The sequence below is a fragment of the Mesorhizobium sp. KACC 23794 genome, from assembly GCF_052180275.1.
GTDB lineage: Bacteria > Pseudomonadota > Alphaproteobacteria > Rhizobiales > Rhizobiaceae > Kumtagia.
In genome coordinates this window covers 5418989-5649674 of the sequence record NZ_CP197465.1, presented here as the reverse complement: position 1 = coordinate 5649674, position 230686 = coordinate 5418989, and the positions used below count along the sequence as shown (strand labels likewise).

The 230686-nt window shown below is 62.8% G+C and carries 191 protein-coding genes, 3 tRNA genes, 2 pseudogenes and 1 riboswitch (2 of these 197 cut by a window edge); of the genes and pseudogenes, 103 read left to right on the top strand and 93 right to left on the bottom strand.

All coding sequences use genetic code 11. The features are described from left to right. Positions 1 to 256: the 5' end (the start) of a sulfite exporter TauE/SafE family protein gene (locus tag ACSBOB_RS27535; protein ID WP_442579224.1), read on the bottom strand. 662 nt of this gene lie to the left of the window's left edge; 256 of the gene's 918 nt are visible here — the first part of the coding sequence; it begins with the start codon at positions 254 to 256; its stop codon lies off the left edge, out of view. A gap of 182 nt (positions 257 to 438) precedes the next feature. Continuing rightward, a complete protein-coding gene (locus tag ACSBOB_RS27530) occupies positions 439 to 4335 on the bottom strand; it encodes a peptidoglycan-binding protein (protein WP_442579223.1) in 3897 nt (1298 codons plus the stop codon). Positions 4336 to 4787: 452 nt separating this feature from the next. Between ACSBOB_RS27530 and ACSBOB_RS27525 the strand changes: the two genes are divergently transcribed. The 12 genes from ACSBOB_RS27525 to ACSBOB_RS27470 all read left to right on the top strand — a co-directional run bounded on the left by ACSBOB_RS27525 (position 4788) and on the right by ACSBOB_RS27470 (position 15725). Beyond that, the gene (locus ACSBOB_RS27525) at positions 4788 to 5261 is read left to right on the top strand and encodes a MerR family transcriptional regulator (RefSeq protein ID WP_442579222.1); all 474 of its coding nucleotides are present in this window, start codon (positions 4788 to 4790) and stop codon (positions 5259 to 5261) included. Between the two features lie 219 nt (positions 5262 to 5480). Then, a complete protein-coding gene (locus tag ACSBOB_RS27520; RefSeq protein ID WP_442579221.1) occupies positions 5481 to 7277 on the top strand; it encodes an acyl-CoA dehydrogenase C-terminal domain-containing protein in 1797 nt (598 codons plus the stop codon). A 115-nt stretch (positions 7278 to 7392) separates the two neighbouring features. Further along, positions 7393 to 7821, top strand: coding sequence for an endonuclease domain-containing protein (locus tag ACSBOB_RS27515; protein WP_442579220.1), 429 nt, complete (start codon positions 7393 to 7395; stop codon positions 7819 to 7821). Continuing rightward, positions 7818 to 8987 (top strand): acyl-CoA dehydrogenase family protein, encoded by a 1170-nt coding sequence (locus ACSBOB_RS27510; RefSeq protein WP_442579219.1) that lies wholly within the window; start codon positions 7818 to 7820, stop codon positions 8985 to 8987. Before ACSBOB_RS27515 ends, ACSBOB_RS27510 begins: the two co-directional genes overlap by 4 nt. A gap of 32 nt (positions 8988 to 9019) precedes the next feature. Then, the gene (locus ACSBOB_RS27505) at positions 9020 to 10228 is read left to right on the top strand and encodes an acetyl-CoA C-acetyltransferase (RefSeq protein ID WP_442579218.1); all 1209 of its coding nucleotides are present in this window, start codon (positions 9020 to 9022) and stop codon (positions 10226 to 10228) included. Then, positions 10228 to 10650, top strand: coding sequence for a hypothetical protein (locus ACSBOB_RS27500; RefSeq protein WP_442579217.1), 423 nt, complete (start codon positions 10228 to 10230; stop codon positions 10648 to 10650). The genes ACSBOB_RS27505 and ACSBOB_RS27500 overlap by 1 nt, the downstream gene beginning before the upstream one ends. A gap of 10 nt (positions 10651 to 10660) precedes the next feature. Then, positions 10661 to 12883, top strand: coding sequence for a 3-hydroxyacyl-CoA dehydrogenase NAD-binding domain-containing protein (locus tag ACSBOB_RS27495; RefSeq protein WP_442579216.1), 2223 nt, complete (start codon positions 10661 to 10663; stop codon positions 12881 to 12883). 4 nt (positions 12884 to 12887) lie between these two features. Then, positions 12888 to 13433 carry a thioesterase family protein gene (locus tag ACSBOB_RS27490; protein WP_442579215.1) on the top strand — a complete coding sequence of 182 codons (546 nt, stop codon included), beginning with the start codon at positions 12888 to 12890 and terminating at the stop codon, positions 13431 to 13433. 120 nt (positions 13434 to 13553) lie between these two features. After that, entirely contained in the window at positions 13554 to 13760 is a 207-nt protein-coding gene (locus tag ACSBOB_RS27485) for a hypothetical protein (protein ID WP_442579214.1), read from the top strand. Continuing rightward, positions 13750 to 14061: a type II toxin-antitoxin system RelE/ParE family toxin gene (locus ACSBOB_RS27480; RefSeq protein ID WP_442579213.1), complete on the top strand. Its 312-nt coding sequence runs from the start codon at positions 13750 to 13752 to the stop codon at positions 14059 to 14061. Before ACSBOB_RS27485 ends, ACSBOB_RS27480 begins: the two co-directional genes overlap by 11 nt. Before the next feature lie 82 nt (positions 14062 to 14143). Further along, positions 14144 to 14794, top strand: coding sequence for a S24 family peptidase (locus ACSBOB_RS27475; RefSeq protein WP_442579212.1), 651 nt, complete (start codon positions 14144 to 14146; stop codon positions 14792 to 14794). A 1-nt stretch (position 14795) separates the two neighbouring features. Further along, positions 14796 to 15725 carry a thermonuclease family protein gene (locus ACSBOB_RS27470; protein WP_442579211.1) on the top strand — a complete coding sequence of 310 codons (930 nt, stop codon included), beginning with the start codon at positions 14796 to 14798 and terminating at the stop codon, positions 15723 to 15725. Here ACSBOB_RS27470 and ACSBOB_RS27465 read toward each other — a convergent pair. Beyond that, entirely contained in the window at positions 15688 to 17340 is a 1653-nt protein-coding gene (locus ACSBOB_RS27465; RefSeq protein ID WP_442579210.1) for a lysine--tRNA ligase, read from the bottom strand. The genes ACSBOB_RS27470 and ACSBOB_RS27465 overlap by 38 nt on opposite strands. Before the next feature lie 157 nt (positions 17341 to 17497). On the opposite strand from ACSBOB_RS27465, the gene ACSBOB_RS27460 reads away from it, so the two are divergent. Further along, entirely contained in the window at positions 17498 to 17911 is a 414-nt protein-coding gene (locus ACSBOB_RS27460) for a tellurite resistance TerB family protein (RefSeq protein ID WP_442579209.1), read from the top strand. Positions 17912 to 17935: 24 nt separating this feature from the next. On the opposite strand, the gene ACSBOB_RS27455 is transcribed toward ACSBOB_RS27460, so the two are convergent. Beyond that, positions 17936 to 18760, bottom strand: coding sequence for a transporter substrate-binding domain-containing protein (locus ACSBOB_RS27455; protein ID WP_442583849.1), 825 nt, complete (start codon positions 18758 to 18760; stop codon positions 17936 to 17938). 428 nt (positions 18761 to 19188) lie between these two features. On the opposite strand from ACSBOB_RS27455, the gene ACSBOB_RS27450 reads away from it, so the two are divergent. Beyond that, complete coding sequence (locus ACSBOB_RS27450) at positions 19189 to 21147, top strand: glycosyltransferase family 2 protein (RefSeq protein ID WP_442579208.1); 1959 nt, start codon at positions 19189 to 19191, stop codon at positions 21145 to 21147. 52 nt (positions 21148 to 21199) lie between these two features. Here the strand turns inward: ACSBOB_RS27450 and ACSBOB_RS27445 are convergent, their stop codons facing one another. The 3 genes from ACSBOB_RS27445 to ppk2 all read right to left on the bottom strand — a co-directional run bounded on the left by ACSBOB_RS27445 (position 21200) and on the right by ppk2 (position 22836). Then, positions 21200 to 21508 (bottom strand): type II toxin-antitoxin system RelE/ParE family toxin, encoded by a 309-nt coding sequence (locus ACSBOB_RS27445; protein WP_442579207.1) that lies wholly within the window; start codon positions 21506 to 21508, stop codon positions 21200 to 21202. Then, the gene (locus ACSBOB_RS27440) at positions 21508 to 21759 is read right to left on the bottom strand and encodes a type II toxin-antitoxin system ParD family antitoxin (protein ID WP_442579206.1); all 252 of its coding nucleotides are present in this window, start codon (positions 21757 to 21759) and stop codon (positions 21508 to 21510) included. Before ACSBOB_RS27440 ends, ACSBOB_RS27445 begins: the two co-directional genes overlap by 1 nt. Before the next feature lie 174 nt (positions 21760 to 21933). Beyond that, positions 21934 to 22836, bottom strand: coding sequence for a polyphosphate kinase 2 (gene ppk2, locus ACSBOB_RS27435; RefSeq protein WP_442579205.1), 903 nt, complete (start codon positions 22834 to 22836; stop codon positions 21934 to 21936). Between the two features lie 99 nt (positions 22837 to 22935). On the opposite strand from ppk2, the gene ACSBOB_RS27430 reads away from it, so the two are divergent. The 4 genes from ACSBOB_RS27430 to ACSBOB_RS27415 all read left to right on the top strand — a co-directional run bounded on the left by ACSBOB_RS27430 (position 22936) and on the right by ACSBOB_RS27415 (position 25991). After that, positions 22936 to 24204, top strand: a complete 1269-nt coding sequence (locus tag ACSBOB_RS27430; protein WP_442579204.1) for an ATP-binding protein — start codon at positions 22936 to 22938, stop codon at positions 24202 to 24204. Between the two features lie 91 nt (positions 24205 to 24295). After that, positions 24296 to 25018: a phosphate signaling complex protein PhoU gene (phoU, locus tag ACSBOB_RS27425; protein ID WP_442583848.1), complete on the top strand. Its 723-nt coding sequence runs from the start codon at positions 24296 to 24298 to the stop codon at positions 25016 to 25018. 218 nt (positions 25019 to 25236) lie between these two features. Beyond that, positions 25237 to 25488, top strand: a complete 252-nt coding sequence (locus tag ACSBOB_RS27420; RefSeq protein WP_442583953.1) for a hypothetical protein — start codon at positions 25237 to 25239, stop codon at positions 25486 to 25488. Beyond that, entirely contained in the window at positions 25410 to 25991 is a 582-nt protein-coding gene (locus ACSBOB_RS27415; protein WP_442583847.1) for an MBL fold metallo-hydrolase, read from the top strand. The genes ACSBOB_RS27420 and ACSBOB_RS27415 overlap by 79 nt, the downstream gene beginning before the upstream one ends. Before the next feature lie 311 nt (positions 25992 to 26302). On the opposite strand, the gene ACSBOB_RS27410 is transcribed toward ACSBOB_RS27415, so the two are convergent. Next, entirely contained in the window at positions 26303 to 26818 is a 516-nt protein-coding gene (locus ACSBOB_RS27410) for a GcrA family cell cycle regulator (RefSeq protein WP_442579203.1), read from the bottom strand. 356 nt (positions 26819 to 27174) lie between these two features. Here ACSBOB_RS27410 and ACSBOB_RS27405 point away from each other — a divergent pair, with 356 nt between their 5' ends. The 3 genes from ACSBOB_RS27405 (at position 27175) to ACSBOB_RS27395 (ending at position 30391) form a co-directional block, all read left to right on the top strand. Further along, the gene (locus ACSBOB_RS27405) at positions 27175 to 28365 is read left to right on the top strand and encodes an aspartate aminotransferase family protein (RefSeq protein ID WP_442579202.1); all 1191 of its coding nucleotides are present in this window, start codon (positions 27175 to 27177) and stop codon (positions 28363 to 28365) included. Positions 28366 to 28376: 11 nt separating this feature from the next. Next, a complete protein-coding gene (argF, locus tag ACSBOB_RS27400; protein ID WP_442579201.1) occupies positions 28377 to 29294 on the top strand; it encodes an ornithine carbamoyltransferase in 918 nt (305 codons plus the stop codon). A 107-nt stretch (positions 29295 to 29401) separates the two neighbouring features. Then, a complete protein-coding gene (locus tag ACSBOB_RS27395; RefSeq protein ID WP_442579200.1) occupies positions 29402 to 30391 on the top strand; it encodes an Hsp33 family molecular chaperone in 990 nt (329 codons plus the stop codon). A 100-nt stretch (positions 30392 to 30491) separates the two neighbouring features. Here ACSBOB_RS27395 and apaG read toward each other — a convergent pair whose 3' ends face one another. From apaG to ACSBOB_RS27375, 4 genes are all read right to left on the bottom strand, one after another. Next, positions 30492 to 30884, bottom strand: a complete 393-nt coding sequence (apaG, locus tag ACSBOB_RS27390; RefSeq protein ID WP_442579199.1) for a Co2+/Mg2+ efflux protein ApaG — start codon at positions 30882 to 30884, stop codon at positions 30492 to 30494. Between the two features lie 59 nt (positions 30885 to 30943). Then, positions 30944 to 32428, bottom strand: coding sequence for a hypothetical protein (locus ACSBOB_RS27385; RefSeq protein ID WP_442579198.1), 1485 nt, complete (start codon positions 32426 to 32428; stop codon positions 30944 to 30946). A 162-nt stretch (positions 32429 to 32590) separates the two neighbouring features. Next, on the bottom strand, positions 32591 to 33463 hold the full coding sequence (locus tag ACSBOB_RS27380) for a hypothetical protein (protein ID WP_442579197.1): 873 nt from the start codon (positions 33461 to 33463) through the stop codon (positions 32591 to 32593). A gap of 571 nt (positions 33464 to 34034) precedes the next feature. Then, positions 34035 to 35225 carry an O-succinylhomoserine sulfhydrylase gene (locus ACSBOB_RS27375; RefSeq protein WP_442579196.1) on the bottom strand — a complete coding sequence of 397 codons (1191 nt, stop codon included), beginning with the start codon at positions 35223 to 35225 and terminating at the stop codon, positions 34035 to 34037. Between the two features lie 56 nt (positions 35226 to 35281). After that, positions 35282 to 35359: riboswitch (SAM riboswitch) on the bottom strand. A 73-nt stretch (positions 35360 to 35432) separates the two neighbouring features. On the opposite strand from ACSBOB_RS27375, the gene ACSBOB_RS27370 reads away from it, so the two are divergent. From ACSBOB_RS27370 to ACSBOB_RS27350, 5 genes are all read left to right on the top strand, one after another. Further along, a complete protein-coding gene (locus tag ACSBOB_RS27370) occupies positions 35433 to 36521 on the top strand; it encodes a 2'-deoxycytidine 5'-triphosphate deaminase (RefSeq protein ID WP_442579195.1) in 1089 nt (362 codons plus the stop codon). A gap of 57 nt (positions 36522 to 36578) precedes the next feature. Then, the gene (locus ACSBOB_RS27365) at positions 36579 to 37595 is read left to right on the top strand and encodes a YihY/virulence factor BrkB family protein (RefSeq protein WP_442579194.1); all 1017 of its coding nucleotides are present in this window, start codon (positions 36579 to 36581) and stop codon (positions 37593 to 37595) included. A gap of 114 nt (positions 37596 to 37709) precedes the next feature. Beyond that, positions 37710 to 41204 carry a NahK/ErcS family hybrid sensor histidine kinase/response regulator gene (locus ACSBOB_RS27360; RefSeq protein ID WP_442579193.1) on the top strand — a complete coding sequence of 1165 codons (3495 nt, stop codon included), beginning with the start codon at positions 37710 to 37712 and terminating at the stop codon, positions 41202 to 41204. 289 nt (positions 41205 to 41493) lie between these two features. Next, the gene (locus ACSBOB_RS27355) at positions 41494 to 42576 is read left to right on the top strand and encodes a ParA family protein (protein ID WP_442579192.1); all 1083 of its coding nucleotides are present in this window, start codon (positions 41494 to 41496) and stop codon (positions 42574 to 42576) included. Further along, a complete protein-coding gene (locus ACSBOB_RS27350) occupies positions 42569 to 43210 on the top strand; it encodes a hypothetical protein (protein ID WP_442579191.1) in 642 nt (213 codons plus the stop codon). Before ACSBOB_RS27355 ends, ACSBOB_RS27350 begins: the two co-directional genes overlap by 8 nt. 83 nt (positions 43211 to 43293) lie before the next feature. On the opposite strand, the gene ACSBOB_RS27345 is transcribed toward ACSBOB_RS27350, so the two are convergent. Next, entirely contained in the window at positions 43294 to 43953 is a 660-nt protein-coding gene (locus ACSBOB_RS27345; RefSeq protein WP_442579190.1) for a response regulator, read from the bottom strand. Positions 43954 to 44105: 152 nt separating this feature from the next. After that, positions 44106 to 44540 (bottom strand): hypothetical protein, encoded by a 435-nt coding sequence (locus ACSBOB_RS27340; RefSeq protein ID WP_442579189.1) that lies wholly within the window; start codon positions 44538 to 44540, stop codon positions 44106 to 44108. A 110-nt stretch (positions 44541 to 44650) separates the two neighbouring features. Here ACSBOB_RS27340 and ACSBOB_RS27335 point away from each other — a divergent pair, with 110 nt between their 5' ends. From ACSBOB_RS27335 to ACSBOB_RS27325, 3 genes are all read left to right on the top strand, one after another. Further along, entirely contained in the window at positions 44651 to 44995 is a 345-nt protein-coding gene (locus ACSBOB_RS27335) for a DUF952 domain-containing protein (RefSeq protein ID WP_442583846.1), read from the top strand. Continuing rightward, a complete protein-coding gene (locus ACSBOB_RS27330; RefSeq protein WP_442579188.1) occupies positions 44992 to 46083 on the top strand; it encodes a quinone-dependent dihydroorotate dehydrogenase in 1092 nt (363 codons plus the stop codon). The genes ACSBOB_RS27335 and ACSBOB_RS27330 overlap by 4 nt, the downstream gene beginning before the upstream one ends. A 323-nt stretch (positions 46084 to 46406) precedes the next feature. Then, positions 46407 to 46697 (top strand): glycine zipper 2TM domain-containing protein, encoded by a 291-nt coding sequence (locus ACSBOB_RS27325; protein ID WP_442579187.1) that lies wholly within the window; start codon positions 46407 to 46409, stop codon positions 46695 to 46697. 244 nt (positions 46698 to 46941) lie between these two features. Here the strand turns inward: ACSBOB_RS27325 and ACSBOB_RS27320 are convergent, their stop codons facing one another. Continuing rightward, the gene (locus tag ACSBOB_RS27320) at positions 46942 to 47205 is read right to left on the bottom strand and encodes a DUF6460 domain-containing protein (protein WP_442579186.1); all 264 of its coding nucleotides are present in this window, start codon (positions 47203 to 47205) and stop codon (positions 46942 to 46944) included. A gap of 125 nt (positions 47206 to 47330) precedes the next feature. On the opposite strand from ACSBOB_RS27320, the gene ACSBOB_RS27315 reads away from it, so the two are divergent. The 3 genes from ACSBOB_RS27315 (at position 47331) to mscL (ending at position 48877) form a co-directional block, all read left to right on the top strand. Beyond that, a tRNA-Gly gene (locus tag ACSBOB_RS27315) sits at positions 47331 to 47404 on the top strand. Between the two features lie 83 nt (positions 47405 to 47487). Further along, positions 47488 to 48273: an ion transporter gene (locus ACSBOB_RS27310; RefSeq protein ID WP_442579185.1), complete on the top strand. Its 786-nt coding sequence runs from the start codon at positions 47488 to 47490 to the stop codon at positions 48271 to 48273. Between the two features lie 184 nt (positions 48274 to 48457). After that, the gene (gene mscL, locus ACSBOB_RS27305; protein ID WP_442579184.1) at positions 48458 to 48877 is read left to right on the top strand and encodes a large conductance mechanosensitive channel protein MscL; all 420 of its coding nucleotides are present in this window, start codon (positions 48458 to 48460) and stop codon (positions 48875 to 48877) included. 73 nt (positions 48878 to 48950) lie between these two features. Here mscL and ACSBOB_RS27300 read toward each other — a convergent pair whose 3' ends face one another. The 8 genes from ACSBOB_RS27300 to ACSBOB_RS27265 form a co-directional block, all read right to left on the bottom strand. Beyond that, entirely contained in the window at positions 48951 to 49961 is a 1011-nt protein-coding gene (locus ACSBOB_RS27300) for an NAD-dependent epimerase (protein ID WP_442579183.1), read from the bottom strand. 81 nt (positions 49962 to 50042) lie between these two features. After that, entirely contained in the window at positions 50043 to 51029 is a 987-nt protein-coding gene (galE, locus tag ACSBOB_RS27295) for a UDP-glucose 4-epimerase GalE (RefSeq protein WP_442579182.1), read from the bottom strand. A 95-nt stretch (positions 51030 to 51124) separates the two neighbouring features. Beyond that, positions 51125 to 52030, bottom strand: a complete 906-nt coding sequence (locus tag ACSBOB_RS27290; RefSeq protein WP_442579181.1) for a phosphotransferase — start codon at positions 52028 to 52030, stop codon at positions 51125 to 51127. Continuing rightward, complete coding sequence (locus ACSBOB_RS27285) at positions 52027 to 54444, bottom strand: GcvT family protein (RefSeq protein WP_442579180.1); 2418 nt, start codon at positions 54442 to 54444, stop codon at positions 52027 to 52029. Before ACSBOB_RS27285 ends, ACSBOB_RS27290 begins: the two co-directional genes overlap by 4 nt. Before the next feature lie 51 nt (positions 54445 to 54495). After that, on the bottom strand, positions 54496 to 56949 hold the full coding sequence (locus ACSBOB_RS27280; protein WP_442579179.1) for a GcvT family protein: 2454 nt from the start codon (positions 56947 to 56949) through the stop codon (positions 54496 to 54498). A 53-nt stretch (positions 56950 to 57002) separates the two neighbouring features. Next, complete coding sequence (locus ACSBOB_RS27275) at positions 57003 to 58964, bottom strand: ABC transporter permease (RefSeq protein WP_442583845.1); 1962 nt, start codon at positions 58962 to 58964, stop codon at positions 57003 to 57005. 280 nt (positions 58965 to 59244) lie between these two features. After that, complete coding sequence (locus tag ACSBOB_RS27270; RefSeq protein WP_442579178.1) at positions 59245 to 60264, bottom strand: quaternary amine ABC transporter ATP-binding protein; 1020 nt, start codon at positions 60262 to 60264, stop codon at positions 59245 to 59247. A 117-nt stretch (positions 60265 to 60381) separates the two neighbouring features. Continuing rightward, entirely contained in the window at positions 60382 to 61356 is a 975-nt protein-coding gene (locus ACSBOB_RS27265) for an ABC transporter substrate-binding protein (RefSeq protein ID WP_442579177.1), read from the bottom strand. Between the two features lie 1217 nt (positions 61357 to 62573). Here ACSBOB_RS27265 and ACSBOB_RS27260 point away from each other — a divergent pair. Together ACSBOB_RS27260 and ACSBOB_RS27255 are read left to right on the top strand one after the other, a co-directional pair. Then, on the top strand, positions 62574 to 64571 hold the full coding sequence (locus ACSBOB_RS27260) for a hypothetical protein (RefSeq protein WP_442579176.1): 1998 nt from the start codon (positions 62574 to 62576) through the stop codon (positions 64569 to 64571). Positions 64572 to 64664: 93 nt separating this feature from the next. Further along, positions 64665 to 65321 carry an ABC transporter ATP-binding protein gene (locus ACSBOB_RS27255; protein WP_442579175.1) on the top strand — a complete coding sequence of 219 codons (657 nt, stop codon included), beginning with the start codon at positions 64665 to 64667 and terminating at the stop codon, positions 65319 to 65321. A gap of 45 nt (positions 65322 to 65366) precedes the next feature. On the opposite strand, the gene ACSBOB_RS27250 is transcribed toward ACSBOB_RS27255, so the two are convergent. Both ACSBOB_RS27250 and ACSBOB_RS27245 read right to left on the bottom strand, forming a co-directional pair. After that, positions 65367 to 67235 (bottom strand): capsular polysaccharide biosynthesis protein, encoded by a 1869-nt coding sequence (locus tag ACSBOB_RS27250; RefSeq protein ID WP_442579174.1) that lies wholly within the window; start codon positions 67233 to 67235, stop codon positions 65367 to 65369. A 290-nt stretch (positions 67236 to 67525) separates the two neighbouring features. Continuing rightward, positions 67526 to 70621 (bottom strand): hypothetical protein, encoded by a 3096-nt coding sequence (locus ACSBOB_RS27245; RefSeq protein ID WP_442579173.1) that lies wholly within the window; start codon positions 70619 to 70621, stop codon positions 67526 to 67528. 463 nt (positions 70622 to 71084) lie between these two features. Between ACSBOB_RS27245 and pseF the strand changes: the two genes are divergently transcribed. The 6 genes from pseF (at position 71085) to ACSBOB_RS27215 (ending at position 77659) form a co-directional block, all read left to right on the top strand. Then, positions 71085 to 71780, top strand: a complete 696-nt coding sequence (gene pseF, locus ACSBOB_RS27240; RefSeq protein ID WP_442579172.1) for a pseudaminic acid cytidylyltransferase — start codon at positions 71085 to 71087, stop codon at positions 71778 to 71780. 62 nt (positions 71781 to 71842) lie between these two features. Then, entirely contained in the window at positions 71843 to 72829 is a 987-nt protein-coding gene (locus ACSBOB_RS27235; protein WP_442583844.1) for a PseG/SpsG family protein, read from the top strand. Continuing rightward, entirely contained in the window at positions 72826 to 73950 is a 1125-nt protein-coding gene (locus tag ACSBOB_RS27230; protein WP_442579171.1) for an ATP-grasp domain-containing protein, read from the top strand. The genes ACSBOB_RS27235 and ACSBOB_RS27230 overlap by 4 nt, the downstream gene beginning before the upstream one ends. Positions 73951 to 74033: 83 nt before the next feature. Then, positions 74034 to 74948, top strand: coding sequence for an NAD-dependent epimerase/dehydratase family protein (locus ACSBOB_RS27225; protein ID WP_442579170.1), 915 nt, complete (start codon positions 74034 to 74036; stop codon positions 74946 to 74948). A gap of 57 nt (positions 74949 to 75005) precedes the next feature. Further along, complete coding sequence (gene pseI, locus ACSBOB_RS27220; protein WP_442579169.1) at positions 75006 to 76067, top strand: pseudaminic acid synthase; 1062 nt, start codon at positions 75006 to 75008, stop codon at positions 76065 to 76067. A 365-nt stretch (positions 76068 to 76432) separates the two neighbouring features. Next, on the top strand, positions 76433 to 77659 hold the full coding sequence (locus tag ACSBOB_RS27215; RefSeq protein WP_442579168.1) for a hypothetical protein: 1227 nt from the start codon (positions 76433 to 76435) through the stop codon (positions 77657 to 77659). A gap of 268 nt (positions 77660 to 77927) precedes the next feature. Here the strand turns inward: ACSBOB_RS27215 and pseB are convergent, their stop codons facing one another. Next, a complete protein-coding gene (gene pseB, locus ACSBOB_RS27210; RefSeq protein WP_442579167.1) occupies positions 77928 to 78950 on the bottom strand; it encodes a UDP-N-acetylglucosamine 4,6-dehydratase (inverting) in 1023 nt (340 codons plus the stop codon). Positions 78951 to 79331: 381 nt separating this feature from the next. Here pseB and pseC point away from each other — a divergent pair, with 381 nt between their 5' ends. Further along, a complete protein-coding gene (pseC, locus tag ACSBOB_RS27205) occupies positions 79332 to 80525 on the top strand; it encodes a UDP-4-amino-4,6-dideoxy-N-acetyl-beta-L-altrosamine transaminase (RefSeq protein ID WP_442579166.1) in 1194 nt (397 codons plus the stop codon). Positions 80526 to 80717: 192 nt separating this feature from the next. On the opposite strand, the gene ACSBOB_RS27200 is transcribed toward pseC, so the two are convergent. Further along, the gene (locus ACSBOB_RS27200; protein WP_442579165.1) at positions 80718 to 81818 is read right to left on the bottom strand and encodes a saccharopine dehydrogenase C-terminal domain-containing protein; all 1101 of its coding nucleotides are present in this window, start codon (positions 81816 to 81818) and stop codon (positions 80718 to 80720) included. A 128-nt stretch (positions 81819 to 81946) separates the two neighbouring features. On the opposite strand from ACSBOB_RS27200, the gene ACSBOB_RS27195 reads away from it, so the two are divergent. Further along, positions 81947 to 82378 (top strand): Lrp/AsnC family transcriptional regulator, encoded by a 432-nt coding sequence (locus tag ACSBOB_RS27195; protein WP_442579164.1) that lies wholly within the window; start codon positions 81947 to 81949, stop codon positions 82376 to 82378. Positions 82379 to 82464: 86 nt separating this feature from the next. On the opposite strand, the gene ACSBOB_RS27190 is transcribed toward ACSBOB_RS27195, so the two are convergent. The 3 genes from ACSBOB_RS27190 to ACSBOB_RS27180 all read right to left on the bottom strand — a co-directional run bounded on the left by ACSBOB_RS27190 (position 82465) and on the right by ACSBOB_RS27180 (position 86413). Continuing rightward, on the bottom strand, positions 82465 to 83514 hold the full coding sequence (locus tag ACSBOB_RS27190; protein ID WP_442579163.1) for a PAS domain S-box protein: 1050 nt from the start codon (positions 83512 to 83514) through the stop codon (positions 82465 to 82467). Positions 83515 to 83580: 66 nt separating this feature from the next. Further along, a complete protein-coding gene (locus ACSBOB_RS27185) occupies positions 83581 to 83820 on the bottom strand; it encodes a hypothetical protein (protein WP_442579162.1) in 240 nt (79 codons plus the stop codon). Positions 83821 to 83980: 160 nt separating this feature from the next. Continuing rightward, positions 83981 to 86413, bottom strand: coding sequence for a calcium-binding protein (locus ACSBOB_RS27180; protein WP_442579161.1), 2433 nt, complete (start codon positions 86411 to 86413; stop codon positions 83981 to 83983). Between the two features lie 475 nt (positions 86414 to 86888). Here ACSBOB_RS27180 and ACSBOB_RS27175 point away from each other — a divergent pair, with 475 nt between their 5' ends. Next, positions 86889 to 87731, top strand: coding sequence for a LysR family transcriptional regulator (locus ACSBOB_RS27175; protein ID WP_442579160.1), 843 nt, complete (start codon positions 86889 to 86891; stop codon positions 87729 to 87731). A gap of 35 nt (positions 87732 to 87766) precedes the next feature. On the opposite strand, the gene ACSBOB_RS27170 is transcribed toward ACSBOB_RS27175, so the two are convergent. Further along, entirely contained in the window at positions 87767 to 88471 is a 705-nt protein-coding gene (locus ACSBOB_RS27170; protein ID WP_442583843.1) for a LytR/AlgR family response regulator transcription factor, read from the bottom strand. Between the two features lie 47 nt (positions 88472 to 88518). Then, a complete protein-coding gene (locus ACSBOB_RS27165; RefSeq protein WP_442579159.1) occupies positions 88519 to 89688 on the bottom strand; it encodes a sensor histidine kinase in 1170 nt (389 codons plus the stop codon). 348 nt (positions 89689 to 90036) lie between these two features. Here ACSBOB_RS27165 and ACSBOB_RS27160 point away from each other — a divergent pair, with 348 nt between their 5' ends. Together ACSBOB_RS27160 and ACSBOB_RS27155 are read left to right on the top strand one after the other, a co-directional pair. Further along, entirely contained in the window at positions 90037 to 90435 is a 399-nt protein-coding gene (locus tag ACSBOB_RS27160) for an NADH:ubiquinone oxidoreductase subunit NDUFA12 (RefSeq protein ID WP_442579158.1), read from the top strand. 123 nt (positions 90436 to 90558) lie between these two features. Next, entirely contained in the window at positions 90559 to 90984 is a 426-nt protein-coding gene (locus ACSBOB_RS27155) for a DUF2155 domain-containing protein (protein WP_442579157.1), read from the top strand. A gap of 14 nt (positions 90985 to 90998) precedes the next feature. On the opposite strand, the gene aat is transcribed toward ACSBOB_RS27155, so the two are convergent. The 6 genes from aat to ACSBOB_RS27125 form a co-directional block, all read right to left on the bottom strand. Next, positions 90999 to 91616, bottom strand: coding sequence for a leucyl/phenylalanyl-tRNA--protein transferase (gene aat, locus ACSBOB_RS27150; protein WP_442579156.1), 618 nt, complete (start codon positions 91614 to 91616; stop codon positions 90999 to 91001). 13 nt (positions 91617 to 91629) lie between these two features. Further along, a complete protein-coding gene (gene accC, locus ACSBOB_RS27145; protein WP_442583842.1) occupies positions 91630 to 92973 on the bottom strand; it encodes an acetyl-CoA carboxylase biotin carboxylase subunit in 1344 nt (447 codons plus the stop codon). A gap of 12 nt (positions 92974 to 92985) precedes the next feature. Continuing rightward, entirely contained in the window at positions 92986 to 93444 is a 459-nt protein-coding gene (gene accB / locus ACSBOB_RS27140) for an acetyl-CoA carboxylase biotin carboxyl carrier protein (protein ID WP_442579155.1), read from the bottom strand. Between the two features lie 32 nt (positions 93445 to 93476). Further along, positions 93477 to 93911 carry a type II 3-dehydroquinate dehydratase gene (gene aroQ, locus ACSBOB_RS27135; RefSeq protein WP_442579154.1) on the bottom strand — a complete coding sequence of 145 codons (435 nt, stop codon included), beginning with the start codon at positions 93909 to 93911 and terminating at the stop codon, positions 93477 to 93479. 131 nt (positions 93912 to 94042) lie between these two features. Next, positions 94043 to 94852 (bottom strand): DsbA family protein, encoded by an 810-nt coding sequence (locus tag ACSBOB_RS27130; RefSeq protein ID WP_442579153.1) that lies wholly within the window; start codon positions 94850 to 94852, stop codon positions 94043 to 94045. A 41-nt stretch (positions 94853 to 94893) separates the two neighbouring features. Continuing rightward, positions 94894 to 96294 carry a M48 family metalloprotease gene (locus tag ACSBOB_RS27125; protein ID WP_442579152.1) on the bottom strand — a complete coding sequence of 467 codons (1401 nt, stop codon included), beginning with the start codon at positions 96292 to 96294 and terminating at the stop codon, positions 94894 to 94896. 134 nt (positions 96295 to 96428) lie between these two features. On the opposite strand from ACSBOB_RS27125, the gene ACSBOB_RS27120 reads away from it, so the two are divergent. Beyond that, positions 96429 to 97574, top strand: coding sequence for a pyridoxal phosphate-dependent aminotransferase (locus ACSBOB_RS27120; RefSeq protein WP_442579151.1), 1146 nt, complete (start codon positions 96429 to 96431; stop codon positions 97572 to 97574). Next, positions 97574 to 98515 (top strand): glutaminase, encoded by a 942-nt coding sequence (locus ACSBOB_RS27115; RefSeq protein ID WP_442579150.1) that lies wholly within the window; start codon positions 97574 to 97576, stop codon positions 98513 to 98515. Before ACSBOB_RS27120 ends, ACSBOB_RS27115 begins: the two co-directional genes overlap by 1 nt. 92 nt (positions 98516 to 98607) lie before the next feature. On the opposite strand, the gene ACSBOB_RS27110 is transcribed toward ACSBOB_RS27115, so the two are convergent. After that, on the bottom strand, positions 98608 to 101598 hold the full coding sequence (locus tag ACSBOB_RS27110; RefSeq protein ID WP_442579149.1) for an Rne/Rng family ribonuclease: 2991 nt from the start codon (positions 101596 to 101598) through the stop codon (positions 98608 to 98610). Between the two features lie 637 nt (positions 101599 to 102235). Here ACSBOB_RS27110 and ACSBOB_RS27105 point away from each other — a divergent pair. The 6 genes from ACSBOB_RS27105 to ACSBOB_RS27080 all read left to right on the top strand — a co-directional run bounded on the left by ACSBOB_RS27105 (position 102236) and on the right by ACSBOB_RS27080 (position 109312). Then, a complete protein-coding gene (locus ACSBOB_RS27105; RefSeq protein WP_442579148.1) occupies positions 102236 to 103486 on the top strand; it encodes an N-acetylmuramoyl-L-alanine amidase in 1251 nt (416 codons plus the stop codon). 208 nt (positions 103487 to 103694) lie between these two features. Then, positions 103695 to 106136, top strand: coding sequence for a penicillin-binding protein 1A (locus ACSBOB_RS27100; protein ID WP_442579147.1), 2442 nt, complete (start codon positions 103695 to 103697; stop codon positions 106134 to 106136). Positions 106137 to 106250: 114 nt separating this feature from the next. After that, a protein-coding gene (gene prfB / locus ACSBOB_RS27095; protein WP_442579146.1) for a peptide chain release factor 2 occupies positions 106251 to 107379 on the top strand; the annotation gives its coding sequence in 2 pieces (ribosomal slippage) (positions 106251 to 106316 and positions 106318 to 107379; 1128 coding nt in all). Positions 107380 to 107800: 421 nt separating this feature from the next. Further along, a complete protein-coding gene (locus ACSBOB_RS27090) occupies positions 107801 to 108088 on the top strand; it encodes a hypothetical protein (RefSeq protein WP_442583841.1) in 288 nt (95 codons plus the stop codon). A gap of 91 nt (positions 108089 to 108179) precedes the next feature. After that, on the top strand, positions 108180 to 108548 hold the full coding sequence (locus tag ACSBOB_RS27085; protein ID WP_442579145.1) for a GFA family protein: 369 nt from the start codon (positions 108180 to 108182) through the stop codon (positions 108546 to 108548). A gap of 104 nt (positions 108549 to 108652) precedes the next feature. Then, complete coding sequence (locus ACSBOB_RS27080) at positions 108653 to 109312, top strand: OmpA family protein (protein ID WP_442579144.1); 660 nt, start codon at positions 108653 to 108655, stop codon at positions 109310 to 109312. 100 nt (positions 109313 to 109412) lie between these two features. Here ACSBOB_RS27080 and ACSBOB_RS27075 read toward each other — a convergent pair whose 3' ends face one another. From ACSBOB_RS27075 to ACSBOB_RS27010, 14 genes are all read right to left on the bottom strand, one after another. Beyond that, entirely contained in the window at positions 109413 to 110012 is a 600-nt protein-coding gene (locus tag ACSBOB_RS27075; protein WP_442579143.1) for a hypothetical protein, read from the bottom strand. 116 nt (positions 110013 to 110128) lie between these two features. Next, on the bottom strand, positions 110129 to 111649 hold the full coding sequence (locus tag ACSBOB_RS27070) for a DEAD/DEAH box helicase (RefSeq protein WP_442583840.1): 1521 nt from the start codon (positions 111647 to 111649) through the stop codon (positions 110129 to 110131). A 188-nt stretch (positions 111650 to 111837) separates the two neighbouring features. Then, the gene (locus ACSBOB_RS27065; RefSeq protein ID WP_442579142.1) at positions 111838 to 112617 is read right to left on the bottom strand and encodes an NAD kinase; all 780 of its coding nucleotides are present in this window, start codon (positions 112615 to 112617) and stop codon (positions 111838 to 111840) included. Between the two features lie 368 nt (positions 112618 to 112985). Beyond that, positions 112986 to 116066, bottom strand: a complete 3081-nt coding sequence (locus ACSBOB_RS27060; RefSeq protein ID WP_442579141.1) for a beta strand repeat-containing protein — start codon at positions 116064 to 116066, stop codon at positions 112986 to 112988. Between the two features lie 1293 nt (positions 116067 to 117359). After that, on the bottom strand, positions 117360 to 118556 hold the full coding sequence (locus tag ACSBOB_RS27055) for a tetratricopeptide repeat protein (protein WP_442579140.1): 1197 nt from the start codon (positions 118554 to 118556) through the stop codon (positions 117360 to 117362). Between the two features lie 9 nt (positions 118557 to 118565). After that, complete coding sequence (locus ACSBOB_RS27050) at positions 118566 to 118862, bottom strand: hypothetical protein (RefSeq protein ID WP_442579139.1); 297 nt, start codon at positions 118860 to 118862, stop codon at positions 118566 to 118568. Positions 118863 to 119040: 178 nt separating this feature from the next. Then, positions 119041 to 119116, bottom strand: a tRNA-Phe gene (locus ACSBOB_RS27045). A gap of 205 nt (positions 119117 to 119321) precedes the next feature. Further along, the gene (gene yacG / locus ACSBOB_RS27040; RefSeq protein ID WP_442579138.1) at positions 119322 to 119531 is read right to left on the bottom strand and encodes a DNA gyrase inhibitor YacG; all 210 of its coding nucleotides are present in this window, start codon (positions 119529 to 119531) and stop codon (positions 119322 to 119324) included. Then, a complete protein-coding gene (locus ACSBOB_RS27035) occupies positions 119528 to 120157 on the bottom strand; it encodes a Maf-like protein (protein WP_442579137.1) in 630 nt (209 codons plus the stop codon). Before ACSBOB_RS27035 ends, yacG begins: the two co-directional genes overlap by 4 nt. 25 nt (positions 120158 to 120182) lie before the next feature. Continuing rightward, on the bottom strand, positions 120183 to 120401 hold the full coding sequence (gene infA, locus ACSBOB_RS27030; protein WP_308060069.1) for a translation initiation factor IF-1: 219 nt from the start codon (positions 120399 to 120401) through the stop codon (positions 120183 to 120185). Between the two features lie 117 nt (positions 120402 to 120518). After that, complete coding sequence (locus ACSBOB_RS27025; RefSeq protein ID WP_442583839.1) at positions 120519 to 120905, bottom strand: arsenate reductase/protein-tyrosine-phosphatase family protein; 387 nt, start codon at positions 120903 to 120905, stop codon at positions 120519 to 120521. Between the two features lie 46 nt (positions 120906 to 120951). Beyond that, positions 120952 to 121443 carry a UPF0262 family protein gene (locus tag ACSBOB_RS27020; RefSeq protein ID WP_442579136.1) on the bottom strand — a complete coding sequence of 164 codons (492 nt, stop codon included), beginning with the start codon at positions 121441 to 121443 and terminating at the stop codon, positions 120952 to 120954. A 7-nt stretch (positions 121444 to 121450) separates the two neighbouring features. Then, a complete protein-coding gene (hisD, locus tag ACSBOB_RS27015) occupies positions 121451 to 122743 on the bottom strand; it encodes a histidinol dehydrogenase (RefSeq protein ID WP_442579135.1) in 1293 nt (430 codons plus the stop codon). 9 nt (positions 122744 to 122752) lie between these two features. Next, entirely contained in the window at positions 122753 to 123187 is a 435-nt protein-coding gene (locus tag ACSBOB_RS27010) for a DUF2948 family protein (protein ID WP_442579134.1), read from the bottom strand. Between the two features lie 838 nt (positions 123188 to 124025). Here ACSBOB_RS27010 and htpG point away from each other — a divergent pair. Both htpG and ACSBOB_RS27000 read left to right on the top strand, forming a co-directional pair. Beyond that, positions 124026 to 125906 carry a molecular chaperone HtpG gene (gene htpG, locus ACSBOB_RS27005; protein WP_442579133.1) on the top strand — a complete coding sequence of 627 codons (1881 nt, stop codon included), beginning with the start codon at positions 124026 to 124028 and terminating at the stop codon, positions 125904 to 125906. 309 nt (positions 125907 to 126215) lie between these two features. After that, positions 126216 to 127169 carry an IS110 family transposase gene (locus ACSBOB_RS27000; RefSeq protein WP_442579132.1) on the top strand — a complete coding sequence of 318 codons (954 nt, stop codon included), beginning with the start codon at positions 126216 to 126218 and terminating at the stop codon, positions 127167 to 127169. Between the two features lie 300 nt (positions 127170 to 127469). On the opposite strand, the gene murA is transcribed toward ACSBOB_RS27000, so the two are convergent. Together murA and ACSBOB_RS26990 are read right to left on the bottom strand one after the other, a co-directional pair. Next, positions 127470 to 128759: a UDP-N-acetylglucosamine 1-carboxyvinyltransferase gene (gene murA / locus ACSBOB_RS26995; RefSeq protein WP_442579131.1), complete on the bottom strand. Its 1290-nt coding sequence runs from the start codon at positions 128757 to 128759 to the stop codon at positions 127470 to 127472. A gap of 151 nt (positions 128760 to 128910) precedes the next feature. Then, the gene (locus tag ACSBOB_RS26990; protein WP_442579130.1) at positions 128911 to 129090 is read right to left on the bottom strand and encodes a hypothetical protein; all 180 of its coding nucleotides are present in this window, start codon (positions 129088 to 129090) and stop codon (positions 128911 to 128913) included. Positions 129091 to 129258: 168 nt separating this feature from the next. On the opposite strand from ACSBOB_RS26990, the gene ACSBOB_RS26985 reads away from it, so the two are divergent. The 6 genes from ACSBOB_RS26985 (at position 129259) to ACSBOB_RS26960 (ending at position 135066) form a co-directional block, all read left to right on the top strand. Beyond that, a tRNA-Thr gene (locus tag ACSBOB_RS26985) sits at positions 129259 to 129333 on the top strand. 91 nt (positions 129334 to 129424) lie between these two features. Further along, complete coding sequence (locus tag ACSBOB_RS26980; protein WP_442579129.1) at positions 129425 to 131008, top strand: hypothetical protein; 1584 nt, start codon at positions 129425 to 129427, stop codon at positions 131006 to 131008. Between the two features lie 319 nt (positions 131009 to 131327). Continuing rightward, a complete protein-coding gene (locus ACSBOB_RS26975) occupies positions 131328 to 132686 on the top strand; it encodes a S1C family serine protease (protein WP_442579128.1) in 1359 nt (452 codons plus the stop codon). A gap of 37 nt (positions 132687 to 132723) precedes the next feature. Next, positions 132724 to 133902, top strand: a complete 1179-nt coding sequence (locus ACSBOB_RS26970; protein WP_442579127.1) for a trypsin-like peptidase domain-containing protein — start codon at positions 132724 to 132726, stop codon at positions 133900 to 133902. A 7-nt stretch (positions 133903 to 133909) separates the two neighbouring features. Beyond that, positions 133910 to 134434, top strand: a complete 525-nt coding sequence (locus ACSBOB_RS26965) for a thermonuclease family protein (RefSeq protein ID WP_442579126.1) — start codon at positions 133910 to 133912, stop codon at positions 134432 to 134434. Positions 134435 to 134901: 467 nt separating this feature from the next. After that, the gene (locus tag ACSBOB_RS26960) at positions 134902 to 135066 is read left to right on the top strand and encodes a hypothetical protein (protein ID WP_442579125.1); all 165 of its coding nucleotides are present in this window, start codon (positions 134902 to 134904) and stop codon (positions 135064 to 135066) included. 114 nt (positions 135067 to 135180) lie between these two features. On the opposite strand, the gene ACSBOB_RS26955 is transcribed toward ACSBOB_RS26960, so the two are convergent. Next, complete coding sequence (locus ACSBOB_RS26955) at positions 135181 to 135825, bottom strand: S1/P1 nuclease (RefSeq protein ID WP_442579124.1); 645 nt, start codon at positions 135823 to 135825, stop codon at positions 135181 to 135183. After that, positions 135713 to 136216, bottom strand: coding sequence for a S1/P1 nuclease (locus ACSBOB_RS26950; RefSeq protein ID WP_442579123.1), 504 nt, complete (start codon positions 136214 to 136216; stop codon positions 135713 to 135715). The genes ACSBOB_RS26955 and ACSBOB_RS26950 overlap by 113 nt, the downstream gene beginning before the upstream one ends. A 382-nt stretch (positions 136217 to 136598) precedes the next feature. Here ACSBOB_RS26950 and ACSBOB_RS26945 point away from each other — a divergent pair, with 382 nt between their 5' ends. Then, positions 136599 to 136970: a DUF982 domain-containing protein gene (locus ACSBOB_RS26945; RefSeq protein ID WP_442579122.1), complete on the top strand. Its 372-nt coding sequence runs from the start codon at positions 136599 to 136601 to the stop codon at positions 136968 to 136970. 124 nt (positions 136971 to 137094) lie between these two features. On the opposite strand, the gene ACSBOB_RS26940 is transcribed toward ACSBOB_RS26945, so the two are convergent. From ACSBOB_RS26940 to ACSBOB_RS26905, 8 genes are all read right to left on the bottom strand, one after another. Beyond that, positions 137095 to 137361: a hypothetical protein gene (locus ACSBOB_RS26940; RefSeq protein ID WP_442579121.1), complete on the bottom strand. Its 267-nt coding sequence runs from the start codon at positions 137359 to 137361 to the stop codon at positions 137095 to 137097. Further along, complete coding sequence (locus tag ACSBOB_RS26935) at positions 137358 to 137522, bottom strand: hypothetical protein (protein WP_442579120.1); 165 nt, start codon at positions 137520 to 137522, stop codon at positions 137358 to 137360. Before ACSBOB_RS26935 ends, ACSBOB_RS26940 begins: the two co-directional genes overlap by 4 nt. Before the next feature lie 121 nt (positions 137523 to 137643). After that, entirely contained in the window at positions 137644 to 137907 is a 264-nt protein-coding gene (locus ACSBOB_RS26930) for a hypothetical protein (RefSeq protein WP_442579119.1), read from the bottom strand. Positions 137908 to 138095: 188 nt separating this feature from the next. Next, positions 138096 to 138869 (bottom strand): SOS response-associated peptidase, encoded by a 774-nt coding sequence (locus ACSBOB_RS26925; protein WP_442579118.1) that lies wholly within the window; start codon positions 138867 to 138869, stop codon positions 138096 to 138098. A gap of 48 nt (positions 138870 to 138917) precedes the next feature. After that, complete coding sequence (locus ACSBOB_RS26920; RefSeq protein WP_442579117.1) at positions 138918 to 139142, bottom strand: hypothetical protein; 225 nt, start codon at positions 139140 to 139142, stop codon at positions 138918 to 138920. Positions 139143 to 139154: 12 nt separating this feature from the next. Further along, positions 139155 to 139745: a hypothetical protein gene (locus tag ACSBOB_RS26915; RefSeq protein WP_442579116.1), complete on the bottom strand. Its 591-nt coding sequence runs from the start codon at positions 139743 to 139745 to the stop codon at positions 139155 to 139157. Positions 139746 to 139780: 35 nt separating this feature from the next. Continuing rightward, on the bottom strand, positions 139781 to 140527 hold the full coding sequence (locus tag ACSBOB_RS26910) for a hypothetical protein (protein WP_442579115.1): 747 nt from the start codon (positions 140525 to 140527) through the stop codon (positions 139781 to 139783). Between the two features lie 10 nt (positions 140528 to 140537). After that, the gene (locus ACSBOB_RS26905) at positions 140538 to 141065 is read right to left on the bottom strand and encodes a hypothetical protein (protein ID WP_442579114.1); all 528 of its coding nucleotides are present in this window, start codon (positions 141063 to 141065) and stop codon (positions 140538 to 140540) included. Between the two features lie 144 nt (positions 141066 to 141209). On the opposite strand from ACSBOB_RS26905, the gene ACSBOB_RS26900 reads away from it, so the two are divergent. From ACSBOB_RS26900 to ACSBOB_RS26880, 5 genes are all read left to right on the top strand, one after another. Further along, complete coding sequence (locus tag ACSBOB_RS26900) at positions 141210 to 141971, top strand: ImuA family protein (RefSeq protein ID WP_442579113.1); 762 nt, start codon at positions 141210 to 141212, stop codon at positions 141969 to 141971. Beyond that, positions 141886 to 143409, top strand: coding sequence for a Y-family DNA polymerase (locus ACSBOB_RS26895; RefSeq protein ID WP_442579112.1), 1524 nt, complete (start codon positions 141886 to 141888; stop codon positions 143407 to 143409). The genes ACSBOB_RS26900 and ACSBOB_RS26895 overlap by 86 nt, the downstream gene beginning before the upstream one ends. Beyond that, complete coding sequence (locus ACSBOB_RS26890; RefSeq protein ID WP_442579111.1) at positions 143406 to 146669, top strand: error-prone DNA polymerase; 3264 nt, start codon at positions 143406 to 143408, stop codon at positions 146667 to 146669. Before ACSBOB_RS26895 ends, ACSBOB_RS26890 begins: the two co-directional genes overlap by 4 nt. Before the next feature lie 335 nt (positions 146670 to 147004). Next, positions 147005 to 149692, top strand: a complete 2688-nt coding sequence (locus tag ACSBOB_RS26885) for a UvrD-helicase domain-containing protein (protein ID WP_442579110.1) — start codon at positions 147005 to 147007, stop codon at positions 149690 to 149692. A 72-nt stretch (positions 149693 to 149764) separates the two neighbouring features. Then, entirely contained in the window at positions 149765 to 151843 is a 2079-nt protein-coding gene (locus tag ACSBOB_RS26880) for an ATP-dependent helicase (RefSeq protein WP_442583838.1), read from the top strand. 271 nt (positions 151844 to 152114) lie between these two features. Here the strand turns inward: ACSBOB_RS26880 and ACSBOB_RS26875 are convergent, their stop codons facing one another. After that, positions 152115 to 152924, bottom strand: coding sequence for an IS5 family transposase (locus ACSBOB_RS26875; protein ID WP_442579109.1), 810 nt, complete (start codon positions 152922 to 152924; stop codon positions 152115 to 152117). Between the two features lie 305 nt (positions 152925 to 153229). Here ACSBOB_RS26875 and ACSBOB_RS26870 point away from each other — a divergent pair, with 305 nt between their 5' ends. From ACSBOB_RS26870 to ACSBOB_RS26845, 6 genes are all read left to right on the top strand, one after another. Next, on the top strand, positions 153230 to 153637 hold the full coding sequence (locus ACSBOB_RS26870; protein ID WP_442579108.1) for an XRE family transcriptional regulator: 408 nt from the start codon (positions 153230 to 153232) through the stop codon (positions 153635 to 153637). Beyond that, a complete protein-coding gene (locus ACSBOB_RS26865; protein ID WP_442579107.1) occupies positions 153634 to 153795 on the top strand; it encodes a hypothetical protein in 162 nt (53 codons plus the stop codon). Before ACSBOB_RS26870 ends, ACSBOB_RS26865 begins: the two co-directional genes overlap by 4 nt. After that, the gene (locus ACSBOB_RS26860) at positions 153792 to 154130 is read left to right on the top strand and encodes a hypothetical protein (protein ID WP_442579106.1); all 339 of its coding nucleotides are present in this window, start codon (positions 153792 to 153794) and stop codon (positions 154128 to 154130) included. Before ACSBOB_RS26865 ends, ACSBOB_RS26860 begins: the two co-directional genes overlap by 4 nt. 487 nt (positions 154131 to 154617) lie before the next feature. Beyond that, positions 154618 to 155121, top strand: coding sequence for a Crp/Fnr family transcriptional regulator (locus ACSBOB_RS26855; RefSeq protein WP_442579105.1), 504 nt, complete (start codon positions 154618 to 154620; stop codon positions 155119 to 155121). 27 nt (positions 155122 to 155148) lie between these two features. After that, the gene (locus ACSBOB_RS26850) at positions 155149 to 155340 is read left to right on the top strand and encodes a helix-turn-helix domain-containing protein (protein ID WP_442579104.1); all 192 of its coding nucleotides are present in this window, start codon (positions 155149 to 155151) and stop codon (positions 155338 to 155340) included. 754 nt (positions 155341 to 156094) lie between these two features. Then, complete coding sequence (locus tag ACSBOB_RS26845; RefSeq protein ID WP_442579103.1) at positions 156095 to 157762, top strand: calcium-binding protein; 1668 nt, start codon at positions 156095 to 156097, stop codon at positions 157760 to 157762. Positions 157763 to 157846: 84 nt separating this feature from the next. Here ACSBOB_RS26845 and ACSBOB_RS26840 read toward each other — a convergent pair whose 3' ends face one another. Then, positions 157847 to 159271, bottom strand: a complete 1425-nt coding sequence (locus ACSBOB_RS26840) for an exonuclease domain-containing protein (protein WP_442579102.1) — start codon at positions 159269 to 159271, stop codon at positions 157847 to 157849. 1790 nt (positions 159272 to 161061) lie between these two features. Between ACSBOB_RS26840 and ACSBOB_RS26835 the strand changes: the two genes are divergently transcribed. From ACSBOB_RS26835 to ACSBOB_RS26820, 4 genes are all read left to right on the top strand, one after another. Beyond that, positions 161062 to 161592, top strand: a complete 531-nt coding sequence (locus ACSBOB_RS26835) for a hypothetical protein (RefSeq protein WP_442579101.1) — start codon at positions 161062 to 161064, stop codon at positions 161590 to 161592. 122 nt (positions 161593 to 161714) lie between these two features. Continuing rightward, positions 161715 to 162323, top strand: coding sequence for a hypothetical protein (locus ACSBOB_RS26830; RefSeq protein WP_442579100.1), 609 nt, complete (start codon positions 161715 to 161717; stop codon positions 162321 to 162323). Continuing rightward, positions 162323 to 162643, top strand: a complete 321-nt coding sequence (locus tag ACSBOB_RS26825) for a hypothetical protein (protein ID WP_442579099.1) — start codon at positions 162323 to 162325, stop codon at positions 162641 to 162643. Before ACSBOB_RS26830 ends, ACSBOB_RS26825 begins: the two co-directional genes overlap by 1 nt. 739 nt (positions 162644 to 163382) lie before the next feature. After that, positions 163383 to 164147: a recombinase family protein gene (locus tag ACSBOB_RS26820; RefSeq protein WP_442579098.1), complete on the top strand. Its 765-nt coding sequence runs from the start codon at positions 163383 to 163385 to the stop codon at positions 164145 to 164147. Between the two features lie 200 nt (positions 164148 to 164347). Here the strand turns inward: ACSBOB_RS26820 and ACSBOB_RS26815 are convergent, their stop codons facing one another. After that, positions 164348 to 164812, bottom strand: coding sequence for a hypothetical protein (locus tag ACSBOB_RS26815; protein WP_442579097.1), 465 nt, complete (start codon positions 164810 to 164812; stop codon positions 164348 to 164350). 722 nt (positions 164813 to 165534) lie between these two features. Here ACSBOB_RS26815 and ACSBOB_RS26810 point away from each other — a divergent pair. Then, complete coding sequence (locus ACSBOB_RS26810; RefSeq protein ID WP_442579096.1) at positions 165535 to 166452, top strand: HNH endonuclease; 918 nt, start codon at positions 165535 to 165537, stop codon at positions 166450 to 166452. On the opposite strand, the gene ACSBOB_RS26805 is transcribed toward ACSBOB_RS26810, so the two are convergent. From ACSBOB_RS26805 to ACSBOB_RS26790, 4 genes are read right to left on the bottom strand one after another with little or no spacing between them, the layout of a single operon-like run. Beyond that, positions 166449 to 172277 carry a DEAD/DEAH box helicase gene (locus tag ACSBOB_RS26805; protein ID WP_442579095.1) on the bottom strand — a complete coding sequence of 1943 codons (5829 nt, stop codon included), beginning with the start codon at positions 172275 to 172277 and terminating at the stop codon, positions 166449 to 166451. The two genes, ACSBOB_RS26810 and ACSBOB_RS26805, sit on opposite strands and share 4 nt — an antisense overlap. Before the next feature lie 9 nt (positions 172278 to 172286). Then, positions 172287 to 174425, bottom strand: a complete 2139-nt coding sequence (locus ACSBOB_RS26800; RefSeq protein ID WP_442579094.1) for a hypothetical protein — start codon at positions 174423 to 174425, stop codon at positions 172287 to 172289. Beyond that, positions 174422 to 176935: a hypothetical protein gene (locus ACSBOB_RS26795; protein ID WP_442579093.1), complete on the bottom strand. Its 2514-nt coding sequence runs from the start codon at positions 176933 to 176935 to the stop codon at positions 174422 to 174424. Before ACSBOB_RS26795 ends, ACSBOB_RS26800 begins: the two co-directional genes overlap by 4 nt. Beyond that, the gene (locus ACSBOB_RS26790) at positions 176932 to 178125 is read right to left on the bottom strand and encodes a DNA cytosine methyltransferase (protein ID WP_442579092.1); all 1194 of its coding nucleotides are present in this window, start codon (positions 178123 to 178125) and stop codon (positions 176932 to 176934) included. The genes ACSBOB_RS26795 and ACSBOB_RS26790 overlap by 4 nt, the downstream gene beginning before the upstream one ends. A gap of 369 nt (positions 178126 to 178494) precedes the next feature. Here ACSBOB_RS26790 and ACSBOB_RS26785 point away from each other — a divergent pair, with 369 nt between their 5' ends. Beyond that, positions 178495 to 178908 carry a very short patch repair endonuclease gene (locus ACSBOB_RS26785; RefSeq protein ID WP_442579091.1) on the top strand — a complete coding sequence of 138 codons (414 nt, stop codon included), beginning with the start codon at positions 178495 to 178497 and terminating at the stop codon, positions 178906 to 178908. Here the strand turns inward: ACSBOB_RS26785 and ACSBOB_RS26780 are convergent. Further along, entirely contained in the window at positions 178893 to 179078 is a 186-nt protein-coding gene (locus ACSBOB_RS26780; protein ID WP_442579090.1) for a hypothetical protein, read from the bottom strand. The two genes, ACSBOB_RS26785 and ACSBOB_RS26780, sit on opposite strands and share 16 nt — an antisense overlap. Positions 179079 to 179382: 304 nt before the next feature. Between ACSBOB_RS26780 and ACSBOB_RS26775 the strand changes: the two are divergent. From ACSBOB_RS26775 to ACSBOB_RS26760, 4 genes and pseudogenes are all read left to right on the top strand, one after another. Then, positions 179383 to 180151, top strand: a pseudogene (locus ACSBOB_RS26775) (transposase). A gap of 771 nt (positions 180152 to 180922) precedes the next feature. Next, a pseudogene (locus ACSBOB_RS26770) lies at positions 180923 to 181108 on the top strand (transposase); the annotation flags it as partial. Between the two features lie 181 nt (positions 181109 to 181289). Then, positions 181290 to 183683 (top strand): S8 family serine peptidase, encoded by a 2394-nt coding sequence (locus ACSBOB_RS26765; protein ID WP_442579089.1) that lies wholly within the window; start codon positions 181290 to 181292, stop codon positions 183681 to 183683. A gap of 7 nt (positions 183684 to 183690) precedes the next feature. Then, complete coding sequence (locus tag ACSBOB_RS26760; protein ID WP_442579088.1) at positions 183691 to 184797, top strand: ComEC/Rec2 family competence protein; 1107 nt, start codon at positions 183691 to 183693, stop codon at positions 184795 to 184797. 119 nt (positions 184798 to 184916) lie between these two features. Here ACSBOB_RS26760 and ACSBOB_RS26755 read toward each other — a convergent pair whose 3' ends face one another. From ACSBOB_RS26755 to ACSBOB_RS26740, 4 genes are all read right to left on the bottom strand, one after another. Continuing rightward, a complete protein-coding gene (locus tag ACSBOB_RS26755) occupies positions 184917 to 186647 on the bottom strand; it encodes a CHAT domain-containing protein (protein WP_442579087.1) in 1731 nt (576 codons plus the stop codon). A 3-nt stretch (positions 186648 to 186650) separates the two neighbouring features. After that, the gene (locus tag ACSBOB_RS26750; protein WP_442579086.1) at positions 186651 to 189740 is read right to left on the bottom strand and encodes a PAS domain-containing protein; all 3090 of its coding nucleotides are present in this window, start codon (positions 189738 to 189740) and stop codon (positions 186651 to 186653) included. Positions 189741 to 190285: 545 nt separating this feature from the next. After that, the gene (locus ACSBOB_RS26745) at positions 190286 to 191134 is read right to left on the bottom strand and encodes an NYN domain-containing protein (RefSeq protein WP_442579085.1); all 849 of its coding nucleotides are present in this window, start codon (positions 191132 to 191134) and stop codon (positions 190286 to 190288) included. Between the two features lie 302 nt (positions 191135 to 191436). Next, on the bottom strand, positions 191437 to 192453 hold the full coding sequence (locus ACSBOB_RS26740; RefSeq protein WP_442579084.1) for a phytanoyl-CoA dioxygenase family protein: 1017 nt from the start codon (positions 192451 to 192453) through the stop codon (positions 191437 to 191439). A 521-nt stretch (positions 192454 to 192974) separates the two neighbouring features. Between ACSBOB_RS26740 and ACSBOB_RS26735 the strand changes: the two genes are divergently transcribed. Then, complete coding sequence (locus ACSBOB_RS26735; protein ID WP_442579083.1) at positions 192975 to 195503, top strand: M10 family metallopeptidase C-terminal domain-containing protein; 2529 nt, start codon at positions 192975 to 192977, stop codon at positions 195501 to 195503. A 154-nt stretch (positions 195504 to 195657) separates the two neighbouring features. Here the strand turns inward: ACSBOB_RS26735 and ACSBOB_RS26730 are convergent, their stop codons facing one another. Further along, complete coding sequence (locus tag ACSBOB_RS26730; RefSeq protein WP_442579082.1) at positions 195658 to 196086, bottom strand: MarR family winged helix-turn-helix transcriptional regulator; 429 nt, start codon at positions 196084 to 196086, stop codon at positions 195658 to 195660. Positions 196087 to 196348: 262 nt separating this feature from the next. Here ACSBOB_RS26730 and ACSBOB_RS26725 point away from each other — a divergent pair, with 262 nt between their 5' ends. The 4 genes from ACSBOB_RS26725 (at position 196349) to ACSBOB_RS26710 (ending at position 198981) form a co-directional block, all read left to right on the top strand. Continuing rightward, positions 196349 to 197677, top strand: coding sequence for an NAD(P)H-dependent oxidoreductase (locus ACSBOB_RS26725; RefSeq protein WP_442579081.1), 1329 nt, complete (start codon positions 196349 to 196351; stop codon positions 197675 to 197677). Between the two features lie 9 nt (positions 197678 to 197686). Further along, complete coding sequence (locus ACSBOB_RS26720) at positions 197687 to 198268, top strand: histidine phosphatase family protein (RefSeq protein ID WP_442579080.1); 582 nt, start codon at positions 197687 to 197689, stop codon at positions 198266 to 198268. Between the two features lie 144 nt (positions 198269 to 198412). Continuing rightward, positions 198413 to 198682 carry a type II toxin-antitoxin system ParD family antitoxin gene (locus ACSBOB_RS26715; RefSeq protein WP_442579079.1) on the top strand — a complete coding sequence of 90 codons (270 nt, stop codon included), beginning with the start codon at positions 198413 to 198415 and terminating at the stop codon, positions 198680 to 198682. Further along, positions 198679 to 198981: a type II toxin-antitoxin system RelE/ParE family toxin gene (locus tag ACSBOB_RS26710; RefSeq protein WP_442579078.1), complete on the top strand. Its 303-nt coding sequence runs from the start codon at positions 198679 to 198681 to the stop codon at positions 198979 to 198981. The genes ACSBOB_RS26715 and ACSBOB_RS26710 overlap by 4 nt, the downstream gene beginning before the upstream one ends. 13 nt (positions 198982 to 198994) lie before the next feature. On the opposite strand, the gene proC is transcribed toward ACSBOB_RS26710, so the two are convergent. From proC to ACSBOB_RS26695, 3 genes are all read right to left on the bottom strand, one after another. Beyond that, positions 198995 to 199807: a pyrroline-5-carboxylate reductase gene (proC, locus tag ACSBOB_RS26705; protein ID WP_442579077.1), complete on the bottom strand. Its 813-nt coding sequence runs from the start codon at positions 199805 to 199807 to the stop codon at positions 198995 to 198997. 67 nt (positions 199808 to 199874) lie between these two features. Continuing rightward, positions 199875 to 201263 carry an O-antigen ligase family protein gene (locus tag ACSBOB_RS26700; protein WP_442579076.1) on the bottom strand — a complete coding sequence of 463 codons (1389 nt, stop codon included), beginning with the start codon at positions 201261 to 201263 and terminating at the stop codon, positions 199875 to 199877. Continuing rightward, positions 201232 to 202230 carry a glycosyltransferase family 2 protein gene (locus ACSBOB_RS26695; RefSeq protein ID WP_442579075.1) on the bottom strand — a complete coding sequence of 333 codons (999 nt, stop codon included), beginning with the start codon at positions 202228 to 202230 and terminating at the stop codon, positions 201232 to 201234. Before ACSBOB_RS26695 ends, ACSBOB_RS26700 begins: the two co-directional genes overlap by 32 nt. A gap of 168 nt (positions 202231 to 202398) precedes the next feature. Here ACSBOB_RS26695 and ACSBOB_RS26690 point away from each other — a divergent pair, with 168 nt between their 5' ends. From ACSBOB_RS26690 to ACSBOB_RS26675, 4 genes are all read left to right on the top strand, one after another. After that, positions 202399 to 203568, top strand: coding sequence for a glycosyltransferase (locus ACSBOB_RS26690; RefSeq protein ID WP_442579074.1), 1170 nt, complete (start codon positions 202399 to 202401; stop codon positions 203566 to 203568). Beyond that, on the top strand, positions 203565 to 204341 hold the full coding sequence (locus tag ACSBOB_RS26685) for a WecB/TagA/CpsF family glycosyltransferase (protein WP_442579073.1): 777 nt from the start codon (positions 203565 to 203567) through the stop codon (positions 204339 to 204341). Before ACSBOB_RS26690 ends, ACSBOB_RS26685 begins: the two co-directional genes overlap by 4 nt. Then, positions 204338 to 205276, top strand: coding sequence for a DUF6492 family protein (locus ACSBOB_RS26680; protein ID WP_442583837.1), 939 nt, complete (start codon positions 204338 to 204340; stop codon positions 205274 to 205276). The genes ACSBOB_RS26685 and ACSBOB_RS26680 overlap by 4 nt, the downstream gene beginning before the upstream one ends. A gap of 130 nt (positions 205277 to 205406) precedes the next feature. Further along, positions 205407 to 205793 carry an ester cyclase gene (locus tag ACSBOB_RS26675; RefSeq protein WP_442579072.1) on the top strand — a complete coding sequence of 129 codons (387 nt, stop codon included), beginning with the start codon at positions 205407 to 205409 and terminating at the stop codon, positions 205791 to 205793. A gap of 130 nt (positions 205794 to 205923) precedes the next feature. On the opposite strand, the gene ACSBOB_RS26670 is transcribed toward ACSBOB_RS26675, so the two are convergent. After that, positions 205924 to 207219, bottom strand: coding sequence for a lipopolysaccharide biosynthesis protein (locus ACSBOB_RS26670; RefSeq protein ID WP_442579071.1), 1296 nt, complete (start codon positions 207217 to 207219; stop codon positions 205924 to 205926). A gap of 194 nt (positions 207220 to 207413) precedes the next feature. Here ACSBOB_RS26670 and ACSBOB_RS26665 point away from each other — a divergent pair, with 194 nt between their 5' ends. The 4 genes from ACSBOB_RS26665 (at position 207414) to ACSBOB_RS26650 (ending at position 212785) form a co-directional block, all read left to right on the top strand. Beyond that, positions 207414 to 210137, top strand: coding sequence for a Wzz/FepE/Etk N-terminal domain-containing protein (locus tag ACSBOB_RS26665; protein WP_442579070.1), 2724 nt, complete (start codon positions 207414 to 207416; stop codon positions 210135 to 210137). Between the two features lie 114 nt (positions 210138 to 210251). Further along, positions 210252 to 211151, top strand: coding sequence for a bifunctional methylenetetrahydrofolate dehydrogenase/methenyltetrahydrofolate cyclohydrolase (locus ACSBOB_RS26660; protein WP_442579069.1), 900 nt, complete (start codon positions 210252 to 210254; stop codon positions 211149 to 211151). 163 nt (positions 211152 to 211314) lie between these two features. Beyond that, positions 211315 to 212277 carry a GlxA family transcriptional regulator gene (locus ACSBOB_RS26655; RefSeq protein ID WP_442579068.1) on the top strand — a complete coding sequence of 321 codons (963 nt, stop codon included), beginning with the start codon at positions 211315 to 211317 and terminating at the stop codon, positions 212275 to 212277. Between the two features lie 7 nt (positions 212278 to 212284). Continuing rightward, positions 212285 to 212785: a GNAT family N-acetyltransferase gene (locus tag ACSBOB_RS26650; RefSeq protein WP_442579067.1), complete on the top strand. Its 501-nt coding sequence runs from the start codon at positions 212285 to 212287 to the stop codon at positions 212783 to 212785. 27 nt (positions 212786 to 212812) lie between these two features. Here the strand turns inward: ACSBOB_RS26650 and ACSBOB_RS26645 are convergent, their stop codons facing one another. Further along, on the bottom strand, positions 212813 to 214336 hold the full coding sequence (locus ACSBOB_RS26645) for an alkaline phosphatase D family protein (RefSeq protein ID WP_442579066.1): 1524 nt from the start codon (positions 214334 to 214336) through the stop codon (positions 212813 to 212815). A 266-nt stretch (positions 214337 to 214602) separates the two neighbouring features. On the opposite strand from ACSBOB_RS26645, the gene ACSBOB_RS26640 reads away from it, so the two are divergent. Further along, positions 214603 to 216306, top strand: a complete 1704-nt coding sequence (locus ACSBOB_RS26640) for a vWA domain-containing protein (RefSeq protein WP_442579065.1) — start codon at positions 214603 to 214605, stop codon at positions 216304 to 216306. Between the two features lie 36 nt (positions 216307 to 216342). Here the strand turns inward: ACSBOB_RS26640 and ACSBOB_RS26635 are convergent, their stop codons facing one another. Continuing rightward, on the bottom strand, positions 216343 to 217095 hold the full coding sequence (locus ACSBOB_RS26635) for a glucose 1-dehydrogenase (protein ID WP_442579064.1): 753 nt from the start codon (positions 217093 to 217095) through the stop codon (positions 216343 to 216345). A gap of 124 nt (positions 217096 to 217219) precedes the next feature. Here ACSBOB_RS26635 and ACSBOB_RS26630 point away from each other — a divergent pair, with 124 nt between their 5' ends. Further along, a complete protein-coding gene (locus ACSBOB_RS26630) occupies positions 217220 to 218179 on the top strand; it encodes a helix-turn-helix domain-containing GNAT family N-acetyltransferase (RefSeq protein ID WP_442579063.1) in 960 nt (319 codons plus the stop codon). 33 nt (positions 218180 to 218212) lie between these two features. On the opposite strand, the gene ACSBOB_RS26625 is transcribed toward ACSBOB_RS26630, so the two are convergent. Continuing rightward, complete coding sequence (locus ACSBOB_RS26625; protein WP_442579062.1) at positions 218213 to 218665, bottom strand: hypothetical protein; 453 nt, start codon at positions 218663 to 218665, stop codon at positions 218213 to 218215. Between the two features lie 434 nt (positions 218666 to 219099). Here ACSBOB_RS26625 and ACSBOB_RS26620 point away from each other — a divergent pair, with 434 nt between their 5' ends. Continuing rightward, positions 219100 to 220626, top strand: coding sequence for an ABC-F family ATP-binding cassette domain-containing protein (locus tag ACSBOB_RS26620; protein ID WP_442579061.1), 1527 nt, complete (start codon positions 219100 to 219102; stop codon positions 220624 to 220626). A 49-nt stretch (positions 220627 to 220675) separates the two neighbouring features. Here ACSBOB_RS26620 and ACSBOB_RS26615 read toward each other — a convergent pair whose 3' ends face one another. The 5 genes from ACSBOB_RS26615 to zwf form a co-directional block, all read right to left on the bottom strand. Beyond that, positions 220676 to 221068, bottom strand: a complete 393-nt coding sequence (locus ACSBOB_RS26615; RefSeq protein ID WP_442579060.1) for a type II toxin-antitoxin system VapC family toxin — start codon at positions 221066 to 221068, stop codon at positions 220676 to 220678. Next, complete coding sequence (locus tag ACSBOB_RS26610; RefSeq protein WP_442579059.1) at positions 221065 to 221316, bottom strand: AbrB/MazE/SpoVT family DNA-binding domain-containing protein; 252 nt, start codon at positions 221314 to 221316, stop codon at positions 221065 to 221067. Before ACSBOB_RS26610 ends, ACSBOB_RS26615 begins: the two co-directional genes overlap by 4 nt. 67 nt (positions 221317 to 221383) lie before the next feature. Continuing rightward, positions 221384 to 223204 carry a phosphogluconate dehydratase gene (gene edd / locus ACSBOB_RS26605; protein WP_442579058.1) on the bottom strand — a complete coding sequence of 607 codons (1821 nt, stop codon included), beginning with the start codon at positions 223202 to 223204 and terminating at the stop codon, positions 221384 to 221386. A gap of 68 nt (positions 223205 to 223272) precedes the next feature. Further along, positions 223273 to 223971, bottom strand: a complete 699-nt coding sequence (pgl, locus tag ACSBOB_RS26600) for a 6-phosphogluconolactonase (RefSeq protein WP_442579057.1) — start codon at positions 223969 to 223971, stop codon at positions 223273 to 223275. 5 nt (positions 223972 to 223976) lie between these two features. Continuing rightward, a complete protein-coding gene (gene zwf / locus ACSBOB_RS26595) occupies positions 223977 to 225446 on the bottom strand; it encodes a glucose-6-phosphate dehydrogenase (protein ID WP_442579056.1) in 1470 nt (489 codons plus the stop codon). Positions 225447 to 225709: 263 nt separating this feature from the next. On the opposite strand from zwf, the gene ACSBOB_RS26590 reads away from it, so the two are divergent. The 4 genes from ACSBOB_RS26590 to ACSBOB_RS26575 all read left to right on the top strand — a co-directional run bounded on the left by ACSBOB_RS26590 (position 225710) and on the right by ACSBOB_RS26575 (position 228672). Continuing rightward, entirely contained in the window at positions 225710 to 225967 is a 258-nt protein-coding gene (locus tag ACSBOB_RS26590) for a type II toxin-antitoxin system RelB/DinJ family antitoxin (protein WP_442579055.1), read from the top strand. Between the two features lie 93 nt (positions 225968 to 226060). Continuing rightward, positions 226061 to 226198, top strand: a complete 138-nt coding sequence (locus ACSBOB_RS26585) for a type II toxin-antitoxin system mRNA interferase toxin, RelE/StbE family (RefSeq protein ID WP_442579054.1) — start codon at positions 226061 to 226063, stop codon at positions 226196 to 226198. A 108-nt stretch (positions 226199 to 226306) separates the two neighbouring features. Next, a complete protein-coding gene (locus tag ACSBOB_RS26580; RefSeq protein ID WP_442579053.1) occupies positions 226307 to 227782 on the top strand; it encodes an aldehyde dehydrogenase family protein in 1476 nt (491 codons plus the stop codon). Positions 227783 to 227925: 143 nt separating this feature from the next. Next, a complete protein-coding gene (locus ACSBOB_RS26575; protein WP_442579052.1) occupies positions 227926 to 228672 on the top strand; it encodes an SDR family oxidoreductase in 747 nt (248 codons plus the stop codon). A 3-nt stretch (positions 228673 to 228675) separates the two neighbouring features. On the opposite strand, the gene ACSBOB_RS26570 is transcribed toward ACSBOB_RS26575, so the two are convergent. The 3 genes from ACSBOB_RS26570 to ACSBOB_RS26560 all read right to left on the bottom strand — a co-directional run. After that, a complete protein-coding gene (locus tag ACSBOB_RS26570) occupies positions 228676 to 229221 on the bottom strand; it encodes a DUF3291 domain-containing protein (RefSeq protein ID WP_442579051.1) in 546 nt (181 codons plus the stop codon). Positions 229222 to 229295: 74 nt separating this feature from the next. Continuing rightward, positions 229296 to 230114: an SH3 domain-containing protein gene (locus tag ACSBOB_RS26565; protein WP_442579050.1), complete on the bottom strand. Its 819-nt coding sequence runs from the start codon at positions 230112 to 230114 to the stop codon at positions 229296 to 229298. A gap of 319 nt (positions 230115 to 230433) precedes the next feature. Beyond that, positions 230434 to 230686, bottom strand: partial view of an NAD(P)/FAD-dependent oxidoreductase gene (locus ACSBOB_RS26560; protein WP_442579049.1) — the 3' portion only. 1034 nt of this gene lie beyond the right edge of the window; the window shows 253 of its 1287 coding nt (coding positions 1035-1287); its start codon lies off the right edge, out of view — the gene reads right to left on this strand; it ends in the stop codon at positions 230434 to 230436.

Below are 230686 nucleotides of genomic sequence, written 5' to 3'. Positions count from 1 at the left end.
GCACCGTCCCCAGCTTGAAATCCAGCGTGCCGCGTTTGACGTGGGCAAGCGCGCCGGAGAACGACGAGGCGATGACCTGGTTGGCGCCGGTCGCCACCGCGATTGCCGGCGGGATGTTGTAGAAGATCAGCAGCGGCGTGATCAGGAAGCCGCCGCCGACCCCGAACATGCCCGAGAGAAAACCCACCGCCGCGCCCATGGCGAGCAGGACAAGAATGTTGACCGACATTTCTGCGATCGGGAGATAAATGCCCACCCGGTACACTCAACTGCAAATGCGGTACGCCGAAGCGTGCCGAAAAACACCTTCGTGACTAATAAGGACATGCGCCCACATTGCGGCGAAGTCAAACTTCGCCGCAAAGCCGAAAACAAAAAATATCTCAACAGGTTAAATTCGCGAGAGGGGACCCGTCCCGACCGCGCGGAGCGGCGTTCCTATTTCTTGGCGAGCAGCGTGCGGACAAGCTTCTCGTCGATCTCGCCGGTCGGCGCCATGTCGTTGTCCTTCTGGAAGGCCATGATGGCGTTCTTGGTCTTGCCGCCCATCACGCCGTCGGCGCCGCCGGCGTCGTAGCCGTTCTTGTTGAGGATGCGCTGGATGTTGCCGATTGCCTTCTTCATGTCGATGCCGGCTGTCGTGGCGGGGCTCTCCTGCCAGGATTCCGGGATCTCGACCGAATTGGTTTCCGGATCGACGGGCTTGGCCTTCCACAGGTCGACCATTCCGCGCGCCTTCTCAAGCTGCTCCGGGCGCAGCGTGTTGGCGATCTCGTCGCGCTTGGCGGCCGCGTCGCGATCTCCCGCCTTGGCGGCCAGCGCGAACCACTTGTACGATTCCTCCAGGCTCTGCGGCATGCCGACGCCCTTTGCGGCCAGGATGCCGAGGTTGAACTGGCTGTCCTTGACGCCGAGTTCGGCGGCGCTGGTGAACCAGCGCGTGGCGGACTCGTTGTCGGGCGTGCCGTCGGCACCCATCGCGTAGAGCACGGCCAGGTTGTGCATGGCGCTGGCATTGCCCTGTTCGGCGGCGAGCTGATACCAGATCTTGGCCTTGCCGATATCGCGTTCGACGCCGAGCGCCTTTTCGTAGAGGTTGCCGATGCGGTACTGCGCCGGGGCGAAGCCTAGTTCGGCGGCCTTCTCGTACCAAGTGGCCGCCTGCTTCATGTCGGCCTTGACGCTGCGGCCGTCCGCGTAGCGCGAAGCGATCTCGAACAGCGCCTTGGCGTCGCCCGCCGCCGCTGCTTCACGCAGCGCGACCGGGCCGGCGTCGGCGGGAATCCCGGCGATCTGGGCCGGTGCGGGTTCGCCGGCTGCGTCCGGCTGCATCGGCTGCTGGTCCACCGCAGGCGCGGCAGCTGTCGCCGGCTGCGGGGCTTCTTCCGGCGCGGAGGATGCGGCAGGAGAGGGGGCGGCCGAACGGACATCCGCCTCGGCCGATGTGTCCATCGGCTCCTGCGGTTCTTCAATCGCCAATGCTCCGGTGTCCGAGGCCATCGACGCCTGTTCGCCTGCACCGTCGGCCATGCGCGGTGCGGCGGCGCTGCCCGTCGCGTCGGCGGTCATCGGCTCGGAAGCCGACGGCTGGGTCGTCTGTTCGCCCGTTGCCGTCTGCACGGGCTGCTGGGCGACCAGCGGAATGGAAGCGGCTGCCACCGGCTCGTCACCGGAGAGATAGGCCTTGCCGAGCTGCATGCCGGCCAGCACGACCATGATGGCGGTCGCCGCCATGAGGAGCGGCTTGCGCTGCGTCTTCAGGATGGTGCCGATCTTCGAGCCGCTCACGACACGCGGCGTACCCGCCCCGCGCTTGTGCACCTCGGCCTCGGCAGCCGCGGCCTGCGCCGCACGCCGCGCCGCCGCGATGAAATCGGCCTTGGCTGCATCGCCGTCGCCGGCTTTCGCCGTCTGGCCGCGCTCCTCGCGCACCCGCCGCATGATCGCATTGAGGTCCGGCGCGCCCGATCCCGGCTCCAGCGGCCGGTTGGCGATCTTCGGATCCAGCGGTTCGTCGAGCGCCGGCTCAACGGCCGGCTCGACCGCCATGCGCGGCTCCGCCGGGACTTCCTGCGTTGCCTTGGCGGCGCTCTCCTTCTTGCGGCCAAGAGCACGGGTAAGCCCGCCGAGCAGGGACCGCGCCTTGGGTGCGATCGCTCGGCTTTCACCGGCTTCCGCGTCGATCGCCGCCATGGCCGCCTCGGCGGCTGCCTCGGCAGGCGTCCGGTTGTTGGCCGAAACCGCCTTGGCCGGCTTGATGGAAGTCTGCAGCGGCGCCGAAAGCCCGCCGTCGTCGTGGTCGGCATGGAGCGGCGGTGTGCTGTCGATCTCCATCATGCGTGGCGCCGGCGCGACCGGCGCCGCGGATTTCGCAGTGGGAGCCGACATCGGCTCTGCCACATCCAGCGTGCTCAGCCGGTCGACGATCTTGATCAGCGTGTCGTGGATCGCCTCAAAGGTCTTGGTGTTGCGGTCGTCGGAGCGCCGGGTCAGCGTTTCCAGCGCCCGCAGATCCTGCGAAAGGCCGCTGACGGCGGCGGTATGATTCTGTGAGCCGTCGAGGGTCCTGACCGCATTCTCGGCGGCCTGGCGCGCCGCATCGAGGATGGAATCGCGGCTGCCGGCGATCGCCCGCTCGAGTTCGTCGAGGCGCGGGCCAATGTCCTCGAATTCCGGCAAAGGCGCCGCCGGCCGGTTGAGATGGCTGGACAGCGCTGCCACCTGGCTCTCCAGGCTGCGGATCAGGCCGGGGTCGATCCCGGCGAACTTGGCGGCCGATGCATCGATGCGCTCCGAAATACTCTCCAGCCGGTCTTCCAGATGGCGGATGGCTTCGCCGCTGGTGTCCACCGGCGTGCTGGCGATCTGGTTGGCGAGGTCGGAGAAACGCGAGTCGATCGCGCTCATCACGCGTGCCGTGTCGAGCGGGTCGGCGGTGCGCATATCCATCCGGTCGGCGACCTCGTCGAGGCGCCGTTCGAGATCACGGAACATCATGTTGCCGTGCTCGAGGGCGTCGCCCTGGCGTCGCTCGATCATCGCCGAGAGCACGTCGAAACGCTGGTCGATGCTGTTGAGCATCGCCTCGTGATCGGAGGCCGGCGCCTGGTCGATCTTCTCGGCGACGGCAAAGACCTGCCGTGACAGCCGGTCGATCGCTTCCGCGGGCAGGCCACCCTGCGCGGCGAGGTCGTCCACGCGCTGCGTCAGCCGGTTGATGGCTTCGGTGGGCAGCCCGCCTTGCGCGGCAAGATCGTCCACGCGCTGCGAAAGCGTGTTGAGCCGGGTGATGACTTCGGCGGTCGGGCGGTCTTCCACGACCTCGTCGATCTGTCGGGCGAGCGCGGAAATGCGCGCCTCGATGCGCTGGAACGGCTCCGGGTCGAGATGCGGAACCTGCGCCGCAGCGGTGGAGGCCACGATGGCGCGCGAAATCTCGTCGAGGCGCTCCTCGATCAGCTGGAAGGTTTCGGGCGCCTGGCTGTCCTGCTGGCGCACGAAATGGTCGACGGCTCCCGCCAGCGTGCGCACCTTCTCCTCGAGCGAACGCAGCGACAGCGATTCGGGAAGGTTGTTGACGGCGTCGCTGATCGTCTGCAGCCGTCCGGACAAGGCCGCGATCTCGGGATCGCGCGCGCTTTGCCGGGCGTCGACGCGGCTCTCGAAAGCCGTCCAGCGGCGGTCGAAATCGTCCCAGCGCCGGTCGGACGACCGAACCGTGTCTTCCCGCGCCAGCGTTTCGAGCGCGCCGCGCACCTGTTCGAGATCGCCCCGAAGCGCGCTCATGCCCTTGTCGTCGGTGCGTTCGGACAGTTCGCGGACGCTGTTCGAGATGCGGTCGAGCTCCGAGGCGAGCTCGGAACCGATCGCCGCCCCTCCGTTGGAGGTCATCATCCGGCCGATGTCGCCGCGCAATGTCTCGAACTCGCGCTGCATGCCCGACGCCATCTGCTGGCGGAACTCCTCGCGCAAACCCTTCAACTCGCTGGCGATGCGGCTGGCCGAGGCGACGCCTTCTTCCTGGCTGCGGACACGATCGAGATCGCGGGCCAGCGACTGGTATTCCGTCGGGGGCTCGGGGCGCCGCACCGGGCGTTCGGACGCCTGCGGGCGGGGCGCTTCGCGAAAGGGACGGCCGCTCTCGTAGATGGGTGCGGTCCGCGATTGTCTGGGCGTCTCGTCGCGATCCCTGCCGAAATCGTCGAGTGCTTCGCGAGACCGGTCGAGCCGGCTCTCGAGATTTTGCAAAGACAGGGTGATCTGATCGAGCGTCGTGCCCGGCCGGCGCTGCCGGCCTGCGTTCAGGGTATCGAGATACGACCGTTTGCTGTTCATCGAAACGCCTATTCGCCTGTGCCGGCTGGACCGGCCTGCTCCCACTCTCCTCGGGAAACGAAGCGTTCGGCGGCGATGGAACCAGTCTCCAGCGACATGCCCGCTTCGAATGTTCGTGAAGAATTCGCTACAGGATAATCACGAGAGCCCGACATGCGCACAATTCGCCCATCGTGGTAAACAAGGTGTTAACCAAGCTTAATTTTGCGCAAGGAACGCTGGAATGACGGCGTGCGGCGCTTTTCCGTTTGCACAAGAATTCAACCTCTGGGCGCTTGCTACGCAGGGGAAGGGTCTCTATATGGCCGCTCACTTACGTTAACGTAAAGGTAGGTCCTTGCGGCCCGCCTTCGTTTTTGTCTCAACCGCGCGGAAGTCGTGACACCCGAACGGCTTTCGTTTGACATCCGGCCAAGCCGCGATGTCCAGCCGGGTATAGCTAAGAAGAAATGATGAAACCAATGAGAGTCGGCGAGGACGCCGGCGTTGTGTCCGGCGTTTTTCCGGAAATCGAAGATGGCGAAGACGCGCTCTTCAAGATCGGCGAAATGGCGAAGATTTACGGCGTGACGCTGCGCACGCTGCGCTTCTACGAAGACAAGGGCCTGCTGCATCCCAAGCGGGAAGGCAGCAGCCGCCTCTACACAAGGCGTGACCGGGCGAGGCTGAAGCTCATTCTGCTCGGCCGCAAGATCGGCTTTTCGCTGCGCGACGTGAAGCAGATGATCGATCTCTACGATCCGAGCGGCACCAACGCCAAGCAGTTGCGCCTGACGCTCGACAAGTCCGAGAAGCAGCTCGGCCGCCTGCAGAAGCAGCGCGCCGCGCTCGACGAGGCGATCGACGAACTCGGCTCGCTGATGTCCGTGGTGCGCCGGATGCTCACCGAGCGCACGGTGGCTGCCGCCAACAACAATGTGAACTGACTGCCACGGGCGGCTTGCGCCGTCCCGGGCTACACGATCTTTTCAACGGGCGGCGGATCTCATCGGTCCGCCGCCCGTGTCATTTTTACCGATGTCCACAGGTCGGCCGGAATTGACGTTTACGCAAACGTCAACTAACATCGGTTGCATAGTCCTTCCCTAACGGTCGTTTCCGCGCGATACGTGCGGCGGCCGATGTCATGCGATCAAGGAGGAAGCATGCCGACCTACAAGGCGCCGGTCCGGGACACGCTGTTCGTGCTCAACGAGGTGCTCGGCTACGAGCGCTATTCGAACCTGCCGGGTTTTTCCGACGCCACGCCCGACGTGCTGGAAGCCATCCTCGACGAGGCGGCCAAGCTCGCGGAAAACGTCATGCAGCCGTTGAACCGCGTCGGCGACATGCAGGGCTGCGAGCGTCACGATGACGGCTCGGTGACCACGCCGAAAGGGTTCAAGGACGCATTCGACCAATACCGCGCCGGTGGCTGGATGGGGCTGGCGGTGCCGTCCGAATTCGGCGGCCAGGGCCTGCCCTATTGCGTGCATACCGCCGTTGGCGAATTCATGATCTCAGCCAACATGGCGCTGATGATGTATCCCGGCCTGACGCAAGGCGCGATCGCCGCGATCCTCGTCCACGGCAGCGAAGAGCAGAAGCAGAAATACCTGCCGAAGATGGTCGAAGGATCGTGGACCGGCACCATGAACCTGACCGAGCCGCATTGCGGCACCGATCTCGGCCTGTTGCGCACCAGGGCCGTGCAGCAGGCAGACGGCAGCTTCAAAATCTCCGGCCAGAAGATCTTCATCTCCGCCGGCGAGCATGACATGGCGGACAACATCGTGCATCTGGTGCTCGCCCGCATCGAGGGCGCGCGGCAGGGAACAAAAGGCATTTCGCTGTTCATCGTGCCGAAGTTCATCCCTGACGAGAGCGGCAATCCGGGCGTGCGCAATGGCGTCTCCTGCGGCTCCATCGAGGAGAAGATGGGCATCCACGGCAACTCGACCTGCGTCATGAATTATGACGAGGCGACCGGCTGGCTGATCGGCGAGGAGAATGCCGGGTTGAAGGCCATGTTCACCATGATGAACGAGGCGCGCCTCGGCGTCGGCCTGCAAGGTCTGGCTGTCGGCGAGGCCGCCTACCAGAACGCGGTGGCCTATGCGAAGGAGCGCCTGCAGGGCCGCTCGCTGTCCGGCCCGAAGGCGGCGGACAAGCCGGCCGATCCGATCATCGTCCACCCCGACGTGCGCCGCAATTTGATGACGATGAAGGCTTTCAACGAGGCCGGCCGCGCATTCGTGCTGTGGACGGCGATCCGCTCCGACGTTGCCCACCGTTCCGGCGACGACAAGGACAAGCAGGACGCGGACGACGCGCTCGGCCTGATGACGCCGATCGTCAAGGGGGTGCTCACCGACAAGGGTTTCGAGCATGCCGTCAACGCGCAGCAGGTGTTCGGCGGCCACGGCTATATCGAGGAACACGGCATGAGCCAGTTCGTGCGCGATGCCCGCATCGCCATGATCTACGAGGGCGCCAACGGCATCCAGGCGCTGGATCTCGTCGGCCGAAAACTCGCCGCCAATGGTGGTCGCGCCATCCAGAATTTCTTCAAAGAAGTCGGCGAGTTCTGCGAGGCAGGCCGCTCCGACGAGAAGATGGCGCCCTACACCAAGGCGCTGAAGAAGGGGCTGAACGACCTGCAGGCCGCGACCATGTGGCTGATGCAGAACGCCATGGCCAAACCTGACAATGCGGGTGCGGCCTCGACCGATTACATGCATCTCTTCGGCCTGGTGTCGCTCGGCTATATGTGGGGCCAGATGGCCAAGGCCGCGCAGGCGAAACTGGCCAATGGCGCCGGCGACGCTACATCCTTCTACGAGAACAAGCTCGTCACCGGCCGCTATTTCATGGAGCGCGTCATGCCCGAGACATCAGCGCATCTCTCCCGCATCTCGTCGGGTGCCGACACCATGATGGCGCTGCCGGCGGAGGCGTTCTAGGATGTGTGGCGTCCCCCTCCCCCTTGAGGGGAGGGTAGCCGCGAAGCGGCCGGGAGGGGTCGGTGCGGCCGCGTGCCAACCTCGGTCCGGCCCAACTGCCGGGAGGATGAATTCTATGCCGCGAACCCGCGTCAGCTTCGAAATGCAGCAAAAGGCTCGCGCGCTTCGCTTGCAGGCCACGAAGGCGGAATCGCTGCTTTGGTACGAACTGCGCGTGTTGAGACCCCAGGGGCTGATATTCAGGCGGCAGCAGCCGATCGGGCCGTATATCGTGGACTTTGTCTGCCTGTCTGCCAAGCTGATCGTCGAGGTGGATGGCGATCTTCACGAAACCGATGCGGGCAAGCGGCATGATGCGAATCGCGACACCTATTTGAGATCGTTGGGCTATGCCATTTTCAGAATCGATGAGCCGGATGTGATGAACAATGCCTGGCACGTTGCGCAGGTGGTTAAGGAAAAAGCCGAGCACTGCCGCAGCGACCCCTCCCGACCGCTTCGCGGCCACCCTCCCCTCAAGGGGGAGGGGGAGTCGCGCTTATGACCGATCCGACAGAAATTCTCGACCTGCCGAAACCCGCCTGGGCGGTTGAGGACGTCGCCATGCTCTACGACATGGCGCGCCGCTTCATGGCGGACGAGATCGTGCCGCGCTATGACGAGTTCGAAAAGAACGAGATGGTCGATCGCGCCTCCTGGGAGAAGGCGGGCGCGGCAGGGCTGCTATGCGCCTCCATGCCGGAAGAATATGGCGGGTCAGGCGGTACATATGCCCATGAGAGCGCCATCATCGAGGCGATCGGCCATGCCGGCGTTGACGGTTTCGGCATCGTGCTCCACAACGCCATCGTCGCGCCCTACATCCTGTATTACGGCTCGGAGGAGCAGAAGAAGACCTGGCTGCCGAGGCTCGCGACCGGCGAGTTGATCGGCGCAATCGCCATGACCGAGCCCGGCGCCGGCTCCGACCTCCAGGGCGTCAAGACGCGCGCCGAGAAGGACGGCAACCACTATCGAATCAACGGCTCGAAAACCTTCATCACCAACGGCCAGCACGCCAATTTGGTCATCGTCGTCAGCAAGACCGACCCGGCGCAGGGCGCCAAGGGTGTATCGCTGATCGTGGTGGAGACCGATGGCGCGGATGGGTTCGAGCGCGGCCGCAACCTCGACAAGATCGGCCTGAAGGCCAACGACACGTCCGAACTGTTCTTCAACGATGTGCGCGTGCCGACCGCGAACCTGCTCGGCCACGAGGAAGGGCAGGGGTTTGTCCAACTGATGCAGCAATTGCCGCAGGAGCGCCTGCTGATCGGCGGCCAGGCCATCGCCATGATTGAGCGGGCACTGGCGGTTACCATCGACTACGTCAAGGAACGAAAAGCCTTCGGCAAGCCGATCCTCGATTTCCAGAACACCCAGTTCAAGCTGGCCGAACTGAAGACCGAGGCGACCATCGGCCGCGTCTTCTACAATGATTGCGTTACCCGTCACATCGCCGGCGGCCTCGACCCGGCGACCGCCTCCATGGCCAAATACTGGCTGACCGACCTACAGGGAAAACTGGTTGACGAGTGCCTGCAACTGTTCGGCGGCTACGGCTATATGAACGAATATCCGATCGCCCGCATGTTCCGCGACGCCCGCGTGCAGCGCATCTATGGCGGCACCAACGAGATCATGAAACTGCTGATCGCCCGCTCTCTCTGAGCGCGCAGATCGAAATAGCAAGGAGCAGGAAGATGGCCGAAGCCTATGTCTATGACGCCGTGCGCACGCCGCGCGGGCGCGGCAAGAAGGACGGTTCGCTGCACGAGGTGCCTGCTGTGCGGCTCGGCGCGAAAGTGCTGGAGGCGGTGCGCGACCGCAACGGGCTGGATACGGGGCAAGTCGACGACATCATCTTCGGCTGCGTCGATCCGGTCGGCGAGGCGGGAGCGGTCATCCCTCGCTCGGCTGCTTTCGAGGCGGGTTACGCCATGTCCGCCCCCGGCATGCAGATCTCGCGCTTCTGCGCGTCGGGCCTCGATGCTGTGAATTTCGGCGCGGCCAAGATCGCCCAGGGCTCCGACGAGATCGTGATTGCCGGCGGCGTGGAATCGATGTCGCGCGTTGGAATGGGCATGTCCGGCGGCGCCTGGTTCATGGACCCGTCGGTCGGCCTGCCCGGCTGGTTCATGCCGCAGGGCGTCTCGGCCGACCTGATCGCCACCAAATACGGCTTTTCGCGCGACGACGTGGACGCCTATGCCGTCGAGAGCCAGAAGCGCGCCGCCAATGCCTGGCAGAAGGGGTTTTTCAAGAACTCGGTCATCGCCATCAAGGACCAGAACGGCATGACCATTCTCGACCGCGACGAGCATATGCGGCCGACGACCGACATGCAGTCGCTGGCTTCCCTCAACCCTTCCTTCGTCATGCCCGGCGAGATGGGCGGCTTCGACGCGGTCGCGGTGCAGCGCTATCCGGAACTGGAGGAGATCAACCACGTCCACCATGCCGGCAATTCCTCCGGCATCGTCGATGGCGCAGCGGCCGTGCTGCTCGGCTCGAAGAAGGCCGGGAAGTCGATGGGCCTGAAGCCCCGCGCCCGCATCAAGGCGTTCGCCAATATCGGCTCCGAGCCGGCGATGATGCTGACCGGCCCCGTCGACGTCACGGAAAAACTGCTGAAGCGCGCCAAGATGAAGCTCAGGGATATCGACCTGTTCGAGCTCAACGAGGCCTTCGCCGCGGTCGTGCTGCGCTATATCCAGGCTTTCGAGATCGACCCGAAGGAAATCAACGTCAATGGCGGCGCCATCGCCATGGGCCATCCGCTCGGCGCCACCGGCGCGATGATTTTTGGCACGGTGCTGGACGAACTGGAACGCCGCGACCTGAACACCGCGCTGGTGACGCTCTGCATCGGCGCCGGCATGGGCACGGCGACGATCATCGAGCGGGCGTAATGACCGCGAACCGTCGGGGCGTCCTGGCTGGCGTCGGCGCGGCGATCGTCGTTGCGTCGGCCGACTGGTCCGCCGTTGCCGCGTCAGGCTTGGAGGAAACGATGCATCTCAGCGGAACCATTTCTTATTCCGAAAAAGGGCCTCTGCCGGCCGGCGTCCTGAAGATCCGTCTGGAGGGCAATATTGTCTCCGACAGGAAGGCAAAGCCTATCGCCGAGCTGGAATTGCAAAGCAGCGGGCGCGACGAGACCGTGCCGTTCGAGATGCAGGTGCCGCGCGCCGATCTGGAAAAGGCGGCCCGGCCGGGTTTCACCGTACGGCTCGAGCGCGCCGACGGCTGGCTGCTGGCGCTTGAGCCGCAAGCCGAATTCCATGCGGGCGACGAAAAAGTCTCCCTGACAGTCAACCAAGTTATGTATTGAGAGGCCGACCATGGCTGCCTACACGAATTTCACGGTCGAGACAGACGCCGACGGCATCGCCCTCGTCACCTGGAACATGCCGGACCGTTCGATGAACGTCTTCACCGAGGAGGTGATGGACGAACTGGAGAAGATCATCGACGCGGTCGCCGCCGACGCGGCAATCAAGGGCGCGGTGATGACCTCGAGCAAGGACAGTTTCTCCGGCGGCGCCGATTTGAACATGCTGAAGCGCATGCTGGGCATCTTTCATGCTGAGAAGGCGAAGGATCCGGAAAACGCGACAAAGCTGCTATTCGACGGCACCGGCCGCATGGGCTGGCTGTGGCGCAAGCTGGAGACGTCGGGAAAACCCTGGGTCGCTGCCATCAACGGCACCTGCATGGGCGGCGCGTTCGAGCTGTCGCTCGCATGCCATGGCCGCGTCGCCGCCGATAGCGACAAGGTCAAGATGGCGTTGCCCGAGGTCAAGGTCGGCATCTTCCCAGGCGCCGGCGGCACCCAGCGCGTTCCGAGGCTGGCCCAGACGCAGGATGCCCTGCAGATGTTGACCACCGGCCAGACGCTGACGCCGAAGCGGGCGAAGGCCATGGGCCTGATCCACGAAATCGCGGCACCGGAAAAGCTGGTCGAGACCGCCAAGGCGATGATCAAGGGCGGGCTGAAGCCCGTTCAGCCATGGGACGAGAAGGGGTTCAAGATCCCGGGCGGCCCGGTCTATTCGGCGGCGGGCGCCAACCTCTGGCCGCCGGCCATCGCCATCCTGCGTCGTGAAACCTACGGCAACTACCCCGCGCCGATTGCCATCTTGAAATGCGTCTATGAAGGGCTGCTGGTGCCGTTCGACACCGCGCTCAGGATCGAGCAGCGCTATTTCACCGAGATCATGCAGACGACCGAGGCGGCGATGATGATCCGCTCGCTGTTCGTGTCGCTGCAGGAACTCAACAAGGGCGCGCGCCGGCCGCAGGGCGTGGCGCCGACCAAATTCAAGAAGATCGGCGTGCTCGGCGCGGGCTTCATGGGCGCCGGCATCGCCTATGTGACGGCCAAGGCCGGCATCCCGGTGGTGCTTCTCGACCGTGACGTGCCGTCGGCCGAGAAGGGCAAGGCGCATTCGGAAGGCCTGATCACCGATGCCGTCTCCAAGGGCCGCGCCAAGCCGGAGGACAAGGAAAAGCTGCTGTCGCTGATCACGCCGACCGACGACTATGCGCTGCTCGACGGCTGCGACCTCGTCATCGAGGCGGTGTTCGAGGATTCGGAAGTCAAGAAGACGGCGACCGAGAAGGCGGAAGCCGTTCTCAAATCCACGGCGGTGTACGCCTCCAACACTTCGACCATTCCGATCACGGGGCTCGCGAAAAACTCGGCCCGGCCGAAGAATTTCATCGGCATCCATTTCTTCTCGCCGGTCGACCGCATGATGCTGGTCGAGATCATCTTGGGCAAGAAGACCGGCGACAAGGCGCTGGCCGTCGCGATGGATTACGTGCGCGCCATCGGCAAGACGCCGATCGTCGTCAACGACACGCGCGGCTTCTACGTCAACCGCTGCGTGCTGCAATACATGGCCGAATCCTACCGCATGCTGATCGAGGGCGTTCCGGCGCCGATGATCGAGAACGCGGCAAAAATGGCCGGCATGCCGGTCGGCCCGCTGGCGCTCACCGACGAGACGGCGGTTGACCTCGCCCAGAAGATCATGCGCCAGACCAGGCGCGACCTTGGCGAAAAGGCGGTCGACCCGGCGCAGATGGCGCTGATCGACACCATGGTCGACACCCATGGCCGCTTTGGCCGCAAGAACGGCAAGGGTTTTTATGACTATCCGGCCAAGCCCGCCAAGAAGAAGCTATGGCCGGGGCTGAAGGACCTCTATCCGCAGTTGGCGCCGGAAAAGGTCGACGTCGAGGAACTGAAGCAGCGTTTCCTGGTCACCATCGCGCTGGAAGCGGCGCGGGTGATGGAGGAAGGCATCGTCACTGATCCGCGCGAGGCGGATGTCGGCTCGATCCTCGCCTTCGGTTTCGCGCCCTACAGCGGCGGCGCACTGTCCTACATCGACGGCATCGGCGTGGACAAATTTCTCGCTTTGTCGAAGACGCTGCGCAAAAAATTCGGCGACCAGTTCAAGGCGCCAAAACTGCTCGCCGACATGGCGGCCAAGGGCGAGACTTTTTACCAGCGTTTCGACCCTTACGCGAAGGGCGAGGAGAAGGCGGCGGCCTGAAAGCATGTATGTCTGGGCGCGGTTTGCCCGTGTAGCGGCAACGACGAAGAGTCGTGGCCGCTACAACCTTGGCTCGGTGAGCACATTGACGTTTCGATGCCTGCCGACCGACATCGACTTCAACCTGCACTTGAACAACGCGCGCTATATGATGCTGGCCGATCTCGGCCGCATCGACATTTTCCTGCGCAGCGGCCTGTGGGCGCTGGCGCGCGAGCGGCGCTGGGCGCCGATGCTCGGCGGCCTGCAAACGGTTTTCGCACGTGAGATACGCCTGTGGCGGCGTTTCGAGGTGATGTCTTCGCTGGAGACCTGGGAGGGCACGGCGGTGATCGGCCGGCACCGTTTCGTCCTGGACGACGGCACGACGGCGGCGATCATCCTGACCACGGCGGGCATTTATGACCGTCGCGGGCGGCGTTTCGTGCCGATCGGCGACCTCGTCTGCCTGCTCGGGCACGACGCTTCGCCGCGTCCGCTGACGGAAGTGGAAAGCGCCTTCGTCGCCTCGCACGGAATGCTGCGGAGCCTGGCCAAGGCCGGCAACTGAGCCGGCGCGAGAACTCACGGCATCACGGCGAATCCTTGCGCCGGTGCCCCGCCTGTCCATGCGTATGCCCTTTTATCCCGAGGAGCACGCTGCTATCTTGAGACGCGTGGAGACGATGCGATGACCAAGCTGGAACGCGCTATCCAGGAAGCCGAGCAACTGCCGGAAGAGCTTCGCGAGAAGCTTGGCGACGACCTGCTGCACTATATCCACAAATATCTTGCGCTGCGCGATGAGATCGACATTGGGCTGAAGGAACTCGATGCCGGCGAAGTCGAAGACGGTGAGAGCGTACTTGCCGACTTGAAGGCTCGCTATGGTGCTTAGGCTTGTCGTTACGCGTCAAGCCAGACGTGATCTCGAAGGCGTTCTTTCTTATATTGCTTCAGAAAACAAAAAAGCCGCATCCGATATGCAGGCGCGCTTCGATAAAGCCCTTCGTCTTCTTATGGAGAAGCCGTTTATGGGACCTGCAGCGCCGGGGCTGGGCGACGCGGCCTTGAGAAAATTCACGGTAGCGCCGTACATAATTTTCTACCGTCCGGAGCCCAGAAAACTCCAGATTGTCCGCATTCTGCATTCGTCGATGGATTTGGCGCGGCCCGATGTCCTTTATCGAAAGGGCTGAAGACAATTCCGCGATGGACAAGCAGCGGGGCAGGCGCTAGAACTGCCAAGGTATTTTTTCCTTGGCAAGCCGGAGCCGCGCGATGCTTTCGCACGAACGTGTCTGGGCGGCAATTGACGCCCTTGCCGAACGCAATTCACTGTCTGCCTCGGGTCTCGCCAAGCGTGCCGGACTGGACTCCACGGCTTTCAACAAGTCGAAGCGGCGGTCCTCCGACGGTCGCCCGCGTTGGCCTTCTACCGAATCGCTCGCCAAGATCATCGAGGCTACCAGCTCTTCGATCGAGGAGTTCGTCTTGCTGGTGTCGGGTTCCGACAGGACGCCGGCCGGCGCTTTGCCCATGCAGAAATCGACCGTGCCGCTGCTCGGGTTCGCCCAGGCCGGCGCCGGCGGCTTCTTCGACGATGCAGGTTTTCCCGCCGGGCAGGGCTGGGACCTGATCGAACTGCCGGTGAGGGCCGGCGACACCGCCTACGCCTTGCAGGTGCAGGGCGACTCCATGCTGCCGGTCTACCGTGATCGCGACGTGCTGATCGTCGAGCCCGGCGCAACGGTGCGCAAGGGCGACCGCGTCGTCGTCAAGACGACGACGGGCGAGGTGATGGCGAAGGTGCTGTCGCGCCGCAGCCCGCGCGACATCGAACTCCTCTCCATCAACCCCGCCCATCCCGTCCGCCAGATCGCCATGACGGATGTCGAATGGCTGGCCCGCATCGTCTGGGCGAGCCAGTAGGGTGCGCGGGCCTGCCGTTCTTCTTGGCGCTGCGGCATTCATGCTCGGCGCCGGGGTGCTTATCCTCGCCGGCGGAAACATGCTGCGCTCGAAAGCCGAGGTTCCAGTCGAGGCCATTGACGCCATCGATACCGCAGATCCGGCGGCCGGCGATGATGCCGCCCGCAAGCCGATCACCACGGAACGTCCCGCTTTCAATGCCGAGGCCAAGCGTCAATCGGCGTTGCGCGCGACCGAACCCGACGACGCTTCGGAGACCTTGCCCGGCGGCGGAGAACTGGAACGGGTCGAGCCGCGCTCCGCGCTGAGCGACATCGGCCAGGCCCTGCCGCCCAGGCCGAAGGCGCCGGGCGAATGGAAAGGCACCACTCTGTTCCAGCCGGTCGCGGTCGCCGCCGGGCTCATGGAGGCCAAGGGTTACCGCATCGCGGTGGCCGGCGTGGAGCCGTTGCAGGCCGATGAAACCTGCGATGCGGACGGAAAACCCTGGCCGTGCGGCATGTGGGCGCGCGCCGCATTCCGGGCCTGGCTGCGCGGTCGGTCGATCACCTGTGACCTTCCGCCCCAGCCAGATAGGGAGATCATCGTCGCGCCCTGTATGGTGGGCAAGCAGGATGTCGCGGAATGGCTGGTCGAAAGCGGCTGGGCGCGCGCGGCCGGAGATGGCGAATACGCAGCGCTCGGCGAGGTGGCTGCGCAAGCCCGCAAGGGCATTTTCGGTCGGCCGCCCTCGACCAGCGCGCCTGCCCAATCTTCGGTAGGAAGCGAGCTTCCCGCGCCGCCGGCGTCCGATACCGCGATCCTCGCGCCGCTGACCGAACCCGTCCCGGATGCCGTCGCTCCGGACGCCGTCGCGCCGCCGCCGGCGCTGGACGGGCCGCTCGGTGCGTTCCCTACGCCGCCAGCGCCCCCTCCAGCGCCTGCTGAATGAGCGCGCGGGTTTCCTCGATGCCGTAGAGCGCCGCGAACGATCCGAAGCGCGGTCCGCGCTCCTGACCGATCAGCACCTGGTAGATCATCTGGAAGAAGGCGACCGAGACGCCCGGCCCGCCTTCCGGGCTCTGCTTGGCATGGTCCTGGTAGCGCTCGATTTTCCGAGCGACATTGAGCGAGGCGTTCTGGATGACCTCGCCGTCGGCGCCCGGGGGCAGAGCGCCCAGCGCATCCGAAAGCTTTGCCAGCGCCTCGCGTTCCACCTCGTCCGGCGCGCGATACGTCTTCGTCGGCTTCACGAAATCGTCGAAATAGCGAATGGCGTAACCTGCCAGCCGGTCCAGTTCGGGATGCGTCTCGGCCGTCACGCCGGGCGCGTGGCGCGAGATGAAACCCCAAAGCACCGAACGGTCATGCGCGTTCGATGCGCTGACTAGGTTGAGCAGCAGCGCGAAACTCACCGGCAGTTCGATGCGAGGCGGGTTGCCGTCATGGATGTGCCAGACAGGATTGCCGAGCCGCTCCTTCCATTCCTGGCGCGGGTACGCCGCAAGGAAGGAATAATATTCGTCCACCGCCTTGGGGATCACATCGAAATACAGCTTCTTCGCCTGCCGTGGCCGCTGGAACATGTAGAGCGCCAGGCTCTCGGTCGGCGCATAGGTCAGCCACTCGTCGATGGTCAGCCCGTTGCCCTTCGACTTGGAAATTTTCTGGCCGATATCGTCCAGGAACAGCTCGTAGACGAAATGCTCCGGCGCGCGTCCGCCCAGAATCTCGCAGATGCGGTCGTAGACCGCCGCGTTGGTCTGGTGGTCCTTGCCGAACATCTCGAAATCGACGCCGAGGGCCGCCCAGCGCATGCCGAAATCCGGCTTCCACTGCATTTTTACGCGGCCGCCGGTCACCGGCAGCGTCGTCTCGATACCGTCCTCGTCGTCGAAGGTGATTGTGCCGTTCTTCGCATCGACATGCTTCATCGGTACGTAGAGCACGCGGCCGCTCTTCGGCGAGATCGGCAGGAACGGGCTGTAGGTCGCCTGGCGCTCCGGTCCCAGCGTCGGCAGCATCACCTTCATGATGGCGTCGTAGCGCTCGACCGCCCGCAGCAGCATCGCGTCGAAACGGCCGGACTTGTAGTATTCGGTGGCGCTGGCGAATTCGTAGTCGAAGCCGAACGTATCGAGGAAGCGCCGCAGCATCGCGTTGTTGTGGTGGCCGAAGCTTTCATAGTCGCCGCCGAACGGGTTCGGAACGACCGTCAGCGGCTTTTGCAGGTGCGGCTCCAGGAACGACCGGTCCGGCACGTTGTCCGGTATCTTGCGCATGCCGTCCATGTCGTCGGAGAAGCACAGAAGCTTGGTGTTGACCTTGTCCTGGGTCAGCACGCGGAAGGCGTGGCGCACCATGGTGGTGCGCGCCACCTCGCCGAACGTGCCGATATGCGGCAGGCCGGACGGGCCGTAGCCGGTCTCGAAAAGCACCGTCTGCGGGAAATCCGTTTTCTCGTAGCGCTTGACGATCTTTTTGGCTTCCTCGAACGGCCAGGCCTTGCTCTCTGCTGCCGCCGCGAGCACTTCGGGATTGAGATCGATGATGTTGGATATCGACATCGTGTCGTTCCTGGGCCGTCTGATATTGCCGGCGCGCCGCCGGAGAGACCGTCTCCCTATTCGGCGGGGGCGGGAGCGTCAACGTTTCGCGGCCGATTTCGCTTGTGGCTGGCGACAGCGATGCCTACGTTCCGCCTCGCTTGACCGGAGGGACATGATGAGCAGGCCGACCACCCACGAAGCCCTGGTGTACCTGATGGTGATCACCTCGGCATCCGACCGCGACATGACCGATGTCGAATTGGCGCGTATCGGCGCCGTCATCCGTTCCTGGCCGATCTTCGAGGATTTCGATGAGCATCGTTTGATCGCCGTCGCCCAGGACTGTCAGAAACTGCTGGCGGAAAAGGGCGGCCTCGAAGGCGTGCTGGCGCTTTCCCGCGCCGCGATCCCCACGCATCTCCACGACACCGCCTATTCGCTCGCCTTCGAGGTCGCCACCGCCGACCTCGAAATGCGCATGGAGGAACGGCGGGTGCTGCAGCTTCTGCGCCGCCACCTCACCGTCGATGACGCGACGGTCGCGGCGATCGAGCGCGCCACCAAGGCGCGCCACAGGACGCTGACCTGATCCGTTCCTGAAATAGGCCTTGGATCAGAAGAAGCTGACCGGAAAATAGCGCAGGTAGAGTTCGGCGAACGTGCCGTTGGCGGATATCTGCTGGAGGGCCGCGTCCACGGCTCCCGCCAGTTTTTCGTTCTCAGGCATGACCGCGATCGAAAGTCCGCCGCCGAGATATTCCGGCGCAATGTAGGGTCCGCCGGCAAAGCGGCAGCAATCGGCGGAATCCGCGCTTCCCAGCCAGAAGCCGAGCCGCATGCCGTCGCCGAAGGCCGCATCGACTTTCCCCTCCTTGAGATCGGCGAGCAGCAATTCCTGCCGGTCGTAAGCCACGGCCTGCACGCTGCCGAAGCTGTCGCGCAGCAACTGCTCGTGCGCCGAGCCGGCGACCACGCCGACACGTTTGCCGCGCAGCCGCTCGGCCATCGGCTCGCCGAGCATCGCCGATCTGGTTGCCACGAAGCGGGCGGGAAACCGCAGATAGGGTCGCGAGAACGCGAATTTCGCCCTATTTTGCGCGCTGACGGCGAGACCGGCGATGACCGCCTCGCCGTCGCCTCTGGCAAGCGCGGTTTCGAGTTCGCTCCAGGGCAGCGCCTGGATCTGGCATTTGTCGGCGAGCCCCAGTTCGGCGCAGATGGCGCGCGCCAGATCGACATGCAGGCCCGACAGCCCTCCCTCGGCGTCCAGATAGTTGAAGGGGGGAAAGTCGGTGGTCGTCAGGAAACGAAGGCGCGGCATGTCGGAAAGATCGGGTTTCGCCAGCCGCTCCTTGCTGTCCCACAGGACCGGCACCTGTACGCCGTCCGCCCGGACCGCCGGTGCTCCGGCAAAAAAGATAAGTAGTGCCGCGAACATCGACCGGACGAAAACCAGCCGGTATTTGGCAGCAGCACACCGTCTCTGCGGCAGGTGCTGAATCTCGATCATAAGCTTGAAATACCAGCGGATAATTGAATTGAATATCGGTAGAGGAATACATCGACTCCAGCGGGGGAGCGCATCATCCTCTGTTTTTCCGGTCGTTCAGTAAAAATCCTGACACCCCACTGGAAATCAACGAAGCATCTGAATAGTATTCGAATAACTAGACTGGCAACCGGGGACGTTGCCATGGGGGCGTTTGTACAGGTGTTCGCGTGTGAAGCGCTTGCCTTACGGCAAGTGGCGTCCGGTCGCGCGTGCATTGACCATCGTGCCGCGCCGAACCTGCTCCCCGACATCATCTCGATCGCTTTGCATCCATGCGTTCTCTCAGTCGCCCGCCGCATCCCGGTCGGTGCGGCATGACGCTTCTGGACTGGACGCCGGCTGACCAGGACCATCTCGCGCGCGCCCCGGAGCCGCACATTCCTTTGCGGACACCGCGGGCTTCCCTTCCGGCGCCGGGTGCGCTGATGGAGTTCTTCCTCACCGAATTCGATATCTGGCGTCCTATCCTCTCGCGGCTGCGGGTCTCGTCGGACATGGTGATCAAGCTCGCTGCGCGCGCCGGCGAAAACCGCACCGATTTCCAGTCCGAACTGCTCGCTTCCAATCTGGTCACCGAGAACGACCTTTTCGCGACGGTCGCCCAGGAGTTCGGCGTCGGTTTCATCGACCGGATCGATCCCGAGCGTCTGGTCATGCGACCCGAGGATTGCGCCCTGTTCCTGCGCACCCGCAGCAAGCATCTGCATGTGAAAGTGCTGGAGCGCGACGGCAGGGCGCTTGCCGTCATCGCCCCTTCCGGAATGAGCCTGAGCACGCTCAAAAGCCTGTTGCACCGGCAGAAAAACCTGCTCCCCTTGCTCCGCATGACCACGCCGCAGGCCCTGCGGCGCGCCGTTCTGCAGAGAACCAGCCAGTCGCTCGCCATCGACGCCCGCAACGGCCTCTACGAGCGCATGCCCGACTATTCCGCGCGCATCGTCGCCAATGCGTGGCAGGGCGTCGTCCTCGGCGCCGTACTGGTCATCCTGGCGCTGGCTTTCACGCTCGCCACCTCGGCCGTTCTGCTGGCGATGCATATCTTCTTCTCGCTGTTCTTCTTCGCCTGCATCATACTGCGTTTTGCCGCGACGAGGGCCGCGCCGGCAAAACCGCCGCCCGGGCTGGAAGCGACCCCGCCGGGAGACCTGCCTTTCTATTCGGTGCTTGTCGCCCTGCATCGCGAAGCCGATGTCGTCCCGCAACTGCTTGCAGCGCTCGACCGCCTAGTCTGGCCGAAAAGCAAGATCGAGATCAAGCTGGTCTGCGAGGCCGACGACAGCCAGACCCTCGGTGCCATCGCCGCGCACGGCTTGCCGCATCACGTCGAGATCGTCGAGGTGCCGCCCGGCCAGCCGCGCACCAAGCCGAAGGCGCTGAGCTACGCCGTGCCGCTGATCAAGGGCGACTACGTCGTGCTCTACGACGCCGAGGATCGCCCGCATCCGTTGCAACTGCTGGAGGCCTGGCATTGTTTCGAACGTGGCGGAGAGGATCTCGCCTGCGTCCAGGCGCCGCTCGAAATATCGAATGAGGAAAGCGGGCTGATACCGCTGCTCTTCGCTTTCGAGTATTCGGCGCTGTTCCGCGGCCTGCTGCCCTGGCTTTCCGGCCGCCGCGTCATCCTGCCGCTCGGCGGCACGTCGAACCATTTGCGTGTCTCGGCGCTCGAAGAGGTCGGCGGCTGGGATCCGTACAACGTCACCGAAGACGCCGATCTCGGCCTGCGGCTCGTTCGCTTCGGCTATCGCACCCAGACGATCAGCCTGCCAACGCTGGAGGACGCACCGGAGACCCTGTCGATCTGGCTGCCGCAGCGCACCAGATGGTTCAAGGGTTGGTGCCAGACGTGGCTGGTGCATATGCGCGATCCCGTTGCGCTGTTCCGCGAACTCGGGCTGCGGTCGTTCTGCCTGGCGCAGATCCTTTATGCCGGCCTTGTGCTGTCGGCGCTCGTCCACCCGCTGCTCATCGTCGCCGCCCTCTATCTCGGCCTTCAGATCGTCGTCGGCCAATCAACCTTCGGCTGGATGGTGGCGCTGCTGGTCGTGGACACGATCAACATCGTCTGCGGCTACCTCTCCTTCCTGCTGCTCGGCTGGTACAGCCTGCGCAAGCCGGAGCGGAAAAGTTTCTGGCGCGTCGTGAAATTCACGCCGGTTTACTGGATGATGATGTCGCTCGCCGCCTGGCGCTCGCTGCTGCATCTGTGGCGGCGGCCTCACCATTGGGAGAAGACGCCGCATTTCAGGACCGTCCGGCGCGAGCCTGCCTGATCGGCTTGCCGCCAAATTCGACATGGAACCAGATTGCGTGCGGCCCTGTCGCCTATTCGTCGTCGCCGAAAAAGGCGTCCATGTCCCGGTGGCCCTCGAGGATGTTGACGACTTCGAATTCGTCGCCGAGATAGCGGTAGAAGATGACGTAGGTCTTGAACACGGAGCTACGCAGACCGTCTCCCAGTTCGTTCCGCTCACGTCCAATCACGCCAGGCAACGAAGCGCGTTGCTCACACCTCTGTCGAAGTTGCCTGCGAAATGCCGTCGCCAACGCGCGACTCCCGCTTTGCCGGGCGATATAGGCAGTAATGCCGATCAAATCATCCTGTGCATCGGCCGTAAAATGAAGGCGCGCCACTATGCGCTCTGGCCTTGGGCTTCCCACGCATCGAGCTGCTTGTCCGACGCAGCCTCCACTTCATCAGCCGAAAAGCGGCCCCCCCTCGCGATGGACGCATTGATCGTCTCGCGAAGGGCTTGCAGTCTCGCTTCGCGTTCCTCGACCAAGCGCAATCCCTCGCGGACCACTTCGCTATTTGAGCCGTAGCGTCCGTCCGCGACGAGCTTCGTCACAAGGTGCTCCAGACGCTCTCCGATCGATACGTTCATACCTGATCTCCGATCCCTCAGTCAGTCTAACAAATAACAGGAATCGTGCAATCCTTGGTATCTTGCAACGCCAATCGACATGCGAGGACCGCCAACCTACGGTGCGAATATGCGCGCAAAGCCGTGGGCATGTTACCTTTCAGGAGAGCGCAGGCGGCGGTAGCGATTTACAGCCTAATTGTCCCGGAGAAACCCCGGTCCCGTCCCGATGATCTTCTTGTCGGGCTTGCCGATCGCCGCCTCGTCGCGCTTGGCGTAGGGGATCGATTTCAAGATCCGCCGCATCACCTCGATGCGTGTGCGGCGCTTGTCGTTGGAGCGCACGATCGCCCATGGCGCGTGGTCGGAATGCGTCGCCTCGATCATCTGGTCGCGCGCCTGGCCATATTCTGCCCATTTGCCCAGGCCCGCCATGTCCATGTCGGAGAATTTCCAGTTGGTCAGCGGGCTGTGATAGCGGTCGTGGAACCGCTTGAGCTGCATCTCCTGGCCGAGGTCCAGCCAGAACTTGAAGAAGCGGATGCCTTCGCGCACGATCGCCAGTTCGTATTGCGGCGTTTCTTCCAGGAAGCGCACGTGTTGCTCGGGGGTGCAAAACCCCATCACCGGCTCGACGCCGCCGCGATTGTACCAGGAGCGGTCGAAAGTCACGAACTCGCCGGCTGTCGGAAAATGCGCGATGTAGCGCTGGTAATACCACTGGCCGCGCTCGGTCTCGGTCGGCTTGGTCAGCGCCACGTTGCGCGCTGTGCGCGGGTTCATGTACTGGCGCAGCACATCGATCGTCCCGCCCTTGCCGGCGGCGTCGCGGCCCTCGAACAGCACCAGCGCGCGTTCGCCGGTCGACTGCATCCATGCCAGCAGCTTCACCAGTTCGATTTGCAGCCGCTCGATCGTCTCGTCATATTCGTCGCCATCGAGTTTCTTGTCGTAGGGATAGCCGCCCGACGTCAGCGCGTGTTTGTCCAGCCAATCCGGCAGCACCGGATCGGCTATGTCGAAAACCCGCTCCGTGCCGCCGACATCGATCTTGACCCCGCTCGCCGTCATCTGCGTTTTACTCTTCTGGGCTTTCATGGCGGACGCATTCCTGTTTCGATTCATGCTATTGGGTGACATGACGCCGGTCCAGAAGCAATCCGTGGGGGAGTTTGGCAGGTCCGGCGGGCTGGATCGATGACCGACACCACCGAAGCAACCAACGGCCGCCGCCTGGCGCGGCTGGCGTGGGGCCGCCTTTGGCAGGCCCGCTGGCTGTTTGTCGCAGCCGTCCTCGCTGTTTTCATCCTGCACGCCAGCGGCGGCGGATCGACGCTGGCAGCAACGGCCCTCGTGCTTGCCCTGCTGGTGGTCGCTTCGCTCGCGCCCCGGCGGATACTGCCGGAACGCCCGGTCAGCACGGCGGCGCCGGTTCGGCCGGCGGCCACCGTGGAACTCTCGGCGGAGAGCCTTGCGGCCGGCGTCGCCGATCCGCTGATCGTCTTCGACGAGCGCGGCGTCGTCACGCTCGCCAACAGCGCGGCCGCGTCGGCCTTCGGCGACATCCAGTCCGGCATATCGATGCCGCTGAAATTCCGCGCTCCCGAAATGCAGGACCTGCTGGAAAGCATGCTGTCGGGGCGCTTTCCCTCCAAGACCGTCGAATACACCGAGCGCGTTCCGATCGAGCGGGTGCTGCGGGTGACCGCGACGGCCGTGGGCCGTGGCACCGGCCTGTTCGTCATCGTCTTCAAGGACCAGAGCGAGTCCCGCCGCATCGACCGCATGCGCGCCGACTTCATCGCCAATGCCAGCCACGAACTGCGCACGCCGCTGGCTTCGATCGCCGGCTTCGTCGAGACGCTGCGCGGCCCGGCGAAGAACGACGCCGCCGCGCGCGAGCAGTTCTTGCAGATCATGCAGAGCCAGACGTCGCGCATGGCCCGCCTGATCGACGACCTGCTGTCGCTGTCGCGGCTGGAGATGAAGGCGCTGTCGGCGGGCAATGCCAGGGTCGACATCGGCCAGATCATCGAGAGCGTCGTGGATTCGCTCCGGCCGCTGGCCGCCGAAAGCGGCGTCGTCATCGAGAACCGCATGGGCGACGGGAAGTTCGAAGTGCCGGGCGACCGCGACGAACTCTTCCAGGTCTTCGAGAACCTGGTCGAGAACGCCTGCAAATACGGACAGTCAGGCGGCCGTGTCGTGGTCTCGGCGACCCGCTCCGACCAGGGCGAGGTTGCCATCGAGGTCCGCGACTTCGGCCCGGGCATTGCCGAGGAGCACATTCCACGCATCACCGAGCGTTTCTACAGGGCCGATGTCGAGAGCAGCCGCTCGCACAAGGGCACGGGTCTCGGCCTGTCGATCGTCAAGCATATTGCGACGCGGCATCGCGGCCGGCTGTCGATCACGTCGAAGCTGGGCGAAGGCGCGGCCTTCACCATACATCTGCCGACCAAATAGCCGTGAATTCTTCAATCTGTAACATGGCTGGTCTATTGATTCGCGCGAAGTTAGTTTGGCGCGTCCAAAAAGTCGTAAAATCATGACCGCAATGCCTTCGCATCACATCGTCAGCGCTTATGACGACGAGCTGAAATACCTGACCCGCAAGATCGCGGCGATGGGCGGTCATGCCGAGCGCATGGTCGACCAGGCGGTGTCGGCGCTCGTCCATGCCGACCTGACGTTGGCGCGAAAAGTGATCGGCGACGACCTCATGCTCGACGAGGCTCAGCGCGAGATCGACGAGCGCACGATTTCCATGATTGCCCGCCGCCAGCCGCTGGCCGGCGATTTGCGCGAGATCATCGGCGCCATCCGCATCTCCGCCGATCTGGAGCGGGTCGGCGACCTCGGCAAGAACGTCGCCAAGCGCGCCGTCGCGGTCGGCGACGGGCTCGACCCCGCAAGCCCGTTCCGCGGCCTGCAGGCGCTGGTCGACCTCGCTCTCACCCAGCTCAAGGATGTGCTCGACGTCTACGCCACGCGCTCCGTCGACCGGCTTGCCGCCATGCGCGACCGTGACGACCAGATCGACGCCATGTACACCTCGCTGTTTCGCGAACTGCTGACCTACATGATGGAAGACCCGCGCAACATCACGCCGTGCACCCACCTGCTGTTTTGCGCCAAGAACATCGAGCGCATCGGCGACCACGCGACCAACATCGCCGAGGCGATCTATTATATCGTCACCGGCGAACAGATGCCGCCCTACCGGCCGAAGGAAGACAAGAGCCCGGAAGTCACGCTCGCCGCGAGCGTCCCTGCGTAGGCATCCGGCCGGCTGGTTCTTCCCGTTCCTCCTTGCTGAAAAACGCCCGCGCGGCCGTCGACAGTCGGAAATTTTCCGATCCGCGGATGAAGAAGACATTCCTTCCTCGCAAAAGCCCAAGGTATGGACGAAGCCAGCCTCGCCTGACAGGCCGTGCTTGGCTATAGCGTCGCCCGAAGGCTCCGGACTGCCGGAGCCAATTCCCGATGGAGAGGCGAATGCACCTTCAACTCCTGCGCAACGCGACCCTCAAGCTGAATTACGCCGGCAGGACCGTGCTCATCGACCCGGATTTCGGGCCAAAACACAGCCGGCCCTCCTTCACCGGCCGCTCGCCGAACCCTATGGTCGAGCTTCCGGAAAGCATCGGGACGATCCTGCGCAGTGTCGACTGGTCATCGTCTCGCATCTGCATCAGGACCATTTCGATACGGTCGCGAGGCAAAGCGTGCCGAAGACGCTTCCGCTGATCTGCCAGCCCGGCGACGAGACGACGATCCGCGAGCTCGGATTTACCTCGGTTACGCCGCTGACCGACAGCATCGACTGGAACGGCATCAGGCTGACGCGGCGCGAAGGCAGCCACGGCCTCGGTCCGGTGGTCGACAAGATGGGCTCCGTGATGGGTTTCAGCCTGGAGGCGGAAGGCGAGCCGAGCGTCTATTGGGCGGGTGACACCGTGCTCTATGCACCGGTCGCGCAAACCATCGCCGCGACGCATCCGGAGATCGTCGTCACCCATTCCTGCGGCGCGCGCTGGGACGGCGACCTCATCGTCATGGACGCGGCGCAAACCATCGCCGTCTGGGAGGCTGCCCCGACGGCGGTGATCGTCGCGACGCACATGGAGGCGCTCGACCATGCAACCGTGTCGCGGCAGGATCTTCGCCGGGCTGGCGACGAAAAAGGCATTCCAGCTTCACGGCTGGTCGTTCCGGCGGACGGCGAGACGCTGTCTTTCCCGAAGCGATAGCTAGCCGTAATACCAGCGGCCCTAATCATTGACAGTCGGCGCCGCCCCTCATCCGCCTGCCGGCACCTTCTCCCCGTGAAGGACGGGGAGAAGACTACTGGCCGCATTTGTTTCGGCTTTTCCGGCTTCGGTGATTGGCAGCGCCGCTAGTGACGGCGTCTCTCTCCCCGTTCTTCACGGGGAGAGATGTCCGGCAGGACAGTGAGGGGCGGCGCGGACGCTTAACCGAGTGACCTTGGTGCAATGCTGGTCGCGCGGCCCCGATCGGTCAGTCGAGACGCAGATTGTGGAAGCCGGCTACCCTGCCAGAACTACCGAACCCGGCGGCGCTCCGATGCGGGCTGGAAGGCGATCCGTGCATGGTAGCGGCAATACGGTCCGTTTTCCGCGCAATCGTTTCCGCAGAAGTGGAAACCTTCCGCCAGCGGGTCGCCGATCGGCCATTTGCAGGTGCGCTCGTTGAGCTGGATGAGTTGCAGGTTGCGCGAAATCGGCACGACATTGTCGCTCGTCCGCTCGGCGGGGCGCGGCATGGGCTGGGCATCGAACTGCGTCTGCAAGGCCGTCGCCCCGATCGACGGAGCAACCGGGCGTCCGGCAGGCGCCGGGCGCGGTGCCGGTTTCGCGGCGACGGGCTGCTGCGCGGGTTTCTTCTGCCTTGCCGGAGCGGGATTGGCGCGGCCACGCCCCGAAAGCTTGAGCCGATGCACCTTGCCGATGACCGCGTTGCGGCTGACGCCGCCAAGCTGGGCGGCGATCTGGCTGGCGCTCAGTCCCTCCGACCAAAGTTTGCGCAAGGTTTCAACGCGCTCGTCCGTCCATAGCATGGGTCGATCTCCTGACGCCGTGTGCGGGGGACTAGGAATCCTTTTACCATCCCGGTCACACAAACCGGGTCAACACCACATATACAGGTGCAGTTAGTGCCGCCGCACGAAATCTAGTTGTCTCGTGATCTCTACGTACCGTATCGGCTGACTCCGTGACAAGAGTCCCGTTTGCAACACGAATCGGAAAATTGGGTTTTCCCCAACTTGCCTGCGGGCCGGAACGATGCCGGCCAATGGACTGATTCGCTCGCGGGCGACGTTTCCGTTGACTTCGCAGCCGAAAAATCCAATATGCCGCAAAAGCCGCCGCTTCGGCGGCTTTTTGATTTCCTGGGATATCGGGGACCGATATAATGAGCGGATCGGCGCTTTACGAGACCTTTGCCCGCGCGCCCCTGGCGTTCGAGCGCGGCGAGGGATGCTGGCTCATCGACAGCAAGGGCGAGCGATATCTCGATTTCGCGGCAGGCATCGCCGTCAATTCGCTCGGCCACAGCCACCCCGCGCTGGTTTCCGCGCTGACCGAGCAGGCCGGAAAGCTCTGGCACGTCTCCAATCTCTACGAGATCCCGGGACAGAGCCGGCTGGCCGAGCGTCTCGTCGCCAATTCCTTCGCCGACAAGGTGTTCTTCACCAATTCCGGCGCCGAGGCACTGGAATGCGCCATCAAGACGGCGCGGCGCTATCAGTACGTCTCCGGCCATCCGGAGCGCTTCCGCACCATCACCTTCGAGGGTGCCTTCCACGGCCGCACGCTGGCCACCATCGCCGCCGGCGGGCAGGCGAAATATCTTGAAGGCTTCGGCCCCAAGGTCGACGGCTTCGACCAGGTGCCGTTCGGCGACATAGAGGCTGTCGAGAAGGCGATCACGCCCGAGACGGCCGCGATCCTGATCGAGCCGGTGCAGGGCGAGGGCGGCATCCGCGAGGTGCCGGCGCAGACGCTTCGCCGGTTGCGCGAGCTTTGCGACGAGAACGGCCTTCTGCTGATCTTCGACGAGGTCCAGTGCGGCGTCGGCCGTACCGGAAAACTCTTCGCCTATGAATGGTCCGGCATCTCGCCAGACCTGATGGCGATCGCCAAGGGCATCGGCGGCGGTTTTCCGGTCGGCGCCTGCCTGGCGACGGACGAGGCCGCGGTCGGCATGACCCCCGGCGTGCATGGCACGACCTTTGGCGGCAATCCGCTGGCCATGGCCGTCGGCAACGCGGTGCTGGACGTGATCCTGGCGGACGGTTTCCTCGACGAGGTTTCGCGCAAGACCTTGCTTTTGAAGCAAGGGCTGGCGGCCATCGCCGACGAATTTCCGGACGTCATCGAGGAGGTGCGCGGCGCCGGGCTCCTGCTCGGCTTCAAGTGCCGCATCCCCAACACCAGGATGCAGGCGGCGTTGCGCGACGAGAAGATGCTGTCGGTCACCGCCGGCGACAATGTCGTGCGCCTGCTGCCGCCGCTGATCGTCAGCGACGAGGAGATCCGCGACGCGCTCGGCCGCATCCGCGCCGCCGCCGGTCGACTCTCGACGCCCGCCGCAGCGGAATAGGACGCCGCGTAATGCAGAACGGCATAAGGCATTTCACCGACCTGTCGACCGTCCCGGCCGCCGAGCTGCGCTCGATGCTGACCGATGCCGGCGCTCGCAAGGCCGACATCAAGGCTGGAAAACGCTCGCGTCCGCTCGACGGCAAGGTGCTTGCCATGATCTTCGACAAGCCGTCGACCCGCACGCGCGTCTCCTTCGACGTCGGCATGCGCCAGCTCGGCGGCGAGACGATCATGCTGACCGGCACCGAGATGCAGCTCGGCCGCAGCGAGACCATCGCCGACACGGCAAAAGTCCTGTCGCGCTACGTCGACGCGATCATGATCCGCACCACCTCGCACGACCGGCTGCTCGAACTCACCGAGAACGCCACCGTACCGGTGATCAACGGCCTGACCGACGACACGCATCCGTGCCAGCTCATGGCCGATATCATGACCTTCGAGGAGCATCGCGGCCCGGTCGCCGGCAAGACCTTCGCCTGGGTCGGAGACGGCAACAACGTGCTGCATTCGCTGCTCGAAGCCTCCGCGCGCTTCTCCTTCAACGTCAATGTCGGCGTGCCGGACGGCAGCGAGCCGGCCGAGAAATATGTAGGCTGGGCAAAAGCCAATGGCGGATCCGTGCGGTTCACGAAGAGCGCCGAGGAGACCGTCGAGGGCGCCGACTGCATCGTGACGGATTGTTGGGTGTCGATGGGCCAGGAGCATCGCGCCCGCGGCCACAATGTCTTCCTGCCCTACCAGGTCAACGAGCGGCTGATGGCGCACGCCAATCCGGATGCCCTGTTCATGCACTGCCTGCCGGCGCATCGCGGCGAGGAAGTCACCAACGAGGTCATCGACGGCCCGCACTCGGTGGTCTTCGACGAGGCGGAGAACCGCCTGCACGCCCAGAAGGCCGTGCTTGCCTGGTGCCTGTGCGCTTGAACCGGCGGGGCAGCGCCCCTATTTCTGCGCCAACACCCTGAACATGCTGTTGTAAGCGGTGTCCGCAGTGGCCAAAATCCGCCCGCGGAGCCGGAAGGATTGGTGCGATGAGCGAGCAGCGCAAGCTTGGCGAGATCGGCTTTGCCGGAGACGATGATGTGGTGCCGTTCGAGGTCGCCGCGCTCGACGTGCGTGGGCGCGTCGTGCAGCTCGGCCCGATGCTCGACCAGATTCTCAGCCGCCATGACTATCCCGAGCCGGTGGCCCGGCTGGTGGCGGAGGCCTGCCTGGTCACCGTGCTGCTGGGCACCTCGCTGAAATTCGAGGGAAAATTCATCCTCCAGGCCCGCACCGACGGGCCGGTCGACATGGTCGTCGCCGATTTCTCGACGCCGAAATCGCTGCGCGCCTATGCGCGTTTCGATGCGGAGAAGCTTGCTGATGCCGTCGCCGCCGGCGAGGCCACGCCTGGAAAGCTGCTCGGCAAGGGCGTGCTGGCGCTCACCATCGACCAGGGCGAGCACACGCAGCGCTACCAGGGCATCGTTCCGCTCGACGGCACCGACCTGCAGGAGGCGGCGAAAACCTATTTCCGCCAGTCGGAGCAGATTCCGACCGACGTAAGACTGTCGGTCGGCAAGCTGGTGCGCCCCGGCAATGGCGGCAGCCGCGAAGAGTGGCGCGCCGGCGGCCTGCTGGCGCAATTCCTGCCCAAGGCGCCGGAGCGCATGCGCATGCCCGACCTGCCCGGCGGCGACGGCGACAGCATCTCCACGCAGCAGGAGATCGCGGATGCCGCCTGGCACGAATTGCTGGCGCTGGTCGCGACCGTGGAACACGAGGAACTGCTCGATCCGAAGGTGGGCTCCGAGCGGCTGCTCTACCGGCTGTTCAACGAGCACGGCGTGCGCGTCTTCGAGGGCACGCCGGTCGAGGACAATTGCTCCTGCTCGGAGGAGCGGATCCGCGGCATCCTCGAAGGTTTTACCGCCGAGGAGATCACGGACTCGACAGAAGAAGGTGTTATCCGGGTGAGCTGCGAGTTTTGCTCGAAGGCTTACGCGTTCAGGCCCGAGGAATTTTCGGCGGAGGCGTGAGGGCTGGCTCCAGGGGACAGCTTACCTAATTCCGCGGAAAGACGCGGCGCTTCAAGGTTGACGCAAGCGGAATTAAGTAAACTGTCCCCGGCACTTAACCTCAATTCACCGTGCGCTTGCCGTCCGGCAGGTCGAGCGAGAATGCCGGGATGTCGACGTCGAATGTGGCGCCGGCGGCGGTTTGCATCGTGTAGTGGCCGGCCATGATGCCCGACGGCGTCGGCAGCGGGCACCCGGACATGTACTGGTAGCTGTCGCCAGGCCCGAGTTCCGGCTGTTCGCCGACCACGCCCGGTCCGTGCACCTCCTCGACGCGGCCCTTGCCGTCGGTGATGTGCCAGTAGCGCGACAGGAGTTTCACCCGCTCGTCCGACTGGTTGTCGATGGTGACGCGGTAGCCCCAGACGTAGCGGTTCTCGGCGGGGTCCGAGCGTTCGGCCAGATAAAACGGCTCGACGCTGACCTCGATGTCGTGTGTTACGGCTTTGTACATGCCGGCTCCGGGCGAAACGGCCTTGGCGGATGTTTTTCCGCCAGGCATGGAAGGCGGCTTCATTGCGGCGCCGGTGTTTGCGGCGGCGCGGGCATCGGCACCGGATCGGCCGGCTTCACCATCGTCCCGTTGACGAAGGCCGAGCCGTCCGCCCGGATATTGATCGCCCATTGCAGCCGCCCGTCCGCCAGCGTCTTGGCAAATCCCTTGACCATCGCCAGCGCCGGCAGCATTTCCGCGACCTGCGGGTCGCTGGCGGCGGCGGACTGCAGCGTGGCCACCACCTTGTCGTAGCCAGCCGCCTCGAGCGTCATGTCGAACACCGGCCTGCCGCCCGGAAAGGTCAACTCGCCCTCGGCGACGATTTCGGCGTCGGCATTACGGATCGTGCTTTTCGAGAACACGATCTTCGGCGGGTCTGCCATGAAGGCGGCGGCGATCTCCTGGCCGACGCTCTCCGGCACCGGCGGCTCCTTGCCGAGGTCGATCGCTTCGATCAGTTTGCGCGCGGGAACGTCGAGGTCGAGGTTCGTGCCGTTGATGTTGATGTCGATCTCGGTCGGGATCAGCGCCGGCGCCCAGCCCGGCAGGAAGAGCGAGGCGACCTCCAGTTTCGACAGTTTTACGCTGTAGCTCAGCGCGCCGTCCTGGCGGATGCCGTCCATGGCCACCGAAACGCCTGCTTCGCCGGTCCGGAATATGCCGACCGGCGTGGTCACCGACAGGTCGGCAAGCGCGTATCTGCCTGCCACATGCTCCCACAGGGGGAGCGCCGCCAGCAGCAGCGATTTCAGCTCGGCCTGGTTGGCTTTGACCTTTGCCTCGTCATTGTTGACAACCGCGAAGGCCAGAATGTCGAGCAGGCTCCCCCACCGATAGCCCGTACCGTCTGCATCCAGCGACAGGGACGCGGCCTTCATTTCCATGGGGAAGTTGGTTTTGCCTTCGGGGTCTACGACGTTCTGGCTCTGGACAAACTCCGCCATGGCCTGTTTCGAGGTGAAGTCGATGCCGCCATTCGCCGACTTCGTGCCGGTCATCGTGATCGTGCCTGCGCCATAGCTGGTTTCGCCTCGGCCCGTCGGAGCCTCGGTCACCAGCTTGATGCCGGAATGCGAGCCGGTGGCGCTGGAGAACACGCCAAGCGCGGGATCGAAGACGCCGCTCATCTTGCCGTCGCTGACCGTCCACTGGAGACGCTGCTTCATCGGCGGCTGGCTGATCTCCACCCAGCCGTCAGGGGACAGCGCGCCGTCGACCTGCCAGGTCCCGTCAGCCAGCGGCTTCACCCGCAGCCCGTAAGGGGACACCTCATATCTGACCATGTCCTGGGGTGGAAACAGGCTGGCGATGCGGCTGAAATCGAAGTCGATCCTGTAGGCGTCGCCGTCGGGCGCAACCTTGACGATGCCTTTCTCCAGCGCGGTCTTGCCGACATAGCGGGCAAGCGTCTCGCCGAGCTGCGTGGCGCCCGTGGCGTCCACAGTCTGGGCCGCGGTCGGTGTGGCGACGGCGACGAGCAGGATGGGCAGAAGGGCACGCAAGGCGACGCTCCATCGGAAGGGGAAGTTCCGCACGGAGCCTAAGCAGGTTTGGCCGGATTAGCCAACAGACGGGCAACGGTGGACAGCACATATGGCCGCCAGGTCGTGGAAAAATCCGCGCCGGCCGTCGATGCTTCGCCATTGTGCCCGGCAAAAATGGTGTCAGGACGTGTTTGGTTTCTCCATCGCCCACTGCGCCAGCCCGTGGACGACCTCCAGAACGTCCTGAACCTCATGGGTGGATTTTGGCCGCCAGCCGGGCGGCCGGCCGGGTTTCAGCGGCCATACGCGGCGAGCCCGCACCGACTTGCCGGTTCGCCTGAACGGCGCGATCCTCGCCTCCTGGCGCAGCTTTTCCTTCGCGGCCGCCGCCGCGTTGCGCGCCCGCCAGCGAGCAAACCGTCTTGCCTGGCCTGGAAGGTCGTCAAGGGCGGCGGCCAGCGCTTGCAGGCGCAGGGAAATCCGCGTCGCGTCGACCGGATCGTTGGCGGACCGGCGGCGGAACGGCATGCCGGACGGCGCGCCATCGGCTGCCACTGGCCACGGGCGGACGCTCCAGGGCCGCAGCGGATCGAACAGCGGCAGGCTGCGTTTTTTCGGGCGGGCGGCGCGGATTTCGGCGGCCCGCCGGGTCGCAGCGATGCGCCTCAGTTCGTCCCGCGACACTGTGACGGCGATGCCGAAGCCGCGCAGCAGCGGCTCGATGGGTTTCGGCGTCGATTTTCGCGGACGCGCTGGCGGCAGTACGACCACCACCCCACGCGCCGCCACGATGATCAGCCGCCGCACTGCCGCTTCGGCCGGTCGCAGCAGTTTTGCGATAGCGCGATGCAGGTTTCGGGGAAGGGTAAGCGCCGGGGACAGTTTACTTTTTTCCGCCAGCGCCAACCCTGAAGCGGCAGCACCCTTCTGCGGAAAGAAAGGAAACTGTCCCCCAGCGCCAAGCCCTGCACCCATCCCGGCCATGGCGACGAGCATGGCCAGCACACGCTTCAGCGCTTCCCGGTTCTTGTCGACTGCCGCAGTCCAGTCCATCGCCGCTTCCTTCCGAGTAAAGGCGGGGAGGATTATCGCTCCGGTCGGAGGGGTGGGGAAAAGACGCGGGAAAATAATCCTGACGGATGCTGACAAGGACGGTGACTGACTATCTGCTTGAAGAAGCTTTCCCGCGCAATTCCAGTGTCTTGCCATGGGCGTGTTGCCTCGACCGTTGGCGCGCCCCTCACTGTCCTGCCGGACATCTCTCCCCGTAAGAACGGGGCGAGAGGGCCAGGCTTCACCGCTTTCGCCACCCTTGACCGTTGGAGATTTGCGGGGAGGGCGGCGCAGGCCGTCCTCGCCCCGTTCTTACGGGGAGAGGATGCCGGTAGGCAGGTGAGGGGCGGCGCGCAGGGGCGATATCTGAAGCATCTGCGAGCGCGGGCAGTGTGTCGCGGCAGCTTCCGCGACGCGGGCAGCGTTTGGCGGCAGCTTCGTTTGCCGCGTTCTTGTCGACGGAAGACAACAGAACGCATCGGCCGGGCTATCGGCTGACAGCGCGGCCCGCCCTGCCTGACCCTCGGCGCTCCGAAGCCAGCAGCGCGTTATGCCGCCAACGCGGCCGGCGTTACGCCGCCTTCAGCGCCTGCTCGATGTCCTCGATCAGGTCGCCGGCGTCCTCCAGACCGACCGAAAGCCGCACCGTGCCGGGCCCGATGCCGAGTTCGGCGCGCGCCTCGTCGGTCAGGTTCTTGTGCGTGGTGGTGGCCGGGTGGGTGATCAGGCTTTTTGCATCGCCGAGATTGTTGGAGATCAGGATCACCTTGAGGGCGTTCGAGACGGCGAAGGCCGCCCGCTTGCCGCCCTTGAGGTCGAGGCAGATCAGCGTCGAGCCGCCGGTCATCTGTCTGGCGACGACATCCGCCTGCGGGTGGTCGGCGCGGCCGGGATAGATGACACGGGCGATTTCGGGCCGGTCGGCGAGGAAATCGGCGATTTTCCCGGCGCTCTCGGTCTGCTGGCGCACGCGGATCGGCAGCGTCTCCAGCCCTTTCAGCAGCGTCCAGGCGTTGAACGGCGACAGGCTGGGGCCGGTATGCCGGAAATAATCGTGCAAATTCTCGTCGATCCATTTCTTGTCGGACAGGATGACGCCGCCCAGGCAGCGGCCCTGGCCGTCGATATGCTTGGTGGCGGAGTAGACGACGACATGCGCGCCGAGCTTCAACGGCTTCTGCTGCAACGGCGTGGCGAAGACGTTGTCCACCACCAGCCGCGCGGCGATCGAGTTGGCAAGCGCGGCCACGGCGGCGATGTCGACGACTTCCAGCGTCGGGTTGGTCGGGCTTTCCAGGAAGAACAGTTTGGTGTTCGGCCGCACCGCCTTTTCCCAGTTGGCGATGTCCGTGCCGTCGACCAGCGTCGCCTCGATGCCGTAGCGTGGCGCCAGCGTCTCGACCACCCAGCGGCAGGAGCCGAACAGGGCGCGCGCCGCCACGATATGGTCGCCGGCGCGCAGGCCGCACAGGATGGCGGCGGTCACGGCAGCCATGCCGGAGGAGGTGGCGCGTGCGTCCTCGGCGCCTTCCAGCGCGCACATGCGCTTTTCGAACATGTCGACGGTGGGGTTGGCGTAGCGCGAATAGATGAAGCCGGGCGTCTCGCCCTTGAAGCGCGCCTCGGCCGCTTCGGCGGTCTCGTAGACGTAGCCCTGCGTCAGGTAGATCGCTTCCGACGTCTCGCCGTGCTCCGAGCGCAGCGTGCCGCCATGGACGAGGCTGGTCGCCGGCTTCCAGTTGTGTTGATGGTCGTGCGCCATGGGTAACCCCCAATAAACAAAAAACCGGCCGCGAAAGTCGCAACCGGTCCATATGGCCTCACGGCCCGACGGTCCTTTAGCGACTTGTTTAACGTGGCTGCAAGCCGACCGGCCAAATCACCACGGGATAAGTTTCCCTTAGACCTGTCGTGCGCTTGCGTCAATCATGTGGTTGGCTAAAGCAGAAGCGTCGAACTGGAGCGTCACGTGCGCGGAGAAGGCATCCTTCCGGATCATAAGATCGCAGACCTGTTCCAGTCGGGTGCGCTTTCGGCCGCGCGTCCGCTGGACGGCGACCAGATCCAGCCGGCCAGCCTCGACCTTCGCCTCGGCGACAAGGCGTTTCGGGTGCGCGCCAGCTTCCTGCCCGGCAGCAGGCATCTCGTGTCCGAAAAACTCGACCGGCTGAAGCTGCACGAGATCGACCTTTCCAACGGCGCGGTGCTGGAGACGGGCTGCGTCTACATCGTGCCGCTTCTCGAAAGCCTGAAGCTGCCCGCCGACGTCGCCGCCTCGGCCAATCCGAAGAGTTCGACCGGCCGGCTCGACATCTTTACCCGCGTCATGACCGACCACGGCCAGGAGTTCGACAAGATTGCCGCCGGCTACGAGGGGCCGCTTTATCTCGAAGTCAGCCCGCGCACTTTCCCAGTCGTCGTGCGCACCGGCTCGAGGCTGTCGCAGATCCGTTTCCGCACCGGCAATGGGGTGATCGGAGAGTTCGCGCTGCAAGCGCTTCACGACACGGAGACTTTGGTCGCGTCGGAGGAACCCAACATTTCCGGCAGCGGCATCGCCCTGTCGATCGACCTCATGGGCGATGCCGACGGGCTGGTCGGCTATCGCGGAAAACACCACACCGGCATCGTCGACGTCGACAAGCGCGCTGCACACGATCTCTTCGACTTCTGGGAGCCGCTGTACCGGCGCGGCGAGCCCGGCGAACTGGTGCTCGATCCCGACGAATTTTACATCCTGGTCAGCCGAGAGGCGGTGCATGTGCCGCCGCTCTACGCCGCCGAAATGACGCCCTTCGATCCGCTGGTCGGCGAATTCCGCGTCCACTATGCCGGCTTCTTCGATCCCGGTTTCGGCCACTCCGCGGCGGGCGGCACCGGCAGCCGCGCCGTGCTGGAGGTGCGCAGCCACGAGGTGCCGTTCATCCTCGAACATGGCCAGGTCGTCGGCCGGCTGGTCTACGAGCATATGCTGGCGGGGCCGAAGATGCTCTACGGCACCGACCTCGGCTCCAACTACCAGGCGCAAGGGCTGAAACTGTCCAAGCATTTTCGCTGAGGCCGGATCGATCCGCCGAAAGCCGCGTTCTCATCCGGTCGATGCCGGATGAGGGACATGATGGCGGATGCGCGACCTTCGGACGTTCACCTGGAGCAAAGGATCGCCGCGGCCGAGCCGGGCAGGGGCAGGTTCGCGGAAACGCCATTGCAGATACCGGCGCGGGGCTGGCGCGACATTGCCTGGCGCATCTGGGACGCGATCAACGAGGATCGCATCTTCCTGATCGCCGCGGGCGCCACTTTTTACCTCCTGCTGGCCCTTTTCCCGGCCCTTGCCGCCTTTGTCTCGCTCTACGGCTTCGTCGCCGATCCAAGGACGATCGCCGAGCACATCGCCTTCCTCGGCGGTGTCCTGCCGACCGGCGGATACGACCTGATCCGCGACCAGTTGAAGGCGCTGGCGTCGCAGAACGAGAAGGCGCTGAGCTGGGGCTTCGTCACCGGCCTGGCCGTCGCGTTGTGGAGTGCCAACAATGGCATCAAGAGCCTGTTTGACGGGCTGAATGTCGCCTATGGCGAGCGCGAGAAGCGCTCCTTCCTGATGGTGAACCTCGTCTCGCTCGGCTTCACGGCAGGCGCGATGCTCGTCGGCATCGTGATGATCTTCTCGGTCGGCGTTGTGCCGGCGCTGCTTGCGCTTCTGCGCCTTGACGGATGGACGGAACTTCTCGTCAGCCTGTTGAGATGGCCGATCCTGCTGGTCATGGTCGGCACAGGCATCTGCCTGATCTTCCGCTATGGGCCGAGCCGGGAACGCGCAAAATGGCGGTGGATCACCTCCGGCGCGGCAATCGCCACCATCGTATGGCTGCTGGCGTCCTGGGGCTTCTCCGTCTACCTGCAGAACTTCGCCGACTACAACGCCACCTACGGCTCGCTGGGCGCGGTGATCGGCTTCATGATGTGGACGTGGATTTCCGTGGTGATCCTGCTGGTCGGCGCCGAACTCAATGCCGAGATGGAACACCAGACCGTTCGCGACTCGACCACCGGCGCGCCGCAGCCGATCGGCGAACGCGGAGCCTATATGGCGGACACGATCGGCAGGAAGTCGGACGACGGGAAATCCTGAGACGGGGACAGACTTCGGAAGCTAGCCCTTGTCTCCCGCGGCGCCGGCCTGCGCCAAAAGCCGCGATTGCATTTTCGGGCGGAATGGTGATCCCTTGCCGGCCGGGAGGTTCGCGTGCAGGGTTGGTCTGTCGTCATCATCGCCGTCGCTTATGTGACGCTGCTGTTCGCGATCGCCAGCCTCGGCGACCGCTGGTCCCGCACCGCCGGCTTGAGCCGGCTGCGCCCCTATATCTACGCGCTCAGCCTCGCCATCTATTGCACATCCTGGACCTTCTTCGGATCGGTCGGCCTCGCCACCGAGCGTGGGCTGGAGTTCCTGGCGATCTATATCGGGCCTGTGCTGGTCTTCCTTTTCGGCTATCCGCTGCTGAGCCGCATCGTGCGGCTCGCCAAGGCCGAGAAGATCACCTCGATCGCCGACTTCCTCGGGGCCCGCTACGGCAAGAGTTTTACCGTCGCCTCCATCGCCACGCTCATCGCCACGGTCGGCGCCATCCCCTACATCGCGCTGCAGCTGAAGGCCATCTCGGGCTCGGTCAGCCTGATGATCGAGCACTATACTGGCGCGCCGCCGTCCTTCGATCCGTTCCTCAGCGACATATCGCTGGCGGTGGCGCTGCTGCTGGCGCTGTTCGCCGTGCTGTTCGGCACGCGCCATGCCGACGCCACCGAGCACCAGGACGGGCTGATCCTCGCCGTCGCCGTCGAATCGGTGGTCAAGCTGGCGGCCTTCCTGGCGATCGGCCTGCTCGTCGTCTTCGTGCTGTTCGACGGTCCCGGCGACCTCATCGGCAAGCTCTCCGAGAACGAGGCGGTGGGCGCGGCGATGGGCTACGGCACGTCGCTGGGAACATGGCTGGTGATGACCGTCATCAGCGGCTTCGCCATCATCATGCTGCCGCGCCAGTTCTATGTGATGATCGTCGAGAACCGCGGCGGCGGCGAGTTGCGGCGCGCCACCTGGATCTTTCCGCTCTACCTCGTCCTGATCAATCTGTTCGTGCTGCCGATCGCCTTCGTCGGCCTGACCAATGTCGGCACAGCAACCAGCAGCGACCTCTACGTGCTGTCGCTGCCGCTTTTGACCGGACACGACACGCTGGCGATGATCGCCTTCATCGGCGGCCTCTCGGCGGCAACGGCCATGGTCATCGTCGAGACGGTGGCGCTGTCGATCATGATCTCCAACGATCTGATCATTCCGCTGTTCGTACGCAGGCTGCTGAAGACGGAGGCCAGTGAGGCGGGAGACTGGTCGGCGCTCATCCTCAACATCAGGCGCGGCGCGATCTTCATCATCCTGTTTGTCGCCTTCCTCTATTATCGCGAGAGCACCGGCAACGCTCGACTGGCCTCGATCGGCCTCATGTCGTTCGCCGCGATCGCCCAGTTCGCGCCGGCCTTCATCGGCGGGCTGGTGTGGCGGCGCGCCAACGCGCGCGGCGCAGCACTCGGCATGACGGCGGGCCTCGCCGTGTGGTGCTACACGCTGCTGTTCCCGTCGCTCGCCTCGCCCGACCTGGCGATCCTGACCGAAGGCCCGCTCGGCATCGAGGCGCTACGACCGCATGCCCTGTTCGGTACGGTCGCCGAGCCGCTGAACCATGGCGTGCTGTGGAGCCTGTCGGTCAACCTGCTCTTCTACGTGCTCGGCTCGCTGTCTCGGGCCTCCGTGCCGCTCGAACGCATCCAGGCGGCGATCTTCGTGCCGCGCGACACGAGCCCGATGCCCAGCCTGCGACGGTTCCGCACGGCGATCACCGTCAACGATCTGAAGGACACCATCGCCAAATATCTCGGCGTCGAGCGCACCGAGCGGTCGTTCCAGAATTTCGAGGCGGCCGGCGGCGCGCCGCTCGACGGCAACGAGCAGGCCAGCATGGCCGTGGTCCGCTTCTCCGAGCAACTGCTGGCCACGGCGGTCGGCTCGTCATCGGCCCGGCTGATCCTGTCGCTGCTGTTCCAGCGCCACGACAAGTCGTCGCGTGACGCCTTCCGCCTGCTCGACGATGCAACGGAAGCATTGCAGCACAATCGCGACCTGCTGCAGATCGCGCTCGACCAGATGGAACAAGGCATCACCGTCTTCGACCAGGATTTCCGGCTGACCTGCTGGAACCGGCAGTATCGCGCGCTTTTCTCCTTGCCCGACGAGATGGGCAGGGTCGGCGTCTCGCTGGACGAGGTGCTGCGCCTGCTGGCTGCGCGCGGCGAGATCGCGGCCGACGCGACGGTTGCCATCCTCAACCGCTTCACCAGCTTCGGCAGCCCGTGGCAGCTTGACCTAAAACGCAGCGGGCGCATCATCGAACTTCGGTCCAATCCCATGCCCGATGGCGGCATCGTCGCGACCTATGCGGACATCACCGCCCGCGTCGCGGCGGACCTCGCCCTGAAACGCGCGAACGAATCGCTGGAGCAGCGCGTGCGCCTGCGCACCGTCGAGTTGACCCGCGTCAACGAGGAACTGGCGCAGGCGCAGATGCTGGCCGAGGAAGCCAATCTCGGAAAAACCCGCTTTCTGGCCGGCGCCGGCCACGACATTTTGCAGCCGCTCAACGCCGCCCGGCTCTATTGCGCCTCGCTCATCGAGCGCGCCGGCAAGGGCGCAACGGGAGAGGCGGCGCGCAACATCGAATCCTCGCTGGAATCGGTCGAGACCATTCTGGGCGTGGTGCTCGACATATCGCGCCTCGACGCGGGCGCGATGAAGCCGGTCGAGACCGTGTTCCGGCTGGACGGGCTGCTTCGCCAGATCGCCACCGACTTCCAGCCGATGGCGCGCGAGAAGCGCCTTGAACTCATCATCGTGCCTTCTTCACTGACCGTCGAGACCGACCGCAACCTTTTGCGGCGGCTGATCCAGAACCTCGTGTCGAACGCCATCAAGTATACCCGCAAGGGGCGCGTGCTTGTCGGTGTCCGGCGGCGCGGCGAGCTGGCGGAAATCCAGGTGTTCGACACCGGCATCGGCATTCCGATCGACAAGCTGAACAGCGTCTTCGGCGAATTCACCCGGCTGGACGAGGGCGCGCGCGAGGCGCAAGGCCTCGGCCTCGGCTTGTCGATCGTCGACCGTATCGCCCGCGTGCTGCGGCTGGAAATCCAGATCGATTCGGGGCGCGGCAAGGGCACACGCTTCTCCGTTCTCCTGCCGGTATCGGCTGCGTCCGAGCCGATCCCCCTGAAAGAAGCAAAGCCGCGCCCGGCCGCCTCCGCCGCGCTCGGGGGATTGTCCGTGCTGTGCATCGACAACGACGCGCGCATCCTCGAGGGCATGCGGCTGCTGCTCGAGGGCTGGGGCTGCCATGTCGAGACCGCAACCGGCTCGGAGAGCATTCTTCGCAGTTCGTGGCGACCGGGCCGGATCGACCTCATCCTCGCCGACTATCACCTCGACGGCGAAACCGGGCTCGACCTTATCCGAAAACTGCGCGACCGCTGGGGCGAGCGGATGCCGGCCATCCTGGTGACCGCCGATCGCTCGAACGAGGTTCGGGCCGCTGCCGATGCGATCGAGGTGCCTGTCATCAACAAGCCGGTCAAGCCGGCCGCGCTACGCTCGCTGATGACCCGTGTCCGGCGGATGGCGCCGGCGGCGGAGTGAGGGCTGGGTTGCTTTTTTCCAATTGACGCGATTGTGCCCACATCGATCACGAATAAGAACTCTTATTGGCTTTCCCAGAGTCGACTTGAAGCCAACTTCCCGGTTCGTGGAACACCAAAGGTTGTGCAAACCCACGTGATCAGACTATGTGCCGAATGAGGAACCTCGGTTACGCTCTTGCCGTTACCGCGATGGTCTGGTTTATGTTTGATTGATTTCGTCAACTGCGTTCGTTCACAAATTTCCGTTTCTGGGCGTGCACACCGAAATTCCAAATGAGGAAAACTCAATGCCGCATCGCATACTTCTTTTTAATCATAAGGGCGGAGTTGGAAAAACTACCTCTGCATACAATATCGGTTGGAAATTGACTCAAAAAGGATACCGCGTTCTTCTCGTTGATGGCGATTCGCAGGTTAATCTCACCGCGCGTGCACTTGGTGAGGGTTTTGAGGACTATTATGCTGAAAACAGTAATACACGGCTAAATAATATCTATGATGCAGTTCGTCCGGTTTTTGAAGGTAGGCCACAACCAATTGAAGGTTTTACCTGCCCAACTGCAGAGAATAATCCTAACTTATATATACTTCCTGGGCATCCTGACCTGTCCGCCCTCGAAGGGCAAATAAGCTTGGCGCAGGAAACGAGGGGGACCCTTTCAGTTACAAAGAATCTTCCTGGAGCTCTTCATAGAATAATTTCTATTCTGGAAGGTGTTCATAATATAGATTACAGCATAATTGATATTAATCCAGGCCTTGGCGCGCTCAATCAGAATTTTTTTATGATTAGCGGCGCATTTATCGTGCCTACAAATCCCGATCCATTTTCTTTGATGTCATTGAAAACCCTTGGACTTGAAATCGAGAAATGGGTGAATTGGAAAGAGAAATTTGGCTCCGCATTCTTCGACGCGACATACCCTTTACCTGAAGGATGGGCCAAATTTGTAGGAGCGCTGCACTCGAGATTTAATCGACACAAGAGCAAAGCTGCTGGTCGATACCATGAGCGCCTAACTCAGATTGACAATAGAATCGAGGAAGAATTCGTACCAAGATTAGTATCTGCGAACTGCGTATTTAAAAAGCAGGCTTATGAGGAAGGTGCGAAAATCCAACTTCCGGAAGCGGCAGCAGATCCGGAGAGGATAAGGCTTTACGCGCTGGCTAGGATACCTGATTTCGCCCAGGCGAGTCATATAGCATCGGAGCTAGGAAAGCCCGTGTTCAGTGTCAGCGATAGCGACCTTCGGCAACTTGACCTCAGAGGCAACGTTAAAACCAGCGTTCAGCAAAATGTGGAAACATTTGACAAGATATTCGATGCCGTATGTGACAAAATTATAGCAATCGTTAACTATGACTGATGCAGGCCATCGCTTTGATGTTCATCTGTTAGAGGGCATGAAATGCCTTCAAAATTTTGATGCGACAGGCCATGAGTTTTCTCTCCGCTACGTTTGGGTAGTTTGTGTTTCTGCTTTTGATTTTTATCTGACTGAATTGGTTTCAGAGGCAGGTCTCAGGCTTATTGATCGGACGCCGCGCATTTTAACGCACAATTTGCGTCAAGTTGAAGTTCCTCTCGGCAACGTTTTAGATATAGATCAGCTTGGCCCAGCTGAGAGATTGTTATTTTTCCGTCAGCACATATTTTCTTCCATACAATATAAGTCTTTTTACAGACCAGAGAAAGTTTCTGAAGCCTTAAGCTACATTTGGACTTGCCCCGCGAAGGAAAAATGGGCTCGAATTCTGACCAGAATGAAGGTTGATGGAGGTTACTATCATCGAACCGAGCAGGACATACGCGACGAATTGGCGCTTATAGGAGATAGGCGAGACTTGATTGCTCATGCGGTTGACATTTCGCCTGGAACAGTGGAACCGAACCCAGTGACAAGGGAGGATGCGGCGCGCGTGATTGAGTTTGTCGGAGATTTGGTAAGCGCTATTGATGCCGAAACTGAGAGCCAATTGGCGCCAGGCGGGCGACAGTAACCGAGTCGGGAGCCGAATTCACTACCGAGACACCGCCCATCTGAGCCGCTTCCGTCACATGGCGCCCGCGGCTGAGTAAGGGCTTAGCTTATCGACGGCAGCGGGTCTGACCCGATGCGTGACAGCATGATGACCGCCTGCGTGCGGTTGTCGACGCCGAGTTTTTGCAGCACCGCCGAGACATGCGCCTTGATGGTGGCCTCCGAAACGCCGAGTTCGTAGGCAATCTGCTTGTTGAGCAGCCCGTCGGCGAGCATGCCCAGCACGCGCGTCTGCTGAGGCGTCAGCGACTGCAGCTTCCTGATGAGCTCGGAAATTTCCGGGTCCTGCTCGGTGCCGAGGTCGACCCCCACCGGCGCGGCGATGTCGCCGGCGAGCACGGTCCGCACCGCGGCGCGGATGTCCTCCATGCTTGCGGATTTTGAGATGAAGCCGGACGCGCCGAGTTCGAGCGACCGGCGGATGGTTTCGGCATCGTCATGCGCCGAAACGACGATCACCGGCACCGAGGCGTGGATGCCGCGCAACGAGATCAGGCCCGAGAGCCCGGAAGCGCCGGGCATCGACAGGTCGAGAAGCAGCAGGTCGAGATCGTCATTGCCGTTCATAAGCGACTTCGTCGTCTCGAAGTCGCCGGCCTCGAGAATTTCGGCGACATCGTCCAGACCCGCAAGCGCCTGCTTCAGCGCGCCGCGAAACAGCGGATGATCGTCCGCGATGACGAACCTGTAGCCAGCCGGCAAATATCCCTCCCGACCCCGCCTGAACATTCTTGTGATTGAAGCGGAATGCGCATTGCGATTATGCGGCTGTGATCCGCTATTTCAAGCGGTAAAGGGCGGGATGCACCGTTTGTGGCCGGCTGCCCCGTCCGAAATGGCGAATGTTCGGCCCGTCAGGTCTTGTCCGGGGCTGTCGAGCCGCCCTGGTTCGTCGGTTCCTTGTCAAGATCCTGCACCGTGTCCCTGAAGCTGCGCAGGAACCGCTCCATGTAGCCAAGGCCCTTCTGGAATTCCTCCTCGCTGGGAAGGCTGGATTCCAGCCTTGAGGTCAGCGAATTCTCCAGCTTCGCAACCCGCTCGTCGAGCGATTTCAGGTCCTGCTGCAGCCGGTCGATCTCGTCCTGGTAGGCCGTGCGCTCGTCTGCCGCCAGCTTGCAGACCAGCGCGATGCCATCCAGCTTGCAGGCCGACATCTCGCCGGTCGTGCGGTCCATGCGGACAAAGCCGTCGTCGGATTTTTCAAGGACGTAGCGATCCTCGTCGGCAAGTGCCCCTGTGGAGACGAGCGCGATCACGAACGGTATCGCGATGGTGGGGAGCAGGCGCATGTCGTCCTCCGTCAGATTCGCAGTGGAAAACCTGTCACAGGTTTGTGCCGGAATTGCGAAGCGCCCGCACGTCCCTTTCCGGGGCCGCCGCTTCAGCTTATAGCGCAATGATGCACGACACCGTCTACAAGATCTGCCCGAAGCCTCTTTGGCAAGACGCCGAACGGGCGGGCGTGTTCACGGGCGCTCCGATCGACCTGAGCGATGGCTTCATCCACTTCTCCACCGCCGCCCAGGCGCCGGAGACCGCGCGGCGGCATTTTGCGGGACAGGACGATCTTCTGCTGGTCGCGGTCGACGCCGCGAAACTCGGCGACGCGCTGCAATTCGAGGTGTCGCGCGGCGGCGACCTGTTTCCGCATCTCTACGCCCCGCTCGATCTCGGGGCGGTCCGCTGGGTCAAGCCGCTGCCGCTCGGCGCGGGCGGCCATGTCTTCCCGGACCTCGAAGCGTGACGGGATTGTTCGAACAGGCCGGCCGGCAGCTCCTGTTCGGGCTTGACCCGGAGACCGCGCATGGCCTGTCGATCAGGGCCTTGAAATGCGGCCTGCCGCTTGCCCGGCCTGCACCACGCGACGCAAGGCTGGCAGTGCGGGTGGCGGGGCTGGATTTTCCGAACCCGCTCGGCATGGCGGCGGGCTACGACAAGAACGGCGAGGTTCCCGACGCGATCCTGTCGCTCGGTTTCGGCTTTGCCGAAATCGGCTCGGTCACGCCGCTGCCGCAGCCCGGCAATCCGAAACCGCGCATCTTCCGGCTGACGCGCGACAGCGCCGTCATCAACCGGCTTGGTTTCAACAATGAAGGCCACGAGGCCTGCGCGGCGCGGCTGATAGCCCGCGGCGGACGGAAGGGCATCGTCGGCGTCAACATCGGCGCCAACAAGGACAGCAGGGACCGCATCGCCGATTACGAGGCCGGTATCCGGCGTTTTGCCCCGCTCTCATCCTATCTCACGGTCAACATCTCGTCCCCCAACACGCCGGGGCTGCGCAACATGCAGGCGCGCAAGGAACTCGGCGAATTGCTCGGGCGCGTGGTCGCCGCGCGGCAAGGGCTCGCCGATCCTGAGCATCGGTCACGGCCCGTCTTCCTGAAGATCGCGCCGGATCTGGTCGACGCCGAACTGGAGGACGTGGCTGCGGAAGTGCTTGCGCATCCGATCGACGGCGTGATCGTGTCCAACACGACGCTGTCGCGCGAAAATCTCGTCGATGCCGCCCTTGCCGGGGAGACCGGAGGGTTGTCCGGAAAACCCCTGTTCGAGCGCTCGACGATCGTGCTTGCGAAGATGCGCCGCCTGCTCGGCCCAGAAACCGCGATCATGGGCGTCGGCGGGGTCAACTCCGCCGAGGCGGCGCTGGAGAAGGTCAGGGCCGGCGCCGATCTCGTCCAACTCTACACCGGGTTGATCTACAGCGGGCCTTCGCTGCCCGGAAAAATCCTGCGGGACATGCTCCAGCGGCTTCGGCAGGAGGGGGCAACGAACGTCGCATCGCTGCGCGACACCCGCACGGATCATTGGGCGGCGCGGCCGCTCTGACAAAAGGCACGGCGGATCCGCAAGCCCGGCGCCGGCTCAAAGACGCCGCGTCCCGTGCGCGAATTAGATCCGTGAAGCCGGCAGCCGTACGCTCAGCATGGCGGCACGCCTCCGATGGGATCACGTCCTTGCCGGTCGAATTGTCGGGAAAAGTCAGTGCCCACCCTTGAATTCGGGACGGAGAGAGAAAGTTTTGGATTCTGCGCTCACGACTCTTTCGCACGGGGACTTAAGTTCACCAGGGACGGGATGTGCGCAGGGGGGGCGAGCATCGCAGGGCGACGGGAACAGACTTGGCGGAAAACCACCTTACCGAAGGAGCAATGACCATGAGTGTGATGAAGATAGGGACGATGTGCTGCCTGGCTGCCGCCTTCCTTGCCGGTTGCGCCGCGACCGAACAGGAACAGCGGGCAGGGACGGGCGCTTTGGTCGGAGCCGGGGTGGGAGCGCTGGCCGGACAAGCCATAGGCCGCAACACGGCCAGCACCGTGGTCGGGGCTGGTGCGGGAGCCCTTCTTGGAGCGGTCGTTGGTACGGCATCCGCCCCGCAAGGTGTCGAGTATTGTCGTTTCCGACGCGCCGACGGCACAATCTACACGGCTCGCTGCTAGGAATAGCAGGCTGGCTTTCTTGAGCGTTATCCGAGGATCGAACCGGATGCCGGATGTCTCCGCGTGCCAATGATGCCGGGCAGCTACGGTTCCTGTCGAGCCTTCAGGCCGCCTTCCTGCGGGGCGGTCCCGCAGGCATCAAGCCTGCCGGATACAGGTGCAGTGAAGGATGGCGGGAGACGCCCCGGCAGGAACCCGTGTTCTCCGGAACGCGCGTGAACGGCCGGATCGTCGCCGCGTCCGGCTAACGCCGGTAACTCAGCAGGCGCAGGATGATGAAGGCCGGAATGACGATTGCCGCGCCGAGGGCGAGATAGCCGACGAAGCGGTCGACGGTGGCGAAGCCCATGTTCCAGATGCGCGTCAGCGTGTCCTCGATCCACTGGAGCACGTCGAAGGGCGACCAGCCGAAAGCGCTCATGACGACGCCGACGAGGAACGAGACGACGAGCAGCTTCAGGAACACGCGCAACGGCGAATCGCCGAGAAATCTATTCAGGCCGGACACGATTCGCCTCCTTGCATTCCCGCCGCATAGTCGCTTGCGGCGGCGGCATCAAGGCCGAACATCCGCATCGGCACTTCCAAAGACGATTGCCGAAGCCAGTGCGGTCATGGTAACGAGGCTGTTGTGCGGGTATGATGTAATGGTAGCTTGTCAGCTTCCCAAGCTGATCGCGCGGGTTCGATTCCCGCTACCCGCTCCAATCGTTGGCCTTGCCCGAATCGCTTGACGCACCGCGCCTTGATGGGCAGATGTGCATACATCCGCATACAACGAGGACGCTTGGTGGACACGCTGAAAGACCTGATCGAATCCAGGCGTTTCGAACTCGCCATCACCGTGCTCATCCTGCTCAATGCGATCACGCTGGGGCTGGAGACGTCGCCGAGCGTCATGGCGGCGTATGGCGGCCTGCTTCTCATCGCCGACAGGGTGATCCTCGCTGTCTTCGTGCTCGAATTGGCGGCCCGCATCGCCGTCTATCGTGGCAGCTTCTTCCGCGATCCGTGGCGCATCTTCGACCTCGTGGTCGTCGGCGTCGCGCTGCTGCCGGCGACCGGCAGCCTTTCGGTGCTCCGCGCGCTGCGCATCCTGCGGGTTCTGCGGCTGATCAGCATCGTCCCGTCGCTGAAGCGCGTGGTGACCGGCTTCATCACCGCGCTTCCCGGCATGGGATCGATCGTATTGCTGCTCGGCCTGGTCTTCTACGTCTTCGCCGTCATGGCGACAAAACTCTATGGCGCTCAGTTTCCGGACCTCTTTGGTGATCTGGGGGAATCGCTGTTCACGCTGTTCCAGGTGATGACGCTGGAAGGCTGGTCGGACGGGGTGGTGCGGCCTGTGATGGAAGTCCATCCCTACGCCTGGCTGTTCTTCATCCCGTTCATCGTCGCCACCTCCTTCACCGTGCTCAACCTGTTCATCGGCGTCATCGTCTCGGCGATGGAAGAGGAGCACGAGGCGGAAGTCTCCGCCGAGCGGCAGGCCCTGCAGGCCGACCAGGACTCCATCCTCGCCGAACTCAAGGCGTTGCGCGAAGAGGTGCGGGAACTGGGGCGGCAGCGGGGATAGCCGGCGTTTCCGTCGCCAGCTTGCCTGGTTCGGCGTCATCGCGTTTTGCGCGCCGTGCATTAGGGCCGGCTCTTTTCCGGGACGGGAAGTCTCATCGCATTGCGGGTTTTGCATCTCCGCTTTTTTGCTATGGTGAAAGGCACCGGCAGGATTCGGGACAGCCGGCACTCACACGGAGGGTGTTATGCTCAAGGAATTCCAGGAGTTCATCGCCAAGGGCAATGTCATGGACCTTGCCGTCGGTGTGATCATCGGCGGTGCGTTCGGCCTGATCGTCAACTCGCTGGTGGGAGACATCATCATGCCGATCGTCGGCATGGCCGGAAGCGCGGACTTCTCCAACTATTTCTACCCCCTCTCCGATGCGGTAACCGCCACGTCGCTGGAGGAGGCAAAGAAGCAGGGGCCGGTCTTCGCCTACGGCAACTTCCTCACCGTGGTGATCAATTTCCTGATTCTCGCCTGGATCGTCTTCCTGATAGTGAAGGGCGTGAACACCATGCGCCGCAAGCTCGAAAAGCAGAAGGCGGCGGCGCCTGCCGCCCCGCCGCCCGCCGACGTGCAGCTTCTGACCGAAATCCGCGACCTGCTCGCGAAGAGATAGATTTCGGCCAAAATGCCATCTTCAGCCCCGGTACAGGCTGGGGCTGATCGCGGCTTTTAATGCCGCCGTAAAATCAGGCGATCTTGTAGAATTTTCTGTACCAGTCGACAAAGCGCCCGATGCCGACGTCGATCGGCGTGCGCGGCCGAAAACCCGTCGCCTCCGCCAGCGCCTCGACATCGGCAAACGTGCGCGGCACATCGCCGGGCTGCATGGGCAGCATGTTCATGACCGCGTTGCGGCCGGTCGCCTGCTCGATGCAGCGGATGAAATCCATCAGCTCGACCGGGTCGTTGTTGCCGATGTTGTAGATGCGGTAGGGCGCCGCCGACGTGCTCGGGTCGGGCTCGGCCCCGCTCCATTCCGGGTTCGGCGCGGCGACGGTATCCAGAGTGCGCACGACGCCCTCGACGATATCGTCGATATAGGTGAAGTCGCGCGCATGCTTCCCGAAATTGTAGACGTCGATCGGATCACCGTTGATGATCTTCTTCGTGAACATGAACGGCGCCATGTCGGGACGGCCCCACGGCCCGTAGACGGTGAAGAAGCGCAGCCCGGTGACCGGCAGGCGGTAGAGATGCGCATAGGAATGCGCCATCAGCTCATTCGCCTTCTTGCTGGCGGCATAAAGGCTGAGCGGGTGGTCGACATTGTCCTCGACGCGATAGGGCAGGCTGGTGTTGGCGCCGTAGACCGAACTCGACGAGGCGAAGACCAGATGCTCGACGCCGCCGTGCCGGCAGCCTTCCAGTATGTTCAGGAAGCCGACAATGTTGGAATCGACATAGGCGTGCGGGTTGGTGAGGCCGTAGCGCACGCCGGCCTGTGCCGCGAGATGGACAACGCGCTGCGGCTTGTGTTCGGAGAAGACCGCCTCGACGACCGAGCGGTCGGCGAGGTCGGCCTTGACGAAGCTGAAGCCGTTGCGCCCTTCCAGCCGTGTAAGCCGGGCATGCTTCAGCGAGACGTCGTAGTAGCTGTTGATGTTGTCGAGGCCGACGACTTCGTCTCCGCGATCAAGCAACGCTTCGGCGGTGGCGGCGCCGATGAAGCCGGCGGCGCCGGTCACGAGAATTTTCACGCGGCCGTTCTCCTGTCAGCGTCGCGCCGCAAAGCGCCGCGGTGATGGTTCAGGTCGTGCCAATACCGGAAAGGGACGGTTTCAGCTATTGCGTCTTTTCAGCGCTTCTTCCCAGCGCAGCGCGTGGGTGACGATCGTGTCGATGTCGGCCAGCTGCGGCCGCCAGCCGAATTCGCTGCGCGCCCGGTCCGCATTGGCGACGATGGACACGGCGTCGCCGGGGCGGCGCCCGCCGATGCGCACGTCGAAATCGTGGCCAACGACACGGCGCACCGCATCGATCACCTGCAGGACGGAATAGCCCGTGCCGTAGCCGCAATTGGCGATCAGGCTGGTCCCCCCGGCACGCAGCCGCCGCAGGGCCAGCAGATGCGCCTCGGCCAGATCCCAGACGTGGATATAATCGCGCACGCAGGTGCCGTCCGGGGTCGGATAGTCGGTGCCAAAAACTTCCATGAACGGCCGCTTGCCCGTCGCGGTCTCGCAGGCGACCTTGATGAGGTGCGTTGCGCCGCGCGTCGACTGCCCCGTCCGCCCCTTGGGGTCGGCGCCGCAGACGTTGAAATAGCGAAGCGCCGTGTAGACAAATGGATGCGCGGCAGCGGCATCGCGCAGCATCAGTTCGGTCATCAGCTTGGATGTGCCGTACGGCGATTCAGGCAGCGTCGGTGCCTCCTCGACGACGGCCGCGCCGTGATTGCCGCCATAGACCGCGGCGGTCGAGGAAAAGATGAAATGCGGCACGCCCGCACGCACCGCGCTTTCGATCAGCGCGCGCGATTTCACCGTGTTGTTGAGGTAATAGCCGAGCGGATCGGCCACCGAATCCGGCACCACCACCGAACCGGCGAAATGGATCACCGCGTCGACATTGCGGCGTTTCATGGTGGCTTCGACAAGGTCCTGGTCGGCAATGTCGCCGACCACCAGCTCAGCTTCCGCCGGGATCGCCCAGTGGAAACCGGTGGATAGCCGGTCGACGACGACGACGTCCTCGCCTTCGTCGAGAAGTTTCCAGACCATGTGGCTGCCGATATAGCCGGCGCCGCCCGTCACCAGAACCGTCATGAAGTATTCCCTGTTTTCGGGAACAGGCTAGCGCGACGGCATTGATGTTTGCTTACGGGGGCGGAAATGGCGCCCCGCTCGATCGCGTATGGTTTTCAACCCCTTACGGCTGCAACATGCCGACCGAAATCCGCCGTGCCCATCAGCGCCTTGCAGCGGGCGAAGCGGCCGTCGGCGTAGGCGCGGAAATCGTCGACGGGGTTGCGGTTGGCGAGCTGGATCAAGCCCCACAGCGTCCACAACAGGTCGCACATCGCCTTGTAGATCACGATGCGGCCGCGTTCGGCGGGAGAGGGGACGCCGCCGAAATAAGCAACAATCATCTCCTCGTCCTGTGCCGCGTCCAAGCCGCCTTCGACCGAGAGATCTCCAAGGTCCCACATCGGATCGTTCATGCCGGAATATTCCCAGTCAACGATCCACATACGGCTTCCCGTGTCGAGAAAGTTCTCGCAGAGCGGATCGCAGTGGCAGGCGGCGAGCGGCAGCGGGCGGGCCGCGAGCGCGGCGCGCACCGTCTCCGCCTCGCGCACCACGTCGTGATAGCCGTCCGGCAGCGCGACATCCCTGGTCGACAGGATTTTCAAATAGTCGTCGATCATCGAAAACAGTTCGAAGCGGAACGGGAACACCGCGCCGGACGCATGCAGCTTGCGGAACGCCTCGCCTGCACGCGCGGGAGCACCCGCGCGTGACTTGAACTTTTCCGGCGACATGGTGACGGCGCCGTCGATGAAACGCGTCGCCATCAAGCCGGTCTTCTCGTCGAAATGGATGACGTCCGGGCTGACACCGGCTTTTGCCGCCTCGCGCGCTGCGACCGCCTCGTTGGCTCGGTTAATGTATTCCTCGGTGCCCTTGCCGGGGATGCGCAAACAGGCATTGCCGGCGCGGAAGACGAGGTTGGTGAGGCCGCCCAGCCGGACGATCTCGCGATCGTGGCCGGCAAGCGTCGGGATCGACCGCAGCGCCTCGCGGGCGAGCGAAAGATCGTCGCTCATGCCTTCAGTCTCTCCATCTTGGGATCATAGAGCACGCGCGGGCCGCGCGTCGCGGCATAGGGTTTGCCGAACGCCTCGATCGTGAACGCGCTTTCGCCGGAAAATTCCGCCGGCAGGTAGCCGAAGGCGATGGTCTTGCCGAGCGTGTAGCCATACCCGGTGGACGAGGTCGAGCCGACCACCTTGCCGCCGAGCAGGATCGATTCGCCGCCATGCAGCGGCGCGAAACCGTCGATGGTGAAGGAGCAGAGCTTTCGCCTGACGCCCTCGGCCTTGATCTTCGCCAGCGCCGCGCGGCCGATGAAGTCGCCCTTGTCGAGCACCACGGCGAAGCCGAGGCCGGCCTCGTAGGGGTTGTAGTCGGGCGTGATGTCGCCCGACCAGTAGAGATAGCCCTTTTCCAAGCGCGCCGCGTCGATTGCGCGATAGCCGACATTGGAAACTTCGAACGGCTCGCTGGCGCCGAGCAGCGTCTCGTAGACGTGGCAGGCAAATTCCTGCGGCACGTAGAGCTCGTAGCCGAGCTCGCCGACATAACCGATGCGCACGGCCAGCGCGCGGGCATTGCCGACCTCGATCCAGCGCGCCGCCAGGAACGGATGTGCCGCGTTGGAAAGGTCGTCGTCGCTGACCGATTGCAGGATTTTTCGCGACAGTGGTCCGCAGAGATTGATCGTTGCGTATTGGCCGGTCACCTCGCGGAAGCCTATGCCCTGCGGCAGGTGCCGGCGGACCCAATGGCCGTCGCGGATGCCGAAACCGGAGCCGGTGACGAGATAGAGCAGGTCGTCGCTGATATGGATGATGGTGACGTCGGCCTCGATGCCGCCGCGCTCGTTGCAGAGCTGCGTGTAAACGGCCTTGCCCGGCGCGCCTCCGAGATCATTGGCGGCGATGCGCTGCATGGCCTCCAGCGCGCCCTCGCCGGAGATTTCGAACTTCGAGAACGACGTCTGGTCGATCAGCGCCGCCCGCTCGCGGATGGCGCGCACCTCCGCGCCGACGGCGTCGAACCAGCCAGGCTTGCCCTCGAAGCTGCCGAGTTCGACGGCATCGCGGCCCGGCAGCGCGAACCAGTTCGGCCGCTCCCAGCCGAATTTCGAGCCGAACACCGCGCCGGCCCGGCGCAGCGTCTCGTGCAGCGGCGAGCGGCGCAGGCCACGCCCGGCATGCGCTTCCTCGGCCGGCCAGTGGATCTTGTAGTAGGCGCCGTAGGCCTCGATGGCGCGTTCCTCGAGATAGCGGCCCTGCGCCTGGACGGCGCCGAAGCGCCTGACGTCGAAGGGCCAGAGGTCCATGCCGGCGTCGCCGTGCAGGATCATGTTGGACAGCGCGAGGCCTGCGCCGCCCGACGCCGCGATGCCGGCCGTGAAGCCGCAGGCGACGTAGAAATTGTCGAGTTCCGGGGCGAGACCCATGATCGGTTCACCGTCGTAGGATACGGGGATCGGCCCGTTGATGACGGTCTGGATGCCGATCTCGTTGAGCACCGGCAGGCGCTCTGCGGCGGGCAGGGCGAACAGTTCCAGCCGCTCCATGTTGGGCGCAAACAGTTCGCGGCCGAAATCCAGCGGCGGCATGCCGCGATGGAAGCCGACCGAGCCGTCCTCCCAGCCGCCGATGGCGAAGGAGCCGGTGTCGGGCTTGAGATAAAAATTGTGGTCGGGGTCGCGCAGCGTGGTCAGGCCGGGATCGAGCGTCAGCTTCTTCTCGGTCAGGAAATACTGGTGCTCGACGATGCCGGCCGCCAGCGGCACACCGGCCATCTTGCCGACCCGCTTGGCCCACAGGCCGGCGCAGTTGACGAGGATGTCGCAGGAGATCGTGCCGCTGTTGGTCGACACGCCGACGACGCGGCGGCCCTCGACGATGATCTCCTCGACGCAGACGCCTTCCTCGATGCGCACGCCGTTTTGCCGGGCGCCCTTGGCATAGGCCATGGTCAGCGAATAGGGGTCGATATAGCCGTCGCCGGGGATGAAGGCGGCGCCTTCGATGCCGTCCTTGACGATGAAGGGGAAATGTTTTTCCGCCTCGTCGGCGGTGAGCGAGTGGCATTCGACGCCAAAGCTTTTCGCCTGGCCCATCGAGCGGCGGATCTCGCTCCAGCGCGCCGGGCTGCCGGCGAGCCGCAGCGACCCGACCTTCTTCCAGGCGATATGCTGGTCGGTCTCGGCCTCCAGCCGGTCGAACACGGCGACCGAATTCTGCATCAGGCGCGTAAGATTGCGTTTGCCGCGCAACTGGCCGACGAGGCCGGCGGCGTGCCATGTACAGCCGTGGGTAAGCTGCGCCTTCTCCACCAGTAGCACGTCCTTCGCGCCGTCGCGGCCGAGATGGTAGGCGAGCGAGGTGCCGATCGCCCCGCCGCCAATGATGAGGATTTTGACGTGGCGGTCAGCGCGGAAGGGCATGCGGGTGCTCTGGTATGGGTGTGTTGCGAAAAGCGCAGACGATGCCGATGTTCATCCTTTCACCTTGTCGCCCTTGGGGTCGTACAGCGGCTCGAGGTGGATATGTGCCGGGGTTTTTTCCATCGCCACGACCAGTTCGTAATCGCCGGAACCCAGGAAATCGTCGTCGACGCCGTCGGCGTTGCGCACATAGCCGTAGCCGATGTTCTTGCCGACCGTGTAGCCGTAGCCGCCGGACGACAGGTAGCCGACCGGCTCGCCGTTGCGCAGGATCGTCTCGCGCCCAACCAGCACGATGTCCGGGTCGTCGACGGTGAAGCCGGCGAAGCGCTTATTAAGCGGCGCGCCGTTGATCTTCTCCAGCGCGCGGCGGCCGACGAAGTCGGTGTTCTTGCGCAGCTTCACCGCCCAGCCGAGCCCTGCCTCGAACGGCGTGTCATTGGGCGTGATATCCGAACCCCAGGCGCGATAGCCTTTTTCGAGACGCAGCGATTCCAGCGCGCGGTAGCCGACGGGGCGGATGCCGTGCGCCGCGCCCGCCGCCATCAGCGCGTCGAACACCTTTCCGGTAGCCTCGATCGGGATGTGCAGTTCCCAGCCGAGCTCGCCGACATAGGTGACGCGCAACGCCCGCACCATCGCTCCGGCAATGCCGATCTCGCGGACATGGCCGAACGGGAAGGCGGCGTTGGAGACGTCGGCGTCGGTGACGGCCGCCAGCACTTTCCGGGCGTTCGGCCCCATCAGCGACAGCGTGCCGTATTTCTCGGTGATGTCCTCGATCGACACATCGAAATTTTCGGGAATATGGTCGGCGATCCAGGCGCGGTCGTGGGTACGGAAACCGGTTCCAGTCACGACGTAAAAAAGATCGTCGGCGAGCCGCGCCACAGTCAGGTCGGCCTCGATGCCGCCGCGCGTGTTGAGAAGCTGCGTGTAGGTCAGCCGCCCGGCCGGCTTCGAGACGTCGTTGGCGCAAATCCAGTCCAGCGCGCGCGCCGCGTCCGGGCCGCTCACTTCATATTTGGCGAAGGAGGACTGGTCGAAGATGCCGACATGCTCGCGCACATGCCGGTGCTCGTCGCCGACCGGCGCAAACCAGTTCTGCCGGCCCATGGAGTAGATATCCCTGGCTTTGGTGCCCTGGGGCGCGAACCAGTTTGGCCGCTCCCAGCCGAGTTTCGACCCGAAAACCGCGCCATGCGCGTTGAGCCTGTCGTAGAGCGGCGAGACGATAGCCGGGCGGCCGGACAGATATTCCTCGTGCGGGAAACCGATCGTGTAGTGTTTTCCGTAGGCTTCGAGCGTGCGGTCGCGCACCCACTGCCGGTCGCGGTGCAGGCCGGAAAAACGCCTGATATCGACGACCCATAGATCCAGCGGCGCCTCGCCGTCGACAACCCATTGCGCCAGCACCCAGCCGGCGCCGCCGCCGGACGCGATGCCGAAGGCGTTGAAGCCGGCGCCGACGAACATGTTGGCGCACTCCGGCGCGGAGCCGAGGATAAAATTGCCGTCCGGGGTAAAGCTTTCCGGCCCATTGATCATCTGCTTGACGCCGACGCGCTCCAGCGCAGGCACGCGCGCGATGGCCTGAGTCATATGCTGCTCGAAATGGTCGAAATCGTCGTCGAACAGCCGGAATTCCCAATCGTTCGGCACGTCGCCGCCGGCAAGCCCTGTGTCCCACGCCTGCGGATTCGGTTCATAGCCGCCCATGACGAGGCCGCCGACCTCCTCCTTGAAATAGGTGCGGCGGTCGGGGTCGCGGATCGTCGGCGCGTCGGCGGCAAGCCCGTCGATCTTCTCGGTGATGATGTACTGGTGTTTTACGGGCTGGAGTGGCACGTCGATGCCGGCCATGGCGCCGACCTGCCGCGCCCACTGGCCGGCGCAGTTCACCACTTTCTCGCAGGCAATGTCGCCCTTCGTGGTCTTGACCGTAGTGATGCGGCCGTCGGTCATGTCGAAGCCGGTGACGCGCACCTCCTCGAACAGTTTTGCGCCGTGCATACGCGCGCCCTTCGCCAGAGACTGCGTGATGTCGGAAGGGCTGGCCTGCCCGTCGGTAGGCAGCCATGAGGCGCCGACCAAGTCGGAGGTTTCCATCAGCGGCCACATCCTCTTGACCTCGGCCGCGTCCAGTAGGTGCATGTCCATGCCGAAGCTTTTCGCCGTGGTGGCGAGTCGGCGAAATTCGGTCCACCGGTCCTGGTTGGTGGCGAGCCGCAGGCAGCCGGTCATCTTCCAGCCGGTTTCCAGCCCGGTCTCGCCCTTGAGGGTCTTGTAGAGGTCGACCGAATATTTCAGCACGCGGGTGATCGAGGCGGACGAGCGCAACTGGCCCACCAGTCCGGCGGCATGCCATGTCGAGCCGGAGGTCAGCTTGCCCTGTTCCAGCAGCACGACATCGGCCTTGTGGTCGCGGGCGAGGTGATAGGCCGTCGAGCAGCCGATGATGCCCCCGCCGATGACGACGATCTGGGCGTGTGTTGGGAAAGTCATAGATGTTTCATCCCGTTCGGAATCTTTTTGTTTTCGGTCATAGGTTTTGCGCCTCAGCCGAGCCCGAGTCGCGTGCGTGTCCGCGCGGCACCCGCAGCGATCAGCCGGTCGGCTATGATGGCGATGAAGGCGACCGCCAGTCCCGCAACCAGACCGCGTCCGGTGTCCGCCTTGGTCAGCGCGATATAGACTTCCTGGCCGAGGTCGCGCGTGCCGACCAGCGCGGTGATCACCAGCATCGACAGCGCGAACATGATCGTCTGGTTGAGGCCGAGCATGATTTCCGGCAGCGCCAGCCTCAGCCGTATCTTGGTGAGAAGCTGCCAGGGCGTGCAGCCCATGGCGCGGCCGGCCTCGATGACGCGCGGATCAACCTTCTGCAGGCCGAGCACGGTGTAGCGGATGGCAGGCGCGATGGCATAGGCGACGATCGCGATCATGGCGGTAAAATCGCCGACGCGGAACAGCATCACCGCCGGCATCAGGTAGACGAAGGACGGCAGCGTCTGCAGCGTGTCGATGATCGCCTGCACCCACCGCCACAGTTTCTCACGCTCGGCGACGAGGATGGCGATGGGGACGCCGATCAGTGATGCGATCACCACCGAGATGCCGCAGAGATAGACGGTGACCATCGCCTTTTCCCATTGGCCGGTGGCGGCGATCAGGAAGGCAAGCACGCCCACCAGCGCGGCGAGACGTGTGCCGCCGAGCCGCCAGCCGGCGAAGGCCAGCATCCCGACCACGCCGAGCCAGGGCAGGCCGGCCAGCAGCCGCTTGAACGGCACGAGGATATTGAGCAGAACAGCGTTCTTCAGCGCCTCGAAGGCGTCGAAGAAGTTGACGTTTATCCATCCGACGACGCGCGAGAAGAACGTGCCGGTCGATATTTGCAGTGCCTCCGGATAGGTCTGCACGGCGGGCAGCGCCAGCCCGATGATGAAGGTCGCGGCCACCAGTGCCAGCGCGCCGGCCGTGTAGGGCGCACGCGCCACGATGCCCGCCGGACGCTCGGCATGGGCCGCCGTGCCGGCTTTGGCGGCAAAAGCCTGGCTCAGCCGGTCGAGCGCCACCGCGAGCGCGACGATCGCCAGACCGGCTTCGAGACCGGCGCCGATGTCGAGGCGGCGCAGTGCCGCCAGTACGTCGAAACCCAGCCCGCCGGCGCCGATCATCGAGGCGATGATGACCATATTGAGCGACAGCATGATCACCTGGTTGACGCCGACCATCAGGCTGTCCTTGGCCGAGGGAACCAGCACCCGCCAGGTCATCTGCCTTCGCGTGCAGCCGATCATGCGGCCGAGGTCGTGGATTTCCGACGGGATCGAGCGCAGCGCCAGGATGGTGATGCGGGTCATCGGCGGCATGGCGTAGATCAGCGTCGCGACGATCGCCGCGGTCGGCCCGAAGCCGAACAGGAACAGGATCGGCACGAGATAGGCGAAGACCGGGATCGTCTGCATCAGGTCGAGAACCGGTGTGAGCGCCACCTCGAAACGCGGCCAGCGATAGGCGGCCAGACCCAGCGCCAGCCCGCCCACGACGCCGATCGGCACGGCGACCAGGATGGACGCCAGCGTCACCATGGCGCTGGTCCATTGGCCGAACATAGCGAGGAACAAAAAACAGCCGCCGGCAAGCAGCGCCAGCCTTCGCCCGCCGGCATAAAATCCCATCATGGCGACGATGCCGACCACGGCGATCCACGACAGCGGCGGCACGATCTGGATTGCGCTGGAGCCCTGGCCGGAGAGAAAACCGGTGGCCAGCAGGCTGAGCGCCAGGCGATAGGGCAGGTCGATGATCGTGGCAACGAAGCGGGTCAGGTCGGTGAAGTTGAAAAGGCCGAAGCTGGCGTCGTTCACCAGCCATTTCATGGCTGCGCCGATCCAGCGCTGCGCCGGAATTTGCCAAGCCTTCGGATAGTCGAAGGCCCATTTCGCAAGGGGTTCGCCCCATTGCCAGAAGGCGATGAAAACAGCGAGTGCGATGAGCCACGGAAGGGATGGCATGCCGCCATCGATGCGCGGCGGGGCGATGGGAGCGGTATCGATGCCGGGCGCGCTCATGGCAGCGCTCCGTCTGATTTTCGTAAAGATCGGAGGCGCTCTGTCCCACCCCCCTCTGTCCTGCCGGACATCTCCCCCGCAAGGGGGGAGATTGGCCGGCCGCTCTGGTTTCGCCAATCACCAACGTTGCAGGAGGAGAGGTGAGGTTGAAGCTGCCAATCTCCCCCCTTGCGGGGGAGATGTCCGGCAGGACAGAGGGGGGTGCGAAGGAACGCAAACATCCTCACCCCCGCATCATGATGTCGATGACATCGGCGCGGTGCAGCGCGCCGGCGGTGCGGCCCTCGCCGTCCTCGACGCGTAGCAGATCGATGCCGGCGCCGAAACGCGGCGCCGCCTCCGCAACCGTGGCGCGGGCGGGGACGGCTGCGCCGTTCAAGCCCGCTGGCGCCGGCTTCATCACCGAGCCCACCTTGACGACCTTGGCTCGTGGCACGTTGCGGGTGAACTCGGCGACGTAGGGCGTCGCCGGGCTCAGCACGAGGTCCTCCGGCGTGCCGGCCTGGACGATCGCCCCGTCCTTCATGATGGCGATGCGGTCGGCGAGCCGGATCGCCTCGTCGAAATCGTGGGTGATGAACACGATGGTCTTCTTCAGCACCGATTGCAGGCGCATGAACTCGTCCTGCATCTCGCGGCGGATCAGCGGGTCGAGGGCGGAAAACGGCTCGTCGAGGAACCATAGTTCCGGCTCGACGGCGAGCGAGCGGGCAATGCCGACGCGCTGCTGCTGGCCGCCGGAAAGCTCGCGCGGGAAAAACGCCTCCTTGCCGGAAAGCCCGACCAGTTCGACCATCTTTTTCGCCCGCGTCTCCCGTGCCGTCCGCTCCATTCCCTGGACTTCCAGCGGGAAGGCGACGTTGGCGAGCACGGTGAGATGCGGCAGCAGGGCAAAGTTCTGGAACACCATGCCCATCTGGTGGCGGCGGATTTCGACCATGCGTTTGTCGCTGGCGGCGAGCAGGTTCTCGCCGTTGAACAGGATTTCGCCCGCCGTCGGCTCGACCAGCCGCGACAGGCAGCGCACCAGCGTCGATTTGCCCGAACCGGATAGTCCCATGATCACGAAGATTTCGCCCTCATGGACCGCGAGGTCAACGGCGCGCACCGCCGCGAACAGACGCGCAGCCGCTACCTCTTCCGGCGACGCGCTCTGTCGGCCGCTGGCGAAAAACGCTGCCGCGCCGGAGCCGAACAGCTTCCAGACGTTGCGGCAGACGAGTTTTGGTTGCGGGGACGTCACACGGCTGCCTCTGTTCCGTCCGCCCGTACAGGGAGGAGGATAACACCAGCCCCGCGAGCGGCCCTCCGGAAAGCCGTCCGCACTCAGGGCATCATCGGGTCCGGATGGATGGATCGCCTATTTCTTGATCCATTCCGACCAGCGGGGTTCGTTCTGGCCGATCCACTCGGTCACCACCTCGTCGACCTTCTTGCCGTCGAGATCGACCTTGGTGATCATCTGGCCCATCTCGTCATTGTTGAGCGAAAACGCCTTGATCGCCTTGTAGGCGCCCGGCCACTTGTCCTTCACGCCGGCCCAGCCGACCTTCCAGATCTCGCCATGCGGCTTGCCGCAATCATAGGCGGCGTCCGGGTTGGAACCCCATTTCGGGTCCGAGTAGCACTCCTTGGTGTATTCCGGGAAAGCTACCCATTCGCCCTTGTATTTGGCGGGCGCCCAGTGCGGCGCGTAGATCCACAGCAGGATCGGCGCCTGCCGCTGGTAGGCCGATTCCAGTTCGGCGAAAAGCGCGGCGTCGGTGCCGGCATGCACCACCTCGAAGGGCAGGCCGAGCGCCTCGACGCGCTCGTCGTCGAACCCGCCCCAGGTCACCGGCCCGCCGAGATAGCGACCTTTTGGCGCGGTCTCGGCTGTCGAGAAGGCTTCGGCGCATTTCTCGTCCTTCAGCGCTTCCCAGTTGGGCAGCCCTGGGCACTTTTCCTTCATGTATTCGGGAAACCACCATTCTTCCTTGGCCTGCATGCCGGTTGGGCCGAACACCTCGGTCTTGCCGGTGGCAGTGGAAGCATCCATGGCGTCGCGGCCCGTGGTTTCCCACATTTCCATGGCGACATGAAGGTCGCCCGTCTCCAGCCCCGCGAACTGCGCCAGATAGTCCGCCTGCACGTATTCGACGCTGTAGCCCGCCTTCTTGAGCACTTCGCCCATGATCTGGGTGGTGATCAACTGCCCGGTCCAGTCATGCAGCGTCAGTTTTATGGGGTCGGCTGATTCCTGCGCGCTGGAGGCGCCGGACATTGAAAGAAGAAGTGCCGCGGAAAGCGCCAGCGCTTTCGCAACGGATGCGGTCACGCGCCTGTCGTGAAACATGTCGAGTCTCCTGTTCACCCTCATTATTTTCTTGAACCGCGAGTTCCAAGCCACGTCGCCCATGGCAAGAAGCTGCCGCCGTCGGTACGGGCACTTTCAGTCAGGCACGGGCAGATTGTCAATAAAACACTGTGGCTTTTTCTGCCATTTTGACCGAAGGATTTTGGGTTGTTCAGAAGACTGCCACGGAAATCCAATTGATGCGGTCAATTGGATGGTGCGTTTTGAACCGGCCCTCCGTCAGGAGTTGTGATGCATTCGTTGTCCGCGAGATGGGCTTGCATGCTGACCCCCGCGGTGGGGATGATTCCGTTAGCGTTTCGGGGTATATATCGATTGAGCGATTTGCGGTGTTGCCCGCCGAAGTAGCGGGCGATGCGTTTCTGTGCTTTAATTGCCGGGATTTAGACAAATTTGGTAGTCATTGGCTGCCATGCGAACGGCAATATATATCTGAAGTCCAAAGAGCGGGTGGGCGCGTGAACGAGAACGACACCATCAATGCGATTGTTGAAGCGTTGCGGCTCGATCCGGATTTCGGAGAAGCCTTCGCGCAGCCCCGTACGCCGGCTGTCGATGTGGGTCAGCGCTTGGGGACGGTTGAGTCAGCCGGCGCTGGTCCGGTTTCTCCCGCTTCTCAGCTTGTCCCGCCGAAGCCGGTGTCGGAGCTTTTTGCCGGGCTATCGTCCGCAATTCCCGCCACTGCGAGGCGGATAGATACTTCAGCAGCGCCGGCATCGCCCCTGTCGCGTCCCGTCGGGACGCAGACGACAGCGCAAATTCCGCCGGCCGCCGACCGGCCGCAAGCGCCACAAGGCGTCCCTGTGCAGGGGCCTGGACTTGGTCCATTGTCGCCGAGACCGGTTATACCGACCGTCGCCCGGAGTCCGATGCCGACGCCAGCAGGCGGCCCAGCGGGGCCACGATCCGGAACTTCCGCGAACGTTCTCGGTTCGGTCGAAGCAGTTCGACGCACGAACGACATGTTCCGTCCGACGGCTGACAGGTCTGCGCCGATACTACCGCTGCCAGATTATGCGGTCACGAAATCGCCACTTCCCGGGGACAAATTGCCCCCCGGGGCGATGTCGGTGCAGTCGCAGTCCCATCCTATCGCCAGGATCGCTCAATCGGGGAACGTCACGGCACCTCTTGCACATCCGACAGCGGTCGACAGGCCGGCCCTGATGCCGACAAAGCCAGTCGTGGAGACTACCATGGACGAAGCCAAAGCGATCGACAGGCGCGAGTCCCAATTGAGGTCGCCTACATCATTTCCGGCCGCCTCCGACACATCGCGAACTGCTGCGGGGCTTTCGCGATTGGCAAGCATCGCTGCTGAGGTCGCCGCAGCAAGGGTTGCCGCTCGGGTGCCCGCAACGCAAGCAACTGCGCACGTGCGACCAGCAACGGCGGAACGGCTATCGACTCCATTGCCGCTCACCACTGCGAAGCCTGCCGTTTCGGCACCGAGCAACGAAACGGCAAGCGTCTCTACGATACCACCAACGTTTGAAGGCGTGTTCGATCTCTCGGCCGAAGCAAAGGCCGAGAGTGTGGTGAAGGAAACCGAGACGGCATTGAAGAAGGCGCAGGAAGACGCCAGGCAAATCAAAGCTGCCGCTGGAAATTCTGATCCCAAATCAGTCAAACGTGCGGAACTAGCTGTCAGGAAAGCTGACGTCACTTGGAAACGGGCCAAAATCGCGTTGAAGGAAATCTTGGCTGCAAAGCCTGCGGTGGTAGCGCCTAGCATCGTCGCCAAGCCGGCGACGCCTATCGAAGCTAATGCTCCGTCGGCTCCGGTCCGGTCGGCCGCTGTAATCCCAATAAGATCGGCTTCGACCACGCCGTCTGTCGCCAAGGTTCCCGCGCCGGCTGTCGCCAAGGTTCCCGCGCCGGCTGTGGCCAAGGCTCCTGCGCCTGTCGTCGCCAAGGCCCCTGCGCCGGCTGTGGCCAAGGCCGCCCCTGCGCCGGCTGTGGCCAAGGCTCCCGCGCCGGCCGTCGCCAAGGCTCCGGAACCCGTGTTGCCGACGCCGGTCATCCCCCCGCTTGTGCCTACTTTGGAAGAAGCAAGTCCTCTCGGACTGCTGGTGCGCCTTCGTAAAAAAGTCAGCGGGGCGCAGCTTTCTTTCATCGCTGTTGTGTTGGTGCCGGTCTTCCTGATCGGGCTCTATTATCTTTTCATCTCCTCCGACCAGTACCGCTCGGAGATGCGCTTCGCCGTGCGCGGCACCGAACGCTCGACGCTTGAGAACCTTGGGCTGAATGCGATACCGGGTGCCACCGAACAGGCGGGCGACGCCTACATCGTCATCGACTATATCCATTCGACGCAGATTCTGCTCGACATGCAGCAGAAGCTGGGGATCGATGTGCGCCAGTTCTTTGCGAAGCCCGACATCGACTTCGCCTATCGCATCGATCCCAACATGCCGCTTGAGAAATTCATCGGCTATTGGCGCTGGATGATCGACGCGAGCTACAATTCGACGACGTCGATCACCACATTCGAGGTGACGGCCTTCAATGGCCAGGATGCCGCGGCGATAGCCGACGCGGTCCTGAAGGTGTCCAACGAACTTGTCAACGACCTGTCGACGAAGGCGCGGCTTCAACTGATCTCGAACGCCCAGAGCGAAGTGACTCGAACCGAGGATCGGCTCGTCGCCGCCCGGCAGTCCGTGGCGCTGTTTCGCGATACGACGCAGATCACCGATCCTACCGCCCAGGCGGGGCTCGAACTCGCCCTCATCCAGGGGCTGGAACAGCAGATCATCGAGGCCAATTCGCGCCGCGCAGCTTTGCTGTCGACCGTCACGACGGATTCGCCTTCGGTCAGGGTCCTTGATCGCCAGATCGCAGCGCTCACGACCCAATTGGAGACGAAGCGCCGTGTGATCGGATCCGGCGGTGTCGCCACAACCGGTGGCGATCGCACCTTGACCACGAAGCTGACGGAGTACAACGCGCTCGCACTGGAACAGGAGTTTGCGGAAAAGGCCTATACGACAGCGCTGTCTTCCCTGGAGACGTCGCAGGCCGAAGCGCGCCGGCAGGACCGCTATTTCGCGATCGCCGTCGAACCGAACGTTCCCGAGATCGCCCTGCATCCGTTGCGTATGATCAACACGATGGTTGCCTTCTTCGCGCTGTGCGTGGTGTGGCTTATCGGTTATCTCATCGCCCAGGCCATCCGCGATCACACGATTTGATCGCGGAATGATCTTGATCGCGGATATTGCGATATCGACGGCACTTTCGTTCCGGCGCGGCGCGCACATCGATGGAACCGGCTTGTTGAAAACATGATTCGATTGAACAACGTCACAAAATCCTATCCTACGTGGGCGGGACGCAAGACCGTAATCAAGGGTATCACTGCCGACTTTGCTCCTGGCAGGAACATAGCCATCATGGGCAGCAACGGGGCCGGCAAGTCGACCCTCATGAGGCTTCTCTCGGGGGCCGAAATGCCCGATTCCGGGACAGTCGAACGGTCGGCGCGCGTCTCGTGGCCGCTCGGCTTCAACGGTGGACTGCATGCGTCGCTGACCGGTCGCGAAAACCTCGCTTTCGTCGCACGCATATATGGCCGTAACTATTCCGATCTGCTGGATTTCGTCGAGGATTTCGCCGAGATCGGGAGCTACATGAAGCAGCCGGTCAAGACCTATTCGAGCGGCATGAAAGCACGGTTGGCTTTCGGCATCTCGATGTCGATCCAGTTCGATTATTACCTTATCGACGAAGTGATCGCGGTCGGCGACCCATCGTTCAAACGCAAGAGCAAGCTTGTCCTGTCGGAAAGGCTGCAGAATTCGACGGTACTGCTGGTCTCGCACAGCAGTTCGATCATGAAGGAATTCTGCCAGCACGGAATCGTGGTCGAAGGCGGTCGGCTGCTGGAGTTCTCGAGCCTCACCAAGGCGATCAAATATTACGAGTCGTCCAGTTCCGCTTGAGGTCGGGCCTGCAGCTCGCAGGCTCATGCTCTCCTTGCGATGGGCCTATCGCCCAACGTAAGGAATGCCCGTGGCGACGTTTTTGAAGAATCTCTCGACGCGGGCGGAGAAGCGCCAGGCCTTGCCTGCCGATGTCTCGGCCGCGTCGCCTCCCTCCCGCCAAGCCAGCAGGTCGTCCACCGCCTGTTCCGGCGTGATGAACCGGCCGGTCTTGCGGCTGACATAGCTCGGGTACAGGATCAGGCTGCCGGCCACGAGTTCATTGAGCGTAAGGCGTCGGATGCGCCTGGGCAGTTCCAGCATGTCGCGCGTCAGTCCCCAGCCGGAATAGAAGGGCTGGCCGTAGCACGTCACGTCCTTGCCGCGGATGATTGCCTCGAAGCCGGTGAGCGAGGTCAGCACATGGACCTCGTCGACATTCGATAGCATCTGCACGATCGAAGCGTCGGTCACCAGGTCGTCGCAGATCTCCACGGCGCGCGCCTCGTCCGTTCCGGGAGAGCGAAGGCCGGCCACCACATCCGGATGCGGCTTGTAGACGATATGGGCGTCGGGCAGCGCCTCGCGTACGGCGCGCAGCAGATCGATGTTGCGCCGGATGCCGGGCGCGCCGAAACGGATCGAGGCGTCGCTTTCGACCTGGCCCGGCACGAGGACCACACGTTGCTGTGTGTCCGGCCTGGGCCAAGGTTCCGCGCGCAGATTGTATTTGCTGAGTTGTTCGGCGACGAGCCGCCCGCGCAGCCGTGCGGCTCGCTGCAGCAGGCCGTCGTCAAACTCCGCGGCGGCGAGGATTTTCTCCAGTGTCGAGGGAATGGCGGAATCGTAGTAGATACCCTCCGCATCAAGCGCCAAGGACAGTGGCCGCCTCAACTCCGCGCCGATCCCGACCGAACGCAGAAAACCATCCTCGACGCGGATGATGCTGGCGCCCTGCGGCAAGGGTTCGTTGGGAACGTTGCCCCATATGGCGACCGTCGCCCCCGAGGGGATTGACGCTGCACGGCTGGGAAAATGAAGCTGCGATCCGGCCATGAAATCGCGCAGCGCCGGTCTCTTCCAGAGCGAGAAGCCGAAGGCCTGCACGATTGGCGGAAAGCGCGACCGCATCCGGCGCTGCAATGCGATATGGTCGAGAACGGTCTCGACCTCGCAGCGCTTGCCGGTTTCCGGATCGATGTAGCGCGGATAGGCGACAAGCGTTGCGTGGACCAGTTGCTCGATGCTCGCACCGCGCCGGCGCTCAGGCGTGGGCGCCTCATCCGTTGTAAGCCCCCACCCGGCATAGAAGGGGACGCCGAAGCAGCGAACCGGCTTGCCCCAGATCAGGGCCTCGAACCCCATCTGCGAGGTCACAACGTAGACGGCCTCGGCTTTTTCGAGGATCGAGGCGGCATGGCAGTCGGCTGACAACACCTCGACGCGCGGCAGCCGCGCGATCTTGTTGAGATCAAAATGGCCCTTCTTGCGGCGGGCGCGGACGTCGGGATGGGTCTTCACCAGAACCGTGCAGCCGGGGTTCTCGCGGATGGCAGCATCGAGCATGCGCCGGAAGCTGGCGACATCGGCAAGCCCGTAGCGGATGGAATCATCCTTGTAGGTCTGGTCGACTACTAGCACGAACCGCTCCGGCAGCACGCCGGAATAGTCGCGCGCGCTGTTGTATTTGGAGACGCGCCCCTCCTGCCAGGCTGTCATCAGCCGCCGCGCCCGTTCCGCCTGTCCTTCGGAGAGCGGTACGGCAATCAGCCGCTCCAACGCCGAAGGGCCGGTTGCGTCGAAGTGGATGCCAGTATCGTCGACGACGACGGACAGCGGAGGATCCTTGCTGCCCGAACCCATGGAGCGCAGGAAGCCGTCTTCCAGGCAGACGAACGGCAGGCCGGCCGCGGCCGCGGTCCGTTGCGCTTTCAAGGATGTCGGCTTCCTGCCCCATCCTGCGATCTGGTCGCAAGTCTCGACGTTCCTGCGCCAGAGCGGCGTGCTGAAACGTTTGAGGTGGAAGACATCGGCGTGCAGGAACTCCGAGATCCTGGCAAGCCGGGTCAGGCGGCGCGAGGCGAGCCCGATCCTTGGACGACCGCTTTCCGTCCCGGGCTGTCCCGGCGAGGAATTATCGGACGGCGTCTGTTCGGCATGAGTGAACTCGGTCCCCGAACCAGGCAATCCAAGGGTCTGGGAGTTCGCGCCTCGACCCAAATCTCTTACTCGGCGGCTTTCAGGTGCGGGTCGTTGCTGTCGGCGGCGGCAATCTCTTCGGCAAGCAATTCGATGTTGGGGTCGCCTTGCGCGGTGTACCGTTCGATGTCCTCCACGAACCACCATGGCGGATAGACGATTTTGTTGGTGATGGGCCGCGCGTGATATCGATAGTCGCGCGAGGCGCCGCCAGTGCTCATCAGCGTAAGCCAGGCGGCGGCGCGTTCCTGAAGGTCCGGCACGGCGATTGCTCGCTCCTCGAAGCGCAGGAGCTTCCGGAAATGGTCCCGGCTCTGCGGCAGGACGTGACCGATCGGATAGTCGGTCGGCGCGAAATGGCTGCTCAGCAGGCTGGGAATGCCCAGCACGCCAAGCTCGGCTGCGCTGGTGCCGTTGTAGACCACCCCAAGATCGATCAGTCCTTCCAAATCATGGATGTCGAACCAGCGGTGCCCGAGAAGAAGGACGTTGTCCGGCAAGTCCGTTTCGATGAGATCGAGGAACCGTTCCGTCAGGAAGACGCCGATCTCGTTTCGCATCTCATGCGGGTGCGGCTTGATAAGAAGCAGGGTATCGCTGCCGCGCACCGACTCGATTGCATGATTCAACCAGTCCTTCATGCTCGAATGGGCAGGGCCTCCGTCGAACGGCACGCCCGAATCGCATACGACCTTGCCGAACAGGCAGGCAATGTTTCCGCCGCTTTTCCGCCATTCGACAATCCGCTCCCGACAGGCTTGTGCCTCGGGTGGGTGTTCCGCCTGCTCGCCGGTGGAACGACGGATTCGCGCGATGTCCTGCACGGAACGCAGCATTTCCGGAACACGTGCGTGATTGGCCCGATAAAATGCTTCGAACTCCTCCGGCAGGGGGAAACTTGCGGCGCGCGTCTCGGGATGCCGGGTGATGTTGCGAAGCGCGGTCCTGGTGGAAACAGCCGAACTGAAATTCAGGAAGTAGTTCTCGTAGCCGTTGGCCGTGAGCACGCAGAAGAAATTATCGGGATCCCCGACCTGCTGGAGGCGGAAATTCACCACGGCGTCGGGCAATCGCGACTGCTGGAGGATCAGGAAGCCGCAGCGCATCCCCTTCTCGACGATCGTGCTCTTGGCGGTCTCGATGACGGCGCAGTGGATCTTGGTCCATCGGGCAAGACGCCCGAGAACGCTGCGCAACGAGGGGCACGTGTAGTCCACATTGTAGCGCCGGCGGTTTATCGCGGCATCTTCCCAGACGACATGGTCGAGGTTGAGATCGTTCCAGCGCAGTCGCCCATGAACGACATCGGCCTCGAAACCGGATACTTCCGGAAAGTGCTCGGCAACCTTGCGGTCGATCTGTCCGTCCAGGGTCATGCACCCCAGGAAGCGGTCGACCTCGGCGATCCCCGTCGGCTCGAGCGGAAGAGCGCCTTTTGTGAGCGGTATGACTGCCCAGCCTCTCTTCTTCATCTCCATCAGCACGACCAACGGATACAATCGCATCTGCACGATGCCGCGCGGCGCCAAGAAGATCACACCCTGTGGTGCCTTGGGCTGCGGCACGCTGCTGTAGCGCTGCGCGGTTTCGGCCGCGAATTCGAGTTCGCCCGCCCGGCGGATCTGCGACCAGCTGTAGTTGGCATCGACAGAACTCGGCTGCCGCAGCAAATTGGCATTCACCGTCCGTATCAACTCGGCAGCACGGGCAAATTGCCCTTCCTGCTGGAGGATCGCCGCATATTGCGGGACGCCTATCGAGGCCTTCCAGCGCGCCGGCAGCCGATCGTACATCGCATGCGCCAGGTCGAAGCGCTGGACCCTGCGTGCCCAGATGAAGAACTCGCGGATATCCGCGTCGCCTTCCGGATCGCGCCGGGAGTTTGTGACGAGGTCCACCGTCTCCTTGACATAGGCGTTGGAATTGTCCCCGACGAGCGCATGGCAGACCGTCCATATGGCGGTCGCGGCGGCCGGTTTGCCCGCAAGATAGAGCAGCGAGCGCTCCAGCAAGACGACATCTTCACTTCGGCGCAATTGCCGTGCGAGCTGCAGCGCTTCCGCGAGCAGCTTCGCGGTGGCCCGCATCGCGGTCCAGCTTTTCCGGCTGTCTATGTAGGAAGGTTCGGTCAGCTTCCTCCATTGCGGTCCGATTTCCTCGAAGCAGGCCGATGCGAGATTGTAGGGCGCATGATAGTCGGCGATCCGCCTCAGCCCTTCGCGCATCATGTCCCGCAAGGCGCCGAACTTCTCGTGCAGCCGCCGCGCGTTGTGAAATTCACGTTTGCAGACGTCCAGGTATCGATCGTACTGGCGGCCCTGGAGGAGCGGTTCGGAGAAAACCAACTGTTGGTCGTCGACGCGATCCGCCGACGAAATGTCGGACATCGGCGCATCCGCCGAAACGTCGGACTTTGCCCAGGCCGGTGTGTCTCCGCCGCTGCCATCCGACCATGTGGCGGCATCCCGCGAAATGGTGTCGATGACCCGCCAGACCTTGTTCAACTGGTTGTAGCGCCGTCGGTTCCGTTCCGTCAGCAGACCCGAGGCGGCATCTTCCTGGCAACGCCGGATCGCGGCCATGACGAAATCATGGGCTTCCGGGATATTGCCATTCTTGGCCAGGGAGGCGCTTCGAAGGTATATCAGAAACGGACTGTCGGGGTGTTTCGACAGGACCTGCTCGGACGCCTGGATCAGATCTGTGCGGCCTTCTTCCGACGAAAGCAATTCGAGAATCCTGCTTCCGGCCGAAAACGGCGCGGCGCGGGCAATGGTCTCGAACTCGACCATGGCCGTCAGCAGTGCCGGCAGGGCCTCGCTGCCGGTGGCGTTTAGAGCGCGAATCGCCGTCAGGCTTGCCTTGTAGAGTTTTCGTGTGCGCGAGAAGGGCAGCGCGCCCAGCACTTGCCGGATGGCGGACTGGATGCCGGCGCGCGAATACGTGCGTCCGGCAACACCCTGGACAATGCGCTCGTGCGTCGAGCGCCATCCCTCATAGACCGTGAGCGCATGGTTTTCGATGCCGAGGTCGATCAGCATCCTGTTCCTGGCTGCGATGAACTGGGCGTGCCAGTCTCGACGCAGCTTGGCAGGTTTCGATCTGGCGTCCGTGGCTACCATCTGATTCCCTGCCTGGCGGGCACGACTTCTCCAGAAGCCGCGTCGCCGGCGTATTGCCGAGCCCGATACTCCCCCTTGTCATCGAGCAGGGTTGCTATTCGCCGCCGCCGCAATCTCATGCCTCAAGACCAAACGTTCTGTGCGGATCCTCCGCTGCGGCGCGCGGTCTCCCGGCGGAACGGCTTCCGGAGATCATTATAGCGATCCCTCGTCCCCGCGGCGACTGCTTAGTGATATCTCGCCGAAAGTCAAACAATGCCCGATCCGATCCTATATGCCCGAACGTTAGCCTGGGCCAACATTTCCACTTGTGCGCGATGCGCTTCTTCGGAACTTGACGGCCCGATTATGCCCGGACTATGACTGCCGCGCCGTTGCGACCGCTGCTTCCCGGCGCCTGCGACAATTCGGCGACGGCTTTCGCGCCCGTCCGGCGGGGCATCACCAGGCAGGAGAACTGGCCTTGAGAGTTGCGGTCATTCCGGCGCGCGGCGGCAGCAAGCGGGTTCCGCGCAAGAACGTTCGGGTTTTCGCCGGCAAGCCTATGATCGCCTGGGCGATCGATGCAGCCCGCGAATCGGGCGTCTTCGACCATGTCGTGGTCTCCACGGACGACCTTGAGATTCGCGATGTCGCCGTCGCCGCAGGCGCCGAGGCGCCATTCCTGCGTCCCGCCGAACTCTCCGACGACCACACCGGCACACGCAAGGTCATCCAGCATGCGATTGCGGAGGCCGAACGCGCCTTTGGTCCGGTCGATGAAGCCTGCTGCATCTATGCGACGGCTGCTTTCGTCGAGCCGGACGACCTTCGCGAAGGGCTGGAGCGGCTGGTGGCCGGGCATCAGTTCGCCTTTTCGGCAACGGGTTATGCCTATCCGATCCAGCGCGCCTTGCGGCTTGCCGCCGGCGGAGGGGTCGAGATGTGCCAGCCCGAACATCGCCTGACCCGGACGCAGGACCTGGAAGAGGTCTTTCATGATGCAGGGCAGTTCTATTGGGGCAGGCGCGATGCCTTCCTGAGCGACGAGCCGATGTTCGGCCCGCTCGCGGCTCCAGTCATGATCCCCAACTGGCGGGTTCACGACATCGACAACGAGGACGACTGGAAGCGCGCCGAGATGATGTTTTCCGCGCTCGGCAGAGGAGCGGCGGGGTGACGGACCGGTCCTCGGTTATATTTCGCTGCGACGTAAGTCCGACGATCGGCATCGGCCATCTGATGCGCTCGCGCACCTTTGCCGGCGCGCTACGCGACGCCGGCCAGAAATGCATCATGGTCGGTCCGTCGCTCGACTACCGCGGCGACAACGACGAGGTCCTGTTCGACGACTGGATTGCTGTGCCTGAATGGGAATCGGGCGCGGGCGATGCACGAAACTTCGTGGAGATTGCACGCTCCCACGGCGCGCGCCGCGCGGTGCTCGATGACTATCGGACCGACGAGAGTTTCCAGGAAGTGCTCAGGGACGAAGGCCTCGACTGGATGCAGCATTTCGATGCCAGCAAGCCAAATCGGTTCTGGGCCGACTTGATCGTCCATGGCAGCCCTTCGGAAACCGCGGAGCGCTGGCGGCCCCACCTGCTTAACCCTCACACAGAAATGCTGTTCGGGCCGAGCTATTCAGTCCTGCGGCCGGAATTCCCGCCGCCCGTGCTCCAGCCGGATGACCGCGAGGTCCGGACGATCCTCGTCTCCTTCGGTGGCGGCCATGATCAGGGCGCCATTCTGCTCACCTTGAAAGCGCTATTTGATCGGACGGCGCAAAATATCCGCTTCGCCGTCATGTCCGGGTCACGCAACCCCAATATCCCGGCTGTCCAGGCTTGGATCGAGGAACACGCCGGGGATCGCGTCACGCTGCATGTCGAGCCGAAGGACATTGCCGGGCTTTTCGCCAGTTGCGACCTGGCCATCCTCGGCGGTGGCATCAGCATTTATGAGGCGGCCGCCTGCGGGCTGCCGATGGTCGTGACAGCGCTTGCCGACAACCAGCTTCGCCAATGCGATGCGTGGGAAAAGCTCGGCGCGGCAATCTTCCTCGGACGTGTCGCCGACCTCACGCCGGAATTGCTTGGCGACCGCGTCGTCTCACTGATTGCAGACAGACCGTGCCGTGCCCAGATGACGCGGATCGGCAGGAACGCCGTGGATGGCCAGGGCGCCCGGCGGCTTGCCGACCATTTGCTGAAGGACCGAAAGAAATGACGAACAACTCGGCCATCGTGCTTGGCGCAAATGCCGGCCAGGCGGATTTGATCCGCTACCTGAAGGAGCGCGGCTGGAACGTGACGGCCGTGTCCGGCAGGCAGGTCGGCGATCCCGGCGAGACGCTGGCGGACAGCTTCGTCAAGCTCGACATCAGGGATGTCGACGCCGTCTCCGCGCTGGCGCGCGAACACAAGGCGGATATCGTCTATTCCATCTCTTCCGACATCGCCATCACCGCGGCCACTGAAGTGTCGGAGAAGATGGGCCTGCCGCATTTCTTCGACAGCGGTCTCATCGACGTCTTCAACAAGAAGCCGCTGCTGCGCGCGTTCCTCAACAGCCGCAATCTAAGCCCCGTCGCCTTCGCCGAAGTGAAGTCCGCCGATGAAGCGAGCGACTGGTCGGTGTTCCCCTGCGTGGTCAAGCCGACCGACGCGCAGGGCCAGCGCGGCGTGCAGAAGGTGTTCGACAAGGCGCATCTCGCCGAAGCGATCGAGATCGCGATCGATGCTTGCAAGGAGCCGAAGAGCGCCATCATTGAGGCCTTCCTCGAAGGCGTGGAGATTTCCTGCAACGTACTGGTCAGCGACGGCGAACTGGTCGTCTCCGAGCTTTCGGAGCGCCTCGTTCACACCGGCGCCAATTTCGGCATTCCGACTGGCCACCTGATCCCTATCGTCCATGTGCCGGAGCATTTCGTCAGGGAAGCCGGCAAGCTGGTCGAGGACGTGACGCGCGCGCTGGGCATCAAGAATGGCACGCTTTATTACCAGATGATCGTCACGCCCGAGGGACCGCGCATCGTCGAGATCGCGCCGCGCCTCGACGGCTGCCATGTCTGGCGGTTGATCAAGGCGGCGCGCGACATCGATTTCCTCGACGGCGCGGTGCGGCGGTTGACCGGCGAATCGGTGGCCAGACAGAACGGCCGCAACGATCCGGGTGCCGTCTACGAATTGATGTTCCAGCAGATGCCGCCCGGAAAGCCATTCGACAAGAGCCAGTTTCCCGTTCCGGAGGACGCGCTCTACCATGAATACCGCTACCAGCAGGGCCAGCCGGTCGTGCCCGTGAACGGACGGCTGGAAGTGGTCGGCTACTACGTCAGGAAACGGTAAGGCGGTCGAAAAATCGCCTTTCTTCGGCGATTGTTGCACCTGCCCGGGCGGATTTCCGTCCAGGCAAATGATCGGAGGCGACAATGAAGATTGCGGTAACGGGCGCATCGGGCTTCATCGGGCGTTATCTGGTCGAGGCGCTGTCGGCGGATGGCCACGAGATAGTCGCCGTCGGTCGCGCCGGCTCGGCAGGCGGCGAGGCGGCGGACGACCGCGTGACAGTCCGTGAAACCGACTATTCGGAGGAAAGCCTCGGGACGGCCCTGGCGGGGGTGGAGGCGGTCGTGCATCTCGCCGGCCGCCGTATGACCCGCGAGGACGAGCCGAACCGCCTGGCGCCGTTCGTCGAGCCGAATGTGCTGGCGACCGAGAACCTGATGCGCACGGCAAAGGCGCTGGAGATCGGCAATGTCGTGATCGCCTCGACCATCGCCGTCTATTCGGCCAGGAACGAGGCGCCTTATCGCGAGACCGAAGTGCCGCAGCCGCTGAACGCCTACGGGCTCTCCAAGCTGATGGCCGAGCAGTATGCCAGTCTCTACGCGCGGGACGCCAGGATCAGGCTGACCAACCTGCGCTTCGCCGCCGTCTACGGACATGGCGAGAAGGGTACGCCGGCGCTGATGCGTTTCGTCAACGAGGCGAGCGCCGGGCGCACGCTGACCCTGCAGGGCAACCGTCTGATCAGCGTCGACCAACTCTACGTGCGAGACGCGGTCGGCGCGATTGTCGCGGCGCTCGGCGAAACGAATCCGGGCGGTACGTTCAACATCGGCTGCGGCGACGCCTACACGGTGGTCGACATGGCCGAGACGGTCAATTCCGTGTTCGGCAATGTCGGAAACCTCGTCACGGAAGCGTCGCACGAAGCGCCGGTACGGAAAAACCGAATGGATATCGCGCACGCGGCATCTGTACTCGACTGGCGGCCGCTCTATGGCCTGGCGGCAGGTCTTTCGGACTTTCTTGCGACACGCGACAAAGCCTGCGATAGGTGACGCCGAAAAACGGGCGGTCTCCCACCGCCTCCCAGCCCCCGATTAGAGATAGAGATCATGGCTCGTCTGAAAGAAATTCTTCATGCCGGCACCGAGCGGGCGAACGATCCTTCGCCTTTCATCATCGCCGAAATGTCCGGCAACCATAACGCATCGCTCGACAAGGCGCTGGCGATCGTCGATGCCGCAGCTGCCTCCGGCGCCGACGCCCTGAAGCTGCAGACCTACACGCCGGACACAATGACCCTCGACCTCAACGAGGGCGAGTTCGTCATCACCAATTCCTCGTCGCTGTGGGCCGGCCGCGACCTCTACAATCTCTACAAGGAAGCACACACGCCCTGGGATTGGCACAAGCCGATCTTCGACCGCGCCAAGAGCCACGGCATGCTTGCCTTCAGCTCGGCCTTCGACGCCACCTCCGTTGACTTCCTGGAGACGCTGGACGTGCCTTGCTACAAGGTGGCGTCGTTCGAATGCGTCGATATACCGCTCATCAAGAAGGTCGCCTCGACCGGCAAGCCGATGATCATCTCGACCGGCATGGCGACCATTGCCGAGATCGACGATGCGGTGACGGCGGCGCGCAGCGCCGGCTGCAAACATCTCGTCCTGCTGAAATGCACGAGTTCCTATCCGGCTTCCCCGGAGAACTCCAATCTGCTGACGATCCCGCACCTCGCAAAGCTGTTCGACTGCGAGGCAGGGCTTTCGGACCACACGCTGGGCCTCGGCGCGGCGGTGGCGGCGACGGCCCTGGGGGCAGGGGTGATCGAGAAACACTTCATCATGTCGCGCGCCGAGGGCGGCGTCGATTCGGCGTTCTCGCTGGAGCCGCAGGAATTCAAGGACCTTGTCGACGGCGTGAAGGTCGCGCAACTCGCGCTGGGATCGGTCTTCTATGGCGCAACCGAGTCGGAACAGAAGGGCCGCACGCGCCGCCGTTCGCTCTACGTGACCCAGGATATCGACGCCGGCGGCGAGATCACCGCCGACAATATTCGCAGCATTCGGCCGGGCCTCGGCCTCGCGCCGAAATACTATGACACGCTGCTCGGCCGCAGGGTGAGCAAGGCCGTCAAGAAAGGCACGCCGGTCAGCTGGGATTTGCTCGGTTGAACAAACCCGCGTCTCGGTAGCTGCGGGCTTACTTATTGCAGGTCAATGCTCCGCGGCTGCGGGTACATCGTGGTTGAGATCGGCGATCTTTCAGGATAATAGAGACGAGGCTCAGGACGCCAAGACCCATGGTCGAGCTACCCAAAGCGTTGTGCGAAAGATCCGTAACGTATGTGCGGAAGGGAAAGTGCCATGCGTGATGGATATGACAAAACCATGCCTGCAGTGGCCTACCAGTTGATGGCATGCAATTGCTAAGCTTATCTCGAAGATGGTCAACTCTTTCGGAAGCGCCTATTCAAGACAGAACCATAGAGCTATGAAGACGGCCGCCGAATGATGGCCCGGAACAGGAGCGGTATTATATGAGTGCTTATGCTTACCCCGATAGGCTTCTGATTGAAGCGCGTGATGATTCCATTCGGCTCGAAAAAATCGCAGTTCAGGATTTGCGTCAGAACATCGACGGCTATCTGGTTCCAAATTGGCGGACCAGACGCATGGTCGAGGGATACGCGCGTTACGTCGAAACCGGATTGAACGAAAACGACGAATACGTGAACTTGCGGGCCGCCTTCACCGAAACGCTGGGCAAGAGCAACAAGGTCTTCAGCGACGTCATCGCGGCTCACATCCCCAAAAAGAAATACGATATGTCCGATACGTTGTTTGGCGAATACCTGCCGAAGGACGCGGCGGGGAAGCCTGCCGTCGCGGACGCAAATGATACCACCGTCAATATGGCTAATGGCGAAGACGGCGAAGACACGACGTCCGAGGGCTGGGAGAAGGTCATCCAGGGTGCCGTTCGTCACCTCGAGCAGCATGGCTACTGGAAGTCCAAGTTCACCATTCCGGATCGGATGGTCGAAAGCCTGAAGAAGAAGACGCTCAGCAAGCTGGTGGAAGACCACGGAAACAAGGTCGACGCGATCTTGGCCGGCAAATCAGGAGCGCCGCTACAGATCAAGGGCGATTCGCGTTGGTGCGCGGCGTTCGAGGAACTCTACGAGCTCTCGTCGGATCCTTTCCTGCTGTCGATCGTGCAGGCTTACATGGGCGTTCCGCCGATCTTCCAGTCGCCGATTGCTTTCCTGAACTCCTGCTCCAAGGTGACCTCCGAGAAGCAACTGTCCGACACGGCCCAACTCTATCATCACGATATGCATCGGTTGAGCTTCGTGAAGCTGTTCATCTATCTCAGCGACGTTGAACTCGGGTCAGGCCCGCACACCTTGATCAAGGGCACCCATCGCAAGCGCCCTGATGCGCTCTGGGCTGATGGGCGGCACACTGACGAGGCCGTCACCAAGGCTGGACTTATCAAGAACGAGGTAAGGATCACCGGCAAGCGGGGAACGATCTTCCTGGTGGACACCAGCGCGCTCCACAAAGGCGCCCATCCGGAGAACGATTCACGCCTAATGGCTCAGGTGCAGTATACAAACTCGTTGTTCGGTCGCCCGCTGGCGCCTTCGGATCACAAGATCGAGAAGGCCAAGTCCAAGAATGCGGATATCCAGATGGCCGCGGACCATGTGCGCAAATACGCCGCGCGCTCGGGCATCCGCTTCATGCAGAACTACATCTGATGTGTCACGGTGGTGCGCAGCCCTGAAGGCCGCGCACCACCGCATCGGCCGATCGCGATGCGGCCGGTGTTCGTCAGCTCCGCAAGTCGCCGAAAACAGAACGGCCCCGGAATATCCAAGGCGTCGCCTGGGTATTCCGGGGCCGTTCTGTTTTCGGCATGGCGCTTCGTCTTGTGCGCCTTGTCCGTTATAAAAAAATCCGGCCGTGCGCGAGCACGGCCGGATTGTCAGCTTGAGAGGCCGGAAACGGCCTCGCCTTCTGCCTGGATCAATAGCCGGCTTCTGCGAGCAGCTTGCGCAGGCCGTTGTCGTCCAGCATGTCGGGGTTGGTGTCGCTGGAATAGGTGAAGCGATCCGGCACCTTGGTCGCGCCCATCGTTTCCGAGAGCGGCTTGCGGGCAAAATCGTCGAACGCCGGCTCGATCGCGTAGCGGCTGCCGAGGTCGACGGTGATGTAGGCGTCGTCGACGGAGATCATGACTTCGTGCAGCTTCTCGCCGGGGCGGATGCCCACGACGTGGGTCTTGCAGTTCGGTGCGATCACGTTGGCAAGCTGCATGATGTTCACGCTTGGAATCTTCGGCACGAAGATCTCGCCGCCCTGCATGATCGGGAAGGTGGAGAGCACGAAGTCGACGCCCTGTTCGAGCGTGATCCAGAAACGCGTCATGCGTTCGTCGGTGATCGGGATATCGGCGTTCTGCTTGGCGAGCGCCGCGAAGAACGGCACCACCGACCCCCGCGAGCCGATGACGTTGCCGTAGCGCACGACCGAGAAGCGGGTCTTGCGGTTGCGGCCGACCAGGTTGTTGGCGGCCACGAAGGATTTGTCGGAAGCGAGCTTGGTCGCGCCGTAAAGATTGATCGGGTTGCAGGCCTTGTCGGTCGACAGAGCGACGACCTTCTCGACTCCGGTATCCAGCGCCGCCGCAATGACGTTCTCGGCGCCCATGATGTTGGTCTTGATGCATTCCATCGGATTGTATTCGGCAGCCGGAACCTGCTTCAGCGCAGCCGCGTGAACGACGTAGTCCATGTTGCGCATCGCCATGCGCAGACGGTCCTGGTCGCGGACGTCGCCGATGAAGAAGCGCAGCGAATGCAGCTTGTCGGCGGGGAACTTCTGACGCAGCGCCTGCTGCATCTCGTACTGCTTCAGTTCATCCCGCGAATAAACGACGATCCGGTCGGGAGTGTTGGTGGACAGAACCCTGTTGATGAAGGCCCTGCCGAAAGAGCCGGTGCCTCCGGTCACAAGGATGTTCCGGCTGTTCAGGTCGACAAGTTGCATTCTCTATCTCGCTGGTTCGGCAAGCGCCGGCGTTTTCACCGTCCGCTTGCTCCGATTCTTCACTTTGATTAAGGGTGCCCCAAAACCCGGAGAGACGAATGGCGCCGTTCAACAGCGGGCCGGCGCCAAAGTCAATATGTTGCGTTGCAGAAGATGAAAGTTGAAAAGCAAGGCCCTCCAAAAGCCTTCGATCTGCGTCTTTTGTGGGCTTCGGAGGCGCTTGACGAGCGCCGATAGTGCGGCAATAGTCCGGCCGCTTTCCGAGCGTGCCACAATTCCGGCGAAACGCTCATCTCCTTGTCGAATCGGTCGAGACGAATCTGCTCGACATTTGCGAAGCCGACAAAACAGTTTGCCCACACCATGGCGGAGTTTCTTTGAATGTTACCTTATGGCCGGCAGTCTATCAGCGAGGACGACATCCAGGCCGTCGTCAACGTCCTCCGCGGCGATTTCCTCACCACCGGGCCCGCAGTCGGGGTTTTTGAAGACGCGCTCGCCAAGTCCGTTGGCGCAAAACACGCGATCGCTTGTGCCAACGGCACGGCGGCCCTGCATCTCGCCAGCCTCGCCCTCGGCCTGCAGCCGGGCGACCAGGTCATCGTCCCGTCCATCTCTTTCGTCGCCACCGCCAACGGCCCGCGTTATGTGGGCGCCGACGTGATTTTCGCCGATGTCGACCCCGACACCGCGCTGATTACCCCGGCCACACTGGAAGCCGCGATCGCCCGGTCCGATCCAAAGCGGCTGAAGGCGGTGTTCGTCGTCCACATGGGCGGCAACCCTGTGCCGATGGCCAAGATCGCGGCGATTGCCCGCGCCCATGGCCTGAAGATCGTCGAGGACGCTTGCCACGCGCTGGGCACCGAATCGACCGAGACGCAGCCCTGGAGCGTCGGCGACTGCACCTACTCCGATCTGGCGGTCTTCTCCTTCCATCCGGTCAAGACCATCACCACGGGCGAGGGCGGCGCCATCACCACCAATGACGACAGGATGGCCCGCCAGATGCGGCTGGAGCGCAACCACGGCCTGGAGCGCGAGCGCGAGGGTTTTGGCAATGCCGAACTGGCATTCGATACCGACGGCTCGACCAATCCCTGGTATCACGAACTGCGTACGCTGGGACTGAACTACCGCCTGACCGACTTCCAGGCAGCGCTGGGCCTGTCGCAGCTTGGCCGCCTACCCGCATTCCTCGAAAGCCGGCGGGCTCTTACCGCCCGCTACCGCGAGGCCTTCGCCAAGCTGAACAGCGACACGCTGCGTCTGGTCGAAGCGCCGGAGGGCAGCAACTCGGCCCTGCACCTGATGGTCGCGCTTGTGGATTTCGAGGGCATCGGCATCAGCCGCGCCAAGTTCATGAACAGGCTGCGGGAGAAGGGCGTCGGCACGCAGGTCCACTATATCCCGATTCACCGCCAGCCTTATTATGTGGAAGCCTCAGCCTCTCCGGAACTGCCCGGCGCCGACCGGTATTATGCGCGCTGCCTGTCGCTGCCGCTCTATCCCGACATGACCGCGGCGGATGTGGACAAGGTGGTGGAGACGCTGCAGGCCGTTGCCGCGGGGTGATTTCACGCCGGCTGGCCGGTCACGCTCTGGGAGGGCCGACCGGCTGTTCGGCTTGCAGGCCTGACTGAACTCGAAATTGTATCGCCCACCACCGTGCGGAACACGGTGGTGGGCGTCCTCCCTCTGAGGTTTATAGTTGGCGAAACGGAGGGTCGTGCCTCCGCCTTTCGTGTCGGCGACTGGTGAAAGACCTTAGCCGGCAGCCTTCAGGCGCGGCTGTACGGCGTAATATCTGCCGAACCGGTTGGCGAGGAAGCTGTCGAGGGAAATCTCCTCCTGGCGGACAAAGCCACGATCTCGCAACTTGCCATCGGCAAGCATGTCGAGAACCGCGCATATGCTCGCCGCCGTGGTGATCTGGATCGCACTGTAAAGCCTGCCGGAGATGACCTCGCTATAAACCTTGTTGGCGTAGGTCTCCTGCACGAGACGCCCGTCCTTGCGGCCGGTGACGGTCACGAAAATGACGACGACATCCTGGTTGGTGCTGGGCAGGGCCTTTTCAAGAATGTCCTTCAACACGTCGCGGCGATGGCGTAGGTCGAGATCGTTGAGCAGGGCCTTCATGATCGTCGCGTGACCCGGATAGCGGATGGTGCGGTAGTTCAGCGTGCGGACCTTGCCTTCCAGCGTCTCGCAGAGCGTGCCGAGGCCGCCCGACGTGTTGAAGGCTTCGTAGGTGACGCCGTCCAGCGCGAATTCCTCGCACTCCTCCAGCGCCGGCACATTCGTCAGCCGGCCTTCGACGATCGCCTCGCAAGGCTCGATGTATTCATTGATGACGCCGTCCGTGCTCCAGGTGAGGTTATAGTTGAGGGCATTGGATGGATACTGCGGCAGCGCGCCGACGCGCATCCGGACGGTGTCCAGCGTATCGAAGCGGTCGACGAGGTTTTTGGCGACGATGGAAATGAAGCCTGGGGCGAGGCCGCACTGCGGAACGAAGACGCTCTTCGCCCGCGCAGCGATCTCCTTGACACGCCGAGTGGATTCGACGTCCTCGGTAAGGTCGAGATAGTGGATGCCGGCCGCTGCCGCGGCCTCGGCGATGGTCGTCGTCAGATGGAACGGGGCCGCGCTGAGCACGGCGAACTTGCCGGTCATCAGGGCTTCCAGCGCGTCCTTGTCGGCGATGTCGATCTCGACGGTTGCGATCGCCTTGTGAGGCTCGACGCGATCCAGTTGATCCTGCTGCCGGTCGGCCAGGGTTACGCGGTAATCCCCGGAGCCGGCCAGCAACCGCGCGATGGTCGAGCCGATCTTGCCGGCGCCGATGACAATGACGTCTTTCATGGGATGGCCTCCGCGAGCCGTTCTGAATTTCGGAGCCAAGTATCCCGCTCATCCGTGTCGGATGACAGCGGGAGAATGTGCAATTTGCAGGTATCGAATTATCCAATTCGCCGATAAGATTATGCATTATGACGACGACTGAAAAAGACCGCCAGTTGCTGGCGTTGCTCAGCGAGAACGCCCGCGCCTCAACCTCCGAGCTGGCGCGGCGCCTCGGCCTGTCGCGCACCACTGTTCAGGCCAGGATCGAAAGGCTGGAGCGGGAAGGGGTGGTCGTCGGCTACGGCGTCAGGCTGTCCGACGAGTTCGAACGCAACATCGTCAAGGCGCATGTGCTGATCACGGCCGGCCCGAAGGCGGTGGCGCGGGTCACTGCGGAACTGGCGGCGATACCGGAAGTGCGGACGCTTCACTCGGTCAGCGGCAGCTTCGACCTGATCGCCATCGTCGCGGCACAGTCTATAAGCGAACTGGACCTCCTGATCGACCGCATCGGCGAACTGGACGGCGTAGAGCGCACGCTGTCGTCGATCATCCTGTCGACACGCATAAACAGATAGGCGGAGAGAAGCAACTTTCCGCGACTCGCAAAGATCGCGTCGCCATCAATGAGTGATCCCCGAGGCTGCGACTATAACTCTTCCGCTTAATCGTCGCTGTCGGGGATCCGATCGATGTCGTCCATTTCCGCGACGGACGAAACGATGACCGCTTCGAAAGGCGCAGTCAGGGACCACCGGACATGGCCGGGCGACTGATCCAGCAGGGCAACTCCGTTGAGCGCCTGCGGCGCCACCCGCTTCAGCACGACAGTGCCGAAACCGGTTCGCGAAGCGCTCTTCCGCTTGTCGTCCTTGTAAGGGATGGCGGTTTCTTCCCAGGTCAGCAGGAATTCACGCCGGCCCGCAAGGTTTGTCGTCACCTGCCATCCGATCGAGACGCGCCCGACATCGCTGGACAGCGCCCCGTATTTCGACGAGTTGGTCCCCAATTCGTGGAAAGCCATGCCAAGATGCTGGACGGCATTGGGCAGCAACGTCAGCAGCGGCCCAGAAAGCGAGATCTGGTCCTCGTGGCCGAACGGCTTCAAATGCTCCTGTATGACGTCGAAAAGGCTGGCGCCGGTCCATTCCGACGTGACCAGCAAATCGTGGGAGCGCGACAGGGCCATGATCCGGTCGCGGACGCGATGCTCGAAATCGTCCGGAGTGGCAGAGTGCTTGTTGGTCTCGCGGATGATCGAGAGGATTACCGCGAACTGGTTTTTGACACGATGATTCACCTCCCGCATCAGCATGCGGATGCGGCGCTCGTTTTCCTTCGCCGCCGTGATGTCGCGGGCTATCTTCGAAGCACCGATGATTTCGCCCTTGCGATTCCGGATCGGGGAAATGGTCAGCGATACCGAAATCAGCGTGCCGTCCTTGCGCCGCCGCACAGTCTCATAGCTGGCGACCCTGTCCCCCTGGCGCACGCGCGCGATGATTTCGGCTTCTTCCCCCTGAAACCGGTCGGGTATCAGGATCAGGATCGACTGCCCGACCGCCTCCTCGGCGCTGTAGCCGAAAAGCCGTTCAGCCGCCCCGTTCCAACTCGTGATGATGCTGTTGAGGTCCTTGCTGATGATCGCGTCGAACGATGAATCCACGATCGCGGCGAGCCGCGAGTCCGTGCTCTCGTCGAGCCGATCCATCATGCTGTATATTTCTGCCATGCCCGAGCCTAACAGCGCGGCCAAGCCTCGGCAATTTCATTTGACATGTCAGCGGGAACTGGAGCTGCCGGACGTCGCTTCCGTGCTGAACAGGATTGTCGGCTTGCCATATCCGCCTGTCGCGTTGGCTGGCCGTGACCACGCGACGACATCCGGATATCGTCCCGACAGGGTCATCGCCATTCGGATGGCGCATTCCTCGCTCTGCTGTTCAGCCGGCCCGAACACCGGCTGAAGATTGCCGTGTTCGTCGGGATGGAAGGCAACCACCATTATCAATTTGGACATCGAAGGCTTCGGCCGGATCGTTCAGTTTTCGGTATTCGGCGGCTATCCATGATCAATTGCCTGTAGGCGGGTGGCAGCCGTGCATCGGCTGGCCGAAGGATGGCGTGGAAGGCGGGAACGGGAAGCCGCCCTCCACGCCCTGACGGGTCATGGACACCCGTCAGATCACGATGAAGTCGAGATGGGAGATGTCGGGCGCTCCGGTGAGCGTCGCGAACCGGACATTGTCATAGACGGTGCCGGAGCCGTCCGCGTCGTAGTAGAGCGCGCCGGTCTCGGAATTGTAGATGATGCGGTCGTTGGCATCCTTGGCGCCGTCCGCGAGGTCCTTGAAGGCTGAAGCGGCGAGCGCGCCGTTGGCCAGGGTGGTAAAGATCAGGTTGTCGAGCTGAATTGTATCGGCCGCAACGTTGAAGTCGGTGACCGTGTCGACGTTGGTGCTGGCGTTCAGCGCCGAGTTGAACACGAAGATGTCCCTGCCCGAGCCACCGGTCAGGGTGTCATTTCCGGCATAACCCTTGATGACGTCGTTGCCGACGCCGCCAGTGATCCTGTTGTTGACGCGATCCCCGTTCAAGGCGTCGTTGAAGTTCGAACCGATCAAATTCTCGATGGAGTCGAAACGGTCGCCGGCCGCGTCGCCGCTGTTGATCGCCGGATTGGAAAGGCTGACGATGACCCGCGCCGCAGCGCCCGAATAGGATGCGGTATCAGCGCCCGTTCCACCCCGGAGCATGTCGGCACCCGTGCCTCCCTGGAGCGTGTCGTTGCCTGTGCCTCCGCTCAGCGTATCGTTGCCGGCGTCGCCACGAATGGCGTCATTGTTCGCCCCGCCGTCCGCCGTATCGTTGCCGCTGCCGCCGGAGATGATGTCGTTGCCGGCATCGCCACCCAAGAAGATATCGTTGCCGTTGCCGCCGTCGAGACGGTCGTCGCCGACGCCGCCGTAGAGCGTGTCGGCGCTGTCGCCGCCGCGCAGCGTGTCGTTGCCGCCGAGCCCGGAGAAGCTGATGCTTTCCGTGCCGCCGGTCATGCTGTCCGCGGCCTTGTCCGAACCGAGAAAGGACTCGATGCGATAGAAGGAATCTCCCGCCGCGGAACCGCCTGTGGCAAGCGTCCGGAGATTGATGATCGCGCCTCCCAGGCGGCTGAAATCCATGATGTCGAAGCCGAGATAGCCGTCGAAAATGTCCTGGCCCGAGCCGTCGGCGATGAGGCGGTCGCTGCCTTCACCGCCCATGATGTAGTTGCTCAGCGTGTTTCCGCTGCCGATGAAGTTGCCTTTGCCGATGTAGACCAGTTTCTCGACATTCGCCGCGAGCATGAGGTCGTCCAGCGTGGTCATGACCGTGTCGTAGCCTTCGCCGGCCAGTTCCGTGACGATATCGCCATAGCTGTCGGTGAAGTAGGTGTCGTTGCCGACGCCGCCCGTCAGTTGATCGTTGCCGATCCCGCCTTCGAGCAGATCGTCTCCGGTCTGGCCGTAGATCACATCGTCTCCGGCCTCCCCGTAGAGGCGATCGTTGCCGCCTGTGCAATTCGCGCCGGGATCGACCGAATATTCTCCGGTAATGGAGTCGTTTCCGTCCCCGCCGAAAATCAGGTCGTCGCCACCGATAAGCCTGTTCGTCGAATTGTTGAGGACGTCGCCGCTGATCGAATCGTTGCCGCCTCCGCCGGAAAGGATGTCGTTGCCGCCGATGACTGTGCCGCCGGCGTTCTGCACGTCTCCGATGATGAGGTCGCCCTGGTCGTTTCCATAAATCTCGTCGTTGCCGCCACGCAGGAAGGAGTACGAATTCATGGTCCCCGCATCGCCGACGATCTGGGCGACCGATCCTGCGCCCTGTTCGATCCGGTCGTCGCCGCCCTTGACTTCGGCGTTGTCACCCTCAACTCCGATGATGCTGATGACGTCTCCCCACACGCCGGACTGGATGGAGGTGGTGTTGACAACAATGGTGTCGTTGCCGCCGAACACTCTTCCGGATGCCAGTACCTTGTCGACGTCGCCGATGATGTGCTGTCCGAACGCCGATGCCTTGGCCGTCATGACATCCGCGCCGCCGGTGAACTCGATGGTTGGCGCTCCCGCGGTGGCGCGGCCGACAGTGATCACGTCGCCATAGGCCGTGACCTTCGCGTTGCCCAGGTCGAAGACGTCGTCGCCACCCTTGCTTGCGCCGGCGCGGGCCGCGAAACCGTCACCGAAGAGGACAAAATTCGTACCGGCAGGTGCGAAGGCGTTGGTGGCACCGACGATCACGTCATTGCCCGAGAGCAGGCTCCAGAAACTGGCGGCACTGTCATCCAAAAGGGGAGCCGATATCGCCGCGCCCTTGATGAGGATGTCGGGCACGGCCGCATTGTTGTTGCCGACATCGATCGCGATCTCTGTGACGAGACCGCCCGTCGCGCGGCCGTTTCCGTCGAACTCCAGGCCAGCGCCGGTCAGGTCTAGATCGTTGCCGGCCGGCGACAGCCAGCTCCAGGATGTCGGGGTGAGGCCACCGTCCGCCGTTCCGTAAGCGACGAGATCGGGATGGGTCATGTCGACCGATGCTTGAGCCTTGGAGAGATCAAGGGTTGCCATTCGTGGTCAATTCCTATCGAAAAAGTTAATCTGCCGGCGCACAGGTGCACGGCCACAACAGCGTGGATTGGAAGTTTGCAAGTCGGTCAGCGGGACCAGAGATGCATTCGAAAAGTATGTGCTTGCCGCACAGGCCGAGGTCGATCCACCACCGGAGGGCGGAAAGGCCTCGCATTCCAGTACCTGGTATTGACGGAACCCCGTCCCGATTTAGCGCTTCACCTAGTCAAGGTTCGCGCAAGAAATTGGTTTCGCAGAGAAATTTCTGGTCATGTCGTCTCCATGGTCGTCGCACCGGAGCGCTCGCGAAAGCCGATCGTCCTGATTGTAGCCAGGACATCCACGCGACGAGTTGGGTCGCGCCCGGTATCGCCGGACAAATCAGGCAAGTAGCCCGGCTGAAGAGCCGTGGTTTTGCGTCATTGACGTTGCGAATTCCAACGAATAAGTGGAATGTATAACATTAGCGAACCTTATGGACATTGATCTCTACAAATCGTTCCTTGCGATCTACGACACGGGCAGCTTCACACGGGCCGCCCGTGAAGTGGGCCGCACTCAATCCGCCATCAGTCAGCAGATCAGGCGGCTGGAGGAAACACTCGGCAGGCCGCTTTTCACCCGCGCCGCTGGGAATGTCGAACTGACCGAGTACGGAAAGTCCCTGCTCGGCTTCGCCAGGGACATCGTGGAGACCCACACGGAGGCGCTGGCCGCCTTCAGCAGGGGATCGTTCCAGGGTCTGGTGGTTCTCGGCATTCCGGACGGCTACGTGAAACGGGTCATGCGGGGGATGCTGCTCGAATTCACCGCGCTCTATCCCGAGGCCACCGTCAATGTCGTCATCGACGATTCACCCGGACTGGCGCGCCGCATCGCGGACGGCTCCGTCGACCTGACCTTCCTGACCGAAGGCAACTGGCCCATGCGCGGTGAGGTCGTCTTCAACGACAGGCTGGTGATTGCCGGTCCCGCGACGGGCGACCTCCACAAAGCCGATCCGCTACCGCTCGCTGCCTGGGACGAGCGCGCCTTCGATCATCGGCTGATGATCGAAGCGCTCGAAGGGATGAACCGCCGCTACCACATCGCCTGCATCTGCCGAAGCGTCTACGGCAAGCATGTGGCGATGACCGCTGGACTATGCGCGTCCGTGATGGTCGAGAGCAGCCTCATCGAGGGCGAGAGGGCCTACCTTCCAGAGGACGGCTTTCCGGTGTTGAGCAATGTCGCCGTCCGTCTCGAGCGCTCGCACCTGAAGAAATCCCAGGTCATCGACAGGCTGGAACGCCACCTTCTCGAGCATTTTTCCACGTAGGAGAACCGACGATCGGGGTTGCCGCCGGCAGGCGGCTAGCCGGCGATCATTCCAAGGCTATCCAGGCTGCGTCGCAAGCGTTGAGTCGCGCCACGGCCAAGCGATATGGGCGCGATGCCGTTGCCGAGCGAAAAGCTGCACCGTCCGCCGTCCAGCCATTCGACCGTATCCAGCAGGGACAGATTGACGATCAGCGAACGGCCGACGCGGAAGAACGGCGGCGTCGGCAACTGGGCCTCGAAGTGCCGCAGCAGCCGGCAGACCAGATACTCCCGCTCTCCACTAAGGAAGATCCGGGTAAAATCCTCCTCTGCCTTCAACAGGGCGATCTTGCCAAGCGGTAGGATCACCGACTGGCCGTCGATGCGCAGATGCAGGCGCTGTTCCTGAAAACGGTTCGTCTCGACCGAATCCGCTTGCCGCCGGGGTTCGGCAGGGCTCAAGGCGGACTGCCGCCGGCGTAGCCGGTCGATGGTAACGGCCAGACGGTCCGGATCGACCGGCTTGAGCAGAAAATCGAGCGCCGCGACGTCAAAGGCCTTCAACGCATAGAGGTCGTGCGCGGTAACGAAAACGACGGCGGGCGGCGGCGACAACTGTTCGATCACCTCGAAGCCCAGGCCGTCGGCCAACTCGACGTCGAGGAAAAGGGCGTCGGGGTGCAGCGCAAGCGCCATCTGCCTTGCCTGCTCGACATTGCCGGCCTCTCCGATGATCTCGGCGTCCGCATGCGCGCGCATCAGGTGGCGCAGTCCGCGCCGCGCCGGAGGCTCGTCATCGACAAGCATCACACGAAGCATGCCGCTCCCCTCAGCGTTAGCCGGGCAACCACCGACGAACCGTCCTGCGTCAGCGACAATTCGTGGCGCTGCGGATAATGCAGTTCCAGCCGCCGCCGTGTGTTCGCCAGCCCGACGGCCGGACGGGCATCCATATGTGCCGACAGGCTTCCGGGATTGATGACCTCGATCAGGGTCGTGTCGTCATTCGTCCGGCGCACGGAAACACGCACCCGTAGCGTCTCGGCGGGAGAGCGGAGGCCATGCTTGATCGCATTTTCCACGAGGCCCTGGACGACCAGATGCGGCACCGCCACCGACCTTGCAGCCGGATCGACCTGGATAGCACAATGCAGGCGATCCTCGAACCGAAGCTCCTGGATACGCACATAGGCCCGCACGGCTTCGATCTCGTCCGCCAGCGGACACACCTGCCTGTTGTGGCGCTCCAGCGAATAGCGGAGATAGGCGGCGATGCGCCGGGTCATCTCCAGTGCAGCCTCGGGGCGCTCCGGAATTTCGGCTGCAACGGTGTTCAGCGCGTTGAACAGGAAATGGGGATCGAGTTGCAGCCGCAGGTGCTGCAGTTCGGCGCGCATGGCGGTCGCCTCGGCCTCGCTGCGTTGCGCCCGTTCGGTGCGCGCCGCCATTTCCGCGCGCACCCAGAAATAGGCGATGAACCAGGCCAGGAAGATCGCGCTGTAGTAGATCGCGGGGATCGCCGGCTCCTCCGCCATGGCGGACGAGAAGTGGGGGAACAGATGGTTCTTGATTGCCGCGGCGAAAACCATCTGCAACAAGCCGCCGAGGATCGAACATGCCAGCACGACGACTGCCATCATTGCCGGCGCCAATCTGGAATGTGTCAGGAACGTCTTGTGCGCCACGGCAGTCAGGGTGAAGCCTGCGAGGTCGAGGCCGATCGTCAGGGCGGTGGCCAGCGGCACGCTGTCGAAGGTCACGATACGGGATATGAAGCCGAAAAGGGCGATGAACAGCCAGGCGACCGTATGAACGAACCAGAAGGATCGATCGCCGGCATGTCCGGCAAACGGAATTGCTGCCCCAGGGGGCCCGGTGCCATCCGAGGCGGTGTGGGAAGCGTAGGACGCCTCCGCGTTCATGCGGCGCAGCCTTTTCGAAGCGGGGTCTTCGTCGATCGGTTCATTCGTTTGCACGTCGTTCCATCGACCGAATCGGCCCGTCCGCCGATTCTCGCATGCATTCCGCAGCGGCAGGCCTGTAATATCATGCACGGTATTGCTTGTGTGCGGAGATTGAGGGGGGCGGGGTAGGCACGCTACATAACCATGCTGGCGGGGCTGCCGCCGGACATCTACCTCGTGCTCTGCTGGTTTCTCGGTCAGCCGGATGTCTATCAGCACAACAGATCGACGGCGCCGGCCACGGGGCCATGGAGAAGTTGGGTGAGACATCGCCCCGCACTTGCAACGGGCGCCCGGCAGGGTCATAACGGGCCGAATTCCGCGAGGCGCCGTTTCGGTGCCGGTCGGCCGAGGGATGCGATGAAAGACTTCCTTGTCCAGTTCTTCACTTGGTGGAACGGCCAGACGCTCGGCACGCGCTTCCATACGTGGCGGCACGGCAGCAAGGTCGGCCAGGACGAATCCGGCAACACCTACTACGAAGGTGGAACGGATTCGGAGGGCCGTACGCGCCGCTGGGTGATCTACAACGGGCTCGCCGAGGCGTCCGCCATCCCGCCGGGCTGGCATGGCTGGATGCACCATCGCGTCGACGTCGCGCCTTCGCAAGAAAACTACAAGCCGCGCGAATGGCAGAAGCCGCATCAGCCAAACCTGACCGGCAGCCCCGCGGCGTACCGTCCGCCAGGTTCGCTCGCCAACGGTTCGCACCGGCCGCAGGTCACCGGCGACTACGATGCTTGGACGCCGGGCGGTTGAGTTTGCCTGCCGGGTCCGTTATCGCCACAATCCGGAATTAACCGCATGTTGACCATGACGGCCCGATAAGGCCCATTGGTCGTCTGGCAACCCCTTTCCGGATTCGTCCGCATGATCTTTTCCATGAAACGGAGCAGCGCGGGCCTGGCGGCATTGCTGGGAGCCGGCGTGACGCTGTTTGCAGCTATCCAGCCTGCCTTGGCGGAGCGCATCGCCAACCCGGTCGCCGAATTCACCGGCGTCGACAAGATCACCGGCCGCATCATCACTTTCGACGTCTACATCAACGAGACCGTTCAATTCGGTGCACTGCAGGTTACGCCGCGCGTCTGCTACTCGCGGGCGAAGGAGGAGGAGCCGAAGACCGACTCCTTCGTCGAGGTCGACGAGATCACGCTGGACCGTAAGATCAGGCGTATCTTCACCGGCTGGATGTTCGCCGAAAGCCCAGGCCTCAACGCCGTCGAGCACGCCGTCTACGACGTGTGGCTGAAAAGCTGCAAGCAGAGTTCCGACGTGCCGGCGCCGGAAACGCCGAAGACGAACTGAAATCGGCCCATCAGCTACGGATAGAACGTCGCCGTCGATTCCAGCGCTTCGGCCAGCAGCATCTCGTATTTGCGGCGCGGCACATCGACCGCGCCGAAGCGCTTCAGGTGTTCGGTGGTGAACTGCGTGTCGAGCAGGACAAACTTGCGCTCGCGCAGGCGTTCCACAAGTCGCACGAGGCAGACCTTCGACGCATCCGTCTCGCGCGAAAACATGCTTTCGCCAAAGAAAGCCCGGCCGAGCGTTACGCCATAGAGCCCGCCGACCAGTCGGCCTTCACGCCACGCTTCCACCGAATGGGCGTGGCCGATGCGGTTGAGTTCGATATAGGCCTCGCGGATCGGCGCGTTGATCCATGTCGAATTGCGGCCCTCGCGCTCTTCCGCGCAAGCGTCGATGACCCCGGCAAAATCGGCGTCGATGCGGATGTCGAAGAGGCCTTGCCGCACGACCTTGCGCAGGCTTTTGGAGACATGGAAGGCGTTCAAGGGGATTATGCCCCGCGCCTCGGGGCGGACCCAGAACACTTCCGGGTCGTCGGCGCTTTCGGCCATCGGGAATACGCCGGTCGCGTAGGCCTTCAGCAACAGGTCGGTCGGAATGCGGTGGCCGGGCGCGAACGGGCGTGTCATCGGCCGAACTGCATCAATCGCTTTCCGCGAGGTATTTTTCCAGCCAGTGGATATCGTAGTCGCCATTGGCGATGTCGATGTTGCCGATCAGGTCGCGGAACAGCGGCAGCGTCGTCTTGATGCCGTCGACGACGAACTCGTCGAGCGCGCGACGCAGCCGCATCATGCATTCGACGCGGTTGCGCCCATGCACGATCAGCTTGCCGATCAGGCTGTCGTAGTAGGGCGGGATGCGGTAGCCGGAATAGACGCCGGAATCGACGCGGATGCCAAGCCCGCCAGGCGTATGGAAATGTGTGATCGTGCCGGGCGAGGGGACAAAGGTGCGCGGGTCCTCGGCGTTGATGCGGCACTCGATGGCGTGGCCCTGGAACTTCACCTCCGCCTGCGTCACCGAAAGGCCGCCGCCGGAGGCGACGCGGATCTGCTCGTGCACGAGGTCGAGGCCGGTGATCGCTTCGGTGACCGGATGCTCGACCTGAAGCCGCGTGTTCATCTCGATGAAATAGAACTCGCCGTCCTCGTAGAGGAACTCGATCGTGCCGGCGCCGGAATAGCCGAGATCAGCCACCGCCTTAGCGCAGATGTCGCCGATGCGGGCGCGCTCCTCGGCATTCAGGGCCGGCGAGAAGGCTTCTTCCCAGACCTTCTGGTGACGGCGCTGCAGTGAACAATCGCGCTCGCCGAGATGGATGCCCTTGCCGTCGCCGTCGCCGAACACCTGCAACTCGATGTGGCGCGGCTTTTCCAGATATTTCTCTATGTAGACCGAATCATTGCCGAACGCCGCTCCCGCCTCGGTGCTCGCGGTCTGCAACGCCTCGATCAGGTCGTCCTCGGTGCGGGCCACCTTCATGCCGCGCCCGCCGCCGCCGGCGGTCGCCTTGATGATCACGGGATAGCCGATGTCGGCGGCAATGCGTTTTGCCTCGACTTCGTCGGTGACCGCCCCGTCCGAGCCGGGCACGCAGGGGATGCCGAGCCGCTTGGCGGTGCGCTTGGCCTCGATCTTGTCGCCCATGATGCGGATGTGATCGGCCGAGGGGCCGATGAAGGTGATGTGGTGAGCCGCGAGGATGTCGGCGAATTTCGCATTCTCCGACAGGAAGCCGTAGCCGGGATGCACGGCGTCAGCGCCGGTGATCTCGCAGGCGGCGACGATCTGGTGGATGTTGAGGTAGCTGTCGCGCGACGGCGGCGGGCCGATGCAGACGCTTTCGTCGGCAAGCCTGACATGCATGGCGTCGGCGTCTGCGGTGGAGTGGACGACGACCGTCTTGATGCCGAGTTCCTTGGCCGCGCGGAGCACCCTGAGGGCGATCTCGCCCCGGTTGGCGATGAGGATCTTCTGGAACATCGGTGCCACGGCCTATTCGATCACGACGAGCGGCATGCCGTATTCGACGGGTTGCGCATCCTCGATGAGGATCGCCGTGACAGTCCCGGCGCGCGGCGATGGAATCTGGTTCATCGTCTTCATGGCTTCGATGATCAGCAGCGTCTGGCCCTCGCGCACCACCTGGCCGATCTCGACAAAGGCCTTGGCGTCCGGGGAGGGCGACAAATAGGCGGTGCCGACCATCGGCGATGTGACGGCATTCTTCGACAGGTCGGCGGGCGAGGGGCCCGCCACCGGCGCAGCCGCGACCACCACCGGCGAGACCGCGGGCAGGGCCGGCGCGTAGGCCTGGATAGGCGCGGCATGACGGGCGACGCGCACCTTCAGGTCTCCGAGTTCCACCTCGATCTCGGAAAGATTGGTGTCGTTCAGGATCCCGGCGAGATCGCGGATGAGCTGCTGGTCAACATCCGTTTTCTTTGTCGACATGTCGAAACCTTTTTCCTTGTTCTCGCGCGGTTCTACAGCCGCGCAGCGATGGCTTGCAGCGCGAGCGTGTAGCCGAGCGGGCCGAAGCCGCAGATCATGCCGATCGCGACCGGCGCGATCATCGATTTATGGCGAAACGCCTCGCGGGCGTGAATGTTCGAAAGATGCACTTCCACGACCGGCAGGGGCGTCATCGCACGGATGGCGTCGTGCAGGGCGATCGAGGTGTGGGTGTAGGCGCCTGCATTGAGCACGACGCCAACGGCCTTGTCGCCGGCTTCATGCAGCCAGTCGACAAGGGCGCCCTCATGGTTGGACTGGCGGAAGTCGACAGCGAGCCCAAGCGGCCCGGCGGCGGCCACGCAATCGGCCTCGATATCGGCCAGCGTCCTGCCGCCATAGATTCCCGGCTCGCGCTTGCCCAGCGTGTTGAGGTTGGGACCGTTCAGGACGAAGACCGTCTTCAATCAATACACCTTGAGTCGCGCGCGAAAAACCCCGGCCGCGCGGCGCCTTCTATAGACGGCATAGCCGGCGCCGGAAAGAGCGCAAGCGTGTTGTTTGGCTGTCCACAATCCGCTGGCGTCGATAGGCGGCCTCAGCACGCCTTGCTGGCGCAGGCTGCCTTGGCGGAGGCGATCTTCTCCATCAGGACATCCTTGCCGAGCGCGCCGAACACGACCTCTTCGCCCACCACATAGGACGGCGTGCCGGTGATTGCGAGCTTGTTGGCGAGATCGTAGGTTTTGGCGAAAGCATCGGTGATCGCCGGGTTCTTCATCTCCTCGCGCAGCTTCGCCTCGTCCGCGCCGAGCGACACCGCGATCTTGATGGCGGCGGCCTCGGTGGCGCGGCTCTTGCTGCCGAGAAGCTGGTTGTGGAACTCGCCGTATTTCTCCGGCATCAGCGTGTTGAAGGCCTGCGAGACGACATGCGCCTTCTGCGAATCCGGTCCGAGGATCGGGAATTCCTTCAGCACGAAGCGCAGGTCGGGGTCGGCTTCCGTCAGCGCCAGCATGTCTTCCTGGGCGCGTTTGCAGAAGCCGCAATTGTAATCGTAGAACTCGACGATCGTCACCTTGCCGTTGGGATTGCCGACAACGCCGTCATGCGCCGAATTGAAGATGTCGCCCTTGGCGTCGTCGATGACCTGCAGGTTGGCGACACGCTGCTCTTCCTTCTGCTTGGTTTCGAGCGCCGCTTGCACCTCGATCATCACTTCCGGATTTGCCAGCAGGTACTCGCGCACGATGCGCTCGACCTCGGGCCGGTCGAGTACGGCCTCCGACATCATCGCCTGCGGCGCGGCGTCCGCCACGGCGGCCGGTCTTCCGGCGATGAAGCCGATCGCCAGCATGGCGAAAGCGACCGCGACGCCCGTCGTGCCAAGTAGGATTGCCTTGTTCATCGATCTGTCTCCCGCCGCGGCGTCGCTTGCGCGACCGGCCGCTAGCCCTTTTTCTTTGGAATCTTGTAGTTGATGATGTCCTGCGCGCGCACCCAGCCGGGCGCGCCGCGCTTCATCTTCGTCTGCGCGCGCATCGCGAAGATCTTGGCGTCCTGATAAGCGCCGGAATAATAATAGCCTTCGGCCGTGGCAAGTTCGGCCTCGGGAATCTGGCCGAGCTGTCCATAGGCCTGCGCAAGATAGCGGTAGCCCATGGAGTTCTCGTTGTCGCGCTCCAGCCCTTCGTTGATCTCCGACACGGCCTGTTTCAGCGAGGCCGGATCGCCGGTGGAGATCAGCGCCTGCCCGAGCGATATGCGCAGGATTCCGGACTTCACCGGGTCGAGCCTGACCGCATTGCGATAAGCTTCCGCGGCAGCCTTCGGCTTGTTCGATTTCATCAGGATGTCGCCGCGAAGCTCCTGGAAATACGGGTTTTTCGGCTGGAGCTTGATGAGGGCGTCGACCTTTTTCTGTGCCGATTTGAGGTTGCCGTACAGATAGGTCGCTATGGTGTCGCCATATTGCGAGGCAATGCCCTTCGGATCCTTGCGGAACAGCCGCGCGGCGGCCGACTGGCCCTGCGTGAACACCGCGATCTTCGCCCGCATCATGTCATGGCGCTGCTGCAGCGTCGATGAATCCGTAACGTCGTAGTATTTGCTGGCCTTGGCCAGGGTCTCCAGGTTGGAGATGCGGTCCTGCGGCATCGGATGGCTGACCTGGTAGGGGTCGACGCGGGTGCCGGACAGCGAGAGCGCATTCTGGAAACGGCCGAAGGTCTTCAGCATGCCTTTGGCGGACTGGCCGGTGGCTTCGAGATAGGTGATCGCCGAGCGGTCGGCGGTGGTCTCCTCGCTGCGCTGGTAGCCGAGCAGGCCGCGCCGCGCCGCCTCGCCGCCGCCCATCATGATACCGCCGCCGGCCTGCGCGAGTTCGCCGGAATTGGCCGCCGCACCCGCGGCGATGGCACCGAGGCCCAGCACGCTGGCGACAATCGCCATGGTCTGGGCACGGGCGATCTGGTCGCGCAGGCGCTCCTGGTGCCCGCCGGCGAGGTGGCCGGCCTCGTGGGCGATGACGCCGATGATCTCGTTCGGCGTCTCGGCCTGCATCAGCGCGCCGGTATTGATGAACATGCGGCGTCCGGCGACGAAGGCGTTGAAGCTGGTGTCGTTGATCAGGATGATGTCGATGCCGGATTTTGACAGGCCGGCCGCCTTGAAGATCGGCCGCGCATAGTCGCGCACCAGCGCCTCGATCTCGGCATCGCGCACCACCGGCAGATTGGCCTGGGCATAGGCCGGCAGGCAGGCGAGCACCGCCATCGCAAACGCGACGACAACGCCCGCAAAAGCCCGCGCCGTTCTGGAGAAGACCGTCTTTATCAGGGTTATCCTCATGACCGGAATCACTGGTATCCGAGCAATGGAGCGATGGAAAGGCGACGCTCCGGTTTTCATGAACTTGTGATCCCCACATCAATCGGGCATTTGTGCGGCGCGGCGGCGCCCGCAAGCATGGAGCACATACGAGTATGGTATCGCTTTCGAGGCGCGGCGAGGTGGAACCTTTCCACGCCATGGACATCCTCGCCGAGGCAAACCGTCTGAAGGCGCAGGGCGCCCCGGTCATCTCGATGGCGGTGGGCCAACCTTCCGATCCGGCACCGGCGGCGGTGCGGGAAGCAGCCGTGAAGGCACTGCGCGACGGACGCATCGGCTACACCGACGCCCTTGGCACGGCGGCTTTGCGCAAGGCGATCGCAGCCCACTATCAAGATCACTACGGCGTCGAGGTGCCGGTCGAACGCATCGCGGTGACCACCGGATCCTCCGCGGCGTTCAACCTGGCATTCCTCGCCATGTTCGACGCCGGCGACGCCGTGGCCATCGCCTCGCCGGGGTATCCGGCCTATCGCAACATCATGGCGGCGCTCGGTCTCGATGTGGTCGAGGTGGAGACGGAGGAGGCGCCGTATCTGACCGCGCGCCAGCTTGCCGAAGCCCATGCCCGGAAGCCACTCGCCGGGCTGTTGTTCGCCAGCCCGGCGAACCCTACCGGTGCGATCGTGCCGCAAGCCGAAATGGCGGCGCTGCTTGCGGAAGCCAGGCAACTCGGGATTTCGGTGATTTCCGACGAGATCTATCATCGGCTGAATTATGCCGGGCCTGACGTCACCGCGCTGTCGCTCGACCATGCCGTCACCGTGATCAACTCCTTCTCGAAATATTACTGCATGACAGGGTGGCGCATCGGCTGGATGGTGCTTCCTGAAAAGCTGGTGCGGCCGATCGAGCGCATCCAGCAGAGCCTTTACATCTCGCCGCCGGAGCTGTCGCAGATTGCTGCCTGCGAAGCGTTCGGGGCCAGCGTCGAACTTGATCTCGTCAAGCAGCGCTACGCCAGGAATCGCGACCTGCTGATGCGGCGTCTTCCCGAACTCGGCTTTGCGCTCGCGGCGCCCATGGACGGCGCCTTCTACGCCTTCTGCGATGTCTCGCGGCTGACGAATGACAGCATGGCGTTCGCGCGAAAAATGCTTGCGGAGGCGCATGTCGCCGCGACGCCCGGCCGCGACTTCGATACGGCGCAAGGGAACCGCTTCATGCGCTTCTCCTACGCCGGTAGCCACGAGGACATGGCCGAGGCCTTGGACCGCATCGGGCGGTGGCTGCGCTGATGGAAAAGACCGTGCCCGAACTCGATGCCGTCCTCAGCGACCTCGCCGCCGAAATGGCTGTCCGCACCGATCGCGGCGCCGTCGCGACCTATATCCCTCAGCTCGGCAAGGTCAATCCGGCAAAATTCGGGATCGCCGTGGCGCTGGAGGACGGTCGCGTGATCAGTGCCGGCGACGCCGACGAACCGTTCTCCATCCAGAGCGTCTCGAAAGTATTCACACTGACGCTGGCGCTCGGCAAGGTCGGCGACGCGTTGTGGAAGCGGGTCGGCCGTGAGCCCTCCGGCAATCCGTTCAACTCGATCGTGCAGCTTGAGCAGGAGCGCGGGATTCCGCGCAATCCGTTCATCAATGCCGGCGCGATCGTCGTCTCGGATGTGCTGCTTGCCGGCCACGAACCGCGCGAGGCGATCGGCGAGATCCTGCGCTTCATCCAGTTCCTGGCGGACGACGATACGATCTATATCGACCGCGACGTGGCCGCCTCCGAACGCGCCACCGGCTTTCGCAACTTTGCGCTTGCCAATTACATGCGCTCGTTCGGCAATCTCGATCATGCGGCCGAACTGGCGCTCGGCGTCTATTTCCATCATTGCGCCATCGCCATGAGTTGCCGGCAACTGGCGCTCGCCGGCCGGTTCCTTGCCTTTGACGGGCGCAATCCGGTGGTGGGACACTCGGTCGTCTCGCCCGGCCGAGCCAGGCGCATCAACGCGCTGATGCTGACATGCGGGCATTATGACGGGTCGGGCGACTTCGCCTTCCGCGTCGGCATACCGGGCAAGAGCGGTGTCGGTGGCGGCATCCTAGGCATCGTGCCGGGCGTCGGCTCGCTGGCCGTGTGGTCGCCGGGGCTCAACGCCAACGGCAATTCGCATCTCGGCTCGATCGCCCTGGAAAAACTCGCCCGCACCATGGGTTGGTCGATCTTTTCGCCCTGAAAATGAAATCCCGTCATAGCCGATGTGGCTACGCCGGGATTTTTGCTTGCTGCGGGATGCTGGTATGCACCCCGATTAGAAATGGCTTCCGCTCAGAAGAAGCTCTTGCGCTGCCACCAGCCCGACTTCTTTGGCAGGTCCGGCGCAGGCTCTGCTGCGACGGGAGCCGGCTTCGGGGCGGGTTCGACAGCGACAGGCGCCTGCGCGACCGGTTCGGCAACCGTCTCGACTTCCACCGGAGCGACCGCGGCCGTTGCTTCGGCCGCCGCCGGAGTGACTTCCGATGCAGCCTCAGCTTCCACCGGAGCCGCGACGGCTTCAGCCCCGACCGCCTCCACTGCAGCGGCCTTCTTGCGGGAGACGCGCTTCGCCGGCTTCTTGGCTTCTGCGGCGGCAGGTTCGCCCGTGGCTTCGGTTGCCGCCGGAGCTTCGGGCTTCTTGCGGCTGCGACGGGCCTTCTTGGGCGCCTCGGACGGTTCCGCCGCTTCCTCGGCGACGGCTTCAGTCACCACTTCCTCGACGGTCACGGCAATGCTTTCAGCCGGTTCGGCGACAGTGTCGTCGGCGTCGGCAGAATCGACTGAGGCTTCGCCCGTCTGATCGTCGCGATTGCGGCGGCCGCCGCGCTTGCCACGCCGGCGCTTCTTGCGATCCGCCTCATCACCCGACTCGGCGATTTCCGCGACGGCGGCCACGACCTCTTCGACGGCTTCTTCGCCAGCCTCGGTCTCGGCATCCGAGTCGTCCTCGTCGGCCGCGCCTGTCGCTGCGTCCTGGGGATGCGGCTGGCCGGCATGATCGCGGTCGCGATCACGGCCGCCACGCCGACGCCGGCGCTTGCGCTTGTTGCGGCGGTCGCCGTCGCCTTCGGCTTGCCTCTGCGGCTGTTCGCGGCGCTCCGGCGGCGCGGCGACGGCTTCTTCCTGCTCTTCTTCCTCCTCGATGACCGGCTCTTCCTCGTCCTCCGGTTCTATGATCGGAGCGGCGGGGGCTGCTATCGGCGTCAGCGGCTTCTCGGCGATGGCGCCACGGAAAATCGCATAGTTCTGCGACGCGACGGTCTCGTCCGCTTCGAGGGTGATGGTCAGGCCGAAGCGGGCTTCCAGTTCGGTCAGCGTGCTGCGCTTGTGGTTCAGCACATACATGGCGGTCGACGCCGGCGTCTTGACGATGATGTGGCTGCGCGAATCCTTGAGCAGGAATTCCTCGATGGCGCGCACCACCATCAGGGCGACCGAAGAGTCGGAGCGCACATGGCCCGTGCCGCCGCAATGCGGGCAGGGCTTCATGGTCGATTCCAGCACGCTTGCGCGGATGCGCTGGCGGCTCATCTCCATCAGGCCGAAATGCGAGATGCGGCCGAGCTGGATGCGCGCCCGGTCGTTCTTGAGATGATCCTTGAGGCGCTTCTCGACCGCACGATTGTTGCGGTTCTCCTCCATGTCGATGAAGTCGATGACGATCAGGCCGGCAAGGTCGCGCAGGCGAAGCTGACGGGCGACTTCCTCGGCCGCTTCCAGGTTGGTGTGGAGCGCCGTCTCCTCGATCGAATGCTCGCGCGTCGAGCGGCCGGAGTTGACGTCAATGGCGACCAGCGCCTCGGTCTGGTTGATGATCAGGTAGCCGCCGCTCTTCAGCGTCACCTGCGGCTGCAGCATGCGGTCGAGCTGCGCCTCGATACCCGTACGTACGAAGATCGGCACGCTGTCACGGTAGGGCTGGACGACTTTCGCATGGCTGGGCATCAGCATGCGCATGAAGTCCTTGGCCTCGCGGTAGCCGTCCTCGCCGGAGACGATGACTTCGTCGATGTCCTTGTTATAGAGGTCGCGCACCGAGCGCTTGATCAGGCTGCCTTCCTCGTAGACGAGGGCAGGGGCCGTCGACTGCAGCGTGAGCGTGCGCACATTCTCCCACAGCCGCATCAGATATTCGTAGTCGCGCTTGATCTCGGCCTTCGTGCGGCTTTCGCCGGCGGTGCGCAGGATGACGCCCATGCCCTGCGGCACTTCGAGGTCCTGCACGACCTCCTTCAGCCGCTTGCGGTCCTGCACATTGGTGATCTTTCGCGAGATGCCGCCACCGCGCGCGGTGTTGGGCATCAGCACGGAGTAGCGGCCGGCGAGCGACAGGTAGGTGGTCAGCGCCGCGCCCTTGTTGCCGCGCTCTTCCTTGACGACCTGGACGAGAAGAATCTGGCGGCGCTTGATGACTTCCTGGATCTTGTACTGGCGACGCATCGGCTTGCGTCGTGTCTGCACTTCCTCGAAGGCATCGTCGGCGCCGATGGATTCGATTTCGTGTTCTTCATTGGCGGAGTCGGGCAGTTCCTCGACCATGCCGCGATTTTCCAGCGGCGGGGCTTCCGGCTGATCGTCGTGGACTTTTTCGACGTCCTCGGAAACGACATCGCCTTCGATGGCCGCGGCCATGTTGCCCGATCCGCCGCGACCGGTCTCATCGGTCCCTGCCTCGTCGTTGCCGGCCTGTTCGCCGTGGGCAGGCACATCTTCGGCGGGCACGGACCCGGTTGCGGTTTCGTCGACCTCGACGGTGTCGCTGGCTTCGACCGTGGCGATTTCTACCGCCTCATCCAGACCTTCCGGCGAAAGATCCTCGGCGCCGGGGGCGTGTTCGCCATCGGTGCCGGCTTCATCGCCGCCAGCGCTGTCGTCGGAGGAAGCCTCGCGTGACGTTTCCTCGCCGTTGCGTCCGCGATTGCGTCCACGCCGACGGCGGCCGCGTCCGGCGCGGTCGCGGTCCTTGCCTTCGCTCTCGTCGTCCTCGTCTTCGGCCGCCTCGGCCTCGGCGCGCAGCAGCGCCTGCCGGTCGGCAACGGGGATCTGGTAATAGTCGGGATGGATTTCGCTGAAGGCAAGGAAACCGTGACGGTTGCCGCCATATTCGACAAAGGCGGCTTGAAGGGACGGTTCGACCCGGGTGACCCGGGCGAGATAGATGTTTCCTTTTAGCTGCTTCTTGTCCTGCGATTCGAAATCGAATTCTTCGATACGGCTACCGTGAACGACGACAACCCGTGTTTCCTCCGGATGGGAGGCATCGATTAGCATCTTGTTGGGCATTATTTTTTTTCCTGCCGAGCGCACGCCCTCCGCCGCGGGACAACGCTAGGCGTTGCCTCGGGACGAGCGGATACCGCGCTTCGGTCATATTGTTGTTCGCCTGCCGCCGCCGCCGCGCAAAGGTGGTTCCGCCCGCAGCCTTGTCGGCGCGGTAATGTGCGGACCTTTCCGTAAGTGCGCTTGTGGTCATTGCGTGCGTAGCGAATCCTTTGAACCAAGGCCCGGGAAGCCCGGACCAGCTATTTGCTCACGTCGAGCCGGCGTGAAGGGGAATCCGCGCCGTTTTCCTCACGTTCCGGGAGACGCAGAATTGCCTTCCGGGACGAAATCTATTGTGGTCACGCCTGCGCGGTGGGAGCGTCCGGCCGCATTTACCTTACTCCCGACCTGACGCGCCCTTGCAAAAACGACGCCAGACTCCGCGCATTGCGGTGTACCGACATCGCTTTTATGATTTGACCGTCTTTTAGGCAACCCCGTATTCCGGTTGCCGACAAAATGAGTGGCGGTGTCGGTCGGCCATCCGAAAAGGCTTGTTAACCTTATCCGGATACCAATCGTTAATCGACGCGTTTCGTGCCGAGGGACACGCGGCAAGGTCGATCCGGTTTCGAAGACGTGTATCGCGGGTTTTAGAATGAGTATCGCTGCCCAAGCCATTCGCAGAGCCTTGGGACTGTTCCCGCCGGTCGCGCGTCTCCGTGCCGGGCTGGCGGTGGCCCTGCTTGCGGTGTTTGCCAGCTTTTCCACAGCGTCCGCCGCCAAACTCGACGCCAGGGATTTCAAGATGGCGGGGGACGCGACCCGCATGCGCGTCGTCATGCATTTCGACGTCGAGCCTGAACTGAGATGGTTCCTGCTGCGCGGGCCGCACCGGTTGGTGATCGAACTGCCTGAAACCCGTTTCGTCTTCGAGCCGAAGGCACTGAAGGCGCGCGGCCTTATCCGCAATGTCAGCTATGGCGCGATCGGCGGCGGCAAGTCGCGGGTGGTCCTTGCCACCAAGGGGCCGTTCGAGGTCGAGCAGGCCGAGGTGATCAAGGAGGAAGACGGCTCGGGTTTCCGCCTGGCGGTGGACATCGCGGCAGCCGGCGAAAGCGTGTTCGAGGCGGCGCTTGCCGACCAGGCGACGACCACTGGCGCGACCTCCGCCGCGCCGAAGGGCGACCGCGTCGGCGCTTCCGTCGACCGGCCGGCAAAACCCTTCACCATCGTCATCGACCCCGGCCATGGCGGCATCGACGGCGGCGCCAGGGGCGTCAGCGGTACGGTCGAGAAGGACATCACGCTGGCCTTCGCCATCGAACTCAAGAACAAGCTGCAGTCGGAAGGGCGCTACAGCATCAGCCTGACCCGCTCGACGGACGAGTTCCTGCGGCTCGACGACCGGGTCCGCATCGCGCGACAGCAGGAGGCGGACCTGTTCATCTCCGTGCATGCCGATACGATCAATCTCAAGGGTATTCGCGGTGCGACGGTCTATACGGTGTCTGATACCGCCTCCGACGCCGACGCGCAGGCGCTGGCCGACCGCGAAAACCTGTCGGACCAGCTCGCCGGCATCGAGATCCAGGACGAGAACCATGAGGTCGCCGACATCCTCGTTGACCTGATCCGCCGCGAGACGCACGCCTTTTCGATCCGTTTCGCCCGCACGCTGGTCGGCGAATTGTCGAATTCGGTCGGCCTGATCAACAATCCTCACCGCTTCGCCGGGTTCAAGGTGCTGAAGGCGCCGGATGTGCCCTCGGTGCTGGTGGAACTGGGTTATCTTTCGAACGAGAAGGACGAAGCGCAGTTGCGCAGCGTCGAATGGCGTGGCAAGGCGGTGGCGTCCATCGCCAGCGCCATCTCCGAATTCGCGGCGTCGAAGGCGGCGGGCGGGTGATACGCCCCGGCGAAACCCGCGGCGAGGCGTTGCAGGCGCGCCACACGCATGCGGTTTTTGCCAATGCGCAAACCGGCGCGCCGGTCCTGCCGTATTTTGTCCACATGAGCGCGACATGGGTTAATATATCGCGTTCGCAATGCCCGGTTCAGGTTGCCGAAACCGCCGAGTTTCAACAAGAACTGCCGAGCCTCGCACTGGAGCGGAAATGATTCGTCTCATCGGCTATTTCTTCGGCATCGGCACGCTGATGGCACTGCTGGTCGCGGGCGCGGTCGCGATCTATGTCGGCAACCTCGCCAAGGACCTGCCCGACTACGAGGTGCTGGCCAACTACGAGCCGCCGGTCACCACCCGCGTCCACGCCGTCGATGGCTCGCTGATGGGCGAGTTCGCGCGCCAGCGCCGCCTCTATCTGCCGGTGCAAGCCATTCCCGACCGCGTCAAGGCGGCGTTCCTGTCGGCGGAAGACAAGAATTTCTACAAGCATCCGGGTGTCGATTTCGAGGGCGTCATCCGCGCGGCGCTGGTCTATGCCAAGGGTGGCCCGATGCAGGGCGGATCGACCATCACCCAGCAGGTCGCCAAGAACTTCCTTCTGACAAACGAGCGGTCGCTGGAGCGCAAGGTCAAGGAAGCGATCCTGTCCTTCCGCATCGAGCAGGCCTATTCGAAGGACCGTATCCTCGAGCTCTATCTGAACGAGATCTTCTTCGGCCTCGGCTCCTACGGCATCGCAGGCGCCGCACTCACCTATTACGACAAGTCGGTCAATGAACTGACGGTCGCCGAGGCAGCCTATCTCGCGGCGCTGCCGAAAGGCCCGTCCAACTATCATCCGTTCCGCTACACCGACCGGGCCATCGAGCGCCGCAACTGGGTGATCGACCAGATGGTCGACAATGGCTACGTGACGCGCGACGAGGGCGACAAGGCGAAAGCCGAGCCGCTCGGCGTCAAGCCGCGGCGCAACGGCACGTATCTGTTCGCCGGCGAGTATTTCACCGAGGAAGTGCGCCGCGAGATCATTTCGCGTTACGGCGAGAACGCGCTGTACGAGGGCGGCCTTTCGGTGCGCACTACGCTCGATCCGAAGATGCAACTGGTCGCCCGCCGCGCCATGCAGAACGGCCTGCTGAAATACGACACGCTGCGCGGCTATCGCGGGCCGTTCACGCATATCGACATGGCCGGCGACTGGGGCGTGCCGCTGGGCGCGGTCAAGAGGCTGGACGATGTTCCGGAATGGCAACTCGCAGTCGTGCTTGACTCGTCCAAGGACGCTCTGACCATCGGCCTCCAGCCCGGCCGCCAGGTATCCGGCGCCCTGGTGGAAGAGCGTGTGACGGGCACGATCGCAAAGGAGGACATGGCCTTCGCCATGCGCCAGCATGTCGTCGAGGGCAAGAAGGTTCGGGCCAATACGCCTGGCGACGTGCTGCAGCCGGGCGACGTTATTTTCGTTGAGAAGAAAACCGACGGCGGCTATGCGCTGCGCCAGGTGCCGGCGGTTTCCGGTGGCCTCGTCGCCATGGATCCGCACACCGGGCGCGTGCTCGCCATGGTTGGCGGCTTCTCCTATGCCGAGTCCGAATTCAATCGCGCCACACAGGCCTACCGCCAGCCCGGTTCATCGTTCAAGCCGATCGTCTATGCCGCCGCGCTCGACAATGGCTATACGCCGGCCTCCGTCATCATGGACGGCCCGATCACCATCAGGATCGGCAACGAGGTGTGGACTCCAAAGAATTATGACGGCAAGGCCGCCGGCCCGGCGACGCTGCGCTCCGGCATCGAGCGCTCGCGCAACCTGATGACGGTGCGCCTCGCCAACGACATGGGCATGAAACTGGTGGCCGAGTATGCCGAGCGCTTCGGCGTTTACGACAAGATGCCGCCACACATCGCCATGGCGCTGGGCTCCGGCGAGACCACGGTCATGCGGATGGTGACCGCCTATTCGATGATGGCCAATGGCGGGCGGCAGATAAAGCCGTCGCTGATCGACCGCATCCAGGACCGTTACGGCAAAACCGTGTTCAAGCACGACGAGCGCGCCTGCGACAATTGCGTGGCGGCCGATTGGGAGAACCAGCCGGAGCCGGAACTGGTCGACAATTCCGAGCAGATCCTCGACCCGATGACCGCCTACCAGATCACCTCGATGATGGAAGGCGTCGTGCAGCGCGGCACCGCCGTGACCATCTCGGAGCTCGGCCGTCCGATCGCCGGAAAGACTGGCACGACCAACGACGAGAAGGACGCCTGGTTCATCGGCTTCACGCCGAACCTCGTGGTCGGCCTCTACATGGGCTACGACAAGCCGCAAGGCCTCGGCAAGGGCGCCACCGGCGGCGGCCTCGCCGCGCCGATCTTCAAGGAGTTCATGGCCGAGGTGCTGAAGGACACGCCGATCGTCGACTTCCAGGTGCCCGAAGGCATGAAGCTGATCGCCATCAACCGCAAGACCGGCATGCAGGCACGCGAAGGTGATGCGGGCACGATCATGGAAGCCTTCAAGCCGGGCACCGGTCCCGCCGACAGTTATTGGGTGATCGGCATGGACGAGGGCGAATCCATCTCGGCGGAAAAACTCTCGCCGCAGGCGAGCAAGGCGATCAGCACCGGCTCCGGCGGCGGCCTTTACTGACGCTGTTCGTTGGCGCCGGGATATTCCGGCGCAGCCCGCTTTACAGGCCATGGGCTGGTGCCTATGGTCCGCGCCGATCCATTTCCCGCCCCATCAGAAGGCTAGAAGACTGCCATGCGTGCAGAGACCGAGAAACTTGTCGATGAGATCAAGCAGGCCATAAGCCTGCTGAGGAGGCATCTTTGACTGGGATCCAGCGGTAAAGCGTCTGGAATATCTGAACGTCCGCGCCGAGGACGGCGACCTCTGGAACGACCCGCAGGAAGCGCAGAAACTGATGCGCGAGCGCCAGAGTCTGGATGACGGCATCACTTCCATCAAGCGGCTGACGCAGGCGCTGAACGACAATGTCGACCTGATCGCGCTTGGCGAGGAAGAGGGCGACGAAGGCGTTATCTCCGAGGCCGAGGCGTCGATCCGCTCGCTGGCCGGCGAAGTGCGGGCGCGCCAGATCGAGACCTTGCTTTCGGGCGAGGCAGACGGCAACGATACCTATCTGGAAGTCCACGCCGGCGCCGGCGGCACCGAGAGCCAGGACTGGGCCAACATGCTGCTGCGCATGTACACCCGCTGGGCCGAGCGCCGGAAATTCAAGGTCGAAGTGCTGGAAATGCATGACGGCGAAGAAGCCGGCATCAAGTCCGCCACGCTGCTGATCAAGGGCCACAACGCCTATGGCTGGCTCAAGACCGAGTCCGGCGTGCATCGGCTGGTTCGCATCTCGCCCTATGACAGCAATGCACGCCGTCATACGTCATTCTCGTCGATCTGGGTCTATCCGGTGGTCGACGATTCCATCCAGATCGATGTGTCGGAATCCGACGTGCGCATCGACACCTACCGCTCCTCCGGTTCGGGTGGCCAGCACGTCAACACGACGGACTCGGCGGTGCGCATCACGCATCTGGCGACGGGCATCGCGGTCGCTTGCCAGGCCGAGCGTTCGCAGCACAAGAACAAGGCCAAGGCCTGGGAGATGCTGCGCTCGCGTCTCTACGAGGAAGAGCTGAAGAAGCGCGAGGCGGCCGCCAACGCCACCGAGGCGTCCAAGACCGAGATCGGCTGGGGCCACCAGATCCGGTCCTACGTGCTGCAGCCCTATCAGTTGGTGAAGGACCTGCGCACCGGCGTCGAAAGCACCAGCCCGTCCGACGTGCTCGACGGCGACCTCGATGATTTCATGGAAGCGTCGCTCTCGCACCGCATCGAGGGCGGGGCAGGACAGGTCGCGGATATCGAGTGACACTGCTCGGCTGGCCGCTGCCGACTTCGCGGCGGCCCCTTGGCGACGCAGTGCAGCTCCAGTAACCTTTCGTTAACCATGGCGGCGCAGACTTTTCGTCATCCTGTGGCCGACGTGACGAGAATCATTGCGTCATTGTGCATCGCAGCATTTTTCTTGCGTCGGCTGAGGAATCGGCTCACCCTGCATTGCGGGTTGGGAACAAAAGCATTGAAGGCCGGCCGCGGCTTATATTGGAAGATTGGAGCCGGCTGAAGGGAAGACACGTTCCGGTAACGGGCAAGCCTAGTGCTTGAGAGCCTCGTTTTGACAGGAATGAGCCATGCCCATCATCGCAGCCAGCCACAAATCGGCCCGCACGCGGTTTGCGTGCGCCTTCATCGCACTCGCCACCATCTGGATTGTTTTCTGTCCCGGGGTCATGGGCGGAATGCCGGCGGCGGCGCATGACGCCAAGCCGACAGCGGCGAAGCCGAACGGCTGGAGCTATCCGTTCTCGTGTTGCTCGGGCTACGACTGCCGTGAAGTGCCGCAGACCTCGATCGGCGAGCGCCCCGAAGGCTACGTGATCGAAGGGACGGGTGAGGTGCTCTCCTACCAGGACGCGCGCCTGAAGGATTCTCCCGACGGCGAATACCATTGGTGCTCGGTGGCGGGAGCCAACAATTCGCGGACCATCTGCCTGTTCGTCCCGCCGAAAGGCTTCTGATCTTTCAGGAGCTTTTCCGCGCGGGCTTTCGCGTCGGAAAAGAGACGGTAGTCTGTGCCTTGCGGCCGATTTCGGCCGGAAGGAGGCGCCGGTGCTGATCACCGGAAGCTGTCACTGCAAGGCAACCGTCTTCGAAGTGACGATGGCGCCGGCGACGGTGACGCGCTGCACTTGTTCCTTCTGTTCCAAGCGCGGCGCGCTATGGGGCTACTACAAGCCTTCGCAATTTACGCTAAAGGCGCCCCGCGAAAACGTCTCGACCTACCAATGGAGTTCAAGGACAGCCAAACATCATTTCTGCGCGACCTGCGGCTGCGGGACTTTTACCGACACTCCTGATTTCAGCATGGGAGCGCCGGATTTCGACAATCCGATCATCAGCGTCAACACCCGTCTCCTCGACGATTTCGATCTCGACGCCATCGAGGTGATCGTCATCGACGGCAAGAACCTTTGGTAAAACCCGGCGCCTGGACCTATTCCGGATTTTGCCGCAATTCATGGTAAAAGCGTGCGAAGGGATTCGCATCGCGGCCATGGTCGCGGCCTCAGAGGGATTACAGAATGCGCAACAGAATCGTCGCCGTGGTTGCCGCCGCAGCCTTGCTCGGAGCCTGCACCACCGATCCCTATACCGGTGAGCAGAAAGTCTCCAACACGGCGGGCGGTGCAGCCCTTGGCGCCGGCCTCGGCGCGCTGGCCGGTCTCGCCGTCGGCGGCAGCAAGGTCGCGCAGCGCAACGCGGTGCTGATCGGCGCCGGCATCGGTGCGCTGGCCGGCGGCGCCATCGGTGCGACCATGGACAAGAACGAAGCGGATTTGCGCGCCCAGTTGCAGGGCACCGGCGTCAGCGTGACCCGCGTCGGCGACCAGATCATCTTGAACATGCCGTCCGACATCACCTTCAATGTCGATCAGGATGCGATCAAGTCGAATTTCTACCCGGTTCTGAATTCGGTGGCGCTGGTCCTGAAGCGCTACAAGCAGACGATTGTCGACGTCTACGGTCACACCGACTCCACCGGCAGCGACAGCCACAATTTCGACCTGTCGCAGCGCCGTGCGCTTGCCGTCGCCAACTACCTGAATTCCCAAGGCGTCGACCAGCGGCGTTTTGCCGTCACAGGTTTCGGCAAGACACGTCCGATCGCGTCCAACGCCACTGCGGAGGGCAGGGCGCAGAACCGCCGCGTCGAGATCCAGCTTTCGCCACTGACAGAGTAGCAGTCTTCCCGCGCGGAACTGGCGGCTCGGGACGCCCATCTACGGTCGTCGATGGCATCTTCCGGGAAAGCGTGCAGTCCCTGCTCCGATAGGTTTGAAATCATCCGCGGCGCGGCGTGAAGCGCACCGTCGTACCTTCCCATGGCAGGAACTGGGCCGTCGACTGCCATCCTCCGCTGGGAATTTCGGCCTGGTTGGTGGTCGTGTACTGCTGGGTGATCGTCGCGGCGAGCAGGGGTGCGCCGAGCGCGTCGGCAATCGATTGACACAGCACGCGGCCTGACTGCCCGCCGGCTTCGCCGGCGGCGGCCGCTTCACAGACCCAGAGCTCGGCCTGACCCTGTCGCGCGAACTTGCCGCGCAGGCTGCGCAGGCCTGTCGCGTTGGTGGCGGTCAGGTCGGTTGCGCCAATGACGATGCCGGTGGTGACGCGGACGATTCCCACGCCTTCCGCCGCATTCACCACGCGGCCGTGGCCGAAGATGATGAACCGGTCGAGCTGGCCGATCGATGTGGCGGCGTCGGCAATCGCACCGAAATAGGTATCCGGGGAGGACGCCTCCCAGATCGGCAGCAGACGGTAGGGTTCGGGATAGCTGTTGGCGCGAAGTTCGTCGGTACTCGGCGTGTTGCGGATCGGCCCGGCCGCGACCCGCGCGCGCGGGAATGCGTCGTCATACACAAGCAAAGTGCCGGCCATAGCGGTGCCTCATCGACGGTCCGCGCGATTTTACCACCCGGCGCAGCAATATGCATCCGTCGACGAATACCAGGTTGGAAGCAGCCGCCCGCAAGAGTTGGCGCGGCCGAAACGACTCAGATCTTTCCGCCGACCAGCATGAAGGCCGGCATGTCGGCACCGAAACCCAGCACCGAACGATCGTCGTCTTCGGCATGCGGCCGGGCGCGCTGGGTGTCGCGCCGCGGTTCCTGGCGCTCGGGCGCCGGACCCTTGCGGGCGGCGTTGTCGTGACGGATGGAATCGCGCCGGGCGGTGCGGTCGTCGTTCGCGATTGCGGCGACCGGCTGCGGTGCCTCCTGCCGTTCGACTGGCTTGGGCGCGTCGGAGCGGCGTCCCCCGCGCGCATCACGCGGCTTGCGGTCCCGCTCGCGGCCACGGCCGGCACGCTCGCGGCGGGGCTGCTCGTCGCTTTCCTCGCTTGCCACCACCGTTGACAGGTCACCATCGTGCCATTCGATCTTGGTGCCGATCAGCTTCTCGATCGCGTCGATGTATTTGCCGTCCGACTTGGTGGCGATGGTAAAGGATTTTCCGGAACGCCCGGCGCGGCCGGTGCGGCCGATGCGGTGGACATAGTCTTCCGAGTGGATCGGGACGTCGTAGTTGAAGACGTGGCTGACGTCGGGAATGTCGAGGCCGCGCGCCGCGACGTCGGAGGCCACGAGATAACGCAGCTTGCCGTCGCGGAAATTCGCCAGCATCTGCATGCGCGCCCGCTGATCCATGTCGCCATGCAGCGCGCCGGCGTCGAAATCATATTTCACCAGCGAGCGGAAAAGCTCCGAAACCTCGATCTTGCGGTTGCAGAAGATGATGGCGTTCTTCAGCCCCTCGTCCTCGGCCTTGATGAGATTGCGCAGGGTCTCGCGCTTGTCCCACGGCTTTGGACCGGACTTGACCAGCCGCTGGGTGATATTACTGGCCGCGGAGGCCGCCCGCGAAACTTCGATGCGCACCGGCGAATGCAGGAATTTTTCAGTGAGTTTCGTGATTTCCGGCGGCATGGTCGCCGAGAAGAACAACGTCTGCCGGGTGAACGGGATCATCTCGCAGATGCGCTCGATGTCGGGAATGAAACCCATGTCGAGCATGCGATCGGCCTCGTCGATGACGAGGATGTCGACGCCGGTGAGCAGCAGCTTGCCGCGCTCACGATGGTCGAGAAGGCGTCCGGGCGTGGCGATCAGCACGTCGGCGCCGCGCTCCAGCTTCTTTTCCTGCTCGTCGAAGGAGACGCCGCCGATCAGCAGTGCGATGTTCAGCTTGTGGTTCTTGCCGTAGCGGACGAAATTCTCCTCTACCTGCGCGGCAAGTTCGCGCGTCGGCTCAAGGATGAGCGTGCGCGGCATGCGCGCCCGGGCGCGGCCCTTTTCAAGGCGGGTGATCATCGGCAGCACGAAAGCCGCCGTCTTGCCGGTTCCCGTCTGGGCAATGCCCAGCACGTCCTTGCCCTGCAACGCGTGGGGGATGGCCCCCGCCTGGATCGGCGTCGGCACCGTGTATCCGGCGTCGGTGACTGCGGAAAGGACCTTCGGCGAAAGACCGAGATCGGCAAATGTAATCGCTTCTTGAGCGGTCGTGGTGTCTGAGGACAAGTGTTTCGGCTGCTTTAGCTGTTCAAGGGCGCGGTTGGCATACCGCAGCATGGATCACGCTTTTGCGGATCCGAGCATGCCGTTACGGGCTGAATCCGCTTTTGTCAATATTTTCAGATGTTTTTTGGCCGATAACGGTAATTCAACATATGGTGTTGTGGCTTTTGCTTTGCAACACGGTCACGCGATCAATAGCGGAACTGCTCTGCGAGGATGCGCTCGTCCCAGGAGTGGCCGGCGTCGAACAGCAAGGTGGCCGTCAGCGTCGCGGACTCGCGCACCGTGACCGACAGGACCGACTTGACCTCCGTGTGGTCGGCGACGGCGTTGACCGGCCGCTTCGGCTGTTCGAGCACGTCGAAGCGCACGGTCGAGCGGTTGGACAGAAGCGCGCCGCGCCAGCGGCGAGGGCGGAACGGGCAGACCGGCGTCAGCGCCAGAAGCGGCGCGTCGAGCGGCACGATCGGCCCTTGCGCCGACAGATTGTAGGCGGTCGAGCCGGCCGGCGTAGCAACGATGACACCGTCGCAGATCAACTCGTCCATGCGCACTTGGCCATCGATGGTGATGCGTATCTTGGCCGCCTGATAGGACTGCCGAAACAGCGACACCTCGTTGATGGCGAGCGCACGGGACGTGACGCCGCCCTCCGAGACGGTCTCCATCTCCAGCGGCCGGATCGTCTCGGCATCCGCGGTCTCGATGCGCTCGTCGAGGCCCTCGGTGCGGAACTCGTTCATCAGGAAGCCGACGGTGCCGCGGTTCATGCCATAGACCCGCTTGCCAGTGCCCATCGTCTCGCGCAGCACCTGCAGCAGGAAGCCGTCGCCGCCCAGCGCGACGATGACGTCGGCCTCCTCGACCGAAACATCGCCATAGGTGGCCGAAAGCATCGCCACCGCTTCCTCTGCGTCCGGCGCTCCGGACGAGACGAAGGCGAACGTCTTGCGCGATCTCTGCTGATGCAACGGTCTTTCCCCGGGCTGACGCCTGCGACAGCGGGTTAGCATGGCCGGGCGGCAGGGGAAAGCGGCGACGGTTGATGCCTCTGCCGCAAACTTGGGAACGGCAGGCACAGCCTCTCCACCACCGCACTGACAACACGACGCGCATAAGCCTCGAGGGCGGTGGCAGCCGGCATCGAGGCTTTCATATCCATTCAACGAGCCGAGCCTGCCGATTGCTGGTCGGCGGCGCCGGTCTTGCGCGGGAAGCGCCAGTCGGTTCGCCCGTGGCGCGGACGATTTTCGGGACGAGCGGTGCCGAAAAGAAACGCCGGGGGCTTTCGCCCCCGGCGCGGCCAGCGACTCCGATCCGGCCGCGGCCGGAATGCGGTTCAGACGATGAGGAAGTCGGCGTTGGTGATGCCGAGGCCGGCGCCGACGACGGCGAACAGCGTCGAGCCGCCGACGGCGTTGCCATTGGTGTCGTAGAAGAGGTTGCCGGTGTCGGTCTCATAGATGATGCGATCATTGGCATCGGCTGCCGTGCCGCTGGCATTGGCCACGAACTGCGACGCGGAGAGCGTGCCGGTGCCGACTATGGCATTGAAGATCGCGTTCTCGAGCCGGATCGTATCATCGACGAAGACGAAGTCGGTGATCGTGTCGACGTTGGTGGCGCCGAGCGTCGTGTTGAACAGGAACTGGTCCTTGCCCGAATTGCCGGTCAGTGTGTCGTTGCCCAATCCGCCGGCGATGATATCCGAGCCGGCGCCGCCGACGATCGCGTTGATGCCGTTGTTTCCGGTCAGCGTGTCGCCGAAAGCGGAGCCGATGAGGTTCTCGATCGACGCATAGGTGTCTCCGGCTGCATCACCGTTATTGCCTGCAGGCGCCACCAGGCTGGCGATCACGCCGGCCGCCGCCGTGCTGTAGGAGGCGGTGTCGATGTCGTTGCCACCCGACAGGGCGTCACCTCCCGCGCCGCCGACCAGCGTGTCGTTGCCGTCCTGGCCGTACAGATTGTCGTTGCCGTCGAGACCGAAAATCGTGTCCTTGCCGGCGCCGCCAATCAGGCTGTTGATGCCGTTGGTGCCCGTCAGCTTGTCGTTGAAGGCCGAGCCGGTGAGGTTTTCGATCGACGCATAGGTGTCGCCTGCCGCGTCGCCGGTGTTGGTGGCCGGAGTGAGCAGGGCCGCGGTGACGCCGGCCGCGGCATCCTGATAGGTGGCGCGATCCGAGCCGAGACCGCCCGAGAGGGAATCACCGCCCGCGCCGCCGTTCAGCACGTCGTTGCCGTCCTGCCCGTACAGGCTGTCGTTGCCCGCCAGGCCGGCAACCTGGTCGTCGCCCGCGCCGCCGATGATGCTGTTGATACTGTTGGTTCCCGTCAGCTTGTCGTTGAAGGCCGAGCCGGTGAGGTTCTCGATCGACGAATAGGTGTCGCCCGCCGCTTCGCCGGTGTTGCTCGCCGGGGTGAGCAGAGATGCCGTGACGCCGGCCGCTGCGGCCTCGTAAGTGGCGCGGTCGGAGCCAAGCCCGCCCGACAGAGAATCGCCACCGACGCCGCCATCGAGCACGTCGTTGCCATCCTGCCCATACAGGCCGTCGCTGCCCGCCAGCCCAACGACCTTGTCGTCGCCGGCGCCGCCTATGACACTGTTGCCGCCGCCCGTGCCGGTGAGCGTGTCGGCGAACGCTGAGCCGGTTAGATTCTCGATTGAGCTGTAGCTGTCCCCGGCGGCTTCGCCGGTATTTCCCGCCGGACTGTCGAGATTGACGATGACGCCCGCCGCCGCGTTGGCATAGCTGGCGCGATCCGAGCCGTTGCCGCCCGAAAGGGAATCCGCGCCAAGCCCGCCTTCCAGAACATCGTTGCCGCCATTGCCGACCAGATTGTTGACGCCGCTCGTCCCGATGATGGTGTCGTCCTGCTCCGAGCCGTTGGCATGCTCGAAATTCGTGGCGACTTCGCTGCTCGCCCCGGAGACGATGGTGCCAGTGGCGAGGTTGATCACCAATCCGTTTTCGGTGCTGAGGCTGAGGTCGATTGTGTCGCTGCCGCCGACGCCGCCGTCCCACGAATCCGCGTCGATGACCGTGGTCACACGCAGCATATCGTCGCCGGCATCGCCGAAATACTGGTTCGGCGGACCGCTGCTGATGTGCTGGGTGATGGTGTCGTTGCCCACCCAGCCATGTACGATATCCGTCTCCTGATCGGTGGTGAAAAAGTCGTCTCCGACCGTACCCACCTGCCAATTCGGCTCGGGATTGTAGACGGGGATAGTATTGACGAAGTCGCGTGTGTCGAGGATCTTCATACGGATGTCGACGCCGTCATCCCAGGTGACCGTGAAGCGCCCGTCGGCCAAGGCCGCCATCGAGATGTCGGTAATCGATCCGCCGCCGGTGTCGTCGATGACGAAGCCCGAGATGACATTGACGTTCTGGCCTGACACGACCCAACGTTCGCCGATGATATTGCCCGTCGTGTCCTCATCGCGGGCCACGATGAAAGTGCCGTCCGCAAGGGCGACGATAACCGGCTCGTTCTGGTCGTTCGGACCGGTGCCGGCATTGAACGGGCCTCCGTTGGTGAGCGGCGTTCCATCATTGGCGTAGACCCGGAATATGGTGTCGCCATTGTTGATGCTGGCATGGAAGGCGACCACGAAGTTGCCGTTGTTCAGCGCGACGACCTGCGGGTCGTCCAACTCGCTGTAATTGACCACCGTCGCGCTGGCGACGAGGCCGCCTGCCTGATTGCGGATATCGACGATCATGGTGTCGGTGGTCGGCGCGTTGTTCCGGTTGACATAGGTAATGGCATAATTGCCATTGCTCAGCACCGTGATGTCGGGGCCGGAAACATCCTCGCCGGTGCCGGTGTTTCCCGAAAAAATATTGATCTCGGCGCCGACAACGCCCGTGGTCGGGTTGTAGGTGCGGATGATGACGTTTTCCGAGCCGTTGGCATTCTGCGTCTGGTATGCCGCCATGACGGACGTCGCGGACGCGGAAGCGATCACCGGATTGACCGGGTTGGCGTCCGAGGCCTGTGTCGGGTCGTTGTAGAGGTAGGCGTCCGCCGTGCGCGTAACAGTGTTCGTCGAAGTGTTGAAACTGTAGGTCTCGATGTTGAGATCGTCGTAGCTACCGGGTTGTTGTTCGTCGTATGCGATGACAAATCCGCCATCGCTGAGCGCCGTGACCGACGGATTGAACTCATCGTTGACGGTGCTGCGCGTATTCAGCCGGATCTCGTCGGTGACCGGGTTGCCGAGCGGGTCGAATATCCGCCCGATGATGTCGTCTCCGGCTGGCGACCCTGCCGGCGAGGAGTTATCCGGATCCCACCAGACAACCAGAATATGGCCGCTTGCGAGCTGTGTGACGACAGGATCGCGCTGCGATCCATTCGGATTGGTATTGACGACGAAATCGTCGAGCCACGTCGCGGGTGTTGCAGGCATAGGGAAATCTCCGCAGCTGAGGACGCAAGTGCGCCACCAAGGAGCACCACTGTCCACGGTCAAAAATTGTCCTGGTAGTCGTTTGGCGGAATGCCAAATAGAATTCTTGTTCAGCCGTGCCAGGCACGAGCTTTTGGTGTGTGAGAAAGCTTTCGCGGCAGTAAATCCTAACCGATCTCCATTAGGGCCGCTTATTAATCCTCGAAACCTTCTTACCTAACGTCATTTTCATAGTCAATATTTGCTTGTAGTGTTAGATGAATTTGTGATCTTCGCCAAAGATTACTCTTGGTAGACGGCTACAAATGAAAGATTTTGTTGGAAGAGTTGCAACGCAGGCGGAATCATCGTCGGCGCCGCCCGCGAATCCGCTTACGTTCTATTTACCACACGAAAATCAAGGCCTTACCTCTACCCAGATCGAGGCAGTCAATTTGGGCGCCGATTCACATGCAGCACGAGACGACATGAAATAGGCAATCCGGGCACGCCGACGTGGCATAAGCGATTGTCACAAGCCGGATCGCTTTCCGGACGATTGCAAGAAGCCGTCGACGCCAGTTCCGGCGCACCGGGCACCCATGTCGCAACCACGAGAGAAGAGCCGCGGGGTCTCGCGCGGAAAAGAACCGGGTTGTGGGGACGCCAGCACACTGCCGGCATGGAGCAGCCGGGTCGGCAGGAGACCGGCGGGAACTGTCGAGCGCCAGGCCACGGCCCGGTACGATGCCATGGGTGTGAGGATGATAGGCGAGGGGCCGGCCCAAATATGCAGCACGGCGATGAGACCAATCCCGGCGGCGAGATGCCTGGGATCCGCGGCGATCGCGCGCGGCGTCCTGGCGTTCGCCCTTCTCTCGGGCCGGTGGCGTTCGCGGCTCACCCCTGAACTGGGTCGTGTAGATCTGCCGCCTTGTTCTGGAGGGCGATTGCGGCAATCTCGACCGGGAGCATGAACACCACGTGGAAGCAGGCAGCCGGGTGAAACTCGTCCTACCGCGCGGCGAACCGCTACCCGTCGCGCCGGTGAAGTCTTGCTTGTCATCTGGGTCTATGTCGCGAAACGCGGCGGCCGGCATGTGGCAGACGGGGGGCAGTCTCAGGCTGCAGAAGCGGCCCCATCATGGTGGCGCGCAATGGGGGCCGAGGTTCATTGTTCACGGTCCGCGCCGAGAGATGTGGCCAGTTCTTAGCCTTCGCTCGAGAACCCGTGCATTGCGATTTCCGTCCACTGGTGGCGAGTTGGAACAGAAAGATTGGCAGCATGGCCGCTACCCATTTTCTGCCGGGGTCTCAATTACCGCGCGTCAGTGTCGCGAGCGTGTCGGCGAAACGACGATCGTTAGGCGCCAATTCACAAGCCCTCCGAAACGCCGCGATCGCCTCGGTTTTGTTCTTCTGTTGCAGGTAGGCAAGGCCGATATCATAGATCGGTTTGGAGAAGCCGGGCCACATGCGCGCGGTCTCCCTGTGAAATTCAATCGCGTGTGCATGGCGCCCAAGCTTGCGCAGACATACCCCAAACAGATGACGGGCCTCCTCCTGCTGCGAGTTCATGGCGAGCGACGCGCCCAAATGACCCAGTGCTTCCGGGTAATTTTTAAGACGTACGAGTACCTTGCCCAGGAGAAATCGGGCGTGGTCCGAGGTTGGGCGCAGGTTGACTGCAATCTGCGCGGCCTCCAGGCTCTCGCGGTCTCTCCGGTCGAACAGCAGGCAATGGGCCTTGAATTGCGCATGGACGAACTCGTCCGATCCCAAACCGTCGTCTGCCTCCTCGAAAGAGGGCAGAATCTCGTCCGCGAGGAAAGCATCGAGGAGAGGCTTGAGGCGGTTGCGCCTTCGGAGATAGCGGGGGATTGCGTGATCCACGCCGCGAAGGGTGGTCAACTTGACATGGGCCATTCGGCGAAGCCGGAGCGCTTCCCTCAAATCCACGGCGTCTGCTTCGCCGAAGACCGCCGTCGTCGGGCAAGGTCGCTCCTTCATCAACTCCAGCAAATCCGGATATGGGAGGTTGGCGTCCTTGGAAATATATCGGGAACTCCGTCTGCCGGCTCCCCTCACTTTCGTCTCGAACGAGAACGCCAGTATTTTCGCGCCGACCAGGCTTCCGTACAAAATCGCACCACTGCCTCCCATGCTAGCCCCGACACAGTAGACATGGCGCGCGCCAACGTCAGCAGCTATCCTTTTGATGCTTTCGACAGTCGTCTCTACCGACACCCCTAATCCCGGTATGCCGTGTTGGTACCATATGTTCATCGCACCATTGTTGACGAGCAAGCAATTGAACTCGGCCCTAGCCTCATTCGCATAACCCCAGAAATCAAAATTTCCGTTGTCTCGGTTGGTTCCCGAAAAAAATATGACTAGCTTGTCAGAATTTCTGGATCGAAGAAGTGAAAAACTAGGTTTTGCGAGATCAGATTCATTGGAATTGGGTGTACCATCTTCCAAGGTGCTGTTCGAACTGACAGACGTCGGCATTACTTTCTCTCAATTTTTCAGCCTCGATTCGCTCTGAACGGAGCAGAGGCCTGCACGCTTTGCGCTGAGCGACGGCCCAATTCCGAACTCAAACCTACGATAGCGTCCCTTTAGATACTCGTCCTCGTCCTCGTCCACAAAATTCCGCGCGAGATGGTCGGCATATCCTTTTGAAGGATGGCCGGAATATCGGATCATGATGCGCATGTTGGCGAGGCCGGCATCAAGCTTCGCCGTCTCCTCCATCGCCCGGCCGTGCACCCATAGCAGCGAGCCGGGTGCCGGGCCGATGTCCTCGAACGTCACCGCACAGGTTCTAAGGTCAGCCGGGATTCGTTGGCGAACTGCTGCCGGAACATACCCTTGCGCTTCATAGGGCGGACCAGTCGAAAGACCATTGTTGCACACCTTTTTGACACACATCGGCGAGCGCAATGGCTTGAAAGGGTTTAACCAATTGATCCGGCCGGATGCTCAGATTGAATGGTGCCCAGGGGCGGAATCGAACCACCGACACGCGGATTTTCAATCCGCTGCTCTACCAACTGAGCTACCTGGGCATCTGTCCCTCGACCCGGATCAGATACCGGCCCGCAGGACCGCCGGGGCGAACCGGCGAAAGCGGCTGGGTTATAGCATGGGATTTCTGCCTGTCCAGCACCTGTGACGTTCAGAACCGAACTTAGCCGAATTTCCTGTTTCGGTTCCCGTCCGGGTAGCGAATGCATGGGTGTGGACGGTGCATTCCAGGTCGTCCGGGCGTCGTCAGCCGGCGTCTTTTTCGTCCTTGGGCCCGACGTCTTCATCCTCGTCCTCGCTTGCCCGGATGACGTAGGCGCCGGTGAGCCAGCGGTTGAGGTCGACGTTCTTGCAGCGCGTCGAGCAGAACGGATAGGTGTCGCGCGCCGATGGCCGGCTGCATTCGGGGCAGGCGCGTTTTGGCCTGAGCGGCGTGACTTTTCCGTCCAAGCTCATGCGCGGCGTCCCGCCAGCCAGTTGAAATGCACGTTGAAGCCGTCGGCAGTCAAAAGGCCAACGGTCTCGTAGAGCGGCAGGCCGACGACATTGGTGTAGGAGCCGACCATCTTGACCACGAAGCTTCCGGCGAGCCCCTGGACGGCATAGGCGCCGGCCTTGCCGCGCCATTCGCCGGAGGCGAGGTAGCTCTCCAGTTCCTCGCGCGAGAACCGCTTGAATCGAACGCGAGTCTCGACCAGGCGCTGGCGGATCTTGCCCGCCGGGGTGATCAGGCAGACGCCGGAATAGACGCGGTGCGCCCGCCCTGACAGAAGCTTGAGGCAGTTGGAGGCTTCCTCGGTGAGTTCCGCCTTGGGCAGGATGCGGCGCCCCACCGCCACCACCGTGTCGGCGGCGAGGATGAAGGCGTTCGCCAGATCCAGATCGTCCTTCAGCGCGCCATAGGCCTTTTCCGCCTTGGCGCGCGACAGGCGCTTGGCCAGCGAGCGCGGGTGCTCGGCGCGCTGCGGCGTCTCGTCGACATCGGCGGGGAAGACGCGGTCCGGCTCTATGCCGGCCTGCTGGAGCAACTCGATCCGGCGCGGCGAACCGGAGGCGAGCACGAGCTTCTGGAAAGTGCTCATCGCGGAGCCGAGCCAGCAGGTCCGGTCACTTGAAGCGGTAGGTGATGCGGCCCTTGGTGAGATCGTAGGGCGTCATTTCGACGAGGACCTTGTCGCCGGTCAGCACGCGGATGCGATTCTTGCGCATGCGGCCCGCCGTATGGGCGATAATTTCGTGTTCGTTTTCGAGTTTCACCCGGAACATGGCGTTCGGGAGCAGTTCGGTGACCATACCCGGAAACTCGAGGACTTCTTCCTTCGGCATTCGCTACCTTTGCTTGGATGGTTGGTGTCCGGAACTCTGGTCCGGAGAATTGCGCGGAACCTATATGATTATGGAGTCTTTGTGAACACGCATATTCCACGGTGAAAGGCCTATGTTTCACAGACCGAATCTGGCTGAAATCCGCGCCTTGAGCCGCTCACGGACGTCGCGGTAGGCGGCCATGATCTGGTCGCGTGTGCCGGTGGCGGTGGTCGGATCGGGCGTCGGCCAGTATTCGACGTCGACGGCCAGCGAGCGCGTCAGTTCAAGCGCTGCATGGTGCGCCTCGGGCGCAAGGGTCACGATCAGGTCGAAATAATCGTCCTCCAGATCGTCCAGCGTCTTGGAGCGGGGGCGCTCGGCGGGCAGGCCGTCTTCGGAGAGGATGGCGTCGACAAAGGGGTCGCGCTCACCGCGGCGGATGCCGGCGGAGGCAACATAGACCGTGCCTGGAAGCATGCGGCGCGCCTCGGCCTCGGCGATGGGAGAGCGCACGGCGTTCATGCGGCACATGAACAGGATGGACCGGGGGAGGGCGCTCAATCGTCGCCTAGCCCCGCCAATGCAGCACGCAGATCAGCGTGAAGACGCGCCGTGCCGTGTCGAAATCGATGTCGACCTTGCCGTTCAGCCGGTCCAGAAGCGTCTGCGAGCCCTCGTTGTGCAGGCCGCGCCGGCCCATGTCGATCGCTTCGATCTGGCTCGGCGTCGAGGAGCGGATCGCCTCGTAGTAGCTCTCGCAGATCATGTAATAGTCCTTGACGATGCGCCGGAACGGCGTCAGCGACAGGATGTGGGTGACGACGGGCTCGCCGCTTTCGCGCGCGATCGACAGGGCCAGCCGCGCATTCACCAGCGACAGTTTCAGCCGGTAGGGGCCGCTGCCGTCGTCGTTGACCGGCTGGAAACTGTTCTCCTCGATCAGGTCGAAGATCGCCACCGCCCGCTCGTGCTCGATGTCGGGCGTCGAGCGGCCGATCGATTCGTCGAGCTCGACGTCGATCAGCCTGGATGTCTGGCGGTCGCGTCCCGGGCCACCCATGATCCGCTCAACCGTTCAGCCGGATCGCCACGGACCGTCCGTGCGCCTCCAGCCCTTCAGCCTTCGCCAAAGCGATAGCGGCGGGCGCCAGCGCGCGCAACTGGTCGGGGCCGAGCTTCAGGATCGACGTGCGCTTCATGAAGTCGAGCACCGACAGGCCGGACGAGAATCGCGCCGAGCGCGCGGTCGGCAGAACATGGTTGGAGCCGCCGACATAGTCGCCGATGACTTCCGGCGTATGGCGGCCGAGGAACACCGCGCCGGCATTGGTCAGGCGGCCGAGGAATTGCTCCGCGCCGTCGAAGGCGAGCTCGACATGTTCGGCGGCGAGGCGGTCGGCAAGCGGCAGGGCGTCGTCGAGCGAGCCGACGAGTATCACCGCGCCGAAATCGCGCCAGCTCGCGGCGGCCGTTTGCGCACGCGGCAGGAGCTTTATCTGCCGCTCGACGGCACTCTCCACCGCCCTGCCGAAATCCGCGTCGTCGGTAATCAGGATCGACTGCGCCGCCGTGTCGTGCTCGGCCTGCGCCAGCAGATCGGCGGCGATCCAGTCCGGATCGTTGGCGCCGTCGGCCACCACCAGCACTTCCGAGGGGCCGGCGATCATGTCGATGCCGACCGTGCCGAACACCTGGCGCTTTGCGGCTGCGACATAGGCGTTGCCCGGGCCGACGATCTTTGCCACCGGGCGGATGGTTTTCGTGCCGTAGGCGAGCGCGGCCACTGCCTGCGCGCCCCCGATGCGGAAAATCTCGTGGACGCCGGCGAGGTCGGCGGCGACCAGCACCAGCGGATTGATCTCGCCGCCGGATGGCGGCACGACCATGACGATGCGTGGAACGCCGGCCACGATCGCCGGCAGCGCGTTCATCAGCACCGAACTGGGATAGGCGGCGGTGCCGCCGGGCACATAGAGGCCGACCGCCTCGATCGCTGTCCAGCGCGTACCGAGTTCGACGCCGATCGCATCGGTGTAGCGGTCGTCCTTCGGCTTCTGGCGACTGTGGTGGCCGAGGATGCGGTCACGCGCGAATCGCAGCGCCTCGACGATCGCAGGGTCCGCATCGGCGTATGCCCGCTCGATATCCTCCTTGCCGACCGCCAGCCCCGATGCGCGCAAATCCGCCCGGTCGAATTTCAGCGTGTAGTCGAACAGCGCCTCGTCGCCGCGCTCGCGGACGGCGGCGATGATGTCGCGCACGATGGCGTCCACGTCTGGCGATACCTCGCGCTTGGTCGTCAGGAAGCGGGCGAAGCGGTCCTCGAAATCGGTGTCGGAGGCGCGAAGGGTGATGGCCACGTGTGGTCCTCAGGCGCGGTGCTTCGGCCGCGACGAGGCTTCCCACGCGCCGCCGAGATCGGAGAGTCTGGCCTCGATGCATTCGACGTCGAGCCGCAAGGTGCCGCCGCCGGAAAACACCAGCTCGACCGCGCCGGCCGGCGCGTCAGCCGAAGAAAAGCGCATCGCCAGCAGCGACAGCGTCTCCAACGGCTTGTCGCGGGGCAGGCCCGCGGCCTTCGCGGAATTCACCCGCTCGAAATGCAAGATGCTGTTGCGCCGTTCGGGCTTGCCGGGGAACAGGCCGGTCTGGGTTTCCCAGGCAAAACGGTTCATCGGCACGACGAAACGGTGCTCGCGGGCCAAGTATTTGAGGTCGCCGACCCGCATGACGGCGTCCTGCACGTGCGCCGACACGATGTTCAGGTCTTCTTTGTCGAGGGCGACTAGCTTTAGCTGATCCATGGTCCATCGCTGCGGTTGCGGCCAGGTGTTGCCTAACTATGCGCTCTTGCCGGGGCACGCAACCGGCGGCCTGGCATCTGGCAGGGTTGATTTTTAGCCCTACAGGCATGGCGCATGCCTTCCCCGTTGCCACGCCCGCTTTCGCGTCTGGCCATTGTCGAGAGAATGCCCTCATTGACGAGGGGAGTTCGGGAAGCGGGGCGCGAGGCCGTGCCTCCTAATTTAAACAATACGTGGCGCGACCCCGGCCCTGCGTCTTCGCTACGGGCGTTCGTCATTCGAAAAGCCAAATCGTTGGCTTTTCGTCCGCTTCGTGGACCATTCCTCACCCCCGCCGGCGACTTTGGGCTCCATCCCGTCCTGCTTCGCGACAGCTCCGGCTCCGGCTTTCGCCTCGGCTGGCCGTGCTTAAGCGCGTCGTCCAGCGCACACCGCACGTAGTTGCGGAGGGAGGACCTTCGGACAAAGCCTCCCCGGCCATGCTGCTTCGTCGGCAACATGACGGAGGCGCCGGTCCCTCCCCACTAACGAACGACTCCGGAAGCGTTCCCGGCGGGAGAAACTGGCCAGGATTATAGCTGCGGTCTTTTGGGGTGGGGACATTTTCATGCCAAGTCGAATTTTCACGCAATTATAATTGTTTAATTTCAATCGTTTAGAGGAATATCCTCTGTTTTATTTCCCTCGCCCGTCCCCTTTTGCGCGCGTTCTTGCTGATGCCGGGTGGCGAGGCGGGTTCGATCGCTCGCCCGTCGTGGGTCCAACTCTTCAGAATCATCTTGAAAATCCGCCTCCGGCCCGCCATCTGGTGCGCCGAACCGCAGCACGGATGGACCACATGACGATCGAAACGACCGAGAAAAAGAGCTTCGAGGCCGACGTTTCACGGCTGCTGCACATGATGGTGCATTCGGTCTATTCCGACCGGGACGTCTTTCTGCGCGAATTGATCTCCAACGCGGCCGATGCCTGCGAAAAGCTGCGCTACGAGGCGATCACCCGGCCCGAACTGCTCGGCGACGATCCGAAGACGCGCATCGGCATCGCCGCCGATCCGGAAGCAAAGAAGCTTTCGGTCGAGGACAACGGCATCGGCATGAGCCGCGACGAGATGGCCGAGGCACTGGGCACCATCGCGCGTTCCGGCACGCGCGCCTTCATGGAACGTATTGAGGCCGCGAAGGACGGCGCGCAATTTGTCGGCCAGTTCGGCGTCGGCTTCTATTCGGCCTTCATGGTGGCCGACCGCGTCGACGTGATCACCCGGCAGGCCGGCAGCGGCGAAGCGTGGCGCTGGTCCTCGGACGGCAAGGGCGAATACGAGATCGGCCCGGCGTCGCTAGACGAGGCCCCGAAGCGCGGCACCCGGGTGGTGTTGCACCTGATGGACGACGCCAAAAACTACACCGAGCGCTACACGCTGGAACGGCTGGTGAAATCCCAGTCCGGCCACGTTCCCGTGCCGATCTCGGTGGTCGAGAAACCCGGCGAGGAGGCGAAGGAGATCGCCGACGGCACCGCGCTCTGGGTCAAGCCGAAGAGCGAGGTGAAACCGGAGGAATACACGGATTTCTACCGCAGCGTCGCCGGCCAGTATGACGAGCCGGCAGCCACGGTGCATTTCCGCGCCGAAGGGCGGCATGAATACAGCGTGCTGGCCTTCGTGCCGGGTTCGCGGCCGTTCGACCTGTTCGACCAGGACCGCAAGGGGCGGATGAAGCTCTACGTCAAGCGCGTGTTCATCACCGACGACGCCGACCTTTTGCCGCGCTACCTGCGCTTCGTGCGCGGCATCGTCGATTCGGCCGACCTGCCGCTCAACGTGTCGCGCGAGATGATCCAGGAAAGCCCGCTGCTGGCGGCGATCCGCAAGGGCGTCACCGGCCGCATCCTCGGCGACCTCGCCAAGCTGGCCGACAACGACGCGGATGCCTACGCAAAAATCTGGGAAAACTTTGGCGTGGTGCTCAAGGAGGGCATCTACGAGGATTACGAGCGCCGCGACGCGTTGCTGAAGCTGGCGCGGTTCAGGTCGACCTCGTCCGGCGATGCGTGGCGCAGCCTTGCCGACTATGTCGCCGCGATGAAGGAAGGCCAGAAGGCGATCTTCTTCATGACCGGCGACGACCGCGCGCGGCTGGAAGCCTCGCCGCAGCTTGAGGGGTTCAAGGCACGCGGCCTCGAAGTCTTGCTGTTGACCGATCCCGTCGACAGTTTCTGGGTGATGAATGCGCCGGAATTCGACGGAAAGCCGTTCAAGTCGGTGACGCAGGGCGGCAGCGAGCTTGCAGACATCCCGCTTCTGGACGAGGCAGCCAAGAGCGACACGCAGGCTGCGCCGGAAGTCGACAAGTTCCTGGCCTTCGTAAAGTCATCGCTCGGAGACGCTGTGTCCGATGTGAAGGCGTCCGAGCGGCTGACGCAAAGCGCCGTATGCCTCGTAGCGCCGGACAACGGCCCCGACCGGCAGTTCGAGCGGCTGATGAGCGCGGCCGGCCGGCTGGACGCCGCGGCAAAACCGATTCTCGAGATCAATCCACGCCACGACCGCATCGTGGCGCTGGCCAAGCTTGGCGACGGGGAGCAGGCTTTCCGGGAAGACGTCGCGCATCTGCTCTACGACGAGGCGCGGGTGCTGGACGGCGACAAGCCGACGGACGCAAAAGCGTTTTCCGAGCGGCTGGCGCGGCTGATAGAGCGTGGGCTGCCGGCGGGGTGAGCGACCTGCCAGAGGCGGCGTTTGTGGTGTTGGGGTGCGCCCTTCGAGGCTCGCCCGCGAAGGTTTGATGCCAAGATTGTCGCAGCTGTGCGGGCTCGCACCTTGTATTAGCGAGATTGTGTATTGTTTGGGTGTTCCGTGAAGGGGACGGTGCGGCCCGGGTGGCCACCCGGGCCGCACCGCCGGCCGTCGGATCGCTCGCACCCAAGCCTTGAGGGCTGTTCCTGAGCGCGATCGCGGCCGGCTCTTCATCGGACCCGGATGGTTGAATGAACCTTGGGTTCGCATCACAAGGCAGGGTCGAGGAAGATGGACAAGTCTAGCATGAAGGTGGCCGGCATCGATACCGGCAAGCAGAAGCTCGACGTGGCGCTGACCGGCGTCGAGGAGCAACTGGTGGTCGACAATGACGCGGCCGGGCATAAGCGGCTGTCGGGCTGGCTGCGCGGCCACGGGGCCGAGCGGGTGGGCATCGAGGCGTCGGGCGGCTACGAGAGCGCCGTCGTGGCGTTCTTGCGCGCGGCCGGCTTTACGGTCATCCGCTTCCAGCCGGCGCAGGTGCGCGCCTATGCCGGCTTCAAGCTGCAGCGGGCCAAGAACGACCGTATCGACGCGGCGCTGATCGCGGCCTGCGCGGCGGCGGTCGACACCGTGCATGCCGCGCCCGATCCCAGGCTGGAGCCGCTTGCCGAGCACCTTACCCTGATCGACCAGATCGGGGAGGACATCGCCCGCTTCAAGACCCGGCGCGAGGCCGTGCGCGACGCTCAGCGCCGCAGAAGGCTCGACCGCGAGATCGCCCGGCTCGTGGCCTGGCGCACGCTCGAACTCAAGCGGCTGGGCGGCATCCTGCGCGCCCATGCCGATCTCGCCCGCCGCCTCGAGCTGGTCATGAGCGTCGACGGCGTCGGCGAACCCACGGCAATCGCCTTCCTGGTGCGCGCCCCCGAACTCGGCCAGATCGACCGCGAGGCCGCCGCCGCCATTGTCGGCTTCGCTCCCTATGACGACGACAGCGGCGGCCGCCACGGACAGCGCCATGTCGCCGGCGGACGCAAGCGCCTGGCCAGGAGCGTCTATGCCGCCGCCCTGCCCGCCGCCTTCCGCTGGAACGCCGAGCTCATCGCCTTCTACAAACGCCTCGTCGCCAACGGCAAACCCCACAGGGTCGCCCTCGTCGCCTGCGCAAGGAAGCTCGTCATCTTCGTCAACACCGTCCTCGCAAGGGGAACACCATGGGTCGCAAAACAAGCCAGCACTTAATGGTTGCTCAGGATGAGGGAGGTCGTGCCAGTTGCGCTAATCGTCACTGTATGCGTTCTGGCAATGCTCAGGAATGAGTTAATGCTCGGGCACGGCCATTTCGCTGGTAATGCCGAGTGTCGCTCGTTGTCTGAACGCCGAGACGCTGCTCAGAAATGGGTTGAGTTTTTGGCGATTGGCGATGCAGGCACGACCTTCCTCATCCTGAGGTGCGAGCCCGCAAGGCACTGAAAAATAGATCATAACCGTCAGTGGGCGAGCCTCGAAGGACGCACCCAATCGCGCCCGGCGGACCGCGCCTTACGAAGAGAGCCGCTCGATCACCGCGCCGCAGCCGGACAGCTTCTCCTCCAGCCGTTCGAAACCGCGGTCGAGGTGGTAGACGCGGTTGACGATGGTTTCGCCTTCGGCGGCGAGGCCGGCTATGACCAGCGAGACCGAGGCGCGCAGGTCGGTCGCCATGACCGGTGCGCCCTTCAGCATGTCGACGCCCTCGACGGTGGCCGTCTGGCCGGACAGCGAGATGTGGGCGCCGAGACGGGCCAGTTCCTGCACATGCATGAAGCGGTTCTCGAAGATCGTCTCGGTGATGCGCGAGCGTCCCTTGGCCATGGTCATCAGGCCCATGAACTGCGCCTGCAGGTCGGTCGGGAAGCCGGGGAAGGGTTCCGTGGTCACGTCGACCGGGTGGATGCCGTGGCCGTTGCGCTTGACGCGGATGCCGGAATTGGTCGGCGTGATCTCGGCGCCGGTCTGGGAGATGACGTCGAGCGCGGTCTGCAGCAGGTCGGGCCGCGCATTCTCCAGGAGCACGTCGCCGCCGGCCATGGCCACCGCCATCGCATAGGTGCCGGTCTCGATGCGGTCCGGGATGACCTTCTGGCGGGCGCCCGACAGCATCTCGACGCCGTCGATGGTAATCGTCTGGGTTCCCGCCCCATAGATCTTTGCGCCCATGGCGTTAAGGCAGTCGGCGAGGTTGACGACCTCCGGCTCGCGCGCCGCGTTTTCCAGCACGGTCTCGCCGCGCGCTAGGGTGGCGGCCATCATCAGCACATGAGTGGCGCCGACCGAGACCTTCGGGAAGACAAAGCGGTTGCCCTTGAGCCGGTTCTTCGCCTTGGCGATGACATAGCCGCTCTCGACGTCGATTTTTGCGCCGAGCGCGGCCAGCCCTTCGAGGAAGAGGTCGACGGGGCGCGTGCCGATGGCGCAGCCGCCGGGCAGCGACACTTTCGCCTCGCCCATGCGCGTCAAGAGCGGGCCGATGACCCAGAAGCTTGCCCGCATCTTCGAGACGAGCTCGTAGGGCGCCGTGGTGTCGACGATGTTGCGCGCCGTGAAGCTGATGGTGCGCGAATAGCCTTCCTGCTGCTTCTCGCGCCGGCCGTTGACCGAATAGTCGACGCCGTGGTTGCCGAGGATGCGTATGAGTTGTTCCACGTCCGCAAGGTGCGGGACGTTTTCCAGCGTCAGCGTGTCGTCGGTGAGCAGCGAGGCGATCATCAGCGGCAGGGCCGCGTTCTTGGCGCCGGAGATCGGGATGCGCCCTTTGAGTTCGTTGCCCCCGACCAGTCTGATGCGGTCCATGAAGATCACTTTCCCGGCGAATCACCCGGATTTCGTAGAGTTGCTCAAAGCGCACGATGTAGACGATAGGCGTGCGCGGTTCAAGAAATGCGCCGTTTGGGCGAATGCTCGGGTTGCCGCAAGGATATGCATATCGGCGCGGCGTCCCGGCTCATTCCTCCGGTGTCGGTTCCGGCTTGGCGCTTGCCTCGCCCTCCGCCGGCTTGCCGTCATTGCCGTCGCGCGATCGCGCCTGCGCCTTGCGGCGCAGGAGGTTGGCGCGCAATTCCTGGGCGAGGCGGGCCGAGCGGCGCGCTTTGCCCGTCGTCTTGTCCTGTATTTCGTCCGCCATGGTCGATTCCGGCAGGATGGATTGGTCTCGCGATGTCCCTAGCATTTCCGGGATCGACAAAGGCTGGAAAAATGCGGCTTGCCCATGGCGCTGCACAGGCAGGACAAAGGCATTCACAGACGCTTGCGCTTGCCGGCACCATGTGGCAGAAGGCGCCGCATTCGAATAGCTGCCGTAGCTCAGTGGTAGAGCACTCCCTTGGTAAGGGAGAGGTCGAGAGTTCAATCCTCTCTGGCAGCACCATTCCATCCCGTTGAAATCGTTGAACCCCTTGCGAACTAAGGCCTTCTGCCCATATTGATGTTACAAAAGCTGTAACAAAATGGGTGGCCTGATGGCCGGCAAGGTGCGCAATTTGCTCAATCGAGACGGTCGGTATTTCGCCCGGCTGGTCATCCCGAAAGAGCTTCGGCCGTTCATGGACGGCAAAACGGAACTCCGAACACCCCTTGGCGCGGACTATCGCACGGCCTTGAAGGTGCTGCCGGGTGCCGTCGCCGCCCTGCAGCATAATATCGCACTCGGCGAGCGCCGCGCTGTCGAGGCCGGCGAGCGCAAGGTGACGGTCGGACGCTATCCGCTCGCACCGGACCAAATCGCCCTGCGCAGCTATCAGGACCGCCTCGCGCAGGACGAGGTAGCCCGCAATACGGCACCGGCATGGGCGTCCATGTATATCGATGACAGTTTGGTTGCGCAGCTTCGTCGCGGTATCGCCGGCCAGCTTCATGACGATGAACTCGCCGAACTGGTCGAGCACCGGATTCAACGATTTCGGGAGATCGGCAACACCACGGCGGAGCATGGCACCGACGAATGGCGAATGCTGGCCCGCGCCCTTTGCGTTTCGGAATACGAGGCGTTGGCCCGTGTCGCGGAACGCAATGAAGGCGACTTCACCGGCCAACCCGCACACCCAATCATTACCAATGCGACTCTCCCGGCAGATGAACTGCCGCCCGTATCGCTGACCGGCTTGCTCGCCGACTACATCGCCGCAAAGAGGCGGGTCGGGAAGGGTAGGGGCGCTGAAAAGCGGTGGGCACCTGTCTTCGTCGACCTGAAAAAGTTCATCAAGCACGATGACGCTCGCCGCCTTACCGATGACAACCTCATTGCCTGGCGCGATGAGCGCATGAAGACCCTGTCCGCCAAGACGGTCGCGGACGTTTACCTCGCATCGGTCCGCACTGTCCTATCGTGGGCGGTTGCAAACAAGCGGCTAGCAACCAACGTCGCGAAGGATGTCCGGCAGGAAAAGGCAAAGAAAGTCCGCACGCGGGAACAGGGTTTCACCCTGCCGGAAGCCATCATGGTCCTTCGGGCCGCGCGCGACTACCAGCCAAAGATCACAGACAATCCAGCGAACAATGAGTTGCCGCAGACAACAGCCGCAAAGCGATGGGCACCGATCTTGTGCGCCTTTAGCGGCGCTCGGATCACTGAAATCACACAGCTTCGCAAGGAAGACATCCGCAGGGAAGGCGACACCTACGTTATGCGCGTGACCGCCGATGCCGGCACCGTGAAGGCCGGCGGCTACCGCGACGTGCCGATGCACCAGCAGCTGATCGATCTGGGCTTGCTGGATTTTGTGAACGCATCAGCGGCTGGTCCGCTGTTCTATCGGGCAGGGAAGGGCCGTGACAGCGTGAAGGCATCTCGGACGGTGTCTGGCCGCGTGAGCGACTGGCTTCGATCGCTCGGCGTCATCCCGGAGGGAGTGCAGCCGAACCACGGATGGCGGCACCGCTTCAAGACGCTGGCGACCGAAATCGGCATTGCCGATAGGGTCGCGGACGCCATTCAGGGACATGCGGGAAGGACGGCGGGCGACAACTACGGCGACGTGACGATTGCCGCGCGCAAAAAGGCGATCAACCGGATGCCGACCTATGATCTCTCGTCGCCTTCATGATCCGAAACCAGGCTGCGCTACACTCCGGTTGGCAATTGTTCGCCGGCCGCGACCACCAATGGGTTTCAACCATTGTGAAAAACGCCTCCAGAAGGAGTTTCGGGCAGCGGTCTGGTGGCGGCGGGGCGAACGGGCGCCATATCGAGGGCCAACTTTACTGCGCGCTCTGCAATTCGCACTGATCTTGCGTGCACCCATTCTTGACAGGCGCGTCCACGACTTGTCGCTCAGGAGCTACGAACTCTAGACGATCGCAACAGAGTCCTGTTGACGACGCCCCCAGCCAAGCGCAACGCTAGGGCCGTTGGGGGATGGGCTGGTGCTGCGCCGTCTGGTTTTTGCGATAATTGCTGCGTTGCCGGCCTTTGTCGGGACGACGGGCTTTGCCCAGGAGGCGCCGAGCGCTTCCGGAACAGGTTTCTACATCAATGTTGACGGCTGGCTGGTAACGAACGCGCACGTCGTCGAGGGATGCGCACGGGTCGGCGTGGCTGGCCGCGGCGATGCTGTCGAATGGAAAGCGGATAGGCAGAACGACCTTGCGGTCGTTCACAGCGTTGGCCCTTCCGTGTCCATTGTGCCGCTGCGTCGCGCGCCGGCGCGGTTGGGCGAAGACATCGCTGCCTTGGGATTTCCACTGTCCACTGTGCTTTCGAGTTCGATCAAGATCACGACCGGCAACATCAATGCGTTGCTCGGCATCGCAGACGATTCGCGCTTCCTGCAGGTGTCGGCGCCCGTGCAACCCGGCAATTCCGGCGGACCGCTTGTCGATCGTGCCGGGGCGCTGGTCGGCGTGGTCAGTGGAGTTCTCAACTCGCCGTCCGGTGCTGAGGGCTCCCCTGCCCCGCAGAACGTCAATTTTGCGATCCGGTCCAGCGTCCTCGAACTGTTTCTGCAAAGCCGGGGCATTGCGTTCGAAACCGTTGATGTAGTCGGACAGCCGCTTGCCACCGCTGATCTCGCCGACAAGGTCGCGCCTGCAGTGGTTCAGGTGCTCTGCTACGGCGCACCCACAATGCCGCCTACGGCTGCAGCAATGCCTGACCAGTCGGCAACTCCGGGCGCGGCCCAAACCGATGTGACAGCAGCGAAGAACTTCGTCGCTGCATATCATGCAGCCTGGTCAAACCCCAACAACGCTGCCCTTGCTTACATGGCGATGGCGTATGGCGACAGCGTCAACTTCTACGGCAAAGCGGTCCCCGTTGCCGATGTCCTCGCTGAGAAGCGGAAGTTCGCGGCGCGCTGGCCGATGCGCTACTATGCGATTCAGCCCGACACGCTCATGGCTGCCTGTCAGGCGTCCATCTGTTCGGTTTCAGGTGTCGTAGATTGGTTCGCGAAGAGCCCTTCTCGAAATCGGTCGGCTCGAGGAGTTGCGACGTTTGACCTGACGGTCGACATCGGCCGTTCTGTCATCCTCAGTGAGACGGGACGTGTCCGCAAGGGCGCGAAGCCCGCGGTTGAGCCTTTGTTGGCCCGCTGGTGGGATTTGAACACTGCGTGCCGCGGTGGAAGCGGGAATGAGGCAGCCACATACTATGCTTGCGCAGCGAGGGGAACATTTGAAGCTGCCCTGGCTGCGGCAGACTGGTGCTATGGCCGGATAGGTGAGTATGGCTACCAGAACGAATGGCACGTTTGTGGACCAAACTCAGTGAAGCCGGGACAATAGGAGCGAACGGGTGATTGTCTGGCTACGATTGGCTTCCGTGATCTACGCGCTCCTTTGCGGCGCCGCTGCCGTCGCCCATGCAGATGATCTACCTACTGGTTCGGGGACGGGATTCTTCATCAATGCCGATGGATGGCTTGTCACCAACGCCCATGTGATCGAGGGCTGCACGCGGGTGGTTGTTGCCGGCCGTGGTGATGCCGCCGAATGGAAATCGGATATTCTGAACGATCTGGCGATTGTCCGAAGCGCTGGCTCCCAAGTGGCGCCTATTCCATTGCGCCGTGCACCGCCTCGTCTCGGAGAGGACGTTGCCACACTCGGCTATCCCCTGACCCAAGTGCTTTCCAATTCAGTCAAGATCACCACCGGAAATGTGAATTCGCTGCTGGGGTTGGCCGACGACACGCGGTATCTCCAAATCTCGACTCCGGTGCAGCCCGGCAATTCAGGCGGGCCGCTGGTTGATAAGGCGGGCTCTCTTCTTGGTGTGACGAGCGCGGTGCTGAAGTCCAGCGCGACGGGGGACGCATCGGTCACGCCACAGAACGTCAACTTCGCCATTCGAGCGAGCGTAGTGGAACTCTTTCTGCAAAGCCGGAGCATACCTTTCCAGACTGCCGAAACTGCCGGCGCGCCGCTCGCAACGGCTGACCTCGCTGACAAGGTATCGCCATCAGTTGTTCAACTGCTGTGCTACGGCGCCAAGCTGGAACCTACTGTCGCTGCGGCCCCACCCGAACCAAGCACGCCGGCCGCTATTGTGCCGTTTCGACCATTTCGGCACTTCGACAACCAGGACGTCATCGGCTTCGACTACGCTACGTTGCGGCGCGTTTCACGGGACGAGTGCGTCGCCGCATGCCGGGACGACATGCGGTGCCAGGCGGTCACTTACCACAAGGCAGCGCGCTTCTGCTTCCTTAAGAACGATGCCGTCCTGACCGTCTGGAATCGCGATGCGGTCGGGGTCATCTCGGCCGGGCTCGTCTCCACCGTCCTTCAGACCTCGTTCTCAGTCTCCTCGGGGATGGACCAACCGGGCGGCGACTATCTGCATTTGACCCAATCCTCGTTTGTGGGGTGCTTCCTCGCGTGCGGGAAGGACGATCGTTGCCGATCCTTCGCCTACGTTCGCAAAAGCAATTCGTGCTGGTTGAAGGACGGCATCGGAGGCAGGGTCAAGCGTGCAGGCGTCGATCTCGGTATCAAGTAGCCGCGTCATGGCCATTGAACGTCAGGGCCGCAGGAACTCAAAATCCATTGTCCCCGTTTGGTCGATGCTGGGGACCCTGTTTGCTCTGATGTCGTTGGCGCCGGCTGCAGCTGAGCCACTGATCGTCGGCCGGGCTTCAGTGATCGACGGCGACACGATCGAGATCCACGGCCAGCGGATACGGTTCAACGGGATCGATGCGCCAGAAAATTGGCAGACCTGCAGCGACCGGTCCGGCGCCAAATACCGATGCGGCAAAGACTCTGCCGACGCGCTCGACGCATTTCTCGCCAAATCCCGCCCTACCACGTGCGAGCAAGTCGACACCGACCGCTACGGCCGCGCCGTGGCCAACTGCTTCCGAGCCGACGGCCTTGGCGTGGCAGCCTGGTTGGTCCGCAACGGTCATGCGCTCGACTGGCCTCGCTACAGCAAGGGCGCCTTTGCCGCCGTCCAACAGGTGGCCCGCCGGGACCGGCTGGGCATGTGGCAGGGAGAGTTCATCGAGCCCTGGAAGGCGAGACGCAAGTAGGGTCAACATCGCGAGGGGAGAATGGGAATTCTGTTGGTCGCTGCGGCCGTGGCGGTGGAGCTTGTCGCTACGGCGTCGGACGAAATTCCGTGGTCAACGAGGAACGACGGGGCAGTCGCTCAATCGTGGTCGTGTTCTCCGCGGCTGAAATGCACTCAGATCAGCTCGTGTGAGGAGGCGAACTGGTATCTCCAGAACTGCTCGTGGGGCGGCAAGCTCGACGTGACAGCGACGGAATACCCTGCGAGAGCCTTTGTTGAGAACACGAGACAGCAGCATGCTCATGCCGGACGTCAAGCCCGCGCTGGGCCTCCGCTGCGTCATTGACAAAGCGAAACCTCGAAGAAAGCGGGGATGAAATGCGGTAAATTGTCTGCTAACTCATTGATGCCCTTGCGTCACTATAGGAATTTTATCCCCTTCTGCAAAAAGCATGAGAAACTGGCCTCTAATAACTGGAGGCCATCATGGACATCGCGATTATCATTGCTGTCACGCTTACACTACTGGCGGGTGTTGCCGCCTGCTTGCTTGACATCCGCCCTACGGCTGGGCGCGTTGCGATCGCCCGAGTGCTCGCGCGGATCGCACTGCTGGGGGCGGCTGTGCTTTTCGGACTGGTCAAGAGATGAGGCTTTCGATCGATGGCGGCAGTCGGCGACACGTCTCATCGACTGCTCTTCCGATGCACTTCCTCCATCCATTGCGCTGGCGGGAACTCTAGGCGGCAAAATGCCGACAATCCTTTAGTTTGAAGAGCCCAAGCCCTCGTTGATCATGCGGGCGAGCCGCGCCCCTGCGAGCGAAATCTGTCGCTCCGCCACTTTGCGAGCATTGGATTCATACTCCCGTGTCAGATAGGCGACCGGTTTTGCCGGCAACACCGGATCGGCATAGGCATATTTCATCGCAAGCTCGAAGCTCTCTTTGATCCATTCATCCGGGTCAATGATCGAAGCCGCTGCGGCCGGTGCTACCAGAATGGTCTGAATGTTCACTGGGGCACCGTCTACCTTCCGCGTGACGAAACCGTCGAAGATCGCGCCAAATACCGTCACGTAGCCACCGAACATCCCATCCCAGTAGTTATGCAGCTTCAGTTGCTGCCCCGAGGCTGGGATAACAGTGATCTCGTTTCCACCGCGATCGCCAAGGTCGACATCCGGCCTCACCTGCCATTGAAGGCTGAGTTCCTCGGTAAACAAAGCAGCGGCGTGCAAGGGCTGATGCACATCGCCTACTATGTGCAACAGCCAAACGAGAGCGTATGATCGCTGATCATCGGTATTGCCGGCGGTTTTCGCGATGTCCGTAGCGAAGGCTCTGATCTGGGTGGCCGCGTTTATCGGGATCCGGATCAGCCAGTTTGCTGCCGTCCACGGAGAACGCAATGTCCTTGTAGTGCCAGTAGCCGTGGATCAGCAGGTCGGAATAGCATTTGTTGTCGCCTGCGCCGGGATTGGTCGCTTTGTCTCCTTTGCTCGCATCCTGGTAGGCCTTCCTGAGCTTGATGTCGTCTGCCCAGACGGACGCACGGATGAATGTATAACGATCGATATCCTCGCGGGTGCCGTCCGGCCTCTTGGGCACTGCCGCGACCCATTCCTGATAGTCGGGATTTAACCGAATGAGCCTTGTTGCCTCCGCTTTCGCCTCGGGCGTCAGTTGCTCCCATGCCATCGCAGCGACACGCATGTGACCGCCATCCCACCAGGCGTTTGCCGAGGTCACCGAAAGCGCCAGGCCCATCAGGGCGCCTAGAATGCTTCTCATCATCATCATCATACCCCTCCACACGCGATTGATCCTATCGCCATCGGTCACTGGATGCATCTGCGCAGTGATGTAGACGCACGACGCAACAGGCGGTCTCGTCTGGTTTGATCTGGCGCGGAGGCGCCGAAGGGCTACATCGACCCGGCCGCGACGCCGGAACTCACCCAGAATGTCGAGGCACTCAGCGGCGGGCTGATCGGTCTCGTGACCTTCGCCTGGTGGCTTAAGGCCAATTGGCGAAGATCGTGATCGGGCCGGAGACACGCGCGATGCTGAATAACATCCTGGATGCTCTCGGTATCAAGGGCTCCATCCTTGTTGCGGGACTTGCTGGTGGCCTCCTGCGCGCTGACTCGCCGACGCTTCACGTTTCCTGGAGATGGTGGCCTTGCCGATCTGCGACGCGCAGGCGGCCGGCTACCTGACCGTTCCGTTGCTTCAATACGTGAAGTCGGCCGGGCTACTGCTCCCGCCGGAAGAAATCGCCTGCGCCCATGCCGCCGCCTTCCTGATTGGCGACTGCGCAATGTGGATCCCCGTCGTGCTCGGTCACGGTGTGACGGTGCCCCACGTCAACAACAATCTCCAATCCGCTGAAATCCTATTCAACCGATGGCCGGGCAAGGGTTGCGCCAAGCACCGTGCGGCCCGCCAGGCGGTCCCCAGCGCCATGGATTGCGCGCACGACCAGATGCTGTTGGAGAAGGCTTGCAAAGCGTCCTCTGGGACCGAGAAGGAAGCTGACATCCTGTTCGACTAGACGAAAATCCACCCTGCCACGACGACTATCAAGGCCACAACGGCGGCAGTGAGTAGCACTCGCTCCCAGGGCTTGGCGCGCGGCTCATTTTCAGGTGGGTTCTTGTCCCAGCCGGAGACCATCGTCACGATGCTTTGCGCTCTGCGAGCCGCCGCCGCAGTTGTTGGATAGCTGCCGACGCGCCCAAGAGTGCTTTGGCCGGATCGACTTCAAGCTCAATCGCGGGGAAAGTGTCTTCCTCTATGAGTTGAAGCAGGTCTTCGACCGTGGCCCGCGCCCGCTCAAGCAGGCGGCGCAACTCGTCCATCGACAGCTTATCGACTTCGTTTGCAGCCCGGATCAGCTCCGTCGAGAACTCGGTGACGCGGCCCTGCAGATCGTCGTCGCTCATCTCCGAACCCGTCTCATGGCGCGCATGATGGCAAGGTTCGCCTCAAGCATGGCGTTCTCCTCCAGTGCCCGCCGCTGCGCCCACAGCAGCGTCTTGGCCGCGTGCTCGGTCTCCCCGAAATTCCAGCCGGCCTGCTGCATGCGGTCGAACACGGCCCGCATCTCGTCTTCCATCGCCTGCTGGCAGTCGATGTCCCGGTCTGGGTATGCTTGCGGGCGTTTCGGTGGGGCGATGCGGCTTGTCATCGCGTCAGAATGTCAGCAGCCTTTGCGCTATGCAACATTACTCCATCTCCGGCACGTTGCCGTGCTGAAACAGCACTGTCGGCAGGCCGTATTCGCCAAGCGCCGGATTCGCCTCTCGGGACCAGGCGATTACGCCGACATATTTCAAGGCAAGCGCCTTGGCCGTGCGGATCGCCCGCTCTTCGCTCTGCTGCTCGGCCGGCCTGAACACCGCTTGCAAATCCCCGGCCTCGTTTGGATCGAACGCCGCCACGACAACCAGCTTCGGCATCTTGCTTTGCGGGAGTAGGGTTTCGGGCATCTGTCAGGCTCCGCGACGCATGCGCTCGCCTTCGTCGCGGTGGTCGCCGCAAACCCACAGGGTGCCGTAGCGTGTCTCGTAGCCGAAGCACCCCCATTCCGGGCACCCTTGATGTTCGCACCAATGGATGAACAGCCCGGCCGGCGTCGAGGGAGGCTCTGGCAAGGCGATGGGCGGTTCAACGTTCATCATAGAAGAGCCGGTTGCAGCGGCGGCGTCATGTCGTCCAACTTCGGCGGCGGCGGAACCTGTTTCAGCATATGGTCGGGCAGCGGACGTTGTAGCGCCTTTGCCTCTTCCCAAGGGGCCGTTAGCCAGGTCTCGATCTCGTCCTCCGTCGTCAGGATCACCGGCATCGCCTTCTGATGGATGGGCCCGACGACACCGTTCGGCTCGATCGTCAGGAAGCCGTAGAGGTCAAGGGTGGTCAGCCCTTCCTTGATCTTGCGGACGCTGGTCCAGCCGGGAACCCACGCGCCGGCGAAGAACATCAACGGCCTGCTGTCGTCTCCGGCGAACCAGGCATAGGGGGTGTTCTCGCCTTCGACTTTGCCGCCGGGATTGGGTTCCGCGAAACTCGTAATCGGCACGACGCATCGGTTCGGAACGCCAAGCCAGCGCAACCAATGTTTGCTGGTAGTGTTGCGGATGTTCGTCGTGCCCTTGTCAGGCTCCATTTTCAGCAATTCGGCAAATGCGGCTTTGTCGATGTCTTTGCCCTTCTTCCGCAGTTTGTCGGCGCGTGTGCCTGCGGCTTTCATAAGGGCCTGTGATGACGACGGCATACCCCAACGCATCCTCACCAGCTCGCGCTGGCCGTTGAGGCCATTGCGCACCACGGGGCCGAACCGGTCGGGATAAACATCGATCGACTGTTCAAGGTTGCCGGACAGATCGCGCCATACGCGGACCAGGTCAATGATCGCCTGCTGCGTCGTCGTGATGTTGTAGAGGTTGCACATGCGGCTTTCCCGGTAGGCTTCCAGTGAGGGCAGGATGGCACGGCGGGGCTAGAAGGTGAACTGCTTCTGCCTCGCCAGCGGTGGCGCAGCATTGGGTCTCCCGACAGTCTGCGCCGGCTGCAAGGCATCAACCTGCTCCTGCAAATCCTTGTTGAGCAGCATCATTGCCTTCAGCGCCTTCATGATGTCCCCGTCGTGGGCATCGACGAAGCGATCGGCAGCAGCTTGCAGAGCGTCTTCCTGCCGGCGGTTCAGGCGTTCGATCTTGGCCATAGCCCCGCGCCTTTAGTGTCGAAGCTCAGATGCTTCGATGAGGGTCTCGATCACGTCGTGAAGATGCTCCCGCGGAGCTTCCAGTGATTGGCGACGATGTTGTGCCGACGTCACGCTGTGGAAAGCGATGGTTACGGGATCGATCAGGTCGCGAACTCTGAACGGATTTTCGATCTGGCCCGCTATGATCCCGGCATAGATGCTTAAGCGACGATCCTCATCCGTGGACCACTTTCGCGGATCCGTCTCGGCGATTTTCCGGAGCGCATTGACTGCCGTCGGTCGATCGGCCAATTGCGCCTCGGGATCGACAATGATTTCGAGGTCAGCAGATTGGGGTTTGCAGTCTTCGTCCCACCCCGCGCAGGCCGCTTCAAGAGCGGCCGTGTCCGCGCGGTCCCAGACAGCAGCGGCTGCCAGGTGCGCATTGGTGATATCGCGGTTTCGAAAGCCTCCGATGTCCCAGGCTTCCCGGCGGAACCGGCCTTCGGCAGCCGCGGCAGGTTTAACTCTGGCATCTCGAAACACCTGCATCGCCGCTGCAACGCCGCGCTGAAGCTCTTCTGGCGTGGCGCGCGGTATCGATATCTTGATTGGTTGCATGATGGAGCACTCCTTACAAATTCACGCTAAAGGCCTCAGTCCCAGGCTGCCGTCGAGCAGAACGGCCGGGAGGGCGATATTTTCAGAAGGTCTCCGAACAGACCGAGATCCTCGACGGGCAACGGCTTGGGTTGGGAGTTCATGTCGAAAAGCTGACGCTGATCGCTGTCTCGACGCTCGTAAAATCCCGGTGCCCGCCGTCTTAGATATTCCTCTGGGAGCGATTGCCAGTTGTCGTAGGCGATCTGCAGAATAGGCCTGATGCGCTCCCGGTAAATGTGCAACTCATCCTCATCCAGAATATCGTGAGCCTGGAATAGTCTGAACTCGTCGTCTTCCAAGCCGGCGGCGGCGCTGTTGGCGAGCTTCTGCGCGATCGGGTCTTCCAATCGGCCTGCCGCGAATAGCCCGTTCGAGACCAGGTCGCAAAGTGTGAACACGAGGTGAGGTTCTTCCATCTCGGTGGCTTTGATGAGCGCCTCGACGGCGACGGCCAACGACCATAGCAGCTTGTCTGATGCCTCGCCTTTCATCTGAGCGAATTGGATGTCGCCGGCCGTGTTAGCGATCTTGCAGACGTAGTGCGCCATGCAATATTCATCCGCGCCCTCAGCTACCATGTCGGTCCAATCCGACACGTCTTGCTGATCCTGATCTGTCCAAAGGCGCGGCGAGCGCTTCGCTATATCGCGCAGCTTTTCGATCGCCGCAGCCTTGTCGGCCGCCCGCGGGTCCCAAGGCGGCACTTTCCCACGGGGGATCAGGGGAATTACTTCGCCCATGGCCGTGCCTCTAAGCGGCTGTTCTCAGCCGGCGGTAGACCTTCTTCCAGTCTTTCGACTTTTCGAACCGCGCTTTCAGGACGGGCATTATCTTCTCCTCGTAAAGCTCGCGCTCGCTGAGAGTAAGCTGGTCATCGGTGCGATGCAGCAGCATCTGAGCGACAACGTCTTCTAGGCGCTCGCCGCCGAAATAGCCTTCGTCGATCATGTCCTCGATCAGTTGGGGAACGGCCGCATCGAACTCCGATTGGTCCTCACTGCCGTAGAGGTTGGTCAGTTCCTGTGCGACACCACGGCCGAAATTGTCCAGCAGCTTCGCGCCGAGTTCTGGCGTCGGGGCCATGTTCCAGATGAAGTTGCCGACAAGCATTTTCAGCGAAGTCACCATCGTTTCCGGGTTACGCTGCGCCTGCGAGAGCGCGTCTGATAGGGCCATCGTTAGGTGCTGGGCGGCCTCAAGATCGACGTCCTCATGAGAATGGGCCGCGGCCCAGGCGCGGGCGTTTGCCAAATTCACTTCTTTGGTCAAGGCTGCCATGGTCTTACTCACGGAAAATTCGACCGGATGTCCATAGTGAACGAAATAGGAACAAAAGAGTCAAGAGGCGATTGACTCGCGCAGGAAAGGGTTCCTAAATCGACGAATGAAGACAACAGTCGACGACGCGAAAGCTCCAGTTCCATGCCTGCCCAACTCGACCGCGCCGTCGTTTCCGCGTTGCAGGAGCGCATTCGGAGCCTTGAGGGTGGCAGGAATCACGAGCGAAGCGTGCTGCCATTCGGTGTCCGCGAGATTGACAGCCGATTGCCCGGCGGCGGGTTTGCGCTCGGCGCGCTGCACGAAGTCGCGGGCGGCGGGAATGGTGCTGTCGACGGAGCAGCGGCGGCGCTGTTTGCAGCTGGCATTGCTGCGCGGACCGCTGGCAAGGTGCTGTGGTGCGTCTCGCGGCAGGACTTGTTCGCGCCGGCACTTGCCCAGGCCGGCCTTGCTCCTGACCGGGTGATCTACGTCGAGGCCGGCGACGACAAGTCTGTGCTTGCCTGTTTCGAGGAAGGGCTTCGGCATGTCGGGCTTGGGGCCGTGGTTGCCGAGGTTGCGCGGTTGCCAATGACGGCTTCGCGACGCCTGCAACTGGCTGCCGAGACATCTGGCGGGATCGGCATCGCCATTCGCCGCTGGCGTCGCCAGGCGGACGCCACCGATTTCGGCCAGCCGACCGCATCGGCAACACGATGGCGGGTCTCCGTGATGCCGTCCCGGCCATTGCCGGTGCCAGGTATCGGGCGCGCCCGCTGGCAACTTGAACTGATCCGCTGTCGCGGGGGCGAAAGCGCGGACTTCGAAGTGGAGGCATGCGATGCCAAGGGTCGTCTCGCTGTTCCTGCCACAGTGGTCAACCGATCGTCTGAGAAGGAGATCGGACGCCGCATCATTGCCGCCTGACCGGCCGCTGGTGCTGGTTGGCCGTGATGGCCAAAGGCGGGTCGTGCTCGCCGCCGACCTAAATGCGCAGTCGGCGGGATTGCGGGTCGGCATGCCAGCGACCAAGGCACAGGCGCTGGTTCCCGGACTGATCGTTCAGGATGCGAGGCCGGACGAAGATGCCGCGGCCCTGGAGCGGCTGGCTCTATGGGCTTTGCGCCGATATTCGCCGATCGTCGCTGTCGACCTTCCCGACGGCCTGGTGATCGACATCACTGGAGCCGATCATTTGCATGGCGGGGAGCGGCCGTTGCTGGTCGACCTGACGACGCGTCTTGGTAGCGCCGGCATATCGGCACGCGCCGCCGCCGCCGATAGCTGGGGTGCTGCCCATGCTGTTGCCCGATATGTGAAGCGAGCCACAACTATTGTGCCCACCGCGGGAAGCGCGGACATCGTCAGGGACTTGCCGTTGCAAGCACTGCGGCTCTCCAGTGGTGTAGTGGACGGCCTGCGTGTGCTCGGCTTCGAACGGGTCGGCGATCTGATAGCGCAGCCAAGGGCGCCATTGACACTGCGCTTCGGGCCGGAACTCGGCCGAAGGCTTGATCAGGCTTTGTGCGTTCTAAGCGAGCCTATCGACCCTATCCGGCCGGCTGAAGTGGTCGAGGTCCGGCGCAGCTTTGGCGAGCCGATTGCCGCCGCCGAGACTATCGCAAAATACATCGGCAAGCTGGTGACCAGCCTGTGCAGCGAACTGGAGGACAAGGGGCTCGGCGCGAAGCGGCTCGATCTGCTGATGCATCGCGTCGACAACACCGTCGAAGCCGTTCGCGTCAGCACAGCATTGCCGGTGCGGGATGCCAAGCGGCTGAGCAGGCTGCTGCGCGACAAGATCGAGAAGATCGATCCCGGCTTCGGCATCGAGCTTATGCGGCTGGCAGCATCGTGGGCAGAGCCATTGTTGCCGAAACAGACGCTTTCCTCGCTGATCGAACAACCGGAAGCCGACATCTCCGACCTGATCGACACTCTGGGTAACCGCGTCGGCACCGATCAGCTCTATCGTTTCTCGCCGGTCGCCAGCGATGTGCCCGAACGTTCTGTGCAACGCATCGCTGCCACCGCGCCGGCTGCCGGCGACGCCTGGCCCGACCACTGGCCGCGCCCGGCTCGCCTTCTCTCGGCGCCGGAGCCGATCGATGCCGTTGCGCTGCTGCCGGATCATCCGCCCGCAAGCTTCACCTGGCGCGGTATCCGCCGCAGAGTTAGGCGGGCCGACGGCCCTGAGCGTGTGTTTGGCGAGTGGTGGAAGTGCGACGCCGAACTTGCCGCCGTGCGGGACTATTTCCAGGTCGAGGACGATGCCGGCGAGCGCTTCTGGATCTATCGCGCCGGCGATGGCGAGAACCTTTCCACCGGCTCGCATCGCTGGTTCCTGCATGGCATCTTCGCATGACCGGTTATGTCGAACTGCAATGCACATCGCATTTTTCCTTCCTGCGCGGCGCCAGCTCATGCGAGGAACTGTTTGCCCAGGCGGCGGTGTTGGATATGCCGGCGCTTGGCATCGTCGATCGCAACAGCCTTGCCGGCATCGTCCGGGCACATGAGGCGGCAAAGACCACTGGCGTCAGGCTGATCGTTGGTTGCCGGGTCGATCTCGTCGAAGCTATTTCAATCCTCGTCTACCCCACCGAGCGGGTGGCCTATTCGCGGCTTTGCCGGCTCCTCTCGCTCGGCAAGAAGCGGGGCGGCAAGGCCAAGTGTGTGCTCACCTGGGATGATCTGGCCGCTTATGCGGAGGGGCTGATAGCAGTCTTCCTGCCCGATCAGCCCGATGACGATTGTTCACGTTGGCTGCGGCGTTTGCGAGAGGTGTTTGCGGATCGCGCCTACATGGCGCTCACTCTGCGCCGCCGGCCCAACGATCAGTTGCGGCTGCATGACCTGTCCGACCTGGCCGCTTCGGCGAAAGTGCCCACGGTGGTCACCAACGACGTGCTGTTCCATGTCCCCGAACGCCGCATGCTCCAGGACGTCGTTACCTGCATCCGCCACAACTGCACGATCGACAATGCCGGGTTCCGCCGTGAGCGCCATGCGGACCGTTATCTCAAGCCACCAGCAGAGATGGCGCGGCTGTTTGCCCGCTATCCCGAGGCGGCCGCCCGAACCGTCGAGATCGCCGATCGCTGCCGGTTCTCGCTTGATGAACTCGCCTATCAATATCCAGAAGAACGCGACGACCCGGCGCTCAAGCCGCAGCAGACGCTGGAGAAGCTGACCTGGGAAGGCGCTTCGGATCGGTATCCGCAGGGCGTGCCCGACACGGTCGTAGGGACGCTGAACCATGAGCTTGGTCTGATCGACCGGCTCGGCTACGCGCCCTACTTCCTGACCGTCAATTCCATCGTTCGGTTTGCCCGCTCGAAGGACATCCTGTGCCAGGGCCGCGGCTCGGCCGCCAACTCGGCGGTCTGTTATGTGCTGGGCATCACCTCGATCGATCCTGAGATGAACGATCTGCTGTTCGAACGCTTTGTCAGCGAGGAGCGGCGCGAACCACCGGACATCGATGTCGACTTCGAACACGAGCGGCGCGAGATCGTCATGCAATGGGTGTTCGACACCTATGGCCGCGATCACGCGGCACTATGCTCCACAGTGATCCGCTATCGCTCCAAGGGCGCGCTACGCGACGTCGGCAAGGCACTCGGCCTGACCGAAGATCTGATCAAGATGCTATCGTCGCAGGTCTGGGGCTGGTCGGAGGAAGGCGTCGAACCGAAACATGTCGAGGAACTGAACCTCAACCTCAGCGACCGTCGGCTGCGGCTGGCGCTCGATCTTGCCCGACAGCTCATGGGAGCGCCACGACACCTGTCGCAGCATCCCGGCGGCTTCGTGCTGACCAATGACCGGCTTGACGATCTGGTGCCGATCGAACCGGCGGCCATGAAGGAACGGCAGGTGATCGAATGGGACAAGGACGACATCGACGCGCTTCGCTTCATGAAGGTCGATTGCCTGGCGCTCGGCATGCTCTCTTGCATGAAGCGCGCCTTCAACCTGCTCGCCGAGCACAAGGGCGTCCAACACGACCTGTCGACTATCCCCAACGAGGACGGCCCGACCTATGCAATGATCCGCAAGGCGGACACCCTCGGCGTCTTCCAGATCGAAAGCCGGGCGCAGATGTCGATGCTGCCGCGCATGAAACCCCGCAGCTTCTACGATCTGGTCATCGAAGTAGCCATCGTGCGGCCGGGACCGATCCAGGGCGACATGGTTCATCCCTACCTGCGGCGCCGCGAAGGCAAGGAGCGCGTCCACTATCCCAAGCCCGAACTGGAGAAGGTGCTGGGCAAGACGTTAGGCGTCCCACTGTTCCAGGAACAGGCTATGCGGGTTGCCATCGAATGTGCCGGTTTCACAGCCGGGCAGGCTGATCAGCTTCGGCGAGCCATGGCGACGTTCAAGCACACAGGCGGCGTCAGCAAGTTCGGCGAGAAGCTGATCAAGGGCATGGTGGCCAACGGCTACGAGCGGGAGTTCGCAGAAAGGACGTTCCGACAGCTTGAGGGATTTGGCAGCTACGGCTTCCCGGAAAGCCATGCCGCGTCCTTCGCGCTGATCGCCTATGCCTCGTCATGGATGAAGTGCCATCACCCAGAGGTGTTCTGCACAGCGTTGCTCAATGCCCAGCCGATGGGCTTCTATGCGCCAGCGCAGATCGTTCGCGATGCGAGAGACCATCGTGTTGAGGTGCGGCCAGTCTGCATCAATGCCTCGCGCTGGGACTGCACGCTTGAGGCTATGGCGGACGAAGCCTTTGCGGTCAGGCTGGGCATGCGTATGGTGCGAGGCCTGTCTAATGCCAATGCCGCAACCCTGCTGGCGGCACGTTCCGATCAACCCTTCGCATCGGTCGACGATCTATGGCGCCGCGCCGGGGTGCCGATCGCAGCCCTTGTGCAACTCGCCGAAGCCGATGCATTCCTGGAAGCCCTCGGCGTCTCACGTCGCGAGGCGCTATGGCAGATCAAGGGCCTTCGCGACGAACCCCTGCCGCTGTTTGCCACTGCAGCCCGGCGACAGGACGAGCAAATACACGAACTCGTCGAGCCGGCTGTGTCGCTGCGACCAATGACGGCCGGCAGCGAGGTCGTCGAGGACTATGGCCATGTCGGGCTGACCCTGCGAGCCCATCCAATGTCATTCCTGCGAGGTGATCTCCGCCGCCGTTGCATCGCCACTTGCAGCGAGGCGATGAACGCTCGTGACCGCCAATGGCTGGAAGCGGCCGGGCTCGTTCTGGTGCGTCAGCGGCCAGGCTCGGCCAAGGGAGTGATGTTCATCACCATCGAGGACGAAACCGGCATCGCCAACTTGGTCATCTGGCCGAAACTGTTCGAACGCCAGCGCCGCATCATCCTGTCCGCCAGCATGTTCTCAGTTCGTGGCCGTATCCAGCGCGAAGGCGAAGTGGTGCATCTCGTTGCGCATCAACTCACGGACCTGTCCGCCGAACTTGCCAGCGTTGGCAGTCGCGACGCGGCTTTCCCGCTGCCGCACGGCCGCGGCGATGAGTTCCATCACGGTAGCCCAGGCCCCGATCCACGCACGCTGCCGTCGAAAGGGCCTAAAGCCCGCGACATCTACATCCCCGATCTCCAGATCGCCATGATCAAGGTGAAGCCGAGGGATTTTCGGTGAGGCAATGACTATGCGACGGAGAAATCTGCGCGTGTGAGGCTTAAGCCGACCGATCTGAGCAAACTGAATCCCCCCATCGCCGCAGAGGCCGTCGGCAGCTCATGGACGCGATTCTCGCGATCGATGGGCTAACTATGAGGGTCGCCGATCAAGGATCGGATGATGCCGGCGACGATGGGAGATAACGACTTTGGAACTGTGCTGTGACTAAATGAGCGTGTGCGAACACAAAACGACATTGATTTCAAACGTATCGCCGCGTCAGCAGGCTTTGCCGTGGCGCGCGGTGATGCGTTCGCGCGGGCGCCCGGCTTCGCCCCTGCACGGCGACGCGCATGATCGAATGGATCATCGGCGCGGTGCTCGTTGCTGGTGGCCTATTCGGCACCAGCAGGTCGAAGCGACAGCCGACTAGCCCCTCGGCGTCAAGCCTCCGCGACGATTTCCCTGCAAAGGTCACGCAGTGGCGTGCTGACTGGGAACCGATGCTCGATCGATCGCGCTGGATTCCAAAGAGCATGGCGTCGCGCATCGTCGCGTGTTTTCCGCCACCTAAGCGATCCGCCCTCTTTTCTCCATTTAACGGAGGCGACCACTTCGAACAGGAGCTGCTCGCCGAATTCGCAACCCACAACGTTGCCTATCTTGCGCGGCAGAAGGAGCGGCTGAAGCCATTCTTCGACACGGTGGAGAAGGACCCGCTGACCGACGATCAGATGGACGGGTGTATCTGCATGGACGATGCGGTGCAGATCGTGGCCGCAGCCGGTTCGGGCAAAACCTCGACGATGGTGGCCCGAGTCGGCTACGCACTTCACGAACATCTGGCGAGGCCTGAGCAGATATTGGTTCTCGCCTTCAACCGCGCCGTCGCCCAGGAGCTTCAGTCGCGGATCAAGGCCCGGCTGGCGGACTTCGACGGCCTCGATGCTGTCACTGTCAAGACGTTCAACGCCTTTGGCCTAGGTGTGATAGGCAAGGCGACAGGGCGTAAGCCTTCGCTGGCGGAGTGGGCCGAGCCTGGCCGCGATGTTGCGATGATCGTCGAGATCATCGACGATTTGCGAACAAGCGATGACAAGTTCCGGCACGACTGGGATCTATTCCGCACCGTTTTCGGTCGGGACATCGGTTCGTGGAGCGAACCAGCCCAGGCCAACGCCTATCGCGACGGTCGGCGGGGTATCCTCACTGCCAATGGCGAGATCGTCAAAAGCGAAGAGGAGCGGATGATTGCGGACTGGCTGTTCTACTACGGCGTCCGCTACCAGTATGAGCGACCCTATGAGTATGATACCGCCACCGAGCATCATCGGCAGTATCGTCCCGACTTTTTCTACCCGGAGATCGAGCTTTATCATGAACATTTTGCGCTAAACGAGCGGGGACAGGCGCCCGCGCATTTTGGCGGCGACTATCTCAGCGGGGTCCGATGGAAGCGCGGGCTGCATGTAGAAAAAGGCACGCGGCTCTTTCAAACTACCTCGCACGAAATCAGGAGCGCTCGTGGGTTCGAGATGCTCGCCGAGGAACTGAAGCGCAGCGGGATCGCGCTAAAATACAACGCCGACCGTGAGACCAAGGGCGAGCGGCCTGTCACCACCGAGCAGCTTGCCGCGACGATCCGCATTTTCCAGCAGCACGTCAAAAGCAATGGCCTCACTTTCCAGCAACTCCGGGATGCCGCGGCGAAGGATCCGCGGGGCCATGCGGACCGCATGACCCGGTTCCTGGCGCTCTTCGAGCGAATCGCGAATGAGTGGGAACGCCGGCTGCGTGAGGCCGACTGCATCGATTTCGATGACATGCTGCTAATGGCGATCGACCATATAGAGAGCGGCCGTTTCGTCAGCCCCTATCTTATGGTGCTGGCCGACGAATTTCAGGATACGTCGCAGGCGAAGGTGCGCCTTCTGAAAGCCTTGCTAAAGAACGCTGGGGAAGAGGCGCATCTGTGTGTCGTCGGCGATGATTGGCAGGGCATCAACCGGTTCGCCGGTGCCGACATCTCCGTGATGACAGAGTTCGAGAAGGTTTTCGATCATTCGACCAGACTGATGTTGAACACGACCTTCCGCTGTCCTACGGGGCTATGCGAGGCCTCGAGCGCCTTCGTTCAGACCAATCCCCGACAGATCAAAAAGTCGGTCAAGACGATCAGCTCCTATTCGAAGAAGGCGCTTCACGCCTTCGCCGCCGAGACCCAGGCTCTCGCGCTGGAACGCCTCGAGCAGGATCTCGAGAGGATGTATGATTACGCGCGGAACGGGAGGCTGAGTTCGGATGCCGGCCACCGCATCAGCGTCATGATGCTCGGCCGCTACAATAGTGATGAACCTATGGGGTGGCGGCGCTGGCGACAACGCTTCGGTGAGCGTCTCGACATTGAGTATCGCACGGTCCATTCCTCCAAGGGCTTGGAAGCCGACTACGTGATGTTGTTGAATGTCGTTGAGGGCATGATGGGATTTCCGAGCCAGATCACCGACGACCCAGTCATTCAGATCGCAATGCCCGAGCCCGACCCGTATCCTCTGGCGGAGGAGCGGCGGCTCTTCTACGTCGCGCTCACCCGAGCACGTCGCCAAGTGCGTATCTACACCCAGGCCGATTCGCCCTCCCGCTTCCTGACCGAACTGGCGCGGATGGGTGGGGTGGAGGTCGAAACAGCGGGTGGCATCCTGACGCCATGCCCGAAATGCGGCGAGGGCACCATGAGACGGCACGACGGGCAATATGGAGCGTTTGAGGCATGCAGCATGCATCCTCGTTGCGATTTCAAACGCAATATCTCCGAGGTCGGCCCTAACCCGGCGCCACCATCCAATCGCGTCAGGATCAACAGACCGATCTCAGCCGGCGATACCTGTCCCACTTGCGGCGAAGGATCGATGGTCGTTCGCTCGGGGGGAGCATATCAACCGTTCCTGGCTTGCTCGGGTTACCCCGCCTGCAAAACCACTGCTTCACTGACCGTAGCGACTGAAGGCCAAGCGACATGGGGGCAGACTTCGTCAGGGTAATTGCCTAGAGCTCTGTCGCTCGGACAAGCTGTGGCTGTTGCGAACGAACCAGAAACACTGCTCCATGGCGGCATGAACGTCGTGCTTCCTGATTCGTCTTTCCAGCCGGCCTATTTGGCCGCCCTCAACGAGGGCCAGCGGGCTGCCGTCGAGCATGGCGGCGGAACGATTGCCGGGCCGCTGTTGATCATTGCCGGCGCCGGGTCGGGTAAGACGAACACGCTCGCCCACCGTGTCGCGCACCTGATCGTCAAGGGCGCAGATCCGCGCCGTATCCTGCTAATGACCTTCTCGCGGCGCGCCGCCGCAGAGATGACGCGGCGTGTCGAGCGGATCGCCGGCGAGGTGCTGGGCGACAAGTCCTCCGTTCTCACCGATGGATTGAACTGGGCCGGCACCTTCCACGCTGTCGGGGCCAAGCTGTTGCGCGATTGCGCGCTCGATATCGGGCTCGACCCGGCCTTTACCATCCACGACCGCGAGGATTCGGCCGACCTGATGAACCTCGTCCGGCACGAACTCGGCCTGTCCAGGACCGAAAGCCGGTTTCCGACCAAGGGGACCTGCCTCGCCATCTATTCGCGCGCCGTCAACGCCCAGAAGCCGCTCGACGAGGTTCTGGCCAAAGCGTTTCCATGGTGCCGCGACTGGAACGACGAGTTGAAGCGGTTATTCGCCGTCTATGTCGAGGCCAAGCAGGCTGAGAACGTGCTCGATTACGACGATTTGCTGCTCTATTGGGCCGAGATGGCGGCCGAGCCCGCGCTGGCCGAACGGCTCGGCCGCCGCTTTGACCATATCCTGGTCGACGAATATCAGGACACCAACCGGCTGCAGGCGTCTATCCTGCTCGCCCTGAAGCCCGACGGCGCCGGCCTGACGGTGGTCGGCGACGACGCCCAGTCGATCTATTCCTTCCGCGCGGCGGAGGTTCGCAACATCCTCGACTTCCCCGCCCAGTTTGCGGCTCCCGCCGAGATCGTCACGCTGGACCGCAACTACCGCTCGACCGACGCCATTCTCGCCGCCGCCAACGCGGTGATCGGCGAAGCGGCCGAGCGCTACACCAAAAACCTCTGGACCGAGCGCAGATCGGCCGAGAAGCCGGTTCTGGTCACGGTGCGCGACGAGGCGGACCAGGCGAACTATGTCTGCGACCGGGTGCTGGCCGAGCGCGAGGCCGGAACCGTCTTGAAGTCACAGGCCGTGCTGTTCCGCGCCTCCCACCACAGCGGCCCGCTGGAGATCGAGCTTACCCGCCGCAACATCCCTTTCGTCAAATTCGGTGGCCTGAAATTCCTCGATGCGGCCCACGTCAAGGACGTGCTGGCGGTCCTGCGTTTCGCCGAGAACCCGCGCGACCGCGTTGCCGGTTTTCGCGTGCTCCAGCTTCTGCCCGGCGTCGGTCCGTCGACAGCCGCGGCAATCATCGAGGCCATGGCCACGTCGCTGGACGCCGTGCTCGGCCTGTCGGCGTTTCGTGTGCCGCAGCGAACCGAAATTGATTGGCCCGCCTTCGTCGACCTGTTTGCCGGCTTGCGCTCGAAGTCAGCGTGGCCGGCCGATCTTGAACGGGTGCGGCTCTGGTATGAGCCGCATCTGGCGCGCATTCACGAGGACGCCACGATCCGCCGCGCCGATCTGCTGCAGCTTGAACAGATTGCGACGGGCTATCCGTCACGCCAAAAATTCCTCACCGATCTTACGCTCGATCCGCCGGAGGCGACCAGCGACCGCGTCGGCCCGCCGCATCTCGACGAGGATTTTTTGATCCTCTCCACCATCCATTCGGCAAAAGGCCAGGAGTGGAAGAACGTCTTCGTGCTCAACACTGTCGATGGATGCATCCCAATCGACCTCGCCGTCGGCGAGCGCGATGATATCGAGGAGGAGCGCCGTCTGCTTTATGTAGCAATGACGCGAGCCAGGGATTCGCTTCACCTGATCACGCCGCAACGTTTCTACACGAGCGGCCAGGCGTCTCGCGGGGACCGCCACGTCTACGCCTCGCGCACGCGCTTCATTCCCGATCACATCCTCGGTGACTTCGAACGGGTCGGGTGGTCAATTCCAACCAACGATGCAAACTCAGCCAACAAGCCGATCGTGCCAGTTGATCTCCGGAGCCGCATGCGCGGCATGTGGAAATGAAGCTGCGATCGATCAACGACGTAGGTTGCCGCAACAGCGTGCGTCGCTAAGCTGACGCTGACCGCAAGGGCCGTGGCCAAAAGAGGCGACCACGCCACGCCTGAGCGCGGCAGCCTAGAAGAGCGCGAAATCGCCGATCCGTCCTTCACATGCCGGCGGAGTTCGGAAACCTCGATACGGCCGTTTCCATTGGCGTCGGCGTTCGCGCGATCGGCGCCTATCGCCTGCGACAGCGCATAGGTGAACAACCCACCGCCAAGGCTAGAGTCTGTTATGAAGCTGCGGCAAGAGCCGCGACTTGCTTGATCATGAGACAAGCGAAAGCGACGACATGTAGTCCTGCGAGAGTGTGGGGATATCGTTCGTAATCTTTGACGAGCCTGCGGAATTTCGTGGCCCATGCGAAGGATCGCTCGACGACCCAGCGTCGTGGCAGGAGAACGAACCCTCGCTTTGCCTCGGGCAGTTTGACGACTTCAAGGGTGATGCCGTGCCGTTTGGCGGCCTGCGCGGCGCGTTCGCCGGTATAGCCCTGGTCGACCCAGGCGATCTGAACGCTGTCGCCGGTGACGGCCTGGACCGTCCTGGCGAGGGTTTCGACCTCGCCGCGATCCTCCGCGCTTGCCGGCGTGACGTGGAGTGCGAGCAGATGGCCGAGCGTGTCGACTGCCATGTGGAGCTTGGAGCCCTTCTTGCGCTTGGCCCCATCATAGCCGGCGCGCGCGCCGCTCTCGGGCGTGGATCGCAAGGTCCGGCTGTCGATGATTGCCGCACTCGGCTCGGCCGAGCGCCCCGCCGCAAGCCGCAATAGCGCGCGCAGATCGTCAACAAGCGCCTCGAAGCATCCCGCTGCCAGCCAGCGCTGCGTCTGCTGATACACTGCCGCCCAGGGCGGCAGATCATTCGGCATCCATCGCCACGGCGCGCCGGTCTTCACGATATAACGCAATCCATTGAACACCTCGCGAAGGCTGTGCTCACGCTGGCCAGCATCTTCCCGCTGCAGCGTCAGATACGGCGCAACCAGCGACCATTCTTCATCAGACACATCGGATGGATACAGCTTGCGGCAAGTGCTCATGCACAACCGTTTGAATCTTATCCATTCTTATGTCCATAACAAACTCTAGGCAGCTCTGCCGAAGGCTCACAGCCCTTGGAGACCGCAAGCATCGTAGTCAGACGAAATGGCGCTACGAATGATTTTTCAAGATCAATTTCCAGCAATTTGATAGTAGGAAATTGGATACAATCCATACACCCTATTTTATTACTTATGCCAATTTTATTATTATCTGAAAATTGAACTTAGAGCGCTCAGCCTAATCAAAGTAGCTATATCTAGCAGTATAAGACACTAACTTAATGCTAGAGGACAATCTACTTATGAGCAAGATCGCAGGGCGACCCTTCTCCAACACCAATCTCACCAGGTTCCTGGAGAAACGCATCCTGGAACTGAAGCCGAAAAAGTCACAGAGACAGATCGCGGGCGAGGCGGCATTCCTGTCGGCCAACCTGCTCTCGATGATCAAGACCGGCACCACGAGGCTGCCGCTCGATCGCGTGCCGGCCTTGGCAAGGTCCTTGGAATGCGATCCCGCGCGGCTGTTCATTCTGGCACTTGAACAGCAGGACAACGCCCTGGCGGCGGTTGTGCGGGAGATCTTCAGGATCCCCGTGTCCGCCAATGAGGCGGTGTGGATCGAAGAACTGCGCGACGCCTCCAACAATTCCGATCCGACGCTCACCACCAAGGCCCGACGTGCGATCAGGACGCTGTTTGGCAAATGAAGATCATCCGGAACCCCGATGCCTGTTACGTGGAACCGTTCGATCTGACGGAGAATGAGCGCGGCTGGATCGAATTCATCCGCCTCGCGTCGCGCGATACCGATCCCGGTCCGACGCTCGAACGCGTCCATCTGTTGAAGCAGATGTTTCGCAAATGAAAGACAAGTTCCCTGAAATGTGGCCGGTCGGCTTCGATCCGCGCTGGCATGGCAAATCGATCCCCAAGCGCGACTGGCATTTTCATCGGCAGTTGCTGGTGCGCTACGGCATCGTGCTGGCGGCAGGCGAGTTCGCGAGCATGATGAGGGACATCAAGCACGGCGCCGCCCTTCCGATCATGAAACTCGAACCGCGCAAGGTGATCTACTCTGTGCGGATCGAGCGGGTGCATGAGCGCGTCTATGTAGTCTCCGACGGGCGGCAGATCTTCACGGCGTGGCCGCCGAAGAAGAAACTGAACGAGATCCGACGGAAGATGACGGATCGATCGTGACGGGATGGGCGGTGCGCTTCAGAGCACCCGCATGTTGTCGTCTTAGGGGCCGGCTCGAGCCGATTTAGACAAGCGTGCTGTCGATGAGCTCTCCTATAGCGGTAGCCTCATGTATCACTCGATGCACAGCGTCAAGGTGATCGCAACCCTAGCTGGTATTCTTGACGCGGACCACGTGCTCCTCCAAGCAAACCGACAGGTCGACGCAAGGCGATAAAAGCTTTTCTGATCTCCGATCAAACTGTCATGGTGATGAGGAGAGCGGACTGGCACGACTTTTGCTTTGAATGAATTTGCCAGCCTATTTTGGCACAATGCAGGAAGACAGATCGGGCAAGACCGCCGGGACATGATCAGTGCGTCATGTCCCGGTCAGGTCATCGAAACCGGGCTCACCTCCACAATGTCGATTTATCGGCTGAATTCGTCAGGGGAGGAAAAGGTAACTGGGCAGTGCGCCGAGCACGCGCATTGACGGGTGGGTGTAGTGCAGACTGCAGTCAACTCCAATTATCCGCGGTCAAACGCGACCGCAGTAACGTTGCAGCGCGCCTCGAACAGGCAGCAGCGACCTGAAGTCGCGAAGCCGCTGTCGCAATTGCGCGCCGGCAATTCCCTCTTTTTCGAAGGAGATGACGGGGACAATGTCTATCATCTGGTGAAAGGAACCGTCGCTTTCTATCGCTTCATGTCCGAGGAGCATCGTGTGATATGCGGATTCGCTTTAGCCGGCGAAGTCTTCAACATGTCGCACAGAGGCAGATACCTCTGCTCGGCGGAAGCTTTGTCCGACTGCCTTTTTCGGCGGCGCAGCAGGACAGATATCGAGGCGAACCAGGTTCATGATCAAATGCACGAGAGATACGTGGCATGCTTGGAAAGCGAGCCGTGGACGGTGCAATTCCAAACCCTGCGTCGGCTGCATCTGATGGCGGACGAACGCGCCGCCAACTTCATACTGGAGATGGGCCGGCGCACGAATCCCGCTTAGACCAACGGCTCACGTGTGCGTCTTGAGATGTCCAGGGCCGATATCGCAAGTTATCTCGGGCTGACGGTGGAAACGGTTGTGCGATCTCTCAAGCGACTGGTCTCCATGGGTCTGCTGGTCGCCTATACGCCCCACGAATTCGGCATCAGTGACATCGCGACGATCCAAAGGCGCCTAGGTGCATCGCGTGACCGGTCTGGAAGCCGAGCTTATCAATAGTTCGCTTAGCCGACTTTCTTCTGAAGGCTCAAGCGGTCTCCCCCCGCCAACCTGGTAGCGGAGCTTGGCGACTTCTGCTTGCCCGCGTTTTGTCGCTCTCGTGCGACTTGGTTGATGATGAGCGGTTTGTGAAACCTGCTCATCTCAAATGGATGCCTCACCTATAGCGTTTACCACAGGGGAAAGTGTGTTCAAGACCATCAACCATCACTTGGTCATGGAAGACCGCAATTGCGCAGCTGGTAGCTCCAGCACATAGAGCCTCGATGTCATGAACGCGAAGATCGGCCGGCGTGGAGCCGGTTGCGTCTCTGGCTTGCCACTTGTCCGAAGTATGCGCTGACAAATATCAATCCTCCCGCTGTAAACTCTGTTCCATTGTATCAAATTTACTTGCGCTTGTGTCGCTAAGTGCCTGGCATCGCGACGTGATTGCCAAGTCGAACACCTATTGTATAGGTATCTGAAGTATAACTGTGCTGGACAACGCTTGACGGCTAACAAGCGGCCGTCCGCGGGTGACGTTTGACGATCGTTTTAGGGGCGGCCAGTGACAGATGTTCCAAACAACAGCACGACAACAGCAACGCTGGATATTTCGACCGTTTTCGGTCTGACTGCAGGCGGGAGCTATTCGGGGTTAAGAGGATTCGGAGATAGCGACTGGATCCGTGTGGCTCTTACCGCTGGGTCAACATATCGATTCTACGGATCGGAAGATCGCCCTTTCAACACCTTCAGGGGCGATTCCGTCATGGGTCTGTTCGACCCCGACGGCGTCACGCAGGTCGCATACGATAACAACAGCGGCGTAGGACAAAATCCCTATTTCGAGTTTACCGCCACAAAGACAGGCGATTATTTCATCGAGATGCGGTCCGCTGCACTGGAGGGAGCCGAATATTCCGTCTGGGTGACGGGTTTTTCGCCTCTGACTAACGTTTTTGCAGAAGAACCCGGTAACCAGACCGCCTCGATCGGCGACGCCCTCGTGGTGGGCGGCAGCGTAATCAATCTAGGCGTGCCGGGCGGCACCATCGGGATAGGAGCGCTTGGAGAGCAGGGTAACGACACACTGAATGGGAATGCAAATAATAATCTCTTGGCCGGCGGGCTTGGCAACGACAAACTGTATGGATTTGACGGAACTGACATTCTGTGGGGGGACGCTGGCCTTGACGAGTTACACGGCGGCGATGGCGCCGACGAACTGCGCGGTGGCGATGGTGAAGACATTCTCTCCGGCGGCCTGGGCGCCGATACGCTTTCCGGCGGCGCGGGAAAGGACCGTGCAACTCACCAGGATGCCACGGCTGGCGTCGTTGCGTTGTTGCTCAGCGCGGCAGGAAACGCAGGCGAAGCAAAGGGCGATAAATTTATCTCGATCGAGAATTTGACGGGTTCGAAATTCGCCGACGTGCTGAAGGGCACCAACAGCATAAACAGCCTCATCGGCGGGGACGGCGATGACACCGTGGTCGGCTTTGGCGGAGACGACCATCTCTTTGGCCAGAATGGCAACGACACCTTGAACGGTGGTGTCGGTGCCGACCACTTCTCCGGGGGCCTCGGGACCGACCGGGTTACCTATCAGGATGCCAGCGCCGGCGTGGTGATTGCGCTGCTCAGTCCGGCCGCCAACACCGGCGAGGCCGCCGGGGATCGCTTCGCCTCAATCGAGAGCATCACCGGTTCGAAATTCGACGACACGCTTGCCGGCAACAGCGCCATCAACACTCTCATCGGCGGCGGCGGCAACGACACCATTCTTGGCCTCAAGGGTGACGACATTCTGTTCGGCCAGGAAGGCGACGACATCCTGAACGGCGGCACTGGGCCAGACGGCCTTTTCGGCGGCAACAATCTGGACACAGCTTCCTACAGCACCGCACTGGCCGGAGTGGTCGCCAGTCTGACCAGGCCAGCTGCCAACAGCGGGGACGCGGCGGGTGACACCTATGCGTCGATCGAGAACCTGACGGGTTCGAGATTCGGCGACACTCTGACAGGCAATAGCCTTGTCAACGCATTGCTCGGCGGCGACGGCGAAGATACGCTGAACGGCCGGCTAGGCAACGACGTGATGAGCGGCAGCTCGGGAAAAGACACCTTCGTCTTCGACACGGCGCTTAGCGCAACCGGCAATGTCGACAGCGTCACCGACTTCCGCGCGGCTGACGACACGGTTTGTCTCGAGAACGCGGTCTTCACCACTTTGACAGCGAAGGGCACACTTGCCTTGGATGCCTTCCGGGCCAACACCACGGGGCTTGCAACCGATTCCAGCGACCGCATCATATACGAAACCGATACCGGTGAGCTCTATTACGACGCCAATGGCAGCGCGGCGGGCGGCGGCATAGTGTTCGCCGAACTGACGGTCGGGCTTTCGCTCACAAGTGCGGATTTCGTGGTCGTGTAGCATGGCTAAGGAAGTGGGTTCCACTCCGCCAACCGAAGTCGGGGTGGTGGTGACCGAACTCCTTATCCCGATGCCCGGAATTGGTTAGGCAAGACGTCGCGGGTCGAGAAGAGCATGTGCTTCCTCGAGCCGGCCAGTCAGATGATCGAGATGTTCTTGGATGAAACTCTTCTCATAAGTTGCCGGATCCTGTAGCAACCTCCGGGCTTCCTCGATTGCCTGATGCAATGTAGTCCAACCTCGATCCACTCCGTCATTGCCTGAGATGCGCACCCCAATTGCACGCGCATATCGTTCCCGTTCCCCTGCCGGCAGGATGTCCGGCGCCTCGCAATAGACCAGCCGTCTGGCTAACGTCCGCAAGCGCTGATCCGCAAACGATCCCGCCAGCTCGAAGCGCCTTATCCACTCAGATTTGTGAAATTCATCGATCAGCGCCTGGTCAGCCCGATTGTAGAAGCCGGCATAGATCTGATCCTCGACGTGCGCACTCTCGGGGAAAGGCGTGCGGCCAGCCAATGCGCCCCTGATCAGGCGTTGCCGCAAGCCAGCGTCGCTCCTCACCGACATTGCGCGCCGCACCAGCTCGTCCATGCCGAGCCTATAGCCGGGCGCCAAAGATCCGACGGTTTCGACCGGCATGAACAATGGACACGTATTCAGTCTTATTGAGGTCACAGGCCGGGGCGTCCCTGCGAACAGTTCGGTAAGTTCGTCATCGGACATGGTCGTAAGCACGGCAGGGTCGAACTGGAGATCAAATACGAACACCTCGCTCGCCTGGTCGGGATTTGCCGCCAGCGCTGTCACGAGGGTCGACGACTGGGCGCCGGGGCGAAGGCGGGACGCGACAAACACTTTCTCCTGCTTGACATAATTCGTGGCGGCCGCCTTTGTCCTGTAGGCTATCGCGGCCGCCCATACGTCCGGCGCTCGCTCCTTGATCAGTCGTATCAGGTGAACTGTGGCCCTGACGTCGGCAAGAGCGTCGTGCGCGTTGTCGTGAGCACAACCATTTGCAGGCGCCAGTCGATCCAGCTTGAACCTGACCTTGCCTTCCTCATCGAGCGGCCAGTTCAAAGCTTCGGGCCTATATAATCGTGTCGCCAGCACAAGCGTCAGCGCATCGAGACGGGAGTTGCCGCCGGTGTTGGTCAGATAGATCGGCAACAGCGACGAATAGAATGCCTGGCGCAGAAACTCCTCGTCGAACCGCAGCGAGTTGTAGCCGACCACCGTCGCGGGCGACCAGACAGACAGGACCTGGCGGATCTTCTTGCACATCTCGAAATGGGAGGGAGCCAACGCATCGACCAGTTGATCAACATGCATGCCGGTGACGATCATCGCGCCGGGAGACGGGACGATGTGGGGGAGCAGCCGTGAACGAATCTCGAATTGGTCGACGATGTTCAGATCATCATCGGTAAGCACAGCTGCGAACTGGAGGATCTGGTCGAAGCGCTTGTCCGCCCCGGAGGTCTCACAATCGTAGACGACGAAAGCCAATTCCCCACCCCGCAACTCCACGCAGAGCGTAGCACAGGATGGCCCCGCGAGATAAGAACGACCAGATTGGGTGCGTTGAAAGATCTTGAAGAACGCAGAGCATGCGACCCCTACGGCGACAGCTGATCCTCCCCTTCACAGGGTTCTCGTGTTATCCGCAACCGAGGTCTTTGCGCACTCGTTGCGGTGGCTGACGAGTGCCTGTGGGACGAGGCGAACGGGGCCACAAATCCGGCAAGCAGTCTGTGCCCCAACACAGCCGTCGGCATCGAACGGGGAACCGAGACGAGCGGGACCGGTCGACGGGGCCCAAATCCGGGAACCGATCGAAGCTGATCGAGCGGTAGCGCCCGGAGATGCGATGTCCTAGGGAAACGCCGTTGCCGATGATCTCCTTGCCCTCTGTCGGCCGATGGTTTCCGATCCAGACCACCTGTTTCGGCGGGGTGTTACCCCGCGGTCGATCCCGTGCTGACGATGCGACCTGGCTCACCAAGGGCGCGGGCTCCGGATAGTTCGGTCAAACCTGTGCTGCTCGACGATTCCGTGGCCGGTCCTGGATCTTTACATTTTCCGACATTCTCATCAGTCGTGATGAGAATGCCTTGCGCTATCTTTCCAGAACTTGTCACGTTCTTGCCAAGATCCGGCTTTTGGCCCGGATGCAAGGTTTACGGGATGCCAAGAAAGCGCACCCAAAGTTGACAAATCGGCAAGATTTCAATCCGGACGCATAAACCGACCCGCAAATAGCCAAACGAGACGGCGGCCCGCATAAGCTCTGAACCGGAGCAGCACCAACGCCAGGCACCGCACAGCTCCACAGACGCCAAGGCCTGCAAACCCTTAAGAGCGAAAGCACGATAGAGCGGTAGAGAGACCGTAATAGGAGAAGTGTAGCTCCGTAGGCGTAGGGAAGCAGAACTAGCGTCAATGCCGGCGAGTTGGCTTAAACGAGGAACGGGTGCATCCATAGCTGCGGGAACTGCGCCCCTAAACCTACATTCAATTCCAGCCCATTTCCCAACCACCTCTCAGCCCGGAGCTCAGCACAACCGCACCAGCTCCTATGCCGGCGACCTGATCCTCAAGTGAGGCTCACCCTGAACCGGAGAACCGGTAGACCCACTTCAAAGCCGGTGCGCAGCCCGGCCCGGCGTCCCAGTGACCGCGCGTCTCTCTGGCATGCCCACAAATCCCTCAGACAGCCTCGCTGGTGAGTCCGAGCCCATTTCCGGCGCCGACCTGCTCGAACCATCAGAGCGCGCCAGCGGCCTCCCCTGACTCGCAGAGGACAGCTAAGTTCGAAGGCCGCCCTTCGGCCAGCGCCGACTTGGCTGAGTAATTTGGGCGACCACGCGTCGTCCATCCCTGTCGAACCCTCGAGCGGGGGTAGCCTACGCAATACGAGCCGACGCCGCGATAGGGAGGATGGCGCATCTGGCCGGATACGCACACCCATCCAACGAACCCAATACCGGCACCGATGACACCAGCGGGGACGGCGAGCACGGCACCCGCATCACTGCCCGGCTTAGATAGGCCGTGCGGGCCCGCCAGGACTCGCGCTCGCCGGGACGTCCGTGATTACACGGCCGTTTCCTGAGGGCGTCCAGCGACTCGTTCTGACCGGCAGCGCCGTTCCGCGGGAGCCGATGCCCCTGCGTCCGATGACGACCGGCAGGCGGCAGGGAGTGTTGAGAGAAATTGTTTGTAGCGGCGGAAAATCCCGCTTGACTGCCTGATAACGGTAACGCATAAGTCCGTTACCGTTACATGAGGTTCACGACATGGCACTGACCCCCGCTGAGAAGCAGCGCCGCTATCGCGAGCGCAAGAAGGAAAAGGACAACTCGCCTGAGCAGAAGCGGAAGCAGGTGGACGCCACTCATCCGTATCTCCAGCAGCCGTTTTTCGAATGGATGGGTCGCGGGTGGGATGACGTTAATTTCCCGCTTGGGCTGATCGGCTTTGAAATCGAGCCGTTCACTGATGATCGTGGCGCAACCGATGTGACCGCAGTTTTTGATGAATGGGGCACGAGCGAAGGCTACTACGACCAATACAAGAGTTCGATCGGCCGGGCGGAATTGATGGTTGGATGCTTACTGGATGCGGCGGGTGAATTGGCAATCTATGTCAACCGCTACAAACGCGAGCAGGTTGCGAAAGCAATTGCCGACATTGAAGCTAGTGACCTCGGCGACCCCACCGCGAAAAAGCGCGCACTAGCCGACATCGTCGAGCTGACGAAGATTCGCGCCCAGCTTGAAAAGGATGTGCGCTGGACGCTGGCGCAATGGAAGGTGAAAGGAGAGTGACGAAGCAGACACCCTAAACCAGACGACCCAAAGACGAACGGCGCGACCTAAGCCGCGCCGCCTTAAGATCCGGTGTTACCAGCACCGGCCCTCTAGTCCGACCAATCATTTGGAGATTTTACATGTCGGAATTTGATACTACCATCGTTCCCGTCGCGCTGGCAAACTCTGCTGATGCGGAGCTCCGGGCGTTCCGCACCTACATCGAGGGCGACGAGGGCTCGCATCGAATCTTCATGATCGAGCTCGATACTGATAGCTTGAGCACGTCCATTTCCCAACCCTTCGATGCCGAGGCAACCGACGCGGAAGGGATCGTCAGCGCGATTGATGAAGCAATCGACCACGCTGAGTCAGTTGTTGCCAATCTTCGGGAGATCCGCGAAGGCTACGCAGACAACCTTGGTATTCCGGGTGCCTTGGGCGAAGTCGCCGAGCGGCTTCGACAGTCGATCAGTAAGCCGCACGTCGACGCTCTCGGTTACGGGCTCGACCTCATGTGGAACTCTGACCGGAAGATGACGCGTGATCTACGCGAAGGGTTGATGACGCTCGGGATGCCGAAGGAGCATCGCGGCAAGGCGATTAATTCTTTCCGTCGTGCGACGGCCGGCGATTGGATGCGTCAGCTTCGGAACGCCGCAGCGGCAGCCCCTTCCGATCTGAAGTCGGAGACCAGCTTTACTACTAAGCTGGCGGTGGCGATGGACGAAGTGAAGGAGGTCGCATAATGGCGATTGTTCCGACTGAGGATTTTAAGTTCGGTTCTCGCGAAGCGCTGGTTTGTGAAATCGGGTTTTTGATCGACGACGCAATGAAGGATGATGGTGAGCATTCTCCTTACAATATCGCCAAGGACATCGTAACCGCCGTCGAGCGCTTGGGGTATTCCAACAACAAGCCCGCCGATGCCGCAGAAGAGATCTATGAGAAGGACGAATATATCCGCTGGTTGGAGGACTGGGCACTTCTGTCGACGTCAAACGGCTTCGAGAGGGATGATCTGCGCCTTGGATTCTATCTTTGGAGTAAGGGAGGGTTGGCCGCGTAACCTTCGCCTGTAACAGCCATAGCAAGGTAGCCGGCCATTACCGGCTACCTTGTGCCCGCCGTCCGCCAGTGGGAGTTGTCGAACTCTTGACCGGTTGGGCGCGCGCCGGCGCCTTTGGTTGGGACCGGTATTACTGGCACGCACTGGCCACGACACGCTCATTGATGCACGTTGGCGGCGCATAACACTGATCGTCACCCGAACGAGGCCCTATGGTGGACGATCTCTGCATTCCTGCTGTCAGCGGTTCATATCGCGCCGACGCATGCCAGCGAGACCCTACGTCGATCTGGGGGCCATCGCTCGAACGTAAAGACCTTAGTGATTTGATGGCTCTTTTGAGCGCGAAGTGCGATGCCGCGCGCTGGATATCGTGCAGATCCCGCGATCCGCATCGAAGAGATCGTCCAACTGTTGAGCAATCTCGAGTTCGCTCCAGGACTTAGACCCATTGCGCAGTTGGTGTTTGGCCCCAACCGGATGTGTGGTTGCAGCGCAGCGGATTTCGAAGCCGGGTTCCCGCCCGGTCGCGATGGCACCATGGACCGTAAGGTAGAGGGTGAGGAGTTGACGGGCTCGGTTCGCGAACGCCCGTCGTTTGTATCCAGGTTCGAAGTCACCGCTCGAACCTTGCTTCTGCTTCGAGTTCTCACCCACGACGAGACTAAGCAAATCTAAAACCCGTCGTTTACCACTGCTCACCCCCAACGCAAACCATCCTCCCCTAGGACCCCGGCATATGAAGATCGCCAGACGTAAGTTGACGGACGCTATCTCCTATAGACGTGTCTCTACAGACAAGCAGGGTGAGAGCGGGATCGGGCTCGACGGCCAACTCGCGGCCATCGAGACGTATGCCAGCCTGGACCGGTTCCGGATCACCGACAGCTTCCAGGATGTGGGCTCGGGGAGGGGTAGGCGAAACCTAGTTGATCGTCCCGGCCTGCAGAAAGCCATCGAGGTAGCCAAGGCTACCGGCCGGCCGATTTTGGTGTCCGGTCTTGATCGCATCTCGCGAGAGGCGAAGACGATCAACGAAATCATCAACGAACAGGGCATCACCGTAATCTCCGCTGGCGATGGCAAGTTGCGTAATCCTCTCATTATCGCCAGTGAGTCTGCTCGAGCGCAGCGAGAGGGCGAACTCATTTCACAGCGCACCCAAGACGCTCTCGCTCGCAAGAAGGCAGAAGGTGCGCAGTTGGGCAATCCAACCAATCTTCCACAGGCGCGTCGGCTCGCTGTCGCGCGGAAAAAGGAGATCGCCGACAACACGGTTGATCAGATCCGCGCCGTCCTCGAAGAACTCGCCGGCCGACCTATGACTGACCGGCAGCTGGTCGACGTCCTCAACCAGCGGGGAATCCTCACGAGCACGAAACGGCCTTGGACCTTACCGGCGATCCGTCGGCCGGCGCGTGCGGCACGAGAGTTGATCCGGGATCGAGCGGCCTCCAACTCAGAGGACCATTACAAGGACCACCCTTTATTCGGGCGCTTCTAGCTCCTACGCTCCGGCATGCCTCTGGCGCGAGTAGAGCCGCCCTGGTTGAGCCTTTGGCCTTGTGAATCCTTGGCAGCCCGATCGAAAGAAGACTCGCCAGCAAGCGCCTATGAGTCGTGCAGGGCACATGTGCGCTCGCTCGCCGTCCCTGTTCGCACACTCGGTCCGTAGTTGCGGCTACGTCACTTGAACGATCCCGGCTAAATCGCGTTGTTGTCGTCGAGCCATTTATGAAGCTTTTTGATCACGTCCGGTCGTATGCGGGTTTCGTTCGAGAGTGCGTATGCGAGAGATTGGTCTAGCGGCTTAAAGCCCATCTCGTGCATTACACTTCCCATGGTCAGACCTCGCCGGCTCATGATCGTTTGGATCCGAGCAGCCACTCCAGGGACGAGACGCCGGTCCGCATCTACCACAGTCACGGGAAATGACGATGGCGCTGACGAATTGGTCCAGATCAGGAAGTCCGCGCGCTCTTTGGCCGTTGCCTTTCCCCAGGCGTTCTTGAGCGTGTTCAGCCGGGTGCCGGGTTTCCGCAGCCCTGCTGCTTCCAATGCCTTCCGAGCGGAAGAATACTTCCCGGCCTTCCAGTCCGCGAAGATAGCTGGATGCTCATCCTCGAGTCGCCGGATGTAGTAGTCGTTTCCGCGGATCTGCTTCGCCATTCACGTCCCTGTATGTTTGTCGATAGCCCTAGACATGGCTACAGGATTGCGCAACTTGGTAGCCATGGCTACGTCTCAACATCAGATGGCAGGCATCGCCTCTGTTTGCAGCGGCCGGACCTCCATTCCGGGTCGTGCAGCTGTGCCGATCAGTTTCCGTGATCGGAGAATGGAACGTAGGTGATGTAGAAGTTCCGGATCATCCGGTGAGCTTTCCTGTGAATTAGTGTAGCCACCTTACCCACAGCTAATCCATACAAACGCTCCGGTCCGGACACCGACGCATGATCCTCGAGGGCATATTGGGGGCGACGCGCACGATTTAGCGGGAGAGGGGGGTGCACCTACCCGTGAACAAGCTCACTGTCCTGTCCATCGAACTCGCGAACATCGGCAGTCGAAATGATCTGTTCCCACCGCTCCATGGTCGCCGCGATGGGTTGCATCACGGGCGCCCGCCACAGGACCCTCGAGGTCTGCCGGCGCGAACTGCCTAAACTAGAAACATCTACGCTCCCGACCTCCACATTGCCTCGATCAAGGTGAAAACGCGGGATTTGAAGTGACTTAGGGGGACGACGGCCAGTTCGTAATCTGACCCTCTGCCAAGGATCACAGAAGCTATCTGGATACCCGTGCAAACGAATGTCCATCTTTAATTTTTTGGCAGTTAGATCCATAATCAGTGAGTGCGATACTGGTGGGTCAACCATGCGCAGACGATGCGACAGGAACTCGCCGGCGGCTATCTATGGTCTCCGGTTTCCGAAGCCAATGGTGCGCGGAGCCGGTTCTACGACAACATGCGACGCGCCGCCCCCGGCGACGTGATCCTCTCCTATGCAGACGGCCGTGTCGGTCGTGTCGGTGTCGTCGCCGATTTCGCGATAAGTGCGCCGAAGCCGGAAGAGTTCGGCGGCATCGGTGCGTATTGGTCTGCCACGGGGTGGCTCCTGCCTGTCGAATGGCTCGACGCTACGCTGGCCGTTCGCCCCAAGGACCTGCTGAACAGGTTGGCACCGCTACTGCCGGTGACCCACTCTCCAATCCAAGCGACCACCGGCAACGGTAACCAGAAGGCCTATTTGGCCGAGGTTGATCAGGCAGTTGTCGATCTTATCCTCTACGCGGCCAATCTGCCCGCGGCTATGCTGCTTGCGGCCCCGGATCGAACGGCGGCAGACTTCGCTACGAGGTTGGACGATATCGTCGAATACGCCATCCAGCACGATACCTCGCTCGGTCAGACCGTCCGCGAGCAACTGGTCCAGGCACGTCGTGGCCAAGGCATCTTTAGAAAGCGCGTGCTTGACATTGAGCCGGTGTGCCGGATCACCGGTATCGATAAGCCCAACCTGCTCATAGCCAGCCACATCAAGCCATGGCGTGCGTGCGGCACCTCCGCCGAACGACTTGATGGCTCAAACGGCCTAATGATGGCCCCGCACGCCGACTTCCTGTTCGATCGCGGACTGCTCGGTTTCGAGGATGACGGCCGGCCGATGTTCTCTTCACAGCTGACCGACACGGATGCCGATAGGCTGGGTCTGCACATCGTCCAGCGGCCGCCTCCGCGTCCGCTCTGCGGCGATAGCCGAGCCTACCTCCATCACCATCGCGCCAACGTCTTCATCCACTAGACCTGCGCCTGGCCAATCTGCGCCAGTTCAATCGCACGCAGCGGCCGACGCTCCAGGTTGAACGTGTCGAGAAACTTCACGTCGCCCCCTCCACTCAGTTTGTCACCGAAGTCGCCATCGACGCGCCAAAGCGGGTGGACGACCAGGAACGTGTCGCCACCCTTGTGCCTCTCCCGCAGCGCGGGGAGCTTCGACGGACCATGGATGTCGGCCACGAGCGAGTCCGGGCGCATGCCGGCGACAGCCTTCGCGAGCGCGAAAGCGCGCTCGTGCCAGCTCTTCGTCTCCGGAAAGTCCTGGTCCTTCGCGTCGAGCCCGGCGGTGTAGCCCGGCGTCAAGAGCGAACGCAGGTAGGCGAGCCCCAGCCGCCAGTCGAGCAGACCATGATAGGACCGGTTCCCGTATCGCTGGATGCAGCGATAACAGGAAGTCTGGCACTGGGCGGCATGGTCGCCATCCTCGTCATCCCGCAGGAAGTCGATCAGCGGCCAGATCGTCTCATTCGTAAGCGTCTGGTGGATGAGATGCACGATGTGCGGCGTGCCATCGCTACGATCCTCGCCGAGACGACGACAAAGGCCGGAACCGTTGATCAGTGAGTCCGCGATCTGCAGCATCGGCTTCCCCTTGCGCAGCCGCGGCTCGAGCGCCTCGAACTCGTCCGAAGCCACGTCGAGATCCAACGCGGCCTTCTGAACCAGGATTTGCGTCGCGCTGATCGCCGCCGAACGCGTCGGCAGGTGACTGTCGTCTCCCTTCCTGGCGACCCGGTCGAGCGTCAGCCTTTCGTCGAAGGCGAGCAACTCGAGATAAAGCGCATCGGTCTCCTTCTTGGCGATCAGGCCGAAGGTGCGCTCGGTATTAGGCTTCTCCGTCCAGCGACTGGAAGAAGCTGCGAGCTCGTCGATGTCGATCGCCTGATCATTTGGAAGGGTCGTCGATGCCGCCCTAGGGATGCGAACATGGCCGTCCTCGGCCTCGCGCACTGTAAATCGGGTGGGTTGCCCGGTATCATTATCTGCGCCGTCATTGAGTTGCATGATGGTGACGCCAGCACCGCGCCGAACACGGAGCGTGCCAGCATCCGCAATCTCGCCCATGTGCAGAACCGTCGCAACCGTGCGCACTGCCATTCGCCCAACGGTATCAAGGTCGGTTTCGGCTGCCTTAAAGTCGGTCCGGAACGCAGCGGGCGTGACGTAATCCTTGAACTCTCCCGGCTCGATGTCGAATTCGCAGTCCTCGCACGGACGTGCGCTCAGCGGCCTAAGCGAGCTGTATCGCGCGGACCCGCACGATGGACAAAGGGCGACCTGGTGCTCGGACTCCGTCCAACGCGAAAGGCTGTCGATCACAACGTCCTTCCCCCGGCGCTCCGGCGGCGAGAGAGTGCCGCTGAACCCGATCACCTGATGCCGCTGTTTATCCTTCGTCAGCACCGCTCCGGGCGCGAACTCGAACACCGCGGTGTCGAGATCGCGGTCCATGGTCGACCACGAATAGTCAGGGTTGCTGTCGTCGCTTTCGGCGCGAACGCCAAGATAGAGTTGCCTCACACGGGTGGGCATTCCATACATCGGCAGAAGACCGCGCTCGGCCAGAAACTGAGCGAGGCCTTGCCGATTGACCGGTTTAAACTCCTTCTGCTTGTCGATCTCCTCGATCAGCTTATCAACGGTAGATGCCGAGCGCAGCCGTTCGCGCTGCACCGGATCAATGCAGGCAGCGTCGACATAGGCGTCACGCGCAGCGATCGTCATTTCAAGGGCCCCCTTCAGCCGCTTCCGCCATTCGCAACCGTCCAGATTGTCATAATAATCGTCCGTGGGAACGTATTCTCCATGGACGTCGGGAGGAACGAGCAGGTCCCCCGGGTAGGTTCCTCCCTCATCGACGAAATCCGCGCGCACTCTCTGGAAGGCGGCCCGCAGCCAGACCTTCGTGAGGAGCCGGCGTGGGATCGGGTCGTGTCCGGTCGCCAGGAACGGCGGGGGCGGCGGATCCCCGGTGATCGCGGCAGGATGTGCAAAGTAGTATGCGTCGTGGCTGCGGCCGCGGCAGAAGGTGATGACGAAGGAAAAGGCCTGTCCGCGGCGGCCGGCCCTACCGACGCGCTGCTGATAGTTGAAGCGCTGCGGCGGCATGTTCGCCTGGTAGACGGTCTGGAGCGATCCGATATCGATCCCGACCTCCATCGTCGTTGTGACTGACAGCATGTCGATCTCGCGCGCCAGCCTGGCCACCTCGCCGAGGTCGTCCACGAAGATGCTCTTAAATTTGCGCAGCCGGTCCGAGAAGTCGTCGGTTTGTCCGGTCAGCTCCTCGCACCGCAGACGGAAACGCGCGACGCCATCCTCCTGCCCCCGGACGATCCGACGGCCGAGAAAATTGGACTCCCACAGCTCCTCGACGTCACCGCTCCGTTCAACCGACAGTGGCTTATAACAGCGCGTGCATCTGCCCACGCCCCGATGGAGGTGGACGCGTTCACAGGAGCTGCAGCGCCAGTAGGGATCACCGGGTGCAGAGATCCTGAGAAAGACCCGGCCCACGCGAACGATGCCGTTGACGTGGCCATGCTTGTCGAACGCCTCGAGCACGTCCCGCAGGTGATCGGTGGTATCGCCGTCGAGCGCGTCGGCGAACTTCCAGACGCGGCTGGTGGGCCTGATCTTGCTCGGTTGGTCCCAATCGGTCGTGCGGTTGGTGTCGTAGAACTTGTTCTCCTGGACCCGCGTCGCGCTGGCGAAAACGCGAAGCCATGCGTCCAGGCGGTCGATCTCGGGACCAGAGTCGCGACTGATCGATGGATACGCGAGCCCAGTCTCCTCAAGTGCGAAAAAGGTGTTGGCGAAGATGACGTCGTCGACGAGCTCCATCAGCTGCTGCTCGATCAAGACACCGAGCTCCTTCTGCTGGTTGTCGTCGAGCCATGGCGCGTAGCTGACCAAGTCGCCGGACTTCTCGAAGGCCTGGAACCAGGGCCGCCCCTTGTAGGGCTTCCGGCCGACCTCATCGAACGGGTGGATGCCAAGATTGACGTATCCAGCGATAAGCGAGCCGACGCCTTCGGACGTGTCCTTGTAGTCGAAGAGCCGGCTGACCCGCACCTTACGCGATTTGACCGACAGGTGGGAATCGTTCGCCTGGGTGTTGATTGCAGCGACCGCCTTGGACCAGGCTTCCATGTCTCCCGCATCGAGGAACTTGTTTGCCTCCGCCATGGCGACCTTGGGGTCGACCTGCGCCGCCACCGCGCGCCTGATGTAGTCCCTCGCAACGGTCACGAGTATCTCGCGGCGCAGATCGCGAAGATGGAGACGCTCGATCTCTAGCGATTGGTTCGCCGCGTCCTGCCGGCTGTCCGAAAAGACGATGCTCTTTGCCTCGGCCCCGACCGCGTGGAGTAGCTCGAACAGCTCGGTCGCCACCAACTGCGACGCCTTGCTGACACCGGTCCGGAACGCACGGATCGGGGACCGCGAACGCGAGCTCGCCAGCCTGTTCGAATAGTCGGTCCCGCAGTTGGGGCAGCAGAACGGCTGAGCGGTGCGATGCCCGTTCGGCGACGCAGTCGTCGACTGATTGTAGAGTCGCCCACCAATGCGGCCATCGGGCACGTCCTCGCCGAGAGACACCACGCCCGATTCCGGATCCAGATGCGCAGCTTCCCATCCGTCCCATCCCCTGCCGTCCAAGTTCGGTGGGAGCCGACTTGGCCAGAAGACCGCGAACTGGTCGAACGACATGCGGTCGTAATATTCCGACGCGCCCCGCTCCGGTAGATTCTCGAGCTCCGCCGTTGACGGCAGAAGTTCGGTCAACGAGCTGGTCCCGACACGCTTGCCGCGCTGTCCACCGAGAAGCAGGTCGCCGCAGGCCTCGCAGTAGAGCATCTCGAACAGGCGGCGTCCACGAACGTCGCCAGACGCGGGCTGACCATGGGATAGCCCGCGCTCCACGCTGAGATCGGTGAAGGTGACCTTGTCCGCGACGAGGGTCGGTGCTCCGAAGAGCCCCTCCACGTTTCGGACGAAGGCGTGGATTCTGAACGACGGCGTGCCCTGCGCGACGCGCGCATTCCACTCCCCGCTCTCAGGCAGGGCGCGCGCGAGCATGAGGCCGTGGACCGCGCCTTCTGCATTCCCGACGCCGCCAAAGAGGCGCTTCCCCAGTTCCGCAATGCTAGTCGCCCGAACACCGTCACCACTCCGGCACCCATGCGTGAGCACGGCCGCAGCCGCCTCGGCGACGCCACGGATGCGATCTTCACCGTCGGCGGTCACCTTTAGCGCCTTGGCCACCTCGGCGATGGCGTCGTCGACGGCACTGGACTTCACGATTTTGGCGATGAAATCGCGGCCGCCCGAGCGCGCCGCATCCACGAGGCGGACGAACGGCTCGGGCGCGATCGCACCACAGTCCCATGGCGGAATGTCGGCCTCGCCCCTGACGACGCAATCGGCCCAGAACTCCTCGGTGATCGATCCGTGATCGCCGGCCTTGGCGCAGGTTCCAAACGGAGCGAACAGGTCGCGCAGATAGCGCCGGGACTGCACGCCGGGCTCACCGTCCATCGGCAGCGAAGCCGACGATGCGAGGATGCGCAGTTTGTGCCGATGGACGGGTTCGTCGAGCCCGAGACGTTGGATCAGCGACTTAATGAGGAACGAGACCTCGGTGCCTGCTGAGCCGCGGATGAGGTGGAGTTCGTCGAAGACGAGGTAGAAGTAGGCGTCGTCGTTGTCACCGAGCCATTCCCGCGTCTTTTCGAAGATCGGCTCCTCGACCTCGCGCGACAGCATCGCGCCCAGCATCGAGGCGTTGGTAACGAGCAGGTCCGGCGGCGTCTCCTGCATGTCCCACCGCGACAGCATCTCGCCGCCGTCGAGCGAAGGGAAAATGAAGCGGGTCGGATCAGGCGCCTCGGTATGCTCCGCCTCGGCCCTCTCCCGCTCGGCCAAATCATGGTCGCGCGCGTCGATTTGCTCCTGATTGACTTTCCTCATGGCCGAACGCAGCTCTCGCTGACGACGTTGGCGACGCTTCTTCTCGACGTCGCCTCCCGCGATACGAGGGTGATCCTCGTATCCGGTCACGGGTGTGGACGAGGTGTATTGGCCAAAGAAGAGCCGATTCATTTCAAACCGGCCGTCCATCACCGCCCGCGCTTCGTCGGAGTCCAGCGTGCGACGCAAGCGGACCATCTGATCCTCGACGAGGGCGTTCATTGGATACAGCACGAGCGCGCGGACGGCGGCCGGCCGGTTCTCGCCGCTCCGCTGAGGGCTCCATTTCCCTTTCGGCGACGTCCACCAAGCCGTTTTGAGATATCCAGCGTCAGGCCTCGCCCAGCCGACCGCCTCGCGCGACAGTGCGGCGAGGATCGGCAGAATGAAGCTTTCGGTCTTGCCCGAGCCGGTGCCGGACGTGACTATTCCGGGTTTGCCAGACCGGATGCCGCGCTTGAGCATCTCAATCTGATGCTTGTAGGGCGCGTAGCGGCCGACCCGCTTTACCTCGCCGATGGCATCGTCCCCGTCGAATAGTCCCGAGTGGACGAGTTCCACAAACGCCAGCTGAGCCTCGTGCGGGAGTTCGGCGAGCGGGCCGTCAGCAACTCCAAACATCTGGTCGATCCGCAGATCGTGCGTCTTGTAGCGTAGGACAGGCTCGAGGAACGAGGCGGTTGCGAAGACGTTCGTAGTCTCGAGCAGACGGCGCCGCTCCGCTGCGATCGTTCGGTCGGCAATGCGGAAGCTCGTCTCCACATACGAAATGAAGAAGTCCCTGATGCGGTTGAAGCCGCCGATCGGATCCAGCATCGATTTCCCCTATTGGCTGGACTTCGGTGCCAGCGGCTTCACGAGATTGAGAACGAGACGACGCGCCTCTTGCTCGTCGCCAAGCAGAATGGTCGCCTCGGCGAACATGCGTGCGGCCCTCATCACGAGCCCAACGCTCCGATGCTGTTCGAGTCCGAGGGTCATGGCGGACACCGCAGAGAGGTCCGCCGGCATCGGCCCTGGGTCGAGCGTTTCGAGGATGATCCGCGACTGGCTCAGCAGCGTGGGTGCAGTCGAGTATGCCTCTGGCCGGAAGGCGTCGGCGATCTCAATCCACGGTGCGTCGTTCGGAAGCGCACGCACTTCGTCATGATCGCGGTCCCGGACCGTGCAGCATACGAACAGGCTGCGCGGCAGGCCGCCACGTCTAAGTGCTTCCGCAAGCGCCGGCATCCAGAACCGTGCGCCGGATCGCTCGATCCCATGGATTGCGATCAGCACCGCGCCACCGTCGCTGGCGGCATCGGCGGCCGACGCCAGCAGAGTCGGCATGCCGGAACCCGGCCTCGCCCAGAGATCGTCCAGCGAGATGAGAGTGGGATCGGCTTCGAGCGAGACGTATCGCCCCGGACAGATAATCGTCTCGGCGACGAGCAGCAGGTCCGCCACCTGCTCGCCGACAAGGATAGGCATTTCGCCCGACAGGAACATGACCAGCAGGCTGTTCAGCAGCTCTTTGCCGTTCTCCGATAGCATGATGTTGCGTGAAATAATCTCCGCCTTCGCCACAACGCCCGATTTCAAGTAGTTCGGGAAGGCGCGCACGATTCCGCCAGCACGGGGCGAAGCGGAAGCCGCGAGGGGATCGGCTGGGCCCAGGCGCTCGGCGATGGCCAGAAGGCGATCGATCTCCCTCTTTAAGTCGGCGAGCCGACCGCGGGCATCATCAGCCTCGCCGCGAAGACCCTTGAGTTCCGCCTCGGTCGCGACAACGTCTGCCCTGGCATCGGTCAGCGCCTCCGCCTGATCGGCGATGCCGCGGTCCAGTTCATCCCTGCGTATGGCGTAGGTCGCCTCAAGTCCCTTGATGCGAATTGCGACATCCCGTTCGGCCTGTTCGAACCGCGCGGCCTGCGTGGCGCGACTAGCCCCATCGTGCTGCGCCAGCTCGTGCTCCATGCGCGCGACTCCCGCGGCGCGTTCTGCATCAATCTCAGACGACAGCACCTCGAGGCGGCCGGCCTTCTCGATAGCGATCTCTTCGGCGAGTTCCGCCTGGAGTCTTTTCCATTCGGCACCGTGCCCATCCTTCACGTAGGCCGCGACCGCCTCACGCACTGCGTCGTTCTGAAGCGCTGCAGCGAGATAGACGTCCATGAGCTCGCGGTCGGCGCGAAGCCTAGCCGCTAGCTCGCCCGAGCGCAGCGCCTCCAGCGCCGCCTCCTTGTCGCCCGAGGCAGCGGACACTCTGCCCGTTCCCTCCTCATGATGGAGGTCGAGCCAGGTCATGATCTCCGAAAAGCGAGGGTCGTTCGCCCCGGCCAGGGAGCGAATGACGCGACCGATGTGGTCGGCCTCATCAGACCAGTCGAACGACGTCATCGGCCCGTCCTCGGGCATGATAAACACGTCGTCGAAGGTTTTTCCTGTGCCGAGACGGACGATGCTGTTTTCGTCGTAGCAGTAGCACTTCACCTCCCGCGCCGCCACGCGGGTCAAGCGAAGCCTTCGGTCCTTAGCGCCCTCCAACTCGGCGACGAGCACCATGTCGCTGGACAGGCGAAAGGCCCAAAGGCCAGGCCGAGCGTCTCCGGCCCAACCTTCCCGGGTGAGCAGTGCGCGATACGCCGGCATCGTGGATTCTGGCAGAACGGCGAAGCGAGGTAGGCGCTTGAGATGAACGACCTTATACTCAGGAGCCCTCGGCCGCGGGTTCTTGACGACATCGAAGTTGACCCAGTCGCCCGGGTTCAAACCCGCGTGATGTCCGGGCCCGTGAGTCTCGACGAAGCCGTCACGCGGGAAGAGCCGCTTGGGTTCAGAAATTGTCTCCACCCCGCCGGGGCTTACCCGACCCACTACTGCGACGGTTCCAAACTGCCCCTGCCGACGGACGAAGTGGCCGACAAGCAGCTTCGATTCCGTCGTCGGGGAAGGATCGTAACTGAGCTCCAGATCGGCCTTCATGCCCCAATAATCCCGTTGTTCCATAGGGGCCGCCGGCTGCCACGCCCACGCCTGAAGGACATCGCCGGATCGTTCACAGGCCCCAGGGAAACGCCATCGATTATTCCGGGAAGAATATCCGTTAGCCAATCGAGATCTTTTCGGCCTGCGACGTAGCTCCATCCGCCAACAGTGGCACCGCCGTTGCTCAGGGTCCGCAAGCGAAGGGCCGCCGCAATCTCAAGCGGCAACGCCCCCTCCGACGTGAGACGGACGATCTCACCGTTCTCATACCGGAAGAGCGGAAGGCCCGCCTGCGCGTGGGCGTCAAGGATCGCCGCATACCGCGAATGAAAGCACCGCTCCGTCCGACCGACAACCCGATAGAGATCGTGGTCGCGCCCGCCTGGGTGGACGAACCGCGTCAGGGTCACGCGACCTGGTGTTGCAGGCCCAACGCGGAAGCGGCCGAGCGTCCAATCCCACGCCGACGACGCCTGATACCCATGACCGCGCACCTTGGTTTCGAGCAGCCTGCTGCCGACCGATCCATCCGGCTGGGCAGGAGCGTTGATCACGGTCCACCCCAGGGCATCCGCAAGCCGGCGCGCCTCGATGTTGATCGCGGCGAGCAGCGGTGGGACCAAGCTTTCAGCTGTGCATCGACGATAGGCGCTGCCGCCCTGCAACTCGACGGCCCCCCGGAAATCGGCCTCGAGCCGAACCGGCACGGCTCCGGAGACGACAACACCCACGATCGGGCCGATTTGGACCGGAGTCAGGGTGGGCCGGCGCAACGTGAAGACGCGCCCCTTCCAACGTTCCCTCATGCGTGCATCGAAGAACGACGCTTCCTGCAGGGCCCGGAGGATTTCCCAGCTGCGTCTACCGTGGACCCGCCCGATGATCGCGACCGCGTCACCCTCGCCCGTGCCTGAGCGCGAGGAGGCATACAGGGCTTCGAACACGTCTTGGTTCGGATTGGGGGTGCCGTCCCATGCTAGCGAGGGTGCTGCCGCGCGCGCGCACGGTTGGCTGTTGGTCAGCTTCCACTCGGATTGCGCTGGAATGGCGTAGGAAGCGGCGTCCGTCGCGGGATGAACTTCGGCCAGCGAGACGAACGAGGCACGCCGCGACCAGTGGGAGGACACGTCCGCCAATGCGAACAGGCCATCGACCGGCGCATCGGCGCGCAGGTCACCGTTTGACCAGACCAGCCTACCCGGTGTGCCTCCGTCTAGCGCGTTGACGTCGACGATGCCAGATGCACCCTCAAGATACGGGAGGTATCTCGGCTGCCCCAGCCAGGCCGAACCCACGCGGATGCCGTCGATGAGGCCTATCGTCCGAATGGTGTGCTTGGCATCGCCGATGCCGATGCGCCGCAGCACATCGATGATCGTCCTAGCTGGCACCGGCTCGACCGAGACCAACCAGTTGCCCGACCCGACGAAGTCGATGACCGAGCCGCCAGCGAGACGTGCATGTCTGTTCGCGATCGCGATATGGAACGGACCGTTGCCCGGAGGTGGTTCGCCCGTGGCCGTCCAGCTCGCGAGGCCACTCGACCGGAAAAATAAGATGCCTCGTCTGATAGAAGGGCCGAGGTTCAAGCTGTCGGCGACCGGCGGAGACGCGACAACGTTCCCTAGTAACTCCGATCCATCATCCGTCGTCCCGCCGACGCGGTAACGCCGGTCACCGTCCTCGTCGAACTCCATGATCAGGGTCGCAGACACAACGGGTGCGTTGTGACCGCACTGCTCCCGCGCGCGCATCACCAACCGCCAGAACCGGTGATCGACCGAAGCCGCCCCCGAACGGAGCGCCTTCTTGAAGTCCTCGAAGGCGACCTTCATTCCGTGCGATGCAGAGGACGTCCTTACGACGGGATCGAGTCGAAGCACCAATGTCGCCGGATCGAAGCCTGCCGTCGGGGCGCGCCCTATCTGCTTGGTGAGCAATCGCAGATCACGCTTGGTTGGAAAAGAGAGATAGCGGGTGTAGCCGATGTGCGTCCAGGTGACCGGTATCTCGGGGAGAATCAGCTTGCGGAAGGGCGCGCCGGAAGCAATCCGACCGTCCAACCACGCAACAAGCTCCCTCCACATTGTGGCAATCCCGCGAAGGTCCATGAACGAACGGTCGATGTTCAGCCATTCAGACAGCTTCGCTCGATACTGGCCTTTGTCCTCGTAGACACCGTCAAGCAGGCTATCTACCAAAAGGCTGAGGGCGAGCATTGCCAAACAGTTCGGCTGCTCTGGACCGTGCATCTTGTAGGTGCCATGCTGCAGACACCAGGTCAGGTGAGGGTCCGTTCGGAGAGCGTGCTTGAATGCTGCTTCGGCGGCATTGGAATATTCGGACCCGAGGCCGCAATAATGCGCTAGGGTTTCAGGCGTGATCTCGAAAGAACGGATGGCGTCGCTGTCCCCGTCGTCGGCTCGTAGCAGCGCCCACGTGAGCGTCCGTTCCCAATCGTGCAATGTCGTTGGAATCGACGACGACACCTGCAGGCCGATTGTCACGCGGATGCTTTCCGATCGGTCGCGGGGATGACGAACGCCTTGGCATGTATGGCCAAAGGCTCGAGAAGTCTGTCGGCGAGAAACCGAACCACGGCCGGCACGACGCCGTCGCCGATGAGGCGGAAACACTCGTTGTAGGTCGCGGGCAAGTTGAAGTCCTTGTCGAGGCCCATCAGGAGCGCCGCCTCGATGATTGACAGCAAACGGGTCCGGACACGATCTCCTTGGACGACGACGATGCGCGGCCTGGACGCGCCGCCCTTCGGGGTGCGAAGACAACCGAGCGTCGGACCGAACGCGATCTCAGCACGCTGCACGTTGCCGCCCTCGGAGCTGGGGCGCATGCGAAGATAGAGGCTCCCAACCATCGCTCCCTTCTCGTCCTTGGCTATCGCAAGTCGATCGAGATGCGACTGGGTCATCATGCTCAGCAGCCTTTCGGTCGCCTCGTCGGAGTTCCATTCGGCGTCGTCGCCGAGATTGATGATGTCCGTGAGCTCAAACTTCTTCGCTACTGGAGGCGCTCCCGGCGACCACCAGACCCAATTCGTCGCGTCATCTGGCGGCAGCCCCGCACGGGCGCGAAGAAGTATTTGCGAATGCCAAGGCGCTTGGGGAAGCTCCGTCTGCAGAGCTGCGGGGACTGGCACCTCGCGACGAATGGCGATGATGAACACGCGCGGGCGGGATTGTGGCACAAAGTGCGATGCATTCACGACGAGGGCACCGAATCGATAGCCGATTTCAGCGAGTGTGGAGCAGAGTGAGCGAAAGTCCGCACCGCGGTTCGCGTTCAAGAGGCCGACGACGTTCTCGACAGCGAGAAGAACTGGATGGCGTTTCTCCTTGGCTAGGCTGTGGATGATTTCGAGAAACGGCCAAACCGCACCTGATCGGGTGGCAACGACTCCACCTGCCTCACCAATTCCCGCCTTCGATCCGGCTTGTGACAGATCCTGGCAGGGGAAGGATGCCCACGCCAGATCGGCGAGGCCCCCTAGATCAGTCGAAGAAACATCCGCTACATCGCGGGAATCAAAAACCTCGCCGGACCAGTTATTGGCATAAGATGCTTGCTTCAGCCGGTCACAGTCGTTAGCGAATACACAGTCCCATCTGCTGCCCAGGCCAGCTCTGGCCATTCCCACGCCCGCAAAGAATTCGTAATACTTTAGCTTTTCAGACGCCAAGCTCGCCCCCCGACATTCATCGTGGCATCTATAGCAGTCTCGATCGAACCCGTCGGAGTTTTATCGATCATGTCCTTCGATGTCACAGATTTCTGAGATCGTTTACGCAGAATGAATACCGTGAAAGTGGGGTGTGAATGCATGAATTGAAGCACGGCACTGGGTGACACCGAGCAGCACAAGCCGCAGCCACTTCTACTATCGTTGGAAGGCGCATGTCCAAGCAGCGCCGAGGCTGAGTCGTGACATGCTTCCACCACAGAAAAAATCGCAGAATCATGGCATTCTCGCTTCGCGACTCTCAACGGATCAGATCACAGTATGATCGAGTTGATGATTCTCCACATGCCGCAATAGACATGAGCTTCTATGAGCATTGACCCACTACGCAGCCGCACAATGGCGGCGGTCAAGTCGAAAGACACTCGACCCGAGATGATTGTAAGGCGTCTCGTTCACCGCCTAGGATTTCGCTTTCGCCTTTATCCCGCCGACTTACCGGGTAAGCCAGACCTAGTGTTTCGAAGTCGCCGAGCCGTTATCTTCGTCAACGGATGCTTTTGGCACGGGCATGGCTGCGCGCGTGGCGCCAGGGTGCCGAAGACCAACACTTCATACTGGCTGGCGAAAGTGGGGCGGAACGCGGCACGGGACATCTCGACTAAGGCCGCTCTCGAAAAAGATGGGTGGCGCGTTCTGACGATATGGGAGTGTCAGACGAAAGATGCCGACACGCTCGCACCTGCCGTCCGGAGATTCTTGCTAGGTCAGTCGCCCCAGTAGAAACTACCAAGCGCGGACAGCGCGTTCGAATTGTGGACACCCAGCCGAAAGCGCGGGTTGCCACCGGCAGGCCCCTCCTCGACGCGGTCGTAGACGTCGATGGCATGATCGGCGCACAACACCATAAGGGCCGCGACGGACTCATGAGGGATATCGATTGTAACGATCATAGCGACACCGTGAAGGACTGCAAGCCTCCTATCTCAGCACAGGCTCGCGTGGCAAGTTCCGGTTTATCACTCGGGGAACCGTTCCGGTGGCTTGTCTCGTTCAATGAGGAGGGTAGGCTCTCCTTTGACCAAATTTGACTGAACCAGAACGTGTCCCGAGTAGTGGTGTAGTTCGCCGGCAGCAAAGCCGCGAGCGCGCGCTCTTATGCAGCTCTACAGCGAAGCGAGCGGCTCTGCGGTGGTTATCGATGTTCGGCGGTTAGGGTCGAGTTGTTCAAGACCAACTTGCTTCGAGGAACGACCGATGACCGACGACCTGATGAACCTGCGGGCGCTGGTGGGGAAGACGCCCGACGCCGATGTCTTGCGCGAGATGATCGGCTTTGCCGCCGAGCGGCTGCTGGGGCTGGAATTGGGCGCCGCAACGGAGGCCGGCTATGGCGAGAAGGGCCCGTTGCGTCTGGCGCAGCGCAACGGCTACCGGGAACGGGATTGGGAGACACGCGCCGGCACGGTGGAGTTGCGCATTCCCAAGCCCAGGAAGGACTCCAACTTCCCGAGTTTCCTCGAACTCGGCGTATGACCGAGAAGGCGCTGACCGCGGTCATCCACGAAGCCTTCGTCCACGGCATCTCGACCCGCGCCGTCGACGACTTGGTCAAGGCGATGGGCATGAGTGGCGTCTCCAAGAGCCAGGTGAGCCGGTTTGTGCGACGAGATCGACGGGGGGTGAGAACATTCCTCGACCGGCCGATCGAGGGCGATTGGCCATACCTGTGGGTGGATACCGCCTATGTGAAGGTTCTCCAGAACGGCCACGCGGGCCCGGTCGCCGTCACTATCGCGGTCGGCGTCAACGGCGATAGACGGCGCGAGGTTCTGCGCAGGGGGGCGGCCCCTCCGAGGCCGAGACCTTCTGGACCGCCTTCCTCAGAAAGCTCACGCGCCGCGGCCTGCGTGGCATCATGCTGGTCATCGTCTGCCATATCTACCTGACCAATCACCGCCATCTATGCGAGATCGCGACAAAGGTGGTTCCCGAGGTCAGGATCCACGAGATTCCGCAGTGGTGAGATGCCTGCATAACATGTCATGTCGGTTCTTCAGATAGTTCGGGCAGCACCCCGCCGCCTGAACCGCGTCCGCTCAACGAGATTGTCGACCGCGGAGGGTTGGCTCAAAATATCGATGGTCATTCCCTCCGATGGCACTACTGCGGATACCTCCGCCGGTTTGAAGATCGCTGGAAAAGCTAAATGAATTCAAGCATCGAAAATGGCATGGTTTGAACGTGTAAGCCTATGATATAATACAATTACCTCAATCCGTCGGGTCGACCATTCCTTTTTCATCAAACAACTTCAGTGGTTTGTGGATGCCCTTCTTAGACCCTTCTTGCAGGTATGAACCCATTTCGTTCCCCATCGTCCAATGGTGGGAAGGCTGACAAAGTGGCATTTGCGCTTTGGGCAAGGAGCTATCCATCAGCCGGCTGTATATATGGACGCTTATTTGACGTTTCGATGCCTAGAAATCGCCATGATCTAGTTGGCGCTGCAGCCTGTCTCGGCCAGATGGCAACATACCGCGTTGCCTGGCGTTGAGAGCTGCGTGTCCGCGCTCGAAACGATAGGCTCTCGTGTTGACAAAAGACACGAATGAGTGTGAACGCCAAATTGTAATCTGTCCAATAGGAAAGCCGGATCGGCGGCTAATAGCCGTCCTGAGGCTCGGTTTTCGGGGTGGATGGTCGGGTTCAGATGTGATTCCAGACGATTGTCGACGCCAGCTTGGAGCCTGTCATCTGGACGCCGACCACCTAGCGGCAGCATAGCCGCGATCACCTGCGTTACGGAAACGATCTGTCGGACGCAGAGAGGAGGATTATTGAGCCGTTCATGGCGCCCGCGGCCAAGACGGGCCGGCCGAGACGGTGGACGATGCGCGAGATCATGGATGCGATCTTCAACGTGCTGCGTGCTGGCTGCCCCTGGCGTGTGCTGCCCAGGGACTTCCCGCCGCGAACGACAAAATGTCGCCGGATTCCAGCAAAATCATTGTAAGTCTACCTTCGACAGCAATATCAAGACCTGTTTTTAGATGTCCATAGTCGAAAATAGGCTATAATTGCGATTGAAGCTGTGATGATCTAACTCAGCCACCGTTCAGGATATACGTTGCGCAGAGAGCTAGTTTACGGAAGGGATTCTGATGACAAAGTATCGCGTCAAGGTCTTTTTCATGCACGAGAGGGAGGAAGCTGCCGCCAGCGCTGCTGAAAACGAAGCGACGCTCACGGAGACGGAATGGACTGAGAGTTACGTGATAGGGGTGGTCGATTCGAAGGACGTCAGTCGTCTCACCCGAGATGGCCTCGTGATAAAGCCAATCGAGATAATTGAATCACGGTCGGACGCCAGCTCGTCTGCGATTGCCGTTCAGAGGACGCGCGTTCGGGGCGGCGGGCCAGCCGCTGGTGTTCCCCGCGGGCTTGCGCGGATGCAGGGCCCGCGCCTTTTGGCCAGCACGATCGCCGACAAGGGTGCGGATGAGAAGATCATATCGGAGGATGCCCATCGCCCGCAGTTCTACATCGTTCGGCTTAACGGTCCGCTGACTGAGAAGCGACGAGGCGAACTGAATGATATCCGGCTGATTGAGCGGTTGAGCAGCAACAGGTATACGTGTCGTCTTACACCGAGAGAAGTGCGCGCCTGCGCGGAATTGTCTTTCGTTGACAGCATCGAGCTTTACTCAGGGGCGGACACGTTGCGCGTCGCAGACGCGGAGCGAGGTGGGGAGCCGTTTTCGAGAGAGCACACATTTCGCGGCCAGGGAACGGTGTCTGCGTCGCCGCGATTCACGTTGCCACACGCGGTGCGGATGCATCGTGCCGAAGACTTGCCAAGGGTAGAGAGATGGTTGAGGAAGGAAGGTGCCAAACCGGTAGTTACCCATCCGGACGCTTTGCGCGTGTCGCTGAGGCAGGGTAGCGACGTCCTGATAGAGCTTTCCCGCCTGCCCGAGGTCGCAGTTGTGGAAGAACTGCAGCCGCCGCGGCTTCTCGACCGGATGGCACGAGAAATCCTAGGCATCGAACGTTCCGGCAAGCCCCAGCACAGGTTTGAGGGGGAGGGCCAGATCATCGGCGTGGCCGACACAGGCATCGATGATTCCCATCCAGATTTCAAGGGTCGCGTGATTGGTATCAGCGCCTTGGGTCGGCCTAACGACCATAGCGACCCCGAGGGGCATGGAACCCACGTAGCAGGGTGCGCGCTCGGCGACGGGGCTAGGTCGAACGGCGATGTGTGCGGCGCTGCGCCAAAGGCAAAGCTCTTCTTCCAGTCCATTCTCGACGCCAATGGCGGGCTCGGCGGGCTTCCACACAACCTTGAAACGCTTTTCGCAGAGGCATATCAGAAGGGCGTCCGCATTCACAACAACAGCTGGGGCGCATTCGCCTATGCGCGATACTCAGAGATGTCCTTGGATGTCGACCGGTTCGTCGCGGCCCACCCAGATATGCTCATCGTCATTGCAGCGGGAAACGACGGGATTGCGGTGCCCCGTGAGCAAGGAGCAAAGGTCAATGCGCACTCTGGCTTTGTCGACTGGCCTTCTGTCGCCGACCCAGCGACGGCGAAGAACGGGCTTACGGTTGGAGCGAGCCGCAACAGCCGCACCAGCGGCGGCTATGCGATGCTCACCTGGGGCGAAGCTTGGCGCGAGAATTATCCAAAACGTCCTATCGCCAGTCAGAAAGTTTCGGGCGATCCTGAGTGTATCGCTGCGTTCAGCAGCCGCGGGCCTTCCGACGATCTGAGAATCAAGCCCGACATCGTCGCCCCGGGGACGGACATCGCGGCGGCGAAATCGAGCCAGGCGGCGCTCTATAAGTTCTGGGGCGCTTACCCGAACAACCCGCACTACGCCTTCATGGGAGGCACAAGCATGGCTGCGCCTTATGTCGCAGGTTGCGCGGCGTTGGTGAGGGAGTGCTTTCAGAAAGAGGGCAAATGGAAGGAACCGAGTGCCGCTCTTCTGAAGGCCACTCTGGTCAACGGAACACGGCGGATCACCGGTGCCTGCGCTGTCGCTCCGTTGCCAGGGGAGCCGAACTTCCATCAGGGCTTCGGCAGAATTGACATGGCTGCGAGTATTCCCGGCTCGGCTGCTCCCGGATTGTCGCTCGCCTTCGTCGACACCTGGAAGACGCCAGCCCAAATACTCAAGCGCACCGGACAACGGTTTCGCTATCTGATTACGGTCGGCGACAGGTTACCGATGCGGATATGCCTCGCTTGGACGGATCCTGCGGCGCGGGGTCTTCAAAATAACCTGCTGTTGCTCGTAGATAATGTAACCGGCGAAAAGTTCGTGGGCAATGGCAACGCAGCGGCCGTCCTCAACATCGCCGGGATGAGTTATGATCGGAATAACAACATCCAGATCGTTCGTATCGACAAGCCAAAGTCGGGAGGTCACACCATCGTTGTGTTGGCCGAAAACCTCTTGGAGCCACCCCAGACCTTTGCGTTGGTAGTGACCGGCGATCTGAAATCGCGCCCTTCACTTGTCTCCGAACTCTTCCCCGAAATATGAGGCCAACATGTATAAGTTGCACGTCCTACAGGCGCAGTTCGGCGACAGCCTGATCCTTGAGTTCGGCACCAGGGCAAGGACGCGCTATTTACTCGTGGACGGTGGCCCGCCGGGCAATTTCGCCGCCAACCTAGATGCGGCGCTCAACGGCATCATCGGAGAAGGCGGCAAAATAGAGCGCATCGTGCTCAGCCACATCGACAATGATCATGTGATCGGTCTGCTCGACCTCTTCGCCGCCATGGAGGATGATGCCGTCAGCGGTCGCCCGCCGCGCGTGCGGGTCGGCGGCCTATGGCACAACTCTTTTGCGAAGACCATCGACCCAACCGGCATCATCACTCTGACTCTGCAATCGCTGATGGCGGCCGCAGGTGCTATGAATGTCGCCATGCCGTTATCCGCTAGTGCCGTTCACGGAGTGAAGGAGGGGCACCGACTGCGACTGATGGCGCAAAAGCTAGAGATCGCAGCAAATAAGGGTTTCAAAAATGAGCTCATCTTAGCGGATACCGCTGGCGAGGCGATCACGCTGGGGTCTCTTAAGGTCACGATAGCCGGCCCGACCACCGCCAATCTCAATGCGTTGCGCGCCGAATGGTTGAATTGGCTTGAGGAGACGTCTGACAAACTTGCCGCGAATCCGAAGGTTGCCGCGATGGCCGACAAGAGCGTGCCTAATCTCAGCAGCATCGTAATGTTGGCCGAGTGCGATGGGAAGACGGTCCTTCTGACCGGTGACGCGCGTGGCGACCACATCTGCCAAGGACTGAAGGCCGCGAAGCTCACCGACGGCGGTCGATTTCATGTCGACGTTCTCAAGGTGCAGCACCACGGAAGCGACAGAAACACCACACGGGATTTCTTCGAGGCCGTCACCGCGGATACCTATGTGATCTCGGCGGATGGTAAGCAAGGCAACCCGGACTTCTCGACGCTGCAGTGGATCGTGGAAAGTGCGCACGACGCGGGCCGCTCGATCACGCTTGCGGTGACCAATGAAACTGAGAGCACCGATAAGCTTCGTCGGAAGCTGAAGCCTTCCACCTTCGGCTATACGTTGCAGACCCTGCGTCGCGGAATGCACAGTCTCGAGATTATGTTGAGCCCATAACGCCTGCACTCACGGCGACCGCACAAGTTGCTTTAAGTCAGAGGTTCTCGCATGGAGACTTCTGATGGCGTCTTATCCATCCATCGGATTCATCTGAACATCCCGACAGTCTTCCTTCGTCAAAAACCTTGCTGCGATTTGGAGGCTCGACGGACGGGAGGGCACAGGACGTCTTCCACCTGTTGCGGCCAATTTCTCGGTTGCGCCACGAGCACTGGTGAGGCCCAAATCCCATCGTAAACCTCGTGCCTGTTGTGGAGCGTCAATCGCGCTTTCCGGAATGCGGTGCATACTTGCAATTGCGATTCTAAGAGGGCCTCATAGAACTCCTTGGCGAAATCAACCGCTTTCACGTCGTCCAGATCCCAATTGAATCCGATCGTCATGGGAACACCAATATTCGCGAGTTCGATAGCTGCCTTCGCAGCGCTGCTCCGGCAACAGCTGAGATACACGAGCTGGACGCTCGTTCCCGCCAACCAACTTGCGACCTCGGCAATTGTCACAGCACGTGGTCTTGGCGATCCGGAGAAAACTAGATATCCCCTGCTATCCTTGCCGCGCTTCCCTGGTGCGAAAAGCGCATGGCCGGCGAAATGAAGCACATCGTAAAGTCGGGGGTGCTCTTTGAGTTCTCTTTCTAATTTATCGGCGAGCGACGAGGGCTTGACGCCGCCGCGGAACTTTAGAGGCTTGACTTTGATCGCCGGGTTATTCAGCTCCATGAGCATTTCTATTTCCTTCTCGACATGAGGAAGATTGCGGAGCAAAGCTCCGTCCGCCCAATAGTTCTTCCAGCCGACGTCCTCCGGCCCCTCCGGCACCGAATTGCGAGATACATCCGAGCCGACGGCCAACACGTTTAGCGTAGCACCCCGCCCCCCGATCTCGGGCCTAGGCTCATCGACCGGTAACTGCTCTCGGGCTACCCGGCGAGCCAAACTGTCGCCAATCATCAAGAACCGTTCATTGCCTTGGTCGCGCAAGGACTCCCAGAGACCGTCATAGACGGATGGATCGAGATTAAAACGCACCCGAATATTCGGCCCAACCCTGGCCTGTGCTCTCAAGTAATATTTGTCGAAAGGATCACGCCAGAGCATCTTGTGGGCTCGTTGACCCAACGAAGTATAGTGAAAGTGCCAACGGTCACGGAAGGTCCGCGACCGAGGGGTTTCGGCAAAGGCATTAGAGAGATTTTCCCTGAACCGGCGAGATTCTTTCAGAAAGTCCGTGACCTCAGCTTCATTGAGGTCAAGCCACTCAGCTTCTTCCTGCCGTCGCTCCGGATCGTTTATTTGAAGTCGGACCATGGAATGCTTCATGTCCTTTCGCACATCAACCTCGATCAACGCATATCGTTTTGGTGATTCCACTTGAACTTGGACAGGCATTGGAGTGTTAGGCTGAGGCTTCAGAAAACTGGTCGAACTTGTCACACCAAGCGCGTAGGCACGTTTCGTAGCCAAGCCGACGTAATCCGTTGATGCGCCCACTAGGATTACCTCAGAACGCTTCAGATGCTGGACATCAAGAGCGTGTTCGCTGTGAATCGAAACAAGAATAGCCGCAGGTGGTGAATCCTTTTCTTGCAACTTCTTTAGCAGGTCGAAGCCGGCTCCTCCCTGGCCCCGCGATCGTTGAGATGGGAGATCGGCCTCTATGATCAGCAACTCTTTCTCTTGCTCCGCTACTCGTCCGTGCAATATTTCGACATCTTCGACGGACAGTGCTGTGAAGATGCGCCCGTCATCGGCCGGATTCATGAGATCCATGATTTTTTTGGCGCAGTCTGCGAGTTCACCCAGTTGGTCCGGATCCCCGCTTGCAACAATGATGGTCCAACCCATTGCCTAGCTCCTCCCGTTCGGAGGTATTGGCAGCCGGATGGACAGCTCATCGCAGTCGTGTGGCTGTCGGCGGCGGCGGAACACGCCCTTGTAGTGAGCGGCCATCCGACCGAGCGCTGCCTCACCGAGGGCAATATCCGCTCTGGTTGCCTCCACCAAAGCAGCCAGTTCGCCGCTCGAGTCGATTCGCTGGACCGGACCCGACATGGAGACGTCCACCGACCCGCCGACGTCACTAACAGTGATCGTAATCGGACGTGTTCCACAGCGCGCCCGAAGGAGATATGCCAGCATGGATTCAAGCGAGAACACTAGAGCGTATTCATCGGCCGACACCCAGCATTCCCGATTGGAGGTGTTGAGCGTTACGGCCCGCCGGCTCTCCATCGGAAGTTCACCAAGAAGGTAGCTAAGGACGCGGTTAACCTCGGTCTGACCGGATTTTCCTGGAAACCTGTCGCCATAAGAGGCCATCACTCGACCGTATGTGAGCTCGATGCGTCCAAGTTGACGGTTCGCTTTCCTCGCCAGGTCAATGAGGCGGACATCAGTAGTCTTCTTCTCAATTTGCTGGACGAAGCTAGAGACGAGAGAAAGCGGGACGCGCACCTGGCCCGTTGCCTCCGCAAGCGCGACCTTGAGCCGCTCATGATCCGTAGCCCATTGCAGCCTACTCACATCTTGGAGCCGGATGACGATGTGATCGAATTCTTCCGGGAGGGTAAAAACGGACATCAAAACCGGTGTCTTCTTCCGGCGAGACCCAACGATAGTGGTCAATGTAGGGACCGATCTCCTCTCCTCGAATGCGGCACGGCCTTCCGCATCGAGCAAGAATTGCGGGAAATTAGCACGCGCCAACGATCCCCGTTCGAACATTTGCGATGCTTTTTCGTTGCAATCGAGGATATTGCCCTCGATTCCTGCGATGACTAGTGCCTCTGGGAAAGCGTCGACCAATTGTCGGCGCACGAGGTCCTGAAAGAGGCATTCGATTGCAGGCCCGATTTGCTCGATAATTCTGTTGATCGCCTCGTAGTCAGAGTCGGTGAAGGCATGCGCTCTGTCATCCGCAATGCTTAGCATCCACAGCGCGCGCCCGCGCGTCCGGATCGGCATGCAGAGCTCCGACATCGTTGCGTCGGTCACATTTAAGGCCTTCCGCGCGGTCAGAAATGCGTTGGCTTCTTTACTGCCATCGTTTGGATCCTGCAGTATGACCCGATCATCGCGCTGATAAGCGAGACCTTTCAGACCCATGTCGAGAGGCTGCTTGTAATCGGGTGGGCTGGCGCGGCGTCGCGCCCCACGGCTCGCGAGCGCCAGCGGCTCGAAATGCTGGCGAATTGCGTTTACCCGGAATATCGAGACGGTTTGAAAATTGTAGTGCTCGACAATTCCGTTGACTATAGTCTGCGCAAGTTCCGTGTGAGATGTAGACGCCCACATCTTCTTCAAGAAACTGGAATAGAAGCGCTCCTCCAATCGCTCTCGCTCTCGAAAGATAGCTTGAAGAACCTGGTCTAGGCCGAGATCGCGGAGCGTCCTTTTGGTCGCGGCATTATATTTGCCGATCTGATTTGATTGAAGAGAAAGAGCACCCAATACCCGGCCTCCGGAGAGCACTGGGACGGTGATGAGGGCCTTAACGCCTAGTGCGATTGCGTCCTGGACGTCGTGATTGGTTTGTAGGAGGGATCTTCCAGCTTCGGAAGACAACAGGAAATTCTCATAGTCAGCTATCCACGACCTGGGCAATTCAACCCAACCGCGATATTCCATTGGGATGGGGAACCAGCGAGAGTGGTAAGCAGGACGACCCGCTACCGGATACCGGCAGAAAGAGTGCGAATAGTCGCGATTTGGCGTGAATGTCACGAGATCTGCCCAATCAAATTCAACGAAGCGACGGACAATTTCGATGAGCCCATCGAAGAGCTTCTCCACTTCGGTTTCTGTGCCGAGAAGCCTAGCGATATCCTCCTGCGCGCGCTCATAGTCGATCGGCTGGAGGGAAATAAGTGAACCTGAGAAGGTTTCAGTCGAGTCGAATAATGGCGTGCTGGTTAATCTCAGCTTTATCTCTCTGCCGCTCTTCGCTGTCCTGAACAAGGCTTCATACACGCCGCCGCGACCCTTGCGGCGGATAGCGCTTTGGCGCTCGACCGTCCGTCTACTTTTCGCATCTGTAATAAACGTCCGTGCATCGCGCCCAATTGCAGCTTCCTCGGAAATCTCAAGCAATCTGAGCGCCTCAGTGTTGGCGTGTAGGATACGTTGCCTGGCGTCCAGTTTGACCATTCCGGTCGGTGCCGCATCCAACATCTTCCGATCAGCGTTGGCGAGGTCTGTCATATCAACGAGGAGGGCGTAGCCGCTGCTGCGGCCACCGGTCTCGAATCTGCCAAATTCGGCTAGCACCGGATACTTTCGCACGCCGTTGAACGTCACTTGGAAAAGTTGGCGCGGTGAATTTTCGATCGCGTTGCGAACGAATTCCGCCATTTCGCCGAAGTAGCTTGCCAAGGGCTTTCCGATAGAGTTCGGGGCCAATTTGCGCATCGCCGCGTTGGCTGTAACGATGACTCCTTCGCGATCGATCTCGCAGAACGCGTGAGCAGTTTTGTCCATAAAACTCTGGTGTGCCGCCGACGTGCGGACCACACACTCGCTGACCGTGCGGTCAAGCCTCGTCCAGAGGTCGGTTGTCTGGCTCCACGGCCGTTTGAGGGCGGCGATGCTCTGTTTCAGATCGGCGGCATCGCGAAAGAGCTCTACGAGTGTATATCCGGGGCCCCTTAACTTCGAAATCAGCTCCTCAACCGCGCCTTTCTGGTGCGTGTCGCTGACTATTCTCCTGAGGAGTTCTGCTTCCGAAATAGCCGATTTGGATTCGGCACTTTCAGATTTGGCTACGGCCGCTTCACCTGTATCAGCAGATACTAGCCCCTTTGGCATCGTGGTCTCACCGGATGTTGCTTGCGGTAATGCATTTCGCGTCATTTGCATGGCCTTGAATTGGACGTCGACTGACTTGTTGGACGGCACCAGCGCACAAGGGCGCCCGAAATAAGATCTCCCGTCCGCGTTCATCGATCGGCTCTAGAGCCTAAGGTCCTGCAAATAGGAGCGAAGGCATGAAAGCTGAAACACTCTTAGAGAAGTCACGGACACGTCCCGTGCTCTCCATGTCATAAATTACGAAAAGTATTGTGCCGCCTTCTTGAATATTTTGCAACCAGAACCAAAAAGCGAGGCGATGCGCAAAGGTCTGCGCGGAGTTGTGGTTTCGATACGGGCGCCAAGTTTCGCGTGCTATCGTGGGCTAAAGTTAGAATAGAAATGTAATTGCGACAAGATCGGCATTAAACCCGCGATCTGAATTTCAAGGTGACGCCTGAGTTCGCCCGGGAGTTCAAGGACATGGCGGGCTTCCGCGGTCACAGGCTCAAGGAGTTCATCGAGCTGATCTACGAGCACTACAGGAACACGGTGATCGTCCTTGAACGCGAGAACTCACCGCGCTGAGTGGATGTCTATCTGACCCACCACCGCCATCTGTGCGAGATCGCGACAAGGGTGGTTTCCGGGGTCAAGGTCCACGAGATTCCGCAATGGTGAGAAGCCTGCAGAACACGTCATGTCGATTCTTCAGGCGGCTCGGGCAGCACCTTCCCGCCTGAACCGCGTTGGCTCATTGCTCGCACTTCCTCTTTCCGGGTCTTCCTACGAACAGCGCGGCGGCTGGGTTTGCGGCGAACTCTGGCACCCCTCTTCCCTCCGAGGTCGACTTCGAAGGTGCCTAGATCACTCAGCAGCGCCGACAAGCTCCTGTATCCGCAGGCGCGAGCATCGAGGCCGCCGTGACGCTCCGCGAGTTCGATCTCGACATCTCTGATTGTTGCCCAACCCGTCTGGTCCTCGAGGCTAATAACAATGTGTTTCAGTAGGCGTGAAGCCAATGACGGCCGCAAAAGGGTAGTCCGGGATGAGGCTTTAGTGGAACTTGCCCGACACGACGAGAGGAGTTCTATCGCGTAGAACTGCGTATAGGCGCGCCGCAATCGCTCAGGGGCCTCGTCGCCGCCGAAACCGTAGCAGCTCAACCCCGCATTTCGCACACGCTCGGCAAGTGGAACGAAGTCGCTATCTCCCGATACGAGTGCCACGGCGTTCACGCCGCTGGCGTGGAGCATGTCGATGACGTCGATGACAATGTGAATGTCGGAACTGTTTTTGCCGCTGATAACCCGGTCGACCTGTCTCGTTTCCACCTGCAGCAATGTGCAGGCTGCGGACCATGCTTCACTATCGGTTCGACGGAAATCACCGAACGCCCGAGCCGAGACAACATTGCCCATGTCTGACAGTCTGGTGATCACCCCAGTTGCACACCACGCGGGAACATTTTTGATGTCGAAGAAGACGGCTATCCGAGGGCGCTCAACGAGATAATCGACCGCGGATGTTTGGTTCGAAATATCCATGGTCATCTGCTCCGGGGCACTACTGCGGATACCTCCCGCGGTTTGAAGATTGCAGAGGTGCCTTATCGATCCTAGCTGGGCAAATCCGTTGCCGCCAAGTGTGTCGTGCACGCATTCCTTGTCACCGGACGTGGCCCGGTCATCTTTTGGCTGTAAGCCTCTTCCAGAATGCCTGAAATGCCCATTTTATGGTCCGTCACAACGTTACAAAGATGCCATTAAGTTATTGATTTTATTCAGATAAGTTACAATTCAATCCTCTCTGGCAGCACCATTCGCCCGCGGCGTGGCGCCGGTTTCCGTCAGATATAGTTCTGCATGAACCGTATGCCGGTCTTCCCGACATATTTGCGCACGAGCGCTGCGGCGTCCTGCACTTCCGGGTTCGCCGTGGTTGCGGCCGCAGCCAGCTTGTGATCGCTGTCGGCGATCGGGTAGCCGAACAGCGAGTTCGTGTACTGGACCTGCGCCATCAGCCGCCAGTCGGTCTCGGGCTCGGCGCCCTTGTGCAGCAGCCGCGTGTCGACCATGAACAGCGTGCCGGCCTTGCCGGTGATCCGCACTTCCTTCTCCAGCAGGCCGGCCTTGGCTATCTCCTCGTCCTTGTGCCGGCCGTCCTTCCACAGCGGCGCCGGCCGCTCGACATGCGTGCCGGGGATCAGCGTGTGCGGGCCGGAGCCGGGGCCGACGTCGGTCAGGTAGACGAACAGCTTTACGAAGGCCAGCCGCTGCATGTCGTGGTGATAGAGCTGGGCGGTGTCGGAGAGTTCCTTTTCGGTCCTTGCCTTGGCGGCGGAGTTGAGGAACGACACCGGCGTGTTGAAGATCGGCTGCACGCCGAAATAGCTCTGCATGATCGCCAGCAGCACCGGATCGGCGGCCAGTTCGTACATTTCCTCGAAGGTCAGCAGCCATGAGGCTTTCGACTTGAATTGCCGCGCCGCGCCTGGCTTTGCCTCGATGGAGGCCTGCAGCTTTTCGGCGCCGTGTTCCGTCTCGAACCGCTCCATCACCTTGCGCTTGAGGCTGTCGACGATGCGCGGCGGCGCGTTGAATTTCGCGATCCAGAAGCCATGGTTTCTAAGATGGTGCAGCGCTGTGCGGCGAATGCCGTCCCAGTACTCGGCCTCCGGCGGCCTTGCCTTCTCCGGCAGCTTGAGATCGTGCCGCGCGAACATGGTGCTGGAGAAATCGTAGGTTTCCTTGCGCAGGTACGAGGCGATCACGTCGGAAAAGATCCGGTTGCTTTTGCCTTCCGTCTCGCTGAACGCGATCCTGAGATTGTGGTAGTCGTCGGTCTCGGTGTTTCCGGAAAGCACGTAGCGTTTGTAACCTGCACCAGCTGCCGCGTCGTCCAGGATGGCGGCAGGTAGCTGTCGACATTGTACTGGAGGTCGAGGGCGGCGCTCTGCTCGAGGCGGACCGAGTCGATGCGCGCTTCTATCAGCAACTTGTCCATAGGATGTCCGTCCGGCGATTCAGAAACGATTGCGGTGTGTTTGGCGCATGGCCTGCAAACAGCAGCTAGCGCAGTTTTCCGGTTGCCGCAATTTGCCGACGGGTGATCTGCGTGGTTGCTCGGCGAATTCTGGCGGCGACGGCCGCGGCTTCGTCACACGACTGTCGTTGACTTGTATGCGGCGCGGTGTAATCCTGATGATTGCAGGCGCACTATTTGCGCCTGCGTCAGTTCTGTATCGCGATGGGGCCGCGGCAGTACGACTGGCGACCACACGGGCTGGATTTCATCCGGCTCACCTTGGGGCGTTAGGATCGTACCGGCCGGGCAGCTTCCCTGAAGCAGCATGGACGGTCGACCTCATGAAGGGGCGAGACAGCCATGCCGACAGCAGTGCCATTGACAGGGGATGTGCGCATCGACGCGCTCTCCTGGGGTTTCAAGATCGATACCAACAACTGGACATATCGTTTCCCGCAATTCGTCCAGGAATATGCGGGCTATAATGCCATCGAGGGGTTCCAGCCGTTCAACGCCACGCAGCAGCAGCAGCTGCTGTTTGCGCTGAGCAATGTGAGCACGTTCCTGCCGATCTCCCTCACGCCGGTCGGGCCGGGTTTCGACCCGACTTTCCGGTTCGCCCAGGCCTCGCGCATCGACTATCCCGACGGACAGGGCCTGCACGTTCCGGGCGGCGTCGGATCGGGCGAGGCGATACCGCCGGACCCGACGCAATTCCAGAACTATTCGTTCGGCGACAACTGGTTCACGCTGGGCAAGTACGAATCGCCGCAGTTCGGCAACTTCCAGAACGCGGCCGGCATCTGGCACGAATTCGGCCACGCGCTCGGGCTCAAGCACGGCCATCAGACCCAAACGGTCAATGGCGCGTTCCATCCGGCGCTGCCCACCTCAAAGGACAGCCAGAATTACTCCGTCATGACCTACAAGGTCTATGCCGGTGACGATCCGTCGAAGTTCGAGGCCAACGATCTTCCATCCCAGGACGTCGACTATCCCTGGGCGTATCAGCAGTACGACATACTGACGCTGCAGCACCTCTATGGCGCCAATTTCGGTCCGACGTCGAACAACGCCAACACCCAGTACCAGTTCAATCCGACGACCGGCGAACTGACGATCGTCAACAATTTCGACACCGCGCCGGATGTGATCCAGACCGGCGGCTCGCTGCGGGCGAAGATCTTCCTGACGCTCTGGGATGGCGGCGGTTTCGACGTCTATGACTTCCGCAATTATTCCAACGACATGGAGATCGACCTCAGGCCCGGCAACTGGTCGACCTTCTCCACGGCGCAGCTTGCAAGGCTCGGCAAGAACATCTTCGCCGAGGGCAACCTCGCCAACGCGCTTCAGTTCCAGGGCGATCCGCGCTCGCTGATCGAGGCGGCGTGGGGCGGCAGCGGCAACGATTCGATCATCGGCAACCAGGCCCGCAACCAGCTCGCCGGATACAACGGCAACGACACGCTGAACGGCATGGGCGGCGCCGACGACCTCTACGGCATGGCCGGCAACGACATCATGTATGTCGACAACGTCGGCGACCAGGTCTTCGAGAATGCCAATGAAGGCACCGACCGGGTTCTGGCCTCGACGAGCTACACGCTGACGGCCAACTCCCATGTGGAATTGCTGACCACGACTAGTTCCACCGGCAAGTCGGCGATCAACCTCACCGGCAACACGCTGAAGCAGGAGATCATCGGCAACGCCGGGGCCAATGTCATCGGCGACGGCGGCGGCAGCGGCGCCGACACGCTGCGCGGCCTGAGCGGCAACGATATCTATCGAATTGGCAATACCAACACGAAGATCATTGAGACCTCTGCGCAAGGGTCTGCCGACCGCGTGACCGCGATGGTCAGCTATGTGCTTGGACCTGGTGTGTATGTCGAGACCCTCACGACCACGCTTTCGACGGGTACAACTGCCATAAACTTGACGGGAAACGCTCTTCATCAAGAGATCGTTGGCAATTCAGGCGTGAACATCCTTCGCGACGGCAGCGGCATGGCGGACTTGCTACGTGGTCTTTCGGGTAGCGACACCTACCAGATCTACACTTCCGGCACGACAATCGTTGAATCTTCGGGCCAGGGGGCTGCGGACAGGGTCATGGCTGCAGTAGACTACAAGCTCGGAACCGGCGTGTACGTTGAGGTAATGAGCACGACATCGTCGACAGGGACTACGGGGGTCGATCTGACGGGCAATATTCTGAAGCAGGAGATCATCGGGAATGCGGGGGCGAATATCCTAAACGACGGCGGGGTCGGGGCTGCCGACATACTTCGCGGGCTCTCCGGCAATGATACGTACATCGTTTATAATGCCGGCGATGTCATCGAAGAGGGTTCCTCCCAAGGCACATCCGACCGGGTCTCGGCGGGCGTCGACTACAAGCTTGGCGCTGGCGTCTATATCGAATTGCTTACGACCACGTCTTCGTCGGGAACGTCGAGCATAGACCTTACCGGGAATGAGCAGAGGCAGGAAATTGTCGGCAACGCCGGATCCAACAAAATCGACGGCAAGGGCGGTAGCGATTTGCTGCGCGGCGGAGCAGGGAAGGATTTCTTCACATTCTCCACCGCGCTGGGCGCGTCAAACGTTGACACGATCAGCGACTTCAACGCGGCTGCCGACACGATCCGGCTGGAGAACGCCATCTTCACGGCGCTGACGGCGACCGGCCCGTTGGCGGCGTCGGCGTTCTGGGCAAGCACGGCCGGCGTTGCCCACGACAGCAACGACCGCATCATCTATGATACCGATACGGGCAGGCTGTTCTACGACGCCAATGGCAGCGCGGCCGGCGGCAGCATCCACTTTGCCACGCTGACCGGGCATCCGACGATCACCGCGGCGGATTTCCTGATCATCTGATGCGTTGGAGATAGGCGCGCCGGCCATCCCGAACATGGCCGGCCGATCCGGACGCCGGCTTCAAGGCCGGCTCCGGTCAAGCGCTTCGCCGGCAGGATCGTAGCGCTCGACCGCGCTTCCGATACTAGACAGACCTGACGGAACGATAAAAACGTCAGGCAGCGGCGCCGATGTTGCGCGCGACCTGCTTCAGCACGCGCGTTGCTATTTCCAGCTCCGCTTCGTCGATGCCCACCATCACCTGCTGCCGCAGTTCGTCCGCATAGGCGAGGATCGTGTCGGCCTCCCGGCGGGCGGCTTCGGTCAGGAATATCCCTTTCGAACGCCGGTCGCCCTCGACGGCGCGGCGGATGACGAACCCCTTCTTCTCCATCGCGTCGATCAGGCCGACCATCGAAGGCTGCTCGACCTGCAGCAACTCGGCCAGCTCGCTCTGCGTGGTCCCTTCCTGCTTGGCCAGATGCATGAGGAGCCGGGCGCGGGCCAGCGTCAGCCCCTGGGTCTTGACCCGCGCGTCGAACATCGCGCGCAGCTTGCGGTTCACTTTCGTCAATTCGTCGACGAAGACGGTGCGGGAGGTCATGATATCCATAATGAACACATGGTAAGGATTCGAATAATTAGGTATCTATGTAATTAGCGTTCCGCTGGGTTTTTGGCAAGAGGCGATCTTCGGCGCCGGGACGGTGCGGGGATGCGTCTTTCGCCATGCGCCAAAAGGCGTCAGGGACTGATCTCGAAGGCCGATCGGTTGACATCCCGCCATTTTTTTCTGCTATCAGCCCAATGCAGCGTTCAGGCTTGGGGAGGGGACATACAGTGACGATCTCGACCGGATGCCTTCCATGACCAATGTCGCGCTCACCGGACTGGCGCGCGAACTGGCGGCGCGTGCCGACGCCGGCAAGCCGGTGCGCATCGGCGTCATCGGTTCCGGCGAGATGGGCACCGACCTGGTGACGCAAGGCATGCTGATGAAGGGCGTCGAGGTTTGCGCGATCTCGACCCGCCGCCCGCATACGGCGCGCGAGGCGATCCGCATCGCCTATGGCGACGAGGCGATGGCGGTGGAGGCCGATACCGCCTCGGCGGTCAGCGCGGCGATCGAGGCAAGGAAGATTGCGATCACCTCGAACGAGATGCTGGTGAAAAACCCGCTGATCGACGTGGTGATCGACGCAACGGGAAAACCCGGCGTTGCCGCCGATTTCGACCTGATGGCGATGGAGCACGGCAAGCACGTCGTGATGATGAATGTCGAGGCCGACGTCACCATCGGCCGTTACCTCAAGAGCGCCGCCGACCGGCTGGGCGTCGTCTATTCAGTCGGGGCCGGCGACGAGCCGTCCTCCTGCATGGAACTGATCGAGTTCGCCAGCGCGCTGGGCTACACCATCGTGTCCGCCGGCAAAGGTAAAAATAACCCGCTGAACCACGACGCCGTCCCCGACGACTATCGCGCCGAAGCCGAGCGCCGCAACATGAACCCGCGCATGCTTGTCGAGTTCGTGGACGGTTCCAAGACCATGGTGGAGATGGCGGCGATCGCCAACGCCACCGGGCTGGTGCCCGACGTTCCCGGCATGCACGGCCCCAACGCCGACCGCGACCAGATGGTCAAGGTGCTGATCCCGCGCGCGGATGGCGGCATCCTGTCGAAGAAGGGCGTGGTCGACTACACGATCGGCAAGGGGGTGGCGCCCGGCGTCTTCGTCATCGTCGAGGCTACGCATCCGCGCATCATCGAGCGCATGGACGATCTGCATGTCGGCAAGGGGCCGTATTACAGCTTCTTCCGGCCCTATCACCTGACCTCGCTGGAAGTGCCGCTGACGGCGGCGCGGATCGTGCTGCATGGCAAGCCGGACATGGTGCCGCTGCCATACCCGGTGGCCGAGGTCTGCGCGGTGGCCAAGCGCGACCTCAAGGCCGGCGAGACCTTCGATGCGATCGGCGAGACCTGCTACCGTTCCTGGACGATGACGGCGGGCGAGGCGCGGGCGAACGGCGCCGTGCCGGTTGGCCTGCTGGAAGGCGGCAAGGTGTTGAAGCCGGTGCGAAAGGGTGCGCTTTTGACCACCGACAACGCCGCGCCCGACATGACGACGCGGCTCTACGCGCTACGAAAACTGCAGGACGAGATGCCGTATGAGGCTGCGGCCAGGTTGAGCTGAGGTACGGCAGTGGCCAGCACTTTTCCCGAGATCTATCTCGTACGGCACGGCGAGACCGAGTGGAGTGCGCTGGGAAAACACACCGGGCGGACCGACATATCTTTGACACGCGCCGGCGAAGAAGCCGCCCGGCAACTTGCCGGCCGCTTGCAAGGCCTGTCATTCGCCGCCGTCTGGTCGAGCCCGTCGCAGCGCGCCTTCGACACCTGCGTGCTGGCCGGCTTTGGCGCTGAAGCGTTGCGCAAGGATGATCTCGCCGAATGGGACTACGGCGCCTATGAGGGGCTGACGACGAAAGAGATAATGGCGCAACGTCACGGTTGGCGTCTTTTCCGCGACGGATGCCCGGGCGGCGAGCAGGCGTCAGACGCCGGCGCGCGGGCGGACCGGATTGTCAGCCATCTCCGCGAAGTCGAGGCCAATGTGCTGGTATTTTCGAGCGCCCATTTCTTGCGCGTGCTTGCCGCGCGCTGGCTCGGCCTGCCGCCTGAGGACGGAGCCTGCTTCGTTCTCGCCACCGCGAGCATCAGCGTGCTCGGCTATGAGCACGATCTCAGCGAGCCGGTGGTTCGCAGATGGAACCAGAGGTAGCTTCCTGTCAGCCGCTGCCCGACGAGACGACGCGGCTCTATGCGCTACGCAAGTTGCAGGACACGACGACGGCTGGCCGATCCGCAAACCGATATGACAGTGTCACATAATGTGGTAGGCTGAAAGCGATAGGAGTTCTCACCCATGCGAGCCAGCAAACCCATCACGGTAACGCTCGGAAAGCAGCAGCGCAGCGTCGACGATCGTCTCGAATCCGGAGACTACAACTCGGCAAGCGAGGTGATCCGGGCGGGGCTTCGGGCGCTCGATCGTGAGGAAGAGGCGCTCAATGCCATTCTGCGCGAGAAGATACGTGAGGCGCTGGACGAGCCAGGGCCGGATGTTCCCGCCGACGAGGTTTTCGAACGGCTCGAGCGCAGGCACGCCGGACGCATCAAGACCTCACGGTCGTGAATTTCAAGGTCGTCTTCCGCCCGCGTGCGACCGCCGACCTTGATGACATCTATGATTTTATCGCTCGGGACAGTCCGCCTGCGGCGATCGCCTTCGTGCGTCGCATCCGCGACCATTGCACCAAACTCGCTTACATGCCCGAGCGCGGGCCGCGTCGGGACGATCTCGCCGCCGGCATCCGCATCCTGCCGTTTGAGCGGAGGACGGTGATCATCTATCGTATCGACGACAATACTGTCCGCATTTTGCGCGTGCTGTACGGCGGACGCGACTATCCGAAGGAGTGGATTGAAGACTGATGATCCGCGATCACTACTTCCCCAGCTCCACCGACCGCGCGCGAGCCGCCTCGACCGCCTCGGTGACCAGTATCTTCAGCCGGTCGTCGCCCATCAGCACCGACAGCGCGGCGGCGGTGGTGCCGTTGGGGCTGGTCACCTGCTGGCGCAGCAGTGCGGGCTCCTCGCCGCTCTCGGCCGCGAGGCTGGCAGCGCCGTACACCGTCTGCATGGCGAGCAGCTTGGCCGTCTCGGTGGGCAGGCCGGCGGTCTCGCCGGCGGCGGTCAGGCATTCGATGAAATGGAAGATGTAGGCGGGGCCTGAGCCGGAGACGGCGGTGACAGCGTCCATCAGCCCCTCGTCGTCGATGGTCGCCACCGCGCCGCTGGTGGCGAGCAGGGCATTGACGAAGGCGAGTTCGGCGGCCGGCACGCGCGGATTGGCGAACACCACCATCATGCCCTTGCCGATGGCCGCCGGCGTGTTCGGCATGCAGCGCACGAACGGCACCGGTCCGAGGATTTCTTCGAACGTGCTGATCGGCGTCCCGGCGGCGACGGAGAGGAATACCGTCCTGCCGCCGGAAAAGCGGCGGTAGCCGGCGGTCACCTCGCGGATGACCTGGGGTTTCACCGCGAGGATGACGAGGCGCGGCGCGGCATCGGCGGGCAGGTCCTCAGTGCCGGCGCCGGCCGGGACGCCGAGAGCCGCCGCACGGGCGCGAAGCTCGGCATTCGGCTCGACGACGAAAACGTCGGCGGCGGCGAGCCTGCCGGATTTCAGCCAGCCGGCGAGCATCGCGTAGCCCATGTTGCCGCAGCCGACGAGCACTGCCTGGATGGTCATGAAGCCGTTCCCTCGATGTGGGGGCCGCCGGCCCGGAATGCGCCGCCATCGCGCGGCGTCGCATCGTCTAGCGGGGATTCCTTGCCGCGCCAAGCGCTTGCGGACGCGTGACAGGATTGGGCTTGCGAGGCGCGGCTGCCTCGGGGCGCGTCTTCACAGCGGGGAAGCGGGCGGCGAGCCTTAGCCCGATCACCGCGAACACGACGAACATCCACACCGGGTCGGCGCGCCGGAAGAAGAAGCTCTCGAGGAAGGCGTTCAGCGTGGTGAACAGCAGGATCATCATGAACAGGTCGCCGAGCAGCACGTTCTCCCGGTAGCGCGGGATGCGCAGGTAATCGACGACGGGGGTGATCAGGAACGCCCAGACGGCTACCCCGAGTCCGGGCAGGCCCATCTGGAGCGCGATGTCGAGATAGCCGTTGTGGCCGTGGACGATGGTGCGGATGTCCCAGTCGCGGTCGAAGGGCTGGCTCATCGATTCCAGCAGCGGTGTGCCCCAGAAGCTGTCGTAGCCGTAGCCGGCCCATGGGCGCCTCCTGATCATCTCGCCGGCGAAGTCCCACAGCGTGGTGCGGCCGGTATAGGTCATCTCCGGAAAGTTCCAGGTGACGAACTGCTTCAGCGGGTCGATGAAGACGATGCCCAGCGTCGCCACCGCGGTGCCGGCCATGACGATCCAGAACAGGGCCGCGGCGACCGGGCGGACGCCGAACAGGCCGGGCGCCGCAACGACGATCATCGCCACGGGCACGAGGCCGGCGGTCGTCTTGGAGCCGGTGTTGGCCATGAAGATGAAGGCCGAGACGAACAGGATCGCCCCCGCCCATTTGCGGCCGCGCCGGAAAAGATAGAGGCCGCAGAAGGACAGGCAGGCCATGACCGGGCCGGCGACGTTCTTGTGCGAGAACACGCCGCGCCACAGGCCGGCATGCTGGGGCTCCATCGACGCGGCCGTGTGCATGGCCTCGTTGGGGTAGAGTACCAAACCGATGTAGCTGATGCCCACGACTGTCAGCCCGGCGACCGAGATCACGGTGGAGAAGGCGTCGGCGTCGCGTGGGATGGCGAGCACGGTCGCCATCGCCAATATGCCGATGAGCGTGAAGGAGAACGCCCGCATGGCGGCGGACGGAACGGTGGCGTCCGCCACCGACAGCATGGCGAAGCACAGCATCAGCAGGAACGAGAAGCTGAAAAGCGCCGACACCACCCTGGGCGTGGAAAGGAAGAGCAGCGACAGGATGGAGATCGCGCCGAGAGAGCCGAAGCCGAGCTGGTTCACGACGTTGCCACCGGTCTCCGGCTCGCCGCCCCCCCCAGGCTGGAAGGGCGTGAACGAGATCATCAGCATCGCGAACAGGCCGGTGGCGACCACCGTCGGCAGATGCACCGAGTCGAACGGCGAAAAGACTGCCGGCCCGTCAGTTCTTCTCGGGCTGGCGGTACTGCTCATTGGCGTATCCGAACTCGGCCATTACGCGACCAGCGCCGATATACACCGGATAGAGGGCGATGGAAATCGATCCGGTCTTGCAGAGCTTGAGAAAACCGCGGAACGGCGAGGCTGCCAGCAGCAGCAGGCTTTTGACGAACACCTTGGTGTTGGCCAGCGGCGTGCCGGCGCGCTTCTTCTTCTCCACCAGCGTCGAGATCACCCCGTTGCGCAGGCTGCGCGCCCGAATCCAGTCAGCCTCGACCCGGCGCTCCGGCACGGTCTCGCGTATGATGGCCTCGTCGCACCAGGCGAGCTCGAAGCCACGCTGCTTGGTGCGGCTCAGGAAATCGGCGTCGCCGCCGCCCATGAAATTGAAGCGCAGGTCGAGATAGGGCGGCCCCATCGTATCCATGACCTTGCGGCTCAGCAGCATGTTTCCGGATGAATAGAGGATCGGCACCGGCCCGGTCTGCCGGTAGTGGGCCGAGAACACCGGATGCGCCGCCCATTTGTTGTGCTCCGGCCTGGCGAAGACCGGTATCTGAGGGCCGCCGACGACGTCGACGCCGAAGCGTTCGGCGGTGGCGCACATATTCTCGAGCCAGTCGGGGTCGGCAAGTTCGTCGTCGTCCACAACCAACGCATATTTGAAGTTGGGGAAATAGGTGATCGTGGTGAGGAAGCCGGCGTTGTAGGCGCAGCAATTGCCGCGATCGTGGGCGATGATCAGCATGCCCTGCAACAGGCCCTCGTCGAACCAGGATTTCGCGGCCGCCGCGCCTTCGCGCTTCTCGGCCTCGTTCTCCACCAGGACGACGGCAAAACGGCGCTTGGTCTTCTGGTTTCTCAGGGATTGCAGCGTGTCCAGGACCTGCTGCGGCCTGCGGAAGGTCGGCACGGTCACCACCGCCTCGATGGAATCGTGGTCGAGATTCGGCGAACTGGCCACGATGCTGATCGACGCATTCGCGGGTAGTGAGGCCATGGGATCTTCCTGATGATTGGTTATGCAATTTCGTAGTGCAGCGGCCTTAAGTGTCCGTTAAACACCTGAAACAGGACTACGCTATCGACGCCGCCTTGTCCTGCCATGCGACAGGTACTTAACATTCGGTTCATCGTGCCTTGTTAAGCGATGCCGGCTGGGGGTGTAATGCATCTGTTGTTCGCCACATCGATCATTCCGGACGGAACGCTGGGATCGGGATACGAGATCGCCAATGCCGCGATCATCGACGCTTTGCATCGCGCCGGCGTGCGCGTGACGGTCCTCGGCTTTGTCTGGCCCGGCCGGAAGCCGGCCGACCCCGACAACGCCATCGTCATGGGCGAGGTGGACGTGAAAACCGATGGCGCGCCGTTCCTGCGCAAGCTGCAATGGCTGGGCAAGGCCGTGCTGGCAGGCATGACATTTACGTCGGCCAAGCTGACGGTGGTAACGCGCGAGACGCTGCGGAACGCGGTCGACAAGGCAGGACCGTTCGACGCCTATGTGCTCAACGCGGCGACTCTTGCCGGCGCCTTTGACGGGCTCTTCGACGACAGGCCGACGCTATATGTGGCGCACAACGTCGAGTATCGCTCGGCCGAGGAGAATTCGGCTGCGGCGCGAGGAGCGTTGCAGAGGCTGATCTACCGGCGCGAAGCCCGGTTTCTGAAGGCGTTGGAAGAACGGCTCTGCCGCAAGGCGCGCTTCGTATTCACCTTGGCGGAAGAAGACAGCAAGGTTCTCGGAGTCGAAGGGCGATCGGCGGTGCTGCCGCTTGTGACGCGGTCGACGGCGCCTGTGGTGGCGCGTCCGCGGGCCGTCGAATACGATGCGGCGCTTATCGGCTCGTGGACATGGCAGCCTAACCGCATCGGCCTCGACTGGTTCCTCGACGACGTCGCGCCGCATCTCCCCGCCGACTTCACGGTCCGCATCGCCGGCACCGTGCCGTCTGGCCTGACGTCCGACCGGCCGAACATCCGTTTTGTGGGGCGCGTGCCGAGCGCCGAAGATTTCGTATTGAGGGCAAAGGTGATTCCACTTACCAGCCGTGCCGGCACAGGAGTCCAGCTGAAAACCATCGAGACGTTCGAACTGGGTCTGCCTTCCGTCGCAACGACGAGTTCGCTGCGCGGGATAGGCTACCGTCCGACGAATTGCATCGTCGCCGACGATCCGGTGGAATTCGCCGAGGCGCTGAAGCGGGCGGCGATCGGCGCCGCGGAGGACATTGACGGTGCGCAGTTCCATGACCGCCAGCGGCACGCGCTGGACGCCGCGATCAAACGCGGCCTCGCCACGGTCGGCTATCGCGAGAACGAGGCGGTGGCATGAACATGCATACCGGCCTGCCGCCGTCAGAAGCGGTCGTAACTTACGACATTCTGGGCATCGAGGCGGCTTCGCTTGGCTGGAAGGAAGCCATCGACCTGCTTTGCCGGCTGTTGGCTCAACGCTGCTTCATGCGCGTCGGATTCCTGAACGCCCATAACGCCAACCTCGCCACCGACGATCCGTCCTTCAAGGCGGCGTTGGCGGATTTCCTGATCCTGCCGGATGGCGTCGGTGTCGATATCGCAGCCAAACTGCTCTACGGGAAGATTTTCGCCGCCAACCTCAACGGCACCGACTTCATCCCTGCCTTTCTGGAAGCCCTGCCAGGCAGGGCGCGTGTCGGTTTGATCGGTGCGCGCCGGGAGAGCATCGATTCGGCTACCGAGGCCTTGAAGCGGATGGCGCCCGGACACGAGTTCATCGCCGTGCGCGACGGCTTCTTCACGGCGGATGAAGAGCCAGCGATTCTCCGGCAAATCGAGGAGCTCAACCTCGATATTCTGCTGGTGGCGATGGGTGTGCCGCGCCAGGAGAAATGGGTGGCGCACAAGATCGATTCACGCCATTGCACGCTGCCGATCGCTGTCGGCGCATTGTTCGACTTCTTGAGCGGCACCGTGCCGCGTGCGCCGATGTGGATGCGCCGCCTGCGGCTGGAGTGGTTGCACCGGCTGTCGCAGGAGCCGCGGCGTCTTTGGCGCCGCTATGTCATCGGCAATCCGCTGTTCATCTTGCGGGTGCTGCGGCAGAAGCTGTCGGGAGTTCAGCGGTGAACCGCCGGTTCGCCCCCGGCGAAGCGGAGACGGCTGGACGCGAGGCGGCTGGGACGAAAACGCGGTCGGCAATGATCACGCCGAGCTTCGGGCTCGATTTCGAGCGCTGCAGGCTGCTGTGCGAGACTGCCGATCGCCATGTCACTGGAATGGCTCATCATTATATCCTGGTGGAGGGTCGCGACGTCGCCCTGTTCAGGCAGTTGGAAACATCGAAGCGCACGGTGGTGGACGAACGCGACATATTACCGTCCTGGCTGCACGCTTTCGACGATCCGCTGAGCTGGTTCAAGCGGCGGATCTGGCTGAGTTTTCGCACGCGGCCGCTGCGCGGATGGCATGTGCAGCAGTTGCGCCGTATCGCGATTGCCGCGCATATCACTGAAAACGTTCTGGTTTTCTGCGATTCAGATGTGGCCTTCCTGCGACCTTTCGACTTCTCGGCGTTTCGCAGCGATGGCCGGACGCGGCTGTTCAGGCGGGATCATGCGCTGCGGGAGGAGGGGCTCGATGGGCATATCCTGCAGCGGATCTGGTCGACCAATGCCGGTAAGGTATTGGGATTGCAGAAGGAAGGCGATGTCGGCAACGATTACATCACGACGCTGATCTCATGGGACCGGGAGACTGTGGTGGCAATGTGCCGGCATATCGAAGCGGTCAACCATCGTCATTGGGTGTCGGCCATCGGCTCGGTGCGAAAGTTCTCCGAATGCCTGATCTATGGCCGCTACGTCGACGAAGTAATTGATAGCAAAGGCCATTTCCACGACTCGCAGGAATTCTGCAACGTATTGTGGTACGGAAAGCCGATGAGCGACGCTGAGTTCCATGCCTTCGTCGCCGGCATGTCCTCCGAGCAGGTTGCGATCTGCATGCAGTCCTTTATCGGCACCGATGTCGCGCGCATCCGCCGGCTGGTCATGTCGGCCTGAGCCTGCCGCGGGCCTGTCGAAACCCGTGAGGGTCGACGGCCCGGATACGCATCGACCGATAATCCCAGGCGTCGTCGGCATGCGGCGTCACCGCGTGCTATCCTGCCGCGGCAGCGCAGGAGCAATCGCTATGAACAAGGCCGGCCTGTCCGACATCTACCGGAACTACATCGCCTGCCTCAACGAGCAGGACTGGCCGGCGCTGGGACAGTTCGTCGACGACGAGGCGCGACACAACGGCCGGCGCCTTGGGCTGTCCGGTTATCGCCGGATGCTGGAGAAGGATTTTGAGCAGATCCCGGACCTGTATTTCGACATAGGGCTGCTGATTTGCGATCCGCCCCATGTGGCGAGCCGGCTGGAATTCGACTGTACGCCGAAAGGCAGCTTCCTCGGGCTCCCTGTGAATGGACGGAAAGTTTCGTTTGCCGAGAACGTATTCTACGAATTCCGGGGACGGAAAATTTGGGAGGTGTGGTCGATCGTGGATAAGGCAGCTATTGAAGCTCAGCTGTAGAGCTTGAGCCATCCCGCACCTTGTCTTCGGTGGCGACCGTTCACCGGTTGCCGCCGATGGACCGTGGAAACGCAAGGACATTGACGGCGAGGCGGATAGATCGCGATCCCGGCGCGTCCAGGCTCTGGTCCTAGATGCGTTTTGGCGGCATGCGCAACGCCGAATAGGTCAGTCCCGCCGAAACGAGGTAGAGGATCGCGAAGACCGCGTTGAGCGACCAGATCAGCTCCGCCGCTTCGGTCGTATGGGCCAGCAACACAGCGAGCAGGATGGCCTTGCTGGCCGCCAGCAGCCCCAGGTTGAGGGCGCGCACCGCCGTCTGGCCGCGTGCAAAGAGCAGTTCGGCCTGGTATTCGACGAGGTTGCGCGCGCCGGGTATGGCCAGCGCCAGGATCACCAGCCCGGCGGCCTGGGCGATGTTGCGGCCGAGCGCGTTGGGGAAGAAGTACAGCACCAGCGCCAGCGCGCACAAGGCAGCGGTCGACACCGCGAAGACGCCGGCCTCTATGCCGGCGCGCAGCCTGAGGCTGGACAGCATCGCCGGCGCCCGCATCATGCGCTGCACCAGCATCATGGTGAAGGTGCGGATAGGGATGGCGGTCAGGTCGACCAGCCGCATGATCACGGCATAGATGCCGGCGAGGTCCGCCCCGCCGATGGCCAGCACCACCAGCTTGTCGAACTCCATCTGCAGGTAGAACAGCACTTCGGCGCCCGCCACATAGAGCGAATCGGCAAGCCGCCGCCAGTACAGGCGCGGGCGGAATTTGAGGCGCTGGCGCGGATAGAAGAAGCCGAAGGCGAGCGCGAACACCGCCGCGTTGGCCGCGAGATAGTAGAGAGACCAGTTTGCCAGCGAGACGTCGGCCTGAAGCGTGAAGACGGCTGCCGCGCCGGCGCGCATCGCGGTGCCCAGGATGGTGAGCACCGAGGCCTTTCCGAAAGAACCGAGGCCGTTGTTGACGATGATCGCCAGTTCGACCGGCCGCCACAGCAGCGCCTCCGCGACGATCACCGCCGCGAACACCGGAAGCGGCATGAGCCCGCCGAAGAACAGCGCATGGGTGATCCACGCCGCCAGCGCCAATACCGGCAGCGACAGCACCGAGAGCAGGATGAACCCCCCGGTGAAGGTGCCGATGAGCCGCGGCCGGATCGTGGCGACGCGGTAGAGCGCCGATATGAAGCCGAAACTCAGGATGCGCGACAACATGACGCCGGCCGCCGACGCCGTTGCGAACACACCGAAGTCGGCCAGCGAAAGCGTGTTGGCGAGGAAGATGAAATAGGCGAGCGAGAACACCAGCCGCCCGCCCGCGCCGCTGACTGCAGCCATGTAGTCGCGCAGCAGGCCGCGGCGCTCGGAAAGGAGCGCCGTCAGTCGCGAAAACAGTGGTTTTCGCGAGGGAAGGGCAGGGTCGGCCATGATCGTGACATTAATTGCGAATGATTAATCCCGGGTTCCGGGCATCCGTGGAGCGATAACCAAAAGTTGTGCAATTTCATGCGCATCGCTATTTTGGGTTGTTCGGAATTAACGTTTTGTTTCCCATGTCGGTTTAGGGTGGCTTAACGGATCGATAACCCACACGTGCCGGCCGAGCGGAAAAAGCGCACTTCATGCTGCACCCCGACGACAATGACGCCGTAGAGCGAGAGCGGTCGCTGCTGTCGCTGGGCGACGCGTTGCGCAGCGAGCCGGCCGACGAATCGTCGCGGCTTGCCAGGGCCATCGCCGATGTCCGGGCCGGCAAGGACGATGCGGCCGCGCGGCATCGCTTGGCGCGTTCGCGCCGGAGCACACGCGAAACGCCGCTGCTCAGCGCGCTGAGGAATGCGCCGGACACGCCGGCGCCGCAATACCGGCCCGAGCCTGAACCCGAGGAAGCGGCGCTGCCGCCCGAAGCCGAGGAGCGGCCGGAGGCGCTTGCACCGTCCGGGCCGGTCGACCGGCCGTCGGACGCTGCCCCTCCGCTGCCCGATCCGCCCGCAGGCGAGGCTTTGGACGCCGGCCGCCCCGACGAACAGCCGCCGGCGCCGCCAAGGCCGGATCACAGGCAGGAAATCGCCGAGCCGGCGTTCGAACGGCGCGCGCCGGAGCGCCGCGCCGCCTATGCCGTTCCCGCCCAGGAGCGCGCGCGTGATGAAAATGGCGGGGTGTGGAATCCGCTGATCGATCCAGGCACCGTGGTTGCCGGCGTCATCCGCTCGAAATGGATCATCGCGGCGACGACGATCGCCGGCGCCCTGCTCGGCGTGCTGATCGCGCTGAGCACGCCGAAGAAATACGAATCCTCGACCGAGCTGGTCGCCGATCCGCGCGATCTCGCCATCGGCACGGAACTCACCCAGTCCGGCATCTCCAATGAGGCGACGATCGCCGTCATCGAGAATCAGGTCCGCTTCCTCACCTCGGGCACCGTCATCAGCAAGGTGGTCGAGCGGTTGCACCTCGCCGAGGATCCGGAGTTCAACGGGCAGGGACCGGCAACCGGGTTGAAAGGCCTGTTGTCGCCGGTTTTGTCCCTGTTCCGGGCCAAGGACGGCGAGGACGACCCCGGCAGGCGCTATGCGTTGGCCGCCATGAATCTCGGGCGCGCGCTGAGCGTCGAACGCGGCGGCAAGACCTTCGTGATCTCCATCAGCGCAACCACGCAGGAACCGGAGAAATCTAAGGAAATCGCCGCAACGATGGCCGAGGTGTTCATCCAGAGTTACGGCGATCTTCAATCGGGCAATGCCCGAAGGGCCGCGGGCGAGTTGTCATCCAAACTCGACGAACTGCGCAAGGGCGTCGAGGCGGCGGAGCGCAAGGTCGAAGCCTTCCGGTCGGAGAACGATCTCGTCGACGCTCAGGGCAGGCTGATCTCCGACGACGAGCTTCTCAAGCTGAACGAACAGCTTTCCATCGCGCGGGCACGCAAGATGGAGCTCAGCGCGCGAGCCGCCTCGACAAGAGGCGTCAGCGCCGATGCGGTGCTGACAGGCTCGTTGCCGGAGGATTTGTCGTCGCCGTCGATGCAGGAACTGCGCGCCCAGTACTCGGCGTTGCGTGGCGAATCCGACCGACTGGCGGTGCGGCTCGGGCCGCGACATCCGCAGCGCCTGGCGCTCGAAGCCCAGCTCAGCGGCGCCCGGGGCCTGATCGACGCCGAATTGAGGCGCATCGTCGCTTCGATCCAGACCGATCTCAAGCGGGCAGTGCAACTGGAACAGGAGTTGAACTCGCGCCTGGCGCAGCTCAAGGCCAGGCAGGGCAGCCTGAGCGAGAAGATGGTGACGCTGCGCGAACTGGAGCGCGATGCGACGGCGAAGCGCGCGGTCTACGAGGCCTATCTGCTGCGTGCCCGCGAGACCGGCGAGCAGGAGGGCCTCAACAGCGCCAACATCAACATCATCTCGCCGGCCTATCTGCCGCTGGAATCGAACCCGCCCTCGCGCAGCACCATCGCGCTTGCCGGAATGCTGCTCGGACTGATGGCCGGCATCGGCATCGGCGGCGTGCGCGGCACGCTGGAGAGCCTGCGCGACCGGGGGCGCGGCCGTGCGCCGAAGCTGGCGTGGAAGCTGCGGCGCAGGCCGGTGGCGACCATGTTCGACCAGGACGACGGCTTGGCCGCCGGCTACGATACTGCTGCCGACACCGTTGCCGACCGTCCGGCGGAACTCCGCGTGGAAGAGGGTCTTGAGCCTCCGCCGGAACCCGGCCCTTCCGATTCCCAATTCGCCTATTCGTCCGAAACCCCGAAGGACACGACAATGCAGCATCCGTTCAACATGCAGCCGCCGTTCGATCCCAACCAGCCGCAGGCGCCCACAGGCTATCCCTACGCCTCCGCCCCCGGTCACGCACAGCAGCCGATGCCGCCCGCCGGCTACGCGCCGCAGCAGCCGATGCAGCCTGCCGGTTATGCCGGGCAGCAGCAGCCTTCCGGTTTTGCACCGCAGCCGCCCTATTATCCGCAACAGCCGATGCAGCAGCCTGGCGGCGCGCAGCCATACGGCTACGCCCAGCCGGTCCCGCCCGCTGTCTATCAGCAGCCGATGCCGGGTTACTGGCAGCCGCAGTTCCAGGCGGCGCCGGGGCCGCATCCCTATGCCCAGCCGATGCCGGCCGGCATGTATCCGCCGCCCTACGCGCCCATGCCGCAGCACATCCAGCCGCAGCAGCCGATGACCATGCAGCAGCCGGTGAGCCCGCAGACGCAGCGGCCGATTGCCGAGAGCCTGCAGAATGCTCCGGCCGAGGAAACGCCGATCGAGGAGATCCGCGCCAGCCTGCGCGAATTCCGCGAAGCGATCCGCGAGCTTGCCGAGTCGCGCTCGCGCCGCCGCTATTTCTGAGACGCGAATTCCGGGGCAGTGACGGGTTTGCGGCACGGCGCGACGCTGTGGCAGGATTGCGCACCCGATTTTTGGTGACTATGCCGACCCGACAAGCGCGCCGGGGAGCAAATCATGGCTGACATCATCGACGGCAAGGCCGTGGCCGAGGACGTGGTTGCCAAGGTCAAGAGCCTTGCTGCCGAGCTCAAGGCCGGCAAGGGCATCGTGCCGGGGCTGGCCGTGGTGATCGTCGGCGAGGATCCGGCCAGCCAGGTCTACGTCTCCTCCAAGGGCAAGAAGGCCAAGGAATGCGGCTTTCATTCGGTCCAGCACACGCTGCCAGCCGAAACACAGGAAGCCGAACTGGTCTCGCTGATCGAGACGCTCAACGCCGATCCCGCGATCCACGGCATCCTCGTCCAACTGCCGCTGCCGGGGCACGTCGATGCCGGGCGCATCATCCAGACCATCTCGCCCGACAAGGATGTCGACGGCTTTAATTTCGTCAATGTCGGAAAACTCGGAACGGGCGAGCTGGAGACGGCCTTCGTTCCCTGCACGCCGGCCGGCTCGATGCTGCTGATCGAGCGCGTGCGCGGCAAGGACCTGTCCGGCCTCAACGCCGTGGTGGTCGGGCGCTCCAACATCGTCGGCAAGCCGATGGCCAATCTGCTGCTTGCCGCCAACTGCACGGTCACCATCGCCCACAGCCGCACCAAGGACCTCCCGGCGCTTGCGCGCACCGCCGACATTCTGGTGGCGGCGGTGGGCCGCCCCGAGATGATCAAGGGCGACTGGGTAAAACCCGGCGCAACCGTGATCGACGTCGGCATCAACCGCGTGCCTGCGCCGGAGAAGGGCGAAGGCAAGAGCCGGCTGGTCGGCGACGTCGCCTTTGCCGAAGCCGCCGCGAATGCCGGGGCGATCACCCCGGTGCCGGGTGGCGTCGGGCCGATGACGATTGCGCTGCTGATGGCCAACACGCTGGTGTCGGCGTATCTCAGGGCAGGGCTGGAAAGGCCAACATTTTGAAGCGAATAGGGAGTAGCGAATAGCGAATAGGGATTTTCGGACCCTTTCTTCCCTATTCCCTATTCCCTATTCCCTATTCCCTATTCGCTATTCGCTATTCGCTATTCGCTATTCGCTCTCTCGCCGCCTTGCGCCCTAAACACCTTTCTGTAGAACGTCGCTGATGATGGACGATGCGCAAACCGGCAGGCAGTTCGGCTTCCTGCTGGTCGACAAGTTCTCGATGTTCTCGCTCGCCGCGGCCATCGATGCCTTCCGCTCGGCCAACCGCCTGCTCGGCCGCGATTTCTACGGCTGGACCACGGTTTCGGCCGACGGGGACGCCGTCATGGCCTCCAACGGCCTGCCGCTGAAGATCGACTACAGCGTCGCCGACCTGCCGCCGGTCGACGTGCTGTTCGTCTGCGTCGGGCTGACCACCGAATTCCCCGGCAAGAGCAAGGTGTTGGGCGCGCTGCGCAGCCTCGGGCGGCGGGGTGCGGCGCTCGGCGCGCTTTCGGTCGGCTCCTACATCCTGGCCGAGGCCGGGCAACTGGAAGGCCACCGCTGCACCATCCACTGGGAAAACCGCGCCGGTTTCATGGAAAAATTCCCGGAGATCGACTGCACCGGCAATGTCTACGAGATCGACCGGAAACGCTACACTTGCGCCGGCGGCACCACCTCGATCGACCTGATGCTGGAGATCGTGCGCCGAGACCACGGCGTCAATATCGCCAACGGCGTCGCCAATCAGTTCCAGCACGAGCGTATCCGCTCTGCCGGCGACCGCCAGCGCGTCGGGCCGGAGCGCGACCTCACCGGCAAGTCGGAGAAGCTGAAGAAGATCGTCGAGTTGATGGCGGACAATCTCGACGAGCCGTTTTCCGCCGTGCAACTCGCCAAGTCGGCGGGCCTGTCAGTGCGGCAGGTCGAGCGCCTGTTCCTGCGCCACCTGACGGTCACGCCCGGGCGCTACTACATGCGGCTGAGATTGGAGCGGGCGCGCGAACTGCTGCGCCAGACCAACATGCCGATCCTCGACGTGGCGATCGCGACGGGGTTCACCTCGCATTCCTATTTCGCCCAGAGCTATAGACTGCAATTTGGTCGGCCGCCCAGCGAAGAGCGGCGGACGACGTATTGAGGCTGGTATGCTGACGGTTCGATCCGCCACGGACGCGGACGCCGACGCGATCTGGGGCATGCTGGAGCCGGTGCTGCGGGCCGGCGAGACCTATGCCTTGCCGCGTGACTGGACGCGCGGCGAGGCGCTCGCCTACTGGTTCATGCCGGGACACGAGGTATTCGTCGCTGAAGCCGATGGCGGGCTTTGCGGAACCTATTTCCTGCAGGCCAACCAGCGCGGGGGCGGCGCGCATGTCGCCAATTGCGGCTACGTGACCGCCGCCAGTGCCGCCGGCAAGGGCGTGGCGACCACGATGTGCGAGCATTCGCTGCGGCACGCGGCGGCGCGAGGTTTTCGTGCGATGCAATTCAACTTCGTGCTGTCGTCCAACTCACGCGCCGTGGCGCTGTGGCAGCGCCTCGGTTTCGCGATCGTCGGCACGATCCCGGCTGCCTTCCATCATCCGCGGCTCGGCCTCGTCGATGCCCATGTCATGCATCGTTTTCTGGATACGACCGGATCGTAGCGGCCGCCTTCCGGCGCAACCGCCGGCCTACACCTGCTTGATGCCCACCTCGCCGTTTTCGACGACAAAACTCTTGTCGGTTGAAACCGTGCCGCCGGCGCGGTCGGTGAAGTCGATCGTCCGCAAATCCGTCGTCCACAGATCATCGGTCACGGTGCAGCGCAGGTAGCCCCGTTTCTGGCTTTCGTAATAGCGGATATGCGGATTGGCCGGCAGCGCGTCCTGCATCGGCTTGGCCAGCGGCTCGGGCCACAGCGAACTGATCGAGGTTCCGACGAACTCGCTCATCAGCGCCTGCCGCGGATCGTCTCCGGCCCGGCGTACGACGTTCGAGACCAGGTTCGAATGGATATCGCCGGCGAGCGCGACCGGATTGGCGACCTTTGAGCCAGCGATCCGGTCGAGGATGCGGGCTCGTTCGGCCGGATAACCGTCCCAGGACTGGAGATAGCGGTAGAGGTCGCCGTCGTGGCTCATGTCGAAAGGCGTCATCATCACGGTCGAGGCGATCACGTTCCAGCGCGCGCCGGAATTCGCCAGCCTTTCGTCCAGCCAGGCTTCCTGCGCCATGCCGAGCATCGAGCGCTCCGGCGTCTCGATCCCGGCGCAAGGTTTCTGGAAGACGCCGAAGGCGAATTTCTTGTCCGACCCCTCCGCGCAGACGGTTTCCGAATCCTTGAACTGGCGCGTGTCGGGGATGCTGATGCGCATCAGGTTGCCGATGTCGCGCCCGCGCAGGATCGGCATGGTTGGGCTGGACGGCGCCGGTGCATGCCGCACCGGCTGGAATTCGTACCAGGCCTGATAGGCGGCGGCGCGCAGCTTCAGCCTAGCGAGATCGTCTGTATCGTCGGTCAGGGCATCGTGATTGTCGAGCGTGACCATGAACGGCATGCGCTCATGCGCCCGGCGCAAGGCTGTGTCCGTCTTGTAGAGCGCGTGGCGGCGGCGATAGTCGTCGAGCGTCTGCGGCGCCGCCTTTGTCTCATGCGCGCGCACGCCGCCGCGACCGACCTCGTAGATGTAGTCGCCGAGATGCAGGACGAACGACGCGTCGTCATCGGCCATGCCGTCATAGACGTCGAAATAGCCGTTCTCCCAATGCTGGCAGGAGACGACGTTGAAGCGGAAGCGCGAGGCCGCCACTCTCGCGGCCGGCAGTGTGCGGGTGCGGCCGATCGGGCTCATCTTCCTGCCCAGCTTGAAGGCGTACCAGTACCAGCGGTCGGGCTGGAGGCCCTCGACGTCGACATGCACGGAATGGCCGAGTTCGGGCCGGGCGATGCCCGTTCCCGAGCGCACCACATCGGTTAGCCGCTCGTCCGAGGCCACGATCCATTCGACCTCGATCGCCTGGTCCGACAGCGGCGTCAGGTCGTCGGCCGCCCGCGCAAGCTTCGTCCACAGGATCACAGCATCCGAGGTCGGATCGCCGCTTGCCACGGAGAAGGGGAAGTCGGCCGCCAGCGGCTGTGCCATCGCGCGGCGAATGACAAGGGCCGGTGCTGCCAAAGCGAGGCCGGTGCCGGCGAGGAAATCGCGTCTCTTCATTGTCTCATCCTGCTGCGGATTGGATGCGGGGAGCCTTACAGGCGACCTGATGTCAGCCATGTGACCGATCGCAAACGCGTGTCCGGCTGGCGGCTCCCGACGCTCTTCCGGTCGGCCTATGTACGCCGGTCCGGTCCGGAAAATCGCATCCATGCCCGCGCCGTGCCGACCATGACGAAGGCCGTGACGACCAGGCCTGCGCGGTCTGGTGTTGCAACCGACCTCGCCCTTCCCTAGGTTCCGCCGGCATTCACGAGGAGCGGTCGATGGCAGTGATATTCCGGTGCGTTGTCGGCGCCGTGTTGGCGTTGGCGCCTGTAGCGGCGGCCTCCGCCGCGGACCGCACCATCGTCGTGCTCGACGCCTCCGGCTCCATGTGGGGCCAGATCGGCGGCCGGCCGAAGCAGATGATTGCCCGCGAAGCGTTGCGATCGGTGCTGCAAAGCCTGCCCGCCGATCGCGAAGTCGGGCTGATGGCCTACGGACACCGCGACAAGGCAAGCTGCGAGGACATCGAACTGGTCGTGCCGCCCGCCGCCGGGTCGGCCGGGGCGATCACGGCGGTCGCCGACCAGCTGAAATTCCTCGGCAAGACGCCGCTGGCGGCGGCGGTGCGCAAGGCCGCCGAGGAATTGAAATACACTGAAGACAAGGCGACGATCGTGCTGCTCGCCGACGGACCCGATAGCTGCAATGCCGATCCCTGCGCGCTCGGCCGGGAACTGGAGCGGGGCGGGGCGGATGTGACCGTTCATGTTGTCGGCTTGGGGATGACGGCGGAACAGGGCAGGCAGGTGGCGTGCCTCGCTGAAACCACCGGCGGCAGATACATCCAAGCCGGCGACGCTGCGCAACTGGCGGAAGCCTTGCGGCAGACCTTGATCGCCGCGCCCGAGCCGGCACCGCCGCAGCCCGCGCCGGCGGTGGGGGCTGAGCGCGAACCGGCCTCCGAAGCCGCGCTTGCCGTGATCCCGGCGCAGCCCGAATTCAACTTCATGCCGTCCGTGGCCATGGCGCAAGGTGGCCCGCCTTTGACCGACGCAGGCCCCTCCTACGAGATATACCGCGCCAATGCCGATGGCGGCGCGGGCGAGCGGGTGGGCATCGAGTTCAACCCCTACAAGGGCAATCTGCCGCCCGGCGACTATGTCGTGCGCGCGATACTCGGTGAGGCGTCGGTCGAGCAGCCGCTGAAGGTCGAGGCGGGCAAGACCTACCAGCCCGTCTACGTGCTCAATGCCGGCACGCTGATCGTGCGGCCGCGCGGCAGTGGCGGCGGCGATGTCGGCAGGGCGGTTTCGGTCGTCATCGACTATCCCGGCGCGCCGTTCCCCGCGACCTATTACGGCGAAGCCAGGGTCGTGCTGCCGGCGGGGGAGCAGAAGGTTACCGTGCGGATCGGCAGCGCCGAGGCCAGCGAGACGATCAATCTCGCCGCCGGCCAGACCGTCGAAAGGGATCTGGCGGTCGACGTCGGGCATGTCCGGGTCAACGCCCTCTACAAGGCTGGCGGCGAAAAGATCGGCGCTTCCGGGCTGGCAATAACCGTCTTCAAGGCCGGCGGATCGGGCGACGAGGCCGGTTACGGCTACGGTTCGGAAAGCAGCTACGACCTGTCGCCTGGCGACTACAGGATTGTCGCGCGGCTCGACCGGGCGGAAGCCGAAGTCCTGGCGAGCGTCAAGACCGGCGAATCGTCCGACGTGACGGTCGTGCTTGACGCGGGAACGCTGTCCATCTCGGCGCCCGACGCCAACGAGATCGAGATTTTCGCGGTGGCCAAGGATGCCCAGGGCAACCGGAAATCCTTCGGCAAGGCCTATGGCGATAGCGAACTGACGACGCTGCCCGCCGGCGACTATGTCATCTCGGCCGGATATGCCGAAACCGACAGAAAATCCGAAGCGGCGGCGACGGTGAGGGCCGGTGAGCGCGCCGAAGTGACAGTATCGCAGCAGCAGCCCGGCTGACGGCGCCCCGCAGGCTATTGCTTTCGGTGCGCCGCGTCAGGCGCTCAGAAAACCTCCGTCAGCCGCCAGCACATGGCCGACGACATAGGCGGACTGGTCGGACGCCAGCCACACCACCGCCTCGGCCACTTCCTCCGGCCGGCCCATGCGGCGCAGCGGCAGGCCGGCGGCGACGGCCTCGGTGCCGCCCACGCCGGATACGGCGGCCATCATCATGTCGGTGACCACGCGGCCGGGCGCGACGGCGTTGATGCGCAGGCCGCGCGGCGCGCATTCCATCGCCGCAGAGCGCATGAGCGAGATCACGGCGGCCTTCGAGGCCGAGTAGATCGCCAGGCCCGGATTGGGATTGCGCACGCCGCTGACCGAGGCGTTGACGACGATGCTGCCTCCCCCGCGCGAAAGCATGGCGGGAATCTGGTGGCGCAGGCACAGGAACACAGAGCGCACATTGGCATCGAACACGGCGTCGAAGGTCTCGCCGGTCTGCTCCTCGACGGCTCCCTTCTTCTCCTGCCGGCCGGCATTGTCGAAGGCCACGTCGAGACGCCCGAAGCGTTCCAGCGTGGTCTGTACCAGCCTTGAAACGTCCTCCTCGACCGTGACGTCGGTGCGCAGGAAAAGGCTTTCGGCGCCGGCGGTCCGGCAGGCGGCAGCGACGGCCTCGCCTTCGTCGATGCGCCGGCCGGCGACGACGACGGCCGCGGCTCCCTCGGCCGCCATCAGCAGCGCGGTCGCCCGGCCAATGCCGCTGCCGCCGCCGGTGACCATGCAGACCCGGCCGGCCATCCTCCCTCGTCGCTGATACGACATTGTCCGGGATGCTTCGCTCATCCTTGCCTCTCCGATCGGTTCGATGCCTCTTGCAGCATGAAAGTTGTATGATACAACCAAATTCTCGAAAGGAAAGCCGATGACTGAAACGAAAGACCGATCGCGGGTCGAGCGGGTTCGCGATTCCTCGCGCAGGATCGTGCGTGAACTGGGTTTCATGAAACCCACGGTCGGCGCCACCGGCCTGCCGATCTCGGCCGTGCATGCGTTGATCGAGATCGGCGGCCTCGAGAGCTTGACGCCGGCGGGGCTCGGCGAAATCCTCAACCTCGAAAAATCCAGCGTCAGCCGCATGCTGCGCAAGCTGGTCGTGTCCGGTGAGATCGAGGAGCGGGAGAATCCCGGCGATGCCCGGTCAAAACTCCTGTCGCTGACGGCGCACGGCCGCGACATGCTGCAGCGGATCGACGGTTTCGGCCGCAGCCAGGTCGAAGGCGCGTTCGATCATCTGTCGCCGGAGGGGCAGGGCGTCGTCGTCGCCGGGCTCGACGCTTACGCCGAGGCACTGCGAACGGCGCGGCTGGGTAGGCAAGGCGAAGCCGCGCCGCCGGACGTCGAGATCGTGGCGGGCTATGTGCCGGGCGTCATCGGACGTGTCGCAGAAATGCACGGGCGCTATTACGCAAAACCCTACGGTTTCGGACGGTTCTTCGAGGCGAAGGTTGCTGGCGGAATGGCCGAGTTCTCGGGCCGGCTGGATCGGCCGATGAACGGTCTTTGGGCGGCGATGCGGGGTGGCGAGATCGTCGGCACGGTCGCGGTAGACGGCGAGGACTTTGGACCGGGCATCGGCCATCTGCGCTGGTTCATCATGGACGATGCGGCGCGCGGGCTCGGCATCGGCCGCCGCCTGCTGGCGGAAGCCATCGGCTTCTGCGACCGCCGGCAATTCGGCCATGTCGATCTCTGGACGTTGCGCGGGCTCGACGCCGCGCGAAAACTCTATGAAGATTTCGGGTTCGCGCTGGTCGAGGAACTGGTCGGTGACCAGTGGGGCAAGCAGGTGACGGAGCAGCGGTTCCGGCGCGTGGGGCGGTAGTCACTTGCGCAACGTTTGCGCGAAACGCTCCTCTCAAATCTTGATCACCGGGAAGAAGGTGATCAGGTGCAGGCCATACGGCCGCTGCGCCATCTTTCTTGCGTAGATGTGGACTTGCCCCGCCGGAAACCGTCCGCGCTGGTCGCGGCACCAGAAGGCCGGAACCTCGGGATCCTCGACAAGATACTCGCCGTCCGGCCGCTCCGAGAAATTCGCCACGAATGGCGCATTGGCCATCGCCGTGACGGCGTCGCTGAGCACTTTCGCCGCGCTGTCGACGCTGAGGAAGGCCGAACGCCAGAACACCTCCTTGCGGTCGTGCCGTCCCGGTCCTGCCTCCATTCGGGTGATGAGGCCGAGCCTGCTGATGCTGATGTGCTGGCGGATCGTATGGCCGACATTGCGGCCTTCCTGATCTGGCTTGTTTTCCGAGTGCTGGATGATCGTCTTCGCCTCGGATTCGCTCAGCGCAAGTCTTGTCGCCATGGGCCTCCTCGCAGCCAAAGTTGACGCTGCCCGCAGCATGGGCCGGGCCGCCTGGCGCTACCCTAGCCATCCCCACCTTAACTTTGATGTCTTCGGAACACCGGTTTGTATCAAGCCGAATTGCTTCAACAGCCACGATTGCATCTTGCCACCGACGCGGTTATGACTCCCGTACGACACGTCGAGAAAGGAGGGCTGCGCGATGATATTTTTCCGGCATAATCGCCAGTGTGGCCCGATCCAGGCCCTGCAAATGCGTTTGCAGGGCTGACCAGAGACGATCGCTTCCTCGCATCTCCTTCCGGTCTGCCCCTTGTGGTGACGCAGCGCTGAGCTTTTGAGCTTGTGCGTCTGCGCGATGACAATCAGCCGAACCTGTTCGTCCGCCTTGAAATCGGATGTGGGCGTCGGTGCGGACAGACCAGAGAACGATGATGACCCTGATCAACCTGCGATCCCTTGGCGTGACGCTCGGCGCGCCGCTTTTCTCCAACCTCAATCTTTCCGTCGAACCCGGCGACCGTCTCGGCATCGTCGCTGCCAACGGCCGCGGGAAATCCACGCTGCTGCGGGTCGTCACCGGTGCTTTCGAGCCGACATCCGGCGATGTCACCCGCGCGCGTGGCTTGCGCATCGGCCATGTCGAACAGGATGTTCCGGCCGGCCTTCTCGATGCGACTTTCCACCACGCGGCCCTCGGCGCGCTCCCTGCCGAGCAGGCCGAAAGCGAGAGCTGGCGGGTCGACATCGTGCTCGATTCGCTCGACGTGCCGGAGGCGATGCGTGAGCGGCCGCTGTCGAAACTGAGCGGCGGCTGGCTGCGGCTGGCGATGCTCGCCCGCGTCTGGGTGACCGAGCCCGACATGCTGCTGCTCGACGAGCCGACCAATCATCTAGACCTCGCCAGGATCGGCCAGCTCGAAAACTGGCTGAACGCTTTGCCGCGCGACGTGCCGGTGGTGATCTGCAGCCACGACCGCGCCTTCCTCGATGCCGTGACCAACCGGACGCTGTTCCTGCGGCCGGAAAATTCCCAGGTGTTTTCGCTGCCCTATACGCGGGCGCGCGCTGCCCTTGACGAGATCGATGCTTCGGACGAGCGCCGTTTCCAGAAGGACATGAAGACCGCCCAGCAATTGCGTCGGCAGGCCGCAAAACTCAACAATATCGGCATCAATTCGGGCAGCGACCTTCTGGTGGTGAAGACCAAGCAGTTGAAGCAGCGTGCCGAAAAACTGGAGGATGCGGCGCGCCCTGCACATCTGGAGCGGTCGGCGGGCGCTGTCAAACTCGCCAATCGCGGCACCCACGCCAAGGTGCTGGTCACTTTCGAGGACGCGCCGGTCACCACGCCGGACGGGACGCTGTTGTTCCGCACCGGAAGACAATGGATCCGCCAGGGCGACCGCGTCGTGCTGCTCGGCCGCAATGGCACTGGCAAGACGCGGCTGGTGAACATGGTGCGGCAGGCGATCCTCGCACCCGAAAACGCGGTCGGCGGGGTCAAGGCAACGCCCTCGCTGGTGCTGGGTTATGGCGACCAAGGCCTGTCCGACCTTCCGGACGGCGACACGCCGCTCGGCCTGATCACCCGGCGTTTCGAGCTGGGCGAACAGCGCGCCCGCACCTTGCTGGCCGGCGCCGGCATGGGCATCGACATGCAGACGAGCGCCGTCGGCCGGCTGTCGGGAGGGCAGAAGGCACGGCTGGGCATGCTGGTGCTGCGGCTCACCAACCCGAACTTCTATCTCCTCGACGAGCCCACCAACCACCTCGACATAGACGGCCAGGAGGCGCTGGAGGGCGAGTTGCTGAAGCACGAGGCCAGTTGCCTGCTGGTATCACACGATCGCAGTTTCGTTCGCTCGGTCGGCGACCGGTTCTGGCTGATCGACAGGAAGCGGATGACCGAGGTGGACGGGCCGGAGGGGTTTTTCGCTGCGGTGGCGGAGGCTGGATAGGGGAGGCCACATCGGCGGAGACCAGTTCGTAGCGAAGCTTTGGTGCCGACTATTCCAGCAGCAAAGAGGGTACGTTCAGCTTCTCAACAAGCTTGGCGGCTTTCCGATCAAACGTCACGAACGTTTCGCCGCCAAGCGAACTGCCTTCATAAGCGATAACGCCGTCCGCGAAATCGCCGCCTGCGACCATGATATCCAGCCCTGCTTTCACCGCAGCCTCATTGGTTTCGACATTGCCGGCCTCGATCAAAGCGATGATGGATGCGGCGACCTCCGATGCTGGACGCCGGTACGAACTGCGCATGACCCAGACGAACTCGCAGAGGGCGACTAGCGGCAATGCGATCACATCCGCCTCGGAGAGGGCCGTTCGCGCTGTTGGCCCCTGCTCGTCGTTGACCGCCGCGCGAACGAGGACGTTTGTGTCGGGTGTAATTTTCACAATTCACCCGCCCACCCCTTTCGGACTATCTCATTGATTTCCTCAAGAGACTTCGTTGGCTCGCCAGGCCTGTGGAGCGAACCGAAAAAGGCGTTGAGGCCTTGCTTTTTTCTGAGGGCTCCAAGTTCCACCTTGCCTGTTGGGGTGATTTCCACGCTGACCTTGTCACCCGGTTTGACGCCGAGCGTCCTCAGCACTTCCTTCCGAAGCGTGATCTGACCCTTTGCGGTAATGGTGGCGATAGCCATGGCAGTACCCACTGGTTTAATGATCGACAAAAGTAAGGCAAAGCTGCCTTACTTTCAAGCCAGGGCATCATGCCGCGAACGCGCTTGCTCCCTGGTCCGCGCGCCCGACCATCTGCCTGAAACCCGCGAACAGCTCGCGGCCGAAACCGTGTTCGTTGTCGGACAGGTCTGCGTCCGGGATGTCGCGGCTGGAAAATTCCGGCTCCGGCACCAGCACTTCCAGCACCCCGGCATCAGCGTCGAGCCGCATCAGGTCGCCGTCACGGATCTTGCCGATCGCCCCGCCGTCCAGGGCCTCCGGCGTCACATGGATCGCCGCCGGCACTTTTCCAGAAGCCCCCGACATGCGCCCATCGGTGACCAGGGCGACGTGCCGGCCGCGATCCTGCAGGATGCCGAGCACGGTGGTCAGCTTGTGCAGTTCCGGCATCCCGTTGGCCTTCGGGCCCTGGAAGCGCACCACGGCGATGAAGTCGCGGTCGAGACTGCCTGCCTTGAAGGCGTCGTTCAGCGCCTGCTGGGTGTCGAAGACGAGGGCAGGGGCCTCGACGACGCGGCGCTCCGGCTTCACGGCGGAAGTCTTGATGATCGCATGGCCGAGATTGCCTTCAAGCACCTGCAGGCCGCCGCTCGCCTGGAACGCTTTAGCGCAGGGCGCCAACACCTTTTCGTCGCCGCTGACCGCCGGAGCGGGCTCGCGCACCACGCCGCCATCGGCGCCGAGTTTTGCCTCGACCGCATAGCCGCGCAGCCCTTCGCCCCAGATCGTCTGCACGTCGTCATGCAGGAAGCCGGCGTCGAGCAACTCGCGGATGAGAAAACCCATGCCGCCCGCCGCGTTGAAGTGATTCACGTCGGCAAGCCCGTTCGGATAGACGCGGGCGAGCAGCGGCACGGCGTCCGACAGGTCGGAAATGTCCTGCCAGGTCAGCTTGATGCCCGCTGCGGCGGCCATGGCGATCAGGTGGATGGTGTGGTTGGTCGAGCCGCCGGTGGCGTGCAGGCCGACCACGCCGTTGACGATCGAGCGCTCGTCGATCATCCGGCCGACCGGCGTGTAGGCGTTGCCCAGCGCGGTGATCGCCAGCGCCCGCTTGGCGGCTTCGCGGGTCAGCGCGTCGCGCAGCGGCGTGCCGGGATTGATGAAGGAACCGCCCGGCATGTGCAGGCCCATGATCTCCATCAGCATCTGGTTGGAGTTGGCGGTGCCATAGAAAGTGCAGGTGCCCGGCCCGTGGTACGACTTCGACTCAGCCTCCAGCAGTTCGGCGCGGCCGACCTTGCCCTCGGCATAGAGCTGGCGGATTTTCGCCTTCTGGTCGTTGGGGATGCCGGACGGCATCGGCCCGGCCGGGATGAACACCGCCGGCAGGTGGCCGAAGCTGAGCGCCGCTATCACCAGTCCGGGCACGATCTTGTCGCAGACGCCGAGATAGACGGCGGCGTCGAACATGTTGTGAGACAGCCCGACCGCCGCCGCCATGGCGATCACGTCACGCGAGAACAGCGAAAGTTCCATGCCAGGCTGGCCCTGGGTGACGCCGTCGCACATGGCCGGCACGCCGCCCGCCACCTGGGCGATACCGCCCGCTTCCTTCGCCGCGTCCTTGATCAGCGCCGGGTAGGTCTCGAACGGCTGATGCGCCGACAGCATGTCGTTGTAGGAGGTGATGATGCCGAGATTGGGCACGACGTCGCCGCCCAGCGCAAGCTTCTCGCTCGGGCTGCACACGGCAAAACCATGGGCGAGGTTGCCGCAGGAGAGCACGCCGCGGTTGGCGGCGCGCCCGGCGGCGCGGCCGATGCGGTCGAGATACAGTTCGCGCGTCGGCTGCGAGCGGTGGCGTATCCGCTCTGTGATGGTTTGGATGTCGTTCCTGGCGGTCATTGCGGTCGTTCCTTCTTCGCATCCGGCCTGATCGTGGGAGGCGAGCCGACCGGATATGATCGTCGTCTTCAGGGCGCCCAGAACACCTCGACAGGCGTCCGCGCGGCTTCCAGCACGGCGCGGATGGGCAGTTTTTCACCGGCGACCACCGTCGCCAGCACTTTCCGCTTGGCTTCACCCTCGATGTGCAAGGCGACGAAGCCGGCGCCGGCAATTGCCGGCATGGTCAGCGTCAGCCGCGGCTCGCCGCCGCTCTCCGTATGAACGGCCATCACCAGCTTCGGGTTCTCCGGCGCCAGCAATTGCGCAAGCTCTGCCGCATCCGGGAAGAACGAGGCGGTGTGGCCGTCGCCGCCCATGCCGAGCACCACGGCGTCGAGCGGCAGGCCGAGCCCGCTTATGGCGTCGTCCGCCTCGCGCGCCGCCTCTTCCACGTCCGGCGCATCACGATAGAGCCCGACGAAACGCGCCGCGCCCGCCTTGCCGGTCATAAGGTTCGCCTTGGCCAGCCCGGCATTGGAGCGCGGAGAATCGTCGGGCACGAAACGCTCGTCGACCAGCGTGACGGTCACCTTGGCCCAGTCCATCTCGGCCTCGGACAGCGTGCGGAACAACAGCGCCGGCGTCGTACCGCCGGAGACGGCGAGCAGCGCGCGGCCCCGCGCCTCGATCGCCGTGCCCAGGATCGAGGCGATCTTCGCCGACAGCTCCGCCGCCAGCGCCTCGCGCGACGGAAATTCCCGCAGTGTCGCCGAAAGCCCCGCCATGCCGGTCAGCTCTCGTGCCAGGTGCGGCCGTCGCGCTCGATCAGCGCGATCGACGCGGACGGGCCCCAGGTGCCGGCGGTATAACCCTGCACTTCCTGGCGGCTGTCGGCCCAGGCGTTGAAGATCGGATCGATCCATCTCCACGCGGCCTCGACCTCGTCGCGGCGCATGAACAGCGTCTGGTTGCCGCGGATGACGTCCATGATCAGCCGCTCATAAGCGTCCGGGTTGCGGTCGTGGAACGTGTCGGCAAAGCTCATGTCGAGCGCGATCTGGCGCAGCCGCATGCCGCCTGGGCCGGGATCCTTGATCATGATCCACTGCTTGACGCCCTCGTCGGGCTGCAGGCGGATGACAAGCTGGTTGGCCTGGATGCGGCCCGCGCCCTCGCCGAAGATCGAGTGCGGGATCGGCTTGAACTCGATGACGATCTCGGACACCCGCGATGCCAGCCGCTTGCCGGTGCGCAGATAGAACGGGACGCCGGCCCAGCGCCAGTTGGCGATCTCCGCCTTGATGGCGACGAAGGTTTCCGTGGTGCTGTCGGGATTGCCGAGTTCGTCGAGGTAGCCCTTGACCGCCCCGCCCGCCGACGCGCCGGCACGGTATTGGCCGCGCACGGTCGATTTCGGCGCCTCCGCGCCGTTGATGCGCTTCAGCGAATGCAGCACCTTGCGCTTCTCGTCGCGCACCGCGTTGGCGTCCATCGACGACGGCGCCTCCATGGCGACGAGGCAGAGCAGCTGCAGCATGTGGTTCTGCACCATGTCGCGCAGCGCGCCGGCCTTGTCGTAATAGGTGACGCGGTCCTCGAGCCCGACCGTCTCGGCTACGGTGATCTGCACATGGTCGATATGCGCCGAGTTCCACAGCGGCTCGTACAGCATGTTGCCGAAGCGCAGCGCCATCAGGTTCTGCACCGTCTCCTTGCCGAGATAATGGTCGATGCGGAAGACCTGGTGCTCGCCGAAATCCGCGCCGATCTGGTCGTTGAGCGCCAGCGCTGATGTCAGGTCGCGCCCGATCGGCTTCTCCACGACGATGCGCGAGTTCGGTGTCACCAGCCCGTTTTCCTTGAGCTTGTGCGAGATCTCGCCGAACAGTGCAGGCGCAACCGCGAGGTAAAAGGCGCGGATGGTGTCGCTGTTGCCGAGCGCCTTCTTCAGTTTCGAGAACCCGTCGCCGCTGATGGCGTCGACCGATACGTAGGAGAGCCGCTCGAGGAACTTCTTCAGCTCGTCTTCCTTGACGTCCGACTCCTTCACATGCTCGACGATCGCCTTCCGTGCGAACTCCTGGAACTCGGCGTCGGAGAGTTTCGCGCGCGACGCGCCGATGATGCGGGTCGGCTCGGAAAACTGGTGGTCGCACTGCCGGTAGTAGAGCGCCGGCAGCAGCTTGCGTTCCGACAGGTCGCCCGTGCCGCCGAAAATGACGAAGTCGAACGGGTCTACGGGGATGATCTGGCTGGTCATGATGATTCCGTGCGTGGCGACAGCCGTGGCTGTCCACCATTTAATCTAATCGATTTAAGCCCGCCAGCGTCATGGTGTCACATGCGCTGGAAAACCAGGGTGGAGGCTTTGCCTCGCCATATCCACTTAGCAGAGCGCCGACCGGTGGCAAAGGCTCGGCAGTCTGGCAATGCGTGATGCCAACATTACCCCATACTTATGATCCTCTTGTGATCACGTACCTCTGTAGCTACAATAGGGCTACGACGATCGAGGTGAACATCATGCCGAGCGATACGGTGGTCCGGGCCAGGATCGATGCGGATACCAAGGAGCGGGCAAGCGCGGCGTTGGAGGCGATGGGCCTTTCCGTGTCCGATGCCATCCGGCTCCTGATGTTGCGGATTGCCGACGAGCAGCGCTTGCCGTTCGACGTTCGCGTCCCTACCATCGAAACCGAGAAAGCGATGAAGCAGTTGGTTCGGGGCAAGGGAAAGCGTTCCGACAGCGCCGATGCGCTGTTCGACGATCTGGGTATTTAGCGGATCAATCGGAATTCCGCCGTGCCTCGCCTTCCAGTTCAATCCACGAAATTCAAGAAGGACATCAGGCGGCTTGAGAAGCGCGGCAAGGACATGGCCAAGCTGCGCAGGGTGCTCTTGCTTTTGATTGAGCAGCACCCACTGCCGGCCGAACACGGCGATCATCCGCTGCTAGGCGAATGGCATGGGTTGCGTGACCTGCATATCGAACCGGACTGGCTCTTGCTCTAACGAATAGAGGGCAATGAACTGCAGCTTGCGCGGACAGGCAGTCATTCGGACCTGTTCAGGGAATAGACGGCTTCGCCGCACCGGGAGGCCATCTGGGAACAAAAAGAAATGGGCCATCATCTTTCGCGAACGATCGCCGAAGGCCGTGCATTCATGCAACTGGTCGGCGGGCGTGCGGTAGACTCGCTGTCGGGCGAGCGGATTGACGTGGTCTGCCCATCGGACGGCAAGGTTTTCGCGTCGATTCCGGCCGCGGGCGAAGGCGATGTCGACCTGGCCGTGCGGGCCGCGCGGCGGGCGTTCGACGACGGTCCGTGGGCGCGCATGCCGGCGGTTGAGCGCGGCAGGCTTTTGACAAAACTCGGCCTGCTCGTGGAGAAGAACGCCACCGAACTGGCCGCGCTGGAATCGCGCGACACCGGAAAGCCGGTGCGGCAGGGCAGGGCGGACGTCACCGCCACCATGCGCTACTACGAATTCTACGGCGGCGCGGCCGACAAGATCCATGGCGATACGATTCCCTTCCTCGACGGCTACACGGCGCTGACGCTGCGCGAGCCGCATGGCGTCGTGGCCGGCATCATCCCGTGGAACTACCCGCTGCAGATTCTTGCCCGTGTTGCGGGCGCGGCCTTGGCGATGGGCAACACACTGGTGGCCAAGCCGGCGGAGGACGCCTCCCTGACCACGATCCGCATTGCCGAACTGGCGCTGGAGGCGGGTTTTCCGGAAGGGGTGTTCAACGTCGTGACCGGCTACGGCCGCGACGCTGGCGCGGCGCTCTCCGCCCACCCGCTGGTCGACTATGTCACCTTCACCGGCTCGCCGGCGACGGGCGCCGCGATCCAGAAGGCGGCGGCCGGGAACAATCGCGGCGTCACCATGGAACTCGGCGGAAAATCGCCGCAGATCGTTTTCGCCGATGCCGACATCGGCGCGGCGCTGCCCGTGCTGGTCAACGCCATCATCCAGAATGGCGGCCAGACCTGCTCGGCCGGCAGCCGCGTGCTGGTCGAGCGGGCGGTTTATGACGAGGTCGCGGAGGGACTTGCCGTGCGCTTCTCGGAGCTGGTCGCCGGCCCGCACGATGCCGATCTCGACCTCGGTTCGCTGATCAATCCTCGCCAGAAGCAGACGGTGGCGGCGATGGTGTCGGACGCCGAGGATGCCGGCTGTGCGATCGTGGCGCGGGGCTCGATCCATGCCGACGCGCCGGAGGGAGGCTTCTATTACGCACCGGCGCTGATCGCGGCGAAAGATCCGATGTTGACCATCGCTCAGGAGGAAGTGTTCGGGCCGGTGCTGACCCTTCTGTCCTTCGACGGCGAAGCGGACGCGATCCGCATCGCCAACGGCACCGAATACGGCCTCGTCGCTGGTATCTGGACCTGCGACGGCGCGCGGCAGCACCGTGTCGCAAAGCGCGTGCGCGCCGGCCAGGTCTTCGTCAACGGCTACGGCGCCGGCGGGGGCATCGAACTGCCCTTCGGTGGTTTCAAGAGGTCGGGCCACGGCCGCGAGAAGGGATTTGATGCGCTGTACGACATGTCGGCCACCAAGACGGTGGTGTTCAATCATGGGTGAGGAGCGGTCCGCGTAGCGGACGAAAAGCCAATGATTTGGCTTTTCGAGCGACGAACGCCCGGAGCGATAGCGACGGGCCGGGATACGTACGATCGTCGAGGTATGTGGGATCACACCACCGACATGGGAAAAAGGGAGGAAGAATGAGACTGAAGGACAAAGTCGCGATTATCACCGGCGCGGCATCCGGCTTCGGCGAAGGCATGGCAAAGCGCTTCGCCGAGGAAGGCGCCAGGATTGTGGTCGCCGACCTCAACGCCAGGGGTGCCGAGCGCGTCGCCGGTGAGATCGGCCAGAACGCCATCGCCGTCACCACCGACGTGTCGCTGCGTTCGGAAGTCGACGAGATGGTCTATGCCGCAAAAAGCGCCTTCGGCCGCATCGACATCATGGTCAACAATGCCGGCTACACCCACAACAATGGCGACATGCTGAAGGTCGAGGAAGCGACCTTCGACCTGATCGCCGCGATCAACATGAAGGCGATCTATTTCTCGACGCTGGCCGTCGTGCCGATCATGGAGCGCCAGGGCGGCGGCGCGATCATCACCACCGCCTCGACCGCCGGCTTGCGTCCGCGCCCGGGGCTGACCTGGTACAACGCCTCGAAGGGCTGGGCGATCACCGCGACGAAATCCATGGCGGTGGAACTCGCGCCCAAGAAGATCCGCGTCAACTGCGTCTGCCCCGTGGCGGGCGAGACGGGAATGCTGGCGCAGTTCATGGGAGAGGACACGCCGGAGCGCCGCGCCCAGTTCAAGTCGGTCATCCCGCTCGGCCGCTTCTCCACGCCGCTCGACATCGCCAACGCCGCGCTGTGGCTGGCATCGGACGAAGCGGAATTCATCACCGGCGTGGCGCTGGAGGTCGACGGCGGCCGCTGCGTGTGACCGCTATTCGGCTCGGTCTCTGTCCTCCGACTTTCGTTGGAGAAGCGCCGCGCGATCGATCGCCGTCGGCTGGCCGTGCTCGTCGAAAGGCTGCTTGAAGTCGAACGCAAAGACGCTCGGCCCGTGGTCGTGCAGATACTCCAGCCGCGCCACGCCTTCCGCCCAGAGCGGCGTGCGGTCGGGCTCGACCCACCACAGCACATAAGGCGGCCATTGCGGCTCGACGAACCATTTTCGCGCATGCCGCAGCGTCTCGGCGTGAAAGCCCGCATAGGAGAACGCCATCAGCGAGCCGAGGTCGCGCCACAGCGACAGCGTCGACGGCGCCCATCCGTCGCCGTGGTCCACGTGGAAGCGCGGATAGACCTGCACGCCCCAGCTTGCCGGGCCGGGCTCGTCGGCATAGCCGGACCGGGCGACAAAACCGTCGCTCTGCTCGGCCGTTGTGAAATTGCGGTCGTTGCGGTCGTGAAAGCCCTGAATGCTCGGATGATCCGAGCGTTCTCGGAACATGCCGAAATTGTAGATGTCAAGAGACTTGCCGCGCATCGCGTCACCCGACTGGATTCTCGGAAAATGGGAGAGGGGTGGGTACTGTGCCGAACGGCCGGCCGGCGGATCGCCTAGCGGCCGTTGTTGCGCAGAAAACTTCGATACACGAAGCCGCGCTTGCCCTTGTAGACGATCTCGCACCACTGGTCGCAGGAGACCACCTGCACGTCGGCGCTGCCAGGCACGGTGCCAAGCACGCCGCCACGGCTGCTCGGCCGAGCCCGCATGGTGACGGCGCGGGCGGTCCGCCCCGCGCGTCCGGCGTTCGCGACCTTTTCCTCGGCAGCCGGCGTTTCGGCCGCCTGGTCGGATTTGTCGGCATCCTGCGCGGGTTGCGCGGCAGGGATGGCGGCGGTCGAGGCCTTGTCGGCGGTTCCGTCATCCTCGGCATAGGCGGTGACGACCGGTTTGCTGTCGCCTTCCGAGGCTTTCGCCCGGGCTGGCGCCGCCGCGGTTTTGGCAGTGCTCGTCCATCGCGGGTCGGTCTGGTCGAGCGGCTCGACATCGTCCGTCGTCGCTTCCTCCGGCGCGGGCGGGTCCGCCACGGTCATGACTGTGCTCGGCGCCGGCTTCTGTTCGGCTGCCGGTTTCAGATCGGCGATTGTATTGGCTGCGGGCGCGGCGTCGGGCTGCGAAGCCGGCGCGGCAACGGCGGAGGCGACCCGGGGCGCGGCCTGCACGGGGCTCACGATCTGGTCGGTCGTGTCGGAAGGCAAGGCCAGCCAGATTGCCGTTCCGGCAAGGCCGAGCATGACGGCGGAACCGATCCCGGCAACGATCAGATGCGATCGCTCGGCGATCCCATGCCAGACCGAAGGCCGCGCGTCGTAGCGCACTTCCAGCGGCATGCGCCGTGGCCTCGACTTGCCGGATCCGAACCAGCCCTTCAACGCAAACCTCTCCGCGCTTACCGATCTTCGTACGGTCTCGCGCTCTGGAAATTCACCTACGCCGAACGTGGTCCGGCATAACAGAGAACCCAGCCTGAATCACCTCCCGGAACAGGCTGGTCCTACCAGCTTGGACAAAGATTGTGGCATCTCTAGGCCCAAGTCCCACTTTTCCGGCACGAAATGCCGAAAACATGGCGCCTGAATAGCCCGTTTGGGCACCGGAACGCAACTGTGGCGCAATTTTGCGCGCATCAGGTGCTCAAACCGACCTTGGAGACGCGGTCTTGCGCGCCGCGATACAGCGCAAAAGGCGGGGTCAGATGCGGTCCCGCAGCGCGTACCAGTTGAGCGCCAGGAACAGCAGCGGCGCCCGGAACCGCCGGCCGCCGGGGAAGGCCGGGATGTTCAGCTCCTCGAACAGTTTCAGCCGGTCGCGGTTTCCGGCGACCGTCTCGGCATAAAGCTTGCCGACGAAATTCGACAGCATCACGCCGTGGCCGGAATAACCGCCGGCCGAAATGACGTTGGGCATCACCTCGCGCACATAGGGTTTGCGCGGCACGGTGATG

Coding starts and splice junctions, on each gene's coding strand:
- ACSBOB_RS26585 (WP_442579054.1), top strand. CDS start 226,061: ATGGCCAAGCTGCGCAGGGTGCTCTTGCTTTTGATTGAGCAGCACCCA.
- ACSBOB_RS26810 (WP_442579096.1), top strand. CDS start 165,535: ATGCGACAGGAACTCGCCGGCGGCTATCTATGGTCTCCGGTTTCCGAA.
- ACSBOB_RS27490 (WP_442579215.1), top strand. CDS start 12,888: ATGTATGTCTGGGCGCGGTTTGCCCGTGTAGCGGCAACGACGAAGAGT.
- ACSBOB_RS27450 (WP_442579208.1), top strand. CDS start 19,189: ATGACGCTTCTGGACTGGACGCCGGCTGACCAGGACCATCTCGCGCGC.
- pseC (WP_442579166.1), top strand. CDS start 79,332: ATGTTACCTTATGGCCGGCAGTCTATCAGCGAGGACGACATCCAGGCC.
- ACSBOB_RS27105 (WP_442579148.1), top strand. CDS start 102,236: ATGAGTATCGCTGCCCAAGCCATTCGCAGAGCCTTGGGACTGTTCCCG.
- ACSBOB_RS26570 (WP_442579051.1), bottom strand. CDS start 229,221: ATGCGCGGCAAGTCTCTTGACATCTACAATTTCGGCATGTTCCGAGAA.
- ACSBOB_RS26700 (WP_442579076.1), bottom strand. CDS start 201,263: ATGAGCAGTACCGCCAGCCCGAGAAGAACTGACGGGCCGGCAGTCTTT.
- ACSBOB_RS26780 (WP_442579090.1), bottom strand. CDS start 179,078: ATGATCGTTACAATCGATATCCCTCATGAGTCCGTCGCGGCCCTTATG.
- ACSBOB_RS26755 (WP_442579087.1), bottom strand. CDS start 186,647: ATGGGTTGGACCATCATTGTTGCAAGCGGGGATCCGGACCAACTGGGT.
- ACSBOB_RS27355 (WP_442579192.1), top strand. CDS start 41,494: ATGCCGCATCGCATACTTCTTTTTAATCATAAGGGCGGAGTTGGAAAA.
- ACSBOB_RS27350 (WP_442579191.1), top strand. CDS start 42,569: ATGACTGATGCAGGCCATCGCTTTGATGTTCATCTGTTAGAGGGCATG.
- ACSBOB_RS27000 (WP_442579132.1), top strand. CDS start 126,216: ATGGACAAGTCTAGCATGAAGGTGGCCGGCATCGATACCGGCAAGCAG.
- ACSBOB_RS26915 (WP_442579116.1), bottom strand. CDS start 139,745: ATGCAACCAATCAAGATATCGATACCGCGCGCCACGCCAGAAGAGCTT.
- ACSBOB_RS27190 (WP_442579163.1), bottom strand. CDS start 83,514: ATGATGGATCGGCTCGACGAGAGCACGGACTCGCGGCTCGCCGCGATC.
- ACSBOB_RS27325 (WP_442579187.1), top strand. CDS start 46,407: ATGACCATGAGTGTGATGAAGATAGGGACGATGTGCTGCCTGGCTGCC.
- ACSBOB_RS26765 (WP_442579089.1), top strand. CDS start 181,290: ATGACAAAGTATCGCGTCAAGGTCTTTTTCATGCACGAGAGGGAGGAA.
- ACSBOB_RS27460 (WP_442579209.1), top strand. CDS start 17,498: ATGAGCAGGCCGACCACCCACGAAGCCCTGGTGTACCTGATGGTGATC.
- ACSBOB_RS26735 (WP_442579083.1), top strand. CDS start 192,975: ATGCCGACAGCAGTGCCATTGACAGGGGATGTGCGCATCGACGCGCTC.
- ACSBOB_RS26620 (WP_442579061.1), top strand. CDS start 219,100: ATGACCCTGATCAACCTGCGATCCCTTGGCGTGACGCTCGGCGCGCCG.
- ACSBOB_RS26675 (WP_442579072.1), top strand. CDS start 205,407: ATGAACAAGGCCGGCCTGTCCGACATCTACCGGAACTACATCGCCTGC.
- ACSBOB_RS27175 (WP_442579160.1), top strand. CDS start 86,889: ATGGACATTGATCTCTACAAATCGTTCCTTGCGATCTACGACACGGGC.
- ACSBOB_RS26730 (WP_442579082.1), bottom strand. CDS start 196,086: ATGACCTCCCGCACCGTCTTCGTCGACGAATTGACGAAAGTGAACCGC.
- ACSBOB_RS26760 (WP_442579088.1), top strand. CDS start 183,691: ATGTATAAGTTGCACGTCCTACAGGCGCAGTTCGGCGACAGCCTGATC.
- ACSBOB_RS27230 (WP_442579171.1), top strand. CDS start 72,826: ATGACGAACAACTCGGCCATCGTGCTTGGCGCAAATGCCGGCCAGGCG.
- ACSBOB_RS26925 (WP_442579118.1), bottom strand. CDS start 138,869: ATGTGCAACCTCTACAACATCACGACGACGCAGCAGGCGATCATTGAC.
- ACSBOB_RS27115 (WP_442579150.1), top strand. CDS start 97,574: ATGGAAAAGACCGTGCCCGAACTCGATGCCGTCCTCAGCGACCTCGCC.
- ACSBOB_RS26725 (WP_442579081.1), top strand. CDS start 196,349: ATGACCAATGTCGCGCTCACCGGACTGGCGCGCGAACTGGCGGCGCGT.
- ACSBOB_RS27440 (WP_442579206.1), bottom strand. CDS start 21,759: ATGAACGTATCGATCGGAGAGCGTCTGGAGCACCTTGTGACGAAGCTC.
- ACSBOB_RS26870 (WP_442579108.1), top strand. CDS start 153,230: ATGAGCAAGATCGCAGGGCGACCCTTCTCCAACACCAATCTCACCAGG.
- ACSBOB_RS26910 (WP_442579115.1), bottom strand. CDS start 140,527: ATGGGCGAAGTAATTCCCCTGATCCCCCGTGGGAAAGTGCCGCCTTGG.
- ACSBOB_RS26935 (WP_442579120.1), bottom strand. CDS start 137,522: ATGCGGGCCGTGTTCGACCGCATGCAGCAGGCCGGCTGGAATTTCGGG.
- ACSBOB_RS26610 (WP_442579059.1), bottom strand. CDS start 221,316: ATGGCTATCGCCACCATTACCGCAAAGGGTCAGATCACGCTTCGGAAG.
- ACSBOB_RS27275 (WP_442583845.1), bottom strand. CDS start 58,964: ATGCCATCCCTTCCGTGGCTCATCGCACTCGCTGTTTTCATCGCCTTC.
- ACSBOB_RS27060 (WP_442579141.1), bottom strand. CDS start 116,066: ATGCCTGCAACACCCGCGACGTGGCTCGACGATTTCGTCGTCAATACC.
- ACSBOB_RS27380 (WP_442579197.1), bottom strand. CDS start 33,463: ATGGACTGGACTGCGGCAGTCGACAAGAACCGGGAAGCGCTGAAGCGT.
- ACSBOB_RS27180 (WP_442579161.1), bottom strand. CDS start 86,413: ATGGCAACCCTTGATCTCTCCAAGGCTCAAGCATCGGTCGACATGACC.
- ACSBOB_RS26750 (WP_442579086.1), bottom strand. CDS start 189,740: ATGAACGCGGACGGGAGATCTTATTTCGGGCGCCCTTGTGCGCTGGTG.
- htpG (WP_442579133.1), top strand. CDS start 124,026: ATGACGATCGAAACGACCGAGAAAAAGAGCTTCGAGGCCGACGTTTCA.
- ACSBOB_RS27055 (WP_442579140.1), bottom strand. CDS start 118,556: ATGCCGACGTCTGTCAGTTCGAACAGCACCTTGGAAGATGGTACACCC.
- murA (WP_442579131.1), bottom strand. CDS start 128,759: ATGGACCGCATCAGACTGGTCGGGGGCAACGAACTCAAAGGGCGCATC.
- ACSBOB_RS27365 (WP_442579194.1), top strand. CDS start 36,579: ATGATGGCGGATGCGCGACCTTCGGACGTTCACCTGGAGCAAAGGATC.
- accB (WP_442579155.1), bottom strand. CDS start 93,444: ATGTCGACAAAGAAAACGGATGTTGACCAGCAGCTCATCCGCGATCTC.
- ACSBOB_RS27120 (WP_442579151.1), top strand. CDS start 96,429: ATGGTATCGCTTTCGAGGCGCGGCGAGGTGGAACCTTTCCACGCCATG.
- ACSBOB_RS27100 (WP_442579147.1), top strand. CDS start 103,695: ATGATTCGTCTCATCGGCTATTTCTTCGGCATCGGCACGCTGATGGCA.
- ACSBOB_RS26800 (WP_442579094.1), bottom strand. CDS start 174,425: ATGAAGGCCGATCTGGAGCTCAGTTACGATCCTTCCCCGACGACGGAA.
- ACSBOB_RS27375 (WP_442579196.1), bottom strand. CDS start 35,225: ATGGCGCACGACCATCAACACAACTGGAAGCCGGCGACCAGCCTCGTC.
- ACSBOB_RS26645 (WP_442579066.1), bottom strand. CDS start 214,336: ATGAAGAGACGCGATTTCCTCGCCGGCACCGGCCTCGCTTTGGCAGCA.
- ACSBOB_RS26850 (WP_442579104.1), top strand. CDS start 155,149: ATGTCCAGGGCCGATATCGCAAGTTATCTCGGGCTGACGGTGGAAACG.
- ACSBOB_RS26865 (WP_442579107.1), top strand. CDS start 153,634: ATGAAGATCATCCGGAACCCCGATGCCTGTTACGTGGAACCGTTCGAT.
- ACSBOB_RS27130 (WP_442579153.1), bottom strand. CDS start 94,852: ATGAACAAGGCAATCCTACTTGGCACGACGGGCGTCGCGGTCGCTTTC.
- ACSBOB_RS27340 (WP_442579189.1), bottom strand. CDS start 44,540: ATGCGCCTGCTCCCCACCATCGCGATACCGTTCGTGATCGCGCTCGTC.
- ACSBOB_RS27290 (WP_442579181.1), bottom strand. CDS start 52,030: ATGAGCGACGATCTTTCGCTCGCCCGCGAGGCGCTGCGGTCGATCCCG.
- ACSBOB_RS26960 (WP_442579125.1), top strand. CDS start 134,902: ATGGACATCGCGATTATCATTGCTGTCACGCTTACACTACTGGCGGGT.
- ACSBOB_RS26690 (WP_442579074.1), top strand. CDS start 202,399: ATGCATCTGTTGTTCGCCACATCGATCATTCCGGACGGAACGCTGGGA.
- ACSBOB_RS27025 (WP_442583839.1), bottom strand. CDS start 120,905: ATGAACGCCGTGCGCTCTCCCATCGCCGAGGCCGAGGCGCGCCGCATG.
- ACSBOB_RS26930 (WP_442579119.1), bottom strand. CDS start 137,907: ATGCCCGAAACCCTACTCCCGCAAAGCAAGATGCCGAAGCTGGTTGTC.
- ACSBOB_RS26575 (WP_442579052.1), top strand. CDS start 227,926: ATGAGACTGAAGGACAAAGTCGCGATTATCACCGGCGCGGCATCCGGC.
- ACSBOB_RS26805 (WP_442579095.1), bottom strand. CDS start 172,277: ATGCTGGATCCGATCGGCGGCTTCAACCGCATCAGGGACTTCTTCATT.
- ACSBOB_RS26890 (WP_442579111.1), top strand. CDS start 143,406: ATGACCGGTTATGTCGAACTGCAATGCACATCGCATTTTTCCTTCCTG.
- ACSBOB_RS27225 (WP_442579170.1), top strand. CDS start 74,034: ATGAAGATTGCGGTAACGGGCGCATCGGGCTTCATCGGGCGTTATCTG.
- ACSBOB_RS27010 (WP_442579134.1), bottom strand. CDS start 123,187: ATGGATCAGCTAAAGCTAGTCGCCCTCGACAAAGAAGACCTGAACATC.
- ACSBOB_RS27020 (WP_442579136.1), bottom strand. CDS start 121,443: ATGGGTGGCCCGGGACGCGACCGCCAGACATCCAGGCTGATCGACGTC.
- ACSBOB_RS27405 (WP_442579202.1), top strand. CDS start 27,175: ATGAGCGGATCGGCGCTTTACGAGACCTTTGCCCGCGCGCCCCTGGCG.
- ACSBOB_RS26665 (WP_442579070.1), top strand. CDS start 207,414: ATGCTGCACCCCGACGACAATGACGCCGTAGAGCGAGAGCGGTCGCTG.
- ACSBOB_RS27235 (WP_442583844.1), top strand. CDS start 71,843: ATGCGCTCGCGCACCTTTGCCGGCGCGCTACGCGACGCCGGCCAGAAA.
- zwf (WP_442579056.1), bottom strand. CDS start 225,446: ATGACCAGCCAGATCATCCCCGTAGACCCGTTCGACTTCGTCATTTTC.
- ACSBOB_RS27255 (WP_442579175.1), top strand. CDS start 64,665: ATGATTCGATTGAACAACGTCACAAAATCCTATCCTACGTGGGCGGGA.
- argF (WP_442579201.1), top strand. CDS start 28,377: ATGCAGAACGGCATAAGGCATTTCACCGACCTGTCGACCGTCCCGGCC.
- ACSBOB_RS27285 (WP_442579180.1), bottom strand. CDS start 54,444: ATGCCCTTCCGCGCTGACCGCCACGTCAAAATCCTCATCATTGGCGGC.
- ACSBOB_RS26940 (WP_442579121.1), bottom strand. CDS start 137,361: ATGAGCGACGACGATCTGCAGGGCCGCGTCACCGAGTTCTCGACGGAG.
- ACSBOB_RS26685 (WP_442579073.1), top strand. CDS start 203,565: ATGAACATGCATACCGGCCTGCCGCCGTCAGAAGCGGTCGTAACTTAC.
- ACSBOB_RS27520 (WP_442579221.1), top strand. CDS start 5,481: ATGCCGACCTACAAGGCGCCGGTCCGGGACACGCTGTTCGTGCTCAAC.
- ACSBOB_RS26820 (WP_442579098.1), top strand. CDS start 163,383: ATGAAGATCGCCAGACGTAAGTTGACGGACGCTATCTCCTATAGACGT.
- ACSBOB_RS27430 (WP_442579204.1), top strand. CDS start 22,936: ATGACCGACACCACCGAAGCAACCAACGGCCGCCGCCTGGCGCGGCTG.
- ACSBOB_RS27170 (WP_442583843.1), bottom strand. CDS start 88,471: ATGCGCGCGCATGCGGACGCCGAGATCATCGGAGAGGCCGGCAATGTC.
- infA (WP_308060069.1), bottom strand. CDS start 120,401: ATGCCGAAGGAAGAAGTCCTCGAGTTTCCGGGTATGGTCACCGAACTG.
- ACSBOB_RS26845 (WP_442579103.1), top strand. CDS start 156,095: ATGGGTCTGTTCGACCCCGACGGCGTCACGCAGGTCGCATACGATAAC.
- ACSBOB_RS27420 (WP_442583953.1), top strand. CDS start 25,237: ATGCACCTTCAACTCCTGCGCAACGCGACCCTCAAGCTGAATTACGCC.
- ACSBOB_RS26660 (WP_442579069.1), top strand. CDS start 210,252: ATGGCTGACATCATCGACGGCAAGGCCGTGGCCGAGGACGTGGTTGCC.
- ACSBOB_RS26895 (WP_442579112.1), top strand. CDS start 141,886: ATGCCAAGGGTCGTCTCGCTGTTCCTGCCACAGTGGTCAACCGATCGT.
- galE (WP_442579182.1), bottom strand. CDS start 51,029: ATGACGGTTCTGGTGACGGGCGGCGCCGGCTATATCGGCAGCCACATG.
- pseI (WP_442579169.1), top strand. CDS start 75,006: ATGGCTCGTCTGAAAGAAATTCTTCATGCCGGCACCGAGCGGGCGAAC.
- ACSBOB_RS26655 (WP_442579068.1), top strand. CDS start 211,315: ATGATGGACGATGCGCAAACCGGCAGGCAGTTCGGCTTCCTGCTGGTC.
- ACSBOB_RS27110 (WP_442579149.1), bottom strand. CDS start 101,598: ATGCCCAACAAGATGCTAATCGATGCCTCCCATCCGGAGGAAACACGG.
- ACSBOB_RS27245 (WP_442579173.1), bottom strand. CDS start 70,621: ATGGTAGCCACGGACGCCAGATCGAAACCTGCCAAGCTGCGTCGAGAC.
- ACSBOB_RS26650 (WP_442579067.1), top strand. CDS start 212,285: ATGCTGACGGTTCGATCCGCCACGGACGCGGACGCCGACGCGATCTGG.
- ACSBOB_RS27510 (WP_442579219.1), top strand. CDS start 7,818: ATGACCGATCCGACAGAAATTCTCGACCTGCCGAAACCCGCCTGGGCG.
- ACSBOB_RS27485 (WP_442579214.1), top strand. CDS start 13,554: ATGACCAAGCTGGAACGCGCTATCCAGGAAGCCGAGCAACTGCCGGAA.
- ACSBOB_RS27195 (WP_442579164.1), top strand. CDS start 81,947: ATGACGACGACTGAAAAAGACCGCCAGTTGCTGGCGTTGCTCAGCGAG.
- phoU (WP_442583848.1), top strand. CDS start 24,296: ATGCCTTCGCATCACATCGTCAGCGCTTATGACGACGAGCTGAAATAC.
- ACSBOB_RS27465 (WP_442579210.1), bottom strand. CDS start 17,340: ATGTCGATATCCAACATCATCGATCTCAATCCCGAAGTGCTCGCGGCG.
- proC (WP_442579077.1), bottom strand. CDS start 199,807: ATGACCATCCAGGCAGTGCTCGTCGGCTGCGGCAACATGGGCTACGCG.
- ACSBOB_RS26875 (WP_442579109.1), bottom strand. CDS start 152,924: ATGAGCACTTGCCGCAAGCTGTATCCATCCGATGTGTCTGATGAAGAA.
- ACSBOB_RS26905 (WP_442579114.1), bottom strand. CDS start 141,065: ATGGCAGCCTTGACCAAAGAAGTGAATTTGGCAAACGCCCGCGCCTGG.
- ACSBOB_RS26815 (WP_442579097.1), bottom strand. CDS start 164,812: ATGGCGAAGCAGATCCGCGGAAACGACTACTACATCCGGCGACTCGAG.
- ACSBOB_RS26630 (WP_442579063.1), top strand. CDS start 217,220: ATGACTGAAACGAAAGACCGATCGCGGGTCGAGCGGGTTCGCGATTCC.
- ACSBOB_RS27395 (WP_442579200.1), top strand. CDS start 29,402: ATGAGCGAGCAGCGCAAGCTTGGCGAGATCGGCTTTGCCGGAGACGAT.
- ACSBOB_RS27215 (WP_442579168.1), top strand. CDS start 76,433: ATGAGTGCTTATGCTTACCCCGATAGGCTTCTGATTGAAGCGCGTGAT.
- ACSBOB_RS26900 (WP_442579113.1), top strand. CDS start 141,210: ATGCCTGCCCAACTCGACCGCGCCGTCGTTTCCGCGTTGCAGGAGCGC.
- ACSBOB_RS26885 (WP_442579110.1), top strand. CDS start 147,005: ATGATCGAATGGATCATCGGCGCGGTGCTCGTTGCTGGTGGCCTATTC.
- ACSBOB_RS27505 (WP_442579218.1), top strand. CDS start 9,020: ATGGCCGAAGCCTATGTCTATGACGCCGTGCGCACGCCGCGCGGGCGC.
- ACSBOB_RS27475 (WP_442579212.1), top strand. CDS start 14,144: ATGCTTTCGCACGAACGTGTCTGGGCGGCAATTGACGCCCTTGCCGAA.
- ACSBOB_RS27525 (WP_442579222.1), top strand. CDS start 4,788: ATGAAACCAATGAGAGTCGGCGAGGACGCCGGCGTTGTGTCCGGCGTT.
- ACSBOB_RS26745 (WP_442579085.1), bottom strand. CDS start 191,134: ATGGATATTTCGAACCAAACATCCGCGGTCGATTATCTCGTTGAGCGC.
- ACSBOB_RS27155 (WP_442579157.1), top strand. CDS start 90,559: ATGAAACGGAGCAGCGCGGGCCTGGCGGCATTGCTGGGAGCCGGCGTG.
- ACSBOB_RS26980 (WP_442579129.1), top strand. CDS start 129,425: ATGGCCGGCAAGGTGCGCAATTTGCTCAATCGAGACGGTCGGTATTTC.
- ACSBOB_RS27455 (WP_442583849.1), bottom strand. CDS start 18,760: ATGTTCGCGGCACTACTTATCTTTTTTGCCGGAGCACCGGCGGTCCGG.
- ACSBOB_RS26860 (WP_442579106.1), top strand. CDS start 153,792: ATGAAAGACAAGTTCCCTGAAATGTGGCCGGTCGGCTTCGATCCGCGC.
- accC (WP_442583842.1), bottom strand. CDS start 92,973: ATGTTCCAGAAGATCCTCATCGCCAACCGGGGCGAGATCGCCCTCAGG.
- ACSBOB_RS26715 (WP_442579079.1), top strand. CDS start 198,413: ATGCGAGCCAGCAAACCCATCACGGTAACGCTCGGAAAGCAGCAGCGC.
- ACSBOB_RS26640 (WP_442579065.1), top strand. CDS start 214,603: ATGGCAGTGATATTCCGGTGCGTTGTCGGCGCCGTGTTGGCGTTGGCG.
- ACSBOB_RS27200 (WP_442579165.1), bottom strand. CDS start 81,818: ATGAAAGACGTCATTGTCATCGGCGCCGGCAAGATCGGCTCGACCATC.
- ACSBOB_RS26695 (WP_442579075.1), bottom strand. CDS start 202,230: ATGGCCTCACTACCCGCGAATGCGTCGATCAGCATCGTGGCCAGTTCG.
- ACSBOB_RS26990 (WP_442579130.1), bottom strand. CDS start 129,090: ATGGCGGACGAAATACAGGACAAGACGACGGGCAAAGCGCGCCGCTCG.
- ACSBOB_RS26590 (WP_442579055.1), top strand. CDS start 225,710: ATGCCGAGCGATACGGTGGTCCGGGCCAGGATCGATGCGGATACCAAG.
- ppk2 (WP_442579205.1), bottom strand. CDS start 22,836: ATGAAAGCCCAGAAGAGTAAAACGCAGATGACGGCGAGCGGGGTCAAG.
- ACSBOB_RS26635 (WP_442579064.1), bottom strand. CDS start 217,095: ATGGCCGGCCGGGTCTGCATGGTCACCGGCGGCGGCAGCGGCATTGGC.
- ACSBOB_RS27495 (WP_442579216.1), top strand. CDS start 10,661: ATGGCTGCCTACACGAATTTCACGGTCGAGACAGACGCCGACGGCATC.
- ACSBOB_RS26880 (WP_442583838.1), top strand. CDS start 149,765: ATGAACGTCGTGCTTCCTGATTCGTCTTTCCAGCCGGCCTATTTGGCC.
- pgl (WP_442579057.1), bottom strand. CDS start 223,971: ATGGCGGGGCTTTCGGCGACACTGCGGGAATTTCCGTCGCGCGAGGCG.
- ACSBOB_RS27035 (WP_442579137.1), bottom strand. CDS start 120,157: ATGAGCACTTTCCAGAAGCTCGTGCTCGCCTCCGGTTCGCCGCGCCGG.
- ACSBOB_RS26965 (WP_442579126.1), top strand. CDS start 133,910: ATGGCCATTGAACGTCAGGGCCGCAGGAACTCAAAATCCATTGTCCCC.
- ACSBOB_RS27260 (WP_442579176.1), top strand. CDS start 62,574: ATGGACGAAGCCAAAGCGATCGACAGGCGCGAGTCCCAATTGAGGTCG.
- ACSBOB_RS26835 (WP_442579101.1), top strand. CDS start 161,062: ATGGCACTGACCCCCGCTGAGAAGCAGCGCCGCTATCGCGAGCGCAAG.
- ACSBOB_RS27480 (WP_442579213.1), top strand. CDS start 13,750: ATGGTGCTTAGGCTTGTCGTTACGCGTCAAGCCAGACGTGATCTCGAA.
- ACSBOB_RS26950 (WP_442579123.1), bottom strand. CDS start 136,216: ATGATGATGATGAGAAGCATTCTAGGCGCCCTGATGGGCCTGGCGCTT.
- ACSBOB_RS27125 (WP_442579152.1), bottom strand. CDS start 96,294: ATGAGGATAACCCTGATAAAGACGGTCTTCTCCAGAACGGCGCGGGCT.
- ACSBOB_RS27185 (WP_442579162.1), bottom strand. CDS start 83,820: ATGTCCAAATTGATAATGGTGGTTGCCTTCCATCCCGACGAACACGGC.
- yacG (WP_442579138.1), bottom strand. CDS start 119,531: ATGAGCTTGGACGGAAAAGTCACGCCGCTCAGGCCAAAACGCGCCTGC.
- ACSBOB_RS27080 (WP_442579144.1), top strand. CDS start 108,653: ATGCGCAACAGAATCGTCGCCGTGGTTGCCGCCGCAGCCTTGCTCGGA.
- ACSBOB_RS27335 (WP_442583846.1), top strand. CDS start 44,651: ATGCACGACACCGTCTACAAGATCTGCCCGAAGCCTCTTTGGCAAGAC.
- ACSBOB_RS26920 (WP_442579117.1), bottom strand. CDS start 139,142: ATGGCCAAGATCGAACGCCTGAACCGCCGGCAGGAAGACGCTCTGCAA.
- ACSBOB_RS27280 (WP_442579179.1), bottom strand. CDS start 56,949: ATGACTTTCCCAACACACGCCCAGATCGTCGTCATCGGCGGGGGCATC.
- ACSBOB_RS27530 (WP_442579223.1), bottom strand. CDS start 4,335: ATGAACAGCAAACGGTCGTATCTCGATACCCTGAACGCAGGCCGGCAG.
- ACSBOB_RS26580 (WP_442579053.1), top strand. CDS start 226,307: ATGGGCCATCATCTTTCGCGAACGATCGCCGAAGGCCGTGCATTCATG.
- ACSBOB_RS27075 (WP_442579143.1), bottom strand. CDS start 110,012: ATGGCCGGCACTTTGCTTGTGTATGACGACGCATTCCCGCGCGCGCGG.
- ACSBOB_RS26825 (WP_442579099.1), top strand. CDS start 162,323: ATGGCGATTGTTCCGACTGAGGATTTTAAGTTCGGTTCTCGCGAAGCG.
- aat (WP_442579156.1), bottom strand. CDS start 91,616: ATGACACGCCCGTTCGCGCCCGGCCACCGCATTCCGACCGACCTGTTG.
- edd (WP_442579058.1), bottom strand. CDS start 223,204: ATGACCGCCAGGAACGACATCCAAACCATCACAGAGCGGATACGCCAC.
- ACSBOB_RS27160 (WP_442579158.1), top strand. CDS start 90,037: ATGAAAGACTTCCTTGTCCAGTTCTTCACTTGGTGGAACGGCCAGACG.
- ACSBOB_RS27515 (WP_442579220.1), top strand. CDS start 7,393: ATGCCGCGAACCCGCGTCAGCTTCGAAATGCAGCAAAAGGCTCGCGCG.
- mscL (WP_442579184.1), top strand. CDS start 48,458: ATGCTCAAGGAATTCCAGGAGTTCATCGCCAAGGGCAATGTCATGGAC.
- ACSBOB_RS26625 (WP_442579062.1), bottom strand. CDS start 218,665: ATGGCGACAAGACTTGCGCTGAGCGAATCCGAGGCGAAGACGATCATC.
- ACSBOB_RS27265 (WP_442579177.1), bottom strand. CDS start 61,356: ATGTTTCACGACAGGCGCGTGACCGCATCCGTTGCGAAAGCGCTGGCG.
- apaG (WP_442579199.1), bottom strand. CDS start 30,884: ATGTACAAAGCCGTAACACACGACATCGAGGTCAGCGTCGAGCCGTTT.
- ACSBOB_RS27090 (WP_442583841.1), top strand. CDS start 107,801: ATGGGCGGAATGCCGGCGGCGGCGCATGACGCCAAGCCGACAGCGGCG.
- ACSBOB_RS26785 (WP_442579091.1), top strand. CDS start 178,495: ATGAGCATTGACCCACTACGCAGCCGCACAATGGCGGCGGTCAAGTCG.
- ACSBOB_RS27500 (WP_442579217.1), top strand. CDS start 10,228: ATGACCGCGAACCGTCGGGGCGTCCTGGCTGGCGTCGGCGCGGCGATC.
- pseB (WP_442579167.1), bottom strand. CDS start 78,950: ATGCAACTTGTCGACCTGAACAGCCGGAACATCCTTGTGACCGGAGGC.
- ACSBOB_RS27410 (WP_442579203.1), bottom strand. CDS start 26,818: ATGCTATGGACGGACGAGCGCGTTGAAACCTTGCGCAAACTTTGGTCG.
- ACSBOB_RS26830 (WP_442579100.1), top strand. CDS start 161,715: ATGTCGGAATTTGATACTACCATCGTTCCCGTCGCGCTGGCAAACTCT.
- ACSBOB_RS26670 (WP_442579071.1), bottom strand. CDS start 207,219: ATGGCCGACCCTGCCCTTCCCTCGCGAAAACCACTGTTTTCGCGACTG.